This window comes from Pseudarthrobacter siccitolerans, from assembly GCF_030823375.1.
Classification (GTDB): Bacteria; Actinomycetota; Actinomycetes; order Actinomycetales; family Micrococcaceae; genus Arthrobacter; species Arthrobacter siccitolerans_A.
Genome location: NZ_JAUSXB010000001.1, coordinates 622,693 through 850,245 on the forward strand (window position 1 = coordinate 622,693; position 227,553 = coordinate 850,245).

Sequence of the window (227,553 nt, forward strand, 5' to 3'; positions counted from 1 at the left end):
CCGCACCCGCCGCAGCACCTGTCCCCGCAGCGCCCGCAACGTCGCTGGCCGAAGCGTCGAAATGGGGCCGCGTTGAGGGCGACGGACACGTGTTCTTGAACATCGACGGCGCTGAGCATCCCGTGGGCCAGTACCCGGGAGTCAGCAACGACGAGGCCCTGGCCTACTTCGCGCGGAAATATGACGACGTGGCGGCCCAGATTGTGCTGCTCGAACAGCGCGTCAGCTCCAAGGCCCCCAGCACTGATATGCAAAAGACCGTCACCCACCTGCGCGAGCAGCTCGCCGAGCGCAACATGGTAGGGGACCTACGGTCTGCAGAGGCCCGCCTCGATAAGTTGTCCACGCAGATCGCTGAACTCGAACAGGCGGAGAAGGCCGAGCACGACGCCGTCCGCGCCTCCGAGCTGGCTGCCCGCGAGGCGATCGTGGCCGAAGCCGAGCAGATCTCGGGCCAGGATCCCGCCCAGACGCAGTGGAAGACTTCCAGCGCCCGGATGAACGAACTGTTCGAGAGCTGGAAGGCGGCTCAGAAGAGCGGAGTCCGCCTGGGCCGGAGCAACGAGGACGCCCTGTGGAAGCGGTTCCGCGCGGCCCGCACCGTATTCGACCGTCACCGCCGGGCCTACTTCTCCCAGTTGGACAGCAACAACTCTGCTGCCAAGTCCGCCAAGGAGAAGCTGATCGCCGACGCCGAAGCGCTGTCCACCTCCACTGACTGGGGCTTCGCAGCTGGAGAGTACCGGCGCCTGATGGACCAGTGGAAGGCCTCGCCACGGGCAAGCCGCAAGGACGACGACGCCCTCTGGGCCCGGTTCCGTGCTGCACAGGACGCCTTCTTTACGGCACGCCAGGCGGCAAATGACGAGATTGACCACGAATACGCCGAGAACCTCACGGTCAAGGAAGCCCTCCTGACCGAAGCCAACGCGATTGTCCCGGTGAAGGACCTCGCTGCTGCCAAGAAGGCGCTGCAGTCCATCCGGGACCGCTGGGAAGAGGCAGGCAAGGTCCCGCGCGCGGACATGGGACGCGTCGAGGCCGGACTGCGGAAGGTGGAAGATGCAGTCCGCCACGCCGAGGAAGAGCAGTGGCAGCGGTCCAACCCTGAGCGGAAGGCCCGCACCAACAGCGCCCTTTCGCAGCTTGAGTCCGCCATCGCCGGGCTGCAGGAAGACCTTGCCAAGGCTGAGAAAACCGGCGACCAGCGCAAGATCAAGGCTGCCCAGGAAGCCCTCGAAGCACGGCAGGCCTGGTTGGACCAGATCCAGCGGTCGGCCAGCGAACTGGCCTAGGCCTTTTACCGCCAGGGTGTTGCGGCACAGGCCCGGTTCCGGTTATCCACATAACCGGAACCGGGCCTGTGCCCGTTAACGGCGGCGCGGCAGGATGGGTGGATGGCGACACCAACGGCTCCTCCCGGCGCCACCCACGGCGCGGATTCCTCCTCCGGCGCAGAACCAGTGCTGCGTTTCCCAGAGCTTTATGCCCCGGGCATGCCCTTTGCCTTCCCGGAACTTCAGTCGTTGGCCGCTGACGGCCTGCTGACACGGTTCCATCAGCACGGCTATGCGCTGCCCGGGACCCATGCCACTCCGCAACTCCGGGCACGGGCGGCAGCTGGGGCAGTTCCTGCAGCGGTCCGTCAAAGGGTAGTGGCCGGGCGCATGACGGCGGCGTGGATCTATGGCTGTGCCAGCGAGCCGGACCGTCTGGCGCTGCTGGTGGACGCCAAGCGCCGCGTTTCCAGCCTCCGCAACACCAGGGGCTGCACATTGCACGAGGTTAAGCTCGGGCCCTTCGACGTTGTCAGCCTGGGCGGCCTGATGGTCTCCAGTCCCCTGCGCACCGCGCTCGACGTCGCGCTGCATGTAGAAGCAGAACGGGCCATCCCAACCCTGGCCAGCCTCCTGGCACGCCCGCAGAAGGATGTGCGCCTGCGGTTGCTGGTCCTGGCCATTGAAGCGAGTCCGCGGGTACCGCACAAGAGGGCGGCACTGGAGAAGCTTGCGCAGTTAGCTCCGGCGCTTGTTCCCGGTGGTGCGGTAAACGTCGAAAACGCCGTCGATCCGGCGGACAGCACTCAGGACGTGGTGCAAGTACTTGGGGTCACCCATCTCGAAGGCGAACTTTGAAATGGCAACCCGGTCACTGGACGTATGGACGCTGGCCGCCAGGATGTTGACGTGGTTCTCGGACAGCACACGCGTAACGTCAGACAGCAGTGACTTCCGGTCCAGCGCTTCAACCTGGATTTCCACGAGGAACACGCTGGACTGCGTCGGCGCCCAGTCCACATCCACGATCCGGTCCGGCTGGTCCTTCAGGTCCGAGATGTTGGTGCAGTCCGTCCGGTGCACGGACACTCCCGAACCCCTGGTCACAAACCCGAGAATGGGATCCGGCGGAACAGGGGTACAGCAGCGGGCCAGCTTCACCCAGACGTCGCCGACGCCGCGGACCACAACGCCGGAATCGGAGAACCGCGCCTTCGTGACTTGGGTGGGAATGCTGACTTCGGTGATGTCGTCGTCAGCGCTCTCGTTGCCGCCGAGGCTTTCGACGAGCTTCTCCATGACCGCCTGGGCGGAGGTGTGCCCATCCCCCACCCCGGCGTAAAGGCCAGAGATGTCGACGTACTTGAATTCCTCAGCCACTGCGGCCAACGCCTCATGCGTCATCAGTCGCTGTAGGGGAAGGTTCTGCTTCCGCATGGCACGGGTCAGGAGTTCCTTGCCGCGGTCGATCGCCTCTTCACGGCGTTCCTTGCTGAACCACTGGCGGATCTTGTTGCGGGCCCGGGCGCTCTTGACGAAATGCTGCCAGTCCTGGCTGGGCCCTGCTCCCTCGGCCTTCGAGGTGAAAATCTCCACCCAGTCGCCGTGATTCAACTCACTGTTGAGCGGAACCAACTTCCCGTTAACCCGGGCACCGATGGTCCGGTGTCCCACTTCGGTGTGCACGGCGTAGGCGAAGTCCACCGGAGTGGACCCGGCCGGCAGGGCCATGACCTCGCCCTTGGGGGTGAAGACAAACACTTCGCGGGCATTGATCTCGAACCGCAGGGAATCGAGGAACTCGCCCGGATCTGACGTTTCCTGCTGCCAGTCCACCAGGGAGCGCAACCAGCCCATGTCGCCGTCGCGGGGGCTGCCGGGGCCCACTGCGGTGCGGTTGGGCTGGTCCTTGTACTTCCAGTGCGCGGCCACGCCGTACTCGGCGCGGCGGTGCATTTCGTGGGTACGGATCTGGATTTCCACCGGCTTGCCGCCGGGACCGATGACGGTGGTGTGCAGCGACTGGTACATGTTGAACTTGGGCATCGCGATGTAGTCCTTGAACCTGCCGGGCAGCGGATTCCAGCGCGAGTGCATGGTGCCGAGGGCGGCGTAACAGTCCCGCACGGAGTCCACCAGCACACGGACACCCATCAGGTCGTTGATGTCGTCGAAGTCTTTGTCGCGGACAACCATCTTCTGGTAGATGGAGTAGTAGTGCTTGGGGCGGCCAGTGATGGTTGCCTTGATCCTGGCCGTGCGGAGATCTTCGGTGATCTGGTCGCGGATGACGCTCAGGCTCTTCTCCCGCTCGGGGGTCCGGTCCCCCACCATGCGGACGATCTCTTCGTACACCTTGGGGTACAGTGCCGCGAAGGACAGATCTTCCAGTTCCCATTTGATGGTGTTCATGCCCAGCCGGTGCGCCAGCGGGGCAAAGATTTCCAGGGTTTCGCGCGCCTTGCGGGCAGAGGACTCGGCGGAAACGAAACGCCAGGTGCGGGCGTTATGGAGCCGGTCAGCGAGTTTGATCATCAGCACCCGGATGTCCTTGGCCATGGCCACGACCATCTTGCGGACTGTCTCCGACTGGGCCGCTTCACCGAAGCTGACCTTGTCCAGCTTGGTGACCCCGTCCACTAGCATGGCCACTTCGGGCCCGAAGTCCCGCTTCAGGTCGGCGAGTGTGTAGGGGGTGTCCTCCACCGTGTCGTGCAGCAGGGCCGCCGCCAGGGTGGTGCCGCTGAGTCCCAGTTCGGCGAGGATGGTGGCCACCGCTACCGGGTGGGTGATGTACGGGTCACCGCTCTTGCGCTTCTGGCCGCGGTGGCTTTGCTCTGCCACGTCGAACGCACGCTGGATAAGGTCGAAATCCTCTTTGGGATTGTTGGCCCGGACCGTCCTCAGCAGAGGCTCAAGGATGGGTGAGTAATTTGCGGTACCCCGGCCTGTCAGACGGGCAAGCCGGGACCTGGTGCGTTCCCGTCGGCCGGGAAAAGTGGGGCGGGAACCGGAGTTGTCCACGGGAACCAACGAACCTGCGCGCGCGGAAGCGGCCGCACCGGTCTGCACACCGGCCGGACTCTGATCTCCTTGTGCCGTCGGCACCGACGCAGAACGTTCTTCCAATGAAGCACCCCTCATGACCGTTTAATTACCCCAGTCTATTCCTCAGCCCAGTGACTTTTATAACCGGGCCTTAAAACAGCAGGGGCCGGGCGGTGTCAGGGTTCTGACGCTGCCCGGCTCCTGCAAAACGGCCTATGCCTGTGCCGGCTCCGCCGAAGCAGTGGACCGCTCCGCAGTGGCCCGCCGCTGTTCCACGCGCTTGGCTTGCCTGACGAGGTCCGGCTCCTTCTGGCGCAGCCAGGCATACATCGGAGCGGCAACGAAAATCGTGGCTGCAGTCCCGATGAGGATGCCAACGAACAGAGCGAGCGAGAGGTCGCGTAGTGTTCCTGCGCCAAGGAGGCCGGCCCCGATGAACAGGATGGCGCCCACGGGGAGGATGGCTACCATCATGGTGTTGATCGAGCGCACCAGGGTCTGGTTCACGGCGAGGTTGACTTCCTCGGCAAAGGTGCGCCGTGTGGACGCGTCGAGGTCGGCCGTGTTCTCGCGGATCTTGTCGAATACCACCACTGTGTCATAGAGGGAGTAGCTCAGGACTGTCAGGAACCCGATGATGGCCGACGGCGTGACTTCGAAGTCGCTGAGGGCGTACACCCCGGCTGTCACGAACATGGTGACCAGCATGCCTGCGAGAGCCGAGAGCGACATCTTCCATGTGCGGAAGTACAGGGCCATCAGCACGGCGGCGAGGAGTACAAAAATCACCAGGCCGATTAGTGCCTGCTTGGTGACGTCAGCACCCCACGTGGGTCCCACGAACGTCGAGGTCACTTCGTTGCCTGTGACTCCGTAGGCTGTGGTCAGGCCCTCCTTGATGCGGAGAGTCTCATCGTCGGTGAGTTTGTCGGTCTGGATCCGCATGGTGGTCCCGGCCACGTTGGCGACGCGGGGGATGCTGCCGGCCACCACGTCGGTGACGGCGTTCTCGCCCACAGTGGCGTCCGTGGTCTTGACGTTCGAGACCGTGAATTCGGACCCGCCGCGGAATTCGATGCCGAGGTTGAAGCCGCCCTTTGCCACCGGGATGAGGATGGACAGGGCAACGGCCACCGCTGCGATGATGAACCAGATCTTCTTGGCCCCTACAAAGTTGTAGGAACGCTTGCCGGTGTAGAGCTCGTTACCGAAAGTCGCGAAGCTTGGCATTACTTGTTCTCCTTCGCTGCAGACTTCGAGGAACCTGCGAGCTGCTCCTGCTTCTGCGCCAGCCGGCGTTCGGCAATGGTCATCCGGCGTTCAGCCTCGGCTGCGGCGCCTGCATTCTTGGCGCGGACGGCGACAGCGGGCCTGTCCTCAGGCGTCCGGAGGCGGCCTGCGCCGCGGTACAGCGGAACAGCTCCAAGCCGCTTGGGGTCGAGGCCGGAGAACCGGTGTCCTTCACCGAAGAAGCGGGTGCGGGCCAACAGCTGCAGGGTGGGGTGGGTGAACATAAACACCACCATGAGGTCGGCGATGGCGGTCAGGCCCAGGGTGAAGGCGAAGCCACGCACGTTGCCGACGGCTACGAAGTACAGGACCAGAGCCGCCAGCAGGTTGACTGCCTTGGAGGCCAGGACGGTCCGCTTGGCACGTTTCCAGCCGTTTTCGACGGCGGACACCAGCCCGCGCCCCTCGCGGAGCTCATCACGGATGCGCTCGAAGTAGACAATGAATGAGTCTGCCGTCTGGCCGATGGCCACGATGATGCCCGCCACGCCAGCCAGGGACAGTCGGTAGTTTTCCGTCCAGCCCAGGATGGCGATAGCCAGATACGTCAGGATGCCGGCTACCACCAACGAGGCGATGGTCACGAAACCAAGGGCCCGGTACTGGAACAGCGAGTAGACCACCACGAGCAGCAGGCCGATGAGGCCTGCGAGGAGGCCCATCCGCAACTGCTCGCCACCGAGGGTGGCGGAAATCTGCTGTTCACTCTGGATTTCGAAGCTGATGGGCAGTGCGCCGAACCGGAGCTGGTCAGACAGTGCCTTCGCGGTCTGTTCCGTGAAGCCACCGGTGATCTGCGGGCGGCCATCAGTGATAACGGCCAGCGAACGCGGAGCGGAGATGACCTGGTCATCCAGCACGATGGCGAACTGCGCCTTTGGGTCGCTGCCCGATTGTCCGCCGGCAGCCACGTAGAACTGGTTCAGGCGTTCGGTGACCTCTTTGAATTTGGCTGTGCCTTCGCCGTCGAACTGGATGTTAACTGCCCACTCGTTCGTAACGGCGCCCTGTGCGCCCTGCTGGAGCTGGAAGGAGGAGGTGACGATGTTGCTGCCCTTCACCTCCACGGGACCCAGGATGTATTTGATCGCGGGGTTGGCTCCGGCAGCAGGTTCACAGGTGACCAGCGGCTTGGCGGGGTCCGAGCGTTCCTGCTTGTCCTGGGACGGGTTGTCGCAATCCAGGGCTTCGAACTGGCGGTAAATTTCCGGGGTGATCCAGTTGGTGTCGCTGCTGTTGGCGGGTTCTGCCGTCGGCTTGGGAAGCTGGTCTTCTGGTGCCCGAGCTTCCTCCGGGACGGGGGCGCCGGCTCCGTTGAGCAGGACGGGCCGGAAGTTCATGTCAGCGGAGGCCTGGATCAGGTCGCGGGTCTGGCTGGAGGGGGTGCCGGGAAGGCTGACCACCACATTGCGCCCGGACTGGGTGCTGATCTCGGCTTCGGCGACGCCGGAACCGTCCACGCGCTGGCGGATGATCGCCACAGCCTGGTTGAGTTGGTCTTCATTGATGTCCGAACCGCCCTCAACCTTGGGGGCCAGAATCATCTGGGTGCCGCCTTCGAGGTCCAGGGCCAGCTTGGGCGCCCAGCTGGCCTTCCCGGCCATGGTGCCGCCGGCCAGGACAGCGGTCAGCCCGACGATGAGGACGCCGAGCCAGACCAGGACCCTGAGGCCCGGTTTCTTAAGGCCAGTTCGTGCCATTATTGATCTTTCTCTTATTCACGGAGGAACCGCCGATGCCCGGTTTTACCGGCACGGGCGGTGTCCCGCAGCCGTAGAGGTCTTGAAAAGCGCTAAAGGGGACTAGCTGTCCTTCTTGCCCTCATCATTGAGGCGCTTGAGGGTCTCGTCCGGTGTCTCGGCCTGCTGGGCCGGAGTTCCGGTTTCCGGTGCGGTGTGTTCCTGCACGGTGAGGGACGAAGCGTCGTCAGGCACTGCGGGAGAACCAACTTCCGGTGCCACGGCCGGCTCGATGACCTTGGTGACGGACTGCCGGTGCACGGTGGCGAGGTTGCCGGGGGAAAGCTCAAGGGTGACCTTGTTCTCGGCCTCATCGATGTCCACGATGCGCCCGAAGAGGCCGAAGCTGGTCATCACGTCGACGCCCGGGCCGAACTTCGACTGGAGTTCCGCCTGCTGCTGCTGCGTCTTCTTGTTGCGGCGGAACATCATAAAGATGAACACGCCGAGCATGACGAACAGGAGAATTGACATTGGATCCAAGGGGAATTCCGTCCTTTTATGTGCCTAGCTGGTTTTCCAGCAACATCGGCTTTGCTCCGGCCAGGGCGAACTGTCAGTCAGGCAGAAGCCTGGCGGGTGCCTTCCCCAGCAACGCTGGTGGCCCGAGCCACCGCGAAACAAAGACCCGAACGTGCCGAGCGTCATACCAGTCTAAAGGGAAAAACTGAAGGGAGCCTGTTATTGGCTTTGCGGGGCCCAGTCTTCGGTGCCGTCGACGTCGTCTCCGGCGGTGTCGAAAAGATCCAGCGGTTCCTGCCCGAAGACGCCGGACGGTACGGCGTAGCCGAGGTGGCTCCAGGCCGGCGCCATCGCGATCCTGCCCCGCGGGGTGCGGCCCAGCAGCCCCTCGCGCACCAGGAAGGGTTCGGCTACCGTCTCCACGGTCTCCGTTTCTTCACCGACGGCGATGGCCAGGGTGGACAGGCCTACGGGGCCGCCGCCGAATTTGGTGATCAGTGCTTCGAGGACTGACCGGTCCAAGCGGTCCAGGCCCTTCTTGTCCACTTCGTACATGTCCAGTGCTGCGGACGCCGCCCGCGCATCAATCTGTTCAATGCCATGCACCAACGCCCAGTCCCGAACGCGCCGCAGCAACCGGTTGGCGATGCGGGGCGTGCCGCGGGAGCGGCCGGCGATCTCGCTGAATCCGGCGGAGTTGACCTTCAGGTCCAGCAGCCCGGCTGAGCGCCGCAGGACAAGCTCAAGCTCGGCAACAGAATAGAACTCCAGATGCCCGGTGAAGCCGAACCGGTCACGCAGCGGTCCCGGCAGCAGGCCCGCGCGGGTGGTTGCGCCGACGAGCGTGAACGGCGGGAGCTCAAGCGGAATGGCCGTGGCGCCGGCACCCTTGCCCACCACGATGTCCACGCGGAAGTCCTCCATGGCCATGTAGAGCATTTCTTCGGCGGGCCGGGACATGCGGTGGATTTCGTCCAGGAACAGGACCTCACCCTCGGACAGCGAGGAGAGGATGGCAGCAAGGTCTCCGGCGTGCTGGATGGCCGGGCCGCTGCTGATCCGCAGCGGCGCGTTCATCTCGGATGCCACAATCATGGCCAGTGTTGTCTTGCCGAGCCCGGGAGGCCCCGAGAACAGTACGTGGTCCGCGCTGCGGCCGCGCATCCGGGACGCCTGCAGCACCAGCGAGAGCTGCTTTCGCACCCGGTGCTGGCCAACAAAGTCGTCGAGGTTCTTGGGGCGGAGGGCGGCTTCAATGACCCGCTCTTCCGGCTCCTCCCCCGCGGCCACCAGGGATGGTTCAGCCACGGCTGCCTACGCGGTTGCCGGCGCGTGCCCCGTCCTGGCCCAGCCAGCGGAGCGTGGTCCGCAGGATCTCCGGCACGTTCCCGCGGAAGGAAACCTCGGGATCGTCGGCCAGGGCCTTGTCGATGCTCGAGGAGGCGTCTTTCTCGGACCAGCCGAGGCTTGTCAGGGCGGCCACCACCTGGGGCTTCCAGGCGGCCTCCGCGGCAGTGGGTGCACTCGCTGAACCGACGGTGCCATGCGGCACGAGTTTTCCGGCCAGCTCGAGGACAATCCGGCCGGCCACCTTGGGTCCAATGCCGGGCACTTTGGTGAAGGTTTTGTTGTCGCCGGTGTGTGCCGCCACCCGGATGGCCTCCGGATCGTGCACAGCAAGAACCGCCAGGGCCAGCCGGGGGCCAACTCCGCTGACACTGAGCAGGATGTCGAAAACTTCCCGCTCGTCGTCGGACGCGAAGCCAAAGAGCGTCAGGGAATCCTCCCGCACAATCAGGGAGGTGAAAAGCTGCCCCTCCTCCCCCGTGCGGAGCCTGCTGAGGGTCTGGGGTGTGGCGTTAACACTCATCCCCGCACCGTTGAGGTCGATCACGGCCGTGGACAGGCCTACGTGCGCTACGGTTCCGCGGAGGAAACTGATCAAGGCCGGGCTCCTGGTGTACCGCCGGGCTGCTACCTGGAAAAAGGGCAGGACCGGCTATCCGAACATATCTACGAATACCCTAGCAAGCAGCCAGGACAATCAGCGGGCACGCCGCACCTTCGCCTCAGCTTCGGCCCACGCTCTCTGGGCCGGCGTCAGCGAAGAACTGCCGGGCCCCGTGGTGGCAACGGCAGCGCCGCTGCCTGCCCGCCAGGCGTGGGTGATCGCCAAGGCCAGGGCGTCTGCTGCATCGGCCGGGCGCGGCGGCGCCTCCAGCCTGAGGATCTTGGTGACGAGCTTGGTCACCGCATCCTTGTTGGAGGTGCCGCTGCCGGTGACCGCCGCTTTGACTTCCGACGGCGTGTGGAGCGCCACGGGGATTCCGCGGCGCGCTGCGGCGGCGATTACCACGCCGGACGCCTGGGCAACCCCCATGACCGTGCTGACGTTGAGCTGGGAAAAGACGCGTTCGACGGCGAGGACGTGGGGTTCGTAGCGGTCCAGCCATTCGTCGATGGCGAGGGCGATCACCAGGAGTCGCTGGTCCAGCGTTTCCTCAGGCGAGGTGCCCACCACACCAACAGCCACCATAGTGGCCCGCCTGTTGCGCTCAACGTCCACCACGCCAATGCCGCAGCGGGTCAGTCCCGGATCAACCCCGAGTACGCGCAGCGTCACGGCCGGCCGGTTCCAGCAGCAAGGCAGGGAACAGCAACTTGGCCGAAAACGGCGGGAGGCGAGGGTTCAGCAGGCACCGCCGGACGTCACTCGGATTCCAGGGCAGCCTGGACTTCGTCGCTGAGGTCGGCGTTGCTGTAGACGTTCTGGACGTCGTCGAGGTCTTCCAGCGCGTCAACGAGCTTCATGAACTTCTTGGCTGCTTCGAGGTCCAGGGGAACTTCCATGGACGGGACGAATTCGGCCTCGTCCGTGTCGTACTCGATCCCTGCTTCCTTGAGCGCATCGCGGACAGCCTGGAGGTCCTTCGGATCCGAGTGGATCTCGAACGAATCGCCGTTGTCCTTGACTTCCTCGGCACCGGCGTCAAGGACAGCCATCAGGACGTCGTCCTCCGTGAGATCCTTCTTCGGCAGGGACACTACGCCCTTGCGGCTGAAAAGGTAGCTGACTGAACCGGGATCGGCGATGGTGCCGCCGTTGCGGGAGATGGCCAGGCGGACTTCCGAGGCTGCGCGGTTCTTATTGTCCGTCAGGCACTCGATGAGCAGCGCCGAACCCTGCGGGCCGCGGCATTCATACATGATCTCGGTGTAGTCCACCACTTCACCGGTCAGGCCCGCGCCGCGCTTGATCGCACGGTCGATGTTGTCAGCCGGAACGGAAGTTTTCTTGGCCTTGGTGACAGCGAGCTCGAGGCCCGGGTTGCCAGAGAGGTCGGGGCCACCCATGCGGGCAGCGACTTCGATGTTCTTGATCAGTTTGGCGAACGATTTTGCACGGCGGCTATCGAGGATGGCCTTCTTGTGCTTGGTCGTCGCCCATTTGGAGTGGCCTGACATGCTTTACGCTTCTCCTCTGATCATGCGGATAAAAAGTTCGTGTACGCGTTTCTCCCCAGTCACTTCCGGGTGGAAGGAGGTGGCCAGCAGGTGGCCGGAACGCACTGCAACAATTCTAGCTGCCCCCGGCAGCGGAACCGCGTGGGACGCGTGCTCCGGATCCGCCGGTTCCACCTGGGCCAGGATCTCAACATCCGGTCCCACCCGCTCCACCCAGGGTCCGCGGATAAAGACGGCGTGAACAGGGGGAACGCCGGATTCCGTGGCGCTGAAGTCCAGGCCCTTGAAGTCCAGGTCCGTCTCGAATGACTCGCGCTGCCGGCCGAAGGCGTTGCGGCGCACGGTGATGTCCAGTCCGCCGAACGTCTGCTGGGGAGCCCCGGAAAGGTCGGTGGCAGGATCAGCGACGTCAGAGGCCAACAGGATCATTCCGGCGCAGGAACCGTAAACCGGCAGCCCCCCGGCGATGCGCTCCTTGAGCGGCCCGGCCAGGTCGAAGGCGCGTGCGAGCTTATCGATGGCGGTGGATTCGCCGCCGGGAATGACAAGGCCGTCCAGGCCGTCCAGTTCCTGCGGGCGGCGGATGCCCAGACCCACGGCGCCGGTTTCTTCGACCGCCCGGAGGTGCTCGCGGAAGTCACCCTGGAGCGCCAGCACGCCGATCCGGAGTCCGGAACCTACGCGCGCCGAAGCAGCTGAAAGGGAATTTGTCATCCATCCAGCATACGGCGAGATCGCTTTCCGCCCGGCCGCAGGGCCGTCCCTGGCGGCAGCTGTATACCGCTGCTGGGATATATTCGAAGTATGTTCTCCTTCAGCGTTCCGCTCGGCAAGCTGGTCCGTCGCGCCTCCCGGCTGCGGGGCGGCGGGTCTGCCTTCCCGGGGCTGGTGGTCGAAAAAATCGATCCCGGCTTCATGCGGCGGACACTCACCACCCTCCCCCACGGCGTGGCCGTCGTCAGCGGCACCAACGGCAAAACAACCACCACAAAAATGGTGGTGGAGCTGCTGGAGAGCCAGGGGCTGAAGGTTTTCACCAATCGCACCGGCAGCAATTTCACCCGCGGCGTGGCCGCTGCCCTGCTCGGCGAGGTGGACTGGCGGGGCCGGCTCGACGCTGACGTCGCGGTTTTGGAACTGGACGAGGCCCACGCCGTTCACTTCGTCAACAGCGTGCCTCCGCGCTACTGCCTCCTCCTGAACGTCCTCCGCGACCAGCTGGACCGGTTCGGCGAGATCGACAAAACAGCCCAGCTGCTTCAGCACATCGCAGCGAAAACCACGGGGACAGTGGTACTGAACCGCGAGGATCCACGCGTTGCCCGGATCGCCGAAACGCTGACCGGGCAGGAGGTCAAGTACTTCGGCCTGGACGATTCGCTGCTGGGAACTTTCCCCAACGACGACGACATGCGCGCCGCCCCCGGGAGCCCCGCCCCGGCGGGACTTCCGGAGAAGCCCGCTGCCGACGTCGTACTCCGCAAGGTGGGCGCGGACAGCGCTGTATTCGAGTACGACGGCGGCACGGTCACCACCGGGATGAAGCTGCGCGGCGTGTACAACATCTTTAATGCGGCGGCGGCGCTGACGCTTGCGCGCAGCATTTGCGGCGGGGGTGCTGCCGCCGCGGACCACGCCACCCTGCTGGAGGCACTCTCCCTGGTTCAACCTGCGTTTGGCCGTGGCGAGAGCCTCACCGTGGACGGGCAGCCGCTGGACCTCGTCCTGGTGAAGAACCCCAGCGGCTTCCGGCTGGGATTGAAGTCCTTCCCCGCCGGTGGCTACGCCACGATGATCGCCATCAACGACAACTACGCGGACGGCCGCGACATGTCCTGGCTGTGGGACGTGGAATTCGACTCGCTGCGCGAGGGCGGAGTGGACCAGCTCACTGGATCCCGTGCCTACGACATGGCGTTGCGCCTGCAGTACGACGACGTCCGCATCGGCGGGGTGGAGACCGAGATTGCGCCGGCCCTTGCCGCCTTCATCAGGGAGGCCCAGGGCAAGCCCAAGCGCATTTTTTGCACCTACACCGCCATGCTGGCGATCCGCCGCGAGCTGTCCAAAATCACCACCGTGGAGGTCGTCTCTTGAGCCAGGCAGGCGCGGATTCCCCGCAGGAAAGCAAAGGCACCCTGCGGGTGGTGCAGCTGTATCCGCGGGACATGAATATTTACGGCGACTGGGGCAACGCCCTGGTCATGCAGCAGCGGCTCCACTGGCACGGCTACACCCCGGAACTGCTCGAATACAACGTGGGCGATCCGTTCCCCGCTGATGTGGACATCATTGTGGGTGGCGGCGGCCAGGACAGCGGACAGCTGGTCATCCAGGACGACTTGCAGTCGCGCGCGGCAACCCTGAAGGACCTCGCCGAGGACGGCGCCCCGATGCTGATGATCTGCGGGCTCTACCAGCTTTTCGGACACTTCTTCAAGACGCGCACCGGAGCGGTCATCCCCGGGATCGGCGTCCTGGACGTGGAAACCCACGGAACCGACGAACGCCTCATCGGCAACGTCAAGGTGGCCACGCCCGAGTTCGGCGAAGTCCTTGGCTACGAGAACCACAGCGGCCAGACCACGCTCGGCAGCGGCGTGCGGCCCCTTGGCACCGTCCCGAAGGGCACCGGAAACAACAGCAGCGACGGCCATGAAGGCGCCCGCTACCGCAATATCGTGGCGAGCTACCTGCACGGATCGCTGCTGCCGAAGAACCCGGCAATTGCGGATTTCCTGATCAGCAAGGCTGCTGAGCGGAAGTTCGGGACCTTCGAGCCCGGCCACCCGGACGATCGTTTCGCCGAGCTGGCCAGGGAGCATGCGGCACGCCGTCCGCGCTGAGGCCGCTGCGTGTGCTGACACCACTGACTCCGCCGGAGTCCGACGGCGGCACTTGCCTTGCCGCAGAAGGCTTACGGTTCGCGGGTGATCAGGAGTTCATGGGCGCCGGCCGCTGCCGCTCCGCGGGATTCCACCACCGCACTGGTGCGCTGCCTCGTTGCTGCATCCGCTTCCGCGCCGGCACACGGCCCAAGCGGCGCGTCGGCAGCTACCGAACACCAGCGGTAGGGATCGCGAACAATTACCGATGGTGCCCAGGCGAGGTCGGTGGCTGACCATTTTCCGGCCGCGTCCTGGCCAAACTGCACCCTGACCAGGAGGCCCTCATTGTTGACCACGTACCAGGGTGACAGTTCGGTGATGCCATTGCCGAGGCCGTACACAATCCAGGTTCCTTTGTAGTTTTCTATGGGCAGCACTGAGTGGGTGTGGTGCCCATAGATAAGGTTGAACTGCCCGCTGTCCACCAAGGCGTGCGCAACCTCCTGCTGCTGTGTGTTCGGTTCGCTGGCGTACTCCTCTCCGGCATGCATCGCGCCCAGGACGATGTCCGCCCCGAGCTCCCGGGCCTTCACGGCCTTGGCGATCATGGCCGGGGCGTCCAGCATGTCCACCTGCCACGGGTAGTCCGGGACCAGTCCGTTGAGCCCGTAAGCGGCCTCGATGATTGCTACTTTCGCGGCGGGCGTCTGCATGATGAGGATCCGCTGGGACTCACTTTCCGTCCGGTAGGAACCTGTGTGTTTCAGGCCGGCAGCATCCAGGGCATCAAGGGTGCGCAACAGTCCATCCGTGCCACGGTCGATGGTGTGGTTGCTGCCGGTGGTGCATGCCTGGTAGCCCACATTCCTGGAGGCGGCGATGATCTGCGGTGGAACGTTGAATGACGGATACCCTGAGAACGGACCCTCGGGGCCGGCCACCGGTGTTTCCTGGTGGCAGACGGCAAGGTCGCTGTTGTTGATGTACCGGCGCTGTCCTTCGAGCAGTGGCACAAAATCGTAGCCCGGCTTGCCCCCAGCGGCCGCATCCTGCTGCGCCTGCTGCCAGAGCTGGTTGTGGACCAGCATGTCACCGGTGACCAGAACCGAAGTGCACCGCAGCACCGGGCAGCCCGGGCCCTTGCCGGCTGTGGGCGTCGGCGTGGGGCTGGGAGCCGGAGCTGACGTGTCTGCACCCGGGGCTGGCGAACCGGAGACTTGGGAACTGGAAACAGCAGGCCGGGGGGTCTGCCCGTTCTGCTCAGCCACCAGGCCGCAGCCGGCAAGTGCAGCAACCGCGAACAATGCGCAGACGGTGGCGCCGGCGCGCGCGGCGGCACCGCCCCAACTAATCCCCATAGCGGTCATTCTAGGTCTGTCGCCGGCCGCCACGGGCATTTGCGGGTCGTTGAGAAGGCGTGGCCCATGTGGAAGATTTGCGTCATGACAAACCCCCTCCTTCGTCCCAGCCCGCTTCCGTTCGGCCTGCCTCCCTTCCCGGAAATCCAGGCTTCCCACTACGCGGAGGCCGCGGAGGCTGGATTCGGGGAGCACCTGGCCGAAATCCAGGCCATTGCGGAGAACCCTGTTCCCGCCACCTTTGAGAACACGGCCGTGGCCATGGAACGTTCCGGGCAGTTGCTGCAGAGGACCGCCGCGGCGTTCTTCACACTCGTGTCCGCGGACGCATCGGATGCAATCCGGGATCTTGAAACGGAACTGTCCCCGCGCTTTTCGGCCCACCAGGACGAGGTTTTCCTGAACCGGGCGCTTTACGAGCGCTTTGCAGCCATCGACATCTCGGGCCTTGATGACGAGTCGGAACGCCTGGTGGAGGAGTATCTGAAGGAGTTCCGGCAGTCCGGTATCCAGCTGGACGGGCCGGGGCAGGAGCGGCTCAGGGAACTCAATGCGGAGCTCTCCCGGTTGGGCACCGAGTTCGGCCAGCGGGTCAAGGAAGGGATGAAGTCGGCAGCCCTCCTGCTTGATGATGCCGAGGACCTGACAGGTATGCCTGCGGAGGACGTGGACCGGGCCGCGGAGGCTGCCCGGGCCGCGGGGCACGACGGGAAGTTCCTCCTGACGCTGATCCAGCCCACCAACCAGCCCGCCCTCGCCGTCCTCGAGAACCGGGACATCCGCCGTCGGGTCTTTGAGGCCTCGGCGGCCCGCGGCAGCAGCGGCGGAAGCCTGGACGTCCTGGAGGCCGCCAGGTCCATGGCGGGCCTGCGCGCGGAGAAGGCCGCCCTGCTGGGCTTCGCCAACTACGCCGAACTGGTGGTTGACCGCCAAACCGCACCCGATTTCGAGTCGGTCCAGTCGATGCTGAACCGCATGGCGCCGGCCGCCGTACGCAACGCCGACCGCGAGGCTGCAGCACTTGCGGAGGCAGCCGGCCACCCCCTGGAGGCCTGGGACTGGGCCTATTACTCCGCGAAGGTACGGCGGGAAAAATACGAAGTGGACGAGCAGGCCCTCCGCCCGTATTTCGAGCTGGACCGGGTCCTCACTGATGGGGTCTTCTTCGCCGCAACATCCCTTTACGGCATCACCTTCCACGAGCGGACGGACCTGGCCGGCTACCACCCGGATGTCCGCGTCTGGGAGGTGCGGAACGAGGACGGCAGTGCCCTTGGCCTGTTCCTGGGTGACTACTACTCGCGTGAGTCCAAGCGCGGAGGTGCCTGGATGAATTCGCTGATGGAACAGTCGGAACTGCTGGGGACCGCACCCGTGGTCATCAACAACCTGAACATCTCCAAGCCCCCGGCCGGCGAACCCACGCTGCTGACCCTCGACGAACTGCGGACCACGTTCCACGAGTTCGGCCATGCCCTGCACGGGCTGTTCTCCAGCGTGACCTATCCGAGGTTCTCCGGCACAGCTGTTCCCCGCGACTTCGTGGAGTACCCGTCCCAGGTCAACGAAATGTGGATCCTGTGGCCGGAGGTGCTTGCCAACTACGCGAAGCACCACAAAACCGGGCAGCCTCTCCCCCAGGACATCGTGAACAAACTCAGCGAATCGCGGCTGTGGGGTGAGGGCTTCGCCACCACCGAGTACCTGGGAGCGGCCCTGCTGGACCTGGCCTGGCATGTCCTGGGAGCCGGCGAGGTACCTGAGGACGCCGTGGCCTTCGAGGACAAAGCCCTCGCCGCGGCCGGCATCGCCCACGCCCTGATACCGCCGCGTTACCGTACGGGATACTTCCAGCACATCTTCGCCGGGGCAGGCTACGCGGCGGGCTACTACTCCTACATCTGGAGCGAGGTACTGGACGCCGAAACGGTGGACTGGTTCACCGAGAACGGCGGCATGACCCGGGCCAACGGAGAACGTTTCCGGCAGGAGCTCCTGTCCCGCGGAAACAGCAGGGATCCCCTGGAGTCGTTCCGGACCCTCCGCGGCCGCGAAGCCAAACTAGAGCCCCTCCTAAAACGCCGCGGCCTGGAGTAACCCCGCTCCCCCACCCCACTTAAAGAAGTACGACGCCGGTCCCCCACCAGAGAAAGGTGAGGAACCGGCGTCGTTGTTCAAGAAAGCCAAAGAAACGGCCGAAGGGCGGCGTTATCCGGCAGCGCGCGTAAAAGGGGCCCCGTGCCGCAAGCAGCTACTTAGCCGCAAACAATGCACGGGGAATAGCGCGCCGAGGATGACGCCGTCCGGCGCACCCAGGCGATGAGAGCTACCAGCCGCGCTCGGCCAGGCGGTGCGGCTGGGGGATCTCGTCGACGTTGATGCCAACCATGGCTTCGCCCAGCCCGCGGGAGGCCTTGGCGATGACGTCGGGGTCATCGAAGAAGGTGGTGGCCTTCACGACGGCGGCGGCGCGCTGGGCGGGGTTGCCGGACTTGAAGATGCCGGAGCCGACGAAGACGCCGTCAGCGCCGAGCTGCATCATCATGGCGGCGTCGGCCGGGGTGGCAATGCCGCCGGCGGTGAACAGCACCACGGGAAGCTTGCCGGCAGCGGCGACTTCCTTGACCAGTTCGTACGGGGCCTGCAGTTCCTTGGCGGCGACGTACAGCTCGTCCTGGGGCAGGGCAGCGAGCTTGGCGATCTCGGAGCGGATCTGGCGCATGTGGCCGGTGGCGTTCGAGACGTCGCCGGTGCCGGCCTCGCCCTTGGAACGGATCATCGCAGCGCCCTCGTTGATGCGGCGCAGCGCCTCACCGAGGTTGGTGGCACCGCAGACGAACGGAACCTTGAAGTTCCACTTGTCGATGTGGTTGACGTAGTCGGCCGGGGTGAGGACCTCGGACTCGTCAATGTAGTCCACGCCCAGTGACTGCAGGATCTGGGCCTCGACGAAGTGGCCGATGCGGGCCTTGGCCATCACGGGAATGGACACGGCGTCGATGATCTGGTCGATCATGTCCGGATCGGACATCCGGGACACGCCGCCCTGGGCGCGGATATCGGCCGGAACTCGTTCCAGCGCCATCACAGCGACAGCACCGGCGTCTTCGGCGATGCGGGCCTGTTCGACGTTGACGACGTCCATGATGACGCCGCCCTTGAGCATCTCAGCCATGCCCCGCTTCACGCGGCTGCTGCCCGTGACGCTGTTCGCGGACGAACCGGCCTCGTTGCTTACATCAGGTGTAGACACAAAAACCCCTATGGGTAGATAGATGACCTTCGCCGGGCGTGCAGGGCGGCACGGAGATGCCACGTTTACACACACCGGGTTGCCGGATCCATTGACCGGGCAGTCCTAATACTAGTCTCACCGCGGCCGGGCGGCTTAATTCGTGTTAATCAGCCGGCGAGGGTTCCGCAAGCGCCTGGCGGCGTACGGAAATTACGCGCTGAACCACTGTGATGAAGCTGGCGAGGGCGAGCAGCGCGAGTGTCACCAGCAACACCACGCCGGGAAGCCCCAGGCCGGTAAATCCGGTGACCACGAGGACCGAGACCAGGCGTTCGGCCCGTTCGGCGATGCCCACGTTGGCGGTGAAGCCTAGTGATTCAGCTTTGGCCCTGGCGTAGGAAACCACCATGCCCAGGACGAGGCAGACGGTGGCTGCCATGGCGATGGGGACGTTGGCCCCGCCGGTGAAGAACCAGACGGCGAGTCCGGCGAACAGGGCGCCGTCGGCGATCCGGTCCAGGGTGGAGTCGAGGAAGTTGCCCCACCGGCCGCCCACCGCCTGCATCCTGGCCATGATGCCATCGAGGACATCGGAGAAGATGAAGGCGGTGATGAACAGTGTTCCCCACCAGAGCTGACCGAGGGGGTAGAAGACGAGGGCTCCCACCACCACCCCGGCCGTGCCGATGATGGTGACGGCGTCGGGTGAAACGCCCATGCGGAGAAGCCAACGGGCAACCGGGGTGAACAGTGCGGTGAAGAACCCGCGCGCGTGCTTATTCAGCATCCGTCTCCCCGGGCCAGGCGTCGGCGACCTGCTGGCGGACCTCGTCAAGGGTCTGCGTGATCGCCTTGGTCTGGGCGATGATCGGGAAGAAGTTCCCGTCGCCGCCCCACCGGGGAACGATGTGCTGGTGCAGGTGTGCGGCGATGCCGGCCCCGCCCACCACCCCCTGGTTCATGCCCAGGTTGAAACCGCCCGGATTGGACACTTTCCGCAGGACCCGCATGGCGGTCTGGGTGAGCTCGGCGAACTCCGCCGTCTCCTCCACCGTCAGGTCGGTGTAGTCCGGGATGTGGCGGTAGGGGCAGACCAAAAGATGCCCGGGGTTGTACGGAAAGAGGTTCAGCACCACGTAGCAGGTCCTGCCCCGGTGAACGATGAGTGCGTCCTCGTCAGTACGTGCGGGGCCAACGCAGAAGGGGCAATCGTTTTCGTTCTTGAACTGGTGCTGGCCGCCCTTGATGTAGGCCATCCGGTGCGGAGTCCACAGGCGCTGGAAAGCGTCCGGGACACCGGCGAGGTCAAAGTCGTCGGTGACGCCGGCATCCCCTGGATATCCTGCGCCTGTGTTCTCCTGCACCATAATGTTCCGTATCCGCTAGCTGGTCCGGTTACGGACGGCTTCCGTGATCCGCTTGACTGCCTCTTCAACGGGCACGCCGTTGTCCTGGCTTCCGTCGCGGAAGCGGAATGAGACAGCACCCGCTTCGGCATCGTCACCGCCGGCAATCAGCACAAACGGGATCTTGTCCTTGCTGGCGGTGCGGATCTTCTTGGGGAACCGGTCAGAGGACGTATCCACCTCGGCACGGATGCCTGCGGCCTTAAGCTGGTCGACGACGTCGAACATGTACTCGTTGAATGTCTCCGCCACGGGGATGCCCACCACCTGGACAGGTGCGAGCCACGCCGGGAAGGCTCCCGCGTAGTGCTCGGTGAGCACACCCATGAACCGCTCCACCGATCCGAACAGTGCACGGTGGATCATGACCGGACGCTGGCGGGTGCCATCGGCGGCCTGGAATTCCAGTTCGAAGCGCTCGGGCAGGTTGAAGTCCAGCTGGATGGTGGACATCTGCCACGTGCGGCCCAGCGCGTCCTTCGCCTGGACGGAGATCTTGGGACCGTAGAAGGCTGCTCCACCCGGATCCGGCACGAGTTCCAGCCCGGATTCCTGCGCCACCTCCGCGAGGGTCCTGGTGGCTTCATCCCAGGCGGCGTCGTCACCGACGTATTTTTCCGGGTCCTTAGTGGACAGTTCCAGGTAGAAATCGTTGAGCCCGTAGTCCTTGAGCAGGTCCAGGACGAAGTTCAGGGTCTTGGTAAGTTCGTCCTTCATCTGCTCACGGGTGCAATAGATGTGGGCGTCATCCTGTGTCATGCCGCGCACACGGGTGAGGCCGTGCACCACACCGGACTTCTCGTACCGGTAAACCGACCCGAATTCGAACAGGCGCAGCGGCAGCTCGCGGTATGAGCGCCCGCGGGACCGGAAGATGAGGTTGTGCATGGGGCAGTTCATCGGCTTCAGGTAGTAATCCTGGCCGGGCTTGCGCACGGTGCCGTCCTCGTTGAGCTCGGCATCGACGTGCATGGCCGGGAACATGCCGTCCTTGTACCAGTCAAGGTGGCCGGAGACTTCGTAGAGGTGGCCCTTGGTGATGTGCGGCGTGTAGACGAACTCGTAGCCCGCCTCAACGTGGCGCTGCCTGGAGTAGTCCTCCATCTCCTTGCGGATGATGCCGCCCTTGGGATGGAAAACAGGAAGGCCTGAGCCCAGTTCGTCCGGGAAGGAGAACAGGTCCAGTTCGGAGCCGAGCTTGCGGTGGTCGCGGCGTTCAGCCTCGGCGATGCGTTCCTGGTACGCCTTAAGGGCGTCCCTGGTGGGCCAGGCCGTGCCGTAGATCCGCTGCAGCTGCTGGTTCTTCTGGTTTCCCAGCCAGTAGGCCGAGGAAGAGCGGGTGAGCGCGAAGGCGTTGGAGATCATCTTGGTGTTGGGCAGGTGCGGGCCGCGGCAGAGATCGCACCAGACAGTGGTCCCTTCCTTGCGCTCAACGTTGTCGTAAATGGTGATATCGCCGGCGCCGACCTCAACGCTGACGCCCTCGCCTGCTTCGGCGGCATCGTTTTTCTTGCCCAGGAGTTCAAGCTTGTAGGGCTCGTTCTTCATCGCTTCGCGGGCCTCGTCCTCGGAGACGACGCGGCGGACGAACTTCTGGTTCTGGTTGACGATCTTGAGCATCATCTTTTCGAGGGTTTTGAGGTCCTCGGGAGTGAAGGGCTCGGCCACGTCAAAGTCGAAGTAGAAGCCGTCAGTGATATACGGGCCGATGCCCAGCTTGGCGTCGGGGCGCAGCTGCTGGACAGCCTGGGCCATCACGTGGGCCGTGGAGTGGCGGAGCACGTTCAGCCCGTCCGGTGAATCGATGGTGACACCCTCAACCTCGGCGCCTTCCGGCAGCTGCTGGTCCAGGTCCTTCAGCTCGCCATTGACGCGGGCTACAACAACATCACGGCGCTCAAAGAAGAGTTCCGCACCGGTTGTCCCGGTAGTCACCTTGGTCTCTTCGCCATCGACGAGAAGGGTGATCTGCTGGGCATCTGACACGGGTGTCTCCTATTCAAAGTTAAGGCTTCATAGCTTGTGGCATACGGGGACCACAGCCAGCCACCGTCAATGCTATCGGTTCCGTGAAGGGCCGGCCAAAGCGGCACACGGCAGAGTCAACCGCTAAAACCGGTAATTGCCAGGGTCCTGCTGATCCCGTCCAGGGGATGCGGGACGTCAGCGGGTTGGTCCGCTGGAGTCGGGAAAGGCAAGGTTTCGGTGCGGCTGAGGTCCCAGGCCATGCTGGCGCTGATGCTGATGCCCCGCGGACCCGTCCTCCTGGTGGTGCCCCGGATGAGCAGCAGCCTGGTTCCGAACAGGAGCAGCCCGGCATTTTCCTGGGCTTCGTGAAAGAACACCGAGTCGACGCAGCCGGTGCCATCATCAATGCTGATGAACACCACCCTCCTGCCTCCCCGCATGGGCGGTGTTTGGGTGGCTACCCGCACCCCGGCCACCAGGACCTCGGTCCCGTTGCGCAGGCCCAGGAGCTTGTCCGCCGTAGTCACACCAAGCCTGTCCAGCGTGGGGCGGTGGCTCTCCATCAGGTGGCTGCTGACGTCAACGGCCATCAGGTCCAGCTCAGCCCGGACATTCTCGACGAGGGTAGGCGCGGGCAGCCCAGGTTTGACGTTGCGCAGCTCTACATCGCCCAGGGGAAGGGACAGCTGCCCCTCAAGCACCTCGACGCCCTTCCGTCCGCTGCCTGCATTCTGCAGCCGCTGCAGGTGCTGGACCAGGTCTGCCCGGTTGGCCATTCCGCCCGCCTCGCGGTGGAGGGAATCAAAAGCACCCAGCTGGGCCAGGCGTTTAATGCTGGGCTTGCTCAACCGCGAGCGCGCCCGGAGGTCTGCCAGGGAATCGTACGGCTGGCCGGCAACAATCCTTTTCAGCTCGGTGGCGGACAACCCGTAAATCCCGTTCAGGCTCAGTCGGATTCCGAGCTTCCCGGCATCCGGGCCCTGCCGGATCCGTTCCACCCGGTACTCCCCTTTGCTGAGGTTGATGTCCAGGGGAAGGATGGGAATCCCCAGCCGCCTGGCCTCCGCCACCAGCAGCCGCTTGGGATACATGCCCGGATCGTGCTCCCACAGGCCCGCCAGGAAGGCTTCAGGGTGGTGCGTTTTCAGCCAAGCTGATTGATAGGTGGGCACCGCGAAGGCCGCCCCGTGGGCTTTGCAGAACCCAAAGCTGGCAAAGGACTTCAGGGTTTGCCATACCTTGTCAATGACGTCGGGGGAAAAGTCCTTGGCCTTTGCATGCTTGCGGAAGTACTCTTCCACCTGGAATTCCCCGACCTCGTTGCTGAGGGCCCGCCGGAATTCATCGGCCTTCGCAAGCCCGCAGCCGGTCATCACGTCGAATGTCCTCAGGATTTGCTCGTGGAAAACCGTCACTCCGTGGGTTTCCTGAAGCACCGGCTTCAGGAGCGGGTGGGGGTAGACCTCCGGGGCAAACCCATGGCGGTGCTCCAGGAAGGGCCGCACCATATCCGATTTCATGGGTCCCGGGCGGAACAGCGAAATATCGATGATGAGGTCATTGAACTCCCGGGGCGCCATCTTGCCGATCAGTTCGCGCTGCCCGGGGGATTCAATCTGGAAGCAGCCCAGGGTGTGGGTGCTCCGGATGAGTTCAAAGGTGGGCTCATCGTCCAGGGGAATGGCGTTGAGGTCGATGTGCCCGTTATCAGCAATGAAGTCCGGCCCGGTCCCGTCAGGCCCGGCGCCATGGCCGCCCGCTGCCACTACATCCTTCTTGGAGGGATGGATCCGGATGATCTCCCGGACGGCAAACGCCATGGCGCTTTGCATCCTCACGCCCAGGACATCGAGCTTGAGCATGCCCATGGGATCCATGTCGTGCTTATCGAACTGGCTCATGGGCAGTCCCAGGCCGCTGGGCTGTACAGGGGTGCGGTCCAGCAGGGTGGCGTCACCCAGGATCACGCCGCACGGATGCATGGAAATGTGCCGCGGCAACCGGTCCAGGCGTTCGGTCAGGTCCACCAGCAGGTCCAGTTGCTGGTTGCCGTGGGAATCCCGCTGTTCCACCCTGCCGGCAAATTCCCTCAGCTCGGGCTTCTCCTGCAGTGCTTCACGGAACTTGGAGGCCGAGAACCGCCACAACTGCTTGGCAATGTCCCCCACGTCGCCGTCATCCATCCCCAACGCAAGGCCTGCGTCACGCACTGCACCCCGCGCCCGGTAGCCGTTCTGCATGCTCATGAGCGTGACGCGTTCCTTACCAAAGCGTTCAAAAATCCGGTGGTACACGTTATGCCGCTCGGCGCTTTCGACGTCGATATCGATATCGGGCAACGTGGCCCGGTCCTGGGAAAGGAAACGTTCGAAGATGAGGTCGTGCTGCAGCGGATTTACCTGGCTGACGTCAATGAGGTAGTTGACCAGGCTGGAGGCTCCGGAGCCCCGGGCGGCTGCCCGCACCCCCATCTCCTGGATCATGCGCGAAACCTCCGCCACAGTGAGGAAGTAGGAGGAAAACCCCAGGTTCCGGATGATGCCCAGCTCATGGTCAAGCCGGCGGAGCATTTCCTTTTCGCTGTTCCCGGCGATTCCGGGGAACCTCCTGCCGATCCCCGCCCTGCAGCGCTGCACCAGTTCCACGTGCGGATCCTGGCTGATCCCAATGACCGCAGCTTCCGGGACCACCGGCTGCTTCCACCCCATGTCAGAAACAGGATCAATCCTGCAGACATCGGCGAGCGCCTCTGTTTGTGCCATGAGCCTGTTAAGGTCTTCGGCACCATAGCCTGCTGCGGAGATGATTTCCTTACCCAGCTGCAGCATCTGATGCGAGGATTTCAGCCAGCCCTGGCCGTTGGGTTGCAGCAGTGGTTCCTGGGCCAGTTCCGGAAGGGATTTCAGGGTCCGCGCGGAATCCAGTACGTCTGCGGTTGCGGCGCCGTCCTCCGCGCAGTACCGGACCGCATTGCTGAGGATTGCCGGGACGTTGTGTTCTTCTGCGAGTTTGAGCATCCGGACGGCATGCGCCGTGCTCAGCGGTTTTCCCGGGGCGCTGAGTTGGGAAACGGTCTCGGCTACAACAGTTCCTGCGGGCATGGCGTCCAGCCACTGCTTGAAAAGGGTGCGCGGCCGCAGGTAACGCCGCCCGCCCATGGCACGTCCGACGTCGGAATCCGGCCCGATCAGGACCATCAGCACGGGTTTCAGGGTGCGGGGATCAAGGGTGCGGGAGGCAAGCTCAGCCCTGGTCACGGCTACCGGCACAACTCCACCGGCTTTACCCGAGGTGCGGGCGTGGGCATCGGACACCAGCCGGCACAGCGCGCGGTAGCCGGCCCCGTTGTTGTGGCCGCGGGCCAGCACCACCACACGGCCGGCCAGCTGGGTGCGGTGATCGCCGTCGTCGTCATAGACCGCAAGGTCCACCCCTACGATGGGGTCAATGCCGGCACCCATGCACGCTTTGAGGTGCTTGATGGTGCCATACAGGCCGTCCCGATCCGTGCAGGCAAGCGCGTTTGCGCCGTCAGCAGCAGCGGCCTGAGCCAGTTCCTCAGGCCAGGAAACCCCATAGTGGGCGCTGAAGGCGGTGGAGACGTGGAGGTGCGTGAAGCTCATGCTGTTCTGGGGCGCAGGGCGTCATGGATCCGCAGGAGCCGCCAGCGGCCGCTGCGGATATGGCGGGTGAGGTCAAGGGTGAGCGGCTCTTCCTGTTCCTTGGAACCGCCGGAACCCGCGGCTGAGAGCTGCACCTGGACCCGCCAGATTTCGTGGTCCACCAGCCCTGGGCCGCTTCCCAGCGGTGCGCGGGTTTCTTCGGCCCACCACTGGCGGCGTTCGTACCAGCGGACAGGTTCGGCACACACAGAATAGGAACGACCCGCCCAAACAACAGCCACGGGGTGGCCGTCAGGGGTGCAGGAGACGTCAACGGATTCGCTGAACATACCCAAGGGGCGCCTCCCGGATGCGAAAGTGAAACAGAAACAGTTCGAATATATGTTCGAACAGTACCAGTCTACGCCTCCCGGGAGGTGCCGCATAGGCAAGGGGCAAGTGGACGGGCTTTCGGGAAACGGCATTGCTGCGGAAGCACCTTAGGCTTCAGTTCTGTGACCGCTCAGGGGTGGACGGACCGAACGGCAGGGAGCAGGATTGTGCCATGAGCACCCATGACGCACTCCTCAAGCAGGTCAACATCAAAGCCCAGGACTCCACGCTCGTGGCAACCTTCGATTTGGACGGCAATATCCCCGGTTCCGGTGCCTACGTGGTGGGGCTTGTGGCTGCCAGCCCGGACTATTCGTCGCAGCGGCGCCTGGGCATTGAATTCATGAACGGGAAGCCAATTTCCTTCTTCTCGTTCAACCACGACCAGAGCTGTGAAGAAAACTATGATCTTTCAGGGGTCAGCCACTCAGGCAGCACCATCACCGGAAACTTCCCTATGGCAGCCATTAACGGGCTCGGCGAAGGGCATGTGATGACCGGCTTCAGCGAGGCGGACGGCCGGGAGTTCCAGTCCGGTGTTCCCGTGGAGGAGAACCTGTAACAGCTGGGCCGGGCGGCTCAGCTGTTTTCTTTGTGGACCCGGAGTTCGAGTTCGATGAAACCGGAGATCATGGCCCGGTAAGTGGACTCGACGATGTCCGGGTCAATGTCCTTTTTCTCGGCCGCCGAGCGGACGTGTTCGATGATCCGCTCTACCCGGCCCGGGGCACGGACTTCGGCGTCGTCGCCCTTGAGGGTCCCGGCGATCCGGATCAGGCGCTCGCGGCGGGCGATCAGGGTGACAATCTGGTCATCCACCTCGTCCACGGCGATCCGGACGGCAGCGAGCTGTTCCTTGTCGGCCAAAGCGTCTCTATCGTTCCCTTGAATTGTCGCCATCGTCTGACAGTATCGAACCATGCAGCCCAGAGTCGACTTCATTTCACTAGGCGTCCGCAGTGTTCAGGCGTCCCGCGCGTTCTACGTTGACGGCCTTGGCTGGCCGGTCCACCGGGAAGTTCCGGGGGATGTGGTGTTTATCCAGGTGAACCACGGCCTGGTGCTGTCCCTTTGGGATGTCCGCCAGATGCAGGCCGATGCCGGCGTCAGTGCTCCCGGCCCTGTCCCCTGCATCACGCTCAGCCACAACCTTTCCGGCACCGAGGACGTGGACAGGGTCATGGCGGAGGCCGCCGCGGCCGGCGCCGAAATCATCGCCGAGCCCATCACCCAGCCGTGGGGCGGCTACAGCGGCTACTTCGCGGACCCGGACGGCTTCCGCTGGGAGGTGGCGTACAACCCCACCTGGACAGTGGACGACGCCGGCACGGTCACCGTTTAGGTGCCGTCCCACCGGCGCCTGGACTTCTAGAAGAGGGCCTCCACCGGCCGGATCAGTTCCGGCCCGTTGTTGCGCACGTTCCCCACGTCCTTGCCCACCGAGTCGACGTGCCAGTCCGACGCCACGTCCTTAACCCCGGACCGGACCAGGTCCACCAGGGCGGCCGCGTCGTCGGCCTGCGGGTCCAGCCACGCTTCCATCGTGGATTTGTCCATCGGCAGCGGAACCCGGTCGTGCAGCGCCGTCAGCTTGCCGAACACCGTGTCTTCGCTTCCTGGCGGCGGCGTGTCAGTGGTCAGGATGGACGTGGAAAGCATCCACCCGCCCGGCTCCCCTGCAGGCCAGGCCGGATCCTTCCACCATTCGTAGAGTCCGGCAAAAACCAGGCCGTGGCCTTCCCCCGGGTGCACATAGTAGGGCTGCTTGGACTTCCCTGGCCCCTGCTTCCATTCGTAGTAGCCGTCCGCGGGCACGGCGCACCGGCGTGACTGGACGGCTTTGCGGAAAGCCGGTTTCTCCAGCACGGATTCGCTCCGTGCGTTGATCATCCGCGAACCGATCCCGGGGTCCTTGGCCCAGGACGGAACCAATCCCCAGCGCGCCACGTGGAGCTGGCGCACCTGCTTGGGGGCCTGCCCGTCATCGATCAGCCGCTCCAGGACGATGGGCACGTCGTCCGTTGGCGCAACATTCCAGGACGGCGGGATGTCCACCTCCTCCTCAAGCCCGGCGTCGAACTCGGCCAGGAGGTCCCCCACAGCACGTGCCATTACATAACGTCCACACATGGCTCCAGCATGCCACCGGCCGCAGGAGCTGTCATGTGAAGTGCGCAGGGCCGGGGAATACAGGCCTGCAGGCTACCGTTGAAAGGAAGGAACCCCTGAACGACGCATAGGAGAAACTTATGGACTTCACTCCCGAATCCGGCACCATCACCATGTTTTCCACCACGTGGTGCGGCTACTGCAACCGGCTGAAGAAGCAGCTGGATGCCCAGGGCATCGGCTACAACGAGATCAACATCGAGGAAGTGGAAGGCACCGCCGAACTCGTGGAGCAGCTGAACGGTGGCAACCGCACGGTGCCCACCGTCCTCTTCCCGGACGGCACTGCTGCCACCAACCCGTCCGCTGCCGAGGTCAAGACGCGCCTCGCAGCCTAGGCGGCAAACCAGCCAAAGCGTCGGCCGGCCCTCAGCAGCCGGCCGGGCAGCAAAAACGGGACCAACCCCAGTGTTGGTCCCGTTTTTTATTGCTTATGCCCCCAGGCTGCTGAAGGGTGCAGTCCCGAGGGTGGCGTGGCGGGCGTACGTTGCCAGCAGCGCCTCCTCCACCGCGCCCACGTCCACGCCCGGGACAAGATCGTTCACTGCCCCCGCCGTGGCAGGGTCCCAGTCCAGGCCGAGGGCGGCGTAGGTGTCCGTGAGGACCTTGCGGATGGGCGCGGAGTCCTCCACCACGATGACGGAACTGAACAGCCAGCCGCCGGCCACCACACGCTGGGCGGTGCCCACCAGCTTCACCTGGCGGGAGCTGCCCTGTTCGCTGCCGTGCACACTGAATTCCCCGGGGCAGTACTCGCCGGGGATCTCCCCGACAGCCGCGTGCACTCCAACACCGCGCAGGGCTTCGGCGAACAACTCCCCAAAGTACCCGAACCGGCTTTTTGATCCGGCGATGGCGTCCGCGTCCGGTTCAATATGGTCCACCACCAGGGTTCCCTGGTGGTACGCCGCTGCCCGGCCGCCGGCGCGGCGGACCAGCGGCTCAAAGCCGTTGTCGCGGCAGGCCTGCTCTGCTGCTTCAAAACCCGGCAGCCTGGTGTCCCGCTGGCCGAACGCCACCGTGGGGGCCGGCCGGTACAGGCGAAGCGTGGGGCCCATCCCTCCACTCCTTGCCTTGGCCAGGAGCTCCAGGCCAAATTCGAGATCCCGCCCGGCGCCAAGCGAAACCTCCTGGCGCACCACTGTCACTGTGCGGGTTCCCGGATCGGCGTGATGCATGTTGCTAAGCTCCCCTGTGGTCATCCTGCAGTTCCTTGTTGTCGCGGCCGCATTCGCTTTAATTGATGCCCTTGGCTCAAGCTGACGAATCCGTGTACCGGAGCCATACCTGCGAGTTGCCGGCGGACAGGCCAAACCTAGGTTACGCCGTGGCCTTCCACCTGGGGCGCCGCACCGACCGGGCTTTCCACGCTCGCGGTGGCTCGTCTTCCAGGGACGGGCAGATTCCAGGGACGGGCTGATTCCAGGGGCCGGGCAGATTCCAGGGACGGGCTGAATCCAGGGGCCGGGCAGACTTAGAAACCGCGCCGCCCCACCCACAGGCCGTGCAGCAGCGGGACTACGGACGCCAGCATCAGCGAACTGCCCAAGGCTGTATCGTCAGCCCGCACCACGGCCCCGGCAATCAATAAGGCGCCGAATACCAGGGCGGACGCCGTACGCCGCGTTGAGCGGTGGAGCCTGGCGACCTGCCGCTCAAGTCGCGGGTTGGCAACCGTGAGGCCACCTTCCTCGATCCGGGCAAGGAGTCCGTCCAGCCGCTTGGGCAGGCGAAGCGCGATTCCTGCGGCATCGAGCGCCTGCTGGGCCACGTCCTGCACGAAGTTGCCGCGCTCGTCCCGGAGCAGCCGGGCTGCGTAGGGTTCCACCGAGTCCCACAGGTTGAACCGGGGGTCCAGCGAACTGCACACTCCCGATGTCAGGGACATTGCGCGGATGATGAGCAGGAAATTTTCGGGCAGCTGGAACGGCAGGGAGCGCACCACGTCACCGAATTCAACCGCGAAGTCACGGAATTCGCGCGGATCCACTTCGCGAAGCTCGGCGAAACCCATTCCCCCGAAGCGGCCAAACAGCTGCGTCATGGCCCGCTCGAGACCTCCAACGTCCGCGGACGGCATCAGGACGCCTACATCGCCGATGGCCGCCACCAGCCCTTTGCCGTCGCGCGCGGCGGCCGCGATCAGGAGCTTGCGCAGGCCGCTGCGCGTCGAAGCGGGAACTTCGCCCATCATGCCAAAGTCGATGAACGTCAGTTTCCAGGGGTATTCCCCGACGCCGGCAGGAACCGGAGTGACGAAGATGTTGCCAGGGTGCGGGTCGGCATGGAAAAAGCCGTTGGTGAAGAGTTGGTCGAACATCACGGCGGCGAACACCGGCGCCACCAGGGCCGGATCAATACCTGCCGCCCGGAGCGCTGCGGCGTCCGTAATCTTGATGGCCGTGACGTCTTCGAGGGTCAGCACGCGGCGGGTGCACCGCTCCCAGGCGACCTGTGGAACTGCCACCCGGCCGTCGCCGGAAAAATCCACGGCGAAACGCTCGGAGTTGGCGGCTTCGTGGAGGTAGTCGATTTCTTCGAAGCTGGTCTGCGCGAATTCCTCCAACAGGGCAGGCATATCGGCGCGGTTGGAAATGAGCCGGAAGTGGCTCAGCCAGCCGCCCACCTTGCGCAATGCTGCCAGGTCGACGTCGACAATTGCGCCGATGCCCGGACGCTGCACCTTGACCACAACTTCCTTCAGTCCGGTCTCGGCAGCATCAGCGGGAAGGAGCCGTGCACGGTGCGCCTGCCCCAGCGAGGCCGCGGCGATCGTCGTCTCTTCCACCCAGGCGAACGCCTGCTCGAGCGGGACCCCTAATTCCTTCTCGGCAAGGGCCCGGATGGCCGGGAAGGGGACCGGCGGCACCTCGTCCTGGAGGCCCGCAAGTTCGTTGGTGATTTCCGGGGGCAGCACGTCAAGCCTGGACGAGAGGAACTGCCCCACCTTAATCATCAGGCCGCCCAGGTCCACCGCGAGTACGTGGAAGCGCCGGGCGAAGCGCTGCATCCGGGCCGGCCGCGTCCGCTCGGTCACCAACGCCAAGCCGATCCGCGGGAGGAGCAGCTCATACCACCAGGTCGCCGCCAGGTTCCAGGCTGCGAAACGGAGAATCCGGCGGTACCGGGCGCGGGTACTTCCCGCGCCGGCATCTCCGGCCCCGGGCACCGGTGCCCGGTTGCGGCGGACTAATGCCACCCGGGTCAGCCCTGGGCGAGGATGGAGTAGATCCGCCGGCGGGCTTCTTCGAGCACTGCCACGGCCTGCTGTACCTGCTCCGGTGAGCCTGTGCGGCCTACCTGCGCTGCAGCCTGCGCCAGCTCAATACCGGCTTTGGGCAGGGACCCAACACCTGCGCCGGTTGTTGGCCCTGCGGCACTCCATGGCGATCCAGGGTGGCCGCCTGCCGCCTCCTCACGGCCTGCTTCTGTCAGCGAATAGATCTTGCGGCCATTGGACTCCTCGGCGCTGATGACTCCCTCGTCGGCGAGCAGCTGGAGGGTGGGGTAGACGGAGCCGGCGCTCGGTTTCCAGCTGCCGCCGCTGCGCTCCTCGATCTCACGGATGATCTGGTAGCCATGCATGGGACGCTCCGCGAGCAGGGCCAGCACGGCTGCCCGCACCTCGCCCTTGCCGGCGCGCGTGCCCCCGCGCTTTTCGAACCGTGAACGGAGTTCCTCGACGGCCTGCCAGATGCCATCGATGCTGTTTCCGCCAAAGCCGCCTGCCGGGTACGAATCACGCACACTGGTCTCCTCTGTAAATCGCCAACGATATACAACGACACTTAACGATACATCCGGTGGCGGCTGCGTAGGTCAGCTTTTGCGGAGCGTCAGAATCTGTTCCGCGCGCCCGAAAGGGCCCTGCAGATCATGCAGGACTGTTGAGGTGAGGCCGATCCCGTCCCCGCCAAAGGAGACGGCGTTGTCCAGCCCCAGCCACTCCCCTTCCGGGCGGCGGTACATGTGGATCTGGAGGTCAACGTTGGGAAAGGCGTAGCTGTCCTTGCCTGGCGGCACCCGCGCGGCGATGCCGTTGGCGGTATCCACGAGCCCCATCAGGCGGGCGAGGTCGCCGCTGTCTGCCCTGTCCGTCAGGGGGTGGTCCGTGCGCAGCCATACTTTGCCGGCCCCGGGCCGGTGCCCTTCCGCCACGCGCATCTCAAGGGAGCGGATGTAACCGCCGGGCCACACGGAGGCGCCGTCGTAGGGCTTGCATTCGTCCGGGCCGGGAATGGCGGTATCCTCAATGGCCGCGACAGCGGACGTATCGCTGGTTATCATCCGCCATGCCGTGGCCCGGATGGCCGTCCGGCCGCCGGCAACCAGCTCTGCCTGCAGCAGCTCGATGGTTTTTCCCGGCCGGAGTGTGGTGGTCTCGATGTGGAAATCACCGCCGGGAATGAGGCCCAGGATCTCGTAGCTCAACCTGGCCATCCGCAGCCCCGTCCGCGGCTGGTGCCGCTCCAGGCAGTCCGCCATCAGGCCTGACGCGGGCGCCATGTGCTGCTCGTGGACGTTCCAGGCACCCTGGGCATGGATCGTGGAACAGAAACGTCCTTCACCCAGGGACTGGTAGTAGTAATTTCCCTCGGCCAGTTCAGGCAGATCAGCGGTCAACGGTGGCCCTCCCGGAGATTTCAGTGAATTCGCACTAACTCTATCGTTGTGCGGGCAGGCAACCGTCATGGGTTGTTTGAGGACGCGGCGAAATGTTGGCGCCTGGCGGCTGTCATCGGACTAGACTCTTGAACGGTCCTGTCAGCAACCCTCGGAAGAGGTGTTCCATGCGCGTCATCAGCTACAACCTCCGCAAGCACAAAGCGAGCGGCGAGCTCCTTGCCCTGGCACGGAACCACGATATTGATGCGCTCTGCCTTCAGGAGGTGGACGCCACCGACCTCCCCGAGACCCTCGGCCCGCTCCACCTTGCCGATGCCACCAAGGGAAACCGGCTGGGGCTGGCCATCTATTACCGCACCAGCCGTTTCACTGCGCTGGACACCCAGTCCTTCGCACTCAAGAAGTCGATGCACGACAGGGTCCTGGCCCCGGCGCACGAGCGGCTCATCGGGACGCGGGTGGTGGACAACGAGACCCAGCATGAACTGGTGATCGGGTCCTTCCACGCGGCGCCCCTCACGGCCTCAAACTCCCTGCGCCGCAAGCAGATCCACGCCGCCCACGCCGAGCTGCTCAGCATGGGGCGGGGCCTGATGACGCTGATGGTGGGCGACTTCAATTACCCGTTCTTCACCAAGAACCTGCACCTCCACATGAAGAACTCGGGCTACGCGCTCTCCCTCAGCAACCGGCGGACGTATACCCGTTACAAGGTCTTTAAGGGCCACTTCGACTTCGCCACGTCGCTGGGACTGGACATCGAGAGTGTTGAGACGCTGCCCCGGGGCAACTCCGACCACCTGCCCATCCTTGTTCACGCGGAGTACGGCAAGGACTACTAAGCAGGACTGGACCCGGAGCTGCTCAGGCGGGGCTACGCCGGGGTACTGATCCGCTCCCGCAACCCGGGCCAGGCAGCCGCGAAGCCCGGGTGCAGTTCCTTGCTTTCCACCCCGGCCACCGGTATCCACAGCAATTCGATGCTCTCGGGGTCGCTGATGACGGGATCGAACGGTTCCGTCACCAGCACCACCACCGTGGTGTAGGACCAGTAGCCCAGGTCCAGCACGGACCTGAAAAGTACCTCGACGTTCCCGGACGGCACGGCGGCCTCCTCCCAGGCTTCGCGCAATGCGCCCTCCACCGCATCCTCGCCCTCATGCAGCGCCCCGCCGGGCAGGCCCCAGGTCCCGCCGTTATGGCTCCAGACGGCCCGGTGCTGCAGGAGCACACCCTTGGCGGGGTCATAAGCCAGGACGCCGGCCGCACCAAACCTGCCCCAGAACCGGCCGCGGTCCCCCTCCACCCAGGCGTCACCGGGATCGCGTGGACCCGTGCGGACAGGCGGAGTGGAGGACGAGGCGGAGGCCAGTGAGTGATCCATCGCTCCAGTCTGACAGGTGGAGGATGCGGGCCGCACGCGCCTTAGTGCCCGTTGTGGTGTTCGACGGCGAAATCACCGCCGGGGTACATGACGGTTTCGTGCCCGTCGTCAAAGCGGACCAGGTAGGGCGGCGTTCCGCCCTGGCCGCGGACTTCGAGTATTACCCCGTGCCGGTCCGTGGACCCCACGTTCCTGCCGTGAACAATGATCCGGTCGCCCTGTGCTGCCTCCATGGCAATCACCTCCAGCCCTAGGTTACGACTCCCGGCGCGGAGCGGAAAGGGCAGGAACAAAGCCGGCATGGCAGGATTTCACCATGCCGCTGAACATCCTGCTGCTCGCCGATACCCACGTTCCCAAGCGCGCCAAAACACTTCCTGCCCAGGTGTGGGCCGCCGTCGAAAACGCCGATGTGGTCTTCCACGCCGGCGACTGGGTGACGGCCGGCCTGCTGGATGAGTTCGAGCAGCGCAGCCGCTCCGTGGTGGGCGTCTACGGAAACAATGACGGGCCGGAGTTACGGGCCCGGCTGCCGGAAACGGCAGCAGTCACGCTGGAAGATGTCCGCTTTGCCATGGTGCACGAAACAGGGCAGGCAAAGGGACGGGAGGCGCGGTGCGAGCAACTGTACCCGGACGCTGACGTGCTGGTTTTTGGGCACAGCCACATCCCCTGGGACTCGCTCTCCCCGCGGGGGCTTCGGCTGCTCAACCCCGGTTCCCCTACCGACAGGCGCCGCCAGCCTGTCTGCACGTATATGACGGCTGTGGTGGACGCCGGTGCCCTGATAGAGGTCCGGCTCGTAGAAGTCCACCGGGACGACTGACTCCCCGAACATGGCGGGGCTCGCGGGTGCGAATCAAAATCCGGACTGATCGATACGAATCCGGGTTGGCAGCGGCCTGCCTGATTGCCTACGCTGGAACGGTAAGCATACTTAGCTTTCTGTGTTCCACCCCTACCCATCAGGAGGACCACCATGACTGACCAGTACACCTTCCGAAATCCCGTCACCGCCTACGAGAAGATCTCGCCGCCGGAGCAGCACCAGCCCGAGCCCGGCCTGGACGCGGAATTGTCGCCGAAGGCGGATCTCGGCGAGGACACCTACCGCGGTACAGGGCGGCTGGACGGGCGGAAGGCGATCGTTACCGGGGCCGATTCCGGGATTGGTGCGGCCACGGCCATTGCTTTCGCCCGGGAGGGGGCGGACGTTGTCCTTTCCTACCTGCCGGAGGAAGAAGAGGACGCAGCCCGCATCGCCGGCATCATCGAAGCGGCCGGCCGAAAGGCAGTCAAGGTCCCAGGCGATCTGAAGGACCCCGCCGCCTGCCAGGAGTTGGTGGACACTGCAGTGGCCGTGCTGGGCGGGGTGGACATCCTGGTCAACAACGCCGGAAAGCAGGTGGCGCAGGAGGACATCGCCCAGATCACGGACGAACAGTTCGACCACACCCAGAAGACGAATGTCTACGCAATGTTCCGGGTCACTAAGGCGGCGGTTCCGCACATGCCGGCCGGGTCCACCATCATCAACACCACCTCGATCCAGGCGTACAACCCGTCCCCCACGCTGCTGGACTACGCCACCACCAAGGCGAGCATCAACAACTTCACCAAGGGCCTGGCGCAGCAGCTTGCGCCCAAGGGCATCCGCGTGAACGCGGTGGCGCCCGGGCCCATCTGGACGCCGCTGCAGGTCAGCAGCGGCCAGCCAAAGGAGCAACTGCCGGAGTTCGGCCAGTCCACGCCCCTGGGCCGGGCGGGGCAGCCGGCCGAACTCGCCCCGGCCTACGTTTTCCTGGCCTCGGCGGAGTCCAGCTATGTCCTGGGCGAAACCCTGAACGTTAACGGCGGCAGCCCCACGCCGTAGTGCCAGGGAAGGTACATCCGACGGCGGTGCCTGGCGCAGGACGCGCGAGGCACCGCCGTCTGCATTAGCCTTCGTCCCGGCCGGCGAGCAGATCGTCGGTGGCGGGGTCGGGCTGGCCGTCGAAGAACCGGGCCAGGACGGTCTTGAAGACGGTTTCCCCGGGAGCTGCGCGCAGGAACAGCGTCATGGAGGAGTGCAGCTTCCGGGCGTCCACGCCACCAAAAATGTCCGTGGCGGCGCGGTCCGGATGGGTGGTGAGGACCTGGGCGCACTCGAGCAGCCGCGGACCCAGGACCGGGTGGTCCAGGTAGTCCCTGGCTTCTGCGAGGGAGCTGATGGCGTACCGGCGGGATGTCTCGCTGTGGCCGAGGCCCGCCAGCTGCGGAAAAACAAACCACATCCAGTGACCGGATTTGCTGCCCAATTGCAGTTCGGCCAGCGCCTGGTCATAAATTCCGCCGTTGTTCTGTGCGGCAACAAAGCGTTCCAGGTCATAGCGATCGTTCACGGATGTCTCCTTGGGGTGGGGCTTGGGCTGTGGGTTGCGGCTCGAGGAAGGCTGCTGCGTTGCGTAACTGCAGATCCGGGTCTGTCCGCCACCGGGCAAGGACAACGCTGGCCCGCTGGCGGTCACGGCCCGTGAGCCGGGCCAGGAACGGGGCCACCACGTCCGCAAGCAGCGGGTCAACCAGTTCCCGGGTTCCGGCGGACCGGAGGAACCCTTCGATCCGGGTCAGGTCCGAATGGCGCAGCAGTGCCACCTTGGTTTGCAGCAGCACGATGGCGGCGAGCCGCCGCTCGTAGACCGCGCGGGAGCCGGGCCGCGGTTGTCCCCAGAGCGCGGACGCCAGCTGCACCACGTCGTCGTGATCGAAGTCCTTGTACTTCCGCAGCGCGTCGCGGATGGTTCCACGGACGGCGCCAACAGAGGATCCGTAGGAGGTGAGCCCGCCGCCCAGCCTGCCTTCGACGTCGTCCGCCCGGTACCAGGCACCCTCATTCTGCAGGGTGCGGTCAACAAACCCGGCTGCTGCTGCCACAACCTCGGCGCTGCTCATCGTGTGCGCCCTGCGGACGCATGCCGAATGCAAAACGGCGTCCATGGGCGTGCCTCCAGCCGGCCTTCAGCGATAGCTTCGCCGCAGACGGCGCAGGTCCCGTAGGTGCCGTCGGCGATTCTGGCGAGGGCCGCGTCCACCTGGTCCAGTCCGGCGCTGCTTTGCTGCAGGAGTGCCGAGGCCTGGGAGAGTTCGAAGGCGATGGTGGAGCCTTCCGGATCGTGTTCGTCGTCCACATTGGAATCCTGGCGGGCGGAGTTTGCCGAGGCGATGTCCGCGCGGAGGGCCGGAAGCAGCACCACTTTCCGCGCCCGCTCCTCTTCGAGCAGGATCCGGAACCGTTCGAAGTCAGGCATGGGAAAAGCCTAGCGCGGGGTCAGTACCAGTTGTTGGCCAGCGAGTGGTTCCAGGCCCCGCAGGGAGAGCCGTAGCGGCCGCGGATGTAGCCCAGGCCCCATTCGATCTGCGTCCGGTAACTGGTGAGCCAGTCGCTGCCGGCGCTGGAGTATTTGCCAGGCGGAAGTGCCTGCGCGATGCCGTAGGCGCCTGAGTAGGGATTCGTGGCGGTGGTCAGCCAGTTTGATTCCCTGGTCCAGAGCTGGGCGAGGCAGAGGAACTGGTCCTGGCCCCAGCCGTACGCGCCCAGCCTGCGCAAGGCATAGCTTTTGGCGCCTGCCGGATCATTAACGGCACCACCCGGAACGGAGGGCACGACGACGGGCGGCGGGCTGGGTGCCGCGGGCAACCCAGGTGCGGGGGCAGGGTTAGCCGGGGCCGGGTTAACGGGCGCCGGGTTGCCGGGTACCGGATTGCCGGGTGCCGGATTGCCGGGTGCCGGATTGCCGGGTGCGGGATTTGCCGGCGCGGGGCCGGCGGGCGCTGGGCCAGCCGGCGGGCGGACGGCAGCTGCTGCGGCCGCCCTCGCTGCCGCTTCTGCCTGCTGCCGGGCCTGCTCCTCAGCAGCGGCGCGCTTGGCGGCCTGTGCGGCCTCATAAGCGGCCTGTGCTGCCTGGCCCTGCCGGTAGGCGCCCTCAACTGCCGCAGTCGTGCCCTTGAGGGAGGCCAGCTGGGCTGTCAACTCCTCGCTGTGCTGCCGGCTCTCCGCCACCTGGCGTGCCATGGCCTCCTGGGCGGAACGGGCGGCGCCGAGTTTGGCCTTGGCTTCAAGGGACAGCCGCTCGCGTTCGGCTTTGGCGGCGCTTTCCCGGGCAGCCAGGCTGGTGGCGATCCGGCCCGCGGATTCGGCCTTTGTTACCAGTCCTGCCGTTTTGTCCCCGACGATCTGCACCACATTGAGCCCTTGAATGCTGTTGGTCTGGATCGCATCCAGGGCAACGAAGAATCCCATGGTGGTGCCGCCCGTTTTGTAGGACTGGGCGGCGAGCGCCCCGAGCTCCTTCCGGTGCCGGGACAGGGCGGTGTTTGCCTGTGAGACCTGGGCGGTGAGGGCCTCCACCTTTGCGCTGGCAGCCTGCAGCGCAGAGTCTGTTTCGGCATAGTCGGCCGCCGACTGGACGGCTGCGGTACCCAGGGACTCGGATTTGGCCTGCAGGTCATCGAGGTGACTGCTGATCCTGCTGATTTCAGCGGCCTTGCCGGCCTCGGTCTGCTTTGCTTCCTGCACGTCTTCCCAGGAGGGGTAATCGCCGGTCGGGTCGCTGTCAGCCGCGCCCGCCGGTGCCAGCCCGAGTGCCGCGGCGAGGGCCACGACCAGAAGGGCCGCCGGCAGGGGCGACCGGGCTTTTGTAACGAACCGGGGCATAGTCCGGAAGCTTACCGGCTTCAACCTCTGGTTGAAGGCCAGCCTCCTGACATCGTTATGCAGCGGAGACCTGCGGGTTCCTCATAGCGGGCAGGACGGCGCACTTCAGACGTGCCGGCTGAACCAGGCGAGTGTGTCTTTCCAGGCGGCTGTGGCCTGGACCTCGTTGTACTGGTCACCGGTGTCATTGTGGAACGCGTGGCCCGCCCACACCAGGGTAGACAGTGAGCTGATGGACAACGCCGGTGGCAGCAAGAGCATCCTTGAGCGCCGGCATGGCACCCGTGATGCGCTGATCCAGCTCTGCATACACACCGAAGACCGCAGGCTTGATCCCCGGGACTTTGCCCAGGTCAGGGGCCGGCCCATAAAAAGCCGCGGTGGCTTTCAGGCCGTCCAGCTCGGTGGCTGCCTGCCAGGTGATGCCGCCACCGAAACAGTAACCGGTCATGGCAATTCGTTCACCGTCCACGAAGTCCTGGCCCCGGAGGTACTCCAGTGCCGCGTCAAAGTCGGCAATGTGCCGCTGGGCACCGGCCGAGGTGAGGGCACCGGGAACAGCATCGCGGTCCATGCCGGCAGTTCCGCCTTCCCGGCTCAGCAGGTCAAGGGCGAGGGCCACGTAGCCCTCCTTCGCGAAGCGCCGCGCCACGTCCTGGATGTGGGGTGTCAGTCCACGGTTCTCGTGGCAGATCAGCACTGCAGCACGGGGCCCGTTTGACTCGGGGCGGGCCAAGTAGGCGCTGACAGAGGTTCCACCGGACGGAAACCGGACAGTCGCCGTCGTCATTCCAGCAGCACCTTCGGGTACGGAAAGCGGGCTTTTCGCCCCGGGCACCGCACCGGAACCGGCCGTCCCGGAGGCAGTCGATACCGGGGGCTCGGCCGCAGGGATCGGGTCAGTGCTGCGCGGCACCTCACTCGGCGTGCAGCCAACCAGCAGCATCGCGGCCGCGGCAGCAGCCATACTGCCCGTAATGAAGGCCACCCGCCGGGTGAACGTCCGGTGGCTCAAGGCCCCGGCGCGGTAGTCGTCAAAAAATTCTTCGATCAGATACTGCTCATACTTGCCGAGCTGGGTCACAGGGCCTCCTCCAGGTGGGGTCATCCTCCTACCCGGTGCCCCTGTGGGCAAGATTCAGACGCCGGTTTCGGCATGGCTTTATTACTTTGTGACAAAGAACACCTGGGGGCGCCCGGCGTTTCTATCTTCTGAGGTCAACGGGGAGTGTAGGAAGAATCAAGTCGTTTGCTAAATACGAGAGAAGCACCTCGTATGTTATCCAAATGTGACAATCGGTCGCGTCGCGGGCTATGGTCTTCAGGTGTCCCTCCCAGACGGGACATTCCCGTCAGTATGCCGAGCCCTGCCACTGAACCGGGATTCAATCAGTTTCCAGCTGGCAGGGACGGGGGAACCACATTTCCGCGGCCTCCTGAGAGGCCTTGGGGTCAAGTCGATAGCGCCCTCCGTTCCGTTCGGAGCCGCTCCCGGCCGGGTATCTCCAACCCGAACCCGACAGCTCACCCCGCAGGCATGGGAGAGGCGATCAACCGTGTCAAAAAATTCCATCACCGCCCGTCACCGCGCGACTCCGGCCCGCTCAATCGCGCTCCAGGGCTTGGCTGTCTCAGCCAAGTCACTTGGCCGTCCGGCGCTCGCCGTAGCAGCAGCTTCCGGCATTGCCTTCGGTGTAGGCGCCCCGGCCCACGCAGGCGTAACCGGACCGGACACCACCGAGACCACTAACACCCAGGCTTCCACGGCGCCCGCCGCTGCCGTGGCTGCCCCCGCGGCAGCTGCCGCCAACGTGCACACCGTGGTTTCGGGCGACACCCTGGGCGGCATCTCGGCTGCCTACGGCGTCAACCTCAATGACGTTCTGTCCGCCAACGGCCTGGCGATCTCCGCGATCATCTACCCCGGCGACCAGATCCAGATCCCGGGCGCCGGGTACGTTGCAGCTGCTCCGGCCGCCGCTCCGGCTCCAGCCGCTGCTCCTGCTCCCGTCAAGGCAGCCGTTGCCGCGGCTCCGGCCAACACCGGAGTGAACGTGTCCTACGCTTCAGCTCCGGCTGCGACCGGCTCGGGCGCCGGCGCTGCCATCCTGGCCTCGGCCTACGGCCAGGTCGGCATCCAGCAGGACTGCACCGCCATGGTGGAGAAGGCCCTGCGTTCCGTGGGTAAGAGTGTTGGCGACCTGGCTCCCGGCCAGTTCTTCCAGTACGGCTCCGTTGTGGGTGCCCCCGCTGCCGGTGACCTGGTGATCACCGCCGGCCACGTCGGTGTGTACGCCGGCAACGGCCAGGTTGTGAGCGGTGGCGTGGACGGTTTCAAGACTGAGGTCCACTCCATCAGCTGGCTCCCGGGCGCTTCCTTCGTCCGCGTAGCGTAGCCACACCACCCGGACAGGGGCGGCAGGCGGGTTTCTCCCCGCCTGCCGCCCCTGTTTCGTTTTCAACTCAGCTCAGGTGCCGCAGAAGGTCTGGTAGCTGCCGAAGTCCTCGGGTGCTCCCCCGGCATAGCGCTCCAGCCCCGGGCGCTCCTGGTACGGCATGCGGACGACGTCCACGAGCCGGTTAAATGGGCCGAGGTTGCCCTCTGTTGCTGCGGCGAGTGCCTCCTCCACGAGGTGGTTGCGCGCAATGTAGGCGGGGTTTACCCGGTCCATCACGCCGGCGTCGGGTTGCAGGGCCAGCCACCGTTCGGCCCAGGCATCGAAAGCGGCGAGGTCCAGGACCATGCCTCGGGCCGGCCGCTGGTTTCCCCGCGCTGCCTGGCCGAGGTTCCGGAAGAACGAGGTGTAGTCCAACGGCCCGTCCTTGAGAATGGCGATCACGCCGTCCACCACCTGCGAGGCTTCTTCTGCCTCCGGACTCCCGGCGGCGCTCTCCTTCAAACCCAGTTTGGTTTTCATGCCCGCGAACCAGGCATCACTGTATTGGCGGCGGAACGCGCCCAGTGCCTCCACAGCGGGGGCTACCGCCTGTTCCTGGTCTTCGTTGATGAGCGGCAGCATTGCCTCGGCAAGGCGGGCGAGGTTCCATTCGGCCACCACCGGCTGGTTGGCGTAGGCGTAGCGCCCCCCGACGTCGATGGAGCTGTAGACCGCCGCGGGGTTGAAGGCGTCCATAAACGCGCAGGGCCCGTAATCGATGGTTTCCCCGGAGATGGTCACGTTGTCCGTGTTCATGACGCCATGGACGAAGCCCACCAGCATCCACTGCGCCACCAGTGACGCCTGGGCTGCTACCACCGCTTCGAAGAGGGCGAGGTAGGGGTTGCCGGCCCGGGCAGCGGCGGGGTGGTGCCGGGTAATGGCGTGGTCTGCGAGGCGCCGCAGGAGGTCCATGTTCTCCGTGGCCCGGGCGTACTGAAAGCTTCCAACCCGCAGATGGCTGCTGGCCACCCTTGCCAGGACTGCTCCAGGAAGCATGGTGTCGCGGCGGACCAGGCGGCCGGTGGCCGTAACGGCCAGGGACCTGGTGGTGGGGATGCCCAGGGCGTGCATCGCCTCGCTCACCACGTACTCCCGGAGCATGGGCCCGACGACGGCGCGTCCGTCCCCTGCCCGGGCGAAGGGCGTGCGGCCGGAACCTTTCAGGTGCACGTCCCGCACACGCCCGCGCACGTCCGTCACCTCTCCGAGGAGAAGCGCGCGGCCGTCCCCGAGGAGGGGCGAGTAGCCGCCAAACTGATGGCCGGCATAGGCCTGGGCCACGGGCGTCGCCCCCGCCGGAATATGGTTGCCCAAGAGGAGCCGGACCCCCTCCGGCGACTGGAGGTATTCCGGATCCAGCCCGAGTTCACCCGCCAGTTCCTCGTTCAGGACAAGGAGCTTGGGATCCGGTGCTTCCTCCGCCTGCCAGGGAACAGCCAGCTCAGACAATTCCCGGGCAAACTGCCCGTCAAAGGTGACTGTTGTTTCAGCAGCAGCTGTCATTGTTCAAGCCCTCCCTCGTGGTTTGTTTTCCGCTCGGTCAGCCATGTGATGAACCACCCTCTCGTTCACTCTCTACCCCGCGGTGGGGTTTTGCAACGAGTCCCCGGCCGTTCACCCCGCCCTGCATTGCTGGCTCCTGCCAGCGGCGGCGTTCCGGAAGAGGCACCCGTTGCAGGTCATGCACCGCTACCACCGTTACCCGTGCTGCGCGGGCGCCGGCCTGGGCAGCCAGCGGCGTGACGTCGTCGTACCTTGACGAAAAGTGCGTCAGTACAAGGGTGTTGGCGCCGGCGCCGCCGGCCAGTTCCCCGGCCTGCCCCGCGGTGAGGTGGCGGTACTGGCCGGCGAGCGCCACGTCATCGTCGCTGAAGGTTGACTCCGCGACGAGGAGGTCGACGCCGTCGGCCAGGTTCTCTGCCCCCTCGCAGGGCGCGGTGTCCATCACAAAGGCGAAGCGCTGGCCCCGCCGGGGCATGCTGACGTCATCGAGGCGGACGCCGGCAACGATGCCATCACGCTGCAGCCGCCCGACGTCGGGGCCTTGGATACCCGCTGCCGCCAGCCGCTCCGGCAGCAAGGTGCGGCCATCCGATTCGGCGAGCCGGTAGCCGTAGGTTTCAATGCGGTGCTTCAGCGGCCGGACCTCCAGGCCTTCGGCCACTGTTCCGCTTCCGCCGTGAGGGCGGAGCCGCAGGTCGATGCCGGGCGAGCTGATGGACACAAGGGCGCGGACCACGTCCTCGCCTGAAGCGGGGTAGTGGAGATGCACCGGGTGCGCCACGCCGTCCAGTGCCATGCGGGACAGCACGCCCGGCAGCCCGTAGCAGTGGTCACCGTGGACGTGGGTAAGGCAGATGCGGGTGATGGAAGTGGCTGAGACGCCGGCGTGGATCATCTGGCGCTGTGTTCCCTCGCCGGGATCGAAGAGCAGCCCTTCGCCGTCCCAGCGCAGCAGATACCCATTGTGGTTGCGGGTCCGGGTGGGGACCTGGGATGCAGTGCCCAGGACAACGAGTTCACGCATGGTGGTGGGGGGACCAAGGAAGCAGGTTCCGGGAAAGCCCCGGGACCTGCTTCCTTGGTTCGCGCTGATGGCTCAGTGCCGCCTGAGCATTCCCATGATTCGATGGGCCATGCCGCCGGGCCTTGCGCCCGTGGCGCCGGTGGTGTTCGGCGTCCGGCCAGTAGTGTTCATTCCGCGGCCCCGGACTGTACCGCCGGTTCCGTTCCTGCCTGAAACCCGTCCAGCGGCATTCCTGATCATGCTTCCCAAGTTCATGTGAAACTCCTTCAACCTTGATCCTGCCAACCGACATTCATCAGTCTGCTTATTATTTTAGCCCCGGTCCTAACGGTCCAGGTCGTCGGGCTCAAACTCGCTGAGCGGGGATCCGCCGAAGTTTTCCTGGTCATCGCTGGCGTCGGCTTCAAGGCCGGTCGGCTCTTCGCCGAAGTCCACGTCCGCCACCGCCTCGCCAAGGGTCGGCGTAGTGGCCGGCACCTGCTCATTGCCGGCGCCGTCGCGGGTGGCCTTCATGTCATCACGCAGGGTTTGGTCGCTGAGGAAGTCCTCCTCCTCGCCGGAGACCTCATCCTGGAGGAGCGGATCCTCCTGCCAGCGGTCCGGATTGTTCTCCGCCGCTCCCGGATAGCTGTCGGGTTGACCGGTGGTGACCGGGTCGAGCTCCAGGGAGGAAGCCGCGCCGGGGGTTTCGTCCAGAAGCACGTCGTTTTCCTCGACAACCTCAAGCTCGTCGTCAGGCAAGTTCTGTTCCGTCATGATGCTGCCTTTCTCGTGACCGGCTTTGCCAACAATAGTAAGCATACTGACGAATGGGGTGCCGTGTGAACCGCTCTCCTGGTTCAGTGCAGGAGCCACGAACTGTCTTGCGGACGTTCGGGCTTCCGGCGCAGTTTACGGATCAGGACAATAAACGGCCAGGCCAGCAGTTGCAGCAGGCCCGCAGCCAGCAACAGCCCCACCATCAGAAGAAGAACCGGCGAGTACAGGAGGAAAACTCCGATGGAAGCTGCGACGTATCCGCCGGCGAGCGCCAGAACTGTTCCCGGATCCACGAAACTCAACACCTCATGTGCAACAGTGGCCGCATAGTCCTAGCGGTGGTTTAAGCGTACTCCCCGGCGCACGGGCGGGGAAGAATCGGGGCGGGACGGGCCCCGCCGGAACCGTGACCTTTGGCCCTACAACTCCTGCGGGCATGGTCCCAGTCTTAGTGTGACCGTGCCCCCCCATAACAGCAGGACTACTGGCCATGACAACTCGTAAGCCGATCGCGGTCGGCACCAATGGTTCGGCACAGAGCCAGGCAGCGGAGCTCTGGGCTGCACGCCGTGCCCAACGCGCCGGCCTGCCGCTGCTGATCGTACACGTGGTGGATGACCGGTGGGTGGCCGAACCGTACCCGTTTATTGGGGTGCTCGAGGAGGCGGGTGGCAAGCTCCTGGAGTCTGCCGCCGTTCGGGTGCGTGACGCCTTGCCGATAAGTGTGACCACCCAACTCCTGACAGGAAGCATTGGAGGCGCGCTGGCGAAATTTTCCAGCGAGGCGGCAATGCTGGTGGTCGGCTCGGGAGGGTTCCATCTCGGCGGAACCCTGGCCGACCGCGCGCTTCAGGTGGCCGCCTCGTCCAAGGTACCCGTGGCTGTGGTGGGAACACAGAATCTTGAGGGCCGGTCCGGAGTGGTAGTCGGCGTCGACGGCTCCGCGGAAGCAACGCAGGCGGTCACCTTCGCCGCGGCCGAAGCTGACCGGGACGGGCAGGAGCTGACTGTCCTTTATGCCATCAACGCTCCGGATCCTGTAGTTGACGCCGGAGTCACGCCCGTCAGCCTGGCTGGGTTCATGGTGGAAGAGGAACGCGTGGTTCTTTCCGAAACAGTGGCCGGGCTGAGGGAGAACTATCCGGACCTGGTGGTCCACCAGGTCCTTACACCTGACCGGGGAGCGGTGGAATCGCTGGTTGAGGCCGCCGCAGCAGCGACGCTGCTCGTTGTGGGAAGCCGCGGCAGGGGCGGCATCGAGCGGCTCCTGCTCGGGTCCACCGCGCATGGAGTACTCAAGCACCTCCCCTGCCCCACCGTCATTACCCGTATCCAGCCACACAACAACTAAAACCAGGGCAGGTTCCGCGGCCTTTCGCTTCTCCGTTGAGGTCTGCCCCTATTCCTCCATCACAGGTTGGCATCATGAAAAAGACCGGTTCAGTAGTAATGCTCATTCTTGGGATCCTCCTATCACTCCTCGGCCTTGCGGCTGTTGCTGGAGGCGCCGTGGCCTCAGTCGTGGGATCGGCGCAGGCAGACGGATACCTCAACTCAGGCACCGCGCGCCTTTCCGTAGGGTCCCTCGCCCTGACCTCGCCCCGGCTTGACGCGATGGGCGAGGGCGCTCCCGCCCGCCTGCCCTTCGATGTCGGAACGCTTCGGCTGCGCGCCACCGCAGTGGATCCCGGCAAGGCCGTCTTCATCGGCATCGCCTCCCAGGCCGACGCCGACCGCTACCTGTCGGGAGTGCACCACTCGGAGCTGCTCGACGTGCAGCGGTCGCCGTTCCGTGCCGAGTACCGCGACATTCCCGGCACCGACGTGCCCACTCCCCCGGCAGAGCAAAAATTCTGGAAGGCGGCCGCATCAGGCCCCGGACAGCAGCAAATTACGTGGAACCTTGCGGCCGGCAGCTGGACGATCGTCCTGATGAACGCGGACGCCAGCCCCGGAGTAGATGCACAATTGCAGGCCGGCTTCCGTTCCGACCTGATTCGACCGGCAGCCGGCGGCCTGCTGGTGGGCGGGATTGCCGCCCTGGTGATCGGGGTGCCGCTGCTGGTGCTGGGAGCCATGGGACTTGGACGGCAAGCCGGCCCGCCTCCCGGCGGTCCCGGGCCGGAAGCGTACGGCAGCCGCAGACCCGGAAATATGCAGAGTTCCGGGGCGGCGATGCCACCGTCGATGCCGCAGAGCTCCGGGGCCATGATCCCACCGGCGATGCCGCCGGGAGTACAGTCGCCCGCGCATCCGCTCGCCGTGCCACCGGCGGACCGGGCCCCTTACCCGGCCCGGCTCGTCGGCGAACTCGATCCGGCCCTGTCACGCTGGATGTGGCTGGTGAAATGGTTCCTGGCCATACCCCACTTCATTGTGCTGTTCTTCCTCTGGTTTGCGTTTGCGGTGACCACCATCGTGGCAGGGTTCGCCATTCTGTTCACCGGCCACTACCCGCGGCCCCTCTTCGACTTCAACGTCGGTGTCCTGCGGTGGAACTGGCGGGTGGCCTTCTATGCCTATGCTGCCGTAGGAACAGACCTCTACCCGCCTTTCACCCTGGCACGGACCAGCTATCCTGCCGACTTCGAGGTCGACTACCCGCAGCGGCTATCCCGCGGACTGGTTCTCATCAAATGGTGGCTCCTGGCGATCCCGCATCTGCTGATTGTTGCGGTGCTGGCGGGAGCGACATGGACCTGGCGGGCGGACGCCGGAGACTTCGGGGCTACATATGAGCGCGGACGCGGCCTGTCCCTCCTGGGTTTGCTGGTCCTCATAGCCGCCGTGGCCCTGCTCTTCACCGGCCGGTACCTGCGGCCGCTGTTCGATCTGATACTTGGCGTCAACCGCTGGATCTACCGCGTCGCGGCTTACACGGCGCTGATGCGGGACGAATACCCGCCGTTCCGGCTTGACCAAGGCCCACGCGAGCTTGCCCGGCCTGAGGACGGCGGCCCGCTCGGTGGAACGCCGCTCCCCTTCGCCGACCCGATAAATGAGGAGCTGAGATGAACACAGTTGGTGCCCTGTGCAGGTAGTCCATACGCCCGAAGAGAATTCCTGAACGTCCATGACTTGAAATCCTCATCCTAAGCATGCTTAGTATGGAGGTGTGGCCGATGAATGGCCGCCAACCAGAGGAGGAAACACCATGGGACTTGGCGACAAAATCGAGAACGCAGCTGAAAAGGCCGGCGGTAAAGGCAAGGAGGCCGCCGGCAGCGCCACGGGTGACGAGAGCCTGCGGACCGAGGGCCAGACAGACCAGGCCAAAGGCGATCTGAAGCAGGCCGGAGAAAAGGTCAAGGACGCCTTCAAGAAAGACTGACCTCGCTGTAGACGGAGGGCGCATCCCGTACGCGGGGTGCGCCCTCCGTCGTGCCGGGCGGCGCGCATCCCCACTAATGCGGGCGTTGATGCACCTTGAAAAACGTCCCGCCGGTCTGCATATAGTCTCAGTAACACGGGAGGTGGGCGGTGGCTGGAGTAATCCTGGGTTGGAGCCCGGGCCGAGGGGACCGCTGGGACTACCGCGCCGCCGTCGAGCAGGTGGCAGAGTCCGGCCGGTCCCTGGACCGATGGACCATTGACCACCACCTCGACATCCTGCCCGAAACAGACGTTTGGCTCCTGCTGCAGGGCAGTAGTGACGCAGGCACCGGCCTGATTGGCCACGGAATAGTGATGTCCGAGTCCTATCAGGCCGTCCGGCCCGGGAAACCCGAAGCCGCCGGCTGGCATGTCAGCATCGCTTTCGACGCGCTGCTCCCCCTGGGCGAACAGATTCGTCCGGACACCCTGTGCGGAGCCGTTCCCGGCATACCCTGGGGCACCGCGATGAGTCTCCCAAGCCTCTCCGTTCCGCTGTCCGCGGAGCCCGGCCTTCGTCAGCTGTGGCGGGAGCAAGGGCCGGCGGCCACCGGGCGCGCCCAGCTGGTTCCGGGAACCTGCCCGCCGGAGGCTGTCACCAGGATTGAGGTGAACCGCTACGAGCGGGATGCCGATGCACGCCGGGTATGCCTGGCATTCCATGGAACGTCCTGCGCAGCCTGCGGGTTCTCCTTCGAAGCTTCCTATGGGGAAGCCGGTACGGATGCCGTTGAGGTGCACCACGCCGTACCGCCGGCGATGCTTGGGAGCGGCTACCAACTGGATCCGGTCGCTGACCTGGTACCGCTTTGTCCCAACTGCCACGCCATGGCCCACCACGGGGTGAGCTCGCCGCGCACTGTCTCAGAGCTCCGGAACATCATCTCCGCCGCCGGACACCTGAAGGGCGAGGTACTCAGCCACCTTTCCCTCGAAGCCCAGGAGGATGCCCGGCGGATCCTCAAGGGCCCCGAAACCTCAGAGACGGGCTAAGGCAAAGAGCATGACCAGGGAAACGAGGTACGGCGGTCCGCACTGGCGCCGCGTGCTGGCCGCCCTGGCCAACAACGACGCCCGGACCGCGTACGCACAAATAGTCCTCGGGGCAAAGCCACCGGAAGTGCTCGCCGGGCTGAAGGATCACCGGCGAAACCGGGCCATTGCCGCCCTGCTTGAGTCGGGGCTATTGGAGCAGAACGCTTCCGGCGAACTGGCGGCACCTGAAGCCATCTTCCGGCAACTTCTTGCCCAGCACCCCCGACGGCAGGCGCAGACCGGAACGGACCGTTTCATGCGGCTGGGGAAGATTGAAAGATATCCGGCGAACATGGCCGAGCGGCGCGAGCTCCTCGCTTGGATTGCGAGCGAGGCAATCGGCCCCGGTGAAAATCTGACGGAAAGGCAGGTCAACGAACGGCTCCTCAGCTATACCGAGGATGTTGTCCTGCTTCGCCGCTACCTGGTGGATTTTGGCCTGCTGGAACGCACAGCCTCAGGTTCCTCCTATTCCCGGCCGGAAGAATCACGGGACTGAAGCACCCGCTGCTCCTTGATCGACCGAACTGCCCCTTGACGGCTGCAAAACGTTTTGCATATAGTGATGCAAGTAACATACAAAACGTTTTGCAAAGGAACGAAGTCAATGGCGACCAAGGTGAACATCCGGGACGTAGCGAAAGCGGCAGGCGTCTCAGTGACCACGGTGTCGCATGCCCTGAGCGAAACGCACAGCTCCCGGGTCAACGCCGGGACCGTTGAGCACATCAAAGCCGTAGCCGGGAACCTTGGCTACGCTCCGAACCGGCTGGCCAGCGGGCTGCGCAACCAGCGCTCCCGGATCCTGGGCCTGGTCAGCGACGAGATCACCACCACCCCCTTCGCGGGCGCCATGATCCAGGGCGCCCAGGACGCCGCCTCCGAACACGGGCACCTGCTGATGGTGGTCAACTCCGGCCTCGACAACGAACTGGAGCGGCAGGAAATCCGGGCGCTGCAGCAGCACCAGGTGGACGGCGTCATCTACGCCCGCATGTACAACCAGCGGGTATCCGTCCCCGGGGAGCTTCAAGGGATGCCGACCATCGTGCTGGACGCCACCTCGGACAACACCGCGCTGTCCTCTGTAGTGCCGGATGAGTTCGGCGCCGGTGAGTCCGCCGCCGAACTCCTGGTCGCGGCGGGCCACCGCCGGATCGCCATGATCAACAATGAGGACGACATCCCCGCCGCCCATGGACGCCTCGAAGGCTTCCGCGCCGGGCTGGCCCGCCACGGCCTGCAACTGCCCGTGAACGGCCTGATAACCAGTAATCCCAGCACCGCCGGCGGGCGGGAAGCGGCACTGAAGCTGCTATCCGCGGCAGAAAGACCCACCGCCCTGTTCTGCTTCAGCGACCAAATGGCCATGGGCGCCTACCAAGCGGCCGGCCACCTTGGCCTGAAGGTTCCGTCCGATGTCTCAATTGTCGGCGTCGACAACCTCGAACTCATCGCAGACGGCCTCTGGCCGGGCCTGTCCACGATGGCCCTCCCCCACTACGAGATGGGCCGGTGGGCTGTCCTGAAACTCCTCGACGAACTCGAGAACCCTGAGGCACCACGGGTGCACCAGAAGGTGGCCTGCCCGCTTGTGAAGCGGGATTCCGTCGCTCCACCGAATAACTGAGCCAGGGCCGTACCTCACCAGGAACAGCCCCGAAAGCTTTCCCAGAAAAAAGGGAACGCAGCCGTTGCAGCGGCCGCGTTCCCAGCAGGACCCCATCAATCACCCTGTCCAAACAGAAAGACTGACCATGAACAAGAAGTTCACGAAGATCCTGGCGACCAGCATAGCCGCAGCCGCCCTCACTGCCACCCTCGCCGGCTGCGGCAAAGGCAGTTCCTCGTCCACAACCGAAAGCCCGAAAGAGATCACCATGTGGACCCACGCCGCCGGAAACCCGGCGGAACTGGCGGCGACCCAGGCGATCGTGGACTCCTATAACAAAAGCAGCGGTGCGAAGGCGCAGATCAAGGTGCAGGCTTTCCCGCAGGAGTCCTACAACGATTCCGTCGTTGGGGCCGCGTCGGCCGGAAACCTCCCTTGTATCGTGGACATTGACGGGCCCAACGTTCCCAACTGGGCGTGGGCGCAATACCTCACGCCCCTGAAACTGTCCGCGGACCTTTCCAAGAACCTCCCCAGCACCGTTGCCAAGTGGCAGGGTGAGACCTATGCCGTTGGGTACGGTGACGTCGCTTTGTCCATGTTTGCCCGCAAATCTGATCTCGCGGCGGCGGGCGTCCGCGCCGCCACGATTGAGAAGCCATGGACGAAGGACGAGTTCCAGGACGCGCTGACCAAACTCAAGGCGCTGGGTAAATGGGATTACCCGTTGGACATGGGTACTGCCGGAACGGGCGAGTGGCTGCCCTATGCGTACTCGCCGTTCCTGCAGTCCTTCGGCGGAGACCTGATCAACCGCAAGGATTACCAGTCGGCCGACGGAGCCCTTAATGGTGACAAGGCCGTCGAATGGGCCAAGTGGTTCCGCGGACTGGCGGATCAGGGCTTTATGGCTACGAAGAGCGGGAAGGATTCCACCCAGGACTTCCTGAACAACAAGAGCGGCATCCTCTACACCGGTTCCTGGGCAGGGGACAAAGCCCGGGAGGCCCTGGGAGATGATCTGGCGGTCATGCCCACGGTGGACCTGGGCAACGGTCCCAAGATCGGCGGAGCTTCCTGGCAGTGGGGCGTCACCAGCGGCTGCAACAATGCGGATGCCGCGATGGACTACCTGTCCTATTCCCTCAAGCCCGAAAACGTGGCTTCGGTCATCAAGGCAACGGGAGGCATCCCCGCCACTAATGAAGCCGCGGCCCTGATCCCTGCTTTCGCCGAGGGCGGCGCCAACCGCATCTTCATGGAATTCTCCCGCAACTACGCCGTGATGCGGCCGGAGACCCCCGCTTACCCCTTCATTGCCACCGAATTCGGCAAGACAACCCAGGACATCCTTGCCGGAGCGGACCCGCAGGGCGCGCTGGACAAGGCAGCCAAGGCGATTGACGCCAACATCAAGTCCAACGGCGGCTACCAGAAATAGCCAGAGATCCGGGGGTACGACGCCGGCCGGCAGGTGCCTCCGTCGTCGTACCCCCGGTCCTGTCAAGGAGACTCCCATGACCCTCAGCCCGCTTCCCACCCGTCCACCGCAGGCCGTTGCGGCTCAAGCCAAGGAAAGCAGCGGTCCTACCCGGCGCCGCCGCCCCCGCCCTGGTTTCCTCCGCGAACAGCTCAGCGGTTGGGGCATGATCGCCCCTGCCGCCGTTCTGCTGCTGTTGTTTGTGTTCCTGCCGGCGATCCTGGGCTTCGGCCTGGCCTTCACCAACGCGCGCCTGGTCTCCCCGCGGCCTGTGGAGTTTGTAGGGGCGGACAACTTTGCCCGGCTCTTCACCGATCCCACATTCTGGCGGGCCCTGCTGAACGTGACGTACTTTGCCGTAGTCGTAGTGCCGGTGCAGTCCGCCCTTGCCCTGGCCATGGCCCTGCTGATCAACAAAAAGTTCCGCGGCGTGAACTTCTTCCGCACCCTCTACTTCCTGCCCGTGGTCACTTCCATGGTGGTGGTGTCACTGCTCTGGATGTTCATGTACCGCCGCGAAGGGCTGATCAACGAACTCCTCTCTACGTTCAGCTTCGGGCTCATCCAGGGCGCCGACTGGCTCAATGATCCCGCCACCGCCATGCCGGCCATCATCGCCCTGTCCATCTGGCAGGCAGCGGGGTTCCACATGATCATCTGGCTGGCCGGACTGCAGAGCATCTCCGGTGAACTGTACGAGGCGTCCCAGCTGGACGGCGCCAGCCGCTGGCACCAGTTCCGCTATGTGACATGGCCGGGCCTGAAACACACCCGCAGCCTGGTGCTGGTCACCATCACCATCCAGGCGCTGGGACTCTTCGACCAGGTCAGCGTTATGACCCAGGGCGGCCCCCTGGATTCCACCACCACCATCATCTACGAGGCAGTCCGGTCCGGATTCAAGCAGCAGGAAACCTCCTACGCCTCGGCCATCTCGCTCGTATTCTTCGTCCTGGTACTGCTGATTTCCGCAGTGCAGCGTTACCTGACCCGAGAGAAGGACTGACATGTTGCCGACCCTCACATCCGCGAAGCTGGGGAGCTTCGGAACCATGGCCGTGCGCATCCTGTTCGCTGCCGTCGCAGTTTTCCCCATCGTGTTCATGCTGGTGTCCTCCCTCAAGCCGGACCAGCAGATTTTCGGTGACATGTCCTCCGTGGCGGCGTTCCTGCCCATCGGGAACATCTCACTCGATAACTACGCCGCGGTGTTCGACCGTGTGCCCGCAGCCCGGTTCATGATCAACTCCATCGGGGTCTCTGCCGTGACGGTGGTGCTGGGCATCTTCATCAACAGCCTGTGCGCCTTCGCGCTCTCCCGCATGCAGGTCCGCGGCAAGCGGATCGTCTTCGGCGCCATCCTGGCCACGCTGATTGTCCCGTTCCAGACCCTCGCCCTGCCGCTGGTGTGGTGGGTCAACCAGCTGCCCTACTTTGAGCTCGACGGCTTCAGCCTGGAGTTCTCCAAGGGCTGGCTGGACACCTACCAGGTTCAGATCATTCCGTTCATCGCCAATGCCTTCTCCATCTACCTGTTCCACCAGTACTTCGAGTCCATTCCCAAGGAACTGGACGAGGCAGCGCGCATCGACGGCGCCGGCTGGTTCAAGATCTACCGCAAGGTGGTCATGCCGCTCTCCGGCCCCGCCACCGCCACCGTGGCGATCCTGACGTTCCTGCCGGCCTGGAACTCCTACCTTTGGCCGCTCATGGTGGTCCAGTCCGAGGAACTGCGGCCTGTGATGATCGGCATCCAGTACTTCTTCCAACTGAACGTCTCCTGGGGCGAGGTCATGGCCTATGCGTCACTGATCACGGTCCCGGTGGTGGTGCTCTTCATCGCCTTCCAGCGTTCTTTCGTCAACAGCATCGCCTCCAGCGGCGTGAAGGGCTAACTGCAACATGAACTCAATCTCGACGGCGGCTGCCGCGCCCGCCGCGGTTGCGGCACCTGCCGCCCTGGCCGTTCCCACAACGGACCGTTTCCGCCCTGAATGGCACTACACCTCCGAGCGCAATTGGCTCAACGATCCCAACGGCCTGGTGTACCTCAACGGCACCTACCACCTCTTCTACCAGCACAACCCCTTCGGGACGGACTGGGGCAACATGTCCTGGGGCCACGCCACCTCCCGGGATCTGGCCCACTGGGAAGAGCAGCCGGTGGCCATCGCCTGCGACGAACACGAAGCCATCTTCTCCGGCTCGGCCGTGATCGACGCGCGCAACACCACCGGCTTCGGCACTGCGGGCACTCCCCCGCTGGTTGCCATCTACACCAGCGCTTACAGCGACGCCTCCCCGCGGGCCGGACGTCAGGCACAATCCCTCGCCTACAGCCTCGATGAAGGCCTGACCTGGACGAAGTACCAGGGCAACCCCGTCCTGGACCGTGCGTCCGCGGACTTCCGCGACCCCAAGGTCTTCTGGTACGACGGCGCCGCCGGCAGTTACTGGGTGATGGTCGCCGTCGAAGCAGTGCAGCGCCAGGCAGTGCTGTACAAGTCCGCCGACCTGAAAACCTGGGAGCACCTGAGCACCTTCGGGCCCGCCAACGCCACCGGCGGAGTATGGGAGTGCCCGGACCTCTTCGAGCTGCCCGTGGACGGGAATCCGGAGGACCGGAAGTGGGTCCTCATCGTGAACATCAATCCCGGTGGCATCGCCGGCGGCTCAGCCGGGCAGTACTTCCTGGGAGCGTTCGACGGCGTGACGTTCCGGTCCGAGCAGACCGTCACCGAGGGCCTCCAACGGGACGACAGCCGGATGCGGGACTACTCCTGGCTGGACTGGGGACGCGACTACTACGCCGCCGTTTCGTTCAGCAACCTGCCGGACGGCCGCCGGATCATGATCGGCTGGATGAACAACTGGGACTATGCCGGCTCCACTCCCACCGGCGGCTGGCGCAGTGCGATGTCCTTGCCCCGGGAAGTCTCACTGGCCCGGGTCAACGGGAAGGTGGTGCTCCGGCAGGTGGCTATCGACCCCATCGGAAAATCAGACCCTGGGAGCTTCCGCGTCGGACCGCAGCGCCTGGCACCGGGCGTTCTGGAACTCCCTGTGACTGCAGCAGTGGCGCGGATTGATGCGGAGTTCGAGCCGGGTACGGCGGGCAGTGTCGGGCTGGTGGTCAGGGCGGGCGGCGCCGAACGTACGCTTCTCACCTATGACGTGGCGGAGGGAATCCTGCGGCTGGACCGCCGGGAGTCGGGGGACGCGGGTTTCCACGAGGCCTTTCCCTCTGTTGAAACCGTGGCCGTGCCGCTGCAGGAAGGACGCCTTCGGCTCCGCATCTACCTTGACCGCTGCTCAGTGGAGGTCTTCGCCCAGGACGGGCTCGCCACCATCACGGACCTGGTGTTTCCCGCTGAGGCGAGCACGGCGCTGGCCGTCTTCGCTGAAGGTGAGGGTGCGCACCTCGTGGCGCTCGCCGTCGTCGGCTGCTAATCCTCCGCCGGCTTTGGCGACACCGGCGCATACCTCACGCCGGCGACACGGACAGCCTCGTGACAAAGGACCCTTGTGCGCCCATCGGGGTTCCCCAAGGATGAGTGGTAAGAGGATTTGCACCGGTCATCCCTACGGGCAGGCCCTGGACCGGGAAGGGTTGGCATGGAATCGGAAGCATTAGCCGGCAATGTTCCGGCGCCGGGCACGGGCATCCGGGTGTTCATCCTCGATGACCACGAGCTTGTCCGGCGCGGGCTCCAGGACCTGCTGGAGAGCGAGGGCTTCGTCGTCGTCGGCATGTCCGGCTCGGCCGCCGAGGCGGTGCGCCGTATTCCAGCCCTTCGCCCGGACGTGGCCGTGCTGGATGCCCGGCTGCCCGACGGAACCGGGATCGAAGTCTGCCGTGATGTCCGCTCCGTCGACCCGAAGCTGAACTGCGTGATCCTGACGAGCTACGACGACGAAGAGGCACTCAGGGGCGCAGTCCTCGCCGGGGCCTCCGGTTACGTTCTCAAAGAGATCGGCGGCATGGATCTGACGGGGGCGCTGCGTCGGGCAGCGCGGGGGGAATCCCTATTCAGCGACGACCTCAAGGCCCGGGTTATCCAGGGACTGGCGAAGCCAGCAAGGGCCGATCCCAAACTGGCTTCGCTGACCCCGCAGGAGCTGCGCGTGTTGGAACTCGTGGGCGAAGGCCTGACGAACCGCCAGATCGGGGAACGCATGCAGTTGGCGGAGAAGACCGTAAAGAACTACGTGTCGTCCCTGCTGGCAAAGCTGGGGTTTGAGCGGCGGACCCAGGCGGCGGTTCATGTCGCCTACAACACCGGACACGGCCAGTAGGCCGCCACCGGATTGGCCAGCCTAGAAGACCGGGGCGGTCCACTCCACTTCGGTACCTTGGCCCGGCGGGCTGTGTATCTCAAAGCTGCCCCCGAGCGCGCGCGCCCTGTGCTCCATATTCGAAAGGCCGTTGCCGGCCCCGGGTATGGAGAAGCCGCCGCCGTCGTCTTCGATGCGGACGGTTAGCCTTCCTTCGCCAACAGCAATCAACACGCGGATGGACGCTGCCCCCGCGTGCCGGACCGCGTTGCTCAGACCTTCCGTGAGAACTGCCAGCACATTGGACGCCGTCGACTCGTCGTGGATGTCGTCGACCGGCCCGGTCATCGTGAGGTGGGGGACGAAGGGCAGCGATTGTGTGGCAGAGCGCACCGTTTGCAGGATGCGGCTGCTGAGCAGCTCCACCTCGCCCGATGATCTGCTCAGGGAATAGATCGTGTTTCGGAGTTCACGGATGGTCTCGTCGAGTTCAGCCGTGACTTTCGCAATCGTCCTGGCCAGGGACTCACTGGAGTTGAAACGCTGGAGGCTCTGGATACTGAGTCCTGCGGCGAACAGCCGCTGGATTACGAGGTCATGGAGATCGCGGGCGATCCGGTCCCGGTCCGTAAACACGGCAAGCTGTTCGCGCATCTGGCGTGCCCGGGCAAGTTCCAGCCCCATTGCGACATGGGAACAGAAGACTGTTCCCATCTCAACATCTGCGGGCCTGAAGGTGCCTTCCGCCCGCTTCCGGAGCAGGACAAGGAGCCCGTGATGGGTGCCGTGGGTACTGAGATCCAGGGCCAGGAGCCTCGCTGGCTTCGCAGCAGCGTCCGGCCCGAGAATTGTCGCAGCGTCTTCAATCACCGCTGCTTTCCCTGTGTCAATAACCGCCCGGATCTCCGGATATGTCAGGGCTAGGAAGCGTCCGGCCCATTCTGAGGACGTTTCCCCCGCGGCTCCTGCCACGTGGAATAACTCGGACGCGTGTTCCTGGACCAGAAGCAGGGCCAACTCCGAAGCGGATTCCCGGAGCGCCCGTCCGGCAATCATGTCCGGTGCCCCTTCCTCGCCCTCCTGCGTGTCCCCGCCCATCATCCTTTTCGTTACTTCCATCGAAGCTTCGAGCCACCGGGTCCTCCGGCGTGAATCGTCGTACAGCCTGGCGTTTTCGATAGCGACGCCGGCGGCCGCGGCAAGTGCCTGGGCCAGGTCCTCATCCTCGTCGGTGAAGTCTCCGCCGCCTTCCTTTTGCGTCAGATAGAGATTGCCGAACACGGAGTCACGCACCCGGATGGGCACGCCCAGGAATGACTTCATGGGCGGATGGTTCTTCGGAAACCCGTAAGCTTCGGGGTGCCGGCTAAGGTCATGGAGCCTGAGCGGCTTGGGATCGCGGATCAACAAACCCAAAACGCCATGCCCGGTGGGCAGGGGGCCAATCTTTCGCCCCGTTTCATCATCGATGCCAACGGTGATGAAGTGGCTCAAAGCATGCTCTTCGTTAATGACTCCCAGCGCTCCAAACCGTGCTCGCAGGAGAGTGCATGCGGAGTTGACCACCCTTTGAAGGACGGCCTCCAGGCTTAGGTCCTCCGCCAGGGCGACGACCGCTTCAAGGAGACCCCGCATCCGTTGCTGGGCATTCAGCAGTTCGCCGGCCTGGTCGACAAAGCCGGTGAGCAGCTCGTCCATCCTGGCTCCGGCGAAGATGGGCCGGTCGCCGGAGGCATGGATTGGCTCGCCCATCGCGCAGCCTCTCAAGGAAGATTCCAGCCGGACCGTCATGCCAGTTGGTGCCGTGGGATACAGAGTACCTTTGTCACGAAGGTTGAACTAGGGCGCGGCGGCTTCTGGAGGCTGCAGGCGCCGGATATTGACTCCGCAGGGCGGCGTCAGTGAGGAACCGGGTGAAGAATCGGTTCGTAGCACGCTCCCTGGCCTTCACTTCTTCGCAGCCAGGGCGGGTAAAGGTGACGGCTGAAGGTCCAGGCGTGCCAGATGCAGGGCGCCGAGGACGGCGAAAAACATGGAGAGAGCCAGTGACGTCCAAAAAGCGGCGGTGTTGAAGTCGAGATCCCAGAGGGGCTTCACCAATTCGCCGAGTGCCAGGGAAAAGATGAGTGTGAATCCCAGGACGTACATCGCCGGCAGCAGGAGCAGGCCCAAGGGATGGACCCTATAAGTCAGCACCGCCAGCAGCAGGAACGCCGGCATGATGAAGCAGAGCTCAAGAATGTAGATGGAATACAAGGAGTCAATCTGGTTGCCGGTGCTCATTAAAGGCAGGAGCATGGCAATCCACAGCGGGTAGAAGATCATCGGTTGCAGGAGGGCCCCGCTGGCCGAAGCGATACGAAGCGCCCCGGGAAGGCCCGGCACGTGGGTGTTCCGTCGCAGGCAGAATCCGGCGCTGACCAGCGCCCAGAACGTAAGCGTAAAAATGGCCATGTACAGGAGATACAGCCCGTTGTACGCCCGTTCGATGACATAGATTCCGTAGGCGTAAAAAAGGTAACCGAGCAGCCCCAGCTGCAGGATCTGCCCCTTTGGCCGGCCATCCCGGCTCGTCCAGGCAAGGAGAATCAACGCAACCGAAACAACCGCTGAAATGAGGTCCTGGGCGTAGGCGCCGGGTAACAGCTCAGGGGAAACGATGCGGGAGTAGATGCCGGGAACAGCTACGCCTGTGACTGCTGCCGAAAGCGCCAAGATGCCGATAAGCACCCAGAGAAGCCTGTGGCGGCCAAGGTTCGTGATCACACTGCATCCGTCCTCCTGAATGAGGGCCCACTCAACCACGCCAGCACCCTTGCCAATAGGGCCTTTGGTCACTGCTGCTCTCAGCCGGCACAGGTACCTGCTACGCGGGAAGCGTCACCCTTACACCCTGCCGATGCCCTGGGCCAGCGACTGAAGTTCACGGAGGATCAGAAGCTGTTGTTCATTGATCTTCGTGAGTTCTTCGATTTCACTCTTCGCCTCCATATCCGTGTCGTAGTCGTGCTGGGCCATGGCAGAAGCGATGGCATCCTGGCGTTTGGCTGCGATCAGCAGAATGGCGCCCTGAAGACCAGCCAGCATCGATAGAAACAGGTTCAGCAGGATGTAGGGGTAGGGGTCCCATGCCCGGCTGGCCATCGCGAAGGTGTTGACGGTGGCCCACAGGACCATAAAGAGGATGAATCCCCCGACGAAGGGCCAGCTGCCCATGCCGTTTCGCAGGTAGTCGGCCGCCCGCTCTCCCCTGGTCAGTGAAGACTTGTGCCGGGTATGCCACGTGACGTTCTGCTCATTCATGATTCAGGGTAACCCGTTGAGCCTCCTGCCTTCCTTGCTCCGGTCTGGTGGAACGTGTGCAGGTTGGACCCTGCAAAAGTCCCGGGCAGGCGTTCTGTCAACAACGCCTCAGGATGCAGGTACTCCGCGCTCCCACGCCGGGTATCTGAGTAGTCAGCACCCCACGAAACGAGTAGGACGTCCTTCCGGACTCGCACCTACACTTGAGCATGGATACGATCCCGGCAATGATGCTGATTTTTGCTGCGGCTTTCGCCTGGCTGGGATTGACAGTATTCGTACTCCTCCGGTTGCGGCGCCGCAGGCATGGTTCCTCATTGGTAGCTTCGGCTCCCGATTCCCCGGAGGGCCGCAGCCATGCCCACAGGCCCTGGCGCCGCATCCGCAGGGCCACGGACCGGACGTCCGCAAATGGGCACAAACTGAGCGTCAGGAGGATCCGCGGGTGAAGGCTCCTGCGGATTGAGCACGGGAACCTGGCCAGGACCCGAACCCTGAAAATTCAATCAAGTATCTGAATCACAACACTCACATGACGCCCGTCGGGGTTATCCTCAAAATGCGTATCCAGTTGTGGGGGGCATCCGGGCGGGGGGCTAGGCGCACCCGCGGTGTAACTGCCGCGGGCCAGTTTCATAATTTGCGTTCATACCGGGAAACCGGGCGGATTTCAAAGGAAACGAACATGGGCCGCCGACACGCTGCATCTGACTTGAGCTATCCGCGCTGGATCTGGCTGGCCGCGGCGGCCACCGTGGCACTTCTTATTGTTGGCGGCGCTTTCCTGCTGCGGGCGGTGATCTTCCCCGGCGGTTCAGGCGAGGGCGGCACTTCAGCCGGGAATGGCGGCACACCTTCAGAAGGCGAACCTCTGGCGCAGGACTCTCCTGCCGCCGTCGCCGGCGCCTCTCCCTGTATACCCTTGAACATCCTCACCTCGCTGGAAAACGCCGAGATGGTCCGGGCCCTGGCATCCGAATATACGGCGAGACCCCGCAGCGTGGACGGCAAATGTGTGACGCCAACGGTGATGCAGGAAAAATCGGGACTCGCTGCCCGCAAGGTTGCTGCGCAGTTCCCCGGTGTTCCGGCAGGCGACAGGCCCTCCATCTGGCTGCCGGACTCCTCCGCGTGGTTACGAATCGCAAGGGAAGGCGCCAGCGGAAGCCCTGTCCCGCAGGAGGGAATGAGCCTCGCCCGCAGTGCGATCGTCGTGGCGATGCCGGCGACGATGACCCAAGCCCTGGGCTGGGACAACAATCCGCCGTCGTGGTCCGACGTCTTCAAAATGGCCAGGGACCAGGACGTCTGGGAGCGCCTCGGCCATGGCGACTGGGGGAAATTCAAGTTCGGCAAGGCCAGTCCGCTCATCTCGACGTCGGGCTTAATGGCGCTTGCTGCTTCCTACGGTGCCGCCGGCGGCAGCGTAGGCGGGCTGGACGACATGGACCTGGACGCACCGTCCCTGCTGGAGAAGGTGCGCGCCGTGGAACTGGGCACCAGCCACTACATGGCCACGCCCGAGCATTTTCTGTGGCATGCCAGGGAGGCTGACAACGCCGGGAAGGTCTCCGAATTTCTCTCCGCCGTCATCGTGGACGAAAAATCTGTTTGGGACTACAACCGGGGGGTGGTCAGCGAAGACGGAAAAACGAAGAAATCCGGTCCCGCGCCCAAGGAGCCCCTCGACGCCATTTACCCCAACGACGGCGTGCACGTGGCGGACAACCCGGCAGTGACCCTTGACGGGGACTGGGTGGGCAGCCAACAGCGCCAGGCGGCCCAGGATTTTCTCGCGTTCGCAGTGACGGAACAGGGCCAACACGTGGTCCAGGCATCCGGGTACCGGTCCATCCAGGGCAAGCTGGATGCTGGGGTGGCGAAAACCGGACCGTACGCTGAGACGCTCCAGCCGCTGCCACTGCCCAAGGCGGAGGCACTTGTTGCCATGCAGGACAGCTTCCCCGAAGTCCGCAAGCGGGCCCGGGCCTTGTTCCTGCTTGATGTCTCGGAGTCCATGGTGCAGGAACCCGGGGTGACCAAGCTGCAACGTGCCAAGGACGCAGTTATCAAGGCACTGGACCATTTCACAGGCGAGGATGAAGTTGGGCTCGCCGCTTTCTCCCATGTGGGCGACGGCCCCCTGGAGCCGGGCATCGTGAGCCCGGTAGCCCCCTTCAAGACCAATAAACAGGACCTCATCGCCAAGCTCAATGAGCTCAAGTCCGTGGAGGCTACGCCTCTGTTCGAGGCGGTGAGCCGCTTCGCGGGCGATCAAGCCAAGGACTACAAAGACGCCTACATCAACACCATCGTGCTTCTGAGCGACGGCAAGAACGATACCCGCCACCCCGGAGACCTCGGCGGGCTCTCCGAACAGTTGAGCCATCAGAACCACTCGACGCCGGTGCTTGTTTTTACGCTCGCATACGGACCCGACGCCGACGTCCCCACTCTGCTGGAAATCGCCAGGGCCAGCGGTGCGCACTACTACGACGCCACGGATCCGACGAGGCTCGAAGAGGTGCTCGGCGAACTGGTGACCAGCTTCTAGGAAAGAACCAGGCTTCCCAAGTCCGCCGCGTCCACTTCATTGCCGTCGACTGATTCTTCGAGACCCAGCTCTGCCAGCAGAGGTGGATAGTCAAAAGTATCTGCGACGCAGCGGACCAGCACCGGGGGCACCCGGAAATGGGTGTCAATGGTCAGCAGCCCAAGCTCCGCAAGTTCCTCGAGCCGGCCCATGGCCACCTTGGTCAGCATCTCGGCTGCCGCCTTCTCCTCTTCGGGGGCCTGGTCGGGGGCAGCCAAAACACGTTCCACCAACGGCGCTTCCGGCCTGGCCGCCGCCAGCAGGACCGATACCTGCAGGGCGGCGATGGTCTGCTCCCAAGGCTCTTCGGGATCGAGCCGGAGCACGGTCTGGTTCAGGAAACACGTGGTGAACAAGATGAACTCATCCAGCTGCTCCGCAACGCCGCCGCTCAGGAATTGTCCGGAATCCTCGAAGGGCACTACCTTCGTCGGCTTAATCTCAATCAGCTCCGCGGCCTCGAGAGCGGCCCATATCTCGGCCAGCAGGGGCACCTCGTACATGCTTCGCACGGTGAGGACATCGCCGGCCGGATCCGCCTTCTTTGTACTGCCCTTGGCCTGCAGGCCGACGCAGGCAGCCGCCTCCTCGATGTCCCGCAGACGAAGGGCGCCAGTTCCGGTAACGGGCTTCCCGTCACCGATCCACCGGAGCAATGCTGTTGCTTTCCGGATCAGAGGCAGTTCGGCGAAAGCTTCCAGTGCTTGCTCCTCGGGAATGTCCGGAATCTCTATGGACTCCTGTCCAGTGTCGCCGTCGGCGAGGCTGTCGAAGAAGTCCAGCGCTTCGGCCAACTGCTCCGCCGTCCCCGTCCACCGGCCGGTTTCAGACAGAAACTCGAGGTAGCTGTGGACAGAGTCAACGATAAGAGCAGCCTGTTCTGCCTCCACGGTTTCGGGGCCCTGGGCACTCACGGTGGCGGTAACTTCCTCCGCGACAGCGTTGGCCAAGCGGGCAGGATCGAGGTTTGTCACGTCCGCGGCAGCTGTAGCCTCCAGATAACGGCTGACGGTGGGTTCAATCAGCTTCAGATACTGCAGGGCGGCAGCGCCCGCTCCGGGCGCGCCGTCGTCGAACCACTGGACATAGGCTGGCGCCAAGGCATCCAACGCCCGGGCGGCACGGTAAGAACTGAGGGAGACCGGTCCTGGGCGGCGTTTTCCCGCCGACCCCTTGTCCTGGCGCCGGTTCTTGCTGTTCTTGCCCAAGGAGTACCTAACTGCTGGAGAATACTTGCCGGAACGACGCTACTGATTTCGACGGCGCCATGCCACTTTCGAGAGCTCCCTGGCTCCGGAAGTCCTTCCGGCCCCGACCGCAGGAGCCCGCCCGTCCAGGGGCCAAGTCACCGTCCGCCGAGGATGGCCGTCAGCACCTGGCCGCCGGTGGCCAGGGCGGTGAAGGTGCCGTTGGTCTGCGCCATGAAGGGTTTGAATTTCAAGGGATAAACCTTGCCGATGACAGGAACAGGATCGGTTTCCGGAGGCACGGAGGCTATGTCAACATGCCAGTTCGGTTCGTTGCGAAGGTCCGCGACGTATTGCAATACCTCGGCAACTCCCCGGTCTATGACCACGCTCTCTGCAGACTTGACCAAAGTGAACTCCTGAAATCCCGAGCTGGCTTAGGCCGGTCTTTACCGTCATCATTGTCGGTCATGTTGGACGGGCCAAGACTATTCCCCTCGCCGTGTCTGTCGATGGGCACCGGATCATTCGGCTAGTCCAGCATGGTTGGTGTGTTCCTAGCGAACAGGTGCCCCTACCAGGACTTCACGATAGTGCGCGGGCAAACGCACGATCTCGAGTTCCGAGCTGTCCAGAAGACGGCGGCTCCCCGTCAACGTGTCCAGGATCCAGAACAGTCCATGCTGCGGGGCGATCTCCGAGACCGGTCCGCGGTGGACCAGAGTGTTCCCATAGAACGCTTCGATGGCGTCTCCTGGTGAGAGTTCATCACAAGAACCGATAACCGCCTGCTCCTTGCTGATCATGACATCTTCCTTTCCTTTGTCGCACTGCTCTCAAGCCCAATGGTGCTCGCGCAAGGTTGCGTCCACATGTCTTCAAGATGATGTTTCGCCGACGTCCTGTAGATAGGCCCGCTCAGACTGGGGCGTCCTCGCGGTTGGTGCCCTTTCCGCGCCTATGCTGGTCGAGTGACTCCTGCTCCCTCCCCCAGCGCGCTCGACGTGGTAGTCCACTCGGGGCCGGCCGAGTGGTGGGCGATCCTCGCCGGGCTGGGACCCTTGGCCGTTCTCATCGCTGCGGTGCTGGCTTTCTACATCAACTGGCGCACGCTTAAGCAGCGCACCGCGGCCGACAAAACTGCCTTGAACCAGAAACGTGAAGCCGATGCCCAGGCCTTGACGCAGAAAACTGCAGCCGACAGCCGGGCGGAATGGTGGCGGCGAACCCAGTGGGCGCTGGACCGGGCATTGGACGGCGATGAAGGAACGAAGGCCTTGGGACTGGCAACACTTGAAGTTCTCGCCCGCAGCGAGCTCGCGCGCGACGAGGAGCTCGAGTTGTTTGATATCGCCTGGAAAAGCGTCTCGGGTGATGAGAACGGGGACGACATTGCGGACGAAGGTGACTTTGACCCGGAAGGGCCGTTCGTGGACGCCGCTGACAACTTAGGCGAGAATGGAACGACGGATAAAGACAAAGCCAAGGAGGTTGGACCATGAGTGCAGCGTCGTCTGAACATCGGTTTGTCCATACTCCCCGGAACACCCCTGCGAAGCCGGTCAAGAAGAACGCCACCCCCGCCGAGCATCGTGTCCAGGTGGCAGCCGCCAGACTGCGAGTGACGCTCGACGAGCGCCTCGGCCGCGAAACACCGGCCAAGACGAAGGCGCTGGCCAAAGAACCTATCTAGGATGCCGCACGGGAGGACCCGTTCATCGGGCAGATACAGTCTTCGGCCCTTCCGCTTCATCGTCGTCGCGTGCTTCCGCCAGGCCCAGTTCTGCCAGCGCTTGTTGCTGCGCGGGGTATAGATCTAAAACTGGGAAACACGCGAAACGCCCGGGCATTGACCTTTCAGCATCGAGTTCCGGGACTCTTTTCCGACGGCCGACTGGCCAGCTGACAGAAATTGTCAGACCCCCTTGTGATGATTGTTTTATGGGGAAAGCAGCGGTGGCGAAGGCGTTTGAGGACATCAAGTCCTCCCTTGCTGTGCTCAATGCCGAGGTGGATGAGTGTGGTTCAGAGCCGTTTTCGGCTGCTGATCCGCTGGCCGGACTGGCGGATGGGTGCCTGGACATTCTTGCCGGGGCGCGGGTGGCGGAGGCCGGGTTCGCGGGTTTGAAGGCCCGGGCTGCCGTGAAGTATGCAGACACCGCCGAGGCCATAGCGCCGGACGCGCCGGTTCAGGCGCAGGAAATGGCCGTCGCCGCGGAAATCGGCTGCCTCCTGGCCCTCGGTACCCGGGCAGCGGGTGCGTTCCTGGCCGCATCCCACACCCTGTGCAAGGAGTTGCCGCCCACCCTTTCGGCATTGCAGTCCGGGACGATTACCTGGTCTCATGCCCTGGTCGTGGTGGATGAAACGGCCAGCCTTGACCCCGCCGGTGCGGCGGCACTGGAAGCCCACTTCCTTGACCCGGAGGTACCGAAGCCAGCCAAAGCGGCAACCATCGGGGAGATGCCCGCCTACAGGTTCCGGACCAAAGCAAGGACTTGGCGGGAGCGCCACCACGCCGAATCCATTGAGAAGCGCCATGCCAGGGGTGTGGCAGACCGGCGGGTCGAATACCGGCCGGATCAGGATGGCATGGCTTGGCTCTCCGCCTACCTGCCCGCGGACCAGGCCTCGGCAATCTGGAACAGGCTCACCACCGCCGCCCGGGGATTACAGGGACCAGAAGAGACCCGGACCCTCACCCAGTTGCGGACGGACCTGTATGGTGGGTGGCTCCTGGGCGGTACCGCCAGCCCCGGAACCACCCGTTTCGGAACCGGTGACACTATGGGTGCAGGAATTGATACGGGCCTGTCGTCGTCGATCCGGGCCCAAGTGCTCGTCACCGTTCCGGTGTTTTCCCTGATGGGCCTGACCGACGAGCCGGCCATGCTCGACGGCTATGGCCCGGTCCCGCCGTCGATGGCACGCCAACTCGTCGCCGACGGGGCCGCTTCGTTTTACCGGGTCCTGGTGGACCCGAGGGACGGGGCGCCGCTGGAGATCGGCCGGACAAAGTACCGGATCAGTCAGGCCATGCGGAACTGGCTTAGGTTGCGGGATGGCAAATGCCCCTTTCCGGGATGCAGCAACAATTCGCTCGACAACGAAGCCGACCACATCCTCACCTGGCACCAGGGCGGCACTACCGGGATATCGAATCTGGGACAGCCCTGCCCCAAACACCACAAGCTACGGCACACCAGCGGCTGGAAACCCACCCCGGCCACCAAAACCGCACCACCCGGCTGGACCTCACCTACCGGCAGGCACTACAAAAGCGAACACCAGGACTGGGAACCACCAGAATGGCCAGGGCAACTGCCACCGAAATGGAAAACAGGCGCGCAGAAGCCACAACCAGTGCCCGGTGATCCTCCAGACTTTGTCTACATCGGGCTCTCCCCGGGAGAAGACGGTATAGCGCGGTTCCTCCACAGCCGCTCCTAGCGAACCCGGAATCTATGAGCTCCGGACCGCCATGAGCTCCTCGATGACTGCTTGCCCGGGCACGCGCTGCCCGAGGCGGATAGGTGTGTGTTCGGCGGTCATGACCGGTTGCTCGCATGTCGCATGAACCAGAGATTAGGGCCCTCTGTCCTCGGCTAATGGCGATTGGCAGGGCAGCACCGAATCTTGCCGGAATCCGTGCTCAACGCTGCGCCATCCCTGCAGTGATCGCACGGGCAACCCACAGGGCTGAGGTGAGCCATCGGGAGGCCCTTTACGTAATTCAGGTCCGGGTTACCGGCGAACGGGATAGTGCGAGTGCCCATCCGCCGGCCACGCCGATGGCAAGTAGTACGGTTACGAAGCCGATCGCCGGTGCGCTCTGCCATGTCAGGGCGTCCCCATAGCGCAGCAGGGCAAGTGCCTGCAGAACGACGAAGGCAACGGAGGTCAGGGCCACGGGGCGGACGGTGCGGAGGTCGCGGCTCCACTGACCTTGTGCGGCCGCCCACCCCAGACCGACCAGCCATGCTCCAATCGCCCTCGCTGTGAGCTCGGACAGTGTCCACGGCCACCACGCCGCAGCGAGAGTGGGTACTGCCAGGAGCGCCACGCCGAACAACAGCAAAACACCCGCGATTCCCGCCAGGAGCAGCCGGAGCGCAGGGGGTAGCACTGGCCGTCCCGCGCTGACGGATTCTCGCACAGAACGTAGAGACCGGACCTGCATCCTGCTGATGACGAGCATCGCCACGGGCACCATGGCATAGATTGCCAGCCACGCCCAGGTGGCTATTTGGGCAGTGGGGGCAGTGTTCGGTGACAGATGGAAGCGATCGAGGTGAAGCAGGGTGACTCCGAGGGTCAACGCCGTGAAGATGAACACGGGCCAGACGGCCAGCTTCGCTGAATCCCAGCCCGCCGAGCGGGCGCCTGTCACCTCCAGGCCGGCGGCCGACCAGTATGCCGCCCCGAGGAAGACCGCGGTCATGGGCGGATTGACTGTCCACGCGAAGAACTCAGCAGTCCGGAGCGGAAACACGAACAGCACCAGCCCGGCAAGAAACACGAGGAAAGCAGCGACGTAGAGCAGCCACCGCATCGGCGGAAGCAACGGTGCGACCTCAGCCGAAGGGGACATCACCGGGCCGCTCCTCAAGCACGGCTGCCCCACCAGGTGCAGGGGGCGAGGCAGGCAGTGGGTTCTCGGCCAGGTAAGTGTGAAGCATCGAGACCACGGTGGCGCCGTCCCCCACTGCGGTAGCCACTCTTTTGATTGAACCGGACCGCACGTCGCCGATCGCGAAAATGCCGGGCATGCTGGTTTCCAGCGCCAACGGTGGCCTGTCCGGCCTGGCGGACCCGGCGTCACTGACTTCCCGGCTGGTGCCCGTGCGCAGAAAACCGGCTGGATCACACTTGACGGTGTCGGGCAGCCAGGAGGTCCGCGGCACCGATCCGATCAGGACGAACAAGCCGCCGGCTTCGATCTCCTCACTCGGGGTCGATCCGACGGCTCCGGATGCGGCGACCTTGACGGCAGCAAGGAATCCGTCCCGATCGCTGACCCCCACGATCTCGGCGCTAAAGCGGATCGCTACGTTCCGGGTGGCCTCAAGTTGGGAAATGAGGTATTCGGACATACTGACCGAAAGGGTAGGTCCGCGCACCAGCAGCGTCACCTTCTTCGCGTACTTCGCAAGGTGCAGGACCGCCTGTCCGGCCGAGTTGCCGCCACCCACGACACAGACGTGCTTTCCGGCCATCGACGGCGCCTCAGAGACAGTTGCCCCGTAGAAAACACCTCTGCCGACCAGATCCTCCAACTGAGGTATGCCGAGGCGACGGTAGTCCACGCCGGTTGCAACCACCACTGTGCGGCATCGCACCACACTGCCATCGGAAATCGACACTGCATACAATGCTCCATCGACTCCGACACCCTCCACCTTCCGCAGGAACAGGAAGTCTGTGCCTAGAGTCCAGGCCTGGTGAAATGAGCGAAAGGCCAGGTGGGCGCCACTCACACCGCGGGAGAAGCCAGGGTAGTTGCGGATCAAGGAGCTGGTGCCGGCCTGGCCTCCCACAGCCTCTCCCTCCACCACCATGGTGGAAAGACCCTCGGAGGAGGCATAAACGGCGGTCGCAAGACCGGAGGGCCCCGCTCCCACCACCACAACATCGAAGATCTTGTCCGCCGGTGGCGGTCGCGTCACCCCCATCGCTTCGGCAATCTCCAGGTCGCTGGGGTTCTCGAGGACAATGGGTGGAACGGTGAACTCCAGCACCATAACCGGCAGCACGGGGTCGTGCAGGTTCAGGCTCTCCAGCGTCCGTTCCGCTGTCTCGGACCCAACAGGGTGGAAGCCCACTGGGATGTGGTTTCGGCTCAAGGAGTCGCGCAAGGTATGGGTCCTTTCGTCGCCTACCTCCCCGATTAGCCGGACCGCCTCGAACCCGACCCCCTGTGCCAGGTGCCAGTCGTCGAGGGCGTCGGTAATCGCCCCATGGAATTCTTCGTCGCGCAGTCGTTCGGGACGTATGATCACCAATTCGGCGTACCCCTGCGCGATCGCCCGGAATACAGTGGGGGCGCTGGCGAAGTCACCCCATGTCACCACAACACCACGCTTGGCGGCCGGGTGAAAGCCGTAGGCACGTCGCAGGAAATCGAGTCCACCGCGGTCATCCGGTCCGTAGCACCCAAGTATGAGGGCTACCGGGCGATTCCAGCGCCGAAGCCCCTCAAGCACAGCCCGCCCGTGGGCGTGGTCGGCGCAGGTCACCACCTCGTAGTCGGCACCGTAGCGCCGACGTAACTCATCTCCAAGAATGCGCCGCGAGGTCGGGTCGGTGGTGGCAATCAGCATGATCGGAACCGGGTGATCCATGGCCGCCGTCTTTCCGGTTCAATGGTTCGGTGGCGCTCACGATACTCGCGCCCGGCCATTAGGGACAAGGAGTCCCCGTTCCCTCCGGAAAGGTCCTTCGGCCGGAGTTGTATCAGCCCCCGGTTGTCGCCTCGATGTTGCCATTCCAAGGGCCCGGAGATTCTGCCAAAATAGCTCCCGACGGCGGGCAGGCGCGATGACTCGAGCAGAACCGGAGCGGTAAAAATGGAAAACCCCATGGAGGACCGCCCCATCCCAGGAATCAGCCTCACCGCCGCACCCAGTGGAACCGGGTGCCTGGAGTGCCTTAGCGGTGAAGGCCCAGGATGGTGGCTGCATCTTCGCCGCTGCGCAGAGTGCGGCCACATCGGATGCTGTGATTCGTCGCCCTCACAGCACGCCAGTGCCCACGCGAGAACCGTCGGGCACCCTGTCATGCGGTCCTTTGAACCTGGGGAAGACTGGTTCTACGATCACACCACGAAGAAGTCCTTCCGCGGCCCGCGGCTTCCGGATCCTCAATCCAGGCCACCGGAGCAACCGGCACCCGCACCGGCAGACAAGGTACCGGAAGACTGGCCGGAACACCTGCACCGGTAACCGCGGAGCCGGAATCGACCGCGCCGGCGGGATTCGGCGAAGGATGCTGGTTAGGCTGGATGGATGGCGACAGTTATCCTCGTGCGGCACGGCCGCACCACAGCGAATGCCGCTGGAATGCTGGCGGGCCGGGCGGCCGGCGTCAGATTGGACCAGATCGGGCGCGAGCAGGCAGCTTTGGCCGGAGACCGGCTCGCGGTGGTGCCCTTGGCTGGGGTGGTATCGAGCCCCCTCGAGCGCTGTCAGCAAACCGCCCAGCTGATCCTCGAGCGCCAGGCTGGCAATCCTTGCTCGCCGGCCGATCCCGATCTCACCGAGTGCGATTACGGCCTGTGGCAGGGCCGGACGCTCAATGATCTCGCCACCGAGGATCTGTGGGCTGCTGTGCAGTCCCAGCCGTCCGCCGTCGTATTTCCCGGCGGTGAGTCCATGGCGGCGATGCAGTCGCGGTCGGTAGCCGCAATCCGACGCCACGATGCAGCCTTCGAAGCCGAGTACGGGCCAGGAGCCGTCTGGGTGGCAGTAAGCCACGGTGACATCATCAAATCCATCCTGGCCGACGCGCTCGGTATGCACCTGGATCTGTTCCAACGCATTAACGTGGGCCCTGCCTCCGCATCGATCGTCCACTATGGTGCTGTTCGGCCGAGTGTCTACGCGACGAACACTGATGCTGGGGACCTGTCGTGGCTGTCGAAAGGCATCAACTCTGGCGATGCGCCGGTGGGCGGCGGGGCAGGGCAAACAGCGCCGTAAAGCTCATGTGCCTAAAATACTCACATGCCCACACTTGTTCACGAGTTTGCCTGGCCTGACCGGGTTGTCATCGGTACTATCGGCGCTCCCGGGGAGCGCGCGTTCTACCTGCAGGTACGGACAGGCAAGCAAATTGTGAGCGTCGCCCTGGAGAAGCAGCAGTCGGCCCAGCTCGCGGAGAAGATTGACGAAATCCTCGATCAGCTCATCACCCTCGAGGGCAACCCCTTCAGCGTTCCCACGGGCACTCCCGTCGAACTCGTCGACAATGACCAGCTCGAGGCGGTTACGGAGCAGTTTCGGACCGGAGCCATGACCCTCGGTTGGGACCCTGCCACGGCGCAGGTGGTCATCGAGGCATATCCGATCATCGAAGTCGATGCTGATGACAACGACGAAGCGCTTGATGGGAACGGCGCTGACGTGCCCGAAATGTTGTTGTTGCGGATGCCGGTTGGCACCGCCCGCGCCTTCGCCAAGCGGACCCGGGAGGTGGTGGGCGCCGGGCGGCCCGCATGCACGCTTTGCGGCTATCCCATAGACGCCGACGGGCACGTCTGCACCCTGCCCGAGGTCTGATGCCGGCACCCGACCTGCTGACTGCCGAGCTGACCCTCACCGGGCGCATCACGACGGCGTCGAACGCCACCTTCCTGGGCAGCATCGGTGACACCAGGGTCGTTTATAAGCCGATAGCCGGGGAGAAGCCGCTGTGGGATTTTCCCGACGGCTTCCTTGCCCACCGGGAGGTCGCCGCCTACCTGGTTTCCGAGGTCCTCGGCTGGAACGTGGTGCCGCGCACCTGGCTCCGCGATGGTCCTGCAGGCAAAGGAATGGTGCAGCTGTGGCAGGAGACTGACCACGACCGGAACGCCGTGGATCTCGTTGCGGCGGGCGAGGTACCGGAGATCGGGTGGAAACACGTTCTCGAGGGTCAAGATGAGAAGGGGCAGATGGTCGCCCTCATACACGAGGACACGCCGGAGCTCCGACGCATGGCGGTGTTCGACGTCGTCGTCAACAACGCCGACCGCAAGGGCGATCACATCCTTGCAATGTCAGACGGACACCGGCACGGCGTGGACCATGGGCTCACCTTCCACCGTGACCACAAGCTGCGCACGGTGCTGTGGGGGTGGCTGGGAGAAACGCTGACCGCAGAGGAGCGTGACGGCATTGATCGTGTCAGCGAAGGACTGCACGGTGAGCTGGGCCGGAACCTGACGGACCTGCTCAGCGTCGAAGAAGTCGCCGCGCTCGCCGCACGCTGCGCCCGGTTGCGGTTGGCAGCAAGGTTTCCGGCTCCAAGCGGTGAAATGTCGGCTGTGCCCTGGCCGCTGTTCTGAGAAATTACGGCTCAGGGCTTCGCAGAATATTGCCGTTGTTGTAGGCCTGAACGATTCCCGTGTATGACCCGCGGGGGCTGCAGAAAAGGCAGCGCTCCAGACCCCACCCCGGCCGGGAGTCGAGTATTAGAGTGGATGCATGGCTGCCAGCCGCAATCCGCTCGATGACCTGCGCCAAACCATCGGCCATCTGGCCGATCAGCTCAAGCTGCCCAGTTCGGAGCGCGTCGACGACCTGGTCGGCGATCTTATCGGGGCGAGGCCCGGGCCGGCCCGGCCGCTGTCCGAGGTGCAGGCCGAGCTCGACGCGCTGGTCGGACTGGAGACCGTGAAGGAACAGGTGCGGGGCCTCGTCGCTCTGCTCCAGGTCCAGGCCCGCCGTAAGGCGCACGGCCTGCCGGAGGTGGCCACATCACAGCATCTGGTGTTCCTCGGAAACCCGGGCACGGGCAAGACCACCGTGGCGCGGCTCCTGGCCGAGATGTACCGCGCGGTCGGTCTGCTGCAGAAAGGCCACCTGGTCGAGGTCGACCGTTCGGGCCTGGTGGGGCAGTACGTTGGCGCGACCGCCATCAAGACGGATCGGGTGATCCGGCGTGCGCTGGACGGCGTCCTGTTCATCGACGAGGCCTACGCGCTGGCCCCGGAGGACGGCCGGATGGACTTCGGCCCCGAGGCGATCGAGGTCCTGCTGAAGCGGATGGAGGACCACCGCCACCGGCTGGTCGTGATCGTGGCCGGGTACCCGCGGCTAATGGAGTCCTTCCTGCTCTCGAACCCCGGACTGCGCTCCCGGTTCGCCCGCGAGATCACGTTCCCCGACTACTCTGTCGACGCACTCCAGACGATCTTCCACCAGATGCTGGCCCAGCACGAGTACACGCTGGAGCCGGGTGCGGAACAGATGCTGCGCCGCATCCTCACCGGGCTCCACGCGGGCGAGGACTCCGGCAACGCACGGTTCGCCCGCACCCTGTTCGAGCAGGCGCTCAACCGCCAGGCGCTGCGGCTCTCGCTCGACGGGGAACAAAGTCTCGACGCGCTCGATCGTGAGGCCGTCATGACGCTCACTGCGGACGACATCGTCGAGGCCGCGCTGGCCCTGGGCGAGGAGCCGGAACCGGAACCGACGCCGGAACCGGAGCAGCCACGCTGGTGGCGCTGGCTGGTCTGAGCGGACCTGCTGCGGCTGTGAGGCGAATACCCGTTCGCCCCCGAGCGGGAAAAGCACAGCTCGTCAGCGTCGGGTCGAGCTACCCGTCGTGGTGCCTATCTGAGACCACACGCCGGTATGTGCTCGGCGGCAAACCCAGGTACCTCCGGAAGTCGTTAGTGAGGTGTGCGTGGTCGGCGTACCCAAGCTCGGCAGCTACCGCTGCCAGATCCGCTGAAGCATCCAGGCGGATCCGCTCAGCAGCATCCTGAAGTCGACGACGGCGGATCATGGCGGCAGGGCTGAGGCCGATGTACTTCTTGGCCACGCGCTGCAAGGTCCGTTGCGAGACCGCCAGTGCAGACGCCGCATCCTCGACGCGGACTACAGAGCCGTCCGAACCAATGACGTCCATCAGCCGGTTGGCCAGCAATGACTCCTCAGATACCGCAGGCCCTGCGAAGCAAGCCAGCCACCGGGCAAAGGCATTCACTGCTCGTCCGCGGCGCGCATCGCCGTCGTACGTTGTCATGGCCTCCGAGACGGAACGGCGCAGGTCTTCTGCGGCCACAGCCACCTCCGTGTCGCACAGGCTGAAGGGGTCGTCAGTGAACAGCGACACGGCTGCCGGACGCAACAGTGCACCGACCGCCCAGCCGTGTCCGGTCAAGTCCCGGTGGGACGCCCGGGTGGTTGGCCCGGAGAAGACGACGCCATCCAGCTGTACCACGAGGTTGGAACCGGGATGTGCAATCAGATGTTGGCGGGACGTGCGGCCGGGCTCGATGTTCCACTCGGGCATCCAGAACCACTGGACGAGCTCGGCCACCGGGTCCGGCGCTGGAAGGCGGTGGAAAGTGGGAAGCCGGGCCGGGTTAAGGATCCCCTTGAATGACCTCTCCATAAGTCCCCCTGGGCTGTCGCGAATTTTCAAGCGCCGCCGCTGACGCGGCATGTAGCGTCAACGACATGACAGATACTACAAGCAGGAAATCGACCGTTGCCGCCCACGGAGAGCACACCACGCACGGGATTCCCAATGGCCTGACGAGCCTCACGCCGTTCCTCGCTGTGACCAGCGCCAGGGAAGCGATCGCCTTTTACAGGGGACGTTTTCGGCGCCCGCATAGTCGCCGCTACCGAGATGGGCGGGGTAGTGGTCCATGCAGATCTCGACTTTGGGAACGGCCGCCTCCAGCTAGGGGAACCCAACCCCGACTACCACCTGGTCCCCGCGCCGGAGGGTGAAAACGACTGCTACTCCCTGGGCTTCTATTGCCCGGACGCAGACAGCCTGGTGAAGCGGGCAAATGAGGCCGGAGCCATCATCCGCGAGCCACTGGCCACCTTTGTCTCGGGCGACCGTTACGCCAGTATCCGCGACCCCTTCGGCGTCCGCTGGTCCATCATGACCCGCGTCGAAGACCTTTCTGAGGAGGAAAGCAACCGCCGGGTCGAGGAGTGGGCGGCGCAGCAGGGTTAATGGCGAGGTCACAGGATTATTTGCTGTGGCTGGTGACGTTGATGACGCGGCCCGTGGGGTCTCGTATACCCGGCGCGGGACCCTTCTGCTTCGCCAGAAGGTCTCCGTGAGCGAGGCAGTTATGGACTATAGGGGGGGCATCAAGGGTTGCGCTATTCGGTGATGACTGTGATTCTGCTTCCAGCATCCATGCGGGCAGGGAAAGGACCGGTCATGACGAGGGAGATCGTTACATCAGCCACGGTGCCGAGTTCGCCATTCTTCAGCCAGGGCGTTAAGGCGGGGCCGTTCGTGTTTGTCTCGGGGATCGTAGGTATCGATCTGACCAGTGGCGACCTCGCGGGCGACAGCATTCAGGATCAGACGCGCCAAGCTCTTGCGAACTGCGAGGCCGTCCTTCAGGCAGCGGGTGCAGGCTTGGGAAACGTCGTTGAGGTCGGCGTGCTGCTTAGTCGTCCTGCAGACTTCGCGGGATTGAATGAGGAGTACGCGCGATGGTTTCCGGTTGACCCTCCGGCACGGTATGTGGCCAAGCTGGGCGTCGAACTCCCGGGAATCCTCGTTTCAGTACGCATGACGGCCTATATCGGCTGAGGAGTCCCAGTGTGCGTCGGAAAGCGAGTGGTTCATGGAGAGGCTATGGCTCCAGGCCTCCATGGCGTGTGCGCGTGTGTCAGCCAAACCATTTCAGGGTGCAAAGAGCGCACCAGCAGCTGCCCCTCTGTGCGAGGGTTATCAAGTTCACCGAACCGAACTGCTGTATCGCCAGCGATGATGGTGGGACCGTCGTCACCGTCAATGACGACGATCTGTGACCCCCGGGTGTGACCTGGTGCCGAAAGAAGGCGCACCGCCGGAAGCAGTTCAAGCTCCCTGTCTACGGGAACATAGTGCATCCCAGGCGGGTCCACCCATTCCGGGATCGTGTAGTCGTTTTCGTTGCGGGCGTCTTCGAGTTCCTGACGCTGAACGTAGACGGGCTTGCCCGCGAAGAGATGGTTACCTCCGCAATGGTCGAAATGCAGGTGGGTATTGACGACGATGTCCACACTGTCGAGGTCGAAGTCCTGCTCGTCCAACGGGTAAAGGCGCGGATCCATGTCCGCGACCGCTGGATGGAGCTGAGTCATGCCGGTGTCCACCAGCACGCGCGCCTCGGGGTGATCGATGATGTGCACGTAGACCGGCATCAGCTCACCTTCGGCAAGCAACTCGGCCACACGAACGGCAGTAACACGGATTGCAGCGGAGGAATTCACTTCCTCACCATAGTCCCTCATCAAGGCCGTGACGCGTTGCGAAAGCCACAGATCGCGCGGCCACGCGGAAACCGTGGTGGTCCCGTCAACTTTTCCTTGGCCAGCACCAGAGAGAAGGATGCCAGCTGCGGACGGCAGCCTTGGAGGCCCCAGTGCTGGCACGGCCGACGCCGGTGACTCATTATCCGTGGAGCCGAGCGCGCAGACATCAACCGCCGAGCTACCGCGTGGCGATGTTTGCCTGCAGGTCGGCGGACGTCACTTCTGGTAAATGTCCCGACGATGCCCTAGGTTGACGACCACTACCAAGAGCACGTCGTCCTGAATGGTGTAGATGATCCGATAGTCACCCACCCGGACCCGATAACCTGGGCGGCCGCTCAAGGCAATTGCTTTGGGCGGCCGTGGGTCTTGGCCGAGGAGTGCGATAGCACCCTGAACGCGTTCTTTGTCCTCAGGATGAATTTTCTTAAGTGCGCGGACGGCCGCAGGTCTTAGCTCAATCCGGTAGGGACTCATGCCCAGCCCAGATCCGCCTTCACCTGTACCCAGGGAATGTTCTCCCCTTCTTCCGCCATTGCTGCATCGAATGCCGCAACGTCCTCGACTTCTTCCAAAGCATCAAGCATCTGCTCATATCGCTCCGGCGATACTAGAACTGCTGCCCGACGTCCGCGACGCTCAATGAATACCGGCTCCGACTCGGCCTTTTCGATCAGCTCCGGTAAGTGTGATCGGGCGTCAGTGATGTTGATGGTCGACATGCAAACAAATGTACATCCGCTGGCACCAGGTGCACATCTGCTCCATGCGAAATGAGCGAGTGTGAGACCCAAGCTTACTGGCGGAAAGCGCCAAATGCGGACCGTCGTGGTTCCGCGGTTTTAGTGGGCTACTGCCGATGTTGGCTGACTACCCTAGTTGGCGAAATCAAGAGGTGATGTGGGGTCACAACCTGGCAGCTTGGAGGTACAGGACTTCGTTCCGGCGCTGTCATGGAGCCTCCTGCGACTGCGAGACCCGAACCGAGTCAATCGGCTCGGACGGCCTCGTCAAGGACCCGCAAAGTGGATGTCAACATCGTAGCCAGCCTCTCGTAGGTCCTCGCGGAGCACGTTCACCATTGCCCTGTCGTGATGGCGAATTGCCGTCTTGTCCCATGTCGTTCCGCTCTTGACCAAGTCCGACATGAGTTGAAGTTTGGTGCTCTGCCTGGCGATCTCTGTCTTGTTCGCCTTGTACAGGGGCAAGTTGTTGCTGAATTTGGAGTTCGTGCTGACACTCACTAGCGCGAGGTTTCCCAACATGTGGAGCTCCTTATCATCAGGCGTCACCAGGTCCCAGCCGTCATCGTCTCGGTTGGCGTACTGAGGGAAGAAGTGCTCCACGGAGTTCCGGTACACGAAAGTGAAGTTGGGGTCGAGAGGGGAGGCGGGACCGGCACCCCCCGTTGCCAACAGGTAGTCAAGGTAGGTGAACACGATTCGCTCAATATTGAATCCGGCTGGCTGGGACCCGACAAAGAATGCTTGCTGCACCTTCTGGCGCGCGTGTGTCCTTAAGACGGCGAGGATCGATTGAGCCGCGTCCTGCTGCGTCAGGCCGATGATCGGTTCGCGTAGGATTCTCGTGATCCAGTGCATTGTCCGCGGGGAGGTGTAGGTGACTCGGAACATTGATTGGAGCAGCAGCACGTCGCGTGTTGCATCGTCAACGGGGGTGTCTTCCCACTCCGCCCTGTCGGGCGAGAAGGCGTTGGGAAAGCGCGCATTGACCGTAGTGCGTTTGCCTCGTTGAGAGGCTGACTCTCCCCGGGTCAGGCGTTTTAGAGACCAGGCGCCGTCGTCAGCGTTGGTTGCCGTGAACTCGCGCTTGAGAACGTAATTGTCCAGCACGAACTTGCATCGCAGGAGAACCTCGATAAACCGCTTGACCCGGTCCGACCGCTGAGTCTCGGAGAGAGGTTTGAAATGGCTTTCGAAAAGCTTGATCAACTTGCCGTCATCGAGGTGGCCATCGACGTCGTCCTCGCCGTCCGTCTCCCTCAGAACTTTTAGCGCGTGAAGGAGCAAAGTTGGGAACTTGATGGGCGACTCGAACCGGCGACTTTCGGAGTCTTCCTCGGTTGGCTCCGCAGCGGTTCTGGCGTAGAGCCGGAGCGCTTCGCCCATGCTCACGCCCGCACTCCGGCTCACGCCACTCCGGGCGTGAACCTGCGGCCTTTTGAGGATCAGGTCATCGAATGTCGAAACCGTAAGGCGGTCCCATCTCGGACTAAATATTTCGTCTCGCAAGTCGGTGTTGTTTGGAGTCAGCGCCATTTGGATGTACGAGTTCATCTCAGCGCACCCGTCCCAGACCCACCCGAGGCAAGCCCTATCGTCCTCGACCTCTCCCGCCTCGTTGCGCAGGTAACTCATTAGTCGCGCCTTGATAATGTCGACCTGCTCCAGCTGCTGGCCACGGGTGTTCATGATCTCGAAGTACTTATTCAAGTCGGTCTGTACAGGGAGAATCGCTCGCACGAGCTGCACGTTATCCTCTAGGAATCTCTGAAAAGTGTCTCGTTCTTCGGGGGTGCTGAACTTCGCCATGCGCGACTTGATCACCTGAAAGCCCAAGTGGATGCCGGCACCTTCGTCATCGTCCGAAGTCGTGAGGCGCGTCAGCGCTTGGGTCGCGTTCCTCCGAGATTGATACGTGAGTTGCGCCTTCGGAGCGACTCCGAGGTGCGTCAATAGCATCAAAAGGGTTGTCAATCGTTGCTGACCATCAACGACCTCGAAGGCCACGCCATCCCTCCTGAGGCCGGGAGGCTTCCGGGCCACTATCAAATTACCTAAGAAGTAATCGTCAGCTTCCGCCTGTGCTGCCGCCCACACGTCATCAATGAGTTGCTCGATCTGCTCAACGCCCCAGGCGTAGTTGCGCTGATAAATTGGAATTTCGTAGTGCGTTTTCACCTCATCAAAGAGCTCGCCGACCGTAAACAAATTCGCTGCTAAGTTTTTGATCATCAACCGGCCAACCTATCCAAGAGGCGCATCAAATCCTGCTCATGCTTTGGGATGTCGTCTCGTCCTTTGACCTCGACGCGTAACCGCCGAAGTTCGGTCGAGGTCTCAGCACTCCGAAGAAGAACGAAAGCCGATGCACTGTGGTCTAAAGAACTGGCGTGGTTGTTCACGGTGACTAGCTGAAGCCGCTGGTAGCTCGTCCGGAGGGTGTAGGCCCACGTGAACAACCGGCTCTTTGCCTCGCGAATCTCGACGTCGCCGAATTTGTTTGTGTAGTAGAGCAGTGCTGCCAGATAAAGCTCGGAAACGTATCGATACCTTGCTCGCGATGGGAGCTCGCGAAAGTCGTCGTCCGTGGAGGCGAAGTGGCCCCAAGACTTTTCCTTGCCCTCGTCCCCGTCCTGTTCATCGAAGCCCTCTTCGCGGAGTCTTCGTAATTCTGCCAACATGAACGTAACCATCTCGAAGAAGGACCGTCCTGCGACCACGGGTGCGTCGATTTGGAAGCGCGTTCGGTTGGTCATCCGGTTCGCTTCATCGGAGTGCTCAACCCAGGCCGCGAGCATAGGCACGGCGGTTTGAGCAGCGAGGTGGTAGCGCGCGGCAGGCGTGCTTGCCGATTTGGGTGTCAAGCCCTTGAAGGAGTCGATGTATCGCGTTGAGAAAGTTGGTGCGGAAAGTCCACGCGTCCACCGCTTGATACGCCAAAGGTACGTTGAGAAGAGCCGGTCCAGCTCTGCATCGGGGACATTCTGCCAACCCTCGACGAGGGCTTCTCGCATAGCGTCAGACTCGTCGCTCATCTCGCGCAGATGGTATGCCTTCAGCAAATCGTGTGGCAGCAGGGACTTGCCCCGATAGTTCTGTGAGTCGAAAACCCGAAAAGCCTCGTCCGCGTCATCCGTCTCCACTCGAATGATTTCGCAGTTGCTACGGATGAAGTCAGCAAAAGCTTTAGTTGGCTCCTCCATGCGTCTGACACGACGGGCCAACTCCGTACGGACTAGAACTACACGAGCGGCTGGGTCCTCCTGCTCGATCGGCAGGACCTCGATATGGCCTTCGCTCGCCTCATCAAGTAGATCCAGCAAAATTGTCAGGGTCAAGAGACGCTGCTGGCCGTCGACAACGTGGATCTGAACATTCTCATTGTCCCTATGGAGGATAACGGCGCCGAGCACATATGAAGGCCATTGGGCCTGGTCCGCATTTGGCAAAGCTTTTTCTGCCCTAAATGCCTCACGGATGTCGTCGAAAAGTTGGAGAGCAGTGGCAGGCTCCCAGCTGTAGGGCCTTTGATAGGACGGGATCGTCAGTCCTTCATCTAACAGCTCACCAACGGTGACAACTCTGACGCCCTTCTCGCGATCAATAGCCACACGCACCCCTCTCGCAAATTGGGCAACCAACCAGCAGCCCGTCATTGAGACTCTAAGGGACTAGCTGCCCTACACAGTGCTTCGCGCGTCGAACTACAGCGAGTGTCTTATGAAAGCTCGGGACTCAGTGTGACATGCAGCCCTTATTGGAAGAACTTCCATCAACGTCTCGGCGGAATCCCGCAGAAAACTGGTCCGACCAGCAGCCGGATAGTGGCACGACGATATGGAAGTTTGTGTGCAATTCCGCAGTTTTGCTGCATCCACTGCGGCGCAGTTCCGGCGCCTCAGACTGGTCCCCCCACGCACGGCGAGCTTGTACTCTTTGGGTGCGCCAGCGTTTGGGGATTCCTTCCAGATGCGATGGAGTCAGATTGCCTGCCCGGCAACCTCCGGAAACGCAACTCGGTTGCCGGAGGTTGCCTCGTTGGTTGCCGCCTGCGGGACGCTACCGGCTGATCGGGGTCTTCTATTTGAAGCTTCGATTCCCACGGTCCGGACCTCCGCTGACCGAAAGCCGAGAAGCCTCGCTTTCGGCCACTGGCCTTCGGCACCCGACCATGATGAAGGACCTCCCGGTCCGCTCCTTCAGTCCCCGGAAGAGCCCATGTCGGGAGGGAACACTGCTAGATGCCAGCGCAGCAGTCTAGCGTCCCGGCATTCCCGGCCAATTCGCAGCCCGTCCAGGAGCTTCTTGGCAGCGGACTCCCTTGGCACGTCAGTGATGTGCCAGTTTGGGTTTTCGCCAGTTGGGGCTACCCAACCGGCGGAAACGAGAAAGTGCGAATTGAGCGGCCAGACGTCGGCAGAAAGAAATTCCTCAGAAACGAGTTCCAAGGACAATCCGGATTTACGCGGGGTGGCCTGCGCATAGGGTGCACAGTCCTCCCCCGTTCCGTACCCGTATTCAATGCTGAGGAAGTCGTCGTCTTTGAGCCACAGCAGTTCGTCTGTCAGCGACTTCACAGCATCGGCCCACAGAAGCACTTGCCCGGGTCCTTCCGAGGCCAGGCTCCGCCATTCGCCTTGGCCGTTGGAGGGCGGACTCGTCCTAGCCTCCCCGGTCGGTAGTTTCGCAGACCACCTCAGTTGCGCAGGATTCGTGACGCCCCGGCATTCCCGCAACCCGGCGAGGAGAGTCGACGCGACGTCCTTAACCGGGACGGACTCCTTGACCCACACGTCATGGGCATCTCGGACCGGTGCCCAGCCAAGTTCGAGCATCCGTCGGACATCTTGGGGCCAGTCCTTCGTCTCGACAACCAGGTTTGAAGGGAACGAGCATTCGGCTCCGTCAGCTCTGATCGTCGCAGTTGCGAACAGTGGAATGTCCAGGTCGTCGCCTTGTTCCACGACCCGGAGTTCAAGTGAGGCGCCCTCTGGGGTTCGGGACACAGTTTCGGCGAGCAAGTGTTGGACTCGGTGCCATTCGTCCTCGGAGTCTACGGCGGCGTCCTCCCGCGTGAGGTCTGTGCTCTCCGCTACCAGCCTCAGTCCGTTACTCAAGACACCGAATTCTGTATGCATGCTGAGAAGTGATGGTCGTTCCATTCCCCGCACTAGCTGCTGTTTCACCCAGTCGTCGTATGCGAATTCAGTCTTGGGAGAATGGTCTAGCTCCGATGCCGTTTCTGAAAAGTCGAGCGCAGCACGGATGAAGTCCTGTCCCTGCCAGTTCCGTGCCTGCAAGATCGGGGGAAGGCCTACCGCAGTTAGGGCCCCATTCCACGACCCTCCGCCGAGCAGAGCGGACACAGTTTCAGCTGGGACCGGCCAGTCCAGGTAGTCGGATTCATCAAGAAGTTCTCGGAACCGGGCCCGGCCCAGATCGTACTCCCGCGCGTAGAGCTGCCTACCCGGTGCACGATTCAGCTGCCTCCGCGCTCCCATAACGAAACACACTGCACTTCGCCGGGCTGAGGCAGGCGCACCGGACAAGAAGCGTTCAAGGTCCTCCACGACGCTTGCTTCCGCCGGTGAAAGCGGTTCAGCCAGGTCTGCGCTGAGCCCCTCAAGCATGCCGTAAACCGCGAAGACGCCATAGTCGAGATAGGGGGAATTGCAGCTCATCGGGTAGTCGACGTTAAGGATTACTTCGGGGCAGATTTCCTTGTAGACGTCGGCAGCCAGGCTGTGCAGCCAGTGGAACCTGTGCTTCAAGATCATTGACCTGCGCACCGATTCTGCAGGTAGCCAGCCCTCGATGCGACCGGCGTCGACGTCGTCCTGAATCATTCGACGCAGCGCTCGAACTTCACTCGCGATGGCGTCCGCACGGCTTTGTTCGTGCTGAACGTTAACGATTTCTCGGAGACGGTCGAAGAACTTTTTCGGAGAGTCACGGTCGGCGTACAGATGAGCTATCCGTTCCCCTTTCCCGTAAGCGTCCAGAATCATTCCCCAGGCTTCGTTCTCTCCGGTTGGGGTTACTTTAGCCACATTGTTCGTCTCTGGGTTCTGATCCGTCTGGAGCGCGCGAAGCGCTGATTCGACTTCGGGTCCGCCGTCTACGACTCCCCGCAAAACGCCGCTGGCCCAGTTAGCCAAGGACGCTTCTGCTTTCTCACCGCTCGGAGTCGGAAGCCGGCCAAACCGTTGCAGGAAGTCGTTGTAGTCAGCCAGACGTCGCTCGTGTCGGACTTGGCGCGCAGACTTCAATGAGTCCGCATACTCAAGCACAAGCGAAATCTCATTGGAGAGTGGCACTCCTGCAGCCCGGAGCTTCCGGTGCTTGACCAACCACGCATAGACCGGCGACCCGGATCCCTGGATATGGCCTGCTTCAGTCAACGCCGCCATAACCTTTGCGCACTCCGCGTTCTCCAGGGCAGCTTTTCCTTTCCGCTTCTTGACAGGTTCAACGTCTTTGGCGGTCTCCGCTACTCGGGTGCACTCTGCAATGAGCTCAGTGATGCTCTCATGGATTTCAGCACCCCCAGCTGTCCGAGATCCGTCGAGCCGGCGCTTAACCCAGAAGGCGAGGTTCTTTTCTTCCTTGGGCGCCAATTTCGCAAAGCCGGGCATGCGTCCGTTCGCCTTTACAAATTCCTTCAACTTCTCAAGTCGAGCATCACGTTTGTGCTCGGTATGGGCTTTGAGTTCATCCGCGAGTGCCAGGACCTCCAGGGTTTCCGGCGACATTTCCGTGCCGGCGGCACGAAGCCGGCGCGCGTTCGCGATCCAGCCGTGGGTCTGGCTGTCTTCGGTGCTCGAAGGGACGTGGTCGGCGCACTCAAGCACCTTTCGTGCTCTCTCCCTTGCGACGATCTCGTTGAATTCTGTTCGCGATGGGTACTCCTCGTAGAGGTCGAGGATGCTCTGTCGGCGCTCGGCGTACTCGCTCGGCTCGTAAGCACGGGTGCTTTCGCGAGCGTGATTACGCATCCAAGCTGCAATCGTCCGCTCTTTCTCCTCATCCAGACTGAGCGCACCGGTGTCGGCGAAGCTGGCTCTAGGAATGTGCCCGTGTCGGGCGCACCATTCCTGGGCCTCCAGCAGCATTGCGTCAGGATCAGCGTTCTTCCTGGTCGCCAGCGCGCCGGGAACTGCGCCGAGCAGTTTGATCTCTTCCTGAGGCATGCTCCCATCTTTGAACGACATTCGCTTGTTGATGAGCCACAGGGCGAGCCCGCGCTCTTCTTCCCGCGTACTCAATGGCATTCGCCCGTGCTCGGCATGGAATGCCTCTAGGTCCGCAACCCATTCCGCGAGTGCCCGGATTCTTCGCGTTGAACTTGCCGGCACCAAGGGCTCAAGCAACTCCGAGCGTTCGGCAGAGAGTTCTCCCTTATTACGTGCGATAACTTGAAAATTTAGCCATGCAGCGAGACTGCGTTCGGATGTATTTACGGCACCGTAAAGCGGGCGCCTTTCGTTTGAGCGAATGAATTCTGCGAGCTCCGTAATCCGATCTGCATACGTTTGCCTCGGAGTAAGCGCGTCCCCAAGATCCTCGATCAGCTTCAGACGATTCTCGGCCAGGTTACCGGCGTTCCTCAGCGTCTGCTGCGAAATAACCCACCGTCCCAAGGCTGCTTCAACAGCTTCCTTAGACTCTGCCCTTGGGCGACGCCCGTTTTGCTCAATGAACGCCTTCAGTTCACCGAAGCGGGTAATAAAGCGGTGATCCTGGTCTTCGCGTGGCATAGCCGTCCTCGTCTTCATGTCCTCAGGCCGTTCCGACGTCCTACCGCAGGCCCTTTGTTTCTCCCCATACGCTAGCGCAATATATATCCCCACATTCGGGCCACAACATCAAGTTTCGAGTCACAAGAGGACAACAAATTTCGGTGCGCCTATACCCCGGAAATTTAGTGCGGTTGGCTTCTTGAATAACGATCTGAATCACCGGAGTTCCCGGCGAGGTGTGGCTAGGTGTCAAATGAGGATCATTTCTTGCTGCGCCTTTCCCAGCCCAGCCGCCCACGGAGAGGTAGTTTCTCGGCAACGGCTTCCATCTCCCCGTCATACCGATCTGGATCACAGACCATTCCGTCACAGGCGCACGCGTCGCGTTCGATGATCGCTGCCTGTCCCTGCCGGATGCGACGAGCAAGCCTTACTACCTCCGCCCCAAGTCGGAGTGGGAAGCAGCTACTGCGAGAATCACGGGACCAGCGCATGAATTGTGGAATGCACGACACCGCAAGTGCACGCTGTTGAAGGTGTCTTGGGTTATTTACGAGACAGCAGGTGGACACGGGGCTGAGTTGGGAGTACGTGCCCTTGTTGATGGGCTTGTGAAACTGGCCGAAAAACTATTGCCGCGGCGGATCCTGCCTAGGCAAGTGCTTCGGAGCAGGCAGTTGTGGCCAGTCGATATGAAAGTTTGAGGTGCCGGCACCGGCCGTCGAGGTTGAGCTCTAATGCGGGCGGGCCGGTCGGCTAACGGGATTGTCAGACGCTGTATTACTTGAGGACTTGCGGTCTAATCAAAGGACTCGTGCTGGCCCACGTCGCCTCGCCTCTGCGCGACTTTCATGGCCACCCGAACCGCTTTAACCCGGATGTAGTTGAACGTCCTCACGACTTCTCCCGGCGATACGTTTCTCTTCTCCAGGGACCAGGCGACCAGGCGGTCGTAATCCTCGAGCGCCTCTATGTCCTCTGATAGGGCACTGTCGGCCAGAGAAGCCATGTAGGCGTCGGCAAGGCTGTGGCAGTGCTCGCCTGTGTTGCGGTTCTTTATAAAGCCAGCCTCCATGGCTGCGGCGAGTTCTGCACTGTAGGCGTCCGGGTTCATTCCTCAGGCCCCGTCTCCGGCGTGCCAGCCGTGTCTCGCTTCCGGGACTTGAATAATCCAGCAACCCTTCCACTCGCTGCGCCGGTGGCACCGGCCAGAGCACCGCCAAGGCCTTTGACCGCGGCGAGGGCCTGCGGCTCGTCCGGGATGCCGTCACCGTCAACGTCCACGGCACGGAACGGGCGGGACACAGCAACGGCGGCGCTTGCCACACTCGAGCCCACGGCGGAGGCACCCGTTGCCACCCCTTCTCCAACTGTGCTGGCCGTCCCAGTGATCCAGCTTCCCGTGGACTTCGCGGCATCCTCCAAGGCTGCAAGCGCCCGGTTGGGTTCGGTTTCCTGGTCGTCGGCGTCGGACAACTCGATCTGCAGGGCAAGGTAAGCCGGGAACTCCGCCGGAGCCTCAGGGAATGCTTTACGGGCGGACTCAACGACGTCCCGGCCAAACACGAAACGGCTCACGCCGCCAGTCAGCGCACCCACTCCATATTCGATCGCCGTCTGATGCTTTCCGTTCAAGGTTTCCCGCACGGTGTCCAGCTGACCCGTTTGCATGGTCCGGACGAGGCTTTGCGCTGCGCCGCTGGGCAGGGTATCAGCCAGGGTAGTCGCCCAGTGGGACCAGTCCCCGCTGGCGGCCGCGAATTTCTGGCCAACGCCCACCACCCCCTCGGGAGAAGTCTCCGCGACGTCCTTGGCCATGATGGCAATTTGCTCCTGGCTTACCCGCTCATTGGTCAGCCCGTAGACCAGGGCATGGGCCTGGTCCTGGTCAAGGGCCTTCCCGTGGATGTCAGCGAGGGCCAGGCCGAAGATCGCCGTGAGCTCGAATTGGAGCTGCTGATCCCCGGCAGGGAGCAGTGCCGCGATCCGGTTGGCGCCGTTTTTTGCCGCGCCCATGGCCATGTTCTTGGCGGCCACCTTGGCCGCTTCCTTGGCGGTTACCTGTACGGTCTTCTTGGCGGCCTGCTTGCCTGCAGTCTTGAGACCGGCGGCAGCGACTCCCCCGCCAGGAATGAGGGCAATTCCAACTTCAGCTGCGATCGATCCCGCAGTGATGGCGGCTCCTGCAGCCGTGATTGACGTGCTGTAGTGACGTTCGAGCAACCTGATCACTTCCGCAGGTGTGGCCTCCGGACGCCGCCGCCGAATGCGTATGACGTACTTGCGCGCGATTGAGTGACGCGCACTGACAGCCTTCGCTATGTCTGCGTTGGCTTCCTCGTCATCCAGCTGTGTCTCCAGCGTGACAGCTTCGCTCTCAGTCATTTACGTTGTCCCCCTCTAAACCTCAGGCTCAAACCCTGAGCCCTTCTATCAACGCTTCAATTCAATTCGCGGCAGAGGGGGTGAGACTCCCCTGCCGCGCAGTCATCAGTGTCCCGCATGCGGCGGCAACATCGAGCCCGCCACGCTGCATCGGCCTCAGCCTGGCAAAGCACGCGGGCGAATGCGAGCCTATCCCGGGATCTGGATCCGCGCAGCCTCCTGCAGCAGCGGATCGGAAATCATGACGGTGGCAGCTCCCGGTGCAATGTCGAACGCAATGTTGCCCCGTGCCTTGTCCCCAGGCAGAACCTCGCCGGAGCCGAGCTGGTTGTCGGCGAACAGGCTCATGTCTGCCTTGCGCCCATTGGCATCCTTTGCCGAGAAGTAGAGCGGGTTGGAGCTCGTCTTGCCGGATTCCGTTTCCCAGAGCACGTCCAGGAGCAGGTAGGTGCCGTTCTTGGGCGGTGTAGCGAAGGCACCGGTGGTGACAGAGTCGGCTCGGACGGCGGACACGACAGTGATCCTGGCGGTGTTGCCGTTGCGCATCTTCACGGAGAAAGGAACACCGACCGTAGGCGCCGCGGGCGCGGCCGGAGCGGACGACGGCGGAGCTGCCGCCGCCGGGGCAGCAGGAGCAGCGGCAGCCGGCGGCGTTGTTTCGGCAGACGCTGCGGGTGAGGCGATTGGGCTGGAGTCTGCGGCCGGTTTGCTGCCGCCGGAGCAGGAGCCCATGAGGATTCCCACGAGCAGGACGCCTGCCGGGAGGACGAAGCGCTTCTTTTTGTAGAAGGCGCGCTTGGCCGGTGCCGGAGCTGCCGGCTGGGTGGGAAATGCAGAGTTCTGATCAGTCATGGTGGTGCCTTTCGAGAGTGGGTGCTGTGATGCTGCGGTTGTTACTGTTTTTCCCATTTGCCGCAGCGGGTTGAGTTGAAGTCCTGGCCCGGGGAGAGGGTGACGACGGGCCGGCCGCCGCCGGGGATGTCGTTTTCGATGATGTCGCCGCCGTTGCTGCCGCTGCGGTAGATCCCCCAGTAGCAGGTGGAACCCACGGCCGCGGCGGCCCGGTAGGTGCCGGGCTCGATGTCCGAACCCACGGTCCAGGTGCCATCGCCGATCGTGTTGGCGGCCTTGGTCTTTTCGGCGCCGCTTACCGCGTCCTCGCGTTTCTTGACTGCTGCCTCGGCAGCCTTCACGGCAGCATCGGCTTTACTCACTTCGGCTTCGCGGGCCGAGACCGTGGACTCGCGTCCAGTGATGCTGCCCTGGAGCGCGTCGTACTTGCCCTTCAGTGAGGCATAACTGGACAAAGCGGCATCCCGCTCGATCTCAGCTGTGGACTTCTCGTCGGCCAGGGACGTGTAGGCCTCGCTCGTCTTCGGATCCGGGAGTACGGTCCCAAAGGCAACACTGCCCGAAAGAAGTACGACGGCGGCGCCCGCCAGAAGGATGCGCTTCTTCCGGCGCGGATTCCCTGCCGGAGCTGGCTGCTCGCCGGCGGGGCCGGTGAAAACCTCCTCGATAGAGGCCTCATCAGGCCCAGAACCCGAGCTGGCGTGAGTAGACATTTCTCTTCCTCTGTTCGTGGATCCTCCCTAAACGGCGGCGGGATACTGATCCCCCAATACGCGGTTCCCGGCCGCCGTCGCAGCTCCGGAAGATTCCTTCTTGGCTGCAGGACGAACTTACGACCCGTTTGTTAGGAAATAGGGGCGAGTCGCTGATAACCCCTCTTATCAGCGCCGAAGCAGAAAAGTCAGGCCAAGACACTAGGCTGATGGGACGATTCCGACTGAAGGGGGCGCAGCCATGAACACAGTTACCAGCTCACTGCACATGACCCTCTCGGACATCGCCGCCCTCGCGCAGGTCCAACGGCCCGTCGTCTCCATGTGGCGTAAGCGCAGCAGCGGAAGTGCGCTCCCGTTCCCGGCGGCTGCAGCGGCAGCCAACGGAGTCGAACTGTTTGACGCCGACGAGGTCACTGCCTGGCTCCAGGCAACCGGCCGGGGCAACAATCCGGAGGCGCACAACGACGTCGCGGTTTACGCCAAACTCACGTCCCCCGCCGGCGGAGCCCCTCGGGACAGCCGGCAGACATTCGACGGCCTCACCTCGCTTCTCGCCCTCAAAGTCATTACCGGCCAGGCACTCGGCCAAAGCAGTGCTTCAGAACTGCTGGACACTGCCGACGAGGCGGACCCGGACGATGTGTTTCTTTACTCCGAACTGGAAGCCCTTGGTTCCGCCCTCCCCGGACTCGCCAGCTTCGCGGACAGGCTGGCGGACAGTGCATTCAGCCCACCGGCGGCTTTTGAGAAGCTGCTCGCCCACCGCTTCAAGGAAGGCCTGCGCGAGCATGCGGACACCGCATTGACGGACGCAGCGCTCAAGCTCGTTGGCGCCGCGGCCACGGAGCTCGCCGCCACGCTGGACAGCAAGCCCCTTTTCGTCGACTCCACCCCCGGCGGGAGCGATGTTATGTTCAGCATCGTCCAGCAGTTCGGCGAATCCGGGCAGGTCACCTTCCTGGCTCCGGATCACGACGGCGCCACCTCCCGGTTCGCGCGTAGGCGTCTGGCGGTGCATGGCACAGACAGTGGGCCGGTGAAGGTGGACGCCAAGGGAGCTTTCGTAGTCACCCGGCCAGCCGTCCACGTGGCGCAGTATCCGGCACCGGGCGATCCGACTCTGGACACCACCGGCATCCTGTCCAGCATCGAGAACATCGTGCTGCAGATGGATGATTCCCAGCGGGCGGTGATCATTGCTCCTGCCCGTGTCCTGTGCGACGCCATCTCGGGCCAAGCCGGCAACCTCCGTTCAGATCTCCTGCGCTCTGGCCGGGTGCGGGCCACCGTTCGGCTTCAGGCGGGCCTGCTTCGCGCCAAGCCGCGTGAGCCGCAGGCGCTGTGGGTGCTCGGTCCGTCCTTCGCGGACGTGCCCATCGCCGACCGGTGGACCATGGTGGCCGACCTGAGCACTACCCCACTCACTCTCGACGTGAGCCAGGACCTGATCAGCGACGTCGTCGCCTCCATGGGCGACCGCGCCACCATCCGCGCCCACTCCTTCAGGTTCGCCCGCCTCGTGCAAACGCGTATGCTCCTCGCAGGGACCGGTGCCCTGGTGAGTGTTCCGGCAACAAAGAGTACGACGGCGGGTGCCGGCGCCGAGGCAGCGCTTAGGATCGAGGAACTCGTCCGGGTCCTCTCCCCCGGGCCGGCTGAGCCGCCAGCACTCCCCGCAGTGCAGTCCGCTGCTGTAGTCAACTCCCTACGCCCGGCTTCCGTTCAGGAACTGATCAACTCCGGGAACCTCAAGTACCTCAAAGGCATCCGGGTTGAAGACAGTGACCTGAACGGTCAGGCAGGAAGCAGGATCCTTGGCCGTGAGGAGTTGATGGCTCCCCACGACGCCCAGCCGCGCTTCATCACCCTCCTGGACTTCGCCGCCCAGTACCCCGGCGGCCGCCTCACCGAACCCGGCGACATCGTCTTCTGTACCAGCCCGCGGCCCGCCGCACAGGTCGACGCGGAGGGCGGCGCCGTCGTCGTCTTCCCCGCCCGGATCCTGAGGATCGACCAAGGCGACCCGGGCGGCCTGCTGCCCGCCGTCGTCGCCGCAGACATCAACCACCTCAACCCAGCGGACAAGACCTGGCGCAACTGGCGGCTGCGCCGCACAGCAGAGGTGCAGCGCCAGCCACTGGCCAATGCCCTGAAAACCCTGCAACACGAGCAGGACGAAGCCCGAAAACGTCTCAAACAACTGGAAGAACTCGCTACCCTGATTACGGACGGCGTAGCGGGCGGAAGCCTCACCCTGACAGACCCCATTACCCGCGCCGCACCAGAAGAAGGAACTGCATTATGCCCCCGAAACTGAAGGTGGACCTCGCCCCGTCCACTATGAAGGAACTCAAGGACACCCTTTGGAAGGCGGCGGACAAGCTCCGCGGCTCGATGGATGCCTCGCAGTATAAAGACGTGATCCTGGGGCTGGTGTTCCTGAAGTACGTGTCTGACGCGTTCGAGGAGCGGCGTGGGCAGATCCAGGCCGAGCTGGAGGCTGACGGGCTCAACGAAGAGCAGATCGCCCAGCTGATCGACGACGTGGACGAGTACACCGGCCGCGGCGTGTTCTGGGTATCGCCCCGGGCGCGCTGGACCTACCTGGCGGAGAACGCCAAGGGCCTGGACGCGGTGGACGGCGCGGCACCGAAGTCCATCGGGCTGCTGATTGATGAAGCAATGGAGCTCATCATGACCGACAACAAGTCCCTGGCCGCCACGCTCCCCAAGATCTACAACCGCGACAACGTGGACCAGCGCCGCCTGGGCGAGCTGCTGGACCTGTTCAACTCCGCCCGCTTTACCGGCCAGGGCGCCAGCAAGGCCCGTGACCTGCTGGGCGAGGTGTACGAGTACTTCCTCGAGAAGTTCGCCAAGGCCGAGGGCAAGCGCGGCGGCGAGTTCTACACCCCGGCCGGCGTGGTCCGGGTGCTGGTGGAAGTGCTGGAACCGCACCGCGGGCGGGTGTACGACCCGTGCTGTGGTTCGGGCGGCATGTTCGTCCAGGCCGAGAAGTTCCTCGCTGCACATCATCTGGAGGGCTCGGACATCTCCGTCTACGGCCAGGAGCTCAACGAGCGCACCTGGCGTATGGCCAAGATGAACCTTGCCATCCATGGCTTGAACGCAAACCTGGCCTCGCGCTGGGGCGACACGTTCGCCCGCGACCAGCACCCGGAGCTGACCGGGACAAACGGTGCGGACTTCATCATGGCCAACCCGCCGTTCAACATTAAGGACTGGGCCCGCTCCGAATCCGATCCGCGCTGGAAGTACGGCGTCCCGCCGGCAGGCAACGCCAACTACGCCTGGATCCAGCACATCATCTCCAAGCTGGCGCCAGGCGGCAGCGCCGGCGTGGTCATGGCCAACGGCTCCATGTCCTCCAACTCCGGCGGCGAAGGCGAGATCCGCGCGCAGCTGGTGGAGGCCGACCTTGTCTCCTGCATGGTGGCCCTGCCCACCCAGCTCTTCCGCAGCACCGGCATCCCGGTGTGCACGTGGTTCTTCGCGAAGGACAAGACCGCAGGCCCGCGGGGTTCGGTGGACCGGACCGGGCAGGTCCTGTTCATCGACGCCAGGAACCTGGGCTACATGGTGGACCGCGCCGAGCGTGCCCTGTCCGATGATGACATCGCCAAGATCGCCAACGCCTACCACGCCTGGCGCGGGACCGCTTCGGCGGTTGAGGCAGGGCTGACGTACGACGACGAGGCCGGCTTCTGCTATTCGGCCAGCCTTGCGGAGGTGAAGACTGCAGACTATGCACTGACGCCGGGACGGTACGTCGGAGCTGCCGATGTTGAGGACGACGGCGAGCCGATCGAGGAGAAGATCGCAAGGTTGTCGAAGAAGCTGTTTGAGCAGTTCGAGGAGTCTGAGCGGCTGGCGGCTGTAGTGCGCGAGCAGTTGAGGAGGGTGTTGTGACCTCCGTCAGCATCGGCCAACTCGTTGCCGCTGGTGTCCTTCAACTTGGCGACGGATATCGCACCAAAAGGGCTGAGCACGCTCACCATGGTTACCGAATCATTCGAGTTGCCGATGTCTTGGACGACATGGTCAGCTTCACTGGCCCCGATTTTGTCTCGGAGAAGTACGCCAAAGCTATCGGAACGAAGATGGGCACACCGGGCGACATCCTTTTGACAACAAAGGGCACGGTCGGGCGCGTTGCAGTCTTGCCCAACACAAACGAACGAGTCGTCTACAGCCCACAGTTGTGCTTTTTTCGGGTACTGGATGCGGATGTACTGGACCCACGCTTCTTGCGTTACTGGTTTAGCAGCGTGGAGTTCTGGCGGCAGGCCGCGGACCGAATGAACAATACCGACATGGCGGCCTACATCAACTTGGCCGATATTCGCTCGCTCAGGCTGACCGTGCCGGACATCTCTGAGCAGCGCTCCATCGCAGAGGTGCTGGGCACCCTCGACGACAAGATCGCCGCGAATGCAAAGGTCATCGCTCACGCAGATGGACTGACCCACACGCTTTTCCGTTCTATGAGCAGTCCTGATAGCCGTCAAGTCGCCCTATCTACAACGGCACAGTTCGTAAATGGGAAGGCCTTCACAAAAAATGCCAGTGGAACGGGCCGAGTAGTTATCCGTATCGCCGAACTGAACTCAGGAATCGGCGCCTCGACCGTCTACAACGATATCGATGTCAATGATCAGCACGTGGCCCGGCCAGGGGATCTTCTCTTCGCATGGTCCGGCTCGCTGACTCTGCATCGGTGGTTTAGGCCTGAGGGCATCATCAATCAACACATATTCAAGGTCGTCCCCAATGCGGAATATCCTTACTGGCTCGTTTATGAGTTGCTTCGCCACAAGCTTGAAGAGTTCAAGTCAATCGCGGCCGACAAGGCAACCACCATGGGCCACATTCAGCGGAAGCATCTGGACGAACCAGTGGAGGTTCCGGCCTCCGAAACGATTCGCAGGCATGACGAAGTGATGGCGGCATTGTGGGACAAAGGGCTGACGGCCGAGGTCGAAAACCTTAATCTCGTCGAAACTCGCGACGTGCTCCTCCCTCAGCTGATGTCCGGCAAGCTCCGGGTCAAAGATACTGAGAAAGTCCTGGAGAACGCCGGGGTGTAAATGCGTAGCGCGGTTGCGGCGGTCACCTGGGAATAGCCGCCGGAAGCCTGAGTAAGCTGAACAACAAATGGATTGTGGGGGATCACCGTGACAGCACCAGCAGTAGCCTTTTCCGAAGCCGACTGGGAGGGCGCCGCGAAGGAGCGGCTTGGCGAGCTGGACTGGAAGCCGCTGGAGGGTGAGGCCATCGCGCCCGGCACCGGCGAACGCGAATTCTGGGCCGAGCTTGTCATTCGGCCGCGTCTGCTTGCCGCCCTCCAGCGCCTCAACCCGGCAGTCCCCGCCCAGTACCTCCAACAGGCACTGGCGGAAATAGCCTCACCCATGTCGAACGATGCCATGGCCGAGAACCACCGCATCCACAACTGCCTGGTCGACGGCTACCGGCTGACCTACATCGACTCCGACGGCAACGAAGCCAACCCGACCATCCGGCTGCTCAGCCAGGCACCGGACCAGAACGACTGGCTCGCCGTCAACCAGGTCACCCTGGTGCAGGGCGACTACAGGCGGCGCTTCGACGTCGTGCTCTACTGCAACGGCATGCCTGTCAGCATCATCGAACTCAAGAAGGCCGGCAGCGCCCACGCCGACCTCCCCGGCGCCCATGCCCAGCTCCGGACGTACCTCCGCGAATTCCCCATGGCGTTCCGCTTCTGCGTCTTCACGCTCGCCACCGACGGAATCCAGGCCAAGTACGGAACGCCGTTCACCCCCTTTAACCACTTCTCACCGTGGAATGTAGACGACGACGGCGTCCCCGTTCCTCAGGGCTACATGGTCGACGGCGATGCCGTCACTGCCCTCGACACCGCGCTGGACGGCCTTTACAACCAGGAACGTTTCCTGCAGCTGACCCGCAACTTCACCGCGTTCGACCAGGGCTCCGGCGGGCTGGCAAAACGGATTGCCAAGCCGCACCAGTACTACGCCGTCACCAAGGCCGTGGCCAGCACCATCCAGGCGGTGGAAAGCAACGGAAAAGCCGGCGTCGTCTGGCATACCCAGGGTTCCGGCAAGTCCATGGAAATGGAACTGTACGCGAACATGGTGGCGCGTGCGCCCAAGTTGAAGAACCCCACCGTCGTGGTCATCACCGACCGGAACGAACTCGACGGCCAGCTCTTCGAGGGCTTCGACCGCAGCCTCCTCCTCGCCGAATCGCCCAAGCAAATCAGGAAACGCTCGGAGCTGCGGGACGAGCTCAGCAACCGGACCACGGGCGGCATCTACTTCACCACTCTGCAAAAGTTCGGGCGCAGCAAGTCGGAGAAGGACGCCGGCGCAGACCACCCACTGCTGTCCGACCGGCGCAACATCATCGTGGTGGTGGACGAGGCACACCGCTCGCACTACGACGACCTGGACGGCTACGCCCGGCACCTGAGAGACGCACTCCCCCACGCCACACTTATCGCCTTTACCGGAACGCCGATTTCGTTTGACGACCGGAATACGCAAGACGTCTTCGGCGACTACATCGACATTTACGATCTGTCGCGGGCGGTGGAGGACGGCGCCACCGTGCCCGTGTACTTCGAACCGCGGCTGATCAAGGTGGGACTCTCCGAAGGTGTCACGGAAGAGGACCTGGACAAGTCCGCCGATGAACTGACCCTCGGCCTGGACGATACGGAACGTGCCCGCATCGAGGCGAGCGTCGCCGTCGTCAACGCTGTCTACGGTGCGCCGCAGCGCATTGCCGCGCTGGCCGAGGACCTGGTGGGGCACTGGGAGAACCGGCGCGGGCGGATGGGCAAGTTCATTGAAGCTCCGGGCAAGGCGATGATCGTGGGCGGGACGCGGGAGATTTGCGCAAAGCTGTACTCCGCGATTGTGGAGCTGCGCCCGGACTGGCATTCGGACGACCTGTCGAAAGGCAGGATCAAGGTGGTGTACTCGGGCGACGCGACTGATGTGCGGCCGGTGTCCGACCATGTGCGCCGAGATTCGCTGAATGCCCAAGTCAAGGAGCGGCTCAAGAACGTCGACGACGAGCTGGAGCTTGTGATCGTCAAGGACATGATGCTCACGGGCTACGACTCTCCACCGCTGCACACCCTGTACCTTGACCGGCCCCTCAAGGGCGCGCTGTTGATGCAGACTCTCGCGCGGGTGAACCGCACGTTCCGCGGCAAGGAGGACGGGCTGCTGGTGGCGTACGCGCCGCTGGCGGAGAATCTTGCGAAGGCGCTGGGCGAGTACACGCAGTCGGACCGGGCGAACAAGCCGGTGGGCAAGAACATCGACGAGGCTGTAGGTCTGACGGTTTCCCTGGTGGAGACGCTCCGCTCGTTGCTGGCGGGCTACGACTGGAAAGCCGTGTGGATGAAGGCTGGGCCAAAGTCGTTCCTGAATGCCGTGACCGGCGCGGTCAGTTACCTGCGGAATCCTGCAACGCCTGGCAACCAGCCGGGGGACGGAGAAGACTCGCTTGCTTCTCGGTATCGGAAGTTCTCGAGCCAGTTGTCCCGTGCGTGGGCGCTGTGCTCTGGATCCGAGACGCTGGCTGAGCTGCGTCCCGAGATCCAGGTGTACGAGGAGATCCGCGTCTGGATGGCGAAGTACGACGCAGCGGACCGGCAGGCGAGCGGTGAGCCGGTGCCGGAGGAGATCCAACGGCTGTTGGGGAACCTGATCGCCAACGCCACCTCGTCGGGCGAAGTACTGGACATCTATGACGCAGCGGGTATGCCGAAGCCGTCTCTTGATGATCTGACGCCTGAGTTCATCGCAAAGACGCAGAAGGCACGGAATCCGCAACTGGCTATTGAGGCGTTGCGGAAGCTCATCGCCGACGAATCTGCCGCGTCGACCCGGAACAACGTCATCCGGCAGCGCGCGTTCTCGGAACGCATTACCGAGCTCATGAAGAAGTACACCAACCAGCAGCTGACATCTGCCGAAGTGATTGCCGAGCTTGTGGAGCTGGCACGAGAGGTTGCCGCCGAGGGCAACCGTGGTGCGCACTTCACTCCCCCGCTGAACTCCGATGAGTTGGCGTTCTATGACGCCGTGGCGCAGAACGAGTCGGCTGTGGAGGTCCAAGGCGAGGGGAAGCTGGCCGAGATAGCGCGGCAGCTCGTTGGCGTCATGCAGCGCGATGTGCGTACTGATTGGACGGTTCGGGACGACGTCCGGGCAAAACTTCGCTCATCCATCAAACGGCTTCTGGTGATCAACGGGTATCCGCCGGACAAGCAGCCCGAGGCCATCAAGCTAGTCATGGAACAAATGGAATCCATGGCGCCGCGGTTTGCGGAGGCGCGGCTTTAACTCGAAGCCGAGTACTGGACAACAACTCGACTGGCCAGGCTCGCGCCTACTATTTTCAGGAAACGCCCGACAATTGCTGACACGGTGATTCGACGCCCGCTGAGGCCAGCCCGGAGATCCGGGAGCCCGGCCAAGGACGTCAGGCCGGCTAGTAGAATTACAGTGGTTCTCCAGTCCCCCAGCTTGGAGAACCGGGAGCGTCCTTGCTTGGGTCCTGGACTCGCGCGGATGCTTCCCTCATACACCCGATAGAAACCGCGCTGTGGTTCAGGCAGCAAACCCCCACCAAGTTGTGCCACTGGGGGCAGGTGAAGCCCTCCGCGCAGCTCAAAGCTGTCCACATGGCGTACAACCCGTCCCGCCGTGGTTGTAATGTCACTGTGGAGACGGGCTCCTCGTCTGGGACCCATTCCGGAAGACGGCTTGGACTGGGCGCCTGAGAGTGTCGAGTCAGGTCCTAGCGGAGGTTACGACCGCTAGCAGGAGGAGTTTCGTTCTCGCAAATCACCGCCCATTTTAATGAAGCTCCGACGGCTGGTTCGGCCGTCGAAGGCTTCTTGAATCCACGTGCGGAGGATGGATTGCGATGGGGCCGGTACATAGTAGCTGGCGTAGGCAGAATTGTCGTTTTTATTTATGTTGAGTGAGAGACGTGAGGGTATGTCCGGCTTCGTTCCGGCAACGGAGGGCAGCTGAACGGCAAGTAGTCCATTGGGGTTCGGGTCTGATCGTAGGCTGGTATAGATTTCCCAGTCGACGAATTTTCGTGCCCACGTGCACTCTCCAATGGCAACCAGGGTCACGGTCGAATCCTTCAAGAACTTTGCCCGGATGGTCTGCCGTATGTAGGCGACGTTGGTTGAGTTGATGATGTCCGATCCGTCTTCTTCCATTCCAATCGCGCGAGGGATGAACACCTCCGTGTTGGCAGAGATGAATTCAAGTACCTCTACAGCGTCGACTGCATGGTAGCTCACGAAAACCTTGTGACGAGGGGGCGTGGATGCCGATTTCCGCATCCCCTCCGTCACGTTCTCGTAGCTCCGAGTTATCTGCTGCAGCTCGCGGATTGCGGACTGGGTTTGTGACCCGTACAAAGTCATGGATTGAACTCCTATCCTGCCTGATCGAGAATTCTCGTAAGGCGGTTGATGGCGTCGGCCGGAGCTCCGTGCGACGCGAGAAACTGTAACTGAAACCTCGTACTAGAAATCTGATCTGGACGTCCATACCGCGCCGATTCGGCGAACTGCTGCGCGGCGGTGTCAATCTCCCCCAGGTTTTCAAGGGCCTCGTGGAGAGACAATTCTGCTTGGGTTACCAAGGTCCAGTAGTTTGTGCGGTCGTTTACTAGCGCGAGGCGAGTAAGAAATCGGGTGACCGTTATCGCCTCATTTAGTTCTTCTCGGAAGGAGTCATCGCGGTCCCGATTACCTAGGCGGAGCGCCATCACTAGATTGACTCCAGTGTAAAACTGCGGATCGAGTTCGAATCCCGCCCTGTATTTTTCGGCCATTTCCTGGAAGAGGCTGTTTGCAACGGCCGGATCGTCAGAAATTTCCTCGTCCTGAAGTTGGCGCTTTATGAGACCGCCCCAGATTCCATAGGTTTCCGAATCTGCGTATCCTGCTTGTTCAGCTTCAACCAGCAAGTTTTGGGCAGTGCGCCACAGGGTCCGACGTACGTGCGGGTCGGTTTCCCGCTCTCCAAGCCGTCTATACGCCATGACAGTTTTCTGAAGCCAGAGACGGTGTAGCGGATCGTCCATCGTGGGCCGTGCGAGGTCTAGCAGTGTGCGCGCTTCTGGGTACGAAGCTTCGTCGAGCAGCGCGATTGCCAGCTCCACTCGCAGGGCGCGTCGAACTGCTTCAGATATTCCAGGCGCAGTTTCGAGCCAGGTTGCCTCCGCGCGCATAGAGGCAGCGTCTGAACTCCTTATAACGTCGCTGGTTCGGCGCCGTGCTTCGCCAGCCAGAACGACAGCTTCTGGGATGGCCGATCTCTGAGCGAACGGCCGGTCGATGTGGTCGATTTCGAACCAGTCGTGAGCCGGGCTGTCGATCGTACGGTGAGTGATGGCCTGTGCAATGACAGGTTTCAGCTTCCTTATGGCGTCTTCGGCTTGCTGATCCGAGAGGTCTTCGTCTCGTGCAAAGGAATGAACTCGAATCAAGTTGATATCGAACGGAGGCGCTTTCCGGGGCCGCCCTTGGACGTAAGGGTTTAAAAGGATGGTCGAATGTGCGGCGAACACGTGCCGCACTCCGAGTTCGTAGCCGACGTTGAAGTTAGTTGTGGCGAGATCCACCAAGGCGAGGTCGGAGTTCGCGAGCGAGGCAAGCATGCCCGAATGGATGATCCCGCTGTCAGTTTCCAGATCGGCTCTGGTCCATTCGACGTCGACGTCCTCAAGCAGAGGTCTATACACTTTGTGGAAGGGCGGGTCGCAGTCGGTGATTCGACCCGTTCCGGCGTCTCGCTTGCGACCGTAAGGCATGACAACGAATGCGCTGATCTGTTGGCGGGCCGGACTCAAGTCTATGGTCAGATAACCGCGGTCTTCGGCCCTGTTAACGAGGTCATCCGTGACTGATGGTGAGTCGGAAGTGGGCGTAGGTCGGACCGTGATGACCCATACACGCTCGCCCGTCGCCTCCGCGGTGATACTCGCGTTATCCAGAATTGTCAGATTGTGAGCAATGAACGCCTCTGCGGAATCCTCCACTATTTGGTTACCCTCAACAACCTGGACCTTCGAATTGCCCAAGATTCTGTCATAGTGACCAGTCCACGGCTCGCCTCGCGACTCGACACTCGTTCGCCGAAAGTCATCGCAGCCGAAAGGCAATACTGCCCGGACTGGCGTATCCTCGGCTAACGCGGCGCGAGCGAACAATATGTCTGCGCCGGCGGCGAGAGCTCCAACGACCAAGCTAGGCTTCAGCGATTGGATTAGCCCCCGGAGCCGGACCATCAGTTCAGCCTCAGCACTGGCTGGCAGCCGAGGAACTTCACGGTCAGGTTCGTCGACCTGTGATCCGGCATAGACAATGATCACGTAGCTCTCGCTATCTGTTGTAGAAAATTTTGCTGACTCGGCAATGTGGAAAAATTCAGCAGCCGCACGTGGTTGGAGTGTTCATCGGCATGGCGCCGCCACGCGAGGTAGCGGCAAAATTGCACGTTCGATTGCGTCATCGAACTGGCTGACGTCGTCTCGTGCAACCTGCGGCGGCCGTGGCGCCCTGCCCTTGGCCAACGGAGTGAATCAGTTGGCCACCCACCGTGGAACCTGGCCACGTGGCGTGAAACCTCACAAAAAGTCCCAAAGGAGGCCCTGGCTTAGTTGGGAGTGCCCACAACTAAGCCCGAGCGTCCGTATCGCCACCTAAATCGGTCTTCGCCAAACGTCTAGTCCCATTTTCGCCAACAAATGTCTAAACCGCCAAGTAGCACGCGATCTCACACCAGCAACTAGAAGTCCCAGTCCTCATCCTCAGTATTGACGGCCTTGCCAATCACGTAGGACGAACCGGACCCACTAAAGAAGTCGTGGTTCTCGTCCGCGTTCGGGGACAGTGCCGAGAGGATCGCCGGGTTCACATCCGTGACCGAAGACGGGAACATTGCCTCGTAGCCCAAGTTCATGAGGGCCTTGTTGGCGTTGTAGTGCAGGAACTTCTTGACGTCCTCGGCCAGGCCAACGGAGTCGTAGAGATCATGCGTGTACTGGACTTCGTTTTCGTACAGCTCGAAGAGCAGCTCGAACGTGTAGTCCTTGATCTCCTGCTTGCGCTCCTCGGAAAGACCTTCGAGGCCCTTCTGGAACTTGTAGCCGATGTAGTAGCCGTGCACTGCCTCATCACGGATGATCAGGCGGATCAGGTCTGCGGTGTTCGTGAGCTTGGCCCGGGAGGACCAGTACATCGGCAGGTAGAAGCCCGAGTAGAACAGGAAGCTTTCCAGCAGCGTGGAAGCCACCTTGCGCTTCAGCGGGTCGTCGCCCTGGTAGTAGTCCATAACGATCTGCGCCTTCTTCTGAAGGTTCGCGTTCTCGGTGGACCAGCGGAATGCCTCGTCGATCTCCTTGGTGGAAGCCAGCGTGGAGAAGATCGAGGAGTAGCTTTTGGCATGCACCGACTCCATGAACGCGATGTTCGTGTAGACGGCTTCCTCGTGCGGGGTGAGCGCATCAGGAATCAGGGAGACAGCGCCGACCGTGCCCTGAATGGTGTCCAGCAGTGTCAGGCCAGTGAACACGCGCATCGTGAGCTGCTGCTCGTCATGGGTCAGCGTATTCCAGGACTGGACGTCGTTGGACAGTGGCACCTTCTCCGGCAGCCAGAAGTTGTTGACGAGTCGGTTCCAGACCTCTACGTCCTTGTCGTCCTGGATGCGGTTCCAGTTAATGGCCTCGACGTGGCTCAGCAGCTTGACCTTCTCGGTCATGTCATCCCCTATGCGTTGGGTGGTTTCTCTAAGTTAAAGCCTACGACGGCGGGCGGGCGCCCGCCGTCGTACAGCAAGATTTAGTTGAAGATTAAAGTGCGCAGGAAACGCAGCCCTCCACCTCAGTCCCTTCCAGCGCGAGCTGGCGGAGACGGATGTAGTAGATGGTCTTGATGCCCTTCTTCCAGGCGTAGATCTGGGCCTTGTTGATGTCGCGCGTAGTGGCGGTGTCCTTGAAGAACAGCGTCAGCGACAGGCCCTGGTCAACGTGCTGCGTAGCGGCCGCGTAGGTATCGATGACCTTCTCGTAGCCGATCTCGTACGCGTCCTGGTAGTACTCCAGGTTGTCGTTGGTCAGGTACGGCGCCGGGTAGTACACGCGGCCCAGCTTGCCTTCCTTGCGGATCTCAATCTTGGACGCCACCGGGTGGATGGAGGAGGTGGAGTTGTTGATGTAGGAGATCGAGCCCGTGGGCGGCACCGCCTGCAGGTTCTGGTTGTAGATGCCGTGCTCCATAACGGAAGCCTTCAGCGCCAGCCAGTCAGCCTGCGTGGGGATGTGCACATTCTTGAACAGCTCCGCAACCTTCTCAGTCTGCGGAACCCATTCCTGCTCGGTGTACTTGTCGAAGAACTCGCCGGAGGCGTACTTGGACTTCTCGAAGCCGCCGAAGGTCTGGCCGGTCTCGATGGCCAGCAGGTTGGACGCACGGACAGCGTGGTACACCACCGAGTAGAAGTAGATGTTGGTGAAGTCCAGGCCCTCTTCGGAGCCGTAGTGGACCCGCTCGCGGGCCAGGTAGCCGTGCAGGTTCATCTGGCCCAGGCCAATGGCGTGGCTCTGGTCATTGCCCTTGGCGATGGAGGGCACCGAGGTGATGTTGGACATGTCAGACACAGCTGAAAGCGACCGGATGGCCGTCTCAACAGTCAGTCCGAAGTCCGGCGAGTCCATGGCCTTGGCGATGTTCAGCGAGCCCAGGTTGCAGGAGATGTCCTTGCCGGTGTCGGCGTAGGAGAGGTCATCGTTGTACGTGGTGGGCTGGGAAACCTGGAGGATCTCCGAGCACAGGTTGGACATGATGATCTTGCCGTCGATCGGGTTGGCCCGGTTCACGGTGTCTTCGAACATGATGTACGGGTAGCCGGATTCGAACTGGATCTCGGCGAGGGTCTGGAAGAACTCGCGGGCCTTGATCTTGGTCTTCTTGATCCGGGAGTCGTCCACCATCTCGTAGTACTTCTCGGTGACCGAGACGTCGGAGAACGGCATGCCGTAGACGCGTTCGACGTCGTACGGCGAGAACAGGTACATGTCCTCGTCCTTCTTGGCCAGCTCGAACGTGATGTCCGGGATGACGACGCCGAGGGAGAGGGTCTTGATGCGGATCTTCTCGTCCGCGTTCTCGCGCTTGGTGTCCAGGAAGCGGTAGATGTCCGGGTGGTGAGCGTGCAGGTACACGGCACCGGCACCCTGGCGGGCACCAAGCTGGTTGGCGTAGGAGAAGCTGTCTTCGAGGAGCTTCATCACGGGGATCACGCCGGAGGACTGGTTCTCGATCTGCTTGATCGGGGCCCCGACTTCGCGGATGTTGGTCAGCGCGAACGCCACGCCGCCGCCGCGCTTGGACAGCTGCAGCGCGGAGTTGATGGAGCGGCCGATGGACTCCATGTTGTCTTCGATGCGCAGCAGGAAGCACGAGACCAGCTCGCCGCGCTGCTTCTTGCCCGCGTTCAGGAACGTGGGGGTGGCCGGCTGGAAGCGGCCTTCAATGATCTCGTCCACCATCTGCAGGGCGAGCTGCTCGTTGCCGCGGGCCAGGTGCAGGGCAACCATGCAGACGCGGTCCTCGTAGCGCTCCAGGAAGCGCTTGCCGTCAAACGTCTTCAGAGTGTAGGAGGTGTAGAACTTGAAGGCGCCCAGGAAGGTCTCGAAGCGGAACTTCTTTTTGTACGCGCGGTTGAACAGGTCACGGATGAAGTTCATCGTGTACTGGTCGAGGGTTTCGCGCTCGTAGTAGTCGTTCTTGACCAGGTATTCGAGCTTCTCTTCCAGGTCATGGAAGAAGACCGTGTTGTTGTTCACGTGCTGCAGGAAGTACTGGTGGGCGGCCTCACGGTCCGCCTCGAACTGGATCTCGCCGCTGGGACCATACAGGTTCAGCATCGCGTTCAGCTCGTGATACCCCAGGCCCTTATAGGCGGCGGGCATCTCGGGCTTTTGGGCCCTGGTTACTTCTGTGTCTGCGACAGTCGTGTCCAAAACATGTCCAATCCATTGTTGACACGGGTCACGTCGTCCGGCGTGCCCATTAATTCGAAGCGGTAGAGGTGCGGTACTCCGCACTTGGCGGCGATGATGTCCCCCGCCATGCAGTAGTTGTCCCCGAAGTTTGTGTTGCCGGCCCCGATGACTCCGCGGATCAGCTGCCTGTTCTGCGGGTTGTTCAGGAACCGGATGACCTGCTTCGGAACGGACCCCTCTCCCCCGGTGCCGCCATAGGTTGGCACCACCAGCACAAACGGCCGGGTGGCAAGGAGGGGTGCGTCCTTCGGGAGCAGCGGAATCCGGGCCACCTCACGGCCAAGCTTCGAGACGAAGCGGCTGGTGTTCTCGGATGCCGAGGAAAAATAGATAAGCTGGCTGCCGGTGACAACCGCGGGAACCGGCGTCCCTGGACCCACGCGCTGAGCCGCGTGAACGTCCTGGGAAGTGCGAGATTCCTGTGCTGCTGGTGCTGCCACGGGAGTCACCTCAGCTGGTTGACGGTTGCCGGCAGGAAAAGTGTGACCCCTTAGGCCACGGAGGAAACAGCGGAGAGCGCCAGTTCCTCGATCTTGTCCGGGCGGAATCCTGACCAGTGGTCCTGGTCCGTGACCACAACGGGGGCCTGCATGTAACCCAGCGCCTTCAAGCGCTCGAGGGCTTCGGCGTCCTGGGAGATGTCAACGCTCTGGTACGCGATGCCCTTTTTATCGAGAGCCCGGTAGGTGGCGTTGCACTGAACACAAGCAGGCTTTGTGTAAACCGTTACGGTCATGGTTCCTGTCCCCTTTTCTGGAAAACTTGCTCGTCCGGTGTTCCCGCCCAAGCTGTATGTAGATACTACATCTAGTGCAGACGCCTCTTTGGAACCCCAAGATGATGTATTACAAGTATGTCATTTAATGCACTTTTAATCCACAGGGACGGCCCTTCAAAATGTCCGGAATCCCGCTGTTTTTGCGAACGAAATCCACATGCTGTGGAGTACTTAGCCACAGTTAACCCCCAGCGTGTCGTGGAAAAGACGGCGTGTCGCCCACACGGCGGGCAGGACCGGTGGCACTAAAAGGGGCTCCGAAGTGACCTTCGGAACCCCTTTAGGTGATCAACCGCACGACGCCGGAAGCCGGCAGAGTGCCGGCGCCCGCCGCAGGCAGCGGCTGCTAGAGCTGCACCTCCCGGCGGTCCAGCACCACCTGCTGCACATCCAGGTAGCCGGACTGGAAGCCGGCTCGGGAGTAGCACAGGTAGAACAGCCACATCCGCTGGAACACCGCATCAAAACCCAGCTCCGCCACCTCCAGTGACCGCTCCAGGAACCGTTCCTCCCACAGCCGCAGGGTGGCCGCGTAGTGGTCCCCCATGCCCATCCGCTCGCGCACGCGCAACGTGGTGTGCTGCTGGGTGACGCTCTCTATGGCCCGGACTGAGGGCAGAAAGCCGCCGGGGAAGATGTACTTGTGGACCCAGGTGTAGGCGTTCCGGGTGGCCAGCATCCGGCCGTGCGGCATGGTGATCGCCTGGATGGCCACCTTTCCGCCGGGCGCCAGGACACGGTCGATGGTCTGGAAATAGATCGGCCAGTATTCGTAGCCCACGGCCTCGACCATCTCCACGGACACCACAGCGTCGTACTCGCCTTCCACCGCACGGTAGTCCTGGAGCGCCACCGTCACCCGGTCCGCATAACCGGCTTCAGCGATGCGCTCCTGCGCGAGCGCCTGCTGCTCGCTGGAGAGGGTGACACTGTAGACAGTGGCGCCGCGGGCTGCTGCCCGGAGTGCCAGTTCACCCCAGCCGGTGCCGATTTCCAGCAGCCGGGTCCCCTCACCTACGCCGGCTTTGTCCAGCAGCCTGTCGATTTTTGCCCGCTGCGCCGCCGCCAGCGACTCCCACCCCACGGAGCCCAGCGGCCCCGCTTCCGCCGGAAACAGGGCTGAGGAGTAGCTCATGGTGGAGTCGAGGAAGTTCGAGAACAGATCGTTGGAGAGGTCGTAGTGGCGGGAGATGTTGTTGCGCGTGTTCTGCTCGGCATTACGCTCCTGCCGCGGGGTGCGCGGCAGGTACAGGGTACGGAGTTTCTGCAGCGGCGCGGGGATCAGCGTGTCCACCGAGGCGGCAAACACTTCGAGGACGCCGGCCAGGTCGCCCGCTTCCCAGTCCCCCGCCATGAAGGACTCGCCCAGCCCGATCAGGCCGTTGTCCCCGATTCTGGTTTCGAATGCTTCCGGCCGGATCATGACCATCAGGGGCGCATCCGGGCCGCCCAGGCCCAGGACAGTTCCGTCCGGATATTCCACCCGCAGGGGCAGCCGCTTGACTGCCCCCTTGAAGAGGAGGCCTGCCGCCTTTCCGGCGACGGCTGCCTTGGCTCCCGACGGCGGTTGGGCCACTCCCGGCCACAGCTCCGCCTCGATGGTGGTGGGCGACGCCGGCACTCCCGTCGGGCTCCAGGCCGCGGCCACGTGCGTGGCGCCCTGGTCCGACGCCGCGTTCGCGGCTTTGCTTTCAGCCTGCTCCCTAATCTTCTCCCGGAGAGGAGCCGCAGCCGTTTCGTTGTCGTCCGTCATTGTCATTGAACTGCCTCCTGTGAAGGGTGATGTGGTCGAGCGACGACGGGCAGGCGTTTTGCCCAGAGTGTAATGCCCTGTACCCGGATGAGGGCCGAAACCAACAGCGGTGCGGCCGGAACCGTGAACGCCGCTGCCAGGATGTTCCGAACGGTGGCGGACCGGCGCTTGCCGTCCATGGTTGCGACGAACGGCCGATGGTCTTCACGCTCCAGGACGATGGACACGGCCAGCCGCTCCCCCGGCGCAGGCAGCTTCATCCGGTATTGCCCGTCCACCTCGTTGAAGGGAGAAACGTAAAACGCCTTGGGAACGGAGGCACGCCCGGACGGGTCCGTCCGGAGGAGGTAGCAGTGCCGCTCGCCGTACGTGTTGTGGACTTCGGCAACCACGCACCCAAGCTCTCCGTTCGACCGGTAGCACCAGAACAAAGTAAGCGGATTGAAGACGTAACCGAAGACCCTGGCGCTGGTCAGCATATGGATAGGGCCGCCGTCGGACTCTATCCCCTGCGTGCGCAGGTACCGCTCCACATTGCTGCGGATGGTTGCGTCCGGATCGCCCAGATGGTCGCCGGACCGGAATACGGCCAATGGCCGCAGCAGGAACGGAAGGCGTGGGAGCCGGTCAACGTCAACGAACCAGCTGTAGCTGCGGTACGTGAACGCATTCTTCAAGGGTGTATGCCGGACGTGGGAAATCGACGTCCGGTAAATGGCGGCGCTCATGCGGGCTCCGCCGCGGCGGCAAGCTCCCGCTCGCCGTCATCATATGAGCCGGACTCATCAGCGGGCAGGACCGGAGCCCAGTGCCGGCCAAGCTTTTCGGCTGCACGCACGCCGGAGAGCGCGCCATCCTCATGGAAGCCCCAGCCCAGGTATGCGCCGGCATAGGCAATCCGGCCGTCGCTGAGTGCCGCGATGGCCTGCTGCGCCTGCACCGATTCAGGAGTGTACTGGGGGTGCTCGTAAACCATGCGCTCCAGCACTGCGTCATCGGCAATGAGTTCCGACTCCCCCAGGCTCACCAGGTAACGCTTGCCGTCCAAGGGATTCAGCCGCTGCAGGCGGGTCAGGTCGTAGCTGACCAGGACCTTGTCAGGCAGGGCTTCGCAGGACGGGAGCCGGTAGTTCCAGGATGCCCTGGCGTTGTCAGCGGACGGCAGGACAGCAGGATCGCGGTGGAACACGGTGTGGTTCACCGAATACGGCATCCCGCCCAGTGCCTCCTTTTCCTCCGGCGTGGCATCTGCCAGGAATCCGAGGGCCTGGGCCGGGTGGGCGGCAATGACGACGGCATCGAAATCTTCCACGCCGGCTTCGGTCACCAGTTCAATTCCCAGTGCATGCCGGCGGATGTCGGTGACCGGGGTGTTGAGCCGGACATCCGGCAGGGTGGCGGCCAGCTTCTCCACGTACCGTGCGGAGCCGCCGGTAACCGTCCGCCATTGCGGGGAACCTTTAAGGCCGAGCAATCCGTGATGGCCAAGGAAGGTGAAGAGGTAGCGGGCGGGGTAGGCCAGGGCGGTGGTGGGGTCGCAGGACCAGACGGCACTCACCACGGGAGTCATAAAGTGGGAAACGAAGTAGGGACTGAACTTCTCGCGCTCAAGGAACTCACCCAGGGTCGGCTCGGGAACTGCCCCGTCCGGGCTGACCGCGGAGGCCGGCGCCGTGTTCAGCAGCGCCCGGGCCTTCCGGTAGAAACGGGTGACCTCCAGCAGCATCAGCAGGTACCGGCCCCGCAGCAGGCTGGAAGGGCGGGCGATGATTCCGCGGGCACCGTCACGGGCGCCGGCATATTCCAGCCCGCAGCCGTCGCAGCGGATGGACATGCTCATTTCGGAGTCCTGGGTTTCCACCCCCAGCTCGGCAAAAAGCCGAAGCAGCGTGGGATAGGTCCGCTCATTGTGGACGATGAAGCCGGTGTCCACCCCCAGCACGGAGCCGTCCGGTTGCGGCATGTCATGGGTGTGGGCGTGGCCGCCCAGCCGGGCATCGGCTTCGAAAAGGGTCACGTCGTCCTCACGGTTGAGGACATAGGCGGCCGTGAGGCCGGCGACGCCGCTGCCGATGACGGCCACCCGTCGTCGTCCGCCTCCGCTTACTGCTGGATCAGGTGACAATTTATGCTCCTCTGCTGAACATTTGCCAGTGGTGGGTATACAGGGGGCAATTCGCAGCGCCCGGGGCGGCGGATGGGTGTGCGTTGAAGCTTCTTCGCCCGGAGACGGCAGAGTACTGTGGGCTGGTGGTAAATCCGGTACACCTGAAGACCCTTCTGGAGGTCACGCGGCTGGGCTCGTTCGCGGCCGCCGCGTCAACGCTTGGCTACACCGCCTCGGCGGTCTCGCAACAGATGTCCGCGCTGGAACGTGACACCGGCGTAGTCCTCTTCCAGCGCTCGGCGCGCAGCGTGCTGCCCACGGAAGCCGCCGTCGTGATGACCCGGCACGCCGCCAAGGTGCTCACGGACATCGAGGCGCTCATGGCTGCTGCCTCCAGAACCCAGGATTCCGCCCACCAGGAACTGCGCCTGGGAATCTTCCCCAGCCTCGCCACCTTTGTCCTGCCGCGGATCCTGAAGAATCCCACGTGGAAGAACCTGGGAATCGACCTGAAGGTCTCCGTCGCTGAACCCGGCCAGACCATCCAGGGGCTGCGCACCGGCGGCGACCTGGACCTGGCAGTGGTTTTCCAGGTGGGCCAGACCGGCTTCGCCTGGCCCAACACCATCAACAGGCAATGGATCGGCGACGACGACTTCCGGGTGGTGCTGCCGGCCGGCTGGGGCTTCCGTGCCGACGCCAAAGTTGCAGCTGACCACCTGTCCGAAATGCCCTGGATCATGCACCACCCCGGCACCAGCGACGCCATGGTCATCGAACGGCTTTTTGCGGGCTGCAACCTCCACCCCCGGGTAGTGGCCCACAGTGATGACTTTCACGCCAGCCTGGAGATGGCGGCCGCCGGGCTGGGCGCAGCGCTGGTCCCCGAGCTCGCGCTGCGGAACAAACCCGCCGGCGTGGTGGTGCTGGACGTCCCGGAAATCCGCCTGGCCCGCAACGTTTTCGCGCTGCTGATCAACGACAGGAAAACCGCCCGGGTACAGCTGTTCGTCGACCTGCTGGCCGAGACCTTCGCCGGGATGCGCAGGGCGGTGAATTAGGCCTGAACGCTGGAATGCACCGCTGTTCGGGTCTATGTTGAAACTATGAACAAGGTAGCGAGCCAGCACTTTGGCGAGATTGAGCTCAACCACGGCAGCGAGCACAACATCGCCGCCAAACTTGAGCTGCGGGGCCATCCGCTGGAACTCGACCTGAACGTTACCGCGCACGACCACTTCGACGAGGCAGCACTGCGCAAGGTGGATTACCGCCTGCGGTTCCTGCCGGAACTGGTGGACGAGGTGCGGGACATGATCGCGGAGGAGCTGGACCAGGAAGGCACCAGCCCGCAGGAATACCTTCACTTCCACTGCAATGCGCTCAAGGATGAGCACCTGCACAAGGTTTTTGGTGTGGAGGACCGGAGCCAACTCACCAACGAAGTGTTCCTCAAAGCACTCAAGCTCGGCCACGTGGGCATCTACCCCGGCACCCCCGAGCGCTACTTCGTGATGGACTTCACCCTGGGCGAGCACTTCACCGATGAGGTCCTGGTGGCTTCGGCCGACGAGGACGGCGTTGTGGACGACGAGATCGTCTGGGAGTCCTGACCCGGTTCTGAAACGCAGGGCCCTTTGGCCCTACTACCGGCACATACCCGGTCCGAGTATGGACCTCATGCATGAGATCAGATCTGGAACGTGGCGGCTCGCTGCGTCCCTGCTCCTCGCAGGTGTGGTGGTGGCAATCCTGGCTGGCCTGCTGCATGCCGAGTCCCACGACGCCAATGACCACGAAGCCTCCTTCACTGCCTACGCCAACAGTGATGTCTGGACCGCCGTCCATTTGGCCCAGTTTGTTGGCATCGCACTGGTGTGCGTTGGATTGGTGGTTCTGTGCTTCGCCCTTGACGTGCGGCGGGGTACCCAGGCTTGGACTGCCCGCATTGGGGCCCTTGCCGCCGCCACCGCTTTGGGGCTTTACGCCGCGTTGCAGGCCGTTGACGGCGTCGCACTCAAACAGGCTGTGGATGCTTGGGCTGCCTCTGGCGAGCCGGAAAAGGCGGCGCGTTTCGCCACCGCTGAGGGCATCCGGTGGCTCGAGTGGGGAATGCGCAGTTACCAGAGCTTCCTGCTTGGCACCGCGTTGATTCTTCTGGGCATCGTTATAGCGGCCCGGCGGCCGGTTTCCCGGATCATCGGCTTGCTGATGGCATTGTCCGGGCTGGCTTACCTGGCACAGGGCTGGATCATCGGAGAAGTGGGGTTCTCCGCCATCAATTCGCTGCCCACCCTGACCGGGATCGTGGCCACCGTCATCTGGACCATCTGGCTGGCCGTCAGTGCCTGGCGCATGAAGGGGGCCATGGCTGTTAAAGCAGGGTGAGCCCCGCCGAAACCGGAGTTTCGACGGGGCTCAACGACGTACTTTTGTTTTACTTCGCGGCTTCCAGCAGGCCGGCGCGGACCGCCTTGGTGGCCTCGACAAGGTTCCGCAAGGATTCCTCGGTCTCGGTGTAGCCGCGGGTTTTGAGGCCGCAGTCCGGGTTCACCCAGAGCTGGCGGGACGGAACGTGCTTCACAGCCGTGCTGAGCAGTTCAGTGACTTCCTCGGTGCCGGGAACGCGCGGCGAGTGGATGTCGTAGACACCCGGACCAACGCCGCGGCCGAAGCCGTGGGATTCGAGGTCGTGCACAACCTCCATGCGGGACCGGGCGGCCTCGATGGAGGTCACGTCGGCGTCCAGGCCGTCGATCGCGTCGATGATGACGCCGAACTCGGAGTAGCAGAGGTGGGTGTGGATCTGGGTTGCGTCGGCCGCACCGGCGGTGGCCAGGCGGAAGGAGTCCACGGACCACTTCAGGTAGTCGGCGTGATCGGCCTTGCGCAGCGGGAGGAGCTCGCGCAGGGCGGGCTCATCCACCTGGATGACCTTGATGCCGGCGGCTTCAAGGTCGGCGATCTCGTCGCGCAGGGCCAGGCCAACCTGGTTGGCGGTCTCGCCCAGCGGCTGGTCGTCGCGGACGAAGGACCAGGCCAGGATGGTGACCGGACCGGTGAGCATGCCCTTCATCGGCTTGCTGGTCAGGGACTGTGCGTATTTGGCCCACTCAACCGTGATGGGGGCGCTGCGGGTTACATCGCCCCACAGGATGGACGGACGCGTGCAGCGTGAGCCGTAGGACTGGACCCAGCCGTGGACGGTGACGTCGAAGCCTTCGAGGTTTTCGGCGAAGTACTGCACCATGTCGTTGCGCTCGGGCTCGCCGTGCACCAGGACGTCGTAGCCCAGCTCTTCCTGCAGGTCCACGACGCGCTTGATCTCGTCCTTCATGAGCTTTTCGTACTGCTCGTTGGTGAGGTCGCCCTTGTTGTTGCGGGCGCGGGCAGAACGGATTTCCGAGGTCTGCGGGAAGGAACCGATGGTGGTGGTGGGCAGCGGCGGGAGGTGCAGTGCCTCTTCCTGGGCGGCTTCGCGGACCGGGTACTCGGAGCGGGAGAAGTCTGCGGCGGTCAGGGCTTCGGTGCGGGCGCGGACGTCTGAGCGCTGGACGCCTTCGGCGGTGGCGCGGGAGGCGATCACTGCTCTTGCTTCGTCGATGGCCGCCTTGGCGGACGCGGGGTCGGCCAGGTAGGACGCGAGGGTGGTGACCTCAACAGCCTTCTGGTCCGAGAAGGCGAGCCAGCTGCGGAGCTGGTCGGAGAGCTGGGTTTCCTCGGCGACGTCGTGCGGGACGTGCTGGGTGGAGGTGGAGGTGGAGACGGCGAGCTTGCCGGCGGCAGCCTTCAGTTCGTCCAGCTTGGCAGCCGAAGCGGCGAGGTCGTTGCGCCAGATGTTGTGGCCGTCCACGACGCCGGCAACCAGGGTCTTGTTGCCCAGGCCCGCCAGGGCGGCGGCGGAGGGAACGGCGCCCTTGAAGACGTCCACGTGCAGGGCGTCGATGTCGGTGGCGGCGAGGGTGCCGAGCTGGCCGTCGAGCGAGCCGTACGGGGTGGAAACGAGGATCTGCGGGCGGTTGGCCGCCGCGGTGAGGACCTCGTAGGCACGGGCAACGGCGGCTTCGATTTCGGCGGCCGGGGTGTCCTGGTCAACAACCAGTGCGGGCTCGTCAAGCTGGACCCAGCTGGCTCCGGCGGCGCCGAGCTTCTCGAGCAGCTGGACGTAGACGGGCAGGATGTCCTCCAGGCGGGACAGCGGGGCGAAGCCGGCGGGGGCGTCGTCGGAAGCCTTGGAGAGCAGCAGGTAGGTGACCGGGCCAACGAGGTACGGGCGGGTTTCGATGCCGTTGGCCAGGGCGAAGGCGAACTCGTCAACCTTGGCAGTGGATGCGAGGGTGAACCCGGTCTCGGGTCCGATCTCCGGCACCAGGTAGTGGTAGTTGGTGTCGAACCACTTGGTCATTTCCAGCGGCTGCTGTTCCTTGTTGCCGCGGGCCAGCGTGAAGTAGCCGTCGATGTCCAGCTGTCCCTCGGCGTTGAGGAGCTTGCCGAAGCGGGCCGGCACTGCGCCGAGGTGCGCCGTGGTGTCCAGGACCTGGTCGTAGTACGAGAAGGTGCCGGGCACTGCAGCGGCCTCTGTCAGGCCGAGCTCCTGCAGGCGCCTGGCGATAGTCAGCTGGATGTCCTTCGCGGCTGCGTCCAGTGCGGCGGCGTCGATCTTGCCGGCCCAGTAGGCCTCGACGGCCTTCTTGAGCTCGCGGCGGCGGCCGATGCGGGGGTAGCCCAGGAGTGAGGCGGACGGGAAGGGGGTGTTGTTTTTAGGCATGGCAAATTCCTCTGATAGGAGCTGGGTCTGGAAGTGTGGGCTCGAAAGCCGGGGTCTATGGCTGTGCGCTTGGTTCGCGGAGGGCGTTCAGCTGGCGAGCTGGCGCCGGGCTGCGGCGTCGCGCCGGATGCCCGAACGGGAGTGCCGCGGAAGTGCCAGCTTGTCCAGCACCTCCAGTGCGCTCTGGTGCTCGTTGAAGGTGTAGAGGTGGATACCGGGCGCACCGGCATCAAGGGCTGCGTTGGCCAGGTCCACGGTGGCATCGACGCCAATATGGAGGCGTTCGATGTCGTTGTCCGCGGCGGCCAGGCGTTCCATCAGGTCAGCGGCCGGCTCCACTCCGGCCAGCTCGCCCAGCCGCTTGAGCCGGCGGAGGCTGGTCAGCGGCATCACGCCGGGAATGATGGGGATGGTCACTCCGGCACGGCGTGCCCGGGTGAGGAGGTCCGCGTACTCTTCGGCGTGGAAGAAGACCTGCGTGATGGCGAAGTCCGCGCCGGAGCGCTGCTTGGCGAGCAGCACCTCGACGTCGTGTTCCTCACTCGGCGACTCGGGGTGCCTGGTGGGGTATGCGGCCACGCCAACCGCGATCTTGCCCGCGCACAGCAGTGCCGAACGGCGCTGCTCCACGCGGCGGATGAGTTCGATCAGGTCCTGGGCGTACCGGAGGGCACCGGGAATGGTCTCGCCGCCGTCCTTGGGAAGATCGCCCCGGAGCGCCAGGATGCCGCGCACACCGGTGTCCAGCAGCTCACCGATGATCCCCGCCAGTTCCTGGGGCGTGTTGCCAACGCAGGTCAGGTGGGCCAGCGGCCGGAGGGTGGTTTCGAGCAGGAGCCGGTTGATGAGTTCGACGGCCGTGTCCCGGTTGGAGCCACTGGCACCATACGTGACGGAGACGTAGTCGGGCTCTGTGGTTTCCAGTTCCCGGATGGTGGTCCAGAGCGTTTCCGCGGCTGCCGGCGAACGGGGCGGGAACAGCTCGTACGAAAGCGCCACCGGAGCGGTGTCGGAGAGGTTCGGGTGTGTGTCAATAAGGCTTGGTGGCGACATTTGCATCCTTGGCTTTGGGCCATTGGAGGCTCCCCTGTCAAGAAATGGACGGGAAGCCGGCAATGAATTGAGTTTGGGGAACACGAAAGAACTCCACAAGGACGCAGCCGCGACTGTTACGCCTGGAATGAAGTTGTCCGTGAGCAAATGTCAGGCCCACATGGGGGCACCCACACCCTCCGCAACGGAGGATCGCTGACACGTTACCGCGGTAACTTGTATAGAACTCTAGGAGCGTCCGGAGGAGCATTCAAGTTGCGCTCCGAATTAAGACGTGGTCTTACGCATTGTTTCCTCGCCGGGCAGAATAATCTTCGCTTCCCGGCGCCTTAACGTTATCCGACACCCGCGGATCACCAGGGACGATCCGGGCCGGAACCGGCTCCGGTGTCCTCAAGGTAGTCTGCCCGTTCCCGTCCACTGTTACGTTCGCGCTGGGATTCCCGGGCACTTTCCTCCAGCTGTTCCAGCTGGTACAAGTCCGGGGAATCTGCCTCAGGCTCCGCCGGTACGCTCTCCTCCGCCGCGTCTGCCTGTTCGCCGGCGGAACCTGTGGCCGCCCGGAGTTTCCCGTTCAGGCGCCCTTCCGCCTCGCTAAGCTTCCCGCCGGCTTCAGCAGCGGGGCTACCGGAGAAGCAACCATCCGGAGCCGCGCCGGCAACCTCCAGCGCCTCGGTAAACAGTGCTGCGGCGGACACAGCGTCTTCCAGGCGCAGTTTGTCGTCCCCGAGCCTTTCGATGGCCAGGACCAGGTTAAGCCGGATGATGCAGGCGTCCGGCGGCCCTGACGGGACGTCCGGGACAAGTTCCAGGGCTTCCTCGAAGCGCAGCCGGGCAGCGGCAAAGTTGCCGGCGAGCGCCTGCGCGTCCCCGGCTGCGAACGGCGCCTTGTGCGGCTCCACGATGTTTCCCGCCTGGAGCGCCTCTGCTGCCACTCCGACGGCGGCAGCATCCTTCGCGTCGAAGGCCCTGGCGGCGTGCCCCGCAAGCGGGTCCAGGCTGAGCAGCTTGGCCGCAAGGCACAGCACCAGCAAGGCGGGCGGGGCCGACCACACCAGCAGGCGTCGCCTCCTGGTGTGGTTGTTGTGGTCAGCCCTCCTGCCAGCATCGGGCCTGCTGTCGTGGGGACTGCTGGCTCCGGAACCCCCGTGGTCAAACGTTGCGCCCAGACGCTTGACGTCTGTCATCGCATCGTCTCCTTTGCCGGGCTGTCGCGTGCTTCCCGATATGGCCGGGCCGCCGGCCGCAGCCGGCGCAACTGCCGCATAACCGTCAGGATCTCGGCCAGGCCGAGAACGAAGGCAGCGGCGGCGAGGAGCCAGTAGAACTCGGTCCTGCCCCCGAGGGTGCCGTCTTCTGCCGTGCGTTCCAGGGCGCCGGGGCGCGCCTGCTGCAGCATCGCAGGGGCGGCATCCCCCGCGGACCGGTGCACATACGGCACGCCGAGTTGGGCCGCAATCTCCCGAAGCCTGCCCTCATCGATGACCGACACTGCGTCCTTGGCGGCACCCGCTGTGGTGTCCTGAATGTAGGGGGCATCGCCGTCGGACTCCAGCCCGGTGTTCTCCTTCATGCGTCCACCGCCGGGGGTTCCGTAACCCAGCACCGCTCCCCCGGCCACCAATCCGCCGTCGAGCTTCAGGGGCGCTGGTTCCTTCCCGCTGGTTTGCTCGCCGTCACCCAGGTAGAACACAAGCCGGGGCCGGCCGGGGTGGCTGTCCCTGGCAGCGGCCAGGCGTTCAGCCAGCACCTCTCTGGCGGCAGTGATGCTGCTGCCCCTGGCATACGCCGTGACTTGCGGCTGCAGGATGGAGCTGATGGTTGCCAAGGCGGAGGTGTCGGTGGTCAGGGGCATCCGGACGTGGGCTTCGGTGTCGAAGGTGATGACGGAGAAACGGGCACCGGGCAGTTCCCGGGCGATGGCCATGATGTCCTGGCGGACGCCGTCGAGCCGTGGTGTGGCGTTCCCGTAGTCCTCGGCCACCATGCTGCCGGTGGTGTCCACCACGAAGAAGACGTTGAGGTCCGCGGTGGCTGCCTGGGCCGAGCCGCCCGGCAGGCCGGGCCGGAGTGCCGCAGCCAGCAGGAGCAGGACCAGCACGCCACGGCGGACCCCGGTCCGGGCACCTGGCCGCCGCCGGTGAAGAACGGCCCGCCAGCCCAGGAACGCCAGTGCGGCGGCGATGACGGGCAGGAGGAGCCACCCCGGCAGGATCGGCTGCAGCGTCATGGCCGCAGCCGCCGGGTGGCCACCGCAAGGACGAGTCCGGACAACAATGCGGCGGCCAGCGGCAGGTCAGGCACCTCGGTAACCACAGCCCGCGGCGCGCCCTGGAGGGTGGATGCTTCTGTTTCCTGCACCGCACGCACAATCCCGGGCACCGCCTCCGGACTGTCCAGGGCGTAGTAGGCTCCGCCGCCCAGCTCTGCGGCCGCCCTCAACTGCGCCCCGGGCTGCCCCGCATCGGTACCGTAATCCAGGTCTCCCGGGTTCAGCGCATAAACACGCACCTCCCGTTCCTTCGCCATTCCGGCAGCCTCCGTGAGCGTCATGATCGGGTCTCCGGAAACAAAATTGTCCGTGGCAAGGACCACCGACCGCGAGCGCTGTGGCTGACGGGCTGTGTGGTCCGCACTTTCCTGGCTGCTGTCTTCCGGATCCCCGCCGGGCGGGAAACTGGTGACGCAGGAGGCCAGGCCGTCCCCGATCAAGGATGAGCCGCGGCCGCTCCAGGTTCCGTCGAGGAAGCCGGACGTGCCGGGTTTTCCGTTGAAGGCGTCGCGCGCCAGCTTCAGCTGTTCCCGGGCGTACTCATAATCGTCCGTGAGGGGGAAGACCTGGATGGCTGTGCTGTCGAAGATGGTGAGGCCGATCCGTTCGCCCTTGAAGTCTTCGGCCAGCCGGGCGAACACATCCACCACCTCCGCGTCCGCGCTGCTCATGGATCCGGAGGCGTCCAGGCACAGGACAATATCGCGGTTGTGCTGTTCCGGTCGGATGGTGTCGACGTCCACCGGCCGCGCTGCTGTCAGCAGGGTTGACGCCAGCAAGGCGCCGCAGGCGATTGCCGCCACAGCCAGCCAGCGGCGGTGGCGCCGCAGTGCAGCCTGGTACTCGGGCAGCAAGGTGAGCCTTTCCACGTGGGCTGCCGGCCGGCGTCGCGCGTTGGCATTCCTGTCCGGGCGCAGCGCCGCCCAAGCCGCAAGGCCCGCCCCCACGGCACCCAAGGGAACCAGCCACCAGAACATCAGCTCCATGAGCGCACCGCCTCGCGCGCCGTGGCGGCAGAGACTGCCACGGAGGGCAGCGGTTCGGACCCGAACTCGCCGGGGTATAGCGCGCCAACGGCCTTTGCGGCCCTGGGCAGGGGGTGCTTCACGAGGTCTTCATGGGTCATCCTCGGCGCGTCCACCCCGGTGGCGTCGCGGACGAAGCGGCGGAACAGGAAGCTGATCTCATGATGGGCGGCACGGGCGCTGATGTTCCCGGCGGCTGCCTGGTGCTCCACGTCATCGATCCGCTGGACGTAGGCCGACTGGAGTGCGGGCAGGTTGGTGAGCGGCGCCGGGAGGGAAGCCGACCTCGGCCGGGGGCGCCTGGTACTGGCGAAGACAAACGCGTACCAGGCAAGCATCAGCAGCAAGAGAATTGCGCCTGCCCACGTACACATCGGGCTGTATTGCAGCGGTCCGAGGAATTCGGGGTCAGCCTGCACGCCGGTGCCTTTCCAGGAGTGCGAACAGTTCCGTGATCACGTCCTCGCTGCCGGCAACCGAGCCCTCGGTGATTCCTGCCTGGCGCAGCATGTCCTTACGGCCCGCGTCCCTGTCCTTCACGGCCCGGGCATACGCTGTGGCCACTCCCGGAGACCCTGCCCAATGCCCTATCAGTGGCTGGGAATCATGCACGCTGTACCAATCGCCCGCCGTGGCCAGTTCCGCGTCGCGGACAGTGAGCCAGAGGATCTCGTGCTGCGCCCGAAGCCGGCGGAGCAAACGGGCCAGCGAAGGGGTAGCCTCTATCTCGTCCGCCACTACGAACAGCAGGAACCTACCCTTAACGGTGCAGGCCACATGCTCAAGCTGGTCCTCGAGCCGGCTGGCAGCGGAATCCACAGTGGCGTTGGCGTCGACATGGCGCAGAAGCCGTTCCAAGTGGGCCTCGCCGCCTTTCGCCGGAAATGATCTGGTCCCGCCGGCGTCACCGCACATAAGGCCCACCACGTCGCCGTGGCGGTGGGCCAGGTACCCCACCACCCCCAGCGCCATGATGGCAATGTCCTTTTTGGTCTCGCCGCCCGCTGCTTCCGCCGCCATATTGCGCCCGGTGTCCGTGAGGAGCAGGACTGTCTGCCGCCGGACGGCCACATACCTCTTGATCAGCGGCGAACCATGGCGGGCCGTCGCCTTCCAGTCGATGTCGCGGACCTCGTCGCCCGGCACATAGGCGCGGAGATCGTCAAAGTCCAGGCTGCGTCCGCGGAAAACTGAACCGTATTCGCCGTCGAGCGTGCCCCGGGCCTTGCGGTGCGCGAAGATGGCCATCTTCGACTTCACGCGGTGGAGGAGACTGGTCATCCCGGCCTCAGGGTGTCTGGACGGCGGCGACCACGGCGTCGATCACGGCTTCCACCGGCACCTGCTCAGCCACTGCCTCAAAATTCAGGATGAGGCGGTGCCGCAGTACCCGGTGGGCGAGCGACTTCACGTCCTCCGGGATCACATGGTCCCGGCCCTGCAGCAGCGCCACTGCGCGGGCTGCCTGGCTGAAGGCGATGCTGGCCCGCGGACTGGCGCCGAATTCAATAAAGCCGGCCAGCCGCGGGTCGATGTACTGCTGCGCGTTCCGGGTGACGTAGGCGAGCCCCACGATGTAGTTGATCACGGAGGGATCGATGTAGATCCGCTTCACCACTTCCTGGACCCGGGCCACCGCGTCCAGGGACGCCGCAGACGCCGGTTTCTGCTCGTCCGTGAAAACCCCGGCGTCGAGCCGGCGGATGATCTCGGCCTCCTCTGCCGGCGAGGGATAGTCCAGGACGTCCTTGAGCATAAAGCGGTCCATCTGGGCTTCCGGGAGCTGGTAGGTGCCCTCCTGCTCAATCGGGTTCTGGGTGGCCAGCACCAGGAACGGGGACGGCAGCCGGTACTCCCGGCCGCCGATGGACGTCTGCCGTTCCTGCATGGCCTCCAGCATGGCGCTCTGGGTCTTCGCGCTGGAGCGGTTGATCTCATCCAGGAGCACGATGTTGGCGTGGACCGGGCCGAGCTGCGTGACGAAGGTTCCCTTGGCGGCATCGTAGATCTGCGTCCCCACGATGTCGCTGGGCAGCAGGTCAGGTGTGCACTGGATCCGGCGGAACTCCGCGCTGATTGCTTCGGCCACGGTATGGGCAGCTGTGGTTTTTGCCAGGCCCGGAACGCTTTCCAGGAGGATATGGCCTCCGGTGAACAGGCCCACCAGCAGCGATTCCCGCAGCCGGGACTGCCCCACCATCTTCGCGTCGAAGCTCCTGGAAATGTTGGCCGCAACCTGCTGCGCCCGGGCCAGCTCTGCCGGTTCGATCCTTGCCGAAGAGCTGGTTTGAAGCACTGCGATTCCCCCTGGTAGCTGTGTTGGGCAGGCGTTCCGGCCGGACCGCACCCCGCCGCCATCCTATCCAAGCGCGGCCCGCCGGTTTCCGGCAATGGGGACCCCTCCCCACCGCGGCTCCCCAGGTCTATTCTTTTGACATGAGCGAGCTTCCAGCCAGTTACAAGGAGTTTCTCGCCGATAAAAGCGAGATGTTCATCAACACCGTCAAGCCTGTCCTGCAGCAGTCAGCCGCGGACAAGCTCCATGGAGTCCGGGTTGTTTACAACCCCGGCTCAACCGGCCACCAGGCACACCTTGACGACAGCATTCCCTTCGGCGTGGTGATCGAGGACATCGACTAGCAGGATTAACGCGGGTTGACGGTTAATCGCGGCACGCCGGGGAGTATGGGCGCGTCCCCAAGAGATCCCTCCACTCCCGTTCCGTCAACGCCCGTCCTGCGACCCGGCACGCATGGTCCTCCCACGCCGCCGGCTCGGCGACGACCACCTGTTTGCTCCCGTCGGGCTCTTCGAGTACGAGGGTGCGCTCGTTGAGCTCTTCAACGTACGGCTTCCCGCTGTTGAAGGGATCGGTGCGGAAGCCGGCCGCCCAGTCGCCGAGCTCCAAGGTCATGATTGCGCCGTCCGCTGCTGCGGTCACCAGCTCGCCGGTTGACCGGAATTCGGCTGAGGTGACCGCGCCATTGTGGTGGCCGAGGGTCTCCTGGATGTCGCCCGTGCCGGTGCTGACCACTATGGTGCTGGTGCCGGAGGGAATGGCAAGCTGTCGGCCGTCAGGACTGAAGTCCGCCACCGTTGGAGTCACCGGCACGGGGACCGTGAGAGGTGCCGCTACCCCGGAAGAGTCGACGATGCGGACGGCGAGCAAGCCATCCCGGACGGCGATCAGACGGCCATCCGGACTGACGGCCAGAAGCCCGTTGCCGGCTATCCGGTCGATTTTGTTGCCCGAGGACGAATCGAACACTACGGTCGGTCCGAGCCTGCTGGCGTACAGTCGCGAGCCGTCCGGGGAAAACTTCAGCGCGCCGAACTGTCCTCCCCACGCAGATGGGCCGGGATCTGAACTTTTCTCGCCCAAGTCCAGCAGCATCGGCACATCCCCCCCGACACGCCAGAGGGCGGCGACCGCGGACGGTTGGATCCAGGATGCAGCCTCCAGCGCTGCGAACAGGGATCCGTCCGACGAGTATTCGACGTCTGCCGCCGTCTTAGCCATACCCTGGTAAGTCATCAGGCCCGAGCGGCCGCCGCTCACGAGACCCAGCGTCCCCGTTCGTCCGCGCTCGCAGGGCAAGGCGTCACAGAGTCCCATTGTTGCGCTGAATGCGACAGTGCCCGTGACGGGGTCGACGGCGGTAGCTGCCACCTTCCCGCCGAATGGCGAGTATTCGCCCAACGGGGACCGGTCGGCGAGATCGAACAGCCGCAGATCGTCGTCGCTGTCGATCACTGATACGCGGGTCCCGTCCTTCTCGAGCGACATGCTCACGGGAGTCACACCTTCGTCCGTGAAGCGGGTGATGCTTGTGACATGGGGTGCCCGTGAGAAAACTCTCACCAGGTTGGTGCGCGTTTCGGAGCTGTCCCAGATATGGCGTGCCTCCACTGCGAGCAGCAGGGCCCGATCGAAGTCAGGTTCCTCCAGCGCAGTCGCGGCAACGCGCCGTGCCTCTGCCACCGCTGCACGCTCACCCGCGAGATTTGCCTGGAATCCTGCCACGAGACCCGCTGTGGCAGCCACAACCGCGAGTGCCGCTGCCCCGGCCGTCGCCCAGGACAGGCGGCGAACCATGCTGCGCTCCTTGTTCAGCTGCCTCTGGGTTGCAGCCAGTCCTGCGGTTTCAGCGGCTGCGCAGGCATCGAGGAATTCCCGCTCAACCGGTGTGAGCGCTGGACTGGCAGCATCCCGCCACCGCTGGGCTGCCGCTTGCCGGTGGCCGCGATATAGCTCGCTGTCCGGGCGTCCCATCGCTTCCCAGGCAGTGGCTGCCGAACCCAGATGCCGCATGATCCGCTGGCCCTCGATATCATCGGCGAGCCACTCCTTCAGCCGCGGCCACTCGCGGGCGAGCGCTTCGTGGGATACCTGAACGGTCTCCCTTTCGCTTATGAGCAGGCGCGCATCGACCAGCCGGTCAACGATCTTGGCGTGGGCCTGGTCCATTTCGATCCGGATGCGCTCGATCCGGCGGGAAATAACCGTACCGTCGGCGGATACTTCCACGAGGCGGAGAAGGATATCGCGCAGCAGACGCTGGCCTTCCGCTGAGAGCCCGGCGAAGACCTCTTCCGCGGTCTTCGCGACGGCACCCTGGATTTCACCGGATGCCCGGTACCCGTCGACCGTCAGGACGCGGCCTTCGCGTCGCGACCATACCTGGCGCAGGGCGTGGGAGAGCAGCGGAAGGTTCCGCCCGTCGGCGTCGCGGACGAGGATCTCGACGAGGCCCGGTTCCAGGATGAGCCCAGCCTGCTGTGCGGGCTTCTCGATCACGTCCCGGAGTCCGTCAGTGCCGAACGCGGTGAGCAGGAGCATGTGCGACTGGATGATCCCGGCAAAGCCCTCGTGTTCGGCCAGGTCCCCCAGCCTGTCGGCGCGGATGGCAACAACGACCGGTCTTCGGGAAACCTCGCGCAGTAGCGCCTCGAAAAACTTCCGGGTCTCGGAAGGGTCGTCCGCGGCGAACGCCTGCTCACACTGATCGACAATGAGCAGCGAATCACCAGGGCCTCGAACGAGATCCCGGAGTGCTTCGGTAGGACGCTCGCCGGGCAGTACTATGACGACTTCCGTGCCGCGTCCGGCGGATCGCGCGCCTATCCCGGCCCTGACGAGCGAGGACTTGCCGACGCCCGATGACCCCGCGACCAGCAGCACACCGTGCTCCTCAAGCGCACGCAGCGCTCCTGCCAGCTCCTGCTCGCGCCCGAAATACCGCTCGGCATCCGCCATGCCCGCGGGAGGCAGCCCGAAGTACGGGCATTCCGGGCTCCCGGCCCGGAACACGTGATCGGTCAGCAGTGAGGGATCCTGCCGCAGGATCGCCTGCTCCAGCTCAGCCAGCTCTGTGGACGGATCCAGTCCAAGATCGGCGGAGAGGATCGCCCGTGCCCTGCGCACGGCCGCGAGTGCGTCCGCCTGCCGCCCCTGCCGGTACTGCGCCACGCTCAGCAGGACCCAACGCCGCTCCCGCAGCGGCGCTTCGGCGACGCGCGCCCGGGCCAGTGCGGCGACTTCCTGCACCTCACCGGTCTGCAGCAGGGCATCCAGGAGTAGCTCCTCGACGCCGAGACGCATCTCCTCGAGGCGGGCGGACGCGATTTGAGCCGGCCCCCAGTCGATAAGTTCAACGAAGGCTTCACCCCGCCACAGGTCCAGCGCCTCGGCGAGTGAGTGTGCGGCACGTTCGGGTTCACCAAGTTTCAGCTGGTGCGTACCCCTGCTGACGAGGCGCTCGAACTGCTCAGCATCAACCTCCACGTGCTCCGGGGCCAGCCGGTATCCAAACGGTGTCGTTTCGATCAGTGCAGGTGCGATGAGCCGCCGCAGCCGCATGATGCACCCCGGAATCACCTTCGACCACGAGGCGGGGAGGCTGTCACCCCAAAGCGCCTCTGCCAGGGATTCAACCGACAGTGCGGCACCCAGGCGGACGGTAAGTGCCCCCATCACCGCACGATCGCGCGGGGCAAGGGGTATCCGCCCGTCGTCGAGCGTCAGCGCTCCAAGAACGCGAACCTCCATAAACCACACTCTCCGCCCCCGCCCAGCGTCCGTCAAGACGGCTGATATCGGGCAGATACCGCAGGTCTGCGCTCCGATATCGTGCTGATATCGGCACGCCGTTCACTGTAAGAACAGGCACTCATGCTGCACGGATCAAACGAAGGGGATTGACATGTGGACATCGAACAGGCGCTCCCGCGCCACTCACGGCGGGCGCTCTCACCCGATCGGTGTCGCCGTCGCAGTGCTGGCGTGCGTCGGCCTCTCGGCGTGCACAGCCGCCGAAGCGCCGTCCCCCGCTTCGACTACGGAGGCTCGCACCGTCGCAGCGCTGCCGGCGACCGGCGATATCGACGCCGGCACATACCTCGTCACGGGCTTCACGGTGCCTTTCGAGATCACCGTCCCGGACGGCTGGTCGACCCTTGAAGGCGATGGCCTGGGCAAGGACGACCCGGATCACCCGGGTGAAGACGCGGTCTTCCTGACTTTTTGGCCCACGGACTATGTGCCAACGGACGCATGCGCATGGCGGGGCAGCCTCGTCGAGGTTGATCCGTCGGCTGAGGCCTTCGTCGATGCGATGACGGCGCAGACATCAACGGCGAGCACCCCTCCCGTCGAGGTCGTGGTGGGCGATTACTCCGGCTTCGAGTTCGACCATTCCGTCGAGGGCGACGTGGACATCACAGCCTGCGACGAAGGCAAGTTTTGCGTCCGCTCCGATGAGTCGGACATATGCACCCGCTGGTACTCAAGCGTCGCTGAGCGCGAAACCTACCGGGTGGTCGACCTGAACGGCGAACGCGCTGTAATCGGGGTGACCTATTTCCACGAATCGATCAATCCGGAGCTGACGAGAGAGGCACGTGCCGTGTTCGACTCGATAGCATTCGGAACCGACCAAACCGCCGAAAAACAGGACTAGCCAACCCCCTGGCCAGGGCACCTGCCAGGTGAGTAGCCGGATCAGTGTCAAATGATGAGGCTCCGCTGTTGGCGTTACCCGTTCAGCCCCTGACGGCCCCGGACAATGCGAACGAGTTGCCGGCGCCCCTGGCCACAATGACGTAAAGGGCCAGCACCGGCAGCGAGTACAAGATGGAGAATGCGGCCAGCTGGCCATAGGCAACTGCCCCGTGCTGCCCAAAGAAGCTGAAAATGGACACTGCCGCGGGCTGCTTCGCCTCGGACAGGAGCAGCACGAACGGGACGAAAAAATTTCCCCAGGCCTGGATGAACACAAAGATGAACACAACGCCGAGCCCCTGGCGCATCAGCGGCAGGACGATGGTGCGCAGCGCCGTCATCCTGGACGCCCCGTCCACCCACGCCGCCTCCTCCAGGGACACCGGCACGGTGTCCATAAAGTTTTTGGTCATCCAAATGGCCATGGGAAGGGCGGTTGCCGCCATAAACAGGATGGTGGCCGGCATCGAATCCAGCAGTTCCAGCTGCACGAAGAGGCCGTAGACCGGCACCATGATGGCCGTGATGGGAAGGCAGGTGCCCAGAAGCACCGCGTACATAAACGGCGTGTTGAACCTGGACCGGTAGCGGGACAGCGGGTAGGCGGCGAGGACGGCCGCCACAAGCGTCACGGCCGCCGTCCCGGCCGAGAGGAGCAGGCTGTTCCACAGCGGCCGGAGCAGCAGCCCGGGTGTCATCACGGCAGCAAAATTGTCCAGGGTGACGGCGCCGGGAACCCTTGTCTCGTGGCCGGCCTCAGCGTCAAAGGAAGCCAGGACAAGCCAGAGCAGCGGCAGTACAAAACAGGCGCCCACGACCAGCAACGCCACGTCCGCAGGACTGCTGCGGCGGTCCCCGACCTGCCCGGACGGGCGGCGTCCTGGGAGCGCGCCGCCCCAGGCGCCCTTGCCGGTGCTGCGGTCAATGCTTCTCCTCCCTCAGGAGCCGGATATAGCCAACACCGAACACCGTGCCGATCAGGAGGAGCACTGAGGCCACCGCGGTCCCGTATCCGATGTCACCGAATTTGAAGGCCTCCTGGTAGGCAAGTACCGGGAGGGTGGTGCTGGCGTTGGCCGGACCGCCTGCGGTCATCACCCAGATCAGGGTGAATACGGCGAGCGTCTGCAGCGTGATGAGCATCAGGTTGGTGGCGATGCTCCCGCGGATCATGGGCAGCGTAATGAAGGCCAGCCGCTGCCAGCCGCCTGCACCGTCCATCTGGGCGGCTTCGGCCACTTCCGTTGGAATGTCGTTCAGGGCCGCGCGGTACACCAGCATGGAAAAGGCGGTGCCGCGCCAGACGTTGGCCAGCACCACCGCCGCCATGGGCCACGAATAGAGCCAGTCCGACCGGGCCGTCCCCACTCCGCCCAGCAACTGGTTCAGTGTCCCGTCGCGGCTGAAGTAGGCGTAGGCGGCAAAGGCCGCCACTATTTCCGGAAGCACCCAGGCCGCCACCACCGTCATGCCCACCAATGAGGAAACGGCCCGGCGCGCACGCCGCATCAGCACGGCGAGGGCCAGCCCCAGCAGGTTCTGGCCCAGGACAGCAGAACCGGCCACGAACAACACGGTCAGCCCCAGCGAGAGGGGAAACACCGGGTCCAGCAGCAACCGCTGGTAGTTCTCGAGCCCCACCCATTCCGGGGTGCGGGCGTTCCTGCCTGTTAGCCCAATATTGGTGAAGGACGCATGGAAAGCCCAGAACACGGGCCCCGCAAGGAAAACGAGCAGAAGCAGGAGGGCAGGCAGGACGGGCAGGTAGCGCAACAGCCTGCGTCCCTCGATGCGGGCCGGCACCGCTTACTTCCGGACGGTCTTGTCGCCGCCCACGATCTCCGCAACGGCTGCGTCATAGTCCGCCGCCGCCTGTTCCGGTGGTCTGGCACCGGTGATCACGGCCTCCGTCGCCTCCTGGACCGCCGCGGAGATGCGGGGGTAGTCGGACGTGGCCGGGCGGTAGCGGGTGACGGAGACCAGTCCGGAGACATCCTTCACGAACGGGTTGGCCGCCTGGTAGCCGGAGTCCTCCGCGACGTCGCTCCGGACCGCGATCTGGGAACTCTCAAGCGTGAACTTCAGGGAATTGTCCCGGTTCAACGCCGTGCTGAGGAATTTGAAGGCGAGGTCCGGCTCCTTTGTCCCGGCTCCGACGGCAAGCGTCCAGCCTCCGGACATGCTCACGGCACCGGGGCTGCCGCCGTCCTGCGTGGGGAACGGCGCAACGGCCATGTCCTGCGCGTAGCCGGGCCATTCGTAGCTGCCGCCGTCCTGCCAGAACGACGGCGCGTACGAACCCTCCACGGTGGCGCCCAGTTTTCCGGTGGGGAACCACTCGCCGAACACCTTTTTCCAGACGTTCGCGTCCAGGGCTTCGGCAGGCGTCATCGCCAGTTTCTCGTCATAAAGGGTTTTGAGGAAGCCCAGCGAAGCCTTGAAACCTGCAGACCCCACCACCCACTTTTTTGACTCCTCGTCGTAGAGGGTGGATCCGGTGCCGTAGAGGAGTTCGTAAAAACCCTGCATCACGGTTCCTTCGCCGGTGCCCTTTCCGGCGTACATGTTGAAGGGGATCACCGAGGGATCGTCGGCCTTGATTTTCCGGGCCGTATCCAGGATGTCCTGCCAGTTGCGCGGCTGCCAGGGGAGGCTGATCCCGGCGGCTTCGAAGACCTTTTTGTTGTACCAAATGGCCCGGGTGTCGGTGCCCAGCGGCACTGCGTAAATGCCGCCGTCGTCCGCGCGCCCTGCCGCCTTGGCGCCGTCGTCGAACTTGGCCCAGTCCGCCCACCCGTCCAAGCGGCTGTCCAGCTTCAGGAGGTAGCCGGCGTCGACGTCGGAGCGGACCTTGAAGGTGTCCTCGTAGAAGATGTCCGGTGCGGTGGACGGCGATCGCAGGGCCAGGGCAAGCTTGGTGCCGTAGTCGTCGTCGTTGCCCTGGATGGGCTGAAGCTCAACCCTGACCCCTTGGTTGGCCGCCTCAAACTCCTGCTTGGCTGCCTGGAACATCGTCTCCAGCGCGGTGAAGGAATCGGTCTTCTGGTAGACCACCTTCAGGGTCTTCGAGCCGTCCTCCGGAGAGGCCGGCGTGCACGCCGTGAGGATGAAGAGTGCGGAAGCGATCAGGGACATGCTCTTCAGGCCCGGGCGACGCATGGTGCTCCATTCGATCGAAAGCTGCGGACCCGGTTGTCAGCGGGCCCCAGCCGCGGCAATACGCAAATGCTAGATGGATGTGCTGCCCCGGACAAGGGCAGGCTGCCCTCTCAGCTGTCCAGGAGCAGCCTTTGGGCACGCGGTGCCAGGGTATGTTCCAGGACCAGGGAGGCCGCGCCGATGGCGCCGACGTCCTCGCCGACGCCGGTGCCCACCACCTCGACGGGATGGATCAGCCGTGCGGCGCTGTTGGCGTCCAGCAGCGGCGGCACTTTCTCAAGGTAACGTTCGGCCAGGCCATGCCAGAACGGCCCGCCAAAAACCACCCGGTCAACGTCAAGGGTGTTGGTGACCACGGACACCGCGCGGGCCACCAGCACCGCGGACTTGTCGATGATGGCCAGCGCCTGTTCGTTACCGGCGTCCGCGAGCTCGCACAGCCGGGAGAAACTCTGCTGTACCTCGGCGCCGCTGTTGCCGGACCGGGAGCCGTCCAGGATGCCGGCGGCCTCGGCCTCGGCCACCAGGACCTGCGGGATGCAGGAGGATTTGACGCAGCCGCGCAGGCCGCAGTCGCACGGCGGGCCGTCCGGATCCACCACGATGTGGCCGATCTCGCCCGCGTTGCCTGACGTGCCCCGCACCACCTCGTCGTTGAGCACGATCCCGCAGCCGATGCCGGTGCCCATGTACATAAAAATGAAGCTGCCCGCTCCGCTCGGACCGCCGGCCCAGGTTTCCGCAACGGCTGCGCTGGTGACGTCCTTGTCCATCAGGACGGAGTAGCCGGTGGCCTCGGACAGTGCGTTGCGCAGTTCCACCCGGTCCCAGCCGGGAAGGAGCGGCGGGTCAACCACCGTGCCGTTGTCCAGGTCGATGGGGCCGGGGGCCGCCACGCCGAGGCCTGCGATCCTGTCCCGGTCCACCCCTGAGTCTTCCACCAGCTGGGCGATCTCGGCGGCGATGGTGGAAATAACGGCTGACGGGTCATTGCCGCCGGGCGTCTTGATGCGGGAGTGCTGCACCACCGCACCCACCAGGTCCAGGACCACGAACGTGGTCACGGCCGGGTCCAGGTGGACGCCGACGGCGAACATCCCGTGGGGATTAAGGCGGAGGATGGTGCGGGGCTTGCCGGGGCCGCTGCCTTCCTTGCCGGCCTCGACAATGAGGTTCTGGTCCAGGAGGCGGCGGGAGATGTTCGAAATGGTCTGCGGCGAGAGGCCCACGATCTGCGCGAGTTCCACCCTGCTCAGGCCGAAGGAGGACCGGCGGATGGCCTCGAGGATCACGGTCAGGTTGAAGTCGCCCATCCGGGGCAGGTTCGTGCCGCGTCTGGGCGAGGATTGGCGGATCTCAGTCACGGCGTCCCCTTCGTCTTCGGCACAAACTTACTGATGTCTGAATCGTACGTTACGCACCGGCACAGACACATAGGAACGGCCGACGGCGCGGCGCCGCCTTGCGGGGCAGGGCCTGCTGGGAGTTGACGTGGGAAGGTTCGCTGCCGCGGCAAGAGTCAGAGCGGAGGGCGGCGGGTGCTCCGAGTCACCGTGAATTTGGGATTCTGGCCTTTCACGGCAGTAGGGCCGACGTGACGTTCGAGGGCCGGGAGGTAGGCGAGGTGGCGGTTGAAGACGGTCCAGAGCTCACCGCCGGGAGCCAGAACGCGGCCCGCTGCTTCGATGAGCTTCAGGCCCGCTCCGGCATGGACGCCCGCACCCACATGGAACGGCGGATTCAAGAGGATCAGGTCAGCGCTGCCGTCCGCCAGCGTGGCCATGGCATCGTCCTGGAGGACGCGGACCTGCCCGGCCAGGCCGTTCGCGGCGGCCGTCGCCTGCGCTGACGCCACCGCTGCGGCTGACTGGTCCGTGGCAGTGACGGTTGCGCCGGGATGCTGCCGGGCATACATGGCGGCAAGGATGCCGGTGCCGCAGCCAAGGTCCACGGCGTGCTGTGCGCTGCGCATGGCGGGCAGGAACGTCAGCAGGAACCGGGTGCCGATGTCCAGCCGCGGGCCCGCGAACACGGCACCGTGGGCGGCTACGTCGAGGTCAATTTCGGCGAGGTGTTCGACGACGGGAAAACGCTTCGGCCCGCCGGTTCCGTGCGGACCGGCAGCCACGATCACGCGCGATTTCTGCCGGGCCAGCTGGGGCGCAACGGAGCTGAAATGGCGTTCCAGGACCGCGTTCATTCCCAGGGACATGTGCTTCACCCGGCCGCCGGCCAGGAGCACCACGTCCGGCCGCGCGTGCCGCGCCACAGCCTCGGCGACCTGGTCCAACTCCGCAAGGGTCTTGGGTAGTTGAAGCAGGACAGTGTCCGCGCCGTCGAGCAGTTCCGGGCCGAGGGAAAACTGGGAGAAGCCTGCTTCCGCGGCATCGCCGCCAAGCACCTCGGCAGCGTTCAGGCGCAGCGCCTGTTCCCCGGTGATGAGGTCCTGGTGCACCCGCACCGTCCCGGGGCTCAACATCGCAAGGGCACCAAGGGTCAGGGCGCCGTAGCGGTCACCGATGACGGTCAAGCTGCTTCCGGGCTGGATCCGTTCGGCCGCAGTCTCGAGCAGCAGGCGGTCCGTTGCGTCCCAAGCCTGCAGGTTGGGTGCTTCCACGTCCGGCCTGCGCCGAAGCTCCCGGAGGACGTCGTCAAGACTCTTCACTGCCACCTGGTTCCTGCCGCCTTCTCCTGTTTGCAAACCACCGTCCGGGCTCCGGACGGTCAGCCCCAATTTACCGTCTTAGCTGGGCGGATCCCGGGCAGTTTCAGGATCGCCGATACAGCCGCGCGTCCGGCTCGGTTGGCGCCGATGGTGGACGACGACGGGCCGTAGCCCACCAGGTGCACGCGCGGCTCGCCTGCCACCTGCGTTCCGTCCATCACGATTCCCCCGCCCGGGCCACGAAGGTGCAGCGGGGCGAGGTGTTCAAGTTCGGCCCGAAAGCCGGTGGCCCACAAAATCACCTGTGCTGCGAGGTGGCCGCCGTCCGCCAGCCTGACGCCGTCGGGTTCGATGGACGTGAACATGGGCTGCCGGTTGAGGGCTCCCCGCGCCGCGGCCGCCCGAAGTGAAGGTGTCCAGATCAGGCCCGTCACGGACACCACACTCTGCGGCGGCAGGCCCTGGCGCACCCGCTCCTCCACCAGTGCCACGGCGTCGTGCCCGGCCTTCGCATCGAACTCGGCGTCCCGCCACACCGGCTCCCGTCGGGTGAACCAGCTGGTGGTAGTGACGAGGGAAATTTCGTCCAGGAGGCCGACGGCGGAAATCCCGCCGCCCACCACAATCACATGCTTGCCTACAAATTCTTCGGCGGAAACATAATCCGCCACATGCAGTTGCCTGCCCCGGAACCTGTTCTGCCCTGGATAGATCGGCCAGAACGGCCGGGTCCAGGTGCCGGTGGCATTGATCACCGCCGCAGTGCTCCATTCCCCGCTGGACGTGCTGACCAGCAGCCTCCCTGCAGGATCCTCGTCTTCGGGGCTGACGGACCGGACCTTGACCGGGCGCCGGACCAGCAGGCCCGACTCTTCCTCATAATCGCGGAAATAGCGGGTGAGGAACTCCGAGCTGGGTTCCCTGGGGTCCACGGAGGGCTTGGCAATGCCGGGAAGATCGCTGATGCCGTTGACCGTTGCCATCCGGAGGCTCTTCCACCGGTGGCGCCACGCACCGCCCGGACCTTCCTCGGCGTCGAGCACTATGAAGTCCAGTCCGCGGCGCTGGAGGTGATACGCGGCCGAAAGCCCAGCCTGGCCCGCGCCAATAACAACAACGTCGACGCGGGGAGAATTCACCCACCCATGATAGTCGTGCGGGGTGTCCCTCCCTTAGGGTTGGCCAAAGGACACAGGGAGGACGGCCATGACCACGAAAAACGGGAATGCAGATCGGCTCGCAAAAGCACTGGCCATTGTGCTGGGCACCAAGGAAATCCCCCTCCGGCTCCGGGCGTGGGACGGTTCCGAAGCGGGACCCGAAGGGGCGCCCGTGCTGGAATTCCGTTCGCGGCGGGCTTTGCGGCGGATCCTGTGGTCTCCCGGCCAGCTTGGCCTCAGCCGCGCCTACGTCTCCGGTGACATCGATTCCCCCGGGGACATCTTTGCTGCCTTTACGGCCCTGAGTTCCGTCGGCAAGTTTGCCGAACCCGGGCCGTTCAAGCCCCTCACCGCGGGTGAGCTCTGGACTCTGCTGCACACGGCGGTGCGGCTGGGAGCGCTGGGCCTAAACCCTGCTCCCCCGCCCGAGGAAGCGCAGGTTGCAAGGAAGGGCCGCGTCCACTCGCGGCGCCGTGATTCGGCTGCCATCTCTCACCACTACGATGTGGGCAACGACTTCTATTCGCTGGTGCTGGGGCCGTCCATGGTGTATTCCTGCGCTGTATGGCCCGAAGCAACGTCTCTGGAGGCGGCGGAAGGGCAGGAGCCGTCGGGTACCCGCCTGGCCGGGGGTTTGGACGCCGCACAGGAAGCCAAACTGGACCTGGTGTGCCGCAAGCTGGGGCTCAAACCGGGCATGCGGGTGCTGGACGTCGGCTGCGGCTGGGGCAGCTTCGCCCTGCATGCCGCGGGCAACTACGGCGTCACGGTGGTGGGTGTGACGCTGTCCAGTGAGCAGGCCATCCTGGCACGCAAGCGAGCAGCGGATGCCGGCCTCACCGAGAGCGTGGACATCCGGGTGCAGGATTACCGGGATGTCCCGGACGGGCCTTTCGACGCCATCAGCTCCATCGGGATGTCAGAGCATGTGGGCCGGGCGGAGATGCCCCGGTATACGGCCGCCTTGTTCAACCTCCTGCGTCCCGGTGGCCGCCTGTTGAACCATGCCATTTCGTGGAACGCCGGCCCTACCGACCCCGACCCCGATTCCTTTATCCCCCGCTACGTTTTTCCTGACGGCGAAATGATCAGCCTTGGCGAAATGGCCGTCGCCCTGGAGTCCGCGGGATTCGAGATCCTGGATGTGGAGGCATTGCGCCGGCACTACGCGCTTACCCTCCGGGCATGGGTCAGCAGGCTGGAGGAACACTGGGACGAGGCCGTGAAGCTGACCAGCCTGGGCCGCGCGCGGGTATGGCGACTGTACATGGCGTCCAGTGCCTTGGGCTTCGAAAACGGGCTGACAGGGGTGAACCAGGTTTTGGTCCAGCGGCCCGGTGGAGACCAGCCGCCGCTGCGCCGGACACAGTGGTTCTGATTCAGGCGCCCGGCTTCCGGCCGGGCGCCCGTCCATAAGGCTTGGCCGCCGGCTACGGTACAGGGGACGGTCCGCCGGGCTCCACGAATTTTTGCGTCCGCTCGATCTCCACAACTTTCGGATCGGTCTCGTCCGCGGCGTAGTCGGAGGGGCGGGTGGTGTCAGCACCCGTCGGGATCTTAAGGGCCCGCATCACTACGGTTAGGACGGCGGCGACTATCAGGTTGAGTGCGAACGCCGACACTGCAATGTAGACGCTGAAGTTGGTTCCCGGGATGGGGGCAACCGAGCCGCCGAAATGGGCGTGTGTGACGGGATTGATGACGTTGTACGCGGAAATGGTGCCAAAGATGATGCCCGCAGCCCAGCCGGTCAGCAGGGCCCAGCGATCGAACCACCGCGTGTACAGGCCCGCCACGACGGCCGGGAACGTCTGCAGGATCCAGATACCGCCCAACAGCTGCATGTTGATTGCGGTTGACTGGTCCATGGCGATCACGAAGATCAGCGCGCCGACCTTCACCACGAGCGAGACGATCTTGGAAACTTTCGCCTCAGTTTTGGGATCGGCGTCCGGCCGGATGAAATCGCGGTAGATGTTGCGGGTAAACATGTTGGCGGCCGCGATGGACATGATGGCCGCGGGTACCAGCGCCCCGATGGCGATGGCGGCCAGCGCGATTCCGGCGAACCAGGCCGGAAAGTGGTCCAAAAACAGCTGAGGAACCACGAGCTGGGGGTTGACGGAACCGTCAAGGTCGATCGGTTTGGTGCCGGCCTGGATGGCGACGAATCCCAGCAGGGCGAGAAAGCCGAGCATCAGCGAGTAGAGCGGGAGGATCGCCGCATTACGGCGGATGGTGTTGCGCGCCTTCGATGCAAGCACCGCCGTCACCGAGTGCGGATACATAAAAAGGGCCATGGCTGAGCCCAGTGCCAGGGACCAATAGGCGGAGTAGTTGGCCTCTGCGGGGATAAAGACCCCAGCCGGTTTTCCCGTGGCCTGGTTGACCGTCCCCAGCTTGGCCTCTGCCGCGCCGAAGATGCTGTCCCAGCCGCCGAACTTGATGGGCAGGTAGATGACCGCCACGATGACGGACAGGTAGATGAGCAGGTCCTTGACCACTGCAATCATCGCAGGGGCGCGGAGACCCGACGTATAGGTGTAGGCGGCCAGAACGACGAAGGCGAGGATCAGTGGCAGGTCCGTCAGGAGGACATTCTCCGAACTGCCCAAGCCAAGTACTGTGAGCACGGCCTTGATACCCACCAACTGGAGCGCAATATACGGCATGGTGGCCACGATGCCGGTGACCGCAACCGATAGGGACAACCACCGGCTGCCCTAGCGTCCGCCCACAAAGTCTGCCGACGTCACATACCCGTGCCGGTGGGAGACCGACCACAGCCGGCTCATGATGATGAAGATGATGGGGTAAAGGACAATCGTGTAGGGCACGGCGAAGAAACCAGTGACAGCCCCGGTGGCCCACATCGCCGCCGGCACGGCTACGAACGTGTACGCCGTGTAGAGGTCACCGCCCAGCAGGAACCAAGTGATCCACGTCCCGAAGCCCCGCCCGCCCAGGCCCCATTCATCCAGGCTGTGCAGGCCTTCTTTGGCGTTCCGGCGCCACCTTGCGGCGAGGAAACCCATGATGGCTACGGCGACGAAAAGCAGCACCACAATAATCAGCGCTGTCCAGTTCACTTCACGGCCGTTCATTGCCGGTCACCTCCGTCAAGTGTGCTCGAGGGCGGGCCGCCCGGGGCAGAGCCCGTCCCCGGCGGCCCGCCCGTACGAGTGGCGGCACGCCGTCGTCGGTCCTCTTGGCTGATCAGCCAATAAGCTCCACCGGTCATACCCGCCGAAATCGGCACCCAGAGCAGCTGGTACCAGTAAAAGAACGGCAGCCCGGCCATGCGCGGGGCATCGAAGGAATACGTCTGCGGCATGAGCGGAAAGAGGATTGCCGCCGCCAGCAGGATGCCGGCGGCCACGTAGGGAGCCGGGCGTGCTGGCCCCCGGACGGCTGAGTCGCGGCTCAGCCGTGCACCGGGCGAAGAAGATGGATGGTTGGGGCCGTCGCCGAGACCATCTGATCGGGACATCAGGGACCTCCTCGTCAACCCGTCCCGTGCCTTCCGGTTTCGGATAGAGCGGCAGGTCAGCGGGACAATGAGTCCTCCACCAACAGTTTTACGCCAGTTTGACCTGCCCGGAAAGAGGGATAGTGTCCTCGGGAAACCAAAGTGGCGCGGACAGCAAAAAGGGAACCATCATAGGTGATGGTTCCCTTTACGGTGGAGCTGAGGGGACTCGAACCCCTGACCCCCTGCATGCCATGCAGGTGCGCTACCAGCTGCGCCACAGCCCCGGACTTTATTGCTTTGCGGTGTCCCGCCGAAGCAACCTGATCAGCTTAATGCACTTTCGCCCGGTGCGCCAATCGGCAGCCTTGGGCGCGTCTCCAGCCGCCGTCCTTTGCCTACGGCTTGGGACGGGACGGCGACAACCATAACGGAAAAAGCAAAAATCCGCCGGAATCGAATGATTCCGGCGGATTATCGGTGGAGCTGAGGGGACTCGAACCCCTGACCCCCTGCATGCCATGCAGGTGCGCTACCAGCTGCGCCACAGCCCCGAATTATTGCTGCTCTGCGAGCTTTTCTCCCGGGTTTCCCCGAAGCAACTCAAATATCTTAGAACAGCAATTCCGAAAATTCCAAATCGGGCATATTCCGTGCGGTTCCCCCGTGGTTACTCCGCGTCGGAGGCAGCGGGGGCCTTGGCCGACGCGTCGTCGCCCAGCTGCAGGTCCACCACCGGGCAGTCCTTCCAGAGGCGCTCGAGGGCGTAGAAGACGCGGTCTTCTTCGTGCTGGACGTGGATGACGATGTCCGAGTAGTCCAGCAGGACCCAGCGGCCGCCGGAACGGCCTTCACGGCGAACCGGCCGCAGATCCTGCTTAGCGAGTTCTTCCTCGATGCCGTCGACGATAGCGTTGACCTGCCGCTCGCTGGGGGCGGAAGCAATGAGGAAAACGTCGGCCAGGGCCAGGCGTTCGCTCACGTCCAGGGCCACGATGTCCTGGGCGATCTTGTCCGCGGCCGCTTTGGCGGCGGCGCGGGCTGTGATGATGGATGATTCTGATGCAGTCACGGGACTCCTTGTTGGTTTAAAAGTGTGGGTGCCGGCCGGGCCGGTCAGTGGGACATGCCGCTGAAGATCAGGACGATGCCCAAGATGAGGGCCAGGATCCCGAAAGCCAGGACACCGAACTGGAGGATCCGGTTGCGGTTGGCGCGGGCCAGACCTGCGGTGGCCGCATCGAGTGGATCGAGTCCATGAGCGGACCGTGCCGGGATGCGTGGCAGGCCCTCGAAGGCGTCCTCGGCACTGCTGCTGGCCACCGCTGCCGGTGGGAGCACAGCAGGCTTTGGGCGGGCGGCCGCCCTGGCCGCGGCTTCCGCACGGGCAATGACCTGCGAACGCCCGGTTCCGCCATCGGGCTCCGCTGGCCGCGGACCGCCGGCGGGGCGCCGCTTCTTGGTGCCGGCCGCAGGAGGAATCTTGGTGCCGGGGCGCGTGGTTACCGGAACATGGGATGTTGCCGGCGGCTTCATCACCGGCCGGTCCACTCCGGGCACCTGGACGAATTCCAGCGGGGTGACCATGGCCAGGTTGCTGGCAGTCGAGGGGGCTGCCCGCTGATCCGCGGAAGCCCGCGCCTTCGGTTCCTGCTGGGAAGACTTCTGCCGGCCCGGTGCAGGCCGGCCGGGTACAGAGCTCTTGCCCGCGGGGGGATGTTTGCCCGGCGCTGGCTCCGGGGCAGGTACCGGTTCGTGGCCGGGTAGAGGTTCCTGCCCGGCTACGGGGACGCCGGTCTGTTCGGCCAGCTTCTGCTTGGCCATGGCGCGGCGGTTCAGCACTGCGGCACGTTCTGCCAGCGCAATCTGTTCCGCCAGGATCTCCGGGTCCACCGCTTCGGGATCGAGGGAAGCGATGTGCTGCATCTTGGCGATCTGGTTCTTGGCCTGCTCAGCGATCAGCGACCTCGCCGCCAGCGCCTGCTCAACGGTCATCCCTTCGGGAACCGTGGAAGTCCGGGACGCCGCAGCCGGGGCCTGGGCACCCTTGGGCTCCTGCCCCGCGGGGGATCGTTCCTTGCCAGGACGGTTGCCGGCCTCGTTCACGGGAGGAGCGGCGGGGGCGACGATGGGGGTAGCGGCGGTGAGCGCCTGCTCCTTGAGCTGCTGCAGGCGGAGCTGGCGCCGCGTGGGCGCACCTCCGCCGGCCAGCTGGCCCTCTTTTTCTTCCAGCTCCTTGATGGTCCGCAATGCCGCGCGGTCCCGGGCACGGATCTGCGAGGAACGCTGGGTGTGTGTCTGTTCGGGTGCCTGGGAAGTTGCCCCGGAGGCACCTGGGCCAGGCCGTTTTGTGGCAGGGGAAAGCTGCTCCGTGCCCGTGGACACGGATGGCTGTTGTGCATCCCTGGCCTCCCGGAGTTCCCGGCGGCTGCGGATGGGGGGCTGTTCCTGACTCATTGAGAACTCATTCAGTGCTGGCTGGTTCGCTTGCTTCGGAGGTTGGAGCCTTCGCGCCTGCCGGATCCTCCAGGTAAAGGCCGTACTTGGCGATGTACTGCACCACCCCGTCAGGAACGAGGTACCAGACGGGATTGTTCGCGGCCACGCGGGAACGGCAGTCCGTGGAGGAGATGGCCATCGCCGGCACCTCCAGCAGGCTGACATCCGTCCGGCCCATGCCATCGAGCACGTGCCCCGGCCTGGTGACGCCAACGAAATGGGCCAGTGACCACAGTTCGTCGATGTCCTTCCAGGACAGGATCTGCGCCATGGCGTCTGCTCCGGTGATGAAGAACAGGTCCGCCTCCGGGCGCTGGGCGCGGAGGTCACGCAGGGTGTCAATGGTGTAGGTGGTCCCCGGACGGTCCACGTCAACCCTGCTCACTGTGAACCGGGGATTGGAGGCGGTGGCGATGACGGTCATCAGGTACCGGTGCTCCGCCTCAGTGACATGCTTGTGGGCCTTCTGCCACGGCTGCCCGGTGGGGACAAAGACCACCTCGTCCAGGTCGAACTCGGCAGCCACTTCACTGGCTGCCACGAGGTGGCCGTGATGGATGGGATCAAACGTCCCGCCCATCACGCCCAGACGCAGCCTGCCATTGGCACCGTTACGGTGCAGAGCGCGGGAAATGTTAGTGGCCCTGCCCGTGATCGTGCTTGTTCGGGTGCTGGCGGTGCGGATCCGCGTGCTCCTCAGTGGCAGAGTGGCGGTTGCCCAGGTTGTTGTAGGACAAGGTGATGAACATCAGCACCAGGAAAATGCCGAAAATGCTGACGCCGAAGACCCACGGCTCGGCCCACAGCGGCGCGAGCTGTTCATGTTCTCCGCCCTCGGCGACGGTTGTGGCAATCTGCTGGAACAGCATGTTCTCCCCTAGTGCTCAAAGGATTGTGGCAGCGGAAAGCTCCGCCGTTTCTGACTTCTGGTCTATGTTACCGCGTTGCTACCCGCGGACCTGGCCCTCGCCCTGCACGATCCACTTGGTAGTGGTGAGCTCGGTCAGGCCCATGGGGCCGCGGGCGTGCAGCTTCTGGGTGGAGATGCCCACCTCCGCACCAAGGCCCAGTTCCCCGCCGTCGGTGAACCGGGTGGAAGCGTTGACGATCACCGCAGCGGAGTCCACTTCGGCGATGAACCGCTCGGCATTGGACAGGTTGTTGGTGAGGATCGCTTCGGTGTGACCCGTGGTCCAGGTGCGGATATGCTGCACGGCTTCGTCGAGGCTGTCCACCATGGCAACGGCAAGGTCGAGGTCCATGTACTCGGTGCCCCAGTCCTCGTCCGTGGCCGGTTCCGACTCGATTGACGCGGGAAGGGCAGCGCGAATTCGTTCGTCGGCGTGCAGCCGGACGCCGGCCTTGGTGAGGGCCGTGGCGACGGCGGCCAGCACCGTGGAGCCGGAGTGGACCAGCAGGGTTTCCACCGTGTTGCACACGCTGGGACGCTGGGTCTTGGCGTTCAGGAGGATCTCCACTGCCATGTCTTCGCTGGCGGACTCGTCAATGAAGATGTGCACGTTCCCCTCGCCCGTCTCGATGACGGGGACGGCGGAGTTGGTGACCACTGCCTGGATGAGGTCGCGGCCGCCGCGGGGAATGAGCACGTCCACCCTGCCGCGGGCGCGCATGAGGACGTTGGCACCGGCGCGCCCGTACTGGTCCACGGTCTGCACGGCGTCGGCAGGCAGGCCGACCGATTCCAGTGCCTCGCGCAGTACGCGGACCAGGACTTTATTGGTGGCCTCGGCGGCGCTGCCACCGCGCAGGATCACCGCGTTGCCACTCTTGAGGGCAAGTCCTGCGATATCCACCGTGACGTTGGGCCGTGCCTCATAGATGGCGGCAACCACACCCATGGGGACGTTGACCTGGCGCAGGCGCAGCCCGTTGGGAAGAGTCTGCCCGCGGACCACGTTGCCCACGGGATCAGGGAGGTTTGCCAGGTTCTCCAGGGCAGCGACAAGCCCGGCAATCCGGGCCTCGGTCAGCGTGAGCCGGTCCAGCATTGCTGTGGAGGTGCCGTTGGCTTTGCCTGCCACGACATCATCGGCGTTGGCAGCGAGAATGGCGGCCGTGTTGGCCTGGAGTGCAGCCCCGACCGCACGAAGGGCGCGGTCCTTCCAGGCACGGTTTGCCATGGCCATCCGCCTCGCCGCATGGCGGGAACGGTCGGCGATGGCGTGGACCGCTGCTTCGACATCACCGCTGCCGGAAACCGGAGCCTCGGCCGGGACCTCTGCTGCGGATGAACCGGCCGGCTGCACTGTGGAAGCAGCAGCGGTATCTCCGGAATTTTCGGCAGTCTTGTGGATCAGGGCCTCAGTCATGTTCCAAGTTTAGGCGAGCCCGGGGCTCAAACCAGCACCAGGTCATCTACGTGAACAACTTCACGGTCGTAGCCGCTGCCGAGGGCCTCGCCCAGGTCCCGGGTAGAGCGCCCCAGCATCTGCGGCAGTTCGGCAGACGAATAGTTCACGAGTCCCCGCGCGATGACGGTGCCGTCGGCACTTGCTATCTCCACGGCGTCGCCCGCTTCGAAATCACCGTGCACAGCGGAGATACCTGCCGGGAGCAGGGAGGTGCGGTGGTGCCGCACAGCCTTGACCGCGCCGTCGTCCAGGACCAGGCGGCCCTGCACGGATGCTACATGGGCCAGCCAGAGCAGCCGGACGGGCTTGCGCGCTCCGTTGACGGTGAACCAGGTGCCCACGTCCTCGCCGTTCAGGGCTGCGGCAGCGTTGGGCGTTGAGGTGACCAGCGCGTGGATTCCGGAGCCGGCGGCCATAGTGGCGGCCTCAACTTTGGTCTGCATGCCGCCGGTGCCCACGCCGGCTTTGCCGGTTTTGCCGATGGACACGCCTTCGAGGTCGTGGGGGCCTTCAACGAGCGGGATCCTCTTGGCGCCGAGGGACGGCGGTCCGTCGTACAGGGAGTCGACGTCGGACAGCAGCACCAGGGCATCGGCCCGCACCAGGTGGGCCACCAGGGCGGCGAGGCGGTCATTGTCCCCGAACCGGATTTCGTGCGTGGCCACGGTGTCGTTTTCGTTGACCACGGGAACCACGCCGAGGTTGAGCAGCCGGTCCAGGGCACGGAAGGCGTTGGTGTGCTGGCTGCGCCGCATCAGGTCCTCCGCTGTGAGCAGCACTTGGCTGACTGTCACTCCGTGCGCTCCGAAGGCCTGCGTGTAGCGGGCCATCAGCAGGCCCTGCCCCACGCTGGCCGCGGCCTGCTGGGTTGCGAGGTCGCGCGGGCGCTTGGCCAGGCCCAGGGGGGCCAGGCCGGCGGCGATGGCACCAGAGGACACGAGGATAATCTCCGTGCCGGTATTGCGCTTGGCTGCCAGGGCGTTGGCGAGGGCAGTCAGCGACTCCTCGGAGATGCCGCCCTTGATACTGGTCAGCGACGACGAACCGACCTTGACCACGATCCTGCCCGCGTTGGCGAGCAGGCTCCTGTCCACGGACCGGGGAAGCGGCTCCGCGGCTGCAGCCCTAGAACTCATTGTCTGCGTCCAGTCCACTCTCCTTGAGTGGCTTGGCAACCCGCCGGCTGCTCACGGACTCGGTCCAGATGCCGGCCTTGCGTTCTGCCTCAAGTTCGGCCCGAGCCGCCGCCTTGGCGTCCTTGCGTTCCTGCTGCTCATCGCGCTTCTGGCCGCGGGTGGGGCGGTCGCCGATATCGGCGAAGCGGATGTCGGTACCACGGGGCGACGCCAGGAGCTCGGCACCGGCCATCATGGTGGGCTCCCAGTCGAAGACCACGCCGTCGTCCCCGCCGATCACCACGGTGTCGCCGGGCTTTGCGCCCTGCTTGAACAGTTCGGTCTCCACGCCGAGCTTGGCGAGGCGGTCGGCCAGGTAGCCGATGGCCTCTTCGTTGGTGAAGTCCGTTTGCTTGACCCAGCGTTCCGGCTTTTCGCCGAGGACGCGGAACAGCGGCTCCAGGCCCTTCTCCTCACGGCGGATTTTGAAGCCGGATTCGTTGACAGCACGCGGCCGCAGGACAGCCGGCTGGACCTTTGGCGGGGCGGTTGCCACGGCATCGCGCGCGGCCTTGACGATTCCGGCCATGGCGAAGCCGAGCTGGCGCAGGCCCTCGTGGCTGGTGGCTGAGACTTCGAACACCTGGTAGCCGCGGGATTCAAGCTCCGGACGCACGAAATCAGCCATGTCCTTGCCGTCAGGCAGGTCCACCTTGTTCAAAGCCACCAGTCGGGGGCGGTGGTTCAGCGGAACCACATCACCGTCCTGGCCGGCGTAGCTCATGTCCACCGCGTACTTTTCGAGTTCGGCCTCGATGACGGCCAGGTCCGAAAGGGGGTCGCGGTCCGATTCAAGGGTGCCGCAGTCCAGGACGTGGACCAGCGCGGCGCAGCGCTCCACGTGGCGCAGGAAGTGGTGGCCCAGGCCCTTGCCCTCGCTGGCGCCTTCGATGAGGCCGGGGACGTCGGCGATGGTGAAGCGCACATCCCCCGCCTGGACGACGCCCAGGTTGGGAACGAGCGTGGTGAACGGGTAGTCGGCGATTTTAGGCCGGGCGGCAGACATGGCAGCGATAAGGCTGGACTTGCCAGCGGACGGGAAGCCCACCAGGGCGATGTCCGCGATGGATTTGAGCTCGAGGACGATGTCGCTGGATTCGCCTTCGATCCCGAGCAGGGCGAAACCGGGGGCGCGCCGTTTCTGCGACGAAAGGGCAGCATTGCCCAGGCCGCCGATGCCGCCGGCCGCGGCCACGTACTGGGCGCCTTCGCCTACGAGGTCCGCGAGGACTGTGCCGTCCTTGGACTTGACGACTGTGCCGTCCGGGACGGGGAGGATGAGCGTCTCGCCGTTCTTGCCGCCGCGCCAGTCACCCATGCCGGGCCCGCCGTTGGTGGCGTGGCGGTGGGGTGCGTGGTGGTAGTCGAGGAGGGTGGTCGTCTGGTGGTCCACGCGCAGGATCACGTCGCCGCCGTTGCCGCCGTCGCCGCCGTCGGGACCGCCGAGTGGCTTGAACTTCTCACGGTGGACGGAGACGCACCCGTTGCCGCCGTTACCGCCGGATACGTGCAGTACTACCCGGTCTACAAAGCTGGCCACGTGGATCTCCTCAATGCTGTTTCCTGGACGCCGCCAGGCGCCAAGAAGATTGTAATGCGGTTAAAAGAACAGTGGAGCGGACCAACTGGCCCGCTCCACCGCTTCAGAACTATTTGTTACTCTGCAGCTGCAGCAGCAACGATGTTGACGACGCGACGACCGCGGCGGGTACCGAATTCAACGGCTCCCGGGGTCAGTGCGAACAGGGTGTCGTCGCCGCCACGGCCAACGCCGGCGCCCGGGTGGAAGTGGGTGCCGCGCTGGCGGACGATGATCTCGCCTGCGGAAACTACCTGGCCGCCGAAGCGCTTGACGCCGAGGTACTGAGCGTTGGAATCACGACCGTTGCGAGTGGAGCTCGCGCCCTTTTTATGTGCCATCTGAAATGCCTGCCTCTAAATTCTGGGGAATCTGCTGAAAAACCTGAACAGTAACGAAGGTTACTGGATACCGGTGATCTTGACCTTGGTCAGTTCCTGACGGTGACCCTGGCGCTTCTTGTAACCGGTCTTGTTCTTGAACTTCTGGATGACAATCTTCGGACCACGGAGGTCGTTCAGGATCTCAGCCGTAACGGTTACCTTGGCCAGGTCAGCAGCGGCTGTGGTGACCTTGTCACCGTCAACCAGGAGCAGTGCGGGCAGCTGAATGGTGCTGCCAGCTCCACCGGCGACGCGGTTCAGGGTAACGAAGTCTCCGACGGAAACCTTCTCTTGCCGGCCGCCTGCGCGGACAATCGCGTACACCACTTGGGAACTCACTTCTCTCGACGTTTATAACTAAATTTGCGTGCGGAACCGACTATCAAAAGCCTGGTTTCTCGCTGTGCCTCAACGCCGTGGGGTCATAACCCAAGTGTTGGCGTAAGCACCGAAGATCCAGAATACGCTAATTTTGTCTTCGGCCGCAAATGAGGCTGGTTCCCGGCGGTTTGCTGTGATAGGTACCACAGCTCAGGTCCGGCGTCCGCACCCTGCCCCACCATAGTACCGGTCCGCCCGCCGGCAACTGCTCAGGAGTGCAGGCGCGGCGCGTCGAAGAAGTCCACTTCAAGGCGGCAGGACTGCTTGAACGCGGTGATCATGGCCTCCCGGTCCGCGGCCGAGGCCTTGCGCCCCGCCTCATCCACGATGGCAATTGCCTGCCGGGTGGCAGCGGCAAAGTCCTCGTCGGCGTACGTGCGCAGCCAGGCGGCGTACGGGTGCCCGGCAGGTTCGCCGGCGGCCAGGAACTGGGCGTGCAGCGTGGCGCCCACCTCTGCGTAAAGCCAGAAGCAGGGCAGGACGGCGGCCGCCAGGACCGCGTAGCTGCCCGACGCCGATGCTGCAGTGAGGTGGTCGACGTAGGCCTTTGTTACCGGGCCGAGCTGGGGCTGGATGGAACGGGTGCTCAGCCAGGAGCGGTGCAGTTCGGACTCGACTTCCAGGCACTGACTGGCTGAGCCTGCCCAGAAGAGCTGTTCAGCCTCCGTTGGCGCCAAGGCACTGGCCCGCGCCAGCACGCGGGAATATCCGTTCAGGTAGATGGCGTCCTGCGCGAGGTAATACGCGAACTCCTTCTCCTCCAGGCTGCCGGAAGCCAGGCCGCGGATGAAGTCCAGGGCGTAGATGTCATCCAGGTCCTTGCGGGCGTCGGTCCAGAGCCGTGCGGCGAAGCTCCCTTCGGACGGAAGTGGCTGCAGGTGGTGGAAGTGGTGGACCGGGCCGTTGCCGCTGCCCACCTCCAACGTTCCGGACGCTTCCAGGGCGCCGGCCAACCACGGTTTGACTTCGCGGAGCGAGGCCTCCCAGTCCCCCAGCCGCGCCTGGGCAGCTGCCATCGCGGAGGACAGCGAACAGCCGGTGCCGTGGCTGTTGCGGGTAGCCACGCGCTCCCCCTGCAGCACTACCACTTCCCCGGACAGCAGGCCCGCGGTGTTGACCAGGGCGTCCGGGCATTCGTTGCCGTCCAGGTGTCCGCCTTTGACCAGCACGGTAGCCCCAGTGGCGGCGGAGAGGGCGCGGCCCTGCTCCAGGGCGCCGGCCCAGCTCCGCTGGACTTCGCCGCCAACCAGCATTGCGAGCTCAGCCAGGTTGGGGGTGATGAGGTGCGCCAGCGGCAGGAGTGCCTGCAGCGCGGCTTCGGCGGACTCCTGCAGCAGCCGGTCGCCGCTGGTGGCAACCATTACGGGGTCCAGGACCACGACGGCGGGACGAACCTTGCGGAGCCAGTCCCCCACCACCTCGATCACCTCCGCGCTGCCGAGCATTCCGATCTTGACGGCATCGATGCCGATGTCGTCGCTGACGGCGTCAAGCTGCGCGGCCAGGAACCCGGCAGGTGGTACGTGCACGGACCGGACGCCCTGGGTGTTCTGGGCAGTGAGGGCCGTGATGACGGCCATCCCGTAGCCGCCGAAGGCCGCGATGCTTTTGAGGTCGGCTTGGATGCCGGCGCCGCCGGAGGGATCGGAACCGGCAATGGAAAGCACCCGGGGTATCGGGCGGCCCGGCGCGGCGGGCAGAAAAAAGGTTGCCGGAGCCGGTGACGGTGTGGCAGTGGGCATTGCAAGAGTCGCAGACAAGAGACATCCCTTCGCCGGTGCTAGCCGGACAGGTTCAACGGGTGTGGATCTCAGCCGGCTCTCTGCGCGGCACCCCGTGTCGGTTCCCCAGCCTAGCTTTTTTTGACGACGGCAGGCAGAAGGTGACACAGTGCGACCGGCCGGGCTTTGAATTCTGCTGGCAGCCGGGACACCTTGAGCGCAGATACAGGAATGCCCGGCCGGCCACGGTTGGTGGCCCGCCGGGCATTCCTGGTGATAGTCAGCGTTACTTGACCCTTTAGAGCTCCGAGGCCGGAACTCCTACGCCCAGGATGATGGGCGCGTCGGCTGGCTTCGCAGCCGGCGTGCCGGCGCCTGTGTTTGCAGTGCCCGTGTTTCCCGTACTGGCAGGCTCGGGTGCCTTGGCCTGGTGGGAATGGCCCGTGCCGGCGGCAGCAACGTTCTCGTGCTGCTCGACGGCGGTTTCGTTGGCGGCACCCTGGGCACGGCTGGCACTGCGGTGGCGCCGGGGCCGCCGTTGCCGCGACTGCTCCAGCGTGTGGTCGCTGTAGTCCTTCTCGGGTGCTTCTACGCGCTGCTGGGCCGGCTGCGCTTCGGGTTCCGTCGTCGCCGGCTGGCCAAGGTGGGCGAAAGCCTCTGCAAGCCGGTCCAGGGTCAGGGCCGGCCGCGGCTGCTGCTCGTCCGCGTGCTCAACGAACGGCAACGCGACCTTCTCGCCGCCGAAGGTGAGCACGGCAGCCGGCCGGGTATCGGCGTCGGGCTTCTCCACGGCCTGTTGCCTGGCTGCGGCCACTTCATCGTCGTGCACGTGCGCTGCGTGCGCCGCTGCGGCGATGTTGGCCAGGGCAAGCCTGGTGGCTTCCGCTTTGGCGTGCCGCTCGGCGTCCGACGGGTCGGGGTGAACGGTGTGTACCTGGACGGCAGCAGCGGGCGCTGCTTCAGGCTGCTGGCCGTTGCGGCCGCGCCGCCGTTTGCGGTCGGGGCGGGCAGCGGACTGGTTGTTGTCCGGACGCTGGCTGTCGGGGCGGCTGCCTTCGCTGCGGACTTCCGGCCTGCTGTCAGAGCGCTGGACGTGGTGCTCGGCGGCCACGATGTTGGCCCGGCGGTGCTCCACGGGGTCGTCGTGGGTGACGATGCCGCGGCCCGCGCACGTTTCGCACTGCTCGCCAAACACTTCGAGCAGCCCGGTACCCATCCGCTTGCGCGTCATCTGCACCAGACCCAGCGAGGTCACTTCTGCCACCTGGTGCTTGGTGCGGTCACGGCCCAGGCATTCCACCATCCGGCGGAGTACCAGGTCGCGGTTGGATTCGAGCACCATGTCGATGAAGTCGATGACGATGATGCCGCCGATGTCGCGCAGCCGGAGCTGGCGGACCACTTCCTCCGCAGCCTCGAGGTTGTTCTTGGTCACCGTCTCTTCGAGGTTGCCGCCGCTGCCGGTGAACTTGCCCGTGTTGACGTCCACCACGGTCATGGCTTCGGTACGGTCGATCACCAGCGAACCGCCGGAAGGAAGGAAGACCTTGCGTTCCAGCGCCTTGTGGATCTGCTCGTCGATGCGCCAGGCCGTGAAGATGTCCTGGTCCTTGGTCCACTTCTCGAGGCGGCCCACCAGGTCCGGAGCCACGTACGTGACATAGGCCTCGATGGTGTCCCAGGCTTCCTCGCCGGAGACGATCAGTTTGGAAAAGTCCTCGTTGAAGACGTCGCGGACCACCTTGATGGTGAGGTCCGGCTCGCCGTAGAGCAGCTCCGGGGCAAGGATCTTGGTGGACTTCGACTGGCTCTCGATGCCCTCCCACTGCGCGCGCAGCCGGTTGATGTCGTGCGTCAGCTCTTCCTCCGACGCGCCCTCTGCGGCGGTACGCACAATAACGCCGGCCTGCTCCGGAAGGCGGTCCTTCAGGATGCGCTTGAGGCGGTTGCGTTCGACGTCGGGCAGCTTGCGGGAGATGCCGGTCATGGAACCGCCGGGTACGTACACCAGGTAGCGGCCCGGCAGCGAGATCTGGCTGGTCAGGCGGGCGCCCTTGTGGCCCACCGGGTCCTTGGTCACCTGGACCAGGACGGTATCGCCTGACTTCAGCGCGTTTTCAATCCGGCGCTGCTTGCCCTCGAGGTTAACGGCTTCCCAGTTCACTTCACCGGCGTACAGGACGGCGTTACGGCCGCGCCCGATGTCCACGAAGGCAGCTTCCATGGACGGCAGCACATTCTGGACCTTGCCCAGGTACACGTTGCCGATCAGGGAGTCCTGCTGCGTCTTGGACACAAAATGCTCGGCCAGCACACCGTCCTCGAGGACGGCGATCTGGATTCTATCGTCGCGCTGGCGGACGATCATCTGCCGGTCCACTGATTCGCGGCGGGCCAGGAACTCCGCTTCGGTGATGACGGTGCGGCGGCGGCCGGTGTCGCGTGATTCGCGCCGGCGCTGCTTCTTCGCCTCCAGGCGGGTGGAACCCTTGACGCTGGTGACCCGGTTGCTGACGGCGGGTTCACTCACCGTGCGGGGTGCACGGACGCGGGTGACCGTGTTGGGCGGGTCGTCTTCTCCCCCGCCCGTCAGCTCAAGGTCCTGGTCGCCCCGGCGGCGGCGACGACGACGACGGGACGTGACGCCGTCCTCCAGCTGCCCCGCGGTCTCCTCGTCGGCGTCGCCGGAGGCATCGGCGTCGGCCTCCTCGCTGCCTTCAAGATCAGCGTCCTCACCCTCGCCGGGGCGGTTCCGGTTACGGCGGCTGCGGCCCCGGCGCCTGCGGCGGCCGTTGGCGTCATCGGTGTCGCTGTCTTCGGTTTCATCCTCGCCTGCTTCCACGGCGGCGGCAGGTGCCGGGCGCACCACGGTGCTCAGGTCCGGGGCCTGGAACAGCACGGAGGTGGGGGAAGCGGGTTCCAGGAAGAGGGAGCCAAACGGGCTGGAGGTTGCGGCAGGAGCCTGCTCCTTCGATGCTGCTTCCACGGGAGCGCCGGCAGCCGGCTGCGCCTGGGGAGCCCGCTCTGCGGGCGCTTCCGCGGCTGGTGCTTCTACGGCTGAAGCTTGTTCTGCTGCGGCGTCTTCTACTACGGCATCTTCTGCAGGGGCCTCTACTGCAGGTGCCTCGCCGGCCTCGCCGTCAGACGGGACAGGGGCCGCAGCAAGCGGTTCTGCAACTGCGGGTTCGGATGCCGTGGCGGGGACCGCTTCGGCTGCCACCGGCGCGGAGGCTTTGCGGGTGGCCACCCGGCGGCGGCGGACCGGCTTCGCCTCGGGCTCGACCTCCGGGGCGGCTTCCTCGGCCGGAAGCGCGGGAGTTTCCGGTGCACCATCCGCGGCCTGAACATCGTCGGAGGCCTGCGCTGCTTCCGGTGCTGCTTCCCCTGCAAATGCCGGCAGCGGCTGAGCGACGTCCTCCTTCTTGCGGGAGCGCGTGCGTCGGGCGGGAGCCTTGGCCTCCGGTGCGCCTGCTTCCTCGGCATCGGGGACGGGGATCAGGGCGTCATCGGCCTTGGGTACGGCTTTACGCCGGGTCCTGGTGGCTTTCTTCGGCGCGGCTTCAGCCTCCGTGGCCGGTACTTCATTAACGGTTGAAACTTGGTCATTATCCATATGTGGCAACACTCCTGCCCCTGACGTACCGCCACATCCGGCACCCATTGGGGCACATATTGTCAAAACCCGCAGGCGTTGACAGAAGTCAAATGGATACCCCCAGGTTCGCACCGGCAGTGGGGTGCGGCAGCCCGTGGGGGCCGGCAGGATGTTCTAAAAACCCGTTGTTCTACGTGCCACAACCAGGTGCCGCCCAATGGAGTCGCGGGAGACTGCCTCGGTGGAACCGATGCCTGCCCTGCTCATCATTGGCGGTCTTGGGAACAAGCCACCGGACCGGAGTCCGAATGTGGTTCGGCTTCCAGCCACGTTCATTCTCTCATACCCGGGGTAAATCGCTGCGGAAGCCGGCCGGTGCCGTTGGCCCGGCCCCTCAATCGCTGGACGGTCCTTCCAGCGTCCGGCGTTACAATCAGGGCAAGGAGCACCGGATGAAAAGGACGCCATACCAATGCCCAGCATCTCCCCCCTCAGCGGCACCCCTGCCCCGGAACGGAGCCTGAACCAGGACAGCGGTCCGGCCGCCAGGACAGCACGAGCCGTTCCACCCATGACGCGGAACCGGCCCTTCGGCTGGCTGCTGGTGATTACGGGAGTCATCGGCTGGCTCGCCTCCGGAACCCTGGTCCTTGAAAAACTCGAGGTCCTCAAGGATCCGAACCACACCACCGTGTGCGATGTGAACCCGTGGATCTCCTGCGGGCAGGTGATGCAGACGTGGCAGAGCTCGCTGTTCGGCTTCCCCAACATGTTTATCGGCATCGTCGCTTTTGCCGTCATCATCACTGTGGGCATGGCTCTGCTCGCCGGGGCAACGTTTGCCCGCTGGTACTGGCTGGGCCTGCAGGCCGGCGTCACGCTTGGATTCGCGTTCGTGGTGTGGCTCTGGTCCCAGGCCCTCTACGACATCCACATCCTTTGCCCGTTCTGCATGATCGTGTGGGCGGCCATGATTCCACTCTTCGTCTGGGTGACCATCCGGAACGTCACCGCCGGGGTGATCCCGGTGCCGGCGAACGCAGCGCGCGTCCTGGGCGACTCCGGCTGGATCATCACCGCGCTGCTCTATGTGGCCGTGATCGCCACCATCTTCTTCGCCTTCATCCAGGTCTTCGCGGGAACCTCGGGGTTCTAAACCACAGAAAAGCCCCCGTTTCCGAAGAACTTGGGTTCTAGCGGTCGTTGCAACATCCAGAATTTTGGGAGTTGCAACGACCGTGTCTCGTTTAAGCCGTGAATCATCAAGTGGAGTGCGTTCGGGCCAGGATCAGAAGGCTGCGTTTTTCGCGGTTTTTGACCGTCTTGGAAGTACGAGGGCAGCGGCCAGGGAGCTGGAACTCAATGCCAACACATGCGCTGGCTGGGTCAGGAAAGCCGGTCTGAGAGGCCGCGGGACTCCGGGCGCCGGCCCGCATCCGGGAAGGGAAGAGTTCTTCCGGCTGCGCAAGGCCGGTGTTTCCCGTCGTGAAGCGGCACGGACAGTTGGCGTGAACATTCGCACGGCCAGGGACTGGGACCAGGGAATCCGGAAGTCGAGCAATCGACGCATTTACCCTGACGGATGGGTGATCGACTACAAACGGGGAGTGAACTCCTTTGACACCCCGGCCGGCGTAATGGCTATGCCCGCCCCGGGCATCACCGCACTGGAAAAACCCATTGATCCGCGCTACCTGTCTCTGGAGGACCGGGAGCGGATCCGGGACCTGTCCGGACACGGTGCCTCGCAGCAGGCCATCGCTGCCGCGCTGGGCAGGTCACCGTCCACCATCAGCCGTGAGCTCGCCCGCAACGGACGGAACGACGGTTACCAGCCCTATGCGGCGCACCGTGCTGCCGCTGCCCGCCGGACGCGGCCCAAGGCGGCCAAACTCGCAGGCGACTCGGACCTGCGTGACTACGTGAAGGACAAGCTGCTCCTACGCTGGTCTCCGGAGCAGATCAGCCACACGCTGGTCGGAGAGTTCCCTGACCAACCGGAGATGCGTGTGAGCCCAGAGACGATTTATCAAGCCCTCTACGTCCAGGCCAGAGGCGGACTCAAACGCGAAATCCAGGCAGCCCTGCGCACCGGCCGGACCCGCCGCAAACCCCACCGCAGCGGCGAGCAGCGCACTCCCCGGTTTGTGGACCCGATGGTCATGATTTCCGAGCGCCCGCCTGAGATCGAGGACCGCGCCGTGCCAGGCCATTGGGAAGGGGACCTCATCACCGGCGCCTACAACCAGTCAGCGATCGCGACCCTGGTCGAACGCACCACCCGCTACGTAATGCTCATCCACCTGCCAAATGACCACACCGCCGAAACAGTCCGCGACGGACTCGTCAAAACCATGACCACCCTGCCGGCCCACCTGCGAGGCTCCCTGACCTGGGACCAGGGCGCGGAAATGGCCACCCACAAATCATTCACCCTTGCCACCGACATGCCCGTCTACTTCTGCGATCCCGCCAGCCCCTGGCAACGCGGCTCCAACGAGAACACCAACGGGCTCCTGCGCCAGTACTTCCCCAAAGGCACCGACCTGTCCGTCTACGGACCCGAAGATCTCGAACACGTCGCGCAGGAACTCAACGGCCGCCCACGCAAAACGCTCGGCTGGAATACTCCAGCCGAGCGTTTACGTGATCTACTACTAACCACCTAACCAACAGGTGTTGCAACGACCCCTAGAATTCGCCAGAAGCGGGGGCTTTTTTGTGTGCGCGCCGGGATGTCAGCCCTGGAACCAGATCTTGATTTCACGCTCGGCGGAGTCGGTGGAATCGGAACCGTGCACCAGGTTCTGCTGGACCTTCAAACCCCAGTCGCGGCCAAAGTCGCCGCGGATGGTGCCGGGGGCGGCAGTGGTGGGGTCGGTGGTGCCGGCGAGGGAGCGGAAGCCTTCAATGGCGCGGTGGCCTTCGAAGATGGCTGCCACGACCGGGCCGCTGAGCATAAATTCCACCAGGGGCTCGTAGAAGGGCTTGCCCACGTGCTCCTCGTAGTGCTGTTCCAGCAGTTCGCGGGTGGCGTCCACCTTCTTCAGTTCAGCCAGGGTGTAGCCCTTGGCTTCGATCCGGGCCAGGATGGCGCCGGTGAGGTTACGGGCGACGCCGTCGGGCTTGATCAGGACGAGGGTGCGCTCAGTAGTCACAACTGCTCCAATGCGTTGGGATGGGTTTCGGGGACAAGTCTACGGGGACTGGGGCTGCTGCCCCGGCCCGGCGGCCTGGTCCGGATGGGCCGCTTCCCATTCAGACTGCTCGCGGGCCCGCTGGCCGGCTTCCCGGTCCAGCCGCATGCCCGTCCGGATCCCGTACCACCAGGCAAGGGCGAACAGGGCTCCCACCAGGAACATGGCCGGCTCGAGAATTCCGGTGAGGATCAGGACGAGCTGCAGGATCCAGCCCAGTCCAATCCCCCAGGGCTTGCTGAGGAAGGCACACGCCGCGATCATCACCACGCTCAGAGCGATGCCGGTGCCCAGGATCAGCGCCGGGGGGAATTCCCCCCGGCGCAGCCCGAACACCGCCAGGGTGGCGAAAAACATCACGAAAGCTTCCAGCAGCAGCACGGTGGAGGCAAACATCACCTTGGTGGAGCGGCGCTTCTTGGGCATGCCCGGCCGCCATTCGCGCTGGGCCTTCGTCAGCCTGGCCACGGCCTACGCCTCTGTCTTTCCGAGCAGGATCCGGGCTTCGGCCACCAGGGTGATGGAGCCGGTCACCAGCACGCCGCCGGAAAGGTCGTCGTTGGCTTCGGCGCGTTCCACAGCCCACTCCAGGGCGTCGTCGAGCTTTTCCTCCACGTGCACGTTGTCCTCACCGAAGCCAAGGTCAATGGCCAGTTCGGCAAGTTCGGCCGCCGGGACCGCCCGCGGGGAGTTCGACTGCGTGAAGCAGTACTCCTCGGCCATGCCGCCCAGGGATTCCTTGAGCTGGCGAAGGATTTCCTCGGCGTCCTTTTCCTTGAGGATTCCCACCACCGGCACCAGCCTGGTGAAGGTGAACGCTTCCTGAAGGGCGGCTGCCGACACTTTGACGCCGTCGGGGTTGTGGGCGGCGTCCACCACGATGGTGGGTGCCGTGCGGACCACTTCGAGCCGGCCCGGGGAGGTGACGGCGGCAAATCCTTCCTGCAGCACGTCGAAGCCGAGTTCCTTTTCACCACCGAAGAAGGCTTCCAGGGCTGCCACCGCTACGGCGGCGTTTTGTGCCTGGTGGGCTCCGTGCAGCGGCACCAGCAAGTCAGGGTAGCGCCCGGCGATGCCCTGGATGGTGACCATCTGGCCACCCACTGCCACGGTGCGGGACTCGACGCCGAACTCCACGCCTTCGAATTTGAAGGGAACACCAACGTCCTTGGCCTTCTCCAGCAGGACCTGCGCCGCGTCAAGGGGCTGGGCCGCGCTGACGAGGTAGCCGCCGGGTTTGATGATCCCGGCCTTTTCGTGGGCGATGTCCTCGGTGGTGTCCCCCAGCAGGTCCGTGTGGTCCAGCGAGATGGGCGTGACCACCGAAACCTGTCCGTCGCCCACGTTGGTGGCATCCGTGATGCCGCCGAGTCCCACTTCGATGACCGCCACGTTGACGGGCTGGTCCGCGAAGATGGCAAAGCCGAGGATGGTGAGGCATTCGAAGTAGGTCAGGCGCGGCTGCCCGTCCGCTTCCAGTTCCGCGTCCACAATCTGCAGGTACGGCCGGATTTCGTCCCAGATCCGGACGAACGTTTCATCGGAGACAGGCTGCCCGTCGATGCTGATGCGCTCGGTCACCTTGGACAGGTGCGGGCTGGTGTACCGCCCGGTGCTGAGGCCGTGGGCCCGCAACACCGATTCGATCATGCGGGCCGTGGAAGTCTTGCCGTTGGTCCCGGTCACGTGGATGATCGGGTACGCCTTGTTGGGCTCCCCCAGCACGTCCATGGCCCGGAACAACGGGGCCAGCCGCGGCTCCATCTTGTTCTCCGGCGCCCGGCCCAGCAGTTCGGCGTAGACGCTCTCTACGGAAAATTCGTCAGTCATGGATTCAGGCCTCTACTTTTTCGACGGTGACAGCCGGTTCGGCAACGTCCGCGGGTTCTGCCGCGAGGTCCACGGTAAGGGTCTCGCCCTTCACCAGGTCCGCGTTGGCCAGCAGGGCGTCGACGACGTTCTGCCGGGCAGTCACGGAGGTCCGGATCCGGTCGCTGACATTCAGTCCGGCGTCCTTGCGTGCCTGCTGGATGGAGCGGACCATGTCCCGGGCCAGGCCTTCAGCCTCCAACTCGGGCGTGACCTCGGTGTTGAGGACCACAAACCCGCCGCCGGGGAGGACCGCGACGGAAGCAGAACCGCCGTCGGACTCTGCCACCACCGTCTCCAGCGTGTACTCCTGCGGTTCCAGCTGCAGCCCCCCGGCCACCACCAGGCCTGCATCGTCCACCGACCAGTCACCGGACTTGGCGCCCTTGATGGCGGCCTGGACATTCTTGCCCAGCCGCGGGCCGGCAGCGCGTGCGTTGACCACCAGCTTCTGCTGGATCCCAAACTCCTCCGGGGAGGCCGTGGCGGCGTCCAGCAGGCGGACCGAGCGGAGGTTGAGTTCGTCCGCGACGACGGCGGCAAAGCCGGCCAGCGCATCGGCACCGGGTGCCACCACGGTCAGTTCCTGCAGCGGCAGGCGGACGCGCAGGTTAGCTGCCTTGCGGAGCGAGGATCCGGTGGAGCAGATCTGCTGCACCTTGTCCATGGCCTGCACCAGGTCCGGGTTCGCAGGGAACAGGCCGGCATCGGGCCAGTCGGCCAGGTGTACCGAGCGGCCGCCGGTGAGGCCGCGCCAGATTTCCTCGGAGACCAGCGGCAGGAGGGAAGCCGCCACCCGGGTGACGGTTTCCAGCGCGGTGAACAGTGCGTCAAAAGCGTCCTGGTCCTCGTCAAAGAACCGCTGCCGGCTCCGGCGGACGTACCAGTTGGTCAGCATGTCCAGGTAGCTGCGCAGTTCGTCGCAGGCGCCCGAGATGTCGTAGGTGTCCAGCTGTGCCGTCATGTTCCGGACCAGCTCGCCGGTGTTGGCCAGCAAGTACCGGTCCAGCATGTCGGTGTAGCCGTCATAGCGGAGCCTGGCGTCATAGCCGCTGCCACCGGCGGCGGCGTTCGTGTAGAGCGTGAAGAAGCTGTACACGTTCCACAGCGGCAGGATGACCTGGCGGACGCCGTCGCGGATTCCCTGCTCGGTGACCACCAGGTTGCCGCCCCGGAGGATCGGGCTGGACATCAGGAACCAGCGCATGGCGTCCGAGCCGTCACGGTCCAGCACCTCGGAGACGTCCGGGTAGTTGCGCAGGCTCTTGGACATCTTCTGCCCGTCCGAGCCGAGCACGATGCCGTGGCTGATGACGTTCCGGAACGCCGGCCGGTCAAACAAAGCGGTGGACAGGATGTGCAGCATGTAGAACCAGCCGCGGGTCTGGCCGATGTACTCCACGATGAAGTCGGCCGGGTTGTGGGTATCGAACCAGGCCTCGTTCTGGAACGGGTAGTGCACCTGGCCGTAGGGCATGGAGCCGGAGTCGAACCAGACGTCCAGCACGTCCTCCACGCGCCGCATCACCGACTGGCCCTCTTCAGGCGTGCGGGGATCGTCCGGGTTGGGCCTGGTCAGTTCGTCGATGAAGGGTCGGTGCAGGTCAACCTGGCCGTCCTTGTTCAGCGGCAGGCGGCCGAAGTCGGCCTCGATCTCTGCCAGGGAGCCGTACACGTCCGTGCGCGGGTACTCCGGATCAGTGGACTGCCACACGGGGATGGGGCTGCCCCAGTACCGGTTGCGGCTGATGGACCAGTCCCGGGCGTTTTCCAGCCACTTGCCGAACTGGCCGTCCTTGACGTTGCCGGGGATCCAGTTGATCTCCTGGTTCAGTTCGGACATCCGGTCCTTGAACTTGGTGACCTCCACGTACCAGGAGGACACGGCGCGGTAGATCAGCGGGTTGCGGCAGCGCCAGCAGTGCGGGTAGCTGTGCTCGTAGCTGGCCTGGCGGACCAGCCGGCCCTGGGCGCGCAGCACCTGGGTGATGGGTTTGTTGGCCTCGAAAACCTGCAGGCCCACGATGTCGTGGAGGTCGCCGTGCTTGAACAGCGGGAGGAACCTGGCGCCCTCGTCAACGGACAGGACCACCGGGATGCCTGCTTCTTCACAGACCTTCTGGTCGTCCTCGCCATAGGCCGGAGCCTGGTGGACGACGCCGGTGCCGTCGGTGGTGGTGACGTAGTCGGCCACCAGGATCCGCCAGGCATTTTCCATGCCGTACTTTTCGTTGTCGCTGAAGTCCTGCCACAGCGGCTGGTAGGCAAGGCCCTCCAGCTCGGCGCCGGTGTGGGTGGAGACTACGGCGGCCTGGGCTGCCTCGAAATCGTCGTATCCGAGGTCCTTGGCATAGCTCCCCAGCAGGTCGGCGGCGAGCAGGAAGCTGCCGCTGACCGGCACGTCCGCGGAGGCGGCCTTGATCCCGTTGGGGCCGGCCGGCAGGACGGCGTAGGTGATGGAAGGCCCGACGGCGAGCGCCGCGTTCGTGGGCAGGGTCCAGGGGGTGGTGGTCCAGGCGAGGGCCTGCACCCCTTCCAGCTGCCGGGAAAGTTCGGACTCACCGGCGAGGAGGGGGAACGTCACGGTGACGGTCTGGTCCTGGCGGTTCTTGTAGACGTCGTCGTCCATGCGCAGCTCATGGTTGGACAGCGGCGTCTCGTCCTTCCAGCAGTAGGGCAGCACGCGGTAGCCGTTGTAGGTCAGCCCCTTTTCGTGCAGCTGTTTGAACGCCCAGAGGACGGACTCCATGTACTCAACGTTGAGGGTCTTGTAGTCGTTGTCGAAGTCCACCCAGCGGGCCTGGCGGGTGACGTAGCTGCGCCACTCGTCGGCGTACTTCATGACGGAGGCGCGGCAGGCGTCGTTGAACTTGTCGATGCCCATGGCTTCGATCTGGGTCTTGTCCGTCATGCCGAGCTGCTTCATGGCTTCCAGCTCGGCAGGCAGCCCGTGGGTGTCCCAGCCGAAGCGGCGCTCCACGCGCTTGCCGCGCTGCGTCTGGTAGCGGCCCACCAGGTCCTTGGCGTACCCGGTGAGCAGGTGGCCGTAGTGCGGCAGGCCGTTGGCGAACGGCGGGCCGTCGTAGAAGACGAATTCATTGCTGCCGGGTTCACCGCCGGGGGCGTCCGCGCTGCGCTGGTCGATGCTGGCCTGGAAGGTGCCGTCCTGGTCCCAGTACTTGAGGATGCGTTCTTCGATTTCCGGAAACTTCACGGAGGCGGAAACGCCGCGCGTGCCACTGGCGGAGGCTGAGGCCTTGGGGTAATACGTCATTCTCTCGACATCCTGGGTTGAGCTTGGCGAACTGCCGGCTTGCGCCGTTCGTTCCGTTCAGGATGCGAGGACGGCTGCCGTGTTGTCCTTCCGGACTCCACGCCCACCGCGGTACCACCTCACTTACCGGCGCTGCCGGCTCCCTGGGGAACCGTCCTGCTCCGGCCGCTCATTGACTGCTGTGACGGGCTTACCCGTCCGGTTCTACTGGCGCTGCCCGCAGTGATGGCGGTTGGCGCGTTCTTCCGGAAGCTCACCGGTGATAGCCGGGTCATAGCCGCTTTAGAGTCTACTATTCACCGGGCAAAGTTTTCCATTCAATGCTGCCATCAGGGGCCACCGGTGCCTAGAATCGGAGCCATGACTGCTGCCGGCAGCCGGCGCGGGCTTGGCCGTCGGAAACCCCGCAAACGCGCAACCCGTATGGCCCTGGCCTTTCGCTGGCTGGCTGCCGGGGCGGCGGCACCCGCCGCGGCAGCGTCGTTACTTCGTGCCACATCTGCTGACTGGCCGGTCCTGGGCGTACAGCTGCTGTCCTTTGTGCCCTGGTTCACGGTGCCGGCCACTGCGGCTTTCCTGCTGGCCCTGCCGGCGCGCAGCAGGCCCCTCCAACTGCTGACGGCGGCACTGCTCGGGGTGCAGATTGTGTGGCTCCTCCCGGTGAGCGCGAGCCCCGCGGCGGCGAACCCGGGCGGGCCAGAGGTTCAGATCAGGGCCATGACCCTTAATGCGGAGCTGGGCGGGGCAGAAGCCGAAGACATCGTCAAGCTGGTCCGGGAGCAGGGCGTTGACCTGCTGGCTCTCGAAGAATTCACCGGCGGCCTGGAGGACAGGCTCGCCGCCGCGGGACTCCTGTCCCTGCTCCCCCACCAGGTATCACATCCGCGGGACGGCGCCGGGGGCGCGGCTGTCTATTCTTCCTTCCCGTTGCGCGACGCCGGCGTTATACGGGGCACTGGCTTCACCATGCCGGTTGTCGACCTGGATTTGGGCACCGTAAACGGCGCGGCACTGCAGGTGGTGGCTGTGCATTGCCTGGCTCCGGTGGGTGACGGCCTGGCCCGGTGGCGCAGTGACCTTGCGGCCCTGGCCCGGACCGGCACCGGATCGGGATCCAGGCCGCTGCTCCTGGCGGGCGACTTCAACGCCACGTTCGACCACCATGAATTCCGGGCACTGCTGGCGGGGACAGGAGGCGGGCGCGAACTGGCGGACGTAGCGGCCTCCCTCGGCGACAGGCTCATCCCCACCTGGCCGATGCGCGGCTACAGCCTTCCCGGCATAACGCTGGACCATCTGGTCACGAGCCAGGACATCGGGGGCACCGGCTACTCGGTCCACCGGATACCGGGCACGGACCACGCAGCGGTGCTGGCCACCTTGGCCATCCCGGTTGGCTAGCCCTTCCGGATCAGTTTGTGGTTGGCGGCCTGCGCCACCGGCCGGATGACAATTTGGTCCAGGTTGACGTGGTGCGGGGCACTGACGGCGTACCTGACCACGTCTGCCACGTCCCCGGCGGTGAGCGGCTTTTCCACGCCCTGGTACACCTTTTGGGCGGCCTGCCGGTCACCCAGCCGGTTCAGCGCGAATTCCTCCGTGTAGACCAGCCCGGGGGCCACTTCGATGACCCGGAGGTTGTTTTCCGCTTCCTCCAGCCGCAGCGCCCCGGTCATCGCATGCTGGGCGAATTTGGCGGCGTTGTAGCCGCCTCCGCCTTCGTAGGCTGCCAGGCCGGCGGTGGAGGTCAGGTTCAGCACGGTTCCCTCGCCGTGGGCGCGGAGCATGGGCAGGAAGGCGCGGGTCAGCTTCATGGTGCCCAGCACGTTCACCCGGTACATCCATTCCCAGTCCTCGGTGCTGGCCTCGCCCACGGTATCGGCGCCCCGTGCACCGCCGGCGATGTTGATGAGCGTGTCGATGCCCCCTGCTTCCGTGACCCGGGCAAGTAGCCGGGACACGTCGTCGTCCGCGGAAATATCTGCAGTAATTGCGACGGCGCCGGTCTCGGCTTCCAGCGTGGCGAGCCGGTCCTCGCGGCGGGCCACGGCGAAGACGGTCCAGCCGTCCGCTGCCAGGGCGCGGACGGTTGCCTCGCCGATTCCGCTGCTCGCGCCGGTCACCAAAGCTGCCTTTTTCTGGAAGTCCGAAGTCATGGCACCACCCTAACCTCCCCTGCCCGGAGATCAGTCCGGCGTGTTTCCCCGGATGAACCGGCGCCTGCGGACCTGCTGGTGGGCCGGGGGATGTTCGCGGCCATGAAACAATTGGCAGATGGCTGAAGACAAACAGGGTACAGACACGCCCAACACCGCCCCCATCAACGTTCCGGACAAGCCGGCCCTCGAAGGCCTCGAGGCCGCCCTCACGCAGCGCTGGCTTGCGGAGGGGACCTACAAGTTCAACCCGGACACCACCCGGGAGCAGGTCTACTCGATCGACACTCCCCCGCCCACTGCCTCCGGATCGCTGCACGTGGGACACATGTTCTCCTACACGCAGACCGATGTGCTGGCCCGCTACCAGCGCATGATCGGCAAAAACGTCTTCTACCCGATGGGCTGGGACGACAACGGCCTGCCCACCGAACGCCGGGTGCAGAATTACTATGGTGTCCGCTGCGACCCTGCCATTCCATACAACGCGGACTACCGTCCCCCGGCGCAGCCTGCCAAGAACCAGCGGGACTTCGACGTGGTGTCCCGCCGGAACTTCATCGAGCTGTGCGAAGAGCTGGCCGTCGAGGACGAGAAGGTCTTCGAAAACCTCTTCCAGACACTTGGCCTGTCCGTGGATTGGGAACTGACGTACCGCACCATCGACGACAACTCGCGGGCCGTCTCGCAGCGCGCGTTCCTGGCCAACCTGGCCGCAGGCGACGCCTACATGGCCGAGGCACCCACCCTGTGGGATGTCACGTTCCGCACTGCGGTGGCCCAGGCCGAGCTCGAGGACCGCGAGGTGCCCGGCGCGTACTACCGCTACCCGTTCTTCACCGAGGACGGGGAGAAGATCTACATCGAGACCACCCGTCCCGAACTGCTGGCGGCCTGCGCCGCGCTGGTGGCGAATCCCGACGACGAACGGTACCAGCCGCTGTTCGGCAAGAAGGTCACGTCCCCCGTTTTCGGCGTCGAGGTTGAGGTCAAGGCCCATCCGCTCGCCAAAGCCGACAAGGGCTCCGGCATTGCCATGGTGTGTACCTTCGGCGACCTGACGGACGTCACCTGGTGGCGCGAACTGCAGCTGCCCACCCGCGCCATCGTGGGCAGGGACGGGCGGATCGTCAGCGACGCCCCGGAGTGGATCACCACGGACATCGGACGTGAAGCCTTCGCTGCCATTGCCGGCAAAACCGTCTTCAGCGCCAAGGAGGAGGTGGTGAAGCTCCTCACCGCCGCCGACCTGCTGGAAGGCGAGCCGAAGAAGATCATGCACCCGGTGAACTTCTACGAAAAGGGCGACAAGCCCCTTGAGGTTGTCACGTCCCGCCAGTGGTACATCCGCAACGGCGGCCGCGACGAGGACCGCCGCGGGCGGCTCATTGCGCGCGGGCAGGAGATCGACTTCCACCCTGCCTTTATGCGCTCGCGCTACGAAAACTGGATCTCCGGCCTGAACGGTGACTGGCTGGTATCGCGCCAGCGCTTCTTCGGTGTTCCGATCCCCGTCTGGTATCCGCTGGATGCTGACGGCAACCCGGACTACGGCTCCCCGATTGTGCCCTCGGACGAGCAGCTGCCCGTGGACCCGGCAGCCGATGCTGCTCCGGGCTTCGACGAGGCGCAGCGCGACGTTCCGAACGGTTTCACCGGCGACGCTGACATCCTCGACACCTGGGCCACGTCCTCGCTGACACCGAACATCGTGGGCGGCTGGAAGCGCGACGAGGACCTCTTCGCCAAGGTGTTCCCGTTTGACGTCCGCCCGCAGGGCCACGACATCATCCGGACCTGGCTCTTCTCCTCTGTGGTCCGTGCCGATGCCCTGGAAAACAGCGCGCCGTGGAAGCACGCGGCCATCTCCGGATGGATCCTGGACCCGGACCGCAAGAAGATGTCCAAGTCCAAGGGCAACGTGGTGGTACCCACCGACGTGCTGGAGGAATACGGCTCCGACGCCGTCCGCTACTGGGCCGCCTCCGCGAAGCTCGGGGCTGACACTGCCTACGAGATCGCCCAGATGAAAATCGGCCGGCGCCTGGCCATCAAGCTGCTGAACGCCTCGAAGTTCGTGCTGAACCTCGGCGCAACCGAAGCATCGGTGCTCTCCGCTGACCTCGCTGTGCTGTCCAACCCGCTGGACCGGGCGGTCCTCGCCCAGCTCGCCGACGTGGTGGCCCAGGCCACCAAGGCGTTCGACAACTACGATTACGCCCGCGCGCTCCAGATCACGGAAAGCTTCTTCTGGCAGTTCACGGACGACTATGTGGAGCTCATCAAGGACCGGGCCTACGGCGCAGCGGGCGAAGCCGAACAGGCCTCCGTGCTCGCAGCACTGGCCACCAGCCTGGACACTTTGCTGCGGCTGTTCGCGCCGTTCCTGCCCTTCGCCACCGAAGAGGTCTGGGGATGGTGGCGGAACGGTTCCGTACACCGCGCCCAGTGGCCCGCACCGCTGGACGTCCCGGGCGGCGACACCACCATGCTTGCCACCGTGGGTGTTGCCCTCAGCGGCGTCCGCAAGGCGAAGTCCGAGGCCAAGGTCAAGCAGCGCACCGAGGTCCTGTCCGCGACCATCACCGCTTCGGAGGCCCTGACCACGCAGCTGAAGGCGGGGCTCGGCGATCTGAAAGCTGCGTCGAACGCGCGCGAAATCACCCTCGTGGTGGGCGATGGCGAACTGATCGTGAGCGATGTTGCCCTTGCCGCCACCGAGGAGCCTGCACAGGCCTGACGCAGCGCCCTGTTCCAGGGCAAACTGCTTGAGGGCGGACTGTTTCAGGGCAAAGGGGAAGCCCCATCAGCGTTTTGCCGTTGGTGGGGCTTCGACTTTCGGCCATCCGGTGACGTCTTTGATGGTCTGGCAAGATCCTGGGAAATTTCAGGTCTTCCTACCTCGTCACTGGTAGCTTGTATCCGGCTTTGCCGATGGCTGCGTCAAATACATATCACTGAATCTTTGGTTCTTGCGTCCCTCTTCTTTCGAAGGGGGTAAGAACCATCATTGTCCTGCCGGCCGGGAAGCGCAAGAGCCCCGGTGGAACTACAAGCCAGTAGTTCCACCGGGGCTCTATGCGTTGGGGCCGGGACTGCCGGAGGCCCGGCCTCAGCTGAATTCGGGGCGTTCGCTGCGGCTGCGCTTCAGCTCGAAGAAGTGCGGGTAGGAGGCGAGTGCCGTGGTGGCGTCCCACAGCTTGCCGGCCTCTTCGCCTCGCGGAATCCGGGTGAGGACGGGCCCGAAGAAGGCAGTGCCGTTGAAGGCCACTACCGGCGTTCCGACGTCCTGGCCCACCAGGGAGATGCCTTCCTCGTGGCTGGCGCGCAGCTGCTTGTCAAAGGCGTCCGTGGTGGCCGCTTCAGCCAGCGCGGCGGGGAGGCCGCATTCCGCGAGGGCCTTGGTGATGACCACGGCCCGGTCCTTCTCGCCGCGCTCATGGATCAGCGTGCCCATGGCGTCATACAGTGCCTTGACCGTTTCCTGCCCATATTCCTGCTGGGCGGCGATGATCACCCGGACGGGGCCCCAGGCGTTGTCCATGGACTCGCGGTAGGCGGGTTCAAGATCGCGGCCCTCATTGAGGACGGCAAGGCTCATCACGTGCCACACCGTTTCGATGTCGCGGACCTCCTCCACTTCGCCGATCCAGCGCGATGTGATCCAGGCGAACGGACACAGCGGATCAAACCAGAAATCGGCCTTGTTCCGTGCAGTTTCAGTCATAGGGCTTCTCCTTCAGGTGCGGGCGGCTGCGCAGGCGGCAGCCGCATCTGACGGGTATGGTGCGGAAGGTTTTCAGGCGGACTTACGCCGCTTGGCGACGTGGGGGATCATGGTGGGTTCGGCGCCCCGGAGGACCACGTCCTCGGTGATCACCACGCTGGCGACGTCTTCGCGGCTGGGGAGATCGAACATCACCGGGAGAAGTACTTCCTCCATGATGGCCCGCAGGCCTCGCGCGCCCGTGCCGCGTTCCAATGCCTGCTCCGCGATGGCGTCCAGGGCGGTGTCATCGAAGACCAGTTCCACGCCGTCGATCTGGAACATCTTCTGGTACTGCTTCACCAAGGCGTTTTTGGGCGTGGAGAGGATCTGGATCAACGCGTCCCGGTCCAGGTTGGACACGGTGGTGATCACGGGGAGCCGGCCAATGAACTCAGGGATCAACCCGAATTTCAGCAGGTCCTCCGGCATCACTTCACCGTAGGAATCGATCTTCTTGCTGGCCTCGTTGAGGGGTGCACCGAAGCCGATCCCCTTGCGGCCGGACCTGGAGCCGATGATCTCCTCGAGGCCGGCGAACGCACCGGCCACGATGAACAGGACGTTGGTCGTATCGATCTGGATGAATTCCTGGTGGGGGTGCTTCCGGCCGCCCTGCGGCGGAACGGAGGCAACGGTGCCTTCCAGGATCTTCAGGAGCGCCTGCTGGACGCCTTCGCCAGAGACGTCGCGGGTGATGGAGGGGTTTTCGCTCTTGCGGGAAATCTTGTCGATCTCATCGATGTAGATGATGCCCTGTTCGGCCTTTTTGACGTCGTAGTCGGCGGCCTGGATGAGCTTGAGCAGGATGTTCTCAACGTCCTCGCCCACGTAGCCGGCCTCGGTGAGTGCCGTTGCATCGGCCACGGCGAACGGGACGTTCAGGCGGCGGGCGAGCGTCTGGGCCAGGTAGGTCTTCCCACAGCCGGTGGGACCGATCAGGAGGATGTTGGACTTGGCGATCTCGACGTCGTCGTGGTGGCCGCCTTCGGCCAGGCTTCCCGACTTGGGTGCGTGGCCTGCCTGGATCCGCTTGTAATGGTTGTAGACGGCGACGGCGAGGGACCGTTTGGCAGGCTCTTGGCCAATGACGTATTCCTGCAGGAAGTCGAAGATCTCCCGCGGCTTGGGCAGTTCGAAGCTGCCGAGGTCCGCAACTTCCGCGAGTTCCTCTTCGATGATTTCGTTGCAAAGCTCAATGCACTCATCACAGATGTAGACACCGGGCCCGGCAATGAGCTTGCGCACCTGCTTCTGGCTCTTTCCGCAGAAAGAACACTTCAGCAGATCCGTGCTCTCGCCAATCCGAGCCATATGTGAACCCCTTAGTATCTTGCTGCCAGGCAGCCTTGCACCGTTGCTGGAATCTCCACCAGCCTGCGTGGGCCGGTCGTGACAACATCCACTCTAGGTCACATTCGCTTCCGAGGGTGGAAGGAAAAGGCCGGTGGAGCCAAATGATTGGCGCCACCGGCGCTTTACTTTACTGCTACCTGGTGATTGCCTGCGGTTTGATCTTGCGGGAATCCAGGACCTGGTCGATCAGGCCGTACGCCTGGGCTTCGTCCGCGGTCAGGATCTTGTCGCGCTCGATGTCGTTGTTGACCTGCTCGGACGTCCGTCCCGAGTGGTGTGCCAGTGTGTCCTCGAGCCAGGACCGCATGCGCATGACCTCCGCGGCCTGGATCTCCAGGTCGGAAGCCTGGCCGCCCTGGCCGCCGGAGAGCGCCGGCTGGTGGATCAGGACACGCGCGTTCGGCAGTGCGAGGCGCTTGCCGGGCGTTCCCGCTGCCAGCAGGACAGCGGCGGCGCTGGCCGCCTGCCCGAGGCAGACCGTCTGGATCTCGGGGCGGATGTACTGCATGGTGTCGTAGATCGCCGTCATGGCGGTGAAGGATCCACCCGGGGAGTTGATGTACAGGGTGATGTCGCGGTCCGGGTCCGTGGATTCCAGGACCAGCAGCTGAGCCATGATGTCGTCCGCGGAGGCATCGTCCACCTGGACACCGAGGAAGATAATGCGGTCCTCGAAGAGCTTGGTGTAAGGGTCCTGGCGCTTGAAGCCGTAAGGCGTGCGCTCCTCGAACTGGGGCAGGACGTAGCGGCTGGACGGAAGATTACCGGCGGACCACCCGAAGTTGTAGTTCATTTTTATTGCTCCTGATCTGAGTGTTCTTGTGCCGGTCTAGTTCGCGGAGGGGGTCTCGCCGGAGGCGCCGTTGGACGTTGCGCCGTTGCTGTTCGAGGTTCCGCCGCCGCCGGCAACCGAGCCGGCGTGGGCGGCGATCTTGTCGAAGAACCCGTATTCAAGGGCTTCGGTGGCCGTGAACCACTTGTCACGGTCGTTGTCCTTCAGGATGGTCTCCACGGTCTGGCCGGTCTGGTCGGCCGTCAGCTCCGCCATAACCTTCTTCATGTGCAGGATGAGTTCGGCCTGGATCTTGATGTCCGAGGCGGTGCCGCCGATACCGCCTGAGGGCTGGTGCATCAGGACGCGGGCGTTCGGGGTGGCGTAGCGCTTGCCCTTGGTGCCGGAGGAGAGCAGGAACTGCCCCATCGAGGCGGCGAGGCCGGTGGCGACGGTGACGACGTCGTTCGGGATGAACTGCATGGTGTCGTAGATGGCCATGCCAGCGGTGACCGAGCCGCCCGGTGAGTTGATGTAAAGGTAGATGTCCTTTTCCGGGTTCTCGGCAGACAGGAGGAGCAGCTGCGAGCAGATGGCGTTGGCGTTCTCGTCACGCACCTCTGAGCCCAGCCAGATGATCCGCTCCTTGAGGAGGCGGTTGTAGATGTAGTTGTCCTGGGCTGCAGGATCGACAGTCGCCATCCGGGGGGCCTCTGCGTGCTGTGACATGTGTACTTACCTCTCACTGGTGACGGTGACATCACTGAAAATCTCTACTTGGACACTAACCGGTTTCACCGACGTTTTGTTCGCGCGCCGTGGGCTGTTCGCTGACGGCGCACGATCGGCGGCCCCCGGAGGGACATGGGCTGGACAAGCGGTTGGACATGCTTCTGGACCGGCCGAGGCAAAGCAAACGGCCCCCGGATCCTTGGATCCGGGGGCCGTTCAAATTTGCCTTGAAGCGTGGCTAGGCCTTGGCCTCTGCCTTGTCTTCCTCGGCAGCAGCCTCGGGTGCTTCAGTCACTGCTTCCTCTGCCTCTGCAGCGGGAGCTTCCTCTTCGCCGCCGGGACGGACGAAATCGCTGAGGTCAACGGTGTTGCCCTCGGTGTCAGTCACCGTGGCCTGGCCCAGGACAACAGCCAGGGCCTTGCGGCGGCGAACCTCGGACACCATCATGGGGACCTGGCCGCTCTGATCGATGATCTGTGCGAACTGGTTGGGGTCCATGCCGTACTGGCCGGCGGTGGAGACGATGTAGTCGATCAGCTCGTTCTGGCTGACGTTGACTTCTTCCTTTTCCGCGATGGCGTCGAGGACGATCTCGTTCTGGAAGGCGCGGGCGGTGTTGGCCCGGACCTCTTCGCGGTGCTCCTCGGTGTCGTGCTCGCCTTCACCGTGGCCGTTGCCCTCTTTGAAGTGGGCTTCGAGCTGCTCTTCAACAACCGAGTCCGGAACCGGAACCTCAACCAGCTCAACGAGCTTGTCCAGGACCTTGTCGCGGGCCTCGACGCCCTGCTCAACAACCTTCGAGTCGGCGGCCTGCTTGGCGAGATCCTCGCGGAGCTCGGCCAGGGTGTCGAACTCGGAAGCGAGCTGGGCGAAGTCGTCGTCGGCCTCGGGGAGTTCGCGCTCCTTGACCGCCTTGACTACAACCTTGACCTGCGCTTCTTCCCCGGCGTGGTCGCCACCCACCAGGGTGGTGTTGAAGATGGCGTCTTCGTCAGCGCTCAGGCCGGTGACAGCTTCATCGAGCCCTTCGAGCATGGTGCCGGCGCCAACCTGGTAGGACAGGCCGGCAGCGGAGTCAACGTCTTCGCCGTCGATGGTGGCGGTGATGTCGATGGTGAGGAAGTCATCCTGGGCTGCGGGACGGTCCACCGGCTTCAGCGTGCCGAAGCGGCCACGGAGTTCATCCAGGGCCTTGTCGACGTCCTCGTCGGAGGACTGGGCTGCGGCGACCTCAACCTGGATGCCGGCGTAGTCGGGGAGTTCGATCTCGGGGCGGATGTCAACCTCGGCGGCGAACTTCAGGCCGCCATCGGTGGCGGAGGGGTCCGGAACCTCGGTGATCTCAACCTCGGGGCGGCTCAGGGGACGGATGCCCGATTCCTGGACGGCAGCCTGGTACCAGCCGTTGAGGCCATCGTTGATGGCCGTCTCCAGGACGTAGCCGCGGCCGACGCGCTGGTCGATGAGCTTTGCGGGGACCTTGCCCTTACGGAAACCAGGGACCTGGATCTGCGAAGCAACGGTCTTGTAGGCCGAGTCGATGCTGGGCTTCAATTCCTCAAAGGGGACCTCAACATTGAGCTTGACCCGCGTGGGGGTGAGGTTCTCGACAGCGCTCTTCACGGTCTAAGTACTCCTGGGATTGTGGGATGGGTTTCTGCAAACGCAATGTTTTGTCCAGGCCGAGAGGTCCGGGCCGCAGAGTCGGGGTGACAGGATTTGAACCTGCGACTTCCTGCTCCCAAAGCAGGCGCTCTAGCCAAGCTGAGCTACACCCCGTAAGTGCACAGGCAAGTCTACGGGGATACGCGCCCTCTTTGCACATTTGACACGTAGCCCATGAATTAGGTTTAGTTATATCCGGCTTGAACAGCCAGCCCGAAGTTCCCATCAGTGAACGCCTGCAGTACTAGGCTTACAGATGGATCTTCCTTCGGGGACGTAGCTTAATGGTAAAGCCTCAGTCTTCCAAACTGATTACGCGGGTTCGATTCCCGTCGTCCCCTCCACCGCCAAAAGGCCCCTCGCCAGAGGGGCCTTTTGCTTTATCAGCGTGAAACCGTGGGTTGCGGGATAAAAGGAAACCCGCCATCACCTTCTGCAACACATGGCGCGACGCGCCACCACCTTTTGCATCAAAGCCGGAAACGCTCCATCACTTACGGCTTCTCCGGGAGAATCCCTTCCGCGCATTGCCGGTTTAAGGACACTAACGGCGCCAGCACCGCCGTCGAACCCCACCATGAACTGATGGAGCGATGCCCGAAAAACTGCAGGAGGTGATGGGGCGTACCGGGAAAACTGCAGGAAGTGATGGGGCGTTGGACGTGGGGGGAAGGCTGGCAAAGGACGAATCCATCGCGCGGCATTTTACGACGCGGGTGCCTGCTGGCAGGACGGGCACCAGTAGAGCTTGCGGCCCACCAGTTCGGCGATCAGCACCGTGGTCCGGCAAATGCGGCAGGGCAGTCCGTTACGTTTGTAGACAAAATGGGCATCCTCCCGGGCAGGGTAGGAATCGGTCCTGACGACGGCGGCACTTGCCGCAGCTGTTTTGGCCAAGGCAGTGCCCGTCCAGTACCGCGGCGTGGTGGTGATGATCCGGCCGTCCGCCACGCCGTCGTTCATAACAGAGACGATGTCGCGCCACAGCTTGCGCGCCTCCGCCTCCGGAACGCCGGTGCCCGGCAGCCAGGGATCCAGCCGCCGCCGGAACAGGACCTCGGCCCGGTACACATTCCCCACGCCGGCGATGACTTTCTGGTCCATCAGCAGTGCGGCCAACGGGGCCGTGCGGCTTTGCAGGCTAGCGGTGAAACGGCCGGCGTCTCCCCTGCGGTTCCGCAGCGGGTCCGGCCCCAGCCGGCCAAGCACGGCTTCGGCCTCGGAGGCAGTGATGGTTTCGCAGGTGGTTGCTCCGCGCAGGTCCGCCCAGCCGTTCGTGCCCACGAGCCGGACGCGGACTGCCCCCACGGGCGCAGGCGGACCATCGTAGGGACGCCCGCCGTCGCCGTCGTCGAAACTCTCCTGCTCCCCCACCCGCCGCGGCGCGCCGATGCTGGAAGACCCCGCGAAGGTGCTGTCCCCGCCGAAGCTCCACGCCCCGTAGAGGCCCAGGTGGACGTGCAGCACCAGCGAGTGGTCAAAGTGCAGGAACAGGTGCTTCCCGTGGGCGTCGGCGGCAACAAGGACGTGCCCGTCCAGGAGCGCCGCGCCGCCGGTGAACCGGCCCTGGGGGCTGGAAACCGCCAGCCGCTGGCCGCCGAAGACGTCACCGAACTGCCGCGCCAGGCGCCGGAGTGTATGCCCTTCCGGCACTATTCGATGACCTCGCCGGTTGTTTCGTAGGCGGCGATCTTGCCGATGCGGCGCACGTGCCGCTCGTCGTTGCTGAACGGCTCGGACAGGAAGGCCTCGATCAGCTCCGTTGCTTCGTCCACACTGTGCTGCCGCCCGCCCACGGCCACTACGTTGGCGTCGTTGTGCTCCCGCGCCAGCGTGGCGGTGGAGTGGTTCCAGGCCAGCGCCGCCCGGACGCCCTTTACTTTGTTGGCGGCAATCTGTTCACCGTTGCCGGACCCGCCCAGCACGATGCCCAGGGCGTGCACGCCGGCAGTCTGGTCCGCGACCACGGCCAGGGCGGCGTTGATGCAGAACGACGGGTAGTCATCCTGGGCGTCGTACGCCTTGGGACCGTGGTCCACCACCTCATACCCCTTGGCGGTCAGGTGGGTGACAAGGTGGGCACTGAGCTCCATGCCTGCGTGGTCGGTGGCGATGTGGACGCGCGGGAAGGCAGGGGAAGAAGTCACGAGCAAAATCCGTTCGGTGGGCGCTGGCGGCCGGCACGGACGGTGCAGGCCGGGGGCAGGACAACACGGACAAGGATACTAGGACTCGGGCTGGCCTGCCGCGGATTCGCCGCCGCCCCGCGCCCTTGCCGCCACCCTGGTCAGGACCTCCGCCAGCCGCGCGGCCGAGTCCTGGCTCCCGCCGCTCACCGCCAGCCGTTGCCCGTCAGTCTTTTTGACGACGACGGCGGGGCCGCTGCTGACGAGCATGGCCGCCGTCCCGCTGTGGTGCCGGTAGCCCCACCCGCCGAAGTCGGCGGCGCGGACGTCTGCCGCGCTGGCTGCCGAAATGGCCCCGGCGGGTACATCCATAACCGGAAGAACACCGGCGAGGAGCACCTTGAGACCGCGCCGGTCTGCCTTGATGCGCGCACACAGGAACAGCGCGCCAATAACGGCCAGGACTACGAGCAGCACACCGAGCCAGGGCAAGGCAATGGCGATCAGCGCGGCCGGAAACAGCGAGGCGATGCCGATCATCACAAAGACTGAGCTGCGGGCGTGCACCCAGAGCCGGATGCTGTCCCGGGACAGATCCGGATCCAGCTCCCTGGCAATGGCAAGCTGCAAAGCGCGGTCGTCATCGGGTGACCACTGCTGGTCCGCCTTGTAGACCATCGCGATAGTCACGCCCAAAGACACCGCAGCCCCGCTGCCGACCGCGAGGACGGTCATGTCCACACGGGATTCCCGGGCATCAGCCAGTCCTGCCTGGCCGATCAGCCCGGCGGCAATGACGCTGGTGACGAAGAGCGTCAGGAACAGCCCCGCTCCCATCATGATGCGGCGCATCAGCACGGGCCTCCTGACCGGCAGCGCCTGGGAAAGGACCAGCCAGCCCGCGGCCACGATGATCAGCGCGCCACCCGTGACGTAGGCGGCGAAGGGCGCGAAGGAGGCTCCGCCGTCGGCCGTCCACCGGATGGCGAGCGGCTCGGGAAGGTCCGGCCGGAGCAGGAAGGCACACACCACAAAGGCCACCGCGACCAGCACCGGGAACCCCGCGACGAAACGCAGGGCCCTCGTGTCCACCGATTCCTTGAACTTGCCCATAACTAAACGCTACTCCCGCCGCCGTCCGCTGACTTCCTACTTGCCTCCGTACCCCCTGTGAGCCGCGCTACTTGTTATGCCGGGAAGGAATGCAAGAATGATCAAATGCCCGCTGGGCACCGCCAGCGGGCAGTTGCCAATCTTCCGAAAGGCCCCACTTTGCCAGGATTGAATCTGACGCGCGCTGAAGCCAGCGGGCGTGCCGAACTGATCACTGTCGAGTCCTACGATGTCAGCCTGGACCTGACCCGGGGCGGGAAGGTCTTCGGCAGCACCACCACGGTAAAGTTCAACGCCAGCCCCGGATCCTCCTCATTCATTGACGCCGTCACCTCCGCGGTTCACAGCGTGACGCTGAACGGCCGCAGCCTTGACCCGGCCATGGTGTCCGACGGCGTGCGGATCCAGCTGCCGGACCTCGCGGAACACAACGAGCTCACCGTTGTGGCGGACGCCCCGTACATGAACACCGGTGAGGGCCTGCACCGCTTCGTGGACCCGGTGGACAACGAGGTCTACCTGTACACGCAGTTTGAAGTTCCTGATTCGCGGCGGATGTTCGCCGTGTTCGAGCAGCCGGATCTGAAGGCCACCTTCGCCTTCACAGTCACTGCCCCCTCGCACTGGGACCTCATCTCCAATTCCCCCACCCCCGCGCCGGTGGAAACCACGCCCGGGGAGGATGGCGGTGCCCGCTCCGTCTGGTCCTTCTCCCCCACGCCGCGGTTGTCCTCCTACGTCACCGCCCTGATCGCCGGCCCCTACCAGTCTGTGCGCAGCGAGGTCACCAGCTCCGACGGGCGGGTGATCCCGCTGGGGGTTTTTGCCCGGAAATCGCTGATGCAGTACCTGGACGCCGAAAACATTTTTGAGCTGACCCGGCAGGGCTTCGCGTTTTTTGAGGCGCAGTTCGGCTGCCCGTACCCGTTCGAGAAATACGACCAGCTGTTCGTGCCGGAGTTCAACGCCGGCGCCATGGAAAATGCCGGCGCCGTCACCATCCTCGAGGGCTACGTTTTCCGCAGCAAGGTCACCGGCGCCCAGATCGAACGCCGCGCCATCACCGTGCTCCACGAGCTCGCCCACATGTGGTTCGGCGACCTCGTGACCATGCGCTGGTGGAACGACCTCTGGCTCAATGAGTCCTTCGCGGAGTACATGTCGCACCTCGCGGCCGTTGAGGCCACCTCGTTTACCAGCGCCTGGACCACCTTCGCCTCGGTGGAGAAATCCTGGGCCTACCGCCAGGACCAGCTGCCCACGACCCACCCCATTTTCGCCGCGATCAACGACCTCCAGGATGTGGAGGTGAACTTCGACGGCATCACCTACGCGAAGGGCGCTTCCGTCCTCCGCCAGCTGGTGGCGTGGGTGGGGCCGGAGCAGTTTATGGCCGGCGTGCGGGAGTACTTTGCCAAGCATTCCTGGCAGAACACTGAGCTGCGGGACCTCCTGGTGGAGCTGGAGAAGGCCAGCGGCCGCGACCTGGATGAATGGGGACGGCAATGGCTGGAGACGGCCGGCGTGAACACCCTCAAGCCGGAGCTGCAGGTGGACGGCGAGGGCAGGCTCACGTCCTTCGCCATAGTGCAGTCGGCGGTCGAAGAGTGGCCCACCATCCGTCCGCACCGGCTGGCTGTGGGGTTCTACAACCTCAACGGCAGCGGCAAGCTGGAGCGGGTGCACCGCGAGGAACTGGATGTCGACGGCGAACGTACCGAAGTGCCCGCGCTGGCGGGGCTCGCCCAGCCGGACCTCATCCTGGTCAACGATGACGACCTTGCCTATGCCAAGGTGCGGCTGGACGAAAAGTCACTGGCCACTGCCACCGCACACCTGAAGGACTTCAGCCAGAGCCTGCCGCGGACGCTGGTGTGGAACTCCGCCTGGGACGCTGCCCGCGACGGCGAGACCCCGGCCCGGCGGTACGTGGAACTGATCCTTGCCAACGTGGCGGCGGAGACGGATTCCTCGGTGATCCTGGTCCAGCTCCGGCAGCTGGCCACCACCCTGAACTTCTATGTGGCCGAGGAGCACCGGAAGGCGACGGCGGTGGCTGCCGCGGACAAGCTGTGGGAGCTGGCGTCCGAGGTGCCGGGCGGCTCGGACGCCCAGCTGCAGTTCGTGAAGTCGTTTGCGCTGCTGGCCGGCAGCGGAACCCAGCTGGACCGGGTTGCGGGCCTCCTCGACGGCTCGCTCGTCCTGGAGGGCCTGGCTGTTGACCAGGACCTGCGGTGGGAGCTGGTCACCTCGCTCGTGGCAGGCGGCCGGCTGGGCCAGGGCGGCATCGACGCCGAACTCGGGCGGGACAACACCTCGAGCGGACAAAATGCCGCCGCCCAGGCGAAGGCCGCCATCCCCACACCGGAGGCCAAGGCTGCGGCCTGGGAATCGATCGTGGTGAAAGGCGAACTGTCCAACGCACTTCAGGGTTCGGCGATCAACGGCTTTATGCGGGTCCTGGACCGGTCCCTGCTGGAGCCGTACGCCGAGAAGTATTTCCAGGCGGTGCCGGGGATCATGGAAACGCGGACGCACGCACTTGCCCAGCAGATCGTCGTCGGGCTCTACCCCTCCCTCCTGACCACCCAGGCCATCGTTGACAGGACGGACGGCTTCCTGGCCTCGCTTCCGCCCGAAAGCGCGGCGCTCCGGCGGCTCATGCTGGAGAACCGCGACGGCGTTGCCCGGGCTTTGCGCGCCCGCGCGGCCGATGTCCTTCCCGGCGAAGCAGTTCCGGCAGTATGAGCCTCAGTGAGCACCGGTACGCACTGACCGTCCAGTGGACGGGCAACCTGGGCGAGGGCACGTCGTCCTACCGCGGCTACTCGCGGGACCATGACCTGCTCATCCCCGGCCTGCCGGTGCTCAGGGGGTCTTCAGATCCGACCTTCCACGGAGACCGGGAGCGTTACAACCCGGAACAGCTGCTCCTGGCCGCCCTGGCCCAGTGCCACATGCTCTCCTACCTGCATGTGGCGGTGAAGCACGGCGTGGTGGTGACTGACTACCGCGACGACGCCTCCGGGCTGATGCGCCTGAACCGGGACGGCAGCGGCCAGTTCGAGTCCGTCACGCTGCACCCGCGCGTTACCGTGGCGGACGAAGGCCAGGTGGAGCTGGCCGGCCGCCTGCATCACGAGGCGAACCGGGTCTGCTTCATTGCCCGCAGCGTGAACTTCCCGGTGGAACACGCGCCCGAGACGGTGGCCGGCCAGCCGAACTAACGCCCGCGGCGGGCTCCGTTGGGCCCGCCGCCGGCCAGCTCAGGCAGCGTCCTGCAGGATCCGCACCAGCCGCGCCTCCGTCTCCGGCGTCAGGCCAGCCTTCCGTTGCCGGTCCAGCCCGCGTTCGCGTTCGTCGGTTAACGTGTCTGCGAGCGTTTGGCGCCAGGGCCGGAGCCGCAAGCCAGCCGCCACGGCCGCCTTGTTGCTCCGCGCCATAAATCCCTCATGCCCGGGCGGGAGCCAGAGCGGCAGGGAATCCGGGCCAGCCCAGTACTTGACGCCCTGCTCCGCCAGCCAGTCCACCGATGCGGGCAACACGTCGTTGGCGTGACCTGCAGCCTGCCGCGCGGCGTCGAGGTAGTGGCCGAACTGAACCTGGTCCCCCAAAGCGTTCAGTGCACCGGTAATGCCCTGCTCTGCCGCCAGCAGGATCCAGGCGGCGAGGTCCCGGACGTCGATCACCTGGGTTGGGGCGTCGTCGATTGCGGGCACGAGGGCCGGCTTCCCGTCCCTGGCAAGACGGGCCGGCCAGTAGCCGTAGCGGTCCGATCCGTCCCCGGGACCACCGATCAGGCCAGCACGGCAGAGGTGGGCTTTGCCGCCCGCGGCCCGGAGCGTCGCCTCCTCGATGGCGGCTTTCGACTCACCGTAGTTTTCGGTGGTCGAGGGAGTACCCGGGGCCAGCGCGGGAAGGAGGACTGCATCCTCTTCCGCACCGGGAACAGATGCATCGGCGTAGACAGAGCAACTGGAGACGAACGTCCAGTGCGCCGCCCTGTGTGCCAGGGCGTGCAGCGCTTCCGCCGCGGGCACCGGATCGCGTGCGACGTCGATGACCTCGTCCCACTCGCGTTTCGCCGCGTCCTCGTAGGCCTCCACGCCCAGCGAGCGGTCGGCTTGCAGCCAGGCGGCTCCCTGCGGAGGATCGGAGGCTGAACCCCGGGCAAGGCAGGTGACCTGATGGCCGCCGGCGACTGCCTGGCGGGCGATTTCTGCGGACAGGAAGGCTGTTCCACCCAAGACAAGAATGCGCATGCGGCCACGCTACGGCGCTAGGGTTGAAGGAGAACAGAGCCTTCCGCGCCGGGCGTAACCGGCGCTCCGGCACCCGTAGCCCGGCGCCGCCGGGGAACCCCAGGAGTATTTCCCCCTTATGGTCAGCATGTTGTCGATCCTTCCCAACGCCACCACCGAGCCGGACGGCATCAGCATCACGGGCATCGTGATCAGCCTCGGCGTGGGCGTTGCCATCTGGCTGGTTGCCACCTTTGTTATTTCCCGCATCACCACCCGTGTGGCGGCAGGCAGTAACTTTTTCAAGCGCCCCACCTTCAAATGGGCTGCACCGGCCCTGCGGGCCCTGGATCACGAACGGAGAGTCCAGCGCGCGGAAACGATCGGATCACTGCTGAACAGCATCGTTGGCGTGCTGGTGGTTGTCATCACCAGCATGTACGTCCTGCAGAACCTGGACATTAACATCGCACCACTCCTCACCAGCGTGGGCATCCTGGGTGTTGCCATCGGTTTCGGTGCCCAGCAGCTGATCCGCGACTTCCTGGCCGGAATTTTTATTACCATTGAAGACCAGTACGGAATAGGCGACGTGATCGAAACCAGCGAGGTAGTAGGTGTGGTGGAGTCCATGGGGCTGCGCATCACCCGGGTACGCTCCGACGACGGCGCCATCTGGTACCTCCGCAACGGCGAGATCCTCCGCGTGGGCAACCGTTCGCAGGGAACCTACGTGCCCCTGCATGAGTCAACCGACGGGACAACGGACCAGGGAAGCGACCACGGCGCCGCCGAGACCAAAAAGACTGACCAGAAAGCCGGAGAGTAGCGATGACCATCCCCATCGAACCCCAGCGCCCACGCCAGCTGATGCAGAACGATCCATTCAGCCAGCCCGGCTACACGGACAACTTCTATGACGCCGTGGGCGGCCACGAAACGTTCGTCAAGCTGATCGATGTGTTTTACGACGGCGTGGCAACAGATCCGCTGCTCCGGCCCATGTACCCGGAAGAGGACTTGGCACCGGCCAAGCGCCGGTTCCTGATGTTCCTCGAACAGTACTGGGGCGGTCCCACCACGTATGGGGAAGAGCGCGGCCATCCCCGGCTGCGCATGCGGCACATGCCGTTCCAGGTGACATCCGAAGCGAAGGACCGCTGGCTGTTCCACATGCGCGCGGCCGTGGACGCACTGGAACTGCCGCCGCTGTATGAAGGAACCCTCTGGGACTACATGGAGCGTGCCGCCCTGTCGATGGTGAACAGCCAGTCCGGCCAGTGACTCCGGGGACTGCCCGCTGCAGCGTTTGCCGTTAGAGTAGTCCGCTTCCGGTCCGTGCGAGGACGTGCCCGCGGGGACCGGTCAGCCGGAACCAGCGTCCTGCGCGGTAGACCTTCTGGTCGCCGTCGCCCAGGAACCCAAGGGTCAGGGCCGCGAAGGCAGCCCCTGCCGGCAGTCCGGTGTCATCCAGTTCCCTGCCCCAAACGGCGGCCCGGGCGTTATTAACGATGAGCGCGCCGGGTTTGTCCGGCACAATCCCGGCCACTTCCGCGATGCCTGCCTCAGCGGCCGCCCGCAACTCTGCGTCGCTGCGCGAACCCATCAGCTCCCATCCGCTCCTGGGGGCGCCTACCCCGGTCCAGGATTCGGTGACGGTGGACGGCGGAACCGGCAGCTCGACGTCGTCCTCCCCCGCCCGGGCAAGGCGGTCCAGCACTGCGGCCAGGGGCACGGTGACGTCCGTTCCGGACGGCTCGGCCAACGCCATGGTGCGCAACCCCAGGATGGTGGGCGTCGACTCGCCAAGCGCCCGCGGCCGCAGCACGCAGACGTACGCGGCGAGGACGGACCCTGCCGCCTGAAGCCGGATGGCGCCGTCGTCAATTGCTTTTGCCCGCGTGGCGAAGGTCTTCAGATCAGCGAGGTCGCGGGGATCGGTAAAACGGAAGGACGAGGTGAGGAGATCAGACACACCAAGAACACTACCGGCTGGACCTGTGTTGAGCAGTGCCGGGGCGCCGTCTAGAGTCAAACCATGACTGAAGCCGACGCCGGACTCCTGGCGCTCCCCAGCGGAGACCCCACCTTATCGCTCATCAATCTTCTCGACCTTGGTGAGCTCGAGGGGGCCCGGACGGATGAGGACATCTTCCTGGGCCCGTCCCAACAGCAGCCGCACCATCGGGTTTTCGGCGGGCAGGTACTCGCACAGTCACTCACCGCGTCCATCAGGACCGTGGCCCCCGACCGTTTCGTGCATTCGATGCACGGCTACTTCCTCCGCCCGGGGGACGCGAACAAGCCCATTACCTTTGGTGTGCAGCGGCTCCGGGACGGCAGGTCCTTCTCGGCGCGGCGGGTACACGCCTATCAGGAAGGCGTGCCCATCCTGTCGATGATTGCCTCCTTCCAGGGCGAGGACGAAGGCATTGAGCACGAATCCGTGATGCCCAGCGGCATTCCTGACCCGGAATCGCTGCCCAGCACCGCTGACCTGCTGGGAAAGTTCGATCATCCGGTGGCACGGCACTGGGCCTATGAACGGCCCTTCGATATCCGCCACGTTGATCCGCCGTTGTATGTTTCGGCGAAGGGCGAGAGGGAAGCACGCAACGCCGTGTGGATGAAGACTTTTGGCCCCATGCCGGACGACCCCAACCTGCACCGCGCGGCGCTGGCGTACGCGAGCGACTACACCCTGCTTGAGTCCATCCTGCGGCGGCATGGGCTGAGCTGGATCACCCCGGGGATGAACGTCGCCAGCCTCGACCACGCCATGTGGTGGCACCGGCCGGCCCGGGTGGACGAATGGCTGCTGTACGTGCAGGAATCACCCAGTGCCCAGGGCGCCCGTGGGCTGGCCACCGGCAAGATTTTCAACCAGGCAGGGCAGCATGTGGCGTCAGTTGCCCAGGAAGGGATGGTCCGTGTGCCCACCGACCTGAAGAACAAAGTGGTGGGCGCCTTCCAGTCCAAGGTAATGGAGCACCAAATCCGCAAGGCCTCCAAGGAGTAGCCCGGGCCCTTTTCCCGCTCATGACCCTGGCGTGCAACGCCAACAGGCCGGCACCCGTTGGGTGCCGGCCTGTTGCTCTTTGCGCGTCCTGCCCCTGACGTCAGTCGCGGGTGAGGCGGCGGTGCGTGACACGGTGCGGCTTGGCCGCATCCGGTCCCAACCGCTCCACCTTGTTCTCCTCGTAAGATTCGAAGTTGCCCTCGAACCAGTACCACTTGGAGGGGTTCTCCTCGTCACCTTCGTAGGCGAGGATGTGAGTGGCCACGCGGTCCAGGAACCAGCGGTCGTGCGAGACCACCACGGCGCAGCCCGGGAACTCCAGCAGCGCATTTTCGAGGCTGCTGAGGGTTTCGACGTCGAGGTCGTTGGTGGGCTCGTCGAGGAGGAGCAGGTTTCCGCCCTGCTTGAGGGTCAAGGCGAGGTTCAGGCGGTTGCGCTCGCCGCCGGAGAGCACGCCGGCCTTCTTCTGCTGGTCCGGGCCCTTGAAGCCGAACGCGGCGACGTAGGCGCGGGAGGGCATTTCGACGTGGCCCACTTGGATGAAGTCCAGGCCGTCCGAGACAACTTCCCACAGGGTTTTGTTGGGGTCGATCCCGCCGCGGCTCTGGTCAGCGTAGGAGATCTTGACCGAGTCGCCGATCTTCAGGTCTCCGCCGTCGAGCGGTTCCAGTCCCACGATGGTCTTGAACAGCGTGGTCTTGCCGACGCCGTTGGGGCCGATGACACCCACGATGCCGTTGCGGGGCAGGCTGAAGGACAGTCCGTCGATCAGGGTCCTGTCCTCGAAGCCCTTCTGCAGGTTCTTGGCCTCGAGCACCAGGCCGCCCAGGCGGGGTCCCGGCGGGATCTGGATCTCTTCGAAGTCCAGCTTGCGGGTGCGGTCCGCCTCGGCGGCCATTTCCTCATAGCGGGCCAGGCGGGCCTTGGACTTGGTCTGGCGTCCCTTGGCGTTGGACCGTACCCACTCAAGTTCCTCGGAGAGCCGCTTGGCCTGCTTGGCGTCTTTCTTGCCCTGGATCTCCAGGCGGGCGCGCTTCTTCTCGAGGTAGGTGGAGTAGTTGCCCTCGTAGGGGTACAGGTGGCCGCGGTCCACTTCGGCGATCCATTCGGCCACGTGGTCCAGGAAGTACCGGTCGTGGGTGACAGCCAGGACGGCGCCGGCGTAGCCGGAGAGGTGCTGTTCAAGCCACAGCACGCTCTCCGCGTCCAGGTGGTTGGTGGGCTCGTCCAGGAGCAGCAGGTCCGGCTTCTGCAGGAGCAGCTTGCACAGAGCTACCCGGCGGCGCTCACCACCGGAGAGGTTGGTGACGTCGGCGTCCGCCGGCGGGCAGCGGAGCGCGTCCATGGCCTGCTCCAGCTGGGAGTCCAGGTCCCACGCGTCAGCGGCATCAATGGCTTCCTGCAGATGCCCCATTTCCTCAAGGAGGGTGTCGTAGTCAGCATCGGGGCTGGCCATTTCCTCGGAAATTTCGTTGAAGCGCTGGATCTTGCCGTAGATCTCCCCCACGCCTTCCTGGACGTTGCCCAGGACGGTTTTTTCTTCGTTCAGGGGTGGTTCCTGGAGGAGGATTCCGACGGTGTAGCCGGGGCTGAGCCGGGCCTCACCGTTGGAGGGGGTGTCCAGTCCGGCCATGATCTTCAGGATGGTGGACTTACCGGCACCGTTCGGGCCCACAACACCGATCTTGGCGCCGGGAAAGAAGGACATGCTTACGTCATCAAGAATGAGTTTTTCGCCAACGGCTTTGCGGGCCTTGGTCATTGTGTAGATAAATTCCGCCATGGTTCCAAATCTAGTGGGTCGGCAGGCATATCTCACATTCGGTGCAGCGTGGTCAGGAGCCTACAAAGCACTTGCCGCTGGCCAGTAGAGGCAGCACCGTTACGGTTACTGCACCGTCGCGGACCTGGCCGATGATGCAGTCCTTTCCCTGGAGCACTGCCGCTTCGATGGCGTCCGCCTCAAGGCCGGTGGGGGTACGGCTTTGCGAAACCTGCAACGCTGCCGGGGCGATTCCCGCCCCGGTGAGGGCGTCCGCTACCTGGGCGGTGGCCGGTTTTGGTGAGCCCGCGGCCAGGCGTCCCAGCGCATCCGTCACAGTCTTTTTGGCAGTTTCGGTGGCAGCGGCCTCCGCTCCCGTGCTGGCCGGCGCGCTGGAGGTATCCGCCAGCGGTCCGGCGGCCGCTGTTTCCGTTGCTGTCGGGGCCGAACCGGCTAATGCTGCCCCGGTGGAGGTGGCTGCCGGTGCCGCCTCGCCCGAACCGGGCTGCACTCCGGGCGTTGTTCCGCTGACGCAGCCGGACAACCCCACCAGCAGGGCACCGGCAGCGGTTGCCGCCAGCAAGCGGCGGGCTGCGGAGGGCCAGACAAAGGTGGGAGACAAGGCTGCGGGCGCAACCTCTGCGGGGGCGGCCGATCCCGTGCCGGCCGTAGTCTTCTGCCGGTGGTCAGGGGTAAGCCGCATGGTGTCATTCTGCCACGGGCCAAGTGTCCGCTTCACAACCTGGGCGGGCAGGGCGCAGCCGGGGGGTGCCACGGCCCTGCCCGCCAAGGAACCAAGGGGGCATTGACAGCGGGCTTCCTTAGACTGGGGATTCGGCGAGCTCCCCCGTTTCCAGATCCAGCGGCACAAGGTCGCCATTGCTGTCCTCGATGTAGGCTGCAGCCGGATCGCCGCCCTCAGCCCCATCTTCTTCCGTGTCCTCCGGCTCGTCGAACGTTCCGTCCGTGCCGGCATGGTGGCTGGCGTCGAAGGGTGGCTCCTGTTCCACGAGCGAGAGGAGCGGTTTCTTGGAGGACCGGGTGAAGTTGGCCGTCCCCCACGTCAGGTCATGCCCCACGGCCTCAGCATCTATGGTGTGCGAGTAATAAACCCTGCCGTCCCTCTCCCAGCTGCGGATTCTCAGCGTGCCCACCACGATGACGGGCTGGCCTTTCCGGATGCTGCAGCCCATGTTGCCGGCCAGATGGCGGTAGCCCTGGACCAGGAACCAGTTGGTGTGGCCATCCACCCACTGGCCGTCCTTGTCACGCCGACGCGAGTTGGAGGCGATCCGGAAAGAGGCGGTGGCCACTCCCCCCGGTGTTGTGCCGCTTGTGATGTCGGTGGCAACAAAGCCCTTGATGGTTATGGTGTCGTTCATCGCTACGTCCTGTCCTCAATGGTTCTGCCCTAGCAGGCAAGACCAGCATGGCCTTGGCGGGATCTGCCGGGGAGGCAGGAGTTCGCCTATGTGCAAAACCCGGGCCTGCGGCTGCCTGTGGAGGACCAGTGGGGTCCCCGGCAGGTCGGTGACAGCGCCTTCACTCCCGGCAATGTAAACTTTTTGAGGCACCGGAATTCAGCTCCGGAAGCCGGATGCCTCAGTAGCTCAGGGGATAGAGCAGCGGCCTTCTAATCCGCCGGTCGGGGGTTCGATTCCCTCCTGGGGCACCAATGGAGAAGCGCCTCGGTTCACGAACCGGGGCGCTTCTCCTTTCTTCAATGCCCTGTCACTTACAGTCGTCAAAGCGCGGTGAAGCAGCGATAAGTGATAGCGCAACGGGGGTGGGCAGGGGCCGTTCAGGACTGTAGCCGGTGCGGCGCTTCCACCAGGGAACGGACCACGCTGCCGGCGGCACCCAGCAGTGCCCCACCCTCGCCCACGGCTGCGGTGGTGATGTGTTCCGGCAGTATCTTGCCGGGAGCATATGTGGCCAGGCTTTCCACCAGGGACGGTCGCAGCCACTGGTCCAGGACGGCGAAGTGCCCGCCAAGCACTACTGCCGCGATATTTACCACCCGGGCCGTGGACGCCACTGCAACTCCGAGCGATCTCCCTGCACGCTGGACGGCCCGCAACGCCTCCGGCTGCTCCCCGGTGAGCGCGGCCAGCAGCGCGGACATGCTCTCCGACCTCACCTTGCCTGCGATGCCTGCGGCAGCGAAGATGGCGTCCTGCCCGGCAATGGTCTCCAAGCAGCCCGTTCCGCCGCATGAACAGCGGCTGCCTTCGGGATCCACCACAATATGTCCCACTTCTCCGGCATGGCCTTCCGGGCCGGTAAAGAGCTCCGATCCAATGACCAGCCCGCCACCTACACCCACCTCGCCTGACACATAGAGAAAGTCGTGCCTCCCGGCCGGCCCATGGGCCAGTTCGGCAAGGGCAGCAGCCTTGGCCTCATTGAAGAGGGTGACACCCAACGGCAGGCCGGGAAGCAGCCGGTCCAGGTCGAGTTTGATGTCCAGCCAGCCGAGGTTGGGGGCCGCAATGACGGTGGAGTTGCCGGCATCCACAAGTCCGGGTACAGCAAGCCCTCCCCCGAGGACCTCCACCCCCTTTTCCGTGGCTGCCGTCCGCACCTCAGCGGCAAGGGCAGCGAGGGCAGCCAGCACCGGCGCATCTTCACTGTCACGGTTGTCCCGCTCACGGATCTCCTGCACGACCACAGCCCCGGAAAGGTCCGTCACGCCTGCCGCGATGTAGTCCACGTTGATTTCCATGCCGATAACACCGCGGGCGGGATTCAGTTCCAGCCCCACTCCCGGCCGGCCGCGTTCCCCCTGGGGGTTGAGCCCTCTTTCCCGCAGGATGCCGGCGTCGAGAAGGTCCAGGACAATGCTCGATACGGAAGCTTTGGTCAGCCGCGTGGACGCCGCAATCTGCGCCCGCGTCAGGTGGGACCCGGGCGGGGACTGCACAACCCTGCCCAGCACCAGGGCGAGATTGCTCCTGCGCACGTCGCCCATGTTTCCGGGGGCGGCCGCCTCGGACAGCACAGGTCCTGCTGCGGTGTATGCCATGGCCGGCCTCTCGGATAAACCGGGCGTCCTGGACATGCCCGTTGCTCTTGACCCTAGCGTAACCACGCTTATATAGTTCAAGCGATAAACTAACTGGTCCCAACGGGCCCCACTGACTGCAAGGACGCATCATGACTCTTTCCCCCACCCCCGCCGACAAGTTCACCTTCGGTCTTTGGACTGTTGGCTGGACCGGTGCTGACCCGTTCGGCGTCGCCACACGTGCCGCCCTGGATCCGATGGAGGCCGTGCACCGCCTGGCTGAACTGGGCGCTTACGGCATCACCTTCCACGACAACGACCTGGTCCCGTTTGATGCCACCGCTTCGGAGCGGGACCTGATCCTGAAGAACTTCAAGGCAGCCCTGGCCGAGACCGGCCTGAAGGTCCCCATGGTGACCACCAACCTGTTCAGCCACCCGGTCTTCAAGGACGGCGGGTTCACCTCCAACGACCGCTCCATCCGCCGCTTCGCCCTGTCCAAGGTGCTGCGCAACATTGACTCCGCCGCAGAGTTCGGCGCCGAGACGTTCGTGATGTGGGGCGGCCGCGAAGGCAGCGAATACGACGGCTCCAAGGACCTCGCCGCCGCCCTGGACCGCATGAAGGAAGGCGTGGACACCGCCGCGGCCTACATCAAGGACAAGGGCTACAACCTCCGCATCGCCCTGGAACCCAAGCCCAACGAACCCCGCGGCGACATCTTCCTGCCCACCGTCGGCCACGGCCTGGCCTTCATCGCCCAGCTCGAACACGGCGACATCGTGGGCCTGAACCCCGAAACCGGGCACGAACAGATGGCCGGGCTGAACTTCACCCACGGCATCGCCCAGGCCCTCTGGTCCGGCAAACTCTTCCACATCGACCTCAACGGCCAGCGCGGCATCAAATACGACCAGGACCTCGTCTTCGGCCACGGCGACCTGACCAGCGCGTTCTTCACCGTGGACCTGCTCGAAAACGGCTTCCCCAACGGCGGCCCCCGCTACGAAGGCCCCCGCCACTTCGACTACAAGCCCTCCCGCACCGACGGCTACGACGGCGTCTGGGAATCCGCCAAAGCCAACATGGCCACCTACCTGCTCCTGAAGGAACGCGCCCTGGCCTTCCGCGCCGACCCCGAAGTCCAGGCCGCCCTCGCAGCCTCCGGCGTGGGCGAACTCGGCGAACCCACCCTCGCCGCCGGTGAAACCACCGCGGACCTGCTCGCAGACACCACCGCCTTCGAGAACTTCGACGCCGACAAGGCCGCCGAACGCTCCTTCGCGTTCGTCCGCCTCAACCAGCTCGCCATCGAACACCTCCTCAACGCCCGCTGACCATGGCTCTGGTAGCAGGCATCGACAGCTCCACGCAGTCATGCAAAGTGGTGATCCGCGACGCGGACACCGGAATGTTGGTCCGGCAGGGCAGGGCCAGCCATCCGGACGGTTCGGAAGTCCATCCCGACCACTGGTGGGACGCGTTGCAGGAAGCGATACAGCAGGCGGGCGGGCTGTCCGACGTCGCAGCGGTCTCCGTAGGCGGACAGCAGCACGGCATGGTCTGCCTGGACAGCGATGGGCGGGTCATCCGGCCGGCACTGCTGTGGAATGACACCCGCAGTGCCGGCGCCGCCGAGGACCTCATCAGGACCGCTGGCGACGGCGACATTGCGGCCGGCGCCCGCTACTGGGCCGGTGCCACGGGCACCGTCCCGGTGGCGTCGCTGACGCTGACCAAGCTGCACTGGCTGGCCGCCAGCGAGCCGGAGAACGCGGCGAAGGTTGCGGCAGTCTGCCTGCCGCACGACTGGCTGACGTGGCGGCTGATGGGCCACGGCCCAGGCAGCGGCCCGGGCAACCTCGAGGCGCTGGCCACCGACCGTTCCGATGCCTCCGGCACTGGCTATTATTCGGCGGCGGCGGGCGCGTACCTGCCCGGGGTCCTGGAGTCCTCGCTGGGGCACGTTCCGCTGCTGCCCGATGTATTGGGCCCGCTGGACGTCGCAGGCAAGACGCCGGACGGCGCCCTCCTGGCGGCCGGCGCCGGGGACAACGCGGCGGCGGGGCTGGGCGTGGGTGCCCAAGTAGGGGATGTGGTGATGTCCCTGGGTACCTCCGGAACGGTCTTTGCCGTCTCCACCACACCGGCAGCCGACCAGTCAGGGCTCGTGGCAGGGTTCGCCGATGCTTCCGGGCATTACCTGCCGCTTGTGTGCACCCTCAACGCCACCCGCGTTTTTGATGCCACCGCAGCCCTGCTGGACGTCAGCCTTGCCGGGTTCAGCGAGCTGGCGCTGTCCGCCGAACCGGGCGCGGGGGGCCTCACCCTGGTGCCCTATTTCGACGGCGAGCGAACGCCGAACCTGCCGGATGCCACCGGTTCCCTGCACGGCATCACCCGCGCCAACTACACGCCGGCGAACCTGGCGCGTGCCGCCGTCGAGGGTGTGGTCTGCTCGCTGGCAGACGGACTGGCCGCCCTGCAGGAACAGGGCGTGGAGGCCCGGCGGATCATCCTGGTGGGCGGGGGCGCACAGTCCGCGGCCGTCCAATTGGCGGCAGCACAGCTGATCGGAATTAACGTCACAGTGCCCCGGCCTGGTGAATACGTGGCCGACGGTGCAGCCCGCCAGGCCGCGGCGGCACTCACCGGAGAATTTCCGCAGTGGGCGCTGGACGCCGTCGACCTTCCTGCCGGGAAGGACGACGGCGGGGTGCTGGCGCGTTACCGCCGGTATGCCGCCATGTATACCTAGGAAGTTGACCCGGAAAAAGACCCGGACCGCTGCGGCGGTCCGGGTCTTTTTCGGGTGGGGCGCAGGCTCCTGCCGTGACGTTAGCAGGAGCCCGCGGTCTATTTCAGGTCAGGCGAACGGGAGGACAAGCTCTGCGTAGCGTTCCTTGACTGTGGCCAGGACGGTGTTGCCGTCCGTGTCCCAGATGTCCTGATTGAAGATTTCGACTTCGATGTCACCGGTGTAGCCGGCGTCGCGCACCCAGGTGCCGATGGTGGCAAAGTCCACTACGCCGTCGCCCATGTACCCGCGGGACAGCAGCGGATCTGCGGCGATGGGCATGTTGAAGTCGCACACCTGGTAGGAGGCAATGCGGTTTTCGCGTCCCGCACGCTCGATCTGCGCCTTTAGCTCGGGGTCCCACCAGACGTGGAAGGTATCGACGGCGACACCCACCGTTGACGCATCGAAGGGCGCTGCGAGGTCCAGGGCCTGCCCCAGGGTGGAGATCAGGGCACGGTCCGCTGCGTACATCGGGTGCAGCGGTTCCAGGACCAGGCGGACGCCGTGTTCGGCGGCGAAGGGAACCAGGTCGGCGAGGCGGTCCGCGACTCGCTGACGGGCCGCCACTACGTCCTTCTCCCCCGGCGCCAGTCCGCCCACCACCAGGAACAGTTCCTTGGTGTCCAGGGCAACGGCTTCGAGGATGGCGGCGCGGTTGTCCGCGAGGGCAGCAGCCTGACCTTCCGGGTCGGCAGCGGTGAGGAACCCGCCGCGGCACAGAGAGGAAACCCGAAGTCCGGCGTCCTTGATCAGGCGCGCGGCCTTGTCCAGACCGGCTTCCTCCACGCGGTCCCGCCAGGGCCCGATGGAAGGGATGCCGGCGTTTACGCAGCCGTCAACCACCTGCGCGAGGGTCCATTTCTTGGTGGTGGCACTGTTAATGGCCAGGCGCGAGAAGTCGGACGTCCCTGAATTGATTGTCATACTCCCACCCCGTTGATGCGCAGGTAGTCGGACATCCGGAAGGCAGCCAGTGCCGGGTCCCGCAGCAGTCCGGCCTGGTCCGCCAGTTCGAAGGTCTTGGCGAGGTGGCATACCGAGCGGCCGGAGTGCAGCCCGCCCACCATCTGGAAGCCCTGCTGCTTGCCGTTGAGCCAGGACATAAACGCGATCCCGGTCTTGTAGTAAAACGTGGGTGCGCTGAAGATGTGCTTGCCCAGTTCGCGGGTGGAGTCCAGGATTTCGCGGGCCTTGGCGGCGTTGCCGGCGTCGTAGTTCTGCAGGGCCACCGAAGCGGCGGGGTAGATGGCCGCGAAGATGCCCAGCAGGGCGTCCGAGTGGTGACTGCCGTCGCCGTCGATCAGTTCGGGGTAGTTGAAGTCGTCCCCGGTGTAGAGGCGGACGCTTTCCGGCAGGGCAGCGCGCAGGGCCACTTCGTGGCTGGCGTCGAGCAGCGAGACTTTGACGCCGTCCACCTTGGCCGCGTTGTCCTTGATGAGCCCAAGGAACGTTTCGGTGGCCGTGGCGACGTCGTCCGAACCCCAGTAGCCGGCGAGCGCGGGATCGAACATGGTGCCCAGCCAGTGGAGGATCACGGGCTGGTCCACTTCCTGCAGCAGCGCGGAGTACACCTTCAGGTAGTCCTCCGGCCCGCTGGCAACTTTGGCCAGGGCGCGCGAGGCCATGATGATGACCTTCGGCCCGGCCTCGGTGATCACGGCAACCTGCTCGCGGTAGGCCTCCAGGACGGCTTTGAGTCCGGCTTCGCCGAACGGCAGGGAGTCAATGTCCAGCTGGTCGGTGCCCGCGCCGCAGGACACCAGGTCCCGGACGGACTTGCCCGCCGTGGCTGCACTGCCGGACGAAACCACCGAAGCGGCCTCCACCCCGGTGCGCTTGATGAGCTGCTGGGTGGCTGCCCAGTCCAGGCCCATGCCGCGCTGGGCTGTGTCCATGGCGTCGGCAACGCCCAGGCCGTAGGACCACAGCTCGTGGCGGTAGGCCATAGTGGCTTCCCAATCGAGCCGGGCGGGCGCACCCGGGGTGTTGTCTGCCAGGACCTCGGGGATCACATGGGCCGCAGCGTAGGCGCGGCGCGCTGTGAGCGGGGCGGAGGGGCGGGCCCAGGACGTGGCGCCCTGGAGCCGGTATTCCCGGGTGCCGCCGTCGGAGGAGGGAAGGATGAGTGAGGTCATTAGAGCGTGATCTCCGGGATGTCGATGGTGCGGCGTTCGTCGTTGGACTGCAGTCCGAGCTCGGCGAGCTGGACGCCGCGGGCTGCGGAGAGCAGGCCGAAGCGGTGCTCGCGGCCAGCGACGACGTCGCGGAGGAACTCTTCCCACTGCAGCTTGAAGCCATTGTCCAGCTCAGCGTTGGCCGGGACTTCCTGCCACTGGTCGCGGAAGGACTCCGTGACGGGCAGGTCCGGGTTCCACACGGGCTTCGGGGTGTGGGCGCGCTGCTGGGCAACGCACTTGTTCAGCCCTGCGACGGCGGAGCCGTGCGTGCCGTCGATCTGGAATTCCACCAGCTCGTCACGGTAGACGCGGACGGCCCAGGAGGAGTTGATTTGGCCGACGACAGCCTCCCCGGCGGGGGTTTCGAGTTCGAAGATGCCGTAGGAGGCGTCATCGGCCGTGGCCTTGTATTCCTTGCCGGCTTCGTCCCACCGGGCGGGGATGTGGGTGGCGGTCTTGGCATTGACGCTCTTGACCTTGCCGATGATGCCCTCAAGGACGTAGTTCCAGTGGCAGAACATGTCCGTGGTCATTCCGCCGCCATCTTCTTTGCGGTAGTTCCAGGACGGGCGCTGTGCTGCCTGGACATCGCCTTCGAAGACCCAGTAGCCGAATTCACCGCGGATGGAGAGGATGCGGCCAAAGAAGCCTTCATCCACCAGGCGGCGGAGCTTGACCAGGCCGGGCAGGTACAGCTTGTCGTGGACAACGCCCGCGGTGACACCGGATTCCTTGCCGATGCGGGCGAGCTCGATGGCTTCCTCGAGGCTTTCGGCCGTGGGCTTCTCGGTGAAGATGTGCTTGCCGGCGAGCATGGCCTTTTTCAGGGTGGCTGCGCGGAGGCTGGTCATGGAGGCATCGAAGACGATGTCAACGGTGGGGTCGTTGATCACGGCGTCCAGATCGGTGCTCCACTCGGAGACCTTGTGTTTTTCGGCCAGTTCGCGGATCTTGGCTTCGTTGCGGCCCACCAGGATGGGCTCCACCTGGACACGGGTGCCGTCCTCCAGCGTGAAGCCGCCGGCATCGCGGATCGGAAGGATGGAGCGCAGCAGGTGCTGGCGGTAACCCATCCGGCCGGTGATGCCGTTCATGGCGATGCGGATTGTTTTTGTCTCGAAGCCCATAAGTCCTCCACGGTGAGTGAGCAGTTCTACTCAAGCTGATTCGGGAAAGCGCATTCCCACTGCGTCAATCATGCACCGCCCCAGACTTATTGGCAAGCGCTTTCCAGAACCATCTTAAAACTGCCATAATGTGGTTACGCTTAATGACCCTACAAAGCCGATCAGGAGACGCTGTGGCTGCAAGTACCCTTACCGAGGTGGCGCGGCTGGCCGGGGTATCCCCGGCCACTGCCAGCCGGGTCCTCAACGGCTCCGCACGCAAGCCCGGGCCGGACATTGCAGACCGGGTCCGCCAGGCCGCGGACTCGCTCGGATACATCCCCAACGCGCAGGCCCAGGGGCTGGCGAAGTCCAGCTCGGGACTGATCGGCCTGATCGTCCACGACATCGCCGACCCCTATTTCGCCGCCATCGCCCGCGGAGTGCAGGAAGCAGCCCGCGAGCAGCGCCGGATGGTCCTGCTCGCCACCACCGGCGGCGCCCCGGCGGAGGAAAAGGAAGCAGTAGCCGCTTTCGCCGCACGCCGCGCTGATTCGATTGTGATCGCTGGCTCCCGCTCCTCCCAGCCGGAGAACAAGGAAGGCAACGCCGAACTGGCCGCAGAACTGGACAGGTACTGCCGCAACGGCGGCCGGGTAGCTGTGGTGGGCCACCCGGTGGTGGGTGCAACAGCGGAGGCGGGCTACCACGTGGTGGCCGTCCCCAACCAGGAACTCGCCGCGGCACTGGCAGGCCAGCTCGCCGCCGGTCCGGACGCTGACTTCGTCATCATCGGCGGGCCGGAGGGACTGTTCACCTCCGACGACCGGATCCGCGGCTTCCAGGAAGGCCTGGCAGCCGCCGGGCGCAAACCTGCCGAGGTCCTGCGCACTGCCTTCAACCGGGCCGGCGGGTACGAAGCCGGGCTTAAGCTTGCTGACAGGATCAAGGCCGGCCAGGCAGAGGGCCCAGATGGTCCGGCCGGACGGAAACTGTGCATCTTTGCCGTCAATGACGTGATGGCCATCGGGGCCGCGGCCGCGCTCCGTTCCCAGGGGCTCCGGATCCCGCGGGATGCCACCATCGCCGGTTTTGACGACATCGAAACGCTCCGGGATTTCCGCCCCGCACTCTCCACTGTGCGCCTGCCGCTGGAAGAAATCGGGCGCCTGGCCACCCGCGCCACGGCTCCTGGCGCAACGGGCGCTGGTGAGGACATTTCCGGTGATGTGAGTGCCGGTTCCGGTGAGGCAGGGCACGACGGCGGGCGGCACCAGCCCATCACCGGCGAAGTCACGCTTCGGCGCAGCACAGAAACGGCCGCCTGACGGTGGCGCTGCAGCTGACGGCGGTGCCGTCCCGCACGGGATCCGGAGACCGGCCCGCCGTCCTGGTCCTCCCCGGTGGCGGCTATGGCCGCCAGGCAGACCATGAGGCCGAGCCCGTTGCCGAATGGCTGGCCGGGCTGGGGATTCACGGTTTCGTGCTGCGGTACCGGGTTGCCCCGGACCGGCACCCGGCTCCGCTTGAAGATGCAAAGGAGGCAATGCTGCAGATCCGTAGCGGTGCCCAGGGGTTGGCGGTCGATCCCCGGCGTGTAGGCGTACTCGGGTTTTCCGCCGGCGGACACCTCGCTGCCACCCTCTCCACGGCCGTGGCCACCGGCAGCGCCGGGCTCGACGTTCCGGAGGCAATCCCGGACCTCACAGTTCTGTGCTATCCGGTGGTGTCCTATATGCATGCGGTGCACCAGGGTTCCGTGGACAACCTTCTGGGCCAGTCGCCGTCGGAGGCCCTCCTTGCCGAACTGTCCGCCGAGCTGCAGGTCACCGCTGAGACGCCACCCGCGTTCGTCTGGCACACCGCGGACGACGCCGCAGTGCCGGTCAGCCACAGCCTGGGCTACACCGCAGCCCTGTTTAACGCCGGCGTGCCTGCCGAACTCCATGTCTTTCCCGAGGGCCGCCACGGGCTGGGCCTGGCGGAGGAGCAGCCCGGCGCGGACCTGTGGCCCGCACTCTGCGCCGGCTGGCTGGACCGGGCGGGCTGGACGGAGCGTTAGCCGGGCCTTTCCCGTTCATCAACGCGGCAGCCGCCCGGAAGCGGCAGGCCGGTCCGAACCAGGACTCGCTAGCCAAGCGCCTGGATGGTCCATTCGGCGGCGTGCGTGCGGCCAGGCTGCAGATGGACCAGGTCGGTGCCGGAGTTGAATGCGTCCGGCGGGCAGTCATGGGCTCAACTGCCAGACCGAGCCTGTCCGGCCCTACCGGCTTGTCCGCCGTATGGATCTGGACCCAGGGCCATTCGGCTCCCCACTCCAGCTCCACTCCTGTTCCTGAAGGGTCCTGGACGCGAACACGGGCACGCCCGTCAGATCCGCGCGCAAGGCCGGTGAAAGCGTGGTCGATCCTGACGGGCCCCAGCCGACGGGGGCTGCGGAAGTCGAACTCGTACCGGTCCATGCTTCGGATGCCCACGGGAAGCAAGCGGTCAGTGGTCACCTCAAGGAACTCCGCAGCCGGCAGCTCCAGCGTCCAGTCATCCAGCATGGAGGTGCCCGCCACCAGGTATGGATACGGACGAACGCCGTACGGGGCGGTCACAGTGCCGACGTTCGCGGCCCGCACGGTGCTGAGAAGCCCGTTCGCCGTCACCCTGTAGGTGATGGAAAGGTCCAGCTCCCCCGCATATCCTGCGCCCGGGCAATCCGGCAGCCCAATTTGTTAGCGCTCATGATCCTATCGCAGGGAGCCGATTTTTCCGCCCCGGGGTGGCCGCCAAGAGTCCTGCCGGTCACAGCAGAACAGTGGCTAGAGTTGCGGCATGGTGAACCGCGAACTCCTCGAGCTCATCCGCAGCCAGCTCCGCGGCCGGGCAGATCCGGCACGGGCTTCGGGCGTGCAGGCATACATGAAATCCATCATGCCCTCGCTCGGCGTCAGGGTGCCGGAGGTGCGCCGGCTGACGGCAGCGGCGGTTGCCCGCTATCCGTTCGGCTCCGGCGGCCAGCTTCGGGCCACGGCCCTGGAACTGTGGCGCACCGCCGGGTTCCGGGAGGAACGGTATGCGGCCATCGACCTGACCGCGGGCAGGCTGGTGGCCACGGACCTGCTGATGCTCCCGGTCTACGAGGAGATCATCCGCCACGGGGCGTGGTGGGACTTTGCTGACGGCGTGGCCGGCCGCATCTGTGCGCTGCTGCAGGCCAACCGGCCGGAAATGACCGCCGTTGTTCTGGGCTGGAGCACTGATGCGGACTTCTGGATCAGGCGCGCTTCCCTCACCGCGCAGCTCAAGGCCAAGGCGCGCACCGATCCTGAACTCCTCCGCAGCGTCATCGAGGTGAACCTGGCTGACCCCGAATTCTTCATCCGCAAGGCGATTGGCTGGGCTCTGCGGGAATACGCGAAGACAGCACCGGAGTGGGTGGCACACTTTGTGGCCGGGCACGAGGGCAACATCAGCCCGCTGTCCCGCCGTGAGGCACTGAAGAACCTGCCTAGATGACCGGCCGTTCGACCACCGGGTCCGCACTCTTCCGAAAGAGGCTCCGCGTGCGGGGATCCCAGAAAATCAGGTAGAGGCCGAACAGCAGGCCGGTGAGGGCAGCGGCGACACGTGCCAGGGCCAGCGCCAGCCCAAGGTCGGCGGTCTGAAGATAGGGGAAGACTTCCAGCTGGTCGGAAATGGCATAGATCATAAAGAACGAGACCACAAAGTAGAGGGCCTTGACCTGCCAGTCGTTCCTGATTCCCGTCACGGCGAACAACGGAATGAGCCACACCACGTACCAGGACTGGATCATGGGCGCCAGGACAACAATCGCCGCGAACGCAAGGGTGAGCCGGCGGATGAGGCGGTCATGCCCGCCGCGGAAGATCTGCCAGGCGGCGATGCCCACCGCCAGCAACTTCCCGGCGTCGAACACCCACCCGGCAAGGACCAGCCCGTTCAGCCCAAACGCATTGGCCAGCGAGGCGACCACCATGCCGATCAGCCCCACCGGCGCGTACCAGATGTAGATACTTCCCGGGGCGGAAAGCCCGTTGATCCAGCCGAACCCAAAACCGTTGACGAGGCTCATCAGCACCAGGATGCCCAGGCTCAGTCCTGCTGTCAGGCCCCAGAAGGCAAACTTCCGAAGCCAGCCGGCTTCTTTCCCTGCCCACAGGAGCCCAATGAACGGCAGGAAAACGATGGTGATGGGCTTGACGGCGATGGACAGCGTCACCAGGACGATGCCGCGGACCACACGCCGCGTGGCCGAGTAATAGATGCCGGCAAGGGCCAGCCCGATCATGAGCGCATCGTTGTGGACGCTGGCGATGAAGTTGGTCAGGAACAGTGGATTGGCGGCCGTCAGCCAGAGCGCCCGGTTGGGGTTGACGCCGTGCAGCTCAGCGAGTTTGGGCACGTAGATCACGCACAGGACCACGCCGGCCACGGCCACCAGCCGGAACAGCATCACGCTGGCCTCAGGCTGGACATTGGTGGACCACACCACAAACTGCTCGATCCACAGGAACAGCTGGCCGTAGGGAACCGGGGCTTCGGTCCACATCTTGTCGGCACCCAGCTGGAAGTAGTTGGACAGGGCCGAGATGCCGTTCTCGTACGGGTTAAACCCCTCCACCATCAGGCGGCCCTGCCCGATGTACGCGTAGACGTCACGGCTGAACAACGGGACGCTGAACATCATGGGCAGCCCCCAGGCCACCACTGCCATCAGCGTCGCCCGGCGGGCCTGGTCTCCCCACACGCGGATGCGCTGGCCCAGCCGCAGCCAGGCGCGCACCAGGAGCATTCCGCCTACTGCGAGCAGGATGATGGAGAGGGCAACGCCGCCAGCTTCGGCCCGCATCCAGATGAACAGCGGCATCCTGCGGAGTTCGGAAACAGGGGCCAGCCAGCCCACCCCCAGGGACCCGATCAGCATAAACATCGAGCCCACGAATCCGGCCAGGAGCGGCGAGCGGGGATTATCGACCTCGGCCCCGTCTGCTGCAGCAGTGTCCGCGGCAGCCAGTTCCCCCGCTGCAGGCACAGGCGCCGTCATCTCAGGATGGTCCAATCTGTTGCGTTTGCGCGATTCTGCCCGGCGGGCCGCATAGCCGGCACAAGCGGGTTACAACGACAGCAAGTGGTCCCGCCGCGTACCCGAAATCCTAGCACCGGCGGGCACCAGGGAGGTGTAACGGTAGGCTGGTCCGGTGCCTATATCTAACGAACGAATCGTCTGGATCGACTGCGAAATGACCGGTCTGGACATCAAGAATGATGCCTTGATCGAGGTTGCCGCGCTGGTCACCGACTCGGAACTGAACATCCTCGGCGACGGCGTGGACGTCGTGATCAAACCGGACGACGCCGCCCTGGCCCAGATGAACGACTTCGTCCGGGACATGCACACCAAATCGGGCCTTCTCAAGGAACTCCCCCACGGCATCACCATGGCGGAGGCCGAATTGGCGGTGATGGAATACATCTCAAAGTGGGTGCCGGATCCCCGCAAGGCACCTTTGGGCGGCAACTCGGTGGGAACGGACCGCGTCTTCCTCTCCCGCGACATGCCGGCCGTGGTGGAGCACCTCCACTACCGCGTGATTGATGTCAGCACCATCAAGGAACTCTCCCGCCGCTGGTTTGCCAGAGCCTACTTCCAGTCGCCGGCGAAAAAGGGCGGCCACCGGGCCCTGGGCGACATCCAGGACTCCATTGATGAACTGCGCTACTACCGGGATGCGGTCTTCGTGCCGTCGCCCGGACCGGACAGCGCCACGGCCCAGCAGATCGCCAGGCGCATCACCAGTCCCGCGGACGGACAGCAGGCAGGAGCGTAATCTGCGCCACGTTTGCCGGAAATTTCGTTGAAATCGGCAAAAGTGGACGAAGCACCCCTGAAGAGCAGGTAAGCTATTTGAGTTGCCTTTCCAGAGAGCCGTTAGCCGGTAAATCTGCAGGGCGCATGGTGGGCTTAGCTCAGTTGGCAGAGCGCCTGGTTGTGGTCCAGGAGGTCGCGGGTTCAACCCCCGTAGCTCACCCTCAGCGGATGGTATTGACCGTCCAGCAAGGAGGCCGCACCGGATATCCGGTGCGGCCTCCTTTGTTTTGCATCAACTGCTTCTGCACTGCATACCGCCGGAGGACCGCGAGATGACTGTTCTGCCCATCACCATCTGGGGCGAGCCCGTACTTCACCGGCGGGCGGCCGAAGTTGAAGTCTTCGACGACGAGCTGCGGACCCTGATTGCGGACATGTTCGAAACAAACGATGCCGCCAACGGCGTCGGCCTCGCCGCACCGCAGGTGGGAGTCGGCAAGAGGATCTTCATCTACAAATACGCCAATGACGACGGCGCTCCCCCCACCGGCGTGCTGGTGAACCCGGTCCTCACGTTGTCGAAGATCTCCGGCGCCGTCCCGGATCCCGACGAGGAGGAAGAGGGCTGCCTGTCCTTCCCCGGCGGAGTGTATCCGCTCAAGCGGGCAGAGTGGGCGCGCGTGGAGGGTTTTGACGGCTTCGGCCAGCCGGTGAGGTTTGAGGCCACGGGCTGGTTCGCCCGGGTCATCCAGCACGAGTACGACCACCTTGATGGGAAGCTCTACGTCAACCGCCTCATGGACCGCTATGCGCGCAAAGCGCTGAAGCAGGCCAAGAAGAGCGGCTGGGGAGTTCCCGGGCTGACGTGGATGCCGGGTGTTGACCCGGACCCCTTCGGACATTAGGCACGACGGCGGCACGCGGCCTGGCTGCCTTTGCCCGCCCGGGCCTCTGGCTGGCGAGGCAGGAGACCTGGCCGCCTGCGCTTAGCGGGCTGACACCGTCTGCTGGTCCGGGCAGGACCCCAGGACGCGCTTCATGGCATCCTTTTCCACTTCCGTGACCCAGAGGCCGTAGGCTACCTTGACGGAAATTTGGCGGGCGACGTAATGGCAACGGAGTGACGTGTTTTTCGGCAGCCAGGTGGCGGCGTCGCCGGCGCTTTTCTGCTGGTTCGCCGGTCCGTCGGCGGCGATGAGGTTCAGCGGATCGTTGGCTAGACTCTGCCGCTGGGCGGCAGTGAGTCCCTGGGCACCCTTTTGCCAGGCGTCTCCCAAGGCGACCACATGATCAATCTGGACCGCCCGGCTGCTGTCGGAGCCGCGCCGGAAGTCAACGAACTGGCCTGTATAGGGCTCCTGGAATGAGCCGGCTGCCACCCGGCATTTGGAGCCTTCAACGAATACCACACCGGCCAGGTCCCGCCGCAGGATGTCGTTGCGTGTATCGCAGCCGTTCCGGTCAACATCCTGCCAGGCCTGGCCAAAGGCTTCCCGGTCGTAGGAGTCCTTGGCGGCGCGTCCTTTGACAGCAAGGCCGTCCAGCGCCGAGAGTGCCGTGCCTTCGGGCACTGGGTGCACCGGCACCACAGGTTTCATCCAGACGGGATCAAAAACGGGAGCTTCTGTTGGCCCGGAAGCGGCCGGCCCTGCAACGGCAAACTGGCCGGCGGTGAAGAACCAGAACAGTGCGGCGAGTGCCGAAAAGGCAGCCAGCACCAGGACTGCCCACGCCTGGCGGGAACGCCGGCGGGCACGCCGGTAGGCGGACCAGCTCACGGTCATGGGGCTTCGGCCCGTCCGGTATCGTCATGCACCAGAAGAGCCTAGGACACCGGCCCGCCATCCTTGCAGATATCCACACTGTGGAGGGCGAGTGAAAGGTCACATCGGACGGTGGCTACTGTTCCCGCATCACCCGCCGGAGGTCCTCCTCGGCAATGGCCAGGAGTCCCTCGAGCTGCCGCACCCGGTCCTCCCCGACGTCGCCGGTGGCGTGCCCGGCGCGGGCGCCTTCCAGCAGCCGGACGGCTTCTTTGTGGTTGGCCTTGGCCACGTCCAGGGCGTGTTCCAGGGTGGTTTCGTGCTCAAGCGTCGAATCTTTTTCCATGGCACCAGTGTGGTCCCGTTTCCCGGCTGATTCCAGCGAATCAGCCGGGAAATCCGGACGACCGCCCGTGGGGCGGATCAGACGGCGATGGCCGCCAGGGCTGAGGCCGTTTCCTTGGCAGGGAAGGACGGCGGGTTGACCCCGGCCATTTCTTCCATGACGCGGACCACCTGGCAGCTGTAACCAAACTCGTTGTCGTACCAGACGTAGAGCACCAGGTTCTTCTCGTTGGAGATGGTCGCCAGGCCGTCCACGATGCCCGCACGCCGGGAGCCGACGAAATCGGTCGAGACAACTTCAGGCGAGTCGATGTAGTCGATCTGCTTGCGCAGGTCCGAGTGCAGCGACATCTCCCGCAGGTATTCGTTGACCTCGTCCTTGGTGGTCCCGTTTTCCAGGCTCAGGTTCAGGATGGCCAGGGAAACGTCCGGGGTGGGGACGCGGATGGAGCTTCCGGTGAGCTTGCCCAGCAGTTCGGGCAGGGCCTTGGCCACGGCCTTGGCGGCGCCGGTTTCGGTGATCACCATGTTCAGGGCGGCGGAGCGGCCACGGCGGTCGCCTTTGTGGAAGTTGTCAATCAGGTTCTGGTCGTTCGTGAAGGAGTGGACCGTCTCGACGTGGCCGTGGACCACGCCGAACTTGTCATTGATGGCCTTCAGGACCGGAGTGATGGCGTTCGTGGTGCAGGAAGCCGCAGATACGATCTGGTCCGAGGCCTCGATGGTGCGGTGGTTGATGCCGTGGACGATGTTCTTCAGTTCGCCCTTGCCCGGGGCAGTCAGGAGAACCCGTGCCACGCCCTTGCTCTGCAGGTGCTGGGACAGGCCTTCGGCGTCGCGCCAGCGGCCTGTGTTGTCCACCACGAGCGCATTGCTGATCCCGTAGGCGGTGTAGTCGATGGTGGCGGGGTTGTCCGAGTAGATGACCTGCACCTGGACACCGTTGGCGGTGATGGTGTTGGCTGCCTCGTCAACGCGGATGGTGCCCTCGAAGGAGCCGTGGACCGAGTCGCGGCGCAGCAGACTGGCGCGCTTGGACAGATCGTTGTCGGAACCCCTGCGGACCACGATGGCGCGCAGCCGCAGGCCGTGGCCGCCGCCGGCCTTTTCGATCAGGAGGCGGGCCAGGAGCCGGCCGATACGGCCAAAGCCGTAGAGCACAACATCGGTGCTGGTGCGGTCGTCGCCGCCGCGCTTGCCCACGATCTCAGCGAGCTCTTCGCGGAGGAACTCCTCCAGGGTGGCGTCGCCGCCCTCTTCCTTGAACTTCTGGTTCAGCCGGGCGATGTCGATCGCTGCAGCACCAAGCTCCAGCCCCGCCAGGGTGTTCAGGAGCGGAGCGGTTTCCTCCAGCAGCAATTCATCCTTGCTCATTCTGCGCGCGAAGCGGTGCGCCTTCAGGATGTTCATGGTGGACTTGTTGATCAGGCTCCGGCCGTGGATGCTGGTGACCACGTTGTTGTCGCGGTACAGCCGGCCGATCACCGGAATCATGGCCTCGGCGAGGGCCTCGCGGCCCATCCACGTATCAAGACAAGAATCTGACGTCTGGCTCACAGAAATACCTTCCTCGGTTCAGCCGCGTACGTCCTCGTACACGGATGTCGGCCACCTGATGATGTCCAGGGGCACCGGCACCTGCGGGGTTGTTCCCCAGGCGCCTGGATTGTATGCAAAAGAAAACCGCCGGCTGCGAACGCAACTCCGGCGGAAGAACTCCTGCGTCCGTTATCCATTCTAAATTGGCAGAGTGCCCCGGGACGGCCCGAGCCGCGTGAAATCACTCACACAGGGTTCGGTGGCATGGGCCGCTTTAGTTGTGGAGTGCGGAATACAGGTTAAGGCTTGCGGAGAACACCACCCACGAAAAGTAGGGCAGCAGCAGCAGGCCGGCCCAGGTATGGACCGGGCCGGCTTCCACAATCAGCAGGGCCAGGACGACGGCCAGCGCGCAGATGACGGCGAAGGCCAGCCAGAGGGCAGCGGAACCGAGCGTGGGGTACATGGCAAAGAACATGAATGGCCACGCCAGGTTAAGCAACAGCTGCAGGCCGAAGGACCAAAGGAGATTGCCTGTCAGTGCCCGCCTGCGCCACACCAGCCAGGCGGACAGTCCGATGCAGGCGTAGAGCCCGATCCACACTGTCCGGAACATCCACCCGGCAGGCATCCACGGCGCCTTGGCGGAGGCGGCGAACCAGCCGCTCGAGTGGAGGATGATCGGGATGGAGGCGAGCATGCACACTGCATAGGAAAGGGCCAGGAATCCGGCCAGGGCCGCCACTTGCCTGCCGGTTGAGGGGACGGGCCGTCCTGCGGTTACAGGGACGGCTTGTCCATCAGGGTTAACGGGCACGGTCCAGCATCCCCAACACAGCTTCCAAGGTCAAACGGGATTGGATGGACGGGTTGACCGATACGCCGGGTTCTGTGCTCCCGTTCCGTTGCCGGCACGGGAGTAGCGGCCATCCATCTACGAACGCCGTTGCCGGCGCCCTCCAGCGGCCTACCCGGACACTCGGGCGGGCAGCCCTCGAACGTGTCCTGTCTGGCCTTGCTCCGGGTGGGGTTTACCTAGCCTTCCCGGTCACCCGGGAAGCTGGTGGTCTCTTACACCACCGTTTCACCCTTACCTGTTTCGTGCCGCTTTCAAACCGGCGCGACCCAGGCGGTCTGTTTTCTGTGGCACTGGCCTGCGGGTTACCCCGAGTGGGCGTTACCCACCACCCTGCCCTGTGGAGCCCGGACGTTCCTCGAGCCACTTTCGTGACGCGCGGCCGCCTGGTCAACCCATCCGGTTCCAGTCTACCGGCGATGGGTGCTTACCCTGCGCCGGTAGGATCGGACGGTGCTGATTCTGCTTCCCCCTTCCGAAGGCAAGACCCCCGCGGTCCGCGGATCCGCGGTCGACTGGCCTTCCCTCAGCTTTCCGCAGCTGAACACCTACCGGGCAAAAGTGCTGGATGCGCTCGGTACGGTGAGCGCGCACGAGGATGCCCTCGCCCTGCTGGGCGTTGGAGCTTCCCTGAAGGACGACGTCGAGCGCAACACCCGGCTTCACGCGGAGCCGGCGGCTCCGGCCCACCAGATCTATTCCGGCGTGCTGTACGACGCCCTGGGCTACAAGACACTCACCGCGGCGCAGCGGCGGAAAGCCGACGAGTCCGTCCTGGTGATTTCGGCGTTGTGGGGCGCCATCCGCTTCGGCGACAGCGTTCCCGCCTACCGCCTGTCCATGGGGACTGCCCTGCCCGACGTCGGCCGTCTCGCCTCATTCTGGAAGCCCCAGCTCTCCGATGCGCTGGCTGAGTCCGCCGCCGGGCACCTGCTGGTGGATTGCCGGTCCAGTACCTATGCCGCAGCGTGGGCTCCCCCGGCGGCACAGACCGTCACGGTCAACGTCTTTACCGAGGTGAACGGCGCCCGCAAGGTGGTCAGCCACTTTGCGAAGCACACACGGGGCGAGCTGGCCCGGCACCTGCTGGCGCGGCGGGGCAAGGCACCGGAGACCCCGGCGCAGCTCCTCAAGGCAGGCCGCGAGAAGTGGGCGGCCGAACTCATACCGGGTTCGGCACGGAAACCCCACGCGCTGAACATCATCCTGCCGGGCTGATCGCCGGCCTGGACCCGCTAAGTCAGGCCCACTCCTCCGAGCGGACCAGGATGGCGCCGGAATCCGGGCAAAAAACGATGTCCTCCGCTGCAGCGGCCTTGATCTCGGCGAGGTCGCCGGGGCTCAGCTTCATTCCGGAGGCTTCGGAGGTGCCATGGAACAGCCGGGCTGCCCCCACGCCACGCTTGGCCAGGGTCTTTTCATAAACTGCCACCAGGCCGGCATCGAGACCGGCCGCGAATTCGGCCCGGCTGGTGCGCAGCCCGGCGGCTTCGGCTTCCACCTCGGCCAACGCAGCGTCCAGCTCGGCGCGGATACCGCCGAAGGATCCCTGGATGTCGTCCACAATCGCCTGCTGTGCCGCCTGTTTGGCGCGGAGCGTGTCAAGCCTCTCGAGGACTTCGAGTTCCACGTCCTCAAGGTCCGAGCGGCGCTTGTTCAGGGAGGCAATGTCTTTCTGCAGGGCGACGAGGTCCTTGGACAGGCCAGTGCCGCTGTTCAGCCGCGCCTCGTCCCGTTCAATCCGCGAAGCAACCTGCTCCACATCCGCCTCGGCGCGCTTCAGTTCGGCCTCGGCGTCGTGCACGGCCACTTTGGCGGCCCCGAGCTCACCGTTGGCGACGGAAAGAGCGGCTTCGAGGTCCTTGATCCTGGGATCGTTCTCCAGCGTGCGGCGGCGGTTTGCAAGTGACTTCAGCCTGGCGTCCAGCCCCTGCAGCTCAAGCAACTTCAACTGTTCCGCCGGTGCTGCCTTCGCCACTGTTACCTCCGCTTGCTCCCTGCCGGCCGGAGCCGGGCACCGTACCGGCGCTTCCTAGACTCTAGCGCCTGGCCTGCTCGGCTGCCTCGCTGAGCCCCTTTCCGGGTTACCGCGGGTGTGGCCCGGCGGCGGACTTCGGACGCCAGGCTCAGCCCGGAGTCAGGATGAAGTCCCAGGGATCACTGTTGGTGGTGCTGACCTGGATTTCCACGTCGTGGCCCTGGTCAGCGAGGACATTGCCCAGGGCCGCGGCTGCGGCGGGCAACCACAGCCATTCGCTGGCGAAATGCGAGACGTCCACCAGGTAGGGCCTGCCGTTCAACGCAGCTTCCCGGGCCTCGGAGGCGGGGTGGTGGCGCAGGTCCGCGGTGACGTAAACATCTGCGTTGCTGGCGCGCACCTCGTTGAAGAGCGAGTCTCCGGCGCCGCCGCATACGGCAACCCGCCGCACCAGGCCGTCCTTGTCCCCGGAAACGCGCACTCCCCCGGCGACCGAGGGCAGGATGCCGAAGACCCGGGCGGCGAAATCTCCCAGCGTCATGGCATCGGCCAGGTCCCCTACGCGGCCGATCCCTTCTTCGGGGAGGCCGTTTGCGGCAACAGTGAGCGGGGCCACGTTCTGCAGGCCCAGAGCGTCCGCGAGGACATCGGAGACACCTCCGACGGCGGAATCACCATTCGTGTGAACGGTCAGCAGGGCAGTGCCGGACTCGATAAGCCGGTGGATTGCCCGTCCTTTGGGAGTAGTGGCGGCCACTGTGGTGACCCCCCTGAGGAGCAGCGGATGGTGGGTGATCAGGAGCTCGGCACCCCATGCCACGGCCTCATCGATGACCTCGAGTGTGGGATCCACGGCAAACATGACCCGCGTGACGGGTGTGGACGGGTGCCCTGCCACCAGGCCCACTTCGTCCCAGTTCTCCGCCAGGGACTCCGGCCACAGTTCCTCAACGGCCAGGAGCAGCTCGCCCAGCGTGGGAGCCTGGGGCCGCTCAACCGCCGCTTCCTCACCGGAAGGGGCGCCGCCGTCGTGATTCTCGCCGTCGTGTTTCTCCTGGCCGGTAACGTCGGTGTCCACAGGTTCCATAGTCTTAGTTTTACCCCATCACAGCGTCCGGGCAGCGCCTTTAGGCGCGGCTGGTGGATGGCCCGGGAATCATCCGGTCCCGCCAACCATTGAAGAGGTCATGAAAACTTTTGTTTTAGGCGGAGGCTGCTTCTGGTGCCTCGACGCCGTCTACCAGAAGACCAAGGGCGTCAGCTCGGTGGTGTCCGGCTACACCGGGGGCCACGATCCCAACCCGGACTACTACTCGGTCTGCAATGGCACCACCGGGCATGCCGAGGTGGTGGCGGTGACGTTCGACGAGGACATCATCCCGGCGGAGGTCATCCTGGACATGTTCTTCGCCCTGCATGACCCCACCACCCTCAACCGCCAGGGGTACGACGTGGGCACGCAATACCGCTCGTCGATGTTTTACGAAACCACCGAAGAGAAGATCCTGTTCGAGGAAGCCATCGAACGGAACCAGGCCCTGTGGGCGCATCCCATCGTCACTGAAGTCAGCCGCCTCCCCCGGTTTTACGTCGCCGAGGAATTCCACCAGGACTACTACGCCAAGCACCCGGAGCAGGGGTACTGCCAGGTGATCATCAACCCCAAGCTCGCGAAGGCCAGGAAATATTACTCTGCATGGCTTAACGCTTAGCGGGTGTTACGCGGCCTCGTTAGGCTGACCTCAGTATTCACCCTTGACGAGATAGGCGTATCTACATGGCACGGATTTATGACGATGTGACCCAGCTGGTGGGCGGCACCCCGCTCGTTAAGCTCAACCGGCTCAGCGAGGGGCTGGATGCAACGGTTGCGGTCAAGCTCGAGTTCTACAACCCGGCCAACAGCGTGAAGGACCGCATCGGCGTCGCCATCGTGGACGCGGCGGAGAAATCAGGTGCCCTGAAGCCCGGCGGAACCATCGTGGAAGGTACCTCCGGCAACACGGGCATCGCCCTGGCCATGGTGGGCGCTGCCCGCGGCTACAAGGTCATCCTGACCATGCCGGAGACCATGTCCACCGAGCGCCGCGTTATGCTGCGCGCCTTTGGTGCCGAGATTGTGCTGACCCCGGGTTCCGAGGGCATGCGCGGCGCCGTGGAGAAGGCCCAGGAGATTGTGGCCGGCACGGAGAACTCGATCTGGGCACAGCAGTTCGCCAACGAGGCCAACCCCGAGATCCACCGCAGCACCACCGCTGAGGAAATCTGGGCCGACACGGACGGCGCCGTGGACATCTTCGTTGCCGGCATCGGCACCGGCGGAACCGTCACCGGCGTCGGCCAGGTCCTGAAGGAACGCAAGCCCGGCGTGCAGATCGTCGCGATCGAACCGAAGGACTCCGCCATCCTCAACGGCGGCGCACCCGGCCCGCACAAGATCCAGGGCATCGGCGCCAACTTCGTGCCCGAAATCCTGGACACCAATGTTTACGACGAAGTCCTGGATGCCACCCTTGAGGACTCCGTCCGCGTGGCCCGGGAACTCGGCACCAAGGAAGGCATCCTGGGTGGCATCTCCTCCGGCGCCATCGTGTGGGGCGCCCTTGAACTGGCGAAGCGCCCGGAGAACGCGGGCAAGCTGATCGTGGCCGTGGTCTGCGACTTTGGCGAGCGTTACATCTCCACGGTGCTGTATGACGACATCCGCGGCTGATTAGAACCACCCTCCGCCCGTTTCCTGTAGAAAGAACTTTGTGGGCTTTTTCGCAAGACTGAAAGAAGACCTCGACGCCGCCCGGTCCCACGACCCGGCGGCTCGAGGTTCTTTTGAGAACTTTTTCGCCTATTCCGGCCTGCACGCCATCTGGATCCACCGCCTGACCCACCGGCTGTGGCAGACACCCAGCCTGCGGTTTCCGGCGCGGCTGCTTTCCCAGCTGGGCCGGTCCTGGACCGGCATCGAAATCCATCCGGGTGCCACGATCGGCCGGAGGTTCTTCATCGACCACGGCATGGGAGTGGTCATCGGTGAGACCGCGGAGATCGGCGAAGACGTGATGATCTACCACGGCGTCACCCTCGGTGGACGCTCGCTCGCACGGATCAAGCGCCATCCCACCATTGGGGACCGGGTGACCATCGGCGCCGGTGCCAAAATCCTCGGCCCGATCACCATCGGCCGGGACAGTGCCGTGGGCGCGAACGCCGTGGTGGTCAAGGACGCGCCGCCGGAATCCATCGTCACAGGCGTGCCCGCCAAATGGCGCCACCGGGACGCCCAGCGGGAAACCAAACCCGCAGTGGACCCGGCTGAATACGACATCGAGTACCGGATCTGACAGTTCGTGGCGGCCTTACCGCTGCCTAAGCCGGCACACAGATAAGCCAAACGGCCGGCGGTTCCAGGAGAAATCCCGGAACCGCCGGCCGTTCGCTTTGCCGCGGAGTGGCGTTAGTGCGTGTCCACTGCTTCGATCTCGGACTTGTCCTCGCCCCAAAGGGTGTGGAAGGTGCCTTCGGCGTCAACACGGCCGTAGGTGTGGGCGCCGAAGAGATCGCGCTGGCCCTGGATCAGGGCGGCAGCAACGCGCTTGCGGCGCAGTCCGTCGTAGTAGGCCAGCGACGAGGAGAAGACCGGCACCGGGATTCCCAGCTGCACGGCGGTGGCCACAACACGGCGCCAGGCCGGGACAGCCTCGGCGATGGCCTTGGTGAAGGCCGGGGCGAACAGCAGGTTGGCCGGCTTCTCGTCCGCAGCGTAGGCCTTGGTGATGTCCTTGAGGAGTTCGGCGCGGATGATGCAGCCGGCCCGCCACAGGGAAGCGATCTCGTCCAGCTTCAGGTCCCAGCCGTATTCCTTGGCGGCGGACGTGAGCATGTCCAGGCCCTGGGCGTAGGAGACGAGCTTGGAGGCGTACAGTGCCTGGCGGACGTCCTCGACGAACGTCTCCGGGATCTCGACGGAGGCTTCATTGCCGGCGAGCAGTTCCTGGCCGAGCTTGCGCTGGCCTGCCTGGGACGACAGCGCCCGGGCGAACACGGATTCGGCGATGCCTGAGACCGGGGAGCCCAGTTCCAGTGCGGAGATGACCGTCCAGCGGCCGGTGCCCTTCTGGCCGGCGGCGTCCACCACGACGTCGACGAACGGCTTGCCCGTCTTGGCGTCAACGTGGCCCAGGACCTCTGCCGAAATTTCGATCAGGAAGGAGGAGAGATCGCCCTTGTTCCACTCGGTGAAGATCTTGGACTGCTCGGCCGGCTCGATGCCTGCACCGGAGCGCAGCAGGTCGAAGGCTTCGCCGATGACCTGCATGTCGGCGTATTCGATGCCGTTGTGGACCATCTTCACGAAGTGGCCGGCGCCGTCGGTTCCCACCCAGGCGCAGCACGGTTCGCCGTCCACCTTGGCGGAGATCTTTTCCAGCAGCGGGCCGAGGGCCTTGTAGGACTCCTTGGAACCGCCCGGCATGATGGAGGGGCCGTTCAGGGCGCCTTCTTCGCCGCCGGAGACGCCGACGCCCACGAAGTGCAGGTCCTTCTTGGCCAGCGCGGCCTCGCGGCGGCGGGTGTCCTCGTAGTGGGAGTTGCCGGCGTCGATGATGATGTCACCGGCTTCCAGCAGCGGCTCCAGCTGTTCAATGACGGAGTCAACGGGCTTGCCGGCCTTGACCATGATCAGCACGCGGCGGGGCTTCTCCAGCGAGTCGACCAGTTCCTGCAGGGTTTCGGTGCGGACAAAGTCGCCGTCCGAGCCGTGCTTTTCGAGCAATGCGTCGGTTTTCTCCACGGACCGGTTGTGCAGTGCGACCGTGAAGCCGTTCCGGGCGAGATTGCGGGCCAGGTTGGCGCCCATCACCGCAAGGCCGGTGACACCGATGTGTGCAGACATCAAAACTCCAATTCATACTGTGCGATGGATGTGCAACGGCTCCCTTGCGTGGAAGCACGGTTGCAGACCGAGGGTCTGAATAAAGCATATATATTCGGGCGGTCACAGAAAAGTAACGCCCACCTATTGGAACCTTTTGTGTCACTGACCGTCCAGCACAAAAGGCAGTCCGGGCATGTGGCCGCACTAGGCTTAGGACCATGACCACCAGCCTGCACCACCGTGCCATCGAGAATCTTGGCGCGCGCATCGTCTCGGGCAACCTGCCCGTTGGCCACGTGATGCTGGCGGAGCAGCTGGAGGACGAGCTGAAGGTTTCGCGGTCGGTTGTCCGCGAAGCCGTCCGCGTCCTGCAGTCCCTGGGCCTCGTGGAAACCACCAAGCGGGTGGGCATCCGGGTGCTGCCACCCAGCCGCTGGAACCCTTTTGACCCGCAGGTCATCCGGTGGCGCCTGGCCAGTGACGCCCGCGGGGCGCAGCTGCGCTCACTGGCCGAGCTGCGTGCCGCCGTCGAACCCGCGGCAGCTGAACTCGCCGCCCAGAACGCGCCGGCGCCGCTGCGCCTGGAGCTGGTGGATGTCGCCTATGCAATGCGCGACGCCGGCCACAACGGTGAGGTGCCACGCTTCCTGGAGTTGGATATCCAGTTTCATTCCCTGTTGCTCTCCGGTTCGGGCAATGAAATGTTCGCCAACCTGATGGGACAGGTTGCCGAGACCCTGACCGGACGCACCGTCCACGGACTGATGCCGGACCATCCCCACGAGGCCGCCCTTCAATGGCACGTGGATGTCGCAGAGGCTATTTCCAGGGGTGACGCTCCCGCCGCCCGTGAGGCCTCGGACCGGATCATGCGCCGCACCATGACCCAGATGTCCGACACTTGGACAGAGCAGCCGCGCGTCTTCATCCCGGTGCGCCGCTGACCCCAACCGCCAGGTCAGGACGTGAAGCGCAGGAGTACTTTTCCGGATTCTGCGGAGTCGCGGGCCACGCTGAAGGCTTCGAGTGCCTGTTCCACGGGGTATTCGTGGGTGATGACGGGCTCGATGTGGAGCGAGCCGTCGGCGAGGGCGGTGATGACGTCGTCGATCTCGTCGTTGAACCGGAACGAGCCCTTCAGCTCAAGTTCCCGGGTGATGGCCAGGGAGATCAGCACCGGCTGCGGGCCGGTGGGCAGCAGCCCGACCATGACCACGGTGCCGCCGCGGGTTGCGCCCTGGATGGCCGAGGCGAGCCCGTGGTGGTTGCCCGAGGATTCAATCACGACGTCGGCCTCCACCGCGGCGATCGCCCCCGCATCACCGGCGGTGATGACCTGGTCCGCGCCCACGGCCTTGGCGATTTCCAAAGGCTTGTCATGCATGTCGACGGCGGTAATCCGGCTCGCGCCGGCCCGTTTCAGGACCGCGACGGCCAGCGCGCCGATGGGGCCGCTGCCGATCACCAGCGCCGACTTGCCGGCCACCTCCCCCGCCCGCGCGACTGCGTGCCAGGCCACGGAGGCCGGCTCAATCAACGCCGCGGTGCGCAGGTCAATCCTCGCCGGCAGGGACCGGAGCATCCGCGTGGGAAGGTTCACGTACCGGCTGAACGCACCGTCCTGGTGCGGGAACCGGGCCGCGCTGCCCAGGTACGTGCAGCCCGGGGACAGGTTGGGCCGGTCCGCCGGGAACCGGGCAGCACCAGGGCCGGGCGTAGCCGGGTGGACCGCCACCGGGGTACCCGCTCCGGGCCCGGTCCCGTCAGCGGCCGCACGGACCACCGTCCCGGAAATCTCGTGCCCCAGCACCAGCGGCGCCTTCAGGATCGACTCACCGGCCGCGCCGTGCAGCCAGTAATGCAGGTCGGAACCGCAGATGCCCCCATAGTGCACCTCGATCACCGCCTCATCCGCGGCCGGTGCGGTAAGGGCCAGTTCGTCGATCCGGAGGTCGTTGGCGGCATGGGCCACCACCGCCGGACCCGTAATGGGAAGTGCTGTATCCAGTGTCATCAGACCACCACCGTCATTCCACCATCAATAAAAATCGTCTGCCCGTTCACGAAGTCAGACCCGCTGGAGGCCAGCCACACGGCCGGGCCGGCGAGGTCCTGCACCGTCCCCCAACGGTTGGCCGGGGTCCGGCCCAGGATCCAGGAATTGAACTGCTCATCGTCCACCAGGTTCTGCGTCATCTCGGTATGGATGTACCCCGGCGCGATCCCATTGATCTGCAACCCGGACGCCGCCCACTCCGCGGTCATGGCACGGGTGAGGTTCCGCAGCCCGCCCTTCGCCGCAACATACGGGGCGATGGTGGGCCGGGCCAGGTCCGTCTGCACCGAACAGATGTTGATGATCTTCCCGTGCCCGCGCGGAATCATGAACCGGGCAGCCTCCCGGCCCACCAGGAACGCGCTGGTCAGGTCCGTGGAGATCACCCGCTCCCAGTCCTTCACATCCAACTCCAGCATCGGCACCCGGTGCTGGATCCCGGCATTGTTCACCAGGATCTCCAGCGGCCCCACCTGCTCCTCCACCCACGCGACACCACGGGCCGCCGCGGCGTCGTCCGTCACATCGAAGGCAACACCGTGGATGCGGCCGGGGGCGAAGTCGACAGCCATCGCGGCCGCGGCATCCTTAAGCCGCTCCTCATTGATGCCGTTCAGCACCACCGTTGCACCGGCGTCGGCCAACGCCCGGGCCAGCGCATTGCCGATCCCCCGGCTCGAACCCGTCACCAACGCAACCCGGCCCGTCAGGTCAAAAAGAGAACTCATGAATGTACTGTTCCTTCCGCCGCTTCCGCAGTTGTATGGCTGAGTTGGGAGATGGCCAGGCGCACCACGGCGAGGTCCTGGTCGCCGAGGCCCTGGCGCTTCAGCTCTGCATAAAGTTCCACGCCGGCGTCCGTCATGGGAACTGCGGTCCCGGAAACGCGGGCTGCTTCCAGGACGAAGGACAGGTCCTTGTGCATGAATTTTGCCGGCCCGGTGGGAGTGTAATCCTTGCTGACCAGCCGGGGGCCGACGATGTCCAGCACCCGGCTGCCGGCAAGTCCTCCCTGCAGGACCTCGAAGAGCTCAGCCGGGTCCAGGCCGGAGCGCTCGGCGAGTTCGGCGGCTTCGGCGAGCGCCGCCGTCGTGGTTCCTACAACAAGCTGGTTACAAGCTTTGGCGAGGGACCCTGCCCCGAGCGGGCCCAGATGCCGCACCGTGGTACCCATGGAGCGCAGCAGGGGTTCGGCACGCAGGAAGGCGTCTCCGTCCCCGCCGGCCATGATGGCGAGGGTGCCGTCCAAGGCACCCTGTGTTCCTCCACTGACCGGAGCGTCCACTACCTGCGCATTGCCAAGGCTCAGCGCCGCGATGCGCCGGCCGAATTCCTTCACTCCTGTGGGCGAAACGCTGCTCGTCACCAGGACGATGGTGCCGGGTGCCGGCGGCTTGCTTTCCCAGCTGGAAAGCAGCCCGGCGGCCGCCTCCTCGATATGGGCGAGGTCCGGCAGCATAAAGATGATGGCCGGGAGGTCGCGCATGTCTGCAATCTGTTCCGCGCGGGCGCCGCCGAGCTTTTGCAGCTCAAGCATGGGGCCCGGCGACCTGTTCCAGCCAGTGACCTGCCATCCCTTGCTGATGGCATTGGCTGCCATCGGCAGGCCCATCAGTCCCAGGCCTACAAAACCCGCCCTTCTATCCTGCATTTGCCAGCCTCACATCGTCGTGTTCATCAAGAGAAGTGTTCAATATCCTAGCCGCTATTCAGTATGATGAACACTATGACCTCGCAGACAACTGTTGCCATTGCCGTCCCGCTCGAAGCTGAGCTCGTGGAACGCATCCGCGCCGTTGACCCATCCATCACTGTTCTCTACGAGCCGGAGCTCCTGCCCCCGGAGCGGTTCCCGGCGGACCATGCCGGGGACCCCGGCTTCCAGCGCTCCCCTGACCAGGAGGAACGCTACTGGGCGATGATCAACAGCGCCCAGGTCCTTTACGGAATTCCGAACGAGAGCCCGGCGGGACTCGCCAGGGTTGCGGCCGGGAATCCGCATCTCCAATGGGTCCATGCCATGGCAGCGGGAGCCGGCGGTGCGGTAAAAGCCTCCGGGCTGGACCAGGAGACGCTGCAGAAGTTCAAAGTGACAACCTCCGCGGGAGTCCATGCGCTCCCCCTCGCCGAGTTTGCCACCATGGGAATCCTGAACGGCTTCAAGCGCACGGCCGAACTGGTGCGGGACCAGGAAGCCAAGGTTTGGCCTGAGCTCCGGACCCCCACGCGGCTGGTGAGCGGTTCCAGGCTGGTTGTGGCCGGGCTTGGCGAAATCGGCCTTGAGACTGCCCGCCTGGCGCGCGCCCTGGGCATGAAGGTCAGCGGCACCAAGCGGAGCGTGGAGCCGCTGGACGGAATCGAGGAGGTCTCGGACAATCACGGCCTTCCAGCCCTCCTTGCCGGCGCCGACGCCGTGGTGAATACCCTGCCGGGCACGCCGTACACGGAAAAGCTCTTCAACCGGGACATCTTCGCTGCCATGAAGCCCGGCACTGTTTTCGTCAACGTCGGCAGGGGAACAGTGGTGGACGAGGAAGCACTGCTTGAAGCCCTGGACAACGGGCAGGTATCCTACGCCTGCCTGGACGTCTTCGCGGTGGAGCCGCTCCCCCGGAACAGCCCGCTGTGGCATCACCCCAAGGTGCTGGTTTCACCGCACACATCCGCCCTCAGCGCTGCCGAGAACCGACTGATCGCCGAGCGGTTCTGCGGTAACCTCCGGATCTTCCTGGCCGGCGGGGAGTTGCCCCACCTCGTGGACACCGTGCACTTCTACTAGGCCTGCACTTCCACACGCTCCACTTCCACTAAGGCCCCGGCCGGTTCCCCCAACGAGGAACCGGCCGGGGCCTTCCTCGTCCCACCCCGGCCACGCCACATTGGGTGACCGCGGGGATGCGGACATTCTGCGGACATGCGTAAGGGCGGCTTCCCCGTCAGGGGAAGCCGCCCGTTAGTGCAGAGAAAGCCTAGCCGGCGTCTTCCACCAGCACCAGGTCCCTCCCCCTGGTTTCAGGAGTGAAGAAGGTGGTGGCGAAGGAGATCGATGCCAGCACCAGTGAGTAGATGGCGGGGACCAGCCAGGAATGGTTGGTGGCAGCCAGTAGTGCGACGCCGATCATCGGGGCGAAGCCGCCGGCCAGGACGGCTGAAAGTTCGCGGCTCAGTGCCACGCCGGTGAACCGGTGCTGGGATCCGAACAGTTCCGGCAGCAGCGCGCACTGCGGGCCCAGCATGGACTGCACCCCCAGGGCGATGCCCACCACCATGACCGCCCAGACAAGCGTGACGTTGCCCAGGGTTACCAGGTAGAACGCCGGAAGTGCGATAACTGCCTGGAACAGGGCACCGTACCTGTACACGGGGACGCGGCCGAACCGGTCGGAGAGGGCGCCGAAGGTGACCACCATGACTGCTGCGAAGGCGGCAGCGATCAGCAGGCCGGTAGGGCCGATGAACTTATCGCCGGCGAAGACGCCGGCCGGCATGCTGATGAAGGAAACCAGGAGCGCGGAGTAGATGGAGGAGTTGCCGTTTTCACCCATGCGCAGGCCGATGCCCACCAGGACATTCTTTTTGGAGTGCTTCCAGATCTGGCCCACCGGGTTCTTCACCACGGCCTTGTGCTTCTCCAGTTCCTGGAAGACGGGAGTCTCCTTCAGCCGGAGGCGGATGAAGACGGCAATCACGATCAGGATGAAACTCGCCAGGAACGGTACCCGCCAGAGCCAGCCCTGCAGCACGGTCTTGTCCGCCAGGGCCATCAGTGCAAAGGTGCCCGCGCCCAGGAGGGTGCCCAACTGGATGCCGACGAACGGCAGGGAGGCGAAGAAACCACGACGCCGGCGCGGCGCAACTTCAGAAATCAACGTGGTGGCGCCGGCCTGCTCGGCCCCGGCCCCCAGGCCCTGGATAATGCGCAGAGCTACCAGGAGGACTGCACCCAGCATTCCCGCCTGTTCGAATGTCGGCAGCAGGCCGATGGCGAAACTTGCCATGCCCATCAGGCCGATGGTGAGGATCAGGACCATTTTGCGGCCGAACCGGTCCCCGATGTAGCCGAAGACGACGCCACCGAAGGGACGGGCGGCAAAGCCGACGCCGTAGGTTGCAAAGGAGGCGATGACAGCCCCGCTTTCCCCCAGCGGAGCAAAGAACAGCGGCCCGAAGATCAGCGCCGAGGCGAGGCCGTAAATGTAGAAGTCGTAATACTCCAATGCGGAGCCTACGGAGCTGGCAAGAGTTGCCCTTCGCAGCTGGTCCGAGTCGACGACGGCGCCGTCCTCAGCCTGCGGTGCTTTAGTACGAGTTGTCACAAGAACTCCCTCATCACTCTCCAGGCCCCCGTTGGCCTGGTGGGTCAGCGACAGCACATGTTGTGCCGATCACTATATTGAACAGAGTACAGCAAGTTGAACAGTCGGCAAGCGCGCGAAGGTATTATTTTGTCTTTGGCCAGCGGCCCGGCCTGTTAGCCCATGGGGCTGCCGAGCGAACGGGCCAGCTCATGGAGTTCCTTGACCATCTGGGAGCCCTGCTCCTGGGTGTAGGTGGCCTTCAATGCGGTGACTGAAAGTCCCAGGCTTGGACCATGCGCACCCCGGGTGGGAACCGAGACCGCAAGGCACACTACGCCCGTGGTGGACTCCTCGTCCTCGAAGGCGTAACCCTGTTCCCGGATGGTGCGCAGCTGTGCCTTGAGCTCCGCGCCGGTCCGGATTGATTTCGGTGTCAGTACGGGCAACTCAGCATCGTCACTGAACATGTCATCGATGTCGTGGTCATGCAGCCGGGCAATCAGGGCCTTTCCCACCGCGCAGAGGGAAACCGGCATCTTGTCTCCAATATTGGACGTCAGCCGGACGGCAGGATGCCCTTCGTAGCGGGCCAGATAGATGACGTTGGTTCCATCAAGCATGGCGATACGCACCGTTTCGCCCGAAAGGGTGGGTGCCTGCTCGCAGTACCGGTAGAACTCCTGCACCTCGTCCAGCCGGCTCAGGTAGGCCGCCCCGAGTTCCACGAGCTTGCGGCCCAGGGTGAACTCCGCCCCCTGCCGGCTGATGAGGCGGGCTTCTTCCAGCGCCAGGAGCAGGTTGGAGGTGGAGGACTTGGGGATTCCCAGCTCGCGGGCAAGGTCACTAAGCGTCAGTCTTCCGGTTGCCGATGCAGCGAGGGCGTCCAGTACTGCGGCGGCACGGGTGACGGCGGGGGCCGGCGAGGCGCTTCCCAGCCCGTCAGAGGATCGGGAGTTGCGGGAATCGGCCATGATTCTCCTTATATAGTGCCTGCGCTGGTCGTGCTGTTCATTCGGCTGAACACTAACCATCATAATGGCTCAGCCGTGCGGGCCAGCCAGTAATCCGCCGGCTTCACGGCACGGCCTCCGACACATTTTCCGCAGAGCTTCATGTTTCCGGCAGTTCACGGTATATTCATCTCAGGCCCTCCACCGCGGCATCCCCCAATAGTCGCGGTGGAGGGTTTTCCAATGCCCGGACCACGCCACGGCTGGCCCGCCAACCCGCCCGGAAGCCCTCACGCGGCGTCTGCCACCGCTTCCCGGAGCCGCCATCCACCGCCGAGTCCGTCCCGTTCCAGCAGCATGGTGGTCAAAGCAGAGCTCCTGTTGCCACCCAACCTCACCTGGACCTGCAGGACCTCCACATCCACGCGGCCAAGGCCTTTGGGCATCCTCCGGTTAACCTCCCACCAGTTGAGCCGCTCAAACCAGCGCACCGGTTCGGCACCCACGGCCCATTCCCGGCCCTTGCTGATCACCGTCGTCGGCGTTCCGTTGATTCCCGTCCGCACCATCACATGTTCCATGCCTGAAAGCTAAGGCCGGGCACCGACATTTCCGCCGGTGGGCAGGAAATGAAAAAAACCCTGTTGTTTCCGCCGTGGGGCGCAAACAACAGGGTTTCCTGGTGGGTCCTACCGGGATCGAACCGATGACATCCACGGTGTAAACGTGGCGCTCTACCAGCTGAGCTAAAGACCCAAAGAGGCTGAATCCGGCGCTTCAGCGCCGCAACCAACGAACATAGACTCTACCCGACCCATGGCTCCAAACGCGAATCGGCGCGCCCGCACGCTTCCGGGCCGCTCCTAGATGGGCGGAAGTTCAGCGGCAAGCCAGGCCAGGGATTCACTGACGCCGGCCTCCAGCTTGATGCTGGCCTTGTCATCCCCGCGTGTGGGCCCGCGGTTGATAATGATGACCGGCTTGCCGTCCTTGGCGGCATGCCGGACGAAGCGCAGCCCGCTCATCACCGTCAGCGACGATCCGGCGGCTACCAGGGCATGCGCCTCGTCAACCATCCGGTACGACCGTTCAACCCGGTCCTTGGGCACGTTCTCGCCAAAGTACACAAAATCCGGCTTGAGGGTTCCGCCGCAGGCAGGGCAGATGGCAACAACAAAACTGCTGATCAGCGACTGGTCCTCAACGGTGGCATCTGCGTCCGGCGCCATTTCCACGAGGCCTGACTCCGCTGCCCGGGACAGGAACTCCGGGTTCAACTCCTCGAGCACGCCTGCCAGGAGGCGCCTGGAATACGTCCGGTGGCACCCCAGGCACACCACCTGGTCATACCTGCCATGGAGGTCCACCACGTTGACACTGCCTGCGTCTTCGTGCAGCCGGTCAACGTTCTGGGTAATCAGCCCGGTGAGGTAGCCGCGCCGCTCCAGCTCGGCAGCGGCATAATGGCCCTGGTTCGGGTCTGCGTGCCGCAGGTGGGACCAGCCAATATGGTTCCGGGCCCAATAGCGTTGACGGTTGGCGGCGTCCTTGACGAACTCCTGGTAGGTCATAGGCGAACGCGGCGGCGAACCTGGCCCACGGTAATCCGGTATTCCGGAGTCGGTACTCAGTCCCGCACCGGTGAGCAGGGCAAACCGGCTGCCGGCCAGGACATCGCGGATCCGGAGCAGGGTCCGGCGCTCCTCATCGGAGGGATTGGCTGCAGCCACCGGCGGCATGCTCGCGAAGCCTGTCAGGCCGACCCCCGCGCGCCGCTGTTCCATGCCGGGTCAGGCCTGTCCCAGGCCGGCCAATGCGTCGCGGTATTCCTGAAGGTCACGGGCCTGGCCACGGGGATTCACCACGGAGTAGCGGACATGACCGGCGGCGTCGATGATGAACGTACCGCGCTTGGCCATGCCGCTGCCCGGGTCAAAGACGCCATAGGCATTGGCGACGTCACCGTGGGGCCAGAAATCTGCCAGCAAATCGAAGGTGTACCCCTCCTGCGCGGCATAAGCGCGCAGACTGAACTTGCTGTCCACGGACACGGCCAGAACCGTGGCATTTGCGTCCTCGAACAGCGCCAGGTTGTCCCGAATCTCGCACAGTTCCCCCGTGCAAATGCCTGAGAAGGCGAACGGGTAGAACACCAGGACTACGTTCTGGCCGCGGAAGGATGACAGCCGCACAGGTTCGCCGAACTGGTTGGCCAGCTCGAAGTCAGGTGCCGGCCCGCCCAGCGCAGGCACAGCTGCAGGGGCAGCGCCAAGCGCTGCCGTCACTTGTTTTTCCTCATCACCAGGCGGGCTGCACTCCAGTCCTTGGAGACGCCAGCCGAGGTTGTCACGTGCAGGCCGGCTGTTGGGGCGGCCTCCTGGATGTCAGCCGGTGAAACGTAGCCGTCCCTGCCGGACTTCGGAGTCAGGACCCAGACAACGCCGTTTTCGCTGAGTGTGGTCAACGAATCCATCAGACTGTCCACGAGGTCCCCGTCGCCGTCGCGCCACCAGAAGATGACGGCATCCGCTACGTCGTGGTCGTCCTCATCCAGCAGCTCGGAACCGGTGAGATCCTCAATATCGTCACGCAAGTCGAAATCGACGTCGTCGTCGTAACCGAACTCCTGAATCAGATCCCCGTTCTTGAAACCCAATTTTTCCGCCACATTTACCGAAGTGGCGGCGTCGGCCTCGCTCACGTGTTCCTCCAATGCCTCATATATGCAGTGCGCATAGTGATTTCCATTACTCCCAAGCCAACACCCTTTGTGCCTGCGCTTCAAGCTGCCGCCCCCGGGTACAGGCATATTCTGCGTCACACCCGGACGGTCAAGCCCGCCTCGCAGCGGCTTTTCGTCACACAACCAGTATGACGGCGAAATACAACAGGGCCGCCCAAGCCGCGGCTACGCATCGCGCTGAGGTGAGAGTTAGAGTGGCAGGTGACAACTATGCCTGCGGGGCAACAACCCTGTAACTCCAATGCAGACGTAGGAAGCTAGGACCCTGCCCGGCACACATGACCGGGCTGTTGTAACCGATACGTCGCACACGGCGTATATACGCCGGGCGGTCACCCTGCCCGGCCTGAGTGCGCCATCAAATGCGCGCAAAGAGAGGTTGGACGTGGCTGCAGGAGAAGATACCTCCCATATCCTCAGCGGGTTGACTAACCAGCTGCCTGATCGTGATCCGGAAGAGACCGCCGAGTGGGTTGAGTCCCTGGATTCGTTGATCAGGGAACAGGGTACCGAGCGTGCCCAATACATCATGCGGAGCCTGCTGCAGCGCGCGGGTGCGCAGAGCGTGGGCGTGCCGATGGTGACCACCACCGATTACGTGAACACCATCCCGGTGGACCAGGAAGCAGAGTTCCCGGGCAACGAGGAATACGAGCGCCGGTACCGGGCGTACATGCGGTGGAACGCCGCGGTGATGGTCCACCGGTCCCAGCGGCCCAACATCGGCGTGGGCGGGCACATCTCCACCTACGCCGGGGCTGCGACCCTGTACGAGGTGGGCTTCAACCACTTCTTCCGCGGCAAGGACCACCCCGGCGGCGGGGACCAGGTCTTCTTCCAGGGCCACGCCTCCCCCGGCATGTACGCCCGGGCGTTCATGGAAGGCCGCCTCAGTGAGGAGGACCTGGACGGGTTCCGGCAGGAAAAATCCCGCGAAGGCCACGCCCTGTCCTCCTACCCGCACCCGCGCCTGATGCCGCACTTCTGGGAATTCCCCACCGTGTCCATGGGCATCGGGCCGATGAACGCGATCTACCAGGCCCAGTCCAACCGGTACCTGCACAACCGGGGCCTGAAAGACACCTCCGACCAGCAGGTCTGGGCGTTCCTGGGCGACGGGGAAATGGACGAGCCCGAATCCCGCGGCCTGCTCCAGCTCGCCGCGAACGAGAACCTGGACAACCTGAACTTCGTGATCAACTGCAACCTCCAGCGCCTGGACGGGCCTGTGCGCGGCAACGGCAAGATCATGCAGGAACTCGAAGCGTTCTTCCGCGGCGCCGGCTGGAACGTGATCAAGGTCGTCTGGGGCCGGGAATGGGATGACCTGCTCACCCGCGACACCGACGGGTCGCTGGTGAAAATCATGAACGAAACCCCCGACGGGGACTACCAGACCTACAAGGCCGAATCCGGCGGGTTCGTCCGCGAACACTTCTTCGGCAAGGATCCCGCCACCAAAGACCTCGTCGCGGACCTCACCGATGACCAGATCTGGAACCTCAAACGCGGCGGCCACGACTACCGCAAGGTCTACGCCGCGTACAAGGCCGCCACCGAGTTCAAGGGCAAACCCACCGTCATCCTCGCCAAAACCGTCAAGGGCTACGGACTGGGACCCCACTTCGAGGGCCGCAACGCGACCCACCAAATGAAAAAACTCACCCTCGACGACCTCAAGAAGTTCCGCGACCACCTGCGGATCCCCGTCACGGATGAGCAGCTCGAAAAAGACCCGTACCAGCCGCCGTACTACCACCCCGGTACGGACGCCCCGGAAATCCAGTACATGATGGAGCGCCGTGCGGCCCTGGGCGGGTCGGTACCGGAACGCCGGTCCAAGCACGCGGAGATCACCCTGCCGGACGCGAAGTCCTACGAGGTGGCCAAGCGCGGTTCGGGCAAGCAGCAGGCCGCCACCACCATGGCCTTCGTCAGGCTCCTGAAGGACCTGATGCGGGACAAGGAGTTCGGCAAGCACATCGCCCCGATCATCCCTGATGAGGCCCGGACCTTCGGCATGGATGCGTTCTTCCCCACCGCGAAGATCTACAACCCCAAGGGACAGAACTACCTGTCCGTGGACCGTGACCTCGTCCTGGCCTACAAGGAATCCGCGCAGGGCCAACTCATCCACCCCGGCATCAACGAAGCCGGCGCCGTGGCAGCCTTCACCGCCGCCGGCACCGCGTACGCCACCCACGGCGTGCCCCTGGTCCCCGTCTACGTGTTCTACTCCATGTTCGGCTTCCAGCGCACCGGCGACGCCTTCTGGGCAGCAGCAGACCAGATGACCCGCGGCTTCATCATCGGCGCCACCGCAGGACGGACCACCCTCACCGGCGAAGGCCTCCAACACGCCGACGGCCACTCCCCGCTCCTGGCCTCCACCAACCCGGCAGTAGTCACCTACGACCCCGCCTTCGGCTACGAAATGGGCCACATCGTCCGGAGCGGCCTGGAACGCATGTACGGGCCGGAATCGGAAGACCGGAACCTCATGTACTACCTCACCGTGTACAACGAGCCGATCACCCAGCCCGCCGAACCCGAGGGGCTGGACGTCGAAGGCGTCATCAAGGGCATCTACCTGCTCGCCCCGGCAAAGATCGACGGTCCCCGGACCCAGATCCTGGCCTCCGGCGTTTCGGTGCCCTGGGCACTGGAAGCGCAGCAGCTCCTGGCTGATGACTGGGGTGTTTCCGCCGACGTCTGGTCCGTGACGTCCTGGAACGAGCTGCGCCGCGACGGCATGGCCGCCGAAGAGGAAGCCTTCCTCAACCCCGGCCAGCCGGCCCGCGTCCCGTTCGTCACCAAGCAGCTCGAAGGCGCCACCGGCCCCGTCGTCGCCGTCTCGGACTACATGAAGGCAGTCCCCGACCAGATCCGCCAGTTCGTCCCCAACGAATTCGCCACCCTGGGCGCCGACGGCTTCGGCTTCTCCGACACCCGCGCCGCAGCCCGCCGCTTCTTCAAAAACGACATCCACTCCATCGTGGTGCGTTCGCTGGAGATGCTGGCCCGCCGCGGCGAGGTTGACGCCCAGTCCCCGGTCAAGGCCATCGACAAGTACCGGCTGCACAACGTCAATGCCGGCTCCACCGGCAACGCGGGCGGCGAGGCCTAGCCTCTGCCGGAAACCCGGTAACCGCGACGGCGGCCCCCACCGAAAGGCGGGGGCCGCCGTCGTCTGTTCTGCAGTGGACCGGCTGTGACACACAACTACCCGGATTGTAGCCTTCGCACAAATGGAGCTTGCCGGGCAGTGGCCGTATGCTCAAAGCATGCCAGCACCAGCCACCCCGTCCGCGAAGCGCAAACAGACCCCGCCCAAGGTCACTCCGGAGAAGTCCGAAACCCTGAAGAAATTGCGCGCCAACGTGGGCCAGCTTTCCACCACCACCATGCGGGAGCTGGAAAAATCCCTGCCCTGGTACAGCCGGCTCAGTTCGGACGAGCGCTCCGCACTGGGAATGGTGGCTCAAAACGGTATTGCTGCTTTTGTTACCTGGTACGAGCGCCCCAGTTCGCCCTCGTGGATCCTCACCGACGTCTTTGGGACGGCCCCCACGGAATTGACCCGGTCCATCAGCCTGCAGAAGGCGCTGCAGCTGATCCGGATCGTGGTGGAGGTGGTGGAAGACCAGGTTCCGGTGATAGCGCCGGAAGCTGACCAGCCGTCCCTCCGCGAGGCCGTGCTCCGCTACTCCCGCGAGGTGGCCTTCGCGGCCGCGGACGTTTACGCGCGCGCGGCTGAATCCCGGGGCTCCTGGGACACGCGGCTGGAAGCCCTGATCGTGGATGCGATCCTGCGCGGTGAAAATACTGATGCCCTGCGCTCCAGGATCGCCGCGCTGGGCTGGAAGGCGCAGGAGCGGTTTACGGTAATGGTGGGAAATTCCCCGTCAGAGCCGAGCGCCAGCTACGTCAGCGAGCTCCGGCGGATGGCAGGCCGCTACGCGGAGGATGCGCTGGTGGGCATCCAGGGTGACCGGCTGATCCTGATCCTGGGCGGCGTCCACGACCGGGAAACCGCCTACCTGAAGCTCAGCGACATGTTTGCCCCCGGACCGGTGGTGTACGGCCCGGAAGCCGGATCCCTGCTGGAGGCCAGCGGTTCGGCCCAGTCCGCTTTCGCCGGGCTGACTGCCGCGCGCGCCTGGCCGTCCGCCCCGCGCCCTGTTGCCGCCGATGACCTCCTTCCGGAACGCGTGATCTCCGGTGACGACGCCGCCCGCCGCTCCCTGGTCAAAAACATCTACCGGCCGCTCCTGGCAGCTTCCAACGGGCTGGTGGAAACCCTCGGGACCTACCTGGAACTGGGCCATTCCCTGGAGGCAACGGCCCGGGAACTCTTCGTTCATGCCAACACGGTGCGGTACCGCCTGAAGCGGGTTTGTGACGTCACCGGCTGGGATCCGCTCCTGCCGCGGGAGGCGTTTGTCCTCCAGGCGGCCCTCGTGGTCGGCCGTCTTTCAGCCCCGCCCAAAGCTGCCGCAGAGCGCCATCCGTCGCGGAACCAGCCCTGAGTCGTTGTAGACTTCCTACAACCTGACCCCCTGAGCTTGGTGCGGACAAACACCGCTCGATCACACAGTAATTTGGAAAGCTGGTTACGTGCTTGCAATAGTCTGCCCTGGACAGGGCTCGCAAACCCCGGGTTTTCTGGCCCCGTGGCTGGAACTGCCCCCGGTGGCAGGCCAGTTGGCCGCCCTGAGCGACATCGCAGGCATTGACCTGATCGCGCACGGGACCACCTCGGATGAAGAAACCATCAAGGACACTGCCGTGGCGCAGCCCCTGATCGTTGCGGCCGGCCTCGTCGCCGCCGCCTCCCTTTTCGACGTCGAGCTGGACTCCCTGCCGGTAATCCTGGCCGGACACTCCGTCGGTGAGATCACGGCATCGGCACTGGCCGGAGTCCTCACCGAGCAGGAAGCCATGACCTTCGTCCGCGAACGTGCCAACAGCATGGCCGCCGCCGCTTCCGTCACGCCCACCGGCATGAGCGCCGTGGTGGGCGGGGACCCCGCAGAGGTCCTCGCCGCCATCGAGGCAGCAGGCGCCACCCCCGCAAATGTCAACGGTGCAGGCCAGACGGTTGCTGCCGGAACGTTCGAACAGCTCAAGGCCCTGGCGGACAACCCGCCGGCCAAGGCCCGCGTCATTCCGCTGAAGGTGGCGGGCGCCTTCCACACCAGCCACATGTCTCCTGCCGTCAGCACGCTCAAGGCGCTGGAGCCGCAGCTGAAGCCGCAGGCCCCTAAGGTACCCCTGCTGTCGAATTACGACGGCGGGGAGGTCACCGATGGCGGTGCCGCCGTCGAAAGCCTGATCGCCCAGGTGTCCCGCCCGGTCCGTTGGGACCTCTGCATGGAGGCCCTTGTCCAGCGCGGCGTGACCGGCGTCATCGAACTGGCTCCCGCCGGTACCCTTGCCGGCCTGGCCAAGCGCGGCATGCCCGGCGTCAAGACCGTTGCGGTCAAGACCCCTGATGACCTCTCCGCCGCACTGGCGCTCTTCGCAGAACTGGAGGGCAACGCATGAGCGTTCCCACGCTGAAACAGGCTCCGATCCAGGAGCACACCCGCATCCTTGGCCTGGGCGCCTACCGGCCGGATGTCATCGTCACGAACGAGGACGTCTGCCAGTGGATTGACTCCTCGGACGAGTGGATCCGCCAGCGCACGGGGATCGTGACCCGCCACCGCGCGCCCGCTGATGTCAGCGTCATCGACATGGCCGAGGGCGCTGCCCGCGAAGCGATGGAAAAAGCCGGGATCCAAGGCTCGGACCTGGGCGCCGTTATCGTCTCCACGGTCACCCATCCGTATGCGACGCCGTCGGCCGCGGCCAGCCTGGCGGACCGGCTCGGCGCCACCCCTGCACCGGCCTTTGACATCTCAGCCGCCTGCGCCGGCTACTGCTACGGCATCGCCCAGGGTGACGCGCTGGTCCGTTCCGGAGCCGCGAAGTACGTGCTGGTGGTTGGTGCCGAGAAACTGTCCGACGTCATCGACAACCGGGAACGTACCATCTCCTTCCTGCTCGGGGACGGTGCAGGCGCCGTCGTGATTGGCCCCTCCGAGACACCCGGCATCGCGCCTTCGGTGTGGGGCTCGGACGGCAGCAAATGGGACGCCATCGGCATGACCCGGTCCATGCTGGACGTCCGCGACCTTGGCATGGCTGCCCGGCAGTCCGATTCCACCGGCGACCTTGCCCTGCTCGAAGAAGCCCAGGAGCTCTACCCCACCCTGCGCCAGGATGGCCAGACGGTCTTCCGTTGGGCCGTCTGGGAGATGGCGAAGGTAGCCCAGCAGGCGCTGGAGGCGGCCGGTGTACAGGCCGAGGACCTGGTGGCGTTCATCCCGCACCAGGCCAACATGCGCATCATTGATGAGATGGTGAAGAAGCTGAAGCTGCCCGAGACGGTTACAGTGGCACGGGACATCGCCGATGCAGGGAACACCTCTGCAGCGTCCATCCCGCTGGCTACCCACCGCCTCCTGGCGGAGAAGCCGGAACTGAGTGGCGGGCTGGCCCTGCAGATCGGTTTCGGTGCCGGGCTGGTCTTCGGCGCCCAGGTAGTAGTCCTTCCTTAGAAGCGCCCCCAACAGGCCGCAACCGCGTCCTGAACCATTTCCGGCATTCCCTGCCGGCAATAACAAGAAAAGGAGCCATCACATGGCTAGCAACGAAGAGATCCTGGCCGGCCTGGCTGAAATCGTCAACGAAGAGACCGGCCTGGCCCCCGAGGCTGTAGAGCTGGACAAGTCCTTCACCGAGGACCTGGACATCGACTCCATCTCCATGATGACCATCGTGGTCAACGCCGAAGAGAAGTTCGGCGTGCGTATCCCGGACGAAGAGGTCAAGAACCTCAAGACCGTCGGCGACGCCGTCAGCTTCATCGCCGGCGCCCAGGCCTAGCCACCGGCTTTCGCCGTACTACGGCTTGGCAGGGCTGCCGGTCCGGATGACCGGACCGGCAGCCCGCCGCATTTTTCCGGCACCTTGCGCTGTTCAAGCCGTGCCGACCACCAACACGCGGGACCCTCCGGCAGACGGAATCCCACCGACGAAAGAGTGATCCCATGACACGCAAAGTAGTCATCACCGGTCTGGGTGCCACCACACCCATCGGCGGCGATGTACCCACGATGTGGAACAACGCGCTCAAGGGGGTCTCCGGTGCCCGCACCCTCGAAGACGACTGGGTAGCCAAGTACGAACTGCCCGTCCACTTCGCAGCCCGCTGCAGCACCCCGGCGCTGGACGTGCTCAGCCGGGTTGAGGCCAAACGGATGGACCCCTCCACCCAGTTCGGCGTTATCGCCGCCCGTGAAGCCTGGGCCGACTCGGGCATCACCGAATTCGACAAGGACCGGCTGGCCGTAGCCTTCGCTACGGGCATTGGCGGGGTCTGGACCCTGCTGGACGCCTGGGACACGCTGAAGGAAAAAGGCCCCCGCCGCGTCCTCCCCATGACCGTACCCATGCTGATGCCCAACGGCGTGGCCGCCGCCGTCAGCCTGGACCTCGGCGCACGCGCCGGCGCCCACACCCCCGTTTCCGCCTGCGCCTCCGGCACTGAAGCCCTGCACCTGGGCCTGGACCTGATCCGCTCGGGCAAGGCGGACGTGGTGATGTGCGGGGGCGCTGAAGCAGCCATCCACCCCATGCCGCTGGCTGCGTTCGCATCGATGCAGGCCCTGTCCCGCCGCAACGACGACCCGCAAGGCGCGTCCCGTCCCTATGACCTGGGCCGCGACGGTTTTGTCATGGGTGAAGGCGCAGGCGCCCTGGTCCTCGAGGCCGAAGAACACGCCCTGGCCCGCGGAGCCCGGATCTACGGTGAACTCGCCGGAACGTCCGTTACGGCTGACGCCTACCACATCACCGCACCGGACCCTGAAGGCCTTGGCGCAACCCGCGCGCTGAAGGCAGCTATGTTTGACGGCCGCATCCAGGCCGAAGACGTGGTCCACGTGAACGCGCATGCCACCTCCACCCCGGTTGGTGACAAGCCTGAATACACCGCGCTGCGCGCCGCCCTTGGATCACACATCGACAACGTGGCGGTTTCGGCCACGAAGTCGCAGATGGGCCACCTCCTGGGCGCCTCCGGCGCCGTCGAGGCGGTTCTCACCGTGCTCGCCATCTACGAGCGCAAGGCGCCCGTGACGATCAACCTTGAGAACCAGGACCCGGAGATCCCCCTCGACGTGGTCACGTCAGCCAGGGATCTGCCTGCCGGCAATATCGTGGCGCTGAGCAACTCCTTCGGCTTCGGCGGACACAACGCCGTGGTAGCGGTTCGCAGCATCTAACAACTGTCCGGCGTTGCTGCCGGACACCAAACAGGAGGCCCCGCCGGCTGGCGGGGCCTCCTGTTTTGCTATGGAGATTTCTTGGTGTTGTTGCCGGCGGCGGGTTGATAACGACGGCGGCACGGGGCCGCTGACGACGGCGAAAGTTTGCTTCGGCGGTCAGCCAACCTGGTGCAGCCAGCGGACGGGCGCGCCCTCGGCGGCGTGCCGGAAGGGTTCGAGTTCCTCATCCCAGGCCTCACCCAGCGCCAGGGACAGCTCGTGGTAGACGGCTGCGGGATCGCCCGCGCCGGATTCGTAGGCGTAGCGGATCCTGTCTTCGGAAACCATGATGTTGCCGTGGACGTCGGTCACCGCATGAAAGATGCCCAGCTCGGGCGTGTGTGACCATCGGCCGCCATCCACACCCTGGCTCGGCTCCTCGGTGACCTCATAGCGGAGATGGGCCCAGCCGCGGAGGGACGACGCAAGCTTTGATCCCGTCCCGGGGGCACCGGTCCAGGACAGCTCGGCCCGGAACATTCCGGGCGCGGCAGGTTGAGGGGTCCACTCAAGATCCGTGCGCTTGTCAACGACGGAGCCGATGGCCCACTCGACATGCGGGCACAAAGCAGTAGGGGCTGAGTGAACAAACAGCACACCGCGGGTCATTGCAACAGACATTCCATCCTCCATAGCTCTAGGTACGTCTTCCCCAACGACCTCTGCCTGGATGGAACTGCTGTGCCCTGCACTGCGGGGCCTGCTCCCTGCTTCAATATTCAACTGTTCAGATTAAGCAGTGTCCGGACTTGCTGGTCCGCTCGAAGCGATGGAGCTTCAAGCGGGACTTGAAAGTTGCCGGACGTGACTCTTATTGTGCCGTACCCCGGGTAATTACGCCAGTGCGATTCCCTTGGCAGAGCCGCGGCCGTCCGGGGTCAGGCCCTAGGGTGTGCCTGCTGGTAGCTTTGGCGCAGCCGGTCCACGGAGACGTGCGTGTAGATCTGGGTGGTGGCCAGGCTGCTGTGCCCCAGGATCTCCTGGACGGCCCGCAGGTCAGCGCCCCCGTCCAGCAGGTGCGTGGCTGCCGAGTGCCGCAGGGCGTGCGGGCCCGAGGCCGAAGTGTCACCCAGGGCCTCGAACAGAGTATTGACCAGCGCCCGGACCTGCCGCTGGTCCATCCGGCCGCCGCGGGCGCCCAGGAACAGAGCGGGACCGCTGTTGTCCCTGGCGAGCTTCGGCCTGCCCCGCCGGAGCCAGTCGTCCAACGCCAGCGCCGCGGGGACGCCGTAAGGGACGGTGCGTTCCTTGTTGCCTTTGCCGATGACCCGCAGCGTACGCCGGTCCGGGTCGAGGTCATCGATGTCCAGGCCCGTCAGCTCACCGACGCGGACCCCGGTGGCATAGAGCAGTTCGACGATTGCCCTGTCCCGCACGGGCAGGGGTTCACCTTCCGCGGCAACTTCCTCCAGCCTGGCCAGCAGCCGGGTCAGCTGCTGGGACTGCAGCACGCCGGGCAGGGATTGCTCCCGTTTGGGTGCCTTGAGCCGCAGGGCAGGGTCCGCAGGGACGTGCTCTTCCCTCAGGGCCCAGGCCGTGAAAGCGCGGGCGGTGGCCGCCCGGCGTGCCAGGGTGGAGCGTGCGACGCCTGCCTGGCTCTGCACTCCCAACCACCGCCGAAGGGTACCGAGTTCCAGGTCAGCCAGTTTGGTTGCCCCCTCGGAGGCAGCATGGCAGAACAATCCTCGCAGGTCGCCCTCATAGGCACGCAAGGTGTGCTGCGACAGGGCCCGCTCCCCCGACAGGTACCGCACGAAAGCGCCCAGCGCTTGGCTTAGCTCGGGGGGCAATTCCTGGTTTTCCACTCCCCTACTGTCTCAGGTCTTACCGCTGACCCGGTCACTGACACGGTCTCTCAACGTCCTCGCGCTGACCGGCCAGTCCAGTTGCCGGGCCGGCTGGTCGGTTGCCGCATCCGTTGCGGGTACAGTGCGGTTCGCCCCTATCAGGCTGATGCCTTGCCGCGTTTCCAGCCGCCCCGCTCGGACACCGCCAGCCCGAGCAGCCCCAGCCGACCCAGCCCGGCCCGCACCGATTCCGGCCCGAGACCCGCCACGGAACAGAGTTTCTCAACCGACGTGGTGGACCGCAGGGGCAGCGCATCGAGGAGGATCAGGTCTTCGAGGGTCAGCCCGTCCTGGACTTCGGCTCCGCTCTGCCGGGATTCGGGAAGACCGGTTCCGCTCGATCCGGCCAGCTCAGCAACTTCGGCTGCGTCGGTAACGCAAACGGCGCCGCCGTCCCGGAGGAGCCGGTGGCAGCCGGCCGAATTCGCGCTGTGGACCGAGCCGGGGACGGCGCCCACTGCCCGGCCCAGCGTCTCGGCGTGGTGGGCCGTGTTCAATGCTCCTGACCGCCACCGCGCTTCGACAACGACCGTCACCGCCGACATCGCGGCGATGAGTCTATTCCGTTGCAGGAAACGGTACCGGGTTGGGGCCGATCCCGGAGGAACTTCCGCAATCACCGCCCCCTGGTTGCACACCGCCCGGAGCAGGTCCTCATTCCCGGACGGGTAGAAGCGGTCAACACCGCCGGCCATCACGGCGATAGTGGGCACTGCGGCCGAGGCGCCGGCAAGCGCGGCGCGATGGGCGTGTGCATCGATGCCATAAGCGCCGCCGGACACTACTGTGAAGCCGCGTTGCGCCAAAGAATAGGCGATGTCCCCTGTTACCGATGCACCATAGCTGGTGCTGTCCCGCGACCCGACGAGCGCGATGCACTTGTCCGCCCCGGGAAGGGGCTGTTCCTGTCCACGCCACCACAGGCAGAGGGGTTCCTGGATTCCCAGGTCAGAGAGCTGGATGGGCCACAATTCGTCCG

The 227,553-nt window shown here is 64.6% G+C and carries 203 protein-coding genes, 7 tRNA genes, 1 other RNA gene, 2 pseudogenes and 2 riboswitches (2 of these 215 cut by a window edge); of the genes and pseudogenes, 75 read left to right on the top strand and 138 right to left on the bottom strand.

The genetic code is table 11. The features are described 5' to 3' along the window. Positions 1–1,295, top strand: the 3' portion of a protein-coding gene (locus QFZ36_RS02990) for a DUF349 domain-containing protein (RefSeq protein WP_306633805.1). It extends 295 nt beyond the left edge of the window; only the last 1,295 of its 1,590 coding nucleotides appear in the window; its start codon lies beyond the left edge, outside the window; it ends in the stop codon at positions 1,293–1,295. Positions 1,296–1,397: 102 nt separating this feature from the next. Continuing rightward, a complete protein-coding gene (locus tag QFZ36_RS02995; protein ID WP_306633806.1) occupies positions 1,398–2,135 on the top strand; it encodes a type IV toxin-antitoxin system AbiEi family antitoxin in 738 nt (245 codons plus the stop codon). Here QFZ36_RS02995 and QFZ36_RS03000 read toward each other — a convergent pair. The 9 genes from QFZ36_RS03000 to pdxT form a co-directional block, all read right to left on the bottom strand. Further along, positions 2,016–4,406, bottom strand: a complete 2,391-nt coding sequence (locus QFZ36_RS03000; RefSeq protein WP_306633808.1) for a RelA/SpoT family protein — start codon at positions 4,404–4,406, stop codon at positions 2,016–2,018. The two genes, QFZ36_RS02995 and QFZ36_RS03000, sit on opposite strands and share 120 nt — an antisense overlap. A gap of 132 nt (positions 4,407–4,538) precedes the next feature. Next, positions 4,539–5,555 carry a protein translocase subunit SecF gene (gene secF, locus QFZ36_RS03005; protein WP_306633813.1) on the bottom strand — a complete coding sequence of 339 codons (1,017 nt, stop codon included), beginning with the start codon at positions 5,553–5,555 and terminating at the stop codon, positions 4,539–4,541. Further along, positions 5,555–7,315, bottom strand: a complete 1,761-nt coding sequence (gene secD, locus QFZ36_RS03010) for a protein translocase subunit SecD (RefSeq protein WP_306633815.1) — start codon at positions 7,313–7,315, stop codon at positions 5,555–5,557. Before secD ends, secF begins: the two co-directional genes overlap by 1 nt. Positions 7,316–7,417: 102 nt before the next feature. Then, the gene (gene yajC, locus QFZ36_RS03015; protein WP_306633816.1) at positions 7,418–7,828 is read right to left on the bottom strand and encodes a preprotein translocase subunit YajC; all 411 of its coding nucleotides are present in this window, start codon (positions 7,826–7,828) and stop codon (positions 7,418–7,420) included. 207 nt (positions 7,829–8,035) lie between these two features. After that, positions 8,036–9,124 (bottom strand): Holliday junction branch migration DNA helicase RuvB, encoded by a 1,089-nt coding sequence (gene ruvB, locus QFZ36_RS03020; RefSeq protein WP_306633818.1) that lies wholly within the window; start codon positions 9,122–9,124, stop codon positions 8,036–8,038. Further along, the gene (gene ruvA, locus QFZ36_RS03025; protein WP_306633820.1) at positions 9,117–9,761 is read right to left on the bottom strand and encodes a Holliday junction branch migration protein RuvA; all 645 of its coding nucleotides are present in this window, start codon (positions 9,759–9,761) and stop codon (positions 9,117–9,119) included. The genes ruvB and ruvA overlap by 8 nt, the downstream gene beginning before the upstream one ends. A 99-nt stretch (positions 9,762–9,860) precedes the next feature. Next, positions 9,861–10,439, bottom strand: a complete 579-nt coding sequence (gene ruvC / locus QFZ36_RS03030; protein WP_306633821.1) for a crossover junction endodeoxyribonuclease RuvC — start codon at positions 10,437–10,439, stop codon at positions 9,861–9,863. An 86-nt stretch (positions 10,440–10,525) separates the two neighbouring features. Beyond that, positions 10,526–11,281, bottom strand: a complete 756-nt coding sequence (locus QFZ36_RS03035) for a YebC/PmpR family DNA-binding transcriptional regulator (protein ID WP_306633822.1) — start codon at positions 11,279–11,281, stop codon at positions 10,526–10,528. Positions 11,282–11,284: 3 nt separating this feature from the next. Beyond that, positions 11,285–11,995, bottom strand: coding sequence for a pyridoxal 5'-phosphate synthase glutaminase subunit PdxT (gene pdxT, locus QFZ36_RS03040; protein ID WP_306633824.1), 711 nt, complete (start codon positions 11,993–11,995; stop codon positions 11,285–11,287). A gap of 90 nt (positions 11,996–12,085) precedes the next feature. Between pdxT and QFZ36_RS03045 the strand changes: the two genes are divergently transcribed. After that, a complete protein-coding gene (locus QFZ36_RS03045) occupies positions 12,086–13,378 on the top strand; it encodes a Mur ligase family protein (protein WP_306633826.1) in 1,293 nt (430 codons plus the stop codon). After that, the gene (locus tag QFZ36_RS03050) at positions 13,375–14,127 is read left to right on the top strand and encodes a type 1 glutamine amidotransferase (RefSeq protein ID WP_306633828.1); all 753 of its coding nucleotides are present in this window, start codon (positions 13,375–13,377) and stop codon (positions 14,125–14,127) included. Before QFZ36_RS03045 ends, QFZ36_RS03050 begins: the two co-directional genes overlap by 4 nt. Before the next feature lie 71 nt (positions 14,128–14,198). On the opposite strand, the gene QFZ36_RS03055 is transcribed toward QFZ36_RS03050, so the two are convergent. Further along, on the bottom strand, positions 14,199–15,467 hold the full coding sequence (locus QFZ36_RS03055; RefSeq protein WP_306633830.1) for a CapA family protein: 1,269 nt from the start codon (positions 15,465–15,467) through the stop codon (positions 14,199–14,201). An 84-nt stretch (positions 15,468–15,551) separates the two neighbouring features. Here QFZ36_RS03055 and QFZ36_RS03060 point away from each other — a divergent pair, with 84 nt between their 5' ends. Further along, positions 15,552–17,564, top strand: a complete 2,013-nt coding sequence (locus tag QFZ36_RS03060; RefSeq protein WP_306633832.1) for a M3 family metallopeptidase — start codon at positions 15,552–15,554, stop codon at positions 17,562–17,564. Positions 17,565–17,793: 229 nt separating this feature from the next. Here QFZ36_RS03060 and pdxS read toward each other — a convergent pair whose 3' ends face one another. The 6 genes from pdxS to QFZ36_RS03090 form a co-directional block, all read right to left on the bottom strand. After that, positions 17,794–18,720: a pyridoxal 5'-phosphate synthase lyase subunit PdxS gene (gene pdxS, locus QFZ36_RS03065; protein WP_306633834.1), complete on the bottom strand. Its 927-nt coding sequence runs from the start codon at positions 18,718–18,720 to the stop codon at positions 17,794–17,796. A gap of 145 nt (positions 18,721–18,865) precedes the next feature. Then, a complete protein-coding gene (pgsA, locus tag QFZ36_RS03070) occupies positions 18,866–19,489 on the bottom strand; it encodes a phosphatidylinositol phosphate synthase (protein ID WP_306633836.1) in 624 nt (207 codons plus the stop codon). Then, a complete protein-coding gene (locus tag QFZ36_RS03075; RefSeq protein WP_306633838.1) occupies positions 19,479–20,066 on the bottom strand; it encodes an HIT family protein in 588 nt (195 codons plus the stop codon). Before QFZ36_RS03075 ends, pgsA begins: the two co-directional genes overlap by 11 nt. Before the next feature lie 18 nt (positions 20,067–20,084). Then, on the bottom strand, positions 20,085–22,094 hold the full coding sequence (thrS, locus tag QFZ36_RS03080; protein ID WP_306633840.1) for a threonine--tRNA ligase: 2,010 nt from the start codon (positions 22,092–22,094) through the stop codon (positions 20,085–20,087). Positions 22,095–22,210: 116 nt separating this feature from the next. Further along, positions 22,211–25,699: a DNA polymerase III subunit alpha gene (locus tag QFZ36_RS03085; protein WP_306633842.1), complete on the bottom strand. Its 3,489-nt coding sequence runs from the start codon at positions 25,697–25,699 to the stop codon at positions 22,211–22,213. Continuing rightward, positions 25,696–26,034, bottom strand: a complete 339-nt coding sequence (locus QFZ36_RS03090; RefSeq protein WP_306633844.1) for a DUF6504 family protein — start codon at positions 26,032–26,034, stop codon at positions 25,696–25,698. Before QFZ36_RS03090 ends, QFZ36_RS03085 begins: the two co-directional genes overlap by 4 nt. A 209-nt stretch (positions 26,035–26,243) precedes the next feature. On the opposite strand from QFZ36_RS03090, the gene QFZ36_RS03095 reads away from it, so the two are divergent. Beyond that, positions 26,244–26,633, top strand: coding sequence for a hypothetical protein (locus QFZ36_RS03095; protein WP_306633845.1), 390 nt, complete (start codon positions 26,244–26,246; stop codon positions 26,631–26,633). Positions 26,634–26,650: 17 nt separating this feature from the next. On the opposite strand, the gene QFZ36_RS03100 is transcribed toward QFZ36_RS03095, so the two are convergent. Continuing rightward, positions 26,651–26,971: a chorismate mutase gene (locus tag QFZ36_RS03100; RefSeq protein WP_142037219.1), complete on the bottom strand. Its 321-nt coding sequence runs from the start codon at positions 26,969–26,971 to the stop codon at positions 26,651–26,653. A 19-nt stretch (positions 26,972–26,990) separates the two neighbouring features. On the opposite strand from QFZ36_RS03100, the gene QFZ36_RS03105 reads away from it, so the two are divergent. Continuing rightward, positions 26,991–27,413, top strand: a complete 423-nt coding sequence (locus tag QFZ36_RS03105) for a VOC family protein (protein WP_306633847.1) — start codon at positions 26,991–26,993, stop codon at positions 27,411–27,413. A 26-nt stretch (positions 27,414–27,439) separates the two neighbouring features. Here the strand turns inward: QFZ36_RS03105 and QFZ36_RS03110 are convergent, their stop codons facing one another. Beyond that, complete coding sequence (locus tag QFZ36_RS03110; protein WP_306633848.1) at positions 27,440–28,201, bottom strand: SOS response-associated peptidase; 762 nt, start codon at positions 28,199–28,201, stop codon at positions 27,440–27,442. Between the two features lie 119 nt (positions 28,202–28,320). Between QFZ36_RS03110 and QFZ36_RS03115 the strand changes: the two genes are divergently transcribed. Next, positions 28,321–28,578: a mycoredoxin gene (locus QFZ36_RS03115; protein ID WP_050054887.1), complete on the top strand. Its 258-nt coding sequence runs from the start codon at positions 28,321–28,323 to the stop codon at positions 28,576–28,578. Positions 28,579–28,671: 93 nt separating this feature from the next. Here QFZ36_RS03115 and QFZ36_RS03120 read toward each other — a convergent pair whose 3' ends face one another. The 4 genes from QFZ36_RS03120 to QFZ36_RS03135 form a co-directional block, all read right to left on the bottom strand. Continuing rightward, complete coding sequence (locus QFZ36_RS03120; protein WP_306639065.1) at positions 28,672–29,418, bottom strand: lipoate--protein ligase family protein; 747 nt, start codon at positions 29,416–29,418, stop codon at positions 28,672–28,674. Between the two features lie 296 nt (positions 29,419–29,714). Continuing rightward, on the bottom strand, positions 29,715–31,439 hold the full coding sequence (locus QFZ36_RS03125; RefSeq protein ID WP_373427011.1) for an ABC1 kinase family protein: 1,725 nt from the start codon (positions 31,437–31,439) through the stop codon (positions 29,715–29,717). 5 nt (positions 31,440–31,444) lie between these two features. Then, complete coding sequence (locus tag QFZ36_RS03130; protein WP_306633851.1) at positions 31,445–31,987, bottom strand: PadR family transcriptional regulator; 543 nt, start codon at positions 31,985–31,987, stop codon at positions 31,445–31,447. Between the two features lie 72 nt (positions 31,988–32,059). Further along, complete coding sequence (locus QFZ36_RS03135) at positions 32,060–32,863, bottom strand: thioesterase family protein (protein ID WP_306633852.1); 804 nt, start codon at positions 32,861–32,863, stop codon at positions 32,060–32,062. Positions 32,864–33,030: 167 nt separating this feature from the next. Here QFZ36_RS03135 and QFZ36_RS03140 point away from each other — a divergent pair, with 167 nt between their 5' ends. Then, on the top strand, positions 33,031–33,708 hold the full coding sequence (locus tag QFZ36_RS03140; protein ID WP_306633853.1) for an endonuclease/exonuclease/phosphatase family protein: 678 nt from the start codon (positions 33,031–33,033) through the stop codon (positions 33,706–33,708). 32 nt (positions 33,709–33,740) lie between these two features. Here QFZ36_RS03140 and QFZ36_RS03145 read toward each other — a convergent pair whose 3' ends face one another. Both QFZ36_RS03145 and QFZ36_RS03150 read right to left on the bottom strand, forming a co-directional pair. Further along, complete coding sequence (locus tag QFZ36_RS03145) at positions 33,741–34,250, bottom strand: NUDIX domain-containing protein (protein ID WP_306633855.1); 510 nt, start codon at positions 34,248–34,250, stop codon at positions 33,741–33,743. Between the two features lie 41 nt (positions 34,251–34,291). Continuing rightward, complete coding sequence (locus tag QFZ36_RS03150) at positions 34,292–34,483, bottom strand: DUF1918 domain-containing protein (protein ID WP_306633858.1); 192 nt, start codon at positions 34,481–34,483, stop codon at positions 34,292–34,294. Between the two features lie 83 nt (positions 34,484–34,566). Here QFZ36_RS03150 and QFZ36_RS03155 point away from each other — a divergent pair, with 83 nt between their 5' ends. Then, positions 34,567–35,076, top strand: a complete 510-nt coding sequence (locus tag QFZ36_RS03155) for a metallophosphoesterase family protein (RefSeq protein ID WP_306633862.1) — start codon at positions 34,567–34,569, stop codon at positions 35,074–35,076. A 153-nt stretch (positions 35,077–35,229) separates the two neighbouring features. Continuing rightward, positions 35,230–36,123: a glucose 1-dehydrogenase gene (locus QFZ36_RS03160; protein WP_306633864.1), complete on the top strand. Its 894-nt coding sequence runs from the start codon at positions 35,230–35,232 to the stop codon at positions 36,121–36,123. 64 nt (positions 36,124–36,187) lie between these two features. Here QFZ36_RS03160 and QFZ36_RS03165 read toward each other — a convergent pair whose 3' ends face one another. The 5 genes from QFZ36_RS03165 to QFZ36_RS03190 form a co-directional block, all read right to left on the bottom strand. Further along, entirely contained in the window at positions 36,188–36,631 is a 444-nt protein-coding gene (locus QFZ36_RS03165; protein WP_306633865.1) for a DUF1810 domain-containing protein, read from the bottom strand. Next, positions 36,615–37,181 (bottom strand): DNA alkylation repair protein, encoded by a 567-nt coding sequence (locus QFZ36_RS03170; RefSeq protein ID WP_306633867.1) that lies wholly within the window; start codon positions 37,179–37,181, stop codon positions 36,615–36,617. The genes QFZ36_RS03165 and QFZ36_RS03170 overlap by 17 nt, the downstream gene beginning before the upstream one ends. Next, on the bottom strand, positions 37,178–37,537 hold the full coding sequence (locus tag QFZ36_RS03175; RefSeq protein WP_306633868.1) for a TraR/DksA family transcriptional regulator: 360 nt from the start codon (positions 37,535–37,537) through the stop codon (positions 37,178–37,180). The genes QFZ36_RS03170 and QFZ36_RS03175 overlap by 4 nt, the downstream gene beginning before the upstream one ends. A gap of 20 nt (positions 37,538–37,557) precedes the next feature. Further along, the gene (locus tag QFZ36_RS03180; RefSeq protein WP_306633870.1) at positions 37,558–38,943 is read right to left on the bottom strand and encodes a coiled-coil domain-containing protein; all 1,386 of its coding nucleotides are present in this window, start codon (positions 38,941–38,943) and stop codon (positions 37,558–37,560) included. Positions 38,944–39,127: 184 nt separating this feature from the next. Then, positions 39,128–40,027 carry a dienelactone hydrolase family protein gene (locus QFZ36_RS03190; RefSeq protein ID WP_306633873.1) on the bottom strand — a complete coding sequence of 300 codons (900 nt, stop codon included), beginning with the start codon at positions 40,025–40,027 and terminating at the stop codon, positions 39,128–39,130. Between the two features lie 300 nt (positions 40,028–40,327). Beyond that, a riboswitch (cyclic di-AMP (ydaO/yuaA leader) is annotated at positions 40,328–40,496 on the top strand. Positions 40,497–40,499: 3 nt separating this feature from the next. Between QFZ36_RS03190 and QFZ36_RS03195 the strand changes: the two genes are divergently transcribed. After that, complete coding sequence (locus QFZ36_RS03195; RefSeq protein ID WP_306633874.1) at positions 40,500–41,339, top strand: C40 family peptidase; 840 nt, start codon at positions 40,500–40,502, stop codon at positions 41,337–41,339. A 72-nt stretch (positions 41,340–41,411) separates the two neighbouring features. Here QFZ36_RS03195 and QFZ36_RS03200 read toward each other — a convergent pair whose 3' ends face one another. The 4 genes from QFZ36_RS03200 to QFZ36_RS03215 form a co-directional block, all read right to left on the bottom strand. Continuing rightward, positions 41,412–42,887, bottom strand: a complete 1,476-nt coding sequence (locus QFZ36_RS03200) for a protein adenylyltransferase SelO (RefSeq protein ID WP_306633875.1) — start codon at positions 42,885–42,887, stop codon at positions 41,412–41,414. A 37-nt stretch (positions 42,888–42,924) separates the two neighbouring features. Continuing rightward, positions 42,925–43,911, bottom strand: coding sequence for a ribonuclease Z (locus QFZ36_RS03205; protein ID WP_306633876.1), 987 nt, complete (start codon positions 43,909–43,911; stop codon positions 42,925–42,927). A 324-nt stretch (positions 43,912–44,235) separates the two neighbouring features. Continuing rightward, entirely contained in the window at positions 44,236–44,667 is a 432-nt protein-coding gene (locus QFZ36_RS03210; protein WP_306633878.1) for a hypothetical protein, read from the bottom strand. Between the two features lie 83 nt (positions 44,668–44,750). Next, complete coding sequence (locus QFZ36_RS03215) at positions 44,751–44,963, bottom strand: hypothetical protein (protein ID WP_306633880.1); 213 nt, start codon at positions 44,961–44,963, stop codon at positions 44,751–44,753. A 197-nt stretch (positions 44,964–45,160) separates the two neighbouring features. Between QFZ36_RS03215 and QFZ36_RS03220 the strand changes: the two genes are divergently transcribed. The 11 genes from QFZ36_RS03220 (at position 45,161) to QFZ36_RS03270 (ending at position 56,465) form a co-directional block, all read left to right on the top strand. Further along, positions 45,161–46,021, top strand: a complete 861-nt coding sequence (locus tag QFZ36_RS03220; RefSeq protein ID WP_306633882.1) for a universal stress protein — start codon at positions 45,161–45,163, stop codon at positions 46,019–46,021. 74 nt (positions 46,022–46,095) lie between these two features. After that, the gene (locus tag QFZ36_RS03225; protein ID WP_306633884.1) at positions 46,096–47,685 is read left to right on the top strand and encodes a DUF4389 domain-containing protein; all 1,590 of its coding nucleotides are present in this window, start codon (positions 46,096–46,098) and stop codon (positions 47,683–47,685) included. 139 nt (positions 47,686–47,824) lie between these two features. Then, complete coding sequence (locus tag QFZ36_RS03230) at positions 47,825–48,001, top strand: CsbD family protein (protein ID WP_306633886.1); 177 nt, start codon at positions 47,825–47,827, stop codon at positions 47,999–48,001. A 149-nt stretch (positions 48,002–48,150) separates the two neighbouring features. After that, complete coding sequence (locus QFZ36_RS03235) at positions 48,151–49,035, top strand: HNH endonuclease (RefSeq protein WP_306633888.1); 885 nt, start codon at positions 48,151–48,153, stop codon at positions 49,033–49,035. Between the two features lie 10 nt (positions 49,036–49,045). Further along, positions 49,046–49,576: a DUF2087 domain-containing protein gene (locus QFZ36_RS03240; RefSeq protein ID WP_306633890.1), complete on the top strand. Its 531-nt coding sequence runs from the start codon at positions 49,046–49,048 to the stop codon at positions 49,574–49,576. 108 nt (positions 49,577–49,684) lie between these two features. Further along, positions 49,685–50,707, top strand: a complete 1,023-nt coding sequence (locus QFZ36_RS03245) for a LacI family DNA-binding transcriptional regulator (RefSeq protein ID WP_306633892.1) — start codon at positions 49,685–49,687, stop codon at positions 50,705–50,707. Between the two features lie 127 nt (positions 50,708–50,834). Further along, entirely contained in the window at positions 50,835–52,130 is a 1,296-nt protein-coding gene (locus tag QFZ36_RS03250; protein ID WP_306633894.1) for a sugar ABC transporter substrate-binding protein, read from the top strand. A gap of 76 nt (positions 52,131–52,206) precedes the next feature. Continuing rightward, positions 52,207–53,175, top strand: a complete 969-nt coding sequence (locus tag QFZ36_RS03255; RefSeq protein WP_306633896.1) for a carbohydrate ABC transporter permease — start codon at positions 52,207–52,209, stop codon at positions 53,173–53,175. Between the two features lies 1 nt (position 53,176). After that, on the top strand, positions 53,177–54,064 hold the full coding sequence (locus tag QFZ36_RS03260) for a carbohydrate ABC transporter permease (RefSeq protein WP_306633898.1): 888 nt from the start codon (positions 53,177–53,179) through the stop codon (positions 54,062–54,064). A 7-nt stretch (positions 54,065–54,071) separates the two neighbouring features. After that, positions 54,072–55,619, top strand: coding sequence for a glycoside hydrolase family 32 protein (locus tag QFZ36_RS03265; RefSeq protein WP_306633899.1), 1,548 nt, complete (start codon positions 54,072–54,074; stop codon positions 55,617–55,619). Positions 55,620–55,784: 165 nt separating this feature from the next. After that, entirely contained in the window at positions 55,785–56,465 is a 681-nt protein-coding gene (locus QFZ36_RS03270) for a response regulator (protein ID WP_306633901.1), read from the top strand. A 21-nt stretch (positions 56,466–56,486) separates the two neighbouring features. Here the strand turns inward: QFZ36_RS03270 and QFZ36_RS03275 are convergent, their stop codons facing one another. From QFZ36_RS03275 to QFZ36_RS03285, 3 genes are all read right to left on the bottom strand, one after another. Next, a complete protein-coding gene (locus QFZ36_RS03275; protein ID WP_306633903.1) occupies positions 56,487–58,196 on the bottom strand; it encodes a GAF domain-containing sensor histidine kinase in 1,710 nt (569 codons plus the stop codon). Between the two features lie 195 nt (positions 58,197–58,391). After that, on the bottom strand, positions 58,392–59,210 hold the full coding sequence (locus QFZ36_RS03280) for a hypothetical protein (protein WP_306633905.1): 819 nt from the start codon (positions 59,208–59,210) through the stop codon (positions 58,392–58,394). 120 nt (positions 59,211–59,330) lie between these two features. Then, complete coding sequence (locus QFZ36_RS03285) at positions 59,331–59,747, bottom strand: DUF1003 domain-containing protein (protein ID WP_306633906.1); 417 nt, start codon at positions 59,745–59,747, stop codon at positions 59,331–59,333. Positions 59,748–60,432: 685 nt separating this feature from the next. Between QFZ36_RS03285 and QFZ36_RS03290 the strand changes: the two genes are divergently transcribed. After that, a complete protein-coding gene (locus QFZ36_RS03290) occupies positions 60,433–62,301 on the top strand; it encodes a vWA domain-containing protein (RefSeq protein ID WP_306633907.1) in 1,869 nt (622 codons plus the stop codon). On the opposite strand, the gene QFZ36_RS03295 is transcribed toward QFZ36_RS03290, so the two are convergent. The 3 genes from QFZ36_RS03295 to QFZ36_RS03305 all read right to left on the bottom strand — a co-directional run bounded on the left by QFZ36_RS03295 (position 62,298) and on the right by QFZ36_RS03305 (position 64,333). Continuing rightward, on the bottom strand, positions 62,298–63,548 hold the full coding sequence (locus tag QFZ36_RS03295; protein ID WP_306633909.1) for a hypothetical protein: 1,251 nt from the start codon (positions 63,546–63,548) through the stop codon (positions 62,298–62,300). The two genes, QFZ36_RS03290 and QFZ36_RS03295, sit on opposite strands and share 4 nt — an antisense overlap. Positions 63,549–63,685: 137 nt before the next feature. Further along, on the bottom strand, positions 63,686–63,937 hold the full coding sequence (locus QFZ36_RS03300; protein WP_306633911.1) for a hypothetical protein: 252 nt from the start codon (positions 63,935–63,937) through the stop codon (positions 63,686–63,688). Positions 63,938–64,084: 147 nt separating this feature from the next. Next, positions 64,085–64,333, bottom strand: a complete 249-nt coding sequence (locus QFZ36_RS03305) for a hypothetical protein (RefSeq protein ID WP_306633913.1) — start codon at positions 64,331–64,333, stop codon at positions 64,085–64,087. Positions 64,334–64,498: 165 nt separating this feature from the next. On the opposite strand from QFZ36_RS03305, the gene QFZ36_RS03310 reads away from it, so the two are divergent. The 3 genes from QFZ36_RS03310 to QFZ36_RS03320 all read left to right on the top strand — a co-directional run bounded on the left by QFZ36_RS03310 (position 64,499) and on the right by QFZ36_RS03320 (position 66,977). Beyond that, the gene (locus tag QFZ36_RS03310; protein ID WP_306633915.1) at positions 64,499–65,029 is read left to right on the top strand and encodes a hypothetical protein; all 531 of its coding nucleotides are present in this window, start codon (positions 64,499–64,501) and stop codon (positions 65,027–65,029) included. Further along, the gene (locus tag QFZ36_RS03315; protein WP_142037321.1) at positions 65,026–65,220 is read left to right on the top strand and encodes a hypothetical protein; all 195 of its coding nucleotides are present in this window, start codon (positions 65,026–65,028) and stop codon (positions 65,218–65,220) included. The genes QFZ36_RS03310 and QFZ36_RS03315 overlap by 4 nt, the downstream gene beginning before the upstream one ends. 248 nt (positions 65,221–65,468) lie before the next feature. Beyond that, the gene (locus QFZ36_RS03320; RefSeq protein WP_306633917.1) at positions 65,469–66,977 is read left to right on the top strand and encodes an HNH endonuclease signature motif containing protein; all 1,509 of its coding nucleotides are present in this window, start codon (positions 65,469–65,471) and stop codon (positions 66,975–66,977) included. Between the two features lie 283 nt (positions 66,978–67,260). Here the strand turns inward: QFZ36_RS03320 and QFZ36_RS03325 are convergent, their stop codons facing one another. Then, positions 67,261–68,118, bottom strand: coding sequence for a hypothetical protein (locus QFZ36_RS03325; RefSeq protein ID WP_306633919.1), 858 nt, complete (start codon positions 68,116–68,118; stop codon positions 67,261–67,263). Then, positions 68,102–69,868, bottom strand: coding sequence for an FAD-dependent oxidoreductase (locus QFZ36_RS03330; RefSeq protein WP_306633920.1), 1,767 nt, complete (start codon positions 69,866–69,868; stop codon positions 68,102–68,104). Before QFZ36_RS03330 ends, QFZ36_RS03325 begins: the two co-directional genes overlap by 17 nt. A 237-nt stretch (positions 69,869–70,105) precedes the next feature. Between QFZ36_RS03330 and QFZ36_RS03335 the strand changes: the two genes are divergently transcribed. The 5 genes from QFZ36_RS03335 (at position 70,106) to QFZ36_RS03355 (ending at position 73,744) form a co-directional block, all read left to right on the top strand. Further along, a complete protein-coding gene (locus QFZ36_RS03335; RefSeq protein ID WP_306639069.1) occupies positions 70,106–70,468 on the top strand; it encodes a UBP-type zinc finger domain-containing protein in 363 nt (120 codons plus the stop codon). 63 nt (positions 70,469–70,531) lie between these two features. Next, positions 70,532–71,224 carry a histidine phosphatase family protein gene (locus QFZ36_RS03340; protein ID WP_306633922.1) on the top strand — a complete coding sequence of 231 codons (693 nt, stop codon included), beginning with the start codon at positions 70,532–70,534 and terminating at the stop codon, positions 71,222–71,224. A gap of 24 nt (positions 71,225–71,248) precedes the next feature. Then, positions 71,249–71,803, top strand: coding sequence for a DUF3090 domain-containing protein (locus tag QFZ36_RS03345; RefSeq protein ID WP_306633924.1), 555 nt, complete (start codon positions 71,249–71,251; stop codon positions 71,801–71,803). After that, entirely contained in the window at positions 71,803–72,570 is a 768-nt protein-coding gene (locus tag QFZ36_RS03350) for an SCO1664 family protein (RefSeq protein ID WP_306633926.1), read from the top strand. The genes QFZ36_RS03345 and QFZ36_RS03350 overlap by 1 nt, the downstream gene beginning before the upstream one ends. A gap of 139 nt (positions 72,571–72,709) precedes the next feature. Further along, positions 72,710–73,744, top strand: a complete 1,035-nt coding sequence (locus QFZ36_RS03355; RefSeq protein WP_306633928.1) for an AAA family ATPase — start codon at positions 72,710–72,712, stop codon at positions 73,742–73,744. 79 nt (positions 73,745–73,823) lie between these two features. Here the strand turns inward: QFZ36_RS03355 and QFZ36_RS03360 are convergent, their stop codons facing one another. Continuing rightward, entirely contained in the window at positions 73,824–74,627 is an 804-nt protein-coding gene (locus QFZ36_RS03360) for an AraC family transcriptional regulator (protein ID WP_306633929.1), read from the bottom strand. A 65-nt stretch (positions 74,628–74,692) separates the two neighbouring features. Between QFZ36_RS03360 and QFZ36_RS03365 the strand changes: the two are divergent. Together QFZ36_RS03365 and QFZ36_RS03370 are read left to right on the top strand one after the other, a co-directional pair. After that, positions 74,693–75,206, top strand: a pseudogene (locus tag QFZ36_RS03365) (VOC family protein). A 213-nt stretch (positions 75,207–75,419) separates the two neighbouring features. Continuing rightward, positions 75,420–75,800 carry a RidA family protein gene (locus tag QFZ36_RS03370; protein ID WP_306633931.1) on the top strand — a complete coding sequence of 127 codons (381 nt, stop codon included), beginning with the start codon at positions 75,420–75,422 and terminating at the stop codon, positions 75,798–75,800. Between the two features lie 32 nt (positions 75,801–75,832). On the opposite strand, the gene QFZ36_RS03375 is transcribed toward QFZ36_RS03370, so the two are convergent. From QFZ36_RS03375 to QFZ36_RS03420, 10 genes are all read right to left on the bottom strand, one after another. After that, the gene (locus QFZ36_RS03375) at positions 75,833–76,465 is read right to left on the bottom strand and encodes an MBL fold metallo-hydrolase (RefSeq protein WP_306633933.1); all 633 of its coding nucleotides are present in this window, start codon (positions 76,463–76,465) and stop codon (positions 75,833–75,835) included. 258 nt (positions 76,466–76,723) lie between these two features. Next, complete coding sequence (locus QFZ36_RS03380) at positions 76,724–76,984, bottom strand: type II toxin-antitoxin system RelE family toxin (RefSeq protein WP_306633935.1); 261 nt, start codon at positions 76,982–76,984, stop codon at positions 76,724–76,726. After that, positions 76,981–77,229, bottom strand: coding sequence for a type II toxin-antitoxin system Phd/YefM family antitoxin (locus QFZ36_RS03385; protein ID WP_306633937.1), 249 nt, complete (start codon positions 77,227–77,229; stop codon positions 76,981–76,983). Before QFZ36_RS03385 ends, QFZ36_RS03380 begins: the two co-directional genes overlap by 4 nt. Positions 77,230–77,517: 288 nt before the next feature. After that, a complete protein-coding gene (locus QFZ36_RS03390; protein ID WP_306639071.1) occupies positions 77,518–79,482 on the bottom strand; it encodes a DUF262 domain-containing protein in 1,965 nt (654 codons plus the stop codon). Next, on the bottom strand, positions 79,482–80,861 hold the full coding sequence (locus QFZ36_RS03395) for a DUF262 domain-containing protein (RefSeq protein ID WP_306633939.1): 1,380 nt from the start codon (positions 80,859–80,861) through the stop codon (positions 79,482–79,484). Before QFZ36_RS03395 ends, QFZ36_RS03390 begins: the two co-directional genes overlap by 1 nt. Positions 80,862–81,449: 588 nt before the next feature. Then, on the bottom strand, positions 81,450–85,007 hold the full coding sequence (locus tag QFZ36_RS03400; RefSeq protein ID WP_306633941.1) for a helicase associated domain-containing protein: 3,558 nt from the start codon (positions 85,005–85,007) through the stop codon (positions 81,450–81,452). A 781-nt stretch (positions 85,008–85,788) separates the two neighbouring features. Next, positions 85,789–86,103 carry a hypothetical protein gene (locus QFZ36_RS03405; protein ID WP_306633943.1) on the bottom strand — a complete coding sequence of 105 codons (315 nt, stop codon included), beginning with the start codon at positions 86,101–86,103 and terminating at the stop codon, positions 85,789–85,791. Beyond that, entirely contained in the window at positions 86,100–87,374 is a 1,275-nt protein-coding gene (locus tag QFZ36_RS03410; protein WP_306633945.1) for a hypothetical protein, read from the bottom strand. The genes QFZ36_RS03405 and QFZ36_RS03410 overlap by 4 nt, the downstream gene beginning before the upstream one ends. A 189-nt stretch (positions 87,375–87,563) precedes the next feature. Then, the gene (locus QFZ36_RS03415; protein ID WP_306633947.1) at positions 87,564–88,226 is read right to left on the bottom strand and encodes a DUF4352 domain-containing protein; all 663 of its coding nucleotides are present in this window, start codon (positions 88,224–88,226) and stop codon (positions 87,564–87,566) included. A 41-nt stretch (positions 88,227–88,267) separates the two neighbouring features. Next, on the bottom strand, positions 88,268–88,939 hold the full coding sequence (locus tag QFZ36_RS03420; protein ID WP_306633949.1) for a hypothetical protein: 672 nt from the start codon (positions 88,937–88,939) through the stop codon (positions 88,268–88,270). A gap of 241 nt (positions 88,940–89,180) precedes the next feature. On the opposite strand from QFZ36_RS03420, the gene QFZ36_RS03425 reads away from it, so the two are divergent. From QFZ36_RS03425 to QFZ36_RS03440, 4 genes are all read left to right on the top strand, one after another. Beyond that, on the top strand, positions 89,181–91,259 hold the full coding sequence (locus tag QFZ36_RS03425) for a hypothetical protein (protein ID WP_306633951.1): 2,079 nt from the start codon (positions 89,181–89,183) through the stop codon (positions 91,257–91,259). Continuing rightward, positions 91,244–92,872, top strand: a complete 1,629-nt coding sequence (locus tag QFZ36_RS03430) for a class I SAM-dependent DNA methyltransferase (protein WP_306633953.1) — start codon at positions 91,244–91,246, stop codon at positions 92,870–92,872. The genes QFZ36_RS03425 and QFZ36_RS03430 overlap by 16 nt, the downstream gene beginning before the upstream one ends. Continuing rightward, positions 92,869–94,050, top strand: a complete 1,182-nt coding sequence (locus tag QFZ36_RS03435; protein WP_306633955.1) for a restriction endonuclease subunit S — start codon at positions 92,869–92,871, stop codon at positions 94,048–94,050. The genes QFZ36_RS03430 and QFZ36_RS03435 overlap by 4 nt, the downstream gene beginning before the upstream one ends. A gap of 87 nt (positions 94,051–94,137) precedes the next feature. Then, entirely contained in the window at positions 94,138–97,326 is a 3,189-nt protein-coding gene (locus QFZ36_RS03440; protein WP_306633956.1) for a type I restriction endonuclease subunit R, read from the top strand. Positions 97,327–97,802: 476 nt separating this feature from the next. Here QFZ36_RS03440 and QFZ36_RS03445 read toward each other — a convergent pair whose 3' ends face one another. The 9 genes from QFZ36_RS03445 to QFZ36_RS03485 all read right to left on the bottom strand — a co-directional run bounded on the left by QFZ36_RS03445 (position 97,803) and on the right by QFZ36_RS03485 (position 108,736). After that, positions 97,803–98,303: a TIR domain-containing protein gene (locus tag QFZ36_RS03445; RefSeq protein ID WP_306633958.1), complete on the bottom strand. Its 501-nt coding sequence runs from the start codon at positions 98,301–98,303 to the stop codon at positions 97,803–97,805. 137 nt (positions 98,304–98,440) lie between these two features. After that, entirely contained in the window at positions 98,441–100,384 is a 1,944-nt protein-coding gene (locus tag QFZ36_RS03450) for a tetratricopeptide repeat-containing protein (protein ID WP_306633960.1), read from the bottom strand. Between the two features lie 416 nt (positions 100,385–100,800). Further along, positions 100,801–101,775, bottom strand: coding sequence for a class 1b ribonucleoside-diphosphate reductase subunit beta (nrdF, locus tag QFZ36_RS03455; RefSeq protein ID WP_306633962.1), 975 nt, complete (start codon positions 101,773–101,775; stop codon positions 100,801–100,803). 91 nt (positions 101,776–101,866) lie between these two features. After that, entirely contained in the window at positions 101,867–103,987 is a 2,121-nt protein-coding gene (gene nrdE / locus QFZ36_RS03460) for a class 1b ribonucleoside-diphosphate reductase subunit alpha (protein WP_306633967.1), read from the bottom strand. A 20-nt stretch (positions 103,988–104,007) separates the two neighbouring features. Beyond that, positions 104,008–104,460 carry a class Ib ribonucleoside-diphosphate reductase assembly flavoprotein NrdI gene (nrdI, locus tag QFZ36_RS03465; protein WP_306639074.1) on the bottom strand — a complete coding sequence of 151 codons (453 nt, stop codon included), beginning with the start codon at positions 104,458–104,460 and terminating at the stop codon, positions 104,008–104,010. A 110-nt stretch (positions 104,461–104,570) separates the two neighbouring features. Further along, entirely contained in the window at positions 104,571–104,816 is a 246-nt protein-coding gene (gene nrdH / locus QFZ36_RS03470; protein ID WP_050054847.1) for a glutaredoxin-like protein NrdH, read from the bottom strand. A 388-nt stretch (positions 104,817–105,204) separates the two neighbouring features. Then, complete coding sequence (locus QFZ36_RS03475; RefSeq protein WP_306633968.1) at positions 105,205–106,617, bottom strand: class I SAM-dependent methyltransferase; 1,413 nt, start codon at positions 106,615–106,617, stop codon at positions 105,205–105,207. After that, positions 106,614–107,339 (bottom strand): DUF1365 domain-containing protein, encoded by a 726-nt coding sequence (locus tag QFZ36_RS03480; RefSeq protein ID WP_306633970.1) that lies wholly within the window; start codon positions 107,337–107,339, stop codon positions 106,614–106,616. Before QFZ36_RS03480 ends, QFZ36_RS03475 begins: the two co-directional genes overlap by 4 nt. After that, a complete protein-coding gene (locus QFZ36_RS03485) occupies positions 107,336–108,736 on the bottom strand; it encodes an NAD(P)/FAD-dependent oxidoreductase (protein ID WP_306633972.1) in 1,401 nt (466 codons plus the stop codon). The genes QFZ36_RS03480 and QFZ36_RS03485 overlap by 4 nt, the downstream gene beginning before the upstream one ends. Positions 108,737–108,861: 125 nt before the next feature. Between QFZ36_RS03485 and QFZ36_RS03490 the strand changes: the two genes are divergently transcribed. The 3 genes from QFZ36_RS03490 to QFZ36_RS03500 all read left to right on the top strand — a co-directional run bounded on the left by QFZ36_RS03490 (position 108,862) and on the right by QFZ36_RS03500 (position 111,106). Continuing rightward, the gene (locus QFZ36_RS03490) at positions 108,862–109,779 is read left to right on the top strand and encodes a LysR family transcriptional regulator (RefSeq protein WP_306633974.1); all 918 of its coding nucleotides are present in this window, start codon (positions 108,862–108,864) and stop codon (positions 109,777–109,779) included. Positions 109,780–109,824: 45 nt separating this feature from the next. Continuing rightward, a complete protein-coding gene (locus QFZ36_RS03495; protein WP_306633976.1) occupies positions 109,825–110,331 on the top strand; it encodes a DUF2004 domain-containing protein in 507 nt (168 codons plus the stop codon). Between the two features lie 67 nt (positions 110,332–110,398). Beyond that, positions 110,399–111,106, top strand: a complete 708-nt coding sequence (locus QFZ36_RS03500) for a DUF4386 family protein (RefSeq protein WP_306633978.1) — start codon at positions 110,399–110,401, stop codon at positions 111,104–111,106. Between the two features lie 49 nt (positions 111,107–111,155). Here QFZ36_RS03500 and metE read toward each other — a convergent pair whose 3' ends face one another. From metE to QFZ36_RS03540, 8 genes are all read right to left on the bottom strand, one after another. After that, positions 111,156–113,486: a 5-methyltetrahydropteroyltriglutamate--homocysteine S-methyltransferase gene (gene metE / locus QFZ36_RS03505; RefSeq protein WP_306633980.1), complete on the bottom strand. Its 2,331-nt coding sequence runs from the start codon at positions 113,484–113,486 to the stop codon at positions 111,156–111,158. An 87-nt stretch (positions 113,487–113,573) separates the two neighbouring features. Further along, on the bottom strand, positions 113,574–114,539 hold the full coding sequence (locus tag QFZ36_RS03510) for a methylenetetrahydrofolate reductase (protein ID WP_306633981.1): 966 nt from the start codon (positions 114,537–114,539) through the stop codon (positions 113,574–113,576). 353 nt (positions 114,540–114,892) lie between these two features. Beyond that, positions 114,893–115,726, bottom strand: a complete 834-nt coding sequence (locus QFZ36_RS03515; RefSeq protein WP_306633982.1) for a hypothetical protein — start codon at positions 115,724–115,726, stop codon at positions 114,893–114,895. Continuing rightward, positions 115,723–116,769 (bottom strand): vWA domain-containing protein, encoded by a 1,047-nt coding sequence (locus QFZ36_RS03520; protein WP_306633983.1) that lies wholly within the window; start codon positions 116,767–116,769, stop codon positions 115,723–115,725. The genes QFZ36_RS03515 and QFZ36_RS03520 overlap by 4 nt, the downstream gene beginning before the upstream one ends. Beyond that, a complete protein-coding gene (locus QFZ36_RS03525; protein ID WP_306633984.1) occupies positions 116,766–117,797 on the bottom strand; it encodes a vWA domain-containing protein in 1,032 nt (343 codons plus the stop codon). The genes QFZ36_RS03520 and QFZ36_RS03525 overlap by 4 nt, the downstream gene beginning before the upstream one ends. Further along, positions 117,788–118,255, bottom strand: a complete 468-nt coding sequence (locus QFZ36_RS03530; protein WP_306633985.1) for a hypothetical protein — start codon at positions 118,253–118,255, stop codon at positions 117,788–117,790. Before QFZ36_RS03530 ends, QFZ36_RS03525 begins: the two co-directional genes overlap by 10 nt. Beyond that, the gene (locus QFZ36_RS03535; RefSeq protein WP_306633986.1) at positions 118,245–119,117 is read right to left on the bottom strand and encodes a DUF58 domain-containing protein; all 873 of its coding nucleotides are present in this window, start codon (positions 119,115–119,117) and stop codon (positions 118,245–118,247) included. The genes QFZ36_RS03530 and QFZ36_RS03535 overlap by 11 nt, the downstream gene beginning before the upstream one ends. Positions 119,118–119,124: 7 nt before the next feature. Then, positions 119,125–120,132 carry an AAA family ATPase gene (locus QFZ36_RS03540; protein ID WP_306633987.1) on the bottom strand — a complete coding sequence of 336 codons (1,008 nt, stop codon included), beginning with the start codon at positions 120,130–120,132 and terminating at the stop codon, positions 119,125–119,127. Positions 120,133–120,272: 140 nt separating this feature from the next. Here QFZ36_RS03540 and QFZ36_RS03545 point away from each other — a divergent pair, with 140 nt between their 5' ends. Beyond that, positions 120,273–120,476: a hypothetical protein gene (locus tag QFZ36_RS03545; RefSeq protein WP_306633989.1), complete on the top strand. Its 204-nt coding sequence runs from the start codon at positions 120,273–120,275 to the stop codon at positions 120,474–120,476. A gap of 22 nt (positions 120,477–120,498) precedes the next feature. Here QFZ36_RS03545 and QFZ36_RS03550 read toward each other — a convergent pair whose 3' ends face one another. Beyond that, complete coding sequence (locus QFZ36_RS03550) at positions 120,499–123,885, bottom strand: nSTAND1 domain-containing NTPase (RefSeq protein WP_306633991.1); 3,387 nt, start codon at positions 123,883–123,885, stop codon at positions 120,499–120,501. A gap of 154 nt (positions 123,886–124,039) precedes the next feature. Between QFZ36_RS03550 and QFZ36_RS03555 the strand changes: the two genes are divergently transcribed. Continuing rightward, positions 124,040–124,795 carry a hypothetical protein gene (locus QFZ36_RS03555; protein WP_306633993.1) on the top strand — a complete coding sequence of 252 codons (756 nt, stop codon included), beginning with the start codon at positions 124,040–124,042 and terminating at the stop codon, positions 124,793–124,795. 82 nt (positions 124,796–124,877) lie between these two features. On the opposite strand, the gene QFZ36_RS03560 is transcribed toward QFZ36_RS03555, so the two are convergent. The 6 genes from QFZ36_RS03560 to QFZ36_RS03585 form a co-directional block, all read right to left on the bottom strand. Then, positions 124,878–125,666 (bottom strand): carbohydrate ABC transporter permease, encoded by a 789-nt coding sequence (locus tag QFZ36_RS03560; RefSeq protein ID WP_306633994.1) that lies wholly within the window; start codon positions 125,664–125,666, stop codon positions 124,878–124,880. Positions 125,667–125,757: 91 nt separating this feature from the next. Next, complete coding sequence (locus QFZ36_RS03565) at positions 125,758–126,639, bottom strand: carbohydrate ABC transporter permease (RefSeq protein WP_373427012.1); 882 nt, start codon at positions 126,637–126,639, stop codon at positions 125,758–125,760. A gap of 3 nt (positions 126,640–126,642) precedes the next feature. Next, positions 126,643–127,995 (bottom strand): extracellular solute-binding protein, encoded by a 1,353-nt coding sequence (locus tag QFZ36_RS03570; protein ID WP_306633995.1) that lies wholly within the window; start codon positions 127,993–127,995, stop codon positions 126,643–126,645. Between the two features lie 110 nt (positions 127,996–128,105). Next, positions 128,106–129,308, bottom strand: coding sequence for an ROK family transcriptional regulator (locus tag QFZ36_RS03575; protein WP_306639077.1), 1,203 nt, complete (start codon positions 129,306–129,308; stop codon positions 128,106–128,108). Between the two features lie 206 nt (positions 129,309–129,514). Continuing rightward, positions 129,515–130,666 carry a class I SAM-dependent methyltransferase gene (locus QFZ36_RS03580; RefSeq protein WP_306633997.1) on the bottom strand — a complete coding sequence of 384 codons (1,152 nt, stop codon included), beginning with the start codon at positions 130,664–130,666 and terminating at the stop codon, positions 129,515–129,517. Between the two features lie 53 nt (positions 130,667–130,719). Continuing rightward, positions 130,720–131,799 carry an FAD-dependent oxidoreductase gene (locus QFZ36_RS03585; RefSeq protein WP_306633999.1) on the bottom strand — a complete coding sequence of 360 codons (1,080 nt, stop codon included), beginning with the start codon at positions 131,797–131,799 and terminating at the stop codon, positions 130,720–130,722. A gap of 67 nt (positions 131,800–131,866) precedes the next feature. On the opposite strand from QFZ36_RS03585, the gene QFZ36_RS03590 reads away from it, so the two are divergent. Then, entirely contained in the window at positions 131,867–133,198 is a 1,332-nt protein-coding gene (locus QFZ36_RS03590) for a class I SAM-dependent methyltransferase (RefSeq protein WP_306634001.1), read from the top strand. 52 nt (positions 133,199–133,250) lie between these two features. Here QFZ36_RS03590 and QFZ36_RS03595 read toward each other — a convergent pair whose 3' ends face one another. The 16 genes from QFZ36_RS03595 to QFZ36_RS03665 form a co-directional block, all read right to left on the bottom strand. Next, the gene (locus QFZ36_RS03595; RefSeq protein ID WP_444964485.1) at positions 133,251–134,501 is read right to left on the bottom strand and encodes a sodium:solute symporter family protein; all 1,251 of its coding nucleotides are present in this window, start codon (positions 134,499–134,501) and stop codon (positions 133,251–133,253) included. 42 nt (positions 134,502–134,543) lie between these two features. After that, positions 134,544–134,924 (bottom strand): hypothetical protein, encoded by a 381-nt coding sequence (locus tag QFZ36_RS20975; RefSeq protein WP_444964479.1) that lies wholly within the window; start codon positions 134,922–134,924, stop codon positions 134,544–134,546. Beyond that, on the bottom strand, positions 134,921–135,310 hold the full coding sequence (locus QFZ36_RS03600; RefSeq protein ID WP_306634002.1) for a DUF3311 domain-containing protein: 390 nt from the start codon (positions 135,308–135,310) through the stop codon (positions 134,921–134,923). Before QFZ36_RS03600 ends, QFZ36_RS20975 begins: the two co-directional genes overlap by 4 nt. A 193-nt stretch (positions 135,311–135,503) precedes the next feature. After that, positions 135,504–135,576: transfer RNA gene (locus QFZ36_RS03605), tRNA-Ala, on the bottom strand. Positions 135,577–135,770: 194 nt separating this feature from the next. Beyond that, positions 135,771–135,843, bottom strand: a tRNA-Ala gene (locus QFZ36_RS03610). A gap of 116 nt (positions 135,844–135,959) precedes the next feature. Next, positions 135,960–136,361, bottom strand: coding sequence for a ribosome silencing factor (gene rsfS / locus QFZ36_RS03615; RefSeq protein ID WP_306634004.1), 402 nt, complete (start codon positions 136,359–136,361; stop codon positions 135,960–135,962). A gap of 44 nt (positions 136,362–136,405) precedes the next feature. Further along, positions 136,406–137,746 carry a hypothetical protein gene (locus tag QFZ36_RS03620; RefSeq protein WP_306634006.1) on the bottom strand — a complete coding sequence of 447 codons (1,341 nt, stop codon included), beginning with the start codon at positions 137,744–137,746 and terminating at the stop codon, positions 136,406–136,408. Between the two features lie 7 nt (positions 137,747–137,753). Further along, positions 137,754–138,368 carry a nicotinate-nucleotide adenylyltransferase gene (gene nadD, locus QFZ36_RS03625; RefSeq protein WP_373427013.1) on the bottom strand — a complete coding sequence of 205 codons (615 nt, stop codon included), beginning with the start codon at positions 138,366–138,368 and terminating at the stop codon, positions 137,754–137,756. 55 nt (positions 138,369–138,423) lie between these two features. Next, entirely contained in the window at positions 138,424–138,657 is a 234-nt protein-coding gene (locus QFZ36_RS03630; protein ID WP_306634008.1) for a hypothetical protein, read from the bottom strand. Between the two features lie 78 nt (positions 138,658–138,735). Next, on the bottom strand, positions 138,736–140,118 hold the full coding sequence (locus QFZ36_RS03635) for a glutamate-5-semialdehyde dehydrogenase (protein ID WP_306634010.1): 1,383 nt from the start codon (positions 140,116–140,118) through the stop codon (positions 138,736–138,738). Positions 140,119–140,144: 26 nt separating this feature from the next. After that, entirely contained in the window at positions 140,145–141,296 is a 1,152-nt protein-coding gene (gene proB, locus QFZ36_RS03640; RefSeq protein ID WP_306634011.1) for a glutamate 5-kinase, read from the bottom strand. Next, positions 141,286–142,875 carry a GTPase ObgE gene (gene obgE, locus QFZ36_RS03645; protein ID WP_306634012.1) on the bottom strand — a complete coding sequence of 530 codons (1,590 nt, stop codon included), beginning with the start codon at positions 142,873–142,875 and terminating at the stop codon, positions 141,286–141,288. The genes proB and obgE overlap by 11 nt, the downstream gene beginning before the upstream one ends. Positions 142,876–142,991: 116 nt before the next feature. Next, positions 142,992–143,255, bottom strand: a complete 264-nt coding sequence (rpmA, locus tag QFZ36_RS03650; protein ID WP_009372867.1) for a 50S ribosomal protein L27 — start codon at positions 143,253–143,255, stop codon at positions 142,992–142,994. Positions 143,256–143,315: 60 nt separating this feature from the next. Then, positions 143,316–143,624 (bottom strand): 50S ribosomal protein L21, encoded by a 309-nt coding sequence (gene rplU, locus QFZ36_RS03655; protein WP_306639081.1) that lies wholly within the window; start codon positions 143,622–143,624, stop codon positions 143,316–143,318. Positions 143,625–143,887: 263 nt separating this feature from the next. Then, positions 143,888–145,420 (bottom strand): bifunctional hydroxymethylpyrimidine kinase/phosphomethylpyrimidine kinase, encoded by a 1,533-nt coding sequence (locus QFZ36_RS03660; protein WP_306634013.1) that lies wholly within the window; start codon positions 145,418–145,420, stop codon positions 143,888–143,890. 7 nt (positions 145,421–145,427) lie between these two features. Beyond that, positions 145,428–145,525: riboswitch (TPP riboswitch) on the bottom strand. Between the two features lie 172 nt (positions 145,526–145,697). Further along, entirely contained in the window at positions 145,698–149,012 is a 3,315-nt protein-coding gene (locus QFZ36_RS03665) for a ribonuclease E/G (protein ID WP_306634015.1), read from the bottom strand. Between the two features lie 454 nt (positions 149,013–149,466). Here QFZ36_RS03665 and QFZ36_RS03670 point away from each other — a divergent pair, with 454 nt between their 5' ends. Beyond that, complete coding sequence (locus QFZ36_RS03670; RefSeq protein ID WP_306634016.1) at positions 149,467–150,150, top strand: vitamin K epoxide reductase family protein; 684 nt, start codon at positions 149,467–149,469, stop codon at positions 150,148–150,150. 304 nt (positions 150,151–150,454) lie between these two features. Then, positions 150,455–151,663 (top strand): IS30 family transposase, encoded by a 1,209-nt coding sequence (locus tag QFZ36_RS03675; RefSeq protein WP_444964486.1) that lies wholly within the window; start codon positions 150,455–150,457, stop codon positions 151,661–151,663. Positions 151,664–151,732: 69 nt separating this feature from the next. Here QFZ36_RS03675 and ndk read toward each other — a convergent pair whose 3' ends face one another. From ndk to ileS, 4 genes are read right to left on the bottom strand one after another with little or no spacing between them, the layout of a single operon-like run. After that, positions 151,733–152,152, bottom strand: a complete 420-nt coding sequence (gene ndk, locus QFZ36_RS03680; RefSeq protein ID WP_306634018.1) for a nucleoside-diphosphate kinase — start codon at positions 152,150–152,152, stop codon at positions 151,733–151,735. Between the two features lie 39 nt (positions 152,153–152,191). After that, complete coding sequence (locus tag QFZ36_RS03685) at positions 152,192–152,659, bottom strand: DUF4233 domain-containing protein (protein ID WP_306634019.1); 468 nt, start codon at positions 152,657–152,659, stop codon at positions 152,192–152,194. A gap of 3 nt (positions 152,660–152,662) precedes the next feature. Next, on the bottom strand, positions 152,663–154,021 hold the full coding sequence (locus QFZ36_RS03690) for a bifunctional folylpolyglutamate synthase/dihydrofolate synthase (protein WP_306634020.1): 1,359 nt from the start codon (positions 154,019–154,021) through the stop codon (positions 152,663–152,665). A gap of 4 nt (positions 154,022–154,025) precedes the next feature. Beyond that, a complete protein-coding gene (gene ileS / locus QFZ36_RS03695) occupies positions 154,026–157,334 on the bottom strand; it encodes an isoleucine--tRNA ligase (RefSeq protein WP_306634025.1) in 3,309 nt (1,102 codons plus the stop codon). A gap of 360 nt (positions 157,335–157,694) precedes the next feature. On the opposite strand from ileS, the gene QFZ36_RS03700 reads away from it, so the two are divergent. Next, entirely contained in the window at positions 157,695–158,735 is a 1,041-nt protein-coding gene (locus tag QFZ36_RS03700; protein ID WP_306634032.1) for an endonuclease/exonuclease/phosphatase family protein, read from the top strand. Here QFZ36_RS03700 and QFZ36_RS03705 read toward each other — a convergent pair. Further along, positions 158,732–159,490, bottom strand: a complete 759-nt coding sequence (locus tag QFZ36_RS03705; RefSeq protein WP_306634034.1) for an SDR family oxidoreductase — start codon at positions 159,488–159,490, stop codon at positions 158,732–158,734. The two genes, QFZ36_RS03700 and QFZ36_RS03705, sit on opposite strands and share 4 nt — an antisense overlap. Positions 159,491–159,608: 118 nt before the next feature. On the opposite strand from QFZ36_RS03705, the gene valS reads away from it, so the two are divergent. Continuing rightward, a complete protein-coding gene (gene valS, locus QFZ36_RS03710; protein ID WP_306634036.1) occupies positions 159,609–162,230 on the top strand; it encodes a valine--tRNA ligase in 2,622 nt (873 codons plus the stop codon). 372 nt (positions 162,231–162,602) lie between these two features. Here valS and QFZ36_RS03715 read toward each other — a convergent pair whose 3' ends face one another. The 6 genes from QFZ36_RS03715 to QFZ36_RS03740 all read right to left on the bottom strand — a co-directional run bounded on the left by QFZ36_RS03715 (position 162,603) and on the right by QFZ36_RS03740 (position 167,896). Then, a complete protein-coding gene (locus QFZ36_RS03715; RefSeq protein ID WP_306634038.1) occupies positions 162,603–163,217 on the bottom strand; it encodes a mycothiol-dependent nitroreductase Rv2466c family protein in 615 nt (204 codons plus the stop codon). Between the two features lie 72 nt (positions 163,218–163,289). Further along, positions 163,290–164,570, bottom strand: coding sequence for an ATP-dependent Clp protease ATP-binding subunit ClpX (gene clpX / locus QFZ36_RS03720; protein WP_306634040.1), 1,281 nt, complete (start codon positions 164,568–164,570; stop codon positions 163,290–163,292). Positions 164,571–164,745: 175 nt separating this feature from the next. Continuing rightward, complete coding sequence (locus tag QFZ36_RS03725) at positions 164,746–165,405, bottom strand: ATP-dependent Clp protease proteolytic subunit (protein WP_079596337.1); 660 nt, start codon at positions 165,403–165,405, stop codon at positions 164,746–164,748. Positions 165,406–165,441: 36 nt separating this feature from the next. After that, on the bottom strand, positions 165,442–166,086 hold the full coding sequence (locus QFZ36_RS03730; protein ID WP_306639084.1) for an ATP-dependent Clp protease proteolytic subunit: 645 nt from the start codon (positions 166,084–166,086) through the stop codon (positions 165,442–165,444). Positions 166,087–166,354: 268 nt separating this feature from the next. Then, a complete protein-coding gene (gene tig, locus QFZ36_RS03735) occupies positions 166,355–167,740 on the bottom strand; it encodes a trigger factor (RefSeq protein WP_306634043.1) in 1,386 nt (461 codons plus the stop codon). Between the two features lie 81 nt (positions 167,741–167,821). Next, a tRNA-Pro gene (locus QFZ36_RS03740) sits at positions 167,822–167,896 on the bottom strand. A gap of 156 nt (positions 167,897–168,052) precedes the next feature. Between QFZ36_RS03740 and QFZ36_RS03745 the strand changes: the two genes are divergently transcribed. Further along, positions 168,053–168,126: transfer RNA gene (locus QFZ36_RS03745), tRNA-Gly, on the top strand. Positions 168,127–168,487: 361 nt separating this feature from the next. Here QFZ36_RS03745 and QFZ36_RS03750 read toward each other — a convergent pair. From QFZ36_RS03750 to QFZ36_RS03760, 3 genes are all read right to left on the bottom strand, one after another. Continuing rightward, on the bottom strand, positions 168,488–169,435 hold the full coding sequence (locus QFZ36_RS03750; RefSeq protein ID WP_306634045.1) for an Fpg/Nei family DNA glycosylase: 948 nt from the start codon (positions 169,433–169,435) through the stop codon (positions 168,488–168,490). After that, positions 169,435–169,929 carry a ribose-5-phosphate isomerase gene (locus QFZ36_RS03755; protein ID WP_306634047.1) on the bottom strand — a complete coding sequence of 165 codons (495 nt, stop codon included), beginning with the start codon at positions 169,927–169,929 and terminating at the stop codon, positions 169,435–169,437. Before QFZ36_RS03755 ends, QFZ36_RS03750 begins: the two co-directional genes overlap by 1 nt. 78 nt (positions 169,930–170,007) lie before the next feature. Next, on the bottom strand, positions 170,008–171,021 hold the full coding sequence (locus QFZ36_RS03760) for a hypothetical protein (RefSeq protein WP_306634048.1): 1,014 nt from the start codon (positions 171,019–171,021) through the stop codon (positions 170,008–170,010). Between the two features lie 168 nt (positions 171,022–171,189). On the opposite strand from QFZ36_RS03760, the gene pepN reads away from it, so the two are divergent. After that, positions 171,190–173,769, top strand: coding sequence for an aminopeptidase N (pepN, locus tag QFZ36_RS03765; RefSeq protein WP_306634049.1), 2,580 nt, complete (start codon positions 171,190–171,192; stop codon positions 173,767–173,769). Continuing rightward, a complete protein-coding gene (locus QFZ36_RS03770) occupies positions 173,766–174,248 on the top strand; it encodes an OsmC family protein (protein ID WP_306634050.1) in 483 nt (160 codons plus the stop codon). The genes pepN and QFZ36_RS03770 overlap by 4 nt, the downstream gene beginning before the upstream one ends. A gap of 39 nt (positions 174,249–174,287) precedes the next feature. Here the strand turns inward: QFZ36_RS03770 and QFZ36_RS03775 are convergent, their stop codons facing one another. Continuing rightward, positions 174,288–175,283, bottom strand: coding sequence for an NAD-dependent epimerase/dehydratase family protein (locus QFZ36_RS03775; RefSeq protein WP_306634051.1), 996 nt, complete (start codon positions 175,281–175,283; stop codon positions 174,288–174,290). A gap of 118 nt (positions 175,284–175,401) precedes the next feature. Here QFZ36_RS03775 and QFZ36_RS03780 point away from each other — a divergent pair, with 118 nt between their 5' ends. After that, the gene (locus tag QFZ36_RS03780; protein ID WP_306634052.1) at positions 175,402–176,091 is read left to right on the top strand and encodes a mechanosensitive ion channel family protein; all 690 of its coding nucleotides are present in this window, start codon (positions 175,402–175,404) and stop codon (positions 176,089–176,091) included. A gap of 2 nt (positions 176,092–176,093) precedes the next feature. After that, positions 176,094–176,546 carry a globin gene (locus QFZ36_RS03785; RefSeq protein WP_306634054.1) on the top strand — a complete coding sequence of 151 codons (453 nt, stop codon included), beginning with the start codon at positions 176,094–176,096 and terminating at the stop codon, positions 176,544–176,546. 31 nt (positions 176,547–176,577) lie between these two features. Here QFZ36_RS03785 and QFZ36_RS03790 read toward each other — a convergent pair whose 3' ends face one another. Next, positions 176,578–177,237, bottom strand: coding sequence for a hypothetical protein (locus tag QFZ36_RS03790; protein WP_306634055.1), 660 nt, complete (start codon positions 177,235–177,237; stop codon positions 176,578–176,580). A gap of 63 nt (positions 177,238–177,300) precedes the next feature. Here QFZ36_RS03790 and QFZ36_RS03795 point away from each other — a divergent pair, with 63 nt between their 5' ends. Then, complete coding sequence (locus QFZ36_RS03795) at positions 177,301–178,281, top strand: acyl-CoA thioesterase (RefSeq protein WP_306634057.1); 981 nt, start codon at positions 177,301–177,303, stop codon at positions 178,279–178,281. A gap of 100 nt (positions 178,282–178,381) precedes the next feature. On the opposite strand, the gene ettA is transcribed toward QFZ36_RS03795, so the two are convergent. The 3 genes from ettA to QFZ36_RS03810 form a co-directional block, all read right to left on the bottom strand. Then, positions 178,382–180,064, bottom strand: a complete 1,683-nt coding sequence (gene ettA, locus QFZ36_RS03800) for an energy-dependent translational throttle protein EttA (RefSeq protein WP_306634059.1) — start codon at positions 180,062–180,064, stop codon at positions 178,382–178,384. Between the two features lie 52 nt (positions 180,065–180,116). Then, positions 180,117–180,746 (bottom strand): DUF6993 domain-containing protein, encoded by a 630-nt coding sequence (locus tag QFZ36_RS03805; protein WP_306634061.1) that lies wholly within the window; start codon positions 180,744–180,746, stop codon positions 180,117–180,119. A gap of 118 nt (positions 180,747–180,864) precedes the next feature. Next, positions 180,865–181,425 carry a single-stranded DNA-binding protein gene (locus QFZ36_RS03810; protein ID WP_306634063.1) on the bottom strand — a complete coding sequence of 187 codons (561 nt, stop codon included), beginning with the start codon at positions 181,423–181,425 and terminating at the stop codon, positions 180,865–180,867. Between the two features lie 217 nt (positions 181,426–181,642). Between QFZ36_RS03810 and QFZ36_RS03815 the strand changes: the two genes are divergently transcribed. Next, positions 181,643–181,718: transfer RNA gene (locus QFZ36_RS03815), tRNA-Arg, on the top strand. Positions 181,719–181,844: 126 nt separating this feature from the next. Here QFZ36_RS03815 and QFZ36_RS03820 read toward each other — a convergent pair. Continuing rightward, complete coding sequence (locus QFZ36_RS03820) at positions 181,845–183,068, bottom strand: ROK family protein (RefSeq protein ID WP_306634064.1); 1,224 nt, start codon at positions 183,066–183,068, stop codon at positions 181,845–181,847. 131 nt (positions 183,069–183,199) lie between these two features. Between QFZ36_RS03820 and xylA the strand changes: the two genes are divergently transcribed. Continuing rightward, on the top strand, positions 183,200–184,387 hold the full coding sequence (gene xylA, locus QFZ36_RS03825) for a xylose isomerase (RefSeq protein ID WP_306634065.1): 1,188 nt from the start codon (positions 183,200–183,202) through the stop codon (positions 184,385–184,387). Positions 184,388–184,389: 2 nt separating this feature from the next. After that, positions 184,390–185,808 (top strand): xylulokinase, encoded by a 1,419-nt coding sequence (xylB, locus tag QFZ36_RS03830; RefSeq protein ID WP_306634067.1) that lies wholly within the window; start codon positions 184,390–184,392, stop codon positions 185,806–185,808. Between the two features lie 108 nt (positions 185,809–185,916). Here the strand turns inward: xylB and QFZ36_RS03835 are convergent, their stop codons facing one another. From QFZ36_RS03835 to QFZ36_RS03845, 3 genes are read right to left on the bottom strand one after another with little or no spacing between them, the layout of a single operon-like run. Next, positions 185,917–186,774: a sugar phosphate isomerase/epimerase family protein gene (locus tag QFZ36_RS03835; protein WP_306634068.1), complete on the bottom strand. Its 858-nt coding sequence runs from the start codon at positions 186,772–186,774 to the stop codon at positions 185,917–185,919. After that, complete coding sequence (locus tag QFZ36_RS03840; protein ID WP_306634070.1) at positions 186,771–187,985, bottom strand: dihydrodipicolinate synthase family protein; 1,215 nt, start codon at positions 187,983–187,985, stop codon at positions 186,771–186,773. Before QFZ36_RS03840 ends, QFZ36_RS03835 begins: the two co-directional genes overlap by 4 nt. After that, entirely contained in the window at positions 187,985–189,154 is a 1,170-nt protein-coding gene (locus tag QFZ36_RS03845) for a Gfo/Idh/MocA family protein (RefSeq protein WP_306634071.1), read from the bottom strand. The genes QFZ36_RS03840 and QFZ36_RS03845 overlap by 1 nt, the downstream gene beginning before the upstream one ends. 173 nt (positions 189,155–189,327) lie before the next feature. Here QFZ36_RS03845 and QFZ36_RS03850 point away from each other — a divergent pair, with 173 nt between their 5' ends. Together QFZ36_RS03850 and QFZ36_RS03855 are read left to right on the top strand one after the other, a co-directional pair. Then, entirely contained in the window at positions 189,328–190,461 is a 1,134-nt protein-coding gene (locus QFZ36_RS03850; protein ID WP_306634072.1) for a LacI family DNA-binding transcriptional regulator, read from the top strand. Further along, the gene (locus tag QFZ36_RS03855; protein WP_306639085.1) at positions 190,458–191,195 is read left to right on the top strand and encodes an alpha/beta hydrolase; all 738 of its coding nucleotides are present in this window, start codon (positions 190,458–190,460) and stop codon (positions 191,193–191,195) included. The genes QFZ36_RS03850 and QFZ36_RS03855 overlap by 4 nt, the downstream gene beginning before the upstream one ends. 223 nt (positions 191,196–191,418) lie before the next feature. Here the strand turns inward: QFZ36_RS03855 and QFZ36_RS03860 are convergent. Continuing rightward, positions 191,419–191,787: pseudogene (locus QFZ36_RS03860) on the bottom strand (aldose 1-epimerase family protein); the annotation flags it as partial. Between the two features lie 169 nt (positions 191,788–191,956). Here QFZ36_RS03860 and QFZ36_RS03865 point away from each other — a divergent pair. Next, positions 191,957–192,640: a DNA alkylation repair protein gene (locus QFZ36_RS03865; protein WP_306634073.1), complete on the top strand. Its 684-nt coding sequence runs from the start codon at positions 191,957–191,959 to the stop codon at positions 192,638–192,640. Here QFZ36_RS03865 and mptB read toward each other — a convergent pair. After that, positions 192,633–194,189, bottom strand: a complete 1,557-nt coding sequence (gene mptB, locus QFZ36_RS03870) for a polyprenol phosphomannose-dependent alpha 1,6 mannosyltransferase MptB (RefSeq protein WP_306634074.1) — start codon at positions 194,187–194,189, stop codon at positions 192,633–192,635. The genes QFZ36_RS03865 and mptB overlap by 8 nt on opposite strands. 154 nt (positions 194,190–194,343) lie before the next feature. On the opposite strand from mptB, the gene orn reads away from it, so the two are divergent. The 3 genes from orn (at position 194,344) to def (ending at position 195,859) form a co-directional block, all read left to right on the top strand. Then, complete coding sequence (gene orn, locus QFZ36_RS03875; RefSeq protein WP_306634076.1) at positions 194,344–194,973, top strand: oligoribonuclease; 630 nt, start codon at positions 194,344–194,346, stop codon at positions 194,971–194,973. A 128-nt stretch (positions 194,974–195,101) separates the two neighbouring features. Then, positions 195,102–195,174 (top strand) — tRNA-His (locus tag QFZ36_RS03880). Positions 195,175–195,286: 112 nt separating this feature from the next. Beyond that, complete coding sequence (def, locus tag QFZ36_RS03885; RefSeq protein WP_306634078.1) at positions 195,287–195,859, top strand: peptide deformylase; 573 nt, start codon at positions 195,287–195,289, stop codon at positions 195,857–195,859. Between the two features lie 81 nt (positions 195,860–195,940). On the opposite strand, the gene QFZ36_RS03890 is transcribed toward def, so the two are convergent. The 5 genes from QFZ36_RS03890 to rnpB all read right to left on the bottom strand — a co-directional run bounded on the left by QFZ36_RS03890 (position 195,941) and on the right by rnpB (position 199,855). Next, positions 195,941–196,738 (bottom strand): HNH endonuclease family protein, encoded by a 798-nt coding sequence (locus QFZ36_RS03890; protein ID WP_306634079.1) that lies wholly within the window; start codon positions 196,736–196,738, stop codon positions 195,941–195,943. Positions 196,739–196,853: 115 nt separating this feature from the next. Continuing rightward, positions 196,854–197,063, bottom strand: a complete 210-nt coding sequence (locus tag QFZ36_RS03895; RefSeq protein ID WP_306634080.1) for a hypothetical protein — start codon at positions 197,061–197,063, stop codon at positions 196,854–196,856. Positions 197,064–197,140: 77 nt separating this feature from the next. Continuing rightward, complete coding sequence (locus QFZ36_RS03900; protein ID WP_306634082.1) at positions 197,141–198,619, bottom strand: glyceraldehyde-3-phosphate dehydrogenase; 1,479 nt, start codon at positions 198,617–198,619, stop codon at positions 197,141–197,143. A gap of 256 nt (positions 198,620–198,875) precedes the next feature. Beyond that, complete coding sequence (locus QFZ36_RS03905; protein ID WP_306634083.1) at positions 198,876–199,418, bottom strand: TspO/MBR family protein; 543 nt, start codon at positions 199,416–199,418, stop codon at positions 198,876–198,878. A gap of 45 nt (positions 199,419–199,463) precedes the next feature. Further along, positions 199,464–199,855: RNase P RNA component class A (rnpB, locus tag QFZ36_RS03910), an RNA gene on the bottom strand. 55 nt (positions 199,856–199,910) lie between these two features. Here rnpB and QFZ36_RS03915 point away from each other — a divergent pair. Continuing rightward, positions 199,911–200,675: a YaaA family protein gene (locus tag QFZ36_RS03915; RefSeq protein ID WP_306634085.1), complete on the top strand. Its 765-nt coding sequence runs from the start codon at positions 199,911–199,913 to the stop codon at positions 200,673–200,675. Between the two features lie 22 nt (positions 200,676–200,697). On the opposite strand, the gene QFZ36_RS03920 is transcribed toward QFZ36_RS03915, so the two are convergent. Together QFZ36_RS03920 and QFZ36_RS03925 are read right to left on the bottom strand one after the other, a co-directional pair. Continuing rightward, on the bottom strand, positions 200,698–201,435 hold the full coding sequence (locus QFZ36_RS03920; protein WP_306634086.1) for a zinc ribbon domain-containing protein: 738 nt from the start codon (positions 201,433–201,435) through the stop codon (positions 200,698–200,700). A 148-nt stretch (positions 201,436–201,583) separates the two neighbouring features. Next, the gene (locus QFZ36_RS03925) at positions 201,584–202,522 is read right to left on the bottom strand and encodes a Nif3-like dinuclear metal center hexameric protein (protein WP_306634088.1); all 939 of its coding nucleotides are present in this window, start codon (positions 202,520–202,522) and stop codon (positions 201,584–201,586) included. A gap of 100 nt (positions 202,523–202,622) precedes the next feature. Here QFZ36_RS03925 and msrA point away from each other — a divergent pair, with 100 nt between their 5' ends. From msrA to epsC, 3 genes are all read left to right on the top strand, one after another. Continuing rightward, the gene (msrA, locus tag QFZ36_RS03930) at positions 202,623–203,147 is read left to right on the top strand and encodes a peptide-methionine (S)-S-oxide reductase MsrA (protein ID WP_306634090.1); all 525 of its coding nucleotides are present in this window, start codon (positions 202,623–202,625) and stop codon (positions 203,145–203,147) included. A 65-nt stretch (positions 203,148–203,212) separates the two neighbouring features. Next, positions 203,213–204,148 (top strand): cysteine synthase A, encoded by a 936-nt coding sequence (cysK, locus tag QFZ36_RS03935; RefSeq protein ID WP_306634091.1) that lies wholly within the window; start codon positions 203,213–203,215, stop codon positions 204,146–204,148. A 40-nt stretch (positions 204,149–204,188) separates the two neighbouring features. Further along, positions 204,189–204,773 carry a serine O-acetyltransferase EpsC gene (gene epsC / locus QFZ36_RS03940; protein ID WP_306634093.1) on the top strand — a complete coding sequence of 195 codons (585 nt, stop codon included), beginning with the start codon at positions 204,189–204,191 and terminating at the stop codon, positions 204,771–204,773. A gap of 113 nt (positions 204,774–204,886) precedes the next feature. Here epsC and gndA read toward each other — a convergent pair whose 3' ends face one another. Continuing rightward, a complete protein-coding gene (gene gndA / locus QFZ36_RS03945) occupies positions 204,887–206,323 on the bottom strand; it encodes an NADP-dependent phosphogluconate dehydrogenase (RefSeq protein WP_306634095.1) in 1,437 nt (478 codons plus the stop codon). A 200-nt stretch (positions 206,324–206,523) separates the two neighbouring features. On the opposite strand from gndA, the gene QFZ36_RS03950 reads away from it, so the two are divergent. After that, positions 206,524–207,249, top strand: coding sequence for a FadR/GntR family transcriptional regulator (locus QFZ36_RS03950; RefSeq protein ID WP_306634096.1), 726 nt, complete (start codon positions 206,524–206,526; stop codon positions 207,247–207,249). Between the two features lie 14 nt (positions 207,250–207,263). On the opposite strand, the gene QFZ36_RS03955 is transcribed toward QFZ36_RS03950, so the two are convergent. Genes QFZ36_RS03955 through QFZ36_RS03965 form a run of 3 tightly spaced genes read right to left on the bottom strand, consistent with a single transcriptional unit; the run spans position 207,264 to position 210,012 of the window. After that, positions 207,264–208,319, bottom strand: coding sequence for an L-idonate 5-dehydrogenase (locus QFZ36_RS03955; protein WP_306634098.1), 1,056 nt, complete (start codon positions 208,317–208,319; stop codon positions 207,264–207,266). Beyond that, positions 208,319–209,089 carry an SDR family oxidoreductase gene (locus QFZ36_RS03960; RefSeq protein ID WP_306634100.1) on the bottom strand — a complete coding sequence of 257 codons (771 nt, stop codon included), beginning with the start codon at positions 209,087–209,089 and terminating at the stop codon, positions 208,319–208,321. Before QFZ36_RS03960 ends, QFZ36_RS03955 begins: the two co-directional genes overlap by 1 nt. Beyond that, a complete protein-coding gene (locus tag QFZ36_RS03965) occupies positions 209,086–210,012 on the bottom strand; it encodes an NAD(P)-dependent oxidoreductase (protein WP_306634102.1) in 927 nt (308 codons plus the stop codon). Before QFZ36_RS03965 ends, QFZ36_RS03960 begins: the two co-directional genes overlap by 4 nt. 63 nt (positions 210,013–210,075) lie before the next feature. On the opposite strand from QFZ36_RS03965, the gene QFZ36_RS03970 reads away from it, so the two are divergent. Next, positions 210,076–211,140, top strand: a complete 1,065-nt coding sequence (locus tag QFZ36_RS03970; protein WP_306634104.1) for a D-2-hydroxyacid dehydrogenase — start codon at positions 210,076–210,078, stop codon at positions 211,138–211,140. A gap of 190 nt (positions 211,141–211,330) precedes the next feature. On the opposite strand, the gene QFZ36_RS03975 is transcribed toward QFZ36_RS03970, so the two are convergent. From QFZ36_RS03975 to QFZ36_RS04005, 7 genes are all read right to left on the bottom strand, one after another. Next, on the bottom strand, positions 211,331–212,677 hold the full coding sequence (locus tag QFZ36_RS03975; RefSeq protein WP_306634106.1) for an MFS transporter: 1,347 nt from the start codon (positions 212,675–212,677) through the stop codon (positions 211,331–211,333). A 155-nt stretch (positions 212,678–212,832) separates the two neighbouring features. Continuing rightward, complete coding sequence (locus tag QFZ36_RS03980; RefSeq protein WP_306634107.1) at positions 212,833–213,630, bottom strand: IclR family transcriptional regulator; 798 nt, start codon at positions 213,628–213,630, stop codon at positions 212,833–212,835. A 269-nt stretch (positions 213,631–213,899) separates the two neighbouring features. Beyond that, positions 213,900–214,190, bottom strand: coding sequence for a hypothetical protein (locus QFZ36_RS03985; protein ID WP_306634109.1), 291 nt, complete (start codon positions 214,188–214,190; stop codon positions 213,900–213,902). A 99-nt stretch (positions 214,191–214,289) separates the two neighbouring features. Continuing rightward, a tRNA-Val gene (locus QFZ36_RS03990) sits at positions 214,290–214,365 on the bottom strand. 107 nt (positions 214,366–214,472) lie between these two features. Beyond that, positions 214,473–215,393 (bottom strand): Sir2 family NAD-dependent protein deacetylase, encoded by a 921-nt coding sequence (locus QFZ36_RS03995; RefSeq protein WP_306634111.1) that lies wholly within the window; start codon positions 215,391–215,393, stop codon positions 214,473–214,475. Between the two features lie 6 nt (positions 215,394–215,399). Beyond that, positions 215,400–215,894 carry a peroxiredoxin gene (locus tag QFZ36_RS04000; protein ID WP_306634113.1) on the bottom strand — a complete coding sequence of 165 codons (495 nt, stop codon included), beginning with the start codon at positions 215,892–215,894 and terminating at the stop codon, positions 215,400–215,402. Continuing rightward, positions 215,891–216,310 carry a DUF3052 domain-containing protein gene (locus QFZ36_RS04005; protein ID WP_306634115.1) on the bottom strand — a complete coding sequence of 140 codons (420 nt, stop codon included), beginning with the start codon at positions 216,308–216,310 and terminating at the stop codon, positions 215,891–215,893. Before QFZ36_RS04005 ends, QFZ36_RS04000 begins: the two co-directional genes overlap by 4 nt. Before the next feature lie 427 nt (positions 216,311–216,737). On the opposite strand from QFZ36_RS04005, the gene aceE reads away from it, so the two are divergent. From aceE to QFZ36_RS04035, 6 genes are all read left to right on the top strand, one after another. Further along, positions 216,738–219,479 (top strand): pyruvate dehydrogenase (acetyl-transferring), homodimeric type, encoded by a 2,742-nt coding sequence (gene aceE, locus QFZ36_RS04010; protein WP_306634117.1) that lies wholly within the window; start codon positions 216,738–216,740, stop codon positions 219,477–219,479. A 157-nt stretch (positions 219,480–219,636) separates the two neighbouring features. Beyond that, positions 219,637–220,881, top strand: coding sequence for a PucR family transcriptional regulator (locus tag QFZ36_RS04015; RefSeq protein WP_306634119.1), 1,245 nt, complete (start codon positions 219,637–219,639; stop codon positions 220,879–220,881). A gap of 88 nt (positions 220,882–220,969) precedes the next feature. Beyond that, positions 220,970–221,899, top strand: a complete 930-nt coding sequence (locus tag QFZ36_RS04020) for an ACP S-malonyltransferase (protein ID WP_306634121.1) — start codon at positions 220,970–220,972, stop codon at positions 221,897–221,899. Continuing rightward, the gene (locus QFZ36_RS04025; protein ID WP_306634123.1) at positions 221,896–222,957 is read left to right on the top strand and encodes a beta-ketoacyl-ACP synthase III; all 1,062 of its coding nucleotides are present in this window, start codon (positions 221,896–221,898) and stop codon (positions 222,955–222,957) included. The genes QFZ36_RS04020 and QFZ36_RS04025 overlap by 4 nt, the downstream gene beginning before the upstream one ends. An 82-nt stretch (positions 222,958–223,039) precedes the next feature. Continuing rightward, the gene (locus QFZ36_RS04030) at positions 223,040–223,285 is read left to right on the top strand and encodes an acyl carrier protein (protein ID WP_009359314.1); all 246 of its coding nucleotides are present in this window, start codon (positions 223,040–223,042) and stop codon (positions 223,283–223,285) included. 164 nt (positions 223,286–223,449) lie between these two features. Then, complete coding sequence (locus tag QFZ36_RS04035) at positions 223,450–224,685, top strand: beta-ketoacyl-[acyl-carrier-protein] synthase family protein (protein ID WP_306634125.1); 1,236 nt, start codon at positions 223,450–223,452, stop codon at positions 224,683–224,685. A gap of 159 nt (positions 224,686–224,844) precedes the next feature. Here QFZ36_RS04035 and QFZ36_RS04040 read toward each other — a convergent pair whose 3' ends face one another. From QFZ36_RS04040 to dprA, 3 genes are all read right to left on the bottom strand, one after another. Further along, complete coding sequence (locus QFZ36_RS04040) at positions 224,845–225,348, bottom strand: DUF3145 domain-containing protein (protein ID WP_041652118.1); 504 nt, start codon at positions 225,346–225,348, stop codon at positions 224,845–224,847. 257 nt (positions 225,349–225,605) lie between these two features. Continuing rightward, positions 225,606–226,532 (bottom strand): tyrosine recombinase XerC, encoded by a 927-nt coding sequence (locus QFZ36_RS04045; RefSeq protein ID WP_306634128.1) that lies wholly within the window; start codon positions 226,530–226,532, stop codon positions 225,606–225,608. A gap of 140 nt (positions 226,533–226,672) precedes the next feature. Then, positions 226,673–227,553 carry the 3' portion of a DNA-processing protein DprA gene (dprA, locus tag QFZ36_RS04050; RefSeq protein ID WP_306634130.1) on the bottom strand. The gene runs 316 nt beyond the window's last position, so the window shows 881 of its 1,197 coding nt (coding positions 317–1,197); its start codon lies beyond the right edge, outside the window; its stop codon occupies positions 226,673–226,675.

What these genes read in the sequence shown, in the direction of transcription:
- QFZ36_RS03240 (WP_306633890.1), top strand. Translation starts at nt 49,046, where the DNA reads ATGACCAGGGAAACGAGGTACGGCGGTCCGCACTGGCGCCGCGTGCTG.
- QFZ36_RS03255 (WP_306633896.1), top strand. Translation starts at nt 52,207, where the DNA reads ATGACCCTCAGCCCGCTTCCCACCCGTCCACCGCAGGCCGTTGCGGCT.
- QFZ36_RS03630 (WP_306634008.1), bottom strand. Translation starts at nt 138,657, where the DNA reads ATGCTGTTCCAGCAGATTGCCACAACCGTCGCCGAGGGCGGAGAACAT.
- QFZ36_RS03390 (WP_306639071.1), bottom strand. Translation starts at nt 79,482, where the DNA reads ATGATCAAAAACTTAGCAGCGAATTTGTTTACGGTCGGCGAGCTCTTT.
- QFZ36_RS03095 (WP_306633845.1), top strand. Translation starts at nt 26,244, where the DNA reads ATGAGCACCCATGACGCACTCCTCAAGCAGGTCAACATCAAAGCCCAG.
- QFZ36_RS03425 (WP_306633951.1), top strand. Translation starts at nt 89,181, where the DNA reads ATGAACACAGTTACCAGCTCACTGCACATGACCCTCTCGGACATCGCC.
- QFZ36_RS04030 (WP_009359314.1), top strand. Translation starts at nt 223,040, where the DNA reads ATGGCTAGCAACGAAGAGATCCTGGCCGGCCTGGCTGAAATCGTCAAC.
- ettA (WP_306634059.1), bottom strand. Translation starts at nt 180,064, where the DNA reads ATGGCGGAATTTATCTACACAATGACCAAGGCCCGCAAAGCCGTTGGC.
- secF (WP_306633813.1), bottom strand. Translation starts at nt 5,555, where the DNA reads ATGCCAAGCTTCGCGACTTTCGGTAACGAGCTCTACACCGGCAAGCGT.
- QFZ36_RS03775 (WP_306634051.1), bottom strand. Translation starts at nt 175,283, where the DNA reads ATGCGCATTCTTGTCTTGGGTGGAACAGCCTTCCTGTCCGCAGAAATC.
- QFZ36_RS03845 (WP_306634071.1), bottom strand. Translation starts at nt 189,154, where the DNA reads ATGGGCTTCGAGACAAAAACAATCCGCATCGCCATGAACGGCATCACC.
- QFZ36_RS03535 (WP_306633986.1), bottom strand. Translation starts at nt 119,117, where the DNA reads ATGACCAGTCTCCTCCACCGCGTGAAGTCGAAGATGGCCATCTTCGCG.
- QFZ36_RS03275 (WP_306633903.1), bottom strand. Translation starts at nt 58,196, where the DNA reads ATGGGCGAGCCAATCCATGCCTCCGGCGACCGGCCCATCTTCGCCGGA.
- QFZ36_RS03045 (WP_306633826.1), top strand. Translation starts at nt 12,086, where the DNA reads ATGTTCTCCTTCAGCGTTCCGCTCGGCAAGCTGGTCCGTCGCGCCTCC.
- cysK (WP_306634091.1), top strand. Translation starts at nt 203,213, where the DNA reads ATGGCACGGATTTATGACGATGTGACCCAGCTGGTGGGCGGCACCCCG.
- nadD (WP_373427013.1), bottom strand. Translation starts at nt 138,368, where the DNA reads ATGGGCGGGACGTTTGATCCCATCCATCACGGCCACCTCGTGGCAGCC.
- QFZ36_RS03160 (WP_306633864.1), top strand. Translation starts at nt 35,230, where the DNA reads ATGACTGACCAGTACACCTTCCGAAATCCCGTCACCGCCTACGAGAAG.
- QFZ36_RS03245 (WP_306633892.1), top strand. Translation starts at nt 49,685, where the DNA reads ATGGCGACCAAGGTGAACATCCGGGACGTAGCGAAAGCGGCAGGCGTC.
- QFZ36_RS03980 (WP_306634107.1), bottom strand. Translation starts at nt 213,630, where the DNA reads ATGGCCGATTCCCGCAACTCCCGATCCTCTGACGGGCTGGGAAGCGCC.
- QFZ36_RS03770 (WP_306634050.1), top strand. Translation starts at nt 173,766, where the DNA reads ATGAGCCTCAGTGAGCACCGGTACGCACTGACCGTCCAGTGGACGGGC.
- QFZ36_RS03060 (WP_306633832.1), top strand. Translation starts at nt 15,552, where the DNA reads ATGACAAACCCCCTCCTTCGTCCCAGCCCGCTTCCGTTCGGCCTGCCT.
- QFZ36_RS03805 (WP_306634061.1), bottom strand. Translation starts at nt 180,746, where the DNA reads ATGCGGCTTACCCCTGACCACCGGCAGAAGACTACGGCCGGCACGGGA.
- QFZ36_RS03150 (WP_306633858.1), bottom strand. Translation starts at nt 34,483, where the DNA reads ATGGAGGCAGCACAGGGCGACCGGATCATTGTTCACGGCAGGAACGTG.
- QFZ36_RS03955 (WP_306634098.1), bottom strand. Translation starts at nt 208,319, where the DNA reads ATGACACTGGATACAGCACTTCCCATTACGGGTCCGGCGGTGGTGGCC.
- QFZ36_RS03525 (WP_306633984.1), bottom strand. Translation starts at nt 117,797, where the DNA reads ATGGAGCTGATGTTCTGGTGGCTGGTTCCCTTGGGTGCCGTGGGGGCG.
- QFZ36_RS03835 (WP_306634068.1), bottom strand. Translation starts at nt 186,774, where the DNA reads ATGACAATCAATTCAGGGACGTCCGACTTCTCGCGCCTGGCCATTAAC.
- QFZ36_RS03620 (WP_306634006.1), bottom strand. Translation starts at nt 137,746, where the DNA reads ATGAGTCAGGAACAGCCCCCCATCCGCAGCCGCCGGGAACTCCGGGAG.
- msrA (WP_306634090.1), top strand. Translation starts at nt 202,623, where the DNA reads ATGAAAACTTTTGTTTTAGGCGGAGGCTGCTTCTGGTGCCTCGACGCC.
- QFZ36_RS03250 (WP_306633894.1), top strand. Translation starts at nt 50,835, where the DNA reads ATGAACAAGAAGTTCACGAAGATCCTGGCGACCAGCATAGCCGCAGCC.
- yajC (WP_306633816.1), bottom strand. Translation starts at nt 7,828, where the DNA reads ATGTCAATTCTCCTGTTCGTCATGCTCGGCGTGTTCATCTTTATGATG.
- QFZ36_RS03120 (WP_306639065.1), bottom strand. Translation starts at nt 29,418, where the DNA reads ATGCATCACGCCGATCCGGGAACCCGCACAGTGACAGTGGTGCGCCAG.
- def (WP_306634078.1), top strand. Translation starts at nt 195,287, where the DNA reads ATGACTGTTCTGCCCATCACCATCTGGGGCGAGCCCGTACTTCACCGG.
- clpX (WP_306634040.1), bottom strand. Translation starts at nt 164,570, where the DNA reads ATGGCTCGGATTGGCGAGAGCACGGATCTGCTGAAGTGTTCTTTCTGC.
- QFZ36_RS03145 (WP_306633855.1), bottom strand. Translation starts at nt 34,250, where the DNA reads ATGGATCACTCACTGGCCTCCGCCTCGTCCTCCACTCCGCCTGTCCGC.
- QFZ36_RS03520 (WP_306633983.1), bottom strand. Translation starts at nt 116,769, where the DNA reads ATGACGCTGCAGCCGATCCTGCCGGGGTGGCTCCTCCTGCCCGTCATC.
- QFZ36_RS03315 (WP_142037321.1), top strand. Translation starts at nt 65,026, where the DNA reads ATGAGTGCAGCGTCGTCTGAACATCGGTTTGTCCATACTCCCCGGAAC.
- QFZ36_RS03965 (WP_306634102.1), bottom strand. Translation starts at nt 210,012, where the DNA reads ATGCAGGATAGAAGGGCGGGTTTTGTAGGCCTGGGACTGATGGGCCTG.
- nrdE (WP_306633967.1), bottom strand. Translation starts at nt 103,987, where the DNA reads ATGCCCGCCGCCTATAAGGGCCTGGGGTATCACGAGCTGAACGCGATG.
- QFZ36_RS03115 (WP_050054887.1), top strand. Translation starts at nt 28,321, where the DNA reads ATGGACTTCACTCCCGAATCCGGCACCATCACCATGTTTTCCACCACG.
- QFZ36_RS03225 (WP_306633884.1), top strand. Translation starts at nt 46,096, where the DNA reads ATGAAAAAGACCGGTTCAGTAGTAATGCTCATTCTTGGGATCCTCCTA.
- QFZ36_RS03405 (WP_306633943.1), bottom strand. Translation starts at nt 86,103, where the DNA reads ATGAACCCGGACGCCTACAGTGCAGAACTCGCCGCAGCCATGGAGGCT.
- QFZ36_RS03780 (WP_306634052.1), top strand. Translation starts at nt 175,402, where the DNA reads ATGGTCAGCATGTTGTCGATCCTTCCCAACGCCACCACCGAGCCGGAC.
- QFZ36_RS02995 (WP_306633806.1), top strand. Translation starts at nt 1,398, where the DNA reads ATGGCGACACCAACGGCTCCTCCCGGCGCCACCCACGGCGCGGATTCC.
- QFZ36_RS03590 (WP_306634001.1), top strand. Translation starts at nt 131,867, where the DNA reads ATGACCACGAAAAACGGGAATGCAGATCGGCTCGCAAAAGCACTGGCC.
- QFZ36_RS03270 (WP_306633901.1), top strand. Translation starts at nt 55,785, where the DNA reads ATGGAATCGGAAGCATTAGCCGGCAATGTTCCGGCGCCGGGCACGGGC.
- rpmA (WP_009372867.1), bottom strand. Translation starts at nt 143,255, where the DNA reads ATGGCACATAAAAAGGGCGCGAGCTCCACTCGCAACGGTCGTGATTCC.
- QFZ36_RS03670 (WP_306634016.1), top strand. Translation starts at nt 149,467, where the DNA reads ATGCCCAGCATCTCCCCCCTCAGCGGCACCCCTGCCCCGGAACGGAGC.
- secD (WP_306633815.1), bottom strand. Translation starts at nt 7,315, where the DNA reads ATGGCACGAACTGGCCTTAAGAAACCGGGCCTCAGGGTCCTGGTCTGG.
- QFZ36_RS03480 (WP_306633970.1), bottom strand. Translation starts at nt 107,339, where the DNA reads ATGAGCGCCGCCATTTACCGGACGTCGATTTCCCACGTCCGGCATACA.
- QFZ36_RS03320 (WP_306633917.1), top strand. Translation starts at nt 65,469, where the DNA reads ATGGGGAAAGCAGCGGTGGCGAAGGCGTTTGAGGACATCAAGTCCTCC.
- QFZ36_RS20975 (WP_444964479.1), bottom strand. Translation starts at nt 134,924, where the DNA reads ATGAACGGCCGTGAAGTGAACTGGACAGCGCTGATTATTGTGGTGCTG.
- QFZ36_RS03335 (WP_306639069.1), top strand. Translation starts at nt 70,106, where the DNA reads ATGGAGGACCGCCCCATCCCAGGAATCAGCCTCACCGCCGCACCCAGT.
- QFZ36_RS03495 (WP_306633976.1), top strand. Translation starts at nt 109,825, where the DNA reads ATGAACAAGGTAGCGAGCCAGCACTTTGGCGAGATTGAGCTCAACCAC.
- QFZ36_RS03035 (WP_306633822.1), bottom strand. Translation starts at nt 11,281, where the DNA reads ATGTCAGGCCACTCCAAATGGGCGACGACCAAGCACAAGAAGGCCATC.
- QFZ36_RS04015 (WP_306634119.1), top strand. Translation starts at nt 219,637, where the DNA reads ATGCCAGCACCAGCCACCCCGTCCGCGAAGCGCAAACAGACCCCGCCC.
- QFZ36_RS03690 (WP_306634020.1), bottom strand. Translation starts at nt 154,021, where the DNA reads ATGACTGACGAATTTTCCGTAGAGAGCGTCTACGCCGAACTGCTGGGC.
- QFZ36_RS03350 (WP_306633926.1), top strand. Translation starts at nt 71,803, where the DNA reads ATGCCGGCACCCGACCTGCTGACTGCCGAGCTGACCCTCACCGGGCGC.
- QFZ36_RS03715 (WP_306634038.1), bottom strand. Translation starts at nt 163,217, where the DNA reads ATGACTGAAACTGCACGGAACAAGGCCGATTTCTGGTTTGATCCGCTG.
- QFZ36_RS03340 (WP_306633922.1), top strand. Translation starts at nt 70,532, where the DNA reads ATGGCGACAGTTATCCTCGTGCGGCACGGCCGCACCACAGCGAATGCC.
- QFZ36_RS03795 (WP_306634057.1), top strand. Translation starts at nt 177,301, where the DNA reads ATGACTGAAGCCGACGCCGGACTCCTGGCGCTCCCCAGCGGAGACCCC.
- QFZ36_RS03840 (WP_306634070.1), bottom strand. Translation starts at nt 187,985, where the DNA reads ATGACCTCACTCATCCTTCCCTCCTCCGACGGCGGCACCCGGGAATAC.
- QFZ36_RS04035 (WP_306634125.1), top strand. Translation starts at nt 223,450, where the DNA reads ATGACACGCAAAGTAGTCATCACCGGTCTGGGTGCCACCACACCCATC.
- QFZ36_RS03400 (WP_306633941.1), bottom strand. Translation starts at nt 85,007, where the DNA reads ATGCCACGCGAAGACCAGGATCACCGCTTTATTACCCGCTTCGGTGAA.
- QFZ36_RS03510 (WP_306633981.1), bottom strand. Translation starts at nt 114,539, where the DNA reads ATGTCGCCACCAAGCCTTATTGACACACACCCGAACCTCTCCGACACC.
- QFZ36_RS03820 (WP_306634064.1), bottom strand. Translation starts at nt 183,068, where the DNA reads ATGGCATACACCGCAGCAGGACCTGTGCTGTCCGAGGCGGCCGCCCCC.
- QFZ36_RS03725 (WP_079596337.1), bottom strand. Translation starts at nt 165,405, where the DNA reads ATGAACTACAACTTCGGGTGGTCCGCCGGTAATCTTCCGTCCAGCCGC.
- QFZ36_RS03430 (WP_306633953.1), top strand. Translation starts at nt 91,244, where the DNA reads ATGCCCCCGAAACTGAAGGTGGACCTCGCCCCGTCCACTATGAAGGAA.
- nrdF (WP_306633962.1), bottom strand. Translation starts at nt 101,775, where the DNA reads ATGACCGAGAAGGTCAAGCTGCTGAGCCACGTCGAGGCCATTAACTGG.
- QFZ36_RS03475 (WP_306633968.1), bottom strand. Translation starts at nt 106,617, where the DNA reads ATGACAATGACGGACGACAACGAAACGGCTGCGGCTCCTCTCCGGGAG.
- QFZ36_RS03810 (WP_306634063.1), bottom strand. Translation starts at nt 181,425, where the DNA reads ATGAACGACACCATAACCATCAAGGGCTTTGTTGCCACCGACATCACA.
- mptB (WP_306634074.1), bottom strand. Translation starts at nt 194,189, where the DNA reads ATGACGGCGCCTGTGCCTGCAGCGGGGGAACTGGCTGCCGCGGACACT.
- QFZ36_RS03170 (WP_306633867.1), bottom strand. Translation starts at nt 37,181, where the DNA reads ATGAGCAGCGCCGAGGTTGTGGCAGCAGCAGCCGGGTTTGTTGACCGC.
- QFZ36_RS03410 (WP_306633945.1), bottom strand. Translation starts at nt 87,374, where the DNA reads ATGACTGAGAGCGAAGCTGTCACGCTGGAGACACAGCTGGATGACGAG.
- QFZ36_RS03290 (WP_306633907.1), top strand. Translation starts at nt 60,433, where the DNA reads ATGGGCCGCCGACACGCTGCATCTGACTTGAGCTATCCGCGCTGGATC.
- QFZ36_RS03665 (WP_306634015.1), bottom strand. Translation starts at nt 149,012, where the DNA reads ATGGATAATGACCAAGTTTCAACCGTTAATGAAGTACCGGCCACGGAG.
- QFZ36_RS04040 (WP_041652118.1), bottom strand. Translation starts at nt 225,348, where the DNA reads ATGTCTGTTGCAATGACCCGCGGTGTGCTGTTTGTTCACTCAGCCCCT.
- QFZ36_RS03285 (WP_306633906.1), bottom strand. Translation starts at nt 59,747, where the DNA reads ATGAATGAGCAGAACGTCACGTGGCATACCCGGCACAAGTCTTCACTG.
- QFZ36_RS03140 (WP_306633853.1), top strand. Translation starts at nt 33,031, where the DNA reads ATGCGCGTCATCAGCTACAACCTCCGCAAGCACAAAGCGAGCGGCGAG.
- QFZ36_RS03380 (WP_306633935.1), bottom strand. Translation starts at nt 76,984, where the DNA reads ATGAGTCCCTACCGGATTGAGCTAAGACCTGCGGCCGTCCGCGCACTT.
- QFZ36_RS03985 (WP_306634109.1), bottom strand. Translation starts at nt 214,190, where the DNA reads ATGGAACATGTGATGGTGCGGACGGGAATCAACGGAACGCCGACGACG.
- QFZ36_RS03155 (WP_306633862.1), top strand. Translation starts at nt 34,567, where the DNA reads ATGCCGCTGAACATCCTGCTGCTCGCCGATACCCACGTTCCCAAGCGC.
- QFZ36_RS03360 (WP_306633929.1), bottom strand. Translation starts at nt 74,627, where the DNA reads ATGGAGAGGTCATTCAAGGGGATCCTTAACCCGGCCCGGCTTCCCACT.
- QFZ36_RS03575 (WP_306639077.1), bottom strand. Translation starts at nt 129,308, where the DNA reads ATGGGCGACTTCAACCTGACCGTGATCCTCGAGGCCATCCGCCGGTCC.
- QFZ36_RS03760 (WP_306634048.1), bottom strand. Translation starts at nt 171,021, where the DNA reads ATGGGCAAGTTCAAGGAATCGGTGGACACGAGGGCCCTGCGTTTCGTC.
- QFZ36_RS03100 (WP_142037219.1), bottom strand. Translation starts at nt 26,971, where the DNA reads ATGGCGACAATTCAAGGGAACGATAGAGACGCTTTGGCCGACAAGGAA.
- proB (WP_306634011.1), bottom strand. Translation starts at nt 141,296, where the DNA reads ATGAGTTCTAGGGCTGCAGCCGCGGAGCCGCTTCCCCGGTCCGTGGAC.
- QFZ36_RS03890 (WP_306634079.1), bottom strand. Translation starts at nt 196,738, where the DNA reads ATGACCGTGAGCTGGTCCGCCTACCGGCGTGCCCGCCGGCGTTCCCGC.
- metE (WP_306633980.1), bottom strand. Translation starts at nt 113,486, where the DNA reads ATGCCTAAAAACAACACCCCCTTCCCGTCCGCCTCACTCCTGGGCTAC.
- QFZ36_RS03500 (WP_306633978.1), top strand. Translation starts at nt 110,399, where the DNA reads ATGCATGAGATCAGATCTGGAACGTGGCGGCTCGCTGCGTCCCTGCTC.
- QFZ36_RS03925 (WP_306634088.1), bottom strand. Translation starts at nt 202,522, where the DNA reads ATGGAACCTGTGGACACCGACGTTACCGGCCAGGAGAAACACGACGGC.
- QFZ36_RS03180 (WP_306633870.1), bottom strand. Translation starts at nt 38,943, where the DNA reads ATGCCCCGGTTCGTTACAAAAGCCCGGTCGCCCCTGCCGGCGGCCCTT.
- QFZ36_RS03305 (WP_306633913.1), bottom strand. Translation starts at nt 64,333, where the DNA reads ATGATCAGCAAGGAGCAGGCGGTTATCGGTTCTTGTGATGAACTCTCA.
- QFZ36_RS04025 (WP_306634123.1), top strand. Translation starts at nt 221,896, where the DNA reads ATGAGCGTTCCCACGCTGAAACAGGCTCCGATCCAGGAGCACACCCGC.
- QFZ36_RS03265 (WP_306633899.1), top strand. Translation starts at nt 54,072, where the DNA reads ATGAACTCAATCTCGACGGCGGCTGCCGCGCCCGCCGCGGTTGCGGCA.
- QFZ36_RS03545 (WP_306633989.1), top strand. Translation starts at nt 120,273, where the DNA reads ATGAGCGAGCTTCCAGCCAGTTACAAGGAGTTTCTCGCCGATAAAAGC.
- QFZ36_RS03700 (WP_306634032.1), top strand. Translation starts at nt 157,695, where the DNA reads ATGACTGCTGCCGGCAGCCGGCGCGGGCTTGGCCGTCGGAAACCCCGC.
- QFZ36_RS03600 (WP_306634002.1), bottom strand. Translation starts at nt 135,310, where the DNA reads ATGTCCCGATCAGATGGTCTCGGCGACGGCCCCAACCATCCATCTTCT.
- nrdH (WP_050054847.1), bottom strand. Translation starts at nt 104,816, where the DNA reads ATGACCGTAACGGTTTACACAAAGCCTGCTTGTGTTCAGTGCAACGCC.
- QFZ36_RS03635 (WP_306634010.1), bottom strand. Translation starts at nt 140,118, where the DNA reads ATGACTGAGGCCCTGATCCACAAGACTGCCGAAAATTCCGGAGATACC.
- QFZ36_RS03085 (WP_306633842.1), bottom strand. Translation starts at nt 25,699, where the DNA reads ATGAGCTTCACGCACCTCCACGTCTCCACCGCCTTCAGCGCCCACTAT.
- QFZ36_RS03895 (WP_306634080.1), bottom strand. Translation starts at nt 197,063, where the DNA reads ATGGAAAAAGATTCGACGCTTGAGCACGAAACCACCCTGGAACACGCC.
- QFZ36_RS03970 (WP_306634104.1), top strand. Translation starts at nt 210,076, where the DNA reads ATGATGAACACTATGACCTCGCAGACAACTGTTGCCATTGCCGTCCCG.
- QFZ36_RS03515 (WP_306633982.1), bottom strand. Translation starts at nt 115,726, where the DNA reads ATGACAGACGTCAAGCGTCTGGGCGCAACGTTTGACCACGGGGGTTCC.
- QFZ36_RS03260 (WP_306633898.1), top strand. Translation starts at nt 53,177, where the DNA reads ATGTTGCCGACCCTCACATCCGCGAAGCTGGGGAGCTTCGGAACCATG.
- QFZ36_RS03555 (WP_306633993.1), top strand. Translation starts at nt 124,040, where the DNA reads ATGTGGACATCGAACAGGCGCTCCCGCGCCACTCACGGCGGGCGCTCT.
- QFZ36_RS03950 (WP_306634096.1), top strand. Translation starts at nt 206,524, where the DNA reads ATGACCACCAGCCTGCACCACCGTGCCATCGAGAATCTTGGCGCGCGC.
- QFZ36_RS03345 (WP_306633924.1), top strand. Translation starts at nt 71,249, where the DNA reads ATGCCCACACTTGTTCACGAGTTTGCCTGGCCTGACCGGGTTGTCATC.
- QFZ36_RS03210 (WP_306633878.1), bottom strand. Translation starts at nt 44,667, where the DNA reads ATGACGGAACAGAACTTGCCTGACGACGAGCTTGAGGTTGTCGAGGAA.
- QFZ36_RS03415 (WP_306633947.1), bottom strand. Translation starts at nt 88,226, where the DNA reads ATGACTGATCAGAACTCTGCATTTCCCACCCAGCCGGCAGCTCCGGCA.
- QFZ36_RS03055 (WP_306633830.1), bottom strand. Translation starts at nt 15,467, where the DNA reads ATGGGGATTAGTTGGGGCGGTGCCGCCGCGCGCGCCGGCGCCACCGTC.
- xylB (WP_306634067.1), top strand. Translation starts at nt 184,390, where the DNA reads ATGGCTCTGGTAGCAGGCATCGACAGCTCCACGCAGTCATGCAAAGTG.
- QFZ36_RS03995 (WP_306634111.1), bottom strand. Translation starts at nt 215,393, where the DNA reads ATGGAACAGCGGCGCGCGGGGGTCGGCCTGACAGGCTTCGCGAGCATG.
- QFZ36_RS03220 (WP_306633882.1), top strand. Translation starts at nt 45,161, where the DNA reads ATGACAACTCGTAAGCCGATCGCGGTCGGCACCAATGGTTCGGCACAG.
- QFZ36_RS03175 (WP_306633868.1), bottom strand. Translation starts at nt 37,537, where the DNA reads ATGCCTGACTTCGAACGGTTCCGGATCCTGCTCGAAGAGGAGCGGGCG.
- pdxT (WP_306633824.1), bottom strand. Translation starts at nt 11,995, where the DNA reads ATGACAAATTCCCTTTCAGCTGCTTCGGCGCGCGTAGGTTCCGGACTC.
- QFZ36_RS03660 (WP_306634013.1), bottom strand. Translation starts at nt 145,420, where the DNA reads ATGCCCACTGCCACACCGTCACCGGCTCCGGCAACCTTTTTTCTGCCC.
- QFZ36_RS03550 (WP_306633991.1), bottom strand. Translation starts at nt 123,885, where the DNA reads ATGGAGGTTCGCGTTCTTGGAGCGCTGACGCTCGACGACGGGCGGATA.
- QFZ36_RS03420 (WP_306633949.1), bottom strand. Translation starts at nt 88,939, where the DNA reads ATGTCTACTCACGCCAGCTCGGGTTCTGGGCCTGATGAGGCCTCTATC.
- QFZ36_RS03730 (WP_306639084.1), bottom strand. Translation starts at nt 166,086, where the DNA reads ATGGCGACTGTCGATCCTGCAGCCCAGGACAACTACATCTACAACCGC.
- QFZ36_RS03205 (WP_306633876.1), bottom strand. Translation starts at nt 43,911, where the DNA reads ATGCGTGAACTCGTTGTCCTGGGCACTGCATCCCAGGTCCCCACCCGG.
- xylA (WP_306634065.1), top strand. Translation starts at nt 183,200, where the DNA reads ATGACTCTTTCCCCCACCCCCGCCGACAAGTTCACCTTCGGTCTTTGG.
- pgsA (WP_306633836.1), bottom strand. Translation starts at nt 19,489, where the DNA reads ATGCTGAATAAGCACGCGCGCGGGTTCTTCACCGCACTGTTCACCCCG.
- QFZ36_RS03960 (WP_306634100.1), bottom strand. Translation starts at nt 209,089, where the DNA reads ATGAGTTCTCTTTTTGACCTGACGGGCCGGGTTGCGTTGGTGACGGGT.
- valS (WP_306634036.1), top strand. Translation starts at nt 159,609, where the DNA reads ATGGCTGAAGACAAACAGGGTACAGACACGCCCAACACCGCCCCCATC.
- ileS (WP_306634025.1), bottom strand. Translation starts at nt 157,334, where the DNA reads ATGACGTATTACCCCAAGGCCTCAGCCTCCGCCAGTGGCACGCGCGGC.
- QFZ36_RS03200 (WP_306633875.1), bottom strand. Translation starts at nt 42,887, where the DNA reads ATGACAGCTGCTGCTGAAACAACAGTCACCTTTGACGGGCAGTTTGCC.
- QFZ36_RS03865 (WP_306634073.1), top strand. Translation starts at nt 191,957, where the DNA reads ATGGTGAACCGCGAACTCCTCGAGCTCATCCGCAGCCAGCTCCGCGGC.
- QFZ36_RS03330 (WP_306633920.1), bottom strand. Translation starts at nt 69,868, where the DNA reads ATGGATCACCCGGTTCCGATCATGCTGATTGCCACCACCGACCCGACC.
- QFZ36_RS03785 (WP_306634054.1), top strand. Translation starts at nt 176,094, where the DNA reads ATGACCATCCCCATCGAACCCCAGCGCCCACGCCAGCTGATGCAGAAC.
- QFZ36_RS03570 (WP_306633995.1), bottom strand. Translation starts at nt 127,995, where the DNA reads ATGCGTCGCCCGGGCCTGAAGAGCATGTCCCTGATCGCTTCCGCACTC.
- QFZ36_RS03385 (WP_306633937.1), bottom strand. Translation starts at nt 77,229, where the DNA reads ATGTCGACCATCAACATCACTGACGCCCGATCACACTTACCGGAGCTG.
- QFZ36_RS03370 (WP_306633931.1), top strand. Translation starts at nt 75,420, where the DNA reads ATGACGAGGGAGATCGTTACATCAGCCACGGTGCCGAGTTCGCCATTC.
- QFZ36_RS03705 (WP_306634034.1), bottom strand. Translation starts at nt 159,490, where the DNA reads ATGACTTCGGACTTCCAGAAAAAGGCAGCTTTGGTGACCGGCGCGAGC.
- gndA (WP_306634095.1), bottom strand. Translation starts at nt 206,323, where the DNA reads ATGTCTGCACACATCGGTGTCACCGGCCTTGCGGTGATGGGCGCCAAC.
- QFZ36_RS03110 (WP_306633848.1), bottom strand. Translation starts at nt 28,201, where the DNA reads ATGTGTGGACGTTATGTAATGGCACGTGCTGTGGGGGACCTCCTGGCC.
- QFZ36_RS03355 (WP_306633928.1), top strand. Translation starts at nt 72,710, where the DNA reads ATGGCTGCCAGCCGCAATCCGCTCGATGACCTGCGCCAAACCATCGGC.
- QFZ36_RS03325 (WP_306633919.1), bottom strand. Translation starts at nt 68,118, where the DNA reads ATGTCCCCTTCGGCTGAGGTCGCACCGTTGCTTCCGCCGATGCGGTGG.
- QFZ36_RS03105 (WP_306633847.1), top strand. Translation starts at nt 26,991, where the DNA reads ATGCAGCCCAGAGTCGACTTCATTTCACTAGGCGTCCGCAGTGTTCAG.
- QFZ36_RS03230 (WP_306633886.1), top strand. Translation starts at nt 47,825, where the DNA reads ATGGGACTTGGCGACAAAATCGAGAACGCAGCTGAAAAGGCCGGCGGT.